Raw genomic sequence first — 230,686 nt, 5'->3', positions numbered from 1 at the left:
GAGAAATATATTGGTAATACTGTGTGAGCAGCATAGAAAGCTATTGCCTCTCTGATTTCTTGTGGTTGTTCATCTAATTTCGATAGATCGAGATTCTTATTCATTAATGATGGCTCCTTTCATCGCTGAGGAAAATTTTCCTTACTCTTCTTCAAAATGAAACGATGTCCAATCTTCACATTAAATATACGTTATCGCATTTAGTATATTAACTTTGTAACTAAATAATATACGATATCGCATAACGAGTCAATAGATCTTGCTAATAAATATTCGTTATCGTATAATCGATTCACGAGGTGATAATATGGTTATAGTTAAACCCAATCTAACTCCATTATTAAAAGATATGGGACTTACTCAAATGGATTTATCAGATAAATCTGGTGTACCACAAGGAACGATTAGTCGGTTTGATAAAAATTCTCGACATGAAGCAAATCATTTATTTTCTATCGCTAAAGCTTTAGGTGTTACTATTGAAGAATTATTTATAGTGGAGCACGAGGAATAAATCCTCTATGCTCCTTTTTCATGTTTTGTTACCTTTGTTAGCTTCATATCTGTCCGTGATGATCCCAATATGTGTCTGATGGTAATTCTCGATATTTTTGAAGCTCATCTCTATCAAGGAAATACCTTTTATATACGCCGTACTCTCCATCTATCGTTTCTACAACTCCAGGATCAAGTTTTTCACTCATGATAACCTCCTGGGAACACCAGTTGATCATCTATGATATCCAACCTCAGTTGATTAGGATCGTTTTCAGTAGCCTTCAGTTGTTCCATTTTCCAGATGATACGCGACAACTCACTTTTGTCGTTTTCATCTAGATACCTTTCAATGTCCTGACCATTCAAAATGACGTTTTCACTCATTTCAATCAACCTTTCAATTAGTTTTTCTATATGTTTAATTGGTTTAAACGTTAATATGTGGCACCGTTATTACCACCTAATTAGTTTTCCTTATGTCTGAGTACGGTAAGGCTGAACGATAAACCTACTGCCTTCTGAATCATCTCCCCGAAAAATAACCGACGTCATCTTGCCTGTATACTCAATTGAGATGACATCTGAGTCAATCGCCTTTAACAGATCGATAATGTACTTTGCGTTTAAGGATACCGTGAAAGGTTCTCCCTCAAAGGTTAATGGTTGTACGTCTCCTTTTGCTTTCCCCATCCCTTTTCCGTTGCCCTTGATAGTCAACTCTGTCTTTGATGCTGCCAATCTAACTTGATTCATCTTTTCCTCTTTTGCTAGTGTATATATGAGATCGAGTGACTTGGAGAACTCTTTTTTGTTCACCCTTACAGATGATAATCCCACTACTTTTGAAAGCATTCTTTCTACATCAGGATACCGACCTTCAAGTACCCGAGAATAAAATGTGAACCTATCTGTCTTTATGAAAACAACGAACACTTCTCCTGACTGCAATTTAGAAAAACCGAACTGAACCTCATCTTTATCGAATATGATCTTTTCCAATTCTATAAGGCCACGAGCTTCTACTATCGCGCTGCCGTAGTCTTTCACTGCCATTGGTCGTTGTATTGAAGCAACTCTATTTCTATCTGTAGCCATCAATTTAATTTGATTTTCTAATAGCGTTATGTTCACACCAGTTATTTCAGGAACTTTCGCCTCAGTAGCTACAGAGAAGACAGTTTTCTTAATGAATTCTTTCAAATCTTTTCCTGATAAGACTGTTGTTTCTCCCCAATCCACATCTGGGGGCTGAGGAAATTCATCGGGATCAAAACCAGTGATTTCAATCTCCTCGCTTTTATTGACAATCGTTATTTCAAAATATCTACCGACATCAAGTTCAATCTCCCCGTTCATTTTCCTGATAAGTTCAAGGGCTATTTTAGGAAGTACAACCGATCCAGCACGAACGATTTTAACCTGTTCATCAGGGATATAAGATTGGATGGTGGCTCTTTCGCTTGCTCCACTAACGCTCACTCCATCATCCGTGGTTTGGACCAGCAAACCTGACAATATTTCCATTACTGGCTTACCTGATACTGCCTTCTCTGCATCAGATAGAGCCTCAGCAAGTAACGAGCTATCTACAACTATTTTCATAAGTTCTAAACCTCCCTGCGGCGGTTTCTTCCGCCAACATGCAATACCTTTACAAATGGTTCAATGCGGTCCATGATGCGCATAGCCTTATCCACACGCTGTTTAAGATCATTTACGCCTTTCGAATCTCTTACATTTACAAAGTGATTGAATAATTCCTTCATACTAAGGTTTGAAGTGTAGATTGTGCTCTTAGTCTCCATTCGACTTTGCAATATAGGACCCATTATTTCATCCCTTGTCCAAGATGATAAAGTCTCAGCTCCTATATCATCCAAGATCAAAACATCCACCGATTTTAAAGCGTCTACTTTGGCTTGTACATCGTTTGTCGCGATAGAGTCCTTAACCTCTCCAAGATAATCTGGAACGTACACCATGAGCACATCAACACCCATTCCAGCTAATTCATTTGCAATCGCACCAGCCACCCTACTTTTACCCACACCCAAGGAACCGTGTAAGTATAGACCTTTGTAGGTGATTCCTTTTTCAAATCCTAAACAGAAGTTAATGCACTCTGCGATTGCAACTCTTCGACTTTGGTCTCTCTCAAGATCCTCGAATGTCGATTCAACAATATGCGCCGGGATATTATGGCTCTTAATTCTGCTTTGATTAGCGATACGTTTCTCATTTGCTAACAGTTTGGAACATTTCCGAAGTCTGAATACTAATGACTTCTGTTTCTCACTCGCTTCTTCATGACTGCTATGTCCAGGGAATTCATTCAAACATCCGTTCAGCCCCGGGCAAGACTGACAATGATCAAAACAAGATATGTGATTTCCTAGGCTGCTTATGTCCCTATTCAAGTCCACAAATTCAGGATATTGGTTTTGCAACCTCAGGAATTCAGGATGTTTGCCTAAATGATCCACCAACGCGGCCTTTCTTTCCAAAAATCTATCCGGTAGAAGCCTCTTAATCTCTTCCCCCATACCTTTCAATCAGGCACCTCCACGTTTAGACCTCATCAGTTCCAGCATTTCTTGCACCTCTTCCTCGGAAGGGATGTTTTCTTGCGATAAGGTAATCTTGTCTTCGTTTTCATCTGAGATCGCCGCGCCCTCGTTCTCCTTACTAGTTTCAGCAGCGTGCAGATCATAGATCATTCCACTGCAATAGCTAAGGGTCTTTATTTCTTGCTTACTATGTTTAGGTTTGAATCGATCAAATGACTTGTTGATTCCTTCAAGCACTATTCGGATCGGCACCTTGTTAGCAAGAAGATCGTCAATGACCACTTCATCCTTCATTGTTATTTCTAGGCCTTTACCCCTTCGAGAAAGGTAAAGGCTTGAAATCTGTTTGCGGTAATCCAATTCTTCATCTGTCCGGTGGGAGACGGCATCCCCGGCAAGATCGGCATCTTGTTCTGTTTGAATTGGCTTTGATTCATCAGAACCCGTAAAGCAGCAGTTATCTTTATCTAGTTCTAAATCTACTTCTATATCTGTTGCGTTACATTCCGTTACTGTAACGTTACTGAAACGTTTCTCAGTCTCAGGTAAAATCAATCCTTTTTTGCTTTCCCTGTGTTTCTTGACTCTAGCATTAGTCTGTATCCTTACCTTGTCCATTCCGTCAACATTCTGATGCTTTTCCCAATTGGTTAAGAAGAAAGCGCCGTCCTCTGAAAGCTCAAACATTCCGAATCTTTGAAATGTCGCCAGAGCCATTCTTATTGTTGACAAGGGACGATTCATAATTGACATGAGCATGTCCTCTGTATAAGGAATGGTCTCAGTCAACATGATGTAGCCCCCCATATTGGATCTGCCAGCCAGAGCCAGCAGCTTTACCCATATGACTATGATCGTATCTGCTTCTGGCATCGTTTCGATGAGCTTGATTTTCTCATCATCAAACATATTGACACTTAATTTGATCCATTTTATTTCAGCCATTTCCGTACAAACTCCCTTTCTAGGACTTAGTGGCTACGATTATGATTGACTATCAAAGATCGCTTATGATAAATTGAGTTCATAATATATTAAAAATGTCTTTAAATGGCCGCGTCCCTCAACGTGGTCATTTTTATTTCAATCCCCTCAATCAATTGCTCCAACTCCTGAGCAGCCTCCTGTAACTCACGCTCTGCCCTCTCAGTCAACCGAGGCATGTCCCCTACAACTTTGATATATTGCCGTAACGACTTGATACGGACTTCTGAATTCCGTTTACGATCAAGAGCGTCTATAACCTTTGTTTGGTCATGCGTCAGATCCAGTTTCACTAAATCCACTCGTAGTACCCCGTTGCTTAAGACATCATGTAGTGTAGCAACTGCGTGAAAGTACGTCTCTCCATCCTGGGTCATATCAAATTGTTCACCCATGGAGATCACCGGAATTTCAAAGACAGGCATTAATCATCCCTCCCTCGTTCTTAAGAAGGATCTCAATTCAGCAATTTCCGTTGAAGTATCATCGCTCTTATACCCACGATTCTCGAAGTCTAACAGTTCATTCATTCGTTTCCAGGCTTGTCTACGCTGACGGATTCTATCATTTGTCATATGTAGTCCTCCGGTTGAAAGAATTGAACAAACTCGATAGCGTCCGCAAAATCGATGCGGCGGATATGACTGTATTTAGCTACTTCAAAACGTTCTTTCATCTTGCTCCAGATGAGCCGTCGATACTTACCGACCATCTGGTTAAACTTTAAATCAGACTCTTTATAGCGGTGTTTGGTCAATTCATTTGTTTTTAGTTTAACGGCCTGCTGTATTTGGTAGCATTCTGCATCTGTCAATGTAACGCTATCCCGCACTTCCTGGAGCATCATTTGCACTTCTTCCTTATGTTCGATAATTTCAGTTCTAATCAACCCCAAACCTTCGAACATCATTCTTAACGCCGCGCCTTGTTGTTCAGTTATTTGCAACTGCTGCCCTACAGCAACAAGTAATTCATTTGTATTAACCAATGTCATTTCTACCTACCACCTTTCTGCTGTTTACGCTTGGTCTGATTTGATCAACGAACGACTGAAGCATGTCCAAACTCTCGTTAATCCGTTTCCTCTCACTGGCACTAGCATTGCAGATTGTCTCCAAAGCAAATGCGGACAGTCCCACTTTCTGAAGGTAAGCTTTGGTGTGGGCGCTGATTTGAAGTACGTTCTGATCGGCTTGGAATCGCAAATTCTTAAGCTGTAGCGCCGCCAGTTGTTCGTCAAAGTCTGCTGGCTGCTGGGCTTTCAGTTGTTCCATCTCTGTTTTAACTCGCTCAAGGCCAACTTTCAATTCCTCAGCCTTATCTCGTTCGACCTCGATATCTTTTTTCCACTTCTCGTCACGCGCCTTGAGCGCTTTATGAGATTCCTTATCCTTCTGAGCAATAAATGCTTCATGTTCTTCTTGCTGACGCTCTATGGCCGCGTTGACAGCCTCTTCTAACTGATCAGCAGGAATAGAGTCCTTATATTGCCTCCGAAGGTTTTCTTTCTCCTTTTCAGCGGCTTCAGCCCGAGTATTTGCTTCTACAGCAGCTAGTTCAGCTACTTCCATTCGTTCTTTTGTTTGGATAAAGGCTTTATGTGTACTTATAAGTCCAGCATCAAGTTCTTGAATGATTTCAGGTGTGGCATATTCAGCAACGAATTTCGCCTTGTCATAGTTGCGACCACTTCCGAATCCGGCTTGTTCGGCAACTATATCCCTGACCTGTCCCTTATCTCCATCAGGCAAACTTTCCTTATCTGGCGAAGACATTCGCTCCTTAGCTTTGATTCGCTCAAGCTCCTCGATCTTCTTGCCGTAAGCAATTCGTTCAGAAAAAGTAAAGTCTCTGCGATGTTCGTTTTCGCTAATTTCAAGTTGCAGGTGATGTGCACGATCTCTCACTTCCATAACGTTAACCTCGACCACTTCCCTACCCATATGCTGGTGAGCTCTCAGACGTCGTTCTCCGGCAATTAACTGATAATCTGAGGTTACAACAATGGGATTGATTAAGCCGTTCTCAGTGATGTCCTGAGCCAATTCCTCGATGCCGATGAATTCTTGCCGGATACGATCTGTTACTTTGATTTTACTGATATCAATGAGCAATGTGATTCTCCCTTCTTAAAGTGTTGATAAGCAGTAAGTCTCAATACGATTCAACTTCACTCCGTGAGGCTTAGCTTCACGCTGCTGAATCATTGTCTTTAACTCCAAGGTTTTAGCCCGAGCAAGACCAACTTCTCTTAATACGATTTTATCTCCAGTAACTAAAGCAGTTGCTGTTACTCTTGATAGAGCTTCATAAGCAATTTGTAAATCTGATTTCAACGTACAAAATCTCCTTTCAGGTATAAAACACTACGTGGTGTGGTTAAGATGGCTGATAGTTACGTTCTTCTTCCTCTCTTATCCATTGATCCAAACTATTAGATCTAAATATATACCTTGGTGACTTTGAGCCCTCCGCTCCGATTGTCCTGAAAGGTATCCGTTTGTTCTTGCAAAGATTACGAAGTGTGTACTCTGACATATTGAGATGATCACATGCTTCACTAAAAGTAAGTGATCTATCTTTTTTTAAGGACAACCTTTCTATGATTCTCATCTCTGCAGCTGCGACCTGAGTTAAAACGATTTCAGTGATTGCTTGTTCAACTGTATTCATGATTTTCACCTCTTCCAATAACGGATATTTAAATTATCCATTTTAAGCAAAAAAAATCTTGACTGGATAATATAAATTACATATAATACGAAATAGATAATTAAATTATCGCAATTGGACAGACTTATCCCGTTTAAAGTAATCCGAGAATAATACTTCAGCTGGAACATCGAAATATCTTGATAATCTAAACATCAAGTCTCTGCCAGGAGTAAATGTTCCATTCTCAATCATCCGAAGATAAACGGCTGAAATTTCGTTATCGTCTGCCACTTTAACTTGAGTTCCTTTTGATTTACGGAGCTTACTGAATAGCTCCCTTTTTTTAGCCATACCGTCTTGACCCCCTTTCGATATTTGAATTATAACGGATAACTAAATTATCCGTCAAGGGGTTTTGGATAATTTAAATTAAAGGATGATTCTAGGTGGAGTTTAAAGATAGATTGATTGGTCTTAGAGAATCCAAAGGATTAAGTCAATATCAAATATCTGAGCAATTAGGAATCAAAAGACCTCGTTATAATGCTTGGGAGCAAGGTATTTCTATGCCTCGAACAGACATGGTTAATAAACTCGCTGATTTTTTCGAAGTCAATCCAAACTATCTCTTGGGCTTTGATTCTAAAATCCCTGATTGGGCCACTCCGAAGGATGTTCATGACTTTAAGACATTACTTGAAGAAGATTCTCCAATTATGTTTGATGGCGTTCCTATCAGTAAAGACGATAAAGAAAAAATCAAACGTGTAATGGAAGCTATGTTTTGGGATGCAAAGAAGAAAAACAAGGAAACATATGGACGCAAGAAGAAAAAAACTGATGAGTAGGGATGCTCATGGACGATACGATCTTAAAGCTAATTAAAAAGTTCAAAACTAACGACCCCTTTGAAATTTCAGCGCACCTTAATATCATTGTACGCTATGAGGATTTAGGATCAGGTACACGTGGCATGTATTTTAAAAAATTACGAAGGCGTTATATAGTTATACATAACGGACTTAATCCTGAGTGGCAGAGGTTTATCTGTGCGCATGAATTAGGTCACGATAGATTACACCCTGGTATTTCTCGATTCTGGTTAGATGAACAATCTTTATACAATGCAGGAAAGTATGAGCGGCAAGCTAATAAATTTGCCGTGAAACTTCTCACTGCATGTGACACCCTGAAAACAGATGAAACCATAAGGGATCTATTATCTCGTAATCAAATTCCAGTAGAAATGGATCAATACTTCGACTGACCTTTAGCGCCTTCCAGCTGAAAGGCTGTTTAAATATGCCAAAAATAGAACATATGATCCTATAGGAGGTAATTTCATGGCAAGTGGTAGTATAGAAAAGAGAGGGAAAAGCAGTTGGCGTCTTGTTGTTGAAGTAGGAGATTCAGGCGTGAGAGACAAAGAATACAAAACCATCAAAGTTGATGATCCTGCCCTTCTTAGAACCACAAAAAAACTCCAGGACTATCTCGATGATCAACTCCATCAATTCAAAAGAGAAGTCGAATCCGGCACATACATGAAACCTCAAAAGATGAAACTTGATGAATTCTACGAAAACGTGTGGAAACCAAAGTATGCATCAAATCCTAAAAACCTTTCCCCTCTTTCTTACAAAACATACCAAACTTATTACGAATCACATATCAAAGAACCATTAGGAAATAAAGAATTAGGAGCAATAAAAACTATTCACCTCGTTACTTTTATTGCGAATCTTCATAAACCTGAAGCGCGTAAAGATGGCAAAGAAGGTTGTCTAGAACCAGGAACAATTCAATATATATATCGCGTCTTAAAAAACATTCTCCAACGCGCCACTGAATGGAAGATGATCAAAGAAAACCCGATTATAGGTGTAAAAAAGCCAACAGTAGAACAATCTGAAGGAAATTTTTATGAGGAGGAAGAGGCTAATACTGTCATTTCCACTCTATATCATGAGCCTCGAAAATGGCGCCTCTTCATCTTAGGTGCTTTAGTGGGAGGTTGTCGCCGAGGCGAGCTTGTAGGTCTGGAATGGAAAAGTGTAGATTTGAAGAATCGTACTATGGAGATAGTTAACAGTATCTCTTTAACTGAAGATGGTAAAGCCATCGAAAAAGGACCAAAGAACAATAGCTCAAAACGAACTATTGCATTACCAGATTGGTATGTGGAGGAGTTGAAACTCCATAGAAGAGATTGGCTTAAAAATATGTGGGAAAAGAAAGAGGCTGGACTTTGGAAAGGTGACGAACGTGAATATGTTTTTCACGGAGGATATGGAAAACCCTTCTATCACTCCTATCCTTACCGTTGGTGGACAAGATTTCTCATACGTCACAACCTAAAGAAAATTCGGTTCCATGATTTGCGACACAGCTGTGCCTCGCTTCTTATTGAAGATGGTGCCCCTATGAAGGCGATTCAAAAACAACTAGGTCATGCTAGAGAACAAACAACCTCAGATATATACGCTCATGTCACTAAGAAATTAAGTCGAGACACCGCAGATAGATTCAATAAATTCGCCCCCCAAAACCTTCACAAACATTCCGCGATAGACCAACCTTCGTCTTAATTTTTCTGGGGACCAGTTGGGGACGGATTGGGGACGAACTTACCTTTTCGGTGCTTTTATCCACTCGTTTTCACTAGTTGACCAACTCAGTACTCCCAGACATTTCAAGGATTTTTCAGTTCTACGCTGTCTCACAATCCATAATAGTTTACATTGACAGGGTAGGGGTCATGGGTTCGAACCCCATCCGTCCTATATCGAAAAGCCTTGAATTTCAAGGCTTTTTTTGTTTTCTATTCACTTATCATTCTATTAAAAACCCCTGTGAGACGAATTTGATGCGAATCGCGATTACTTTTCGAATCAGTTCATGTGATCCTCTGGGAAAATATCATCGCTTCTACCCTCCAACCAATTCCTAAATACCGCTTTAATGATATATAATTCCCTTCCTGCTTACAATCCTTTCAATTCTATCGCAGTACTCCCCTTTATTACTTAATTATTTGGAATTATTCGAATTATACAAACGGGCAGATCATGCTATAATCCCAAAAAGGTTGATATCAATGAGTTTTGTAATCGTTGTTTTAATTTTTACGGTGTTGTTTGGTGTATTCTAAAAAACAAAAAGCAGTAATTCATTGAACTTTTCGGTGCGCGGTATGCATCTACTTCGTCAAAACCTTTGGGAGAGCAGGGACACTCTTACTCCCTTAATGATCTGTATCTTCGTACTGTGTAAAACTAAATATGAAATGATATAATATTTAAGTTCAACTCTTAAAGAAGGTAGGAAGATTAGATGACCAAAATATTAAATGTATATATACGACCACTTACCCTCTCAGATGCTGTCGAATTACTGAATTTAGAAAAGAAAAATCAAACTTTTTTCGAAAGTCATTCCGTCACTCGTCCGGAAAATTACTGGACGTTAGAAACGCACAAAGAATTAATTGAAAAGTGGGAAGAAAACACAAGGAAGGATATTCAATATGAATTCGGAATTTTTCAAATTAACAATGACGTTCTTATAGGTACTATCAGCTTATTTCATGTTGTCCGTGGACCTTGTCAAAGTGCAACTTTAGGATATTCCTTAGACCAAGAACATAATGGAAAAGGTTATACTACCGAAGCTGTTAATCTGGTTGTTAATTATGCTTTTGAAATACTCAATTTACATAGAATTGAAGCTGGAGTTATGCCAGACAACTTAGGTTCCATGCGAGTTTTAGAAAAAGCTGGTTTTCATAAAGAAGGAATAGCAATTAAAAATGTTGAAATTAACGGCCGTTGGGAAGATCATCAGATATTAGCAATATTAAATCCAAATCACTAACCTTATTATTTCTTTGCATTAAAGTAATAGGCTTAATACAACCCGCTCATATGCGATAACAATGAGTGGGTTTCATTATTTTTCATTGCACAGTTTGCGTCTACTGCGACATTGTTCTACTCACACTCAGTCTTAATTCTACTTGGTATACCAAGTATTGTGGTTGCAGGATAGCAGAAGATAAGTACAAAAAGAGGAGTTTAAAAACCGCGAAAATCCTTGTATAATCAAGGATCTTCGCGGTTTTTTGTTTTTTTAAAAGCCTCGTAAGGGCTCGCGGCAAAACCCAAAAAGAAGGCTTTTTTATACGTTGGAAAGAACTCCGATATTTATTTTGAACGCATCAATAAATATAGGAAGTAAGGCACACTCAGCATTGTTACAATAATCCCTGCGGGAATATCCGACTTAAAGCTGACCGTTCGAGCAATCGTATCCGCTATAAGCAGCAATAGCGCACCAATAAGTGCTGAAGTTGGTAGAAGTACTTTGTAGTCGTGACCTACCAGTTTGCGCGCCACATGCGGACTAATCAATCCAATAAAGAAGATCGAGCCCCCGAGCGCTACACAGCCAGAAGCAATGCCTACAGCCGCAATCGCCAGGCGCAAAAATTTCTTCTTTACAGCGACTCCTAATCCTATCGAAATTTCGTTGCCTAGCACCAAGACGTTCAATGTCCTGAAATTAGAAATAATATATGCGAATAGCAGCAATACCCAAGGTGCCAACAAGCTGATATAAGACCACTTGTCCCCCCATAAATATCCTGCTTGCCAACGCTGCGCAAACTCATACTTCTGGTCATCAAGCTTTAAAGTCAGGAATAACGACAGCGCACTAAACCCCATATTAATCGCAACACCCGTCAAGACAAGTCGTGTAGAAGAAATCATACGACGTTTCCTATAGGCTAGAATATAGATCAGAGCTGCTGCCAGCAAACCACCTAAGAATGCCATAGACGGCAGTAATAATGTTATAGCGGTGCCTTGAATGCTCACAGTTGAGATAATCAGCAACACCATAAGACCTGAACCTGAGCTAATACCAAGCATGCCGGGATCAGCCAGATCATTGCGCAGCAACGCCTGCATAACGGCACCTGCCAGTGCCATCCCAAATCCAACAAGTATCGCTAATACGATCCGAGGAAGACGAAACTTATAAACAACGAGATTATGCTCCTCTGGACCTTGTCCAAGCAATACTTGAAATACTTCAAGTGGATTGAGAGACACCTTTCCCATATTAAGACTAAGAATAGCTCCTGCAATAAGCAGTATTATGAGAGATAGAATCCATATTGTAGCCTTATGCGATTTAACAACATTCATTTGAAGGCTCTCCTCTCTTTGCTCGCAATTAGCAAGAAGAAAGGAACACCAATCATTGCAAAAATAATGCCCAGTGCTGTCTCCGCCGGACGATTAATCAGCCTTCCTGCGATATCCGCTACTACCATAAGTGCGCCGCCGTAAATGGCTGATGCCGGAATAATATAACGATAATCTACACCTACAAAAAAACGCATAATATGCGGTATAATCAACCCTACAAAGCCGATTGGCCCTACAAGTGCAACAGCTACACCCGCTAGTAAAAGGACCGCAAGCGTAGCTATCATCTTAACGAGAACGATCCGTTGCCCGAAGCCTTTCGCGATCTCTTCCCCCAAGTTTAAAACAGTGATAGAGCGTGCAATGAATAGTGACAAAGCCAGTCCACCTAGGAACCAAGGTATAACTAGCCTAATTTCCACCCATGTTGCTCCAGCCACACTACCCGAAGTCCAATAAGCAAGGGCACGACCAATTCCATAGTTTAATGAGATAAATGACCCCACAGCTCCAAATAGCATTGTAATTGATATTCCAGCTAGCACCAGTCGTTGAGGTGTCATTCCTGAACGATTCAATGAAGCGGCAAGATACGTTAATCCTGCTCCAAGTCCTGCGCCAATAAAGCTAACTAGCAAGGTTGTTGTCTGCAGTTGCCCTGGAAGAAAAACCAGTGTAACGGCCATTGCAAGCGCTGCTCCAGCATTTACTCCCATTAATCCCGAATCGGCTAAGGGATTTCGCGTATAGCCTTGCATAACTGCTCCTGCTACCGCGAGACACATGCCCGCAATAATATCAGCTGCTGTACGCGGAATACGAAGGGCATGAATAATCTGATGCTCGGTCAGTTCAGGATCAAAATTAAAAATCGCTGTCCATGCCATCTTCAGGCTCATGGAAGCAGAGCCAAAAGAGATAGAAGCCGCTACTGAAAGCAGCAGCAGCAATATCCCTAGGAGTAAAAACAGACCGAAATACGATTTCCCTCTTAAATCAGGGATAACAGCTGTTTTATCATCTAGCTTTCTATTTTTTTTCATACGCTGACACTAGCTTCTCAACTACAAAATCTAGCTGCTTATCAAGAGAGTAGATATCGGAATAATATGAAAAATCAAACCCAATTTCGATCAATCTACCTTCTTTGATTGCTGGAATGCTGTTCCAAATGGGGTTGTCCGACAAATCATCAGCCCCATCCCATACAGAGCGGAACACGAAGTCACCTATATACTCAGGTAACACTTCTAAGGAAACAAACCCTCCAGTAGCCTTCTCCCTGCCATCAATCTTCTTTTGAAGAATCTCTGGTGCTTTTAGTCCTAAATATTCATAAATGATCTGAGAGCCTCTTCCGTAAAGCTTGCTATCGATCACCGCCATCTCTTTTTTGCCGCCCTCGATAATGGTTACCGTCTTATCTAAAATTCCAAGTTCACCAAGCTTCTGCTTACTTTTCTCCAACTTCTCGTGGAAATTATCTAATAAAGCTTGTGCCTCCTGCTCCTTGCCAAATACCTCGCCAATCTTCATTATACGTTCGTCCGTCGCCATTTTTTCATAAGGTATTGGAATGGTCGGTGCAATATCCTTAAGGATTTCGTAAGTTTCTTCAGAAGCAGCTATGATCAAGTCCGGCTTTACTGCCATAATAGCCTCTGGATTAGGCTCATACCATGAACCAAGATCTTCAATACCTCCCAGCTCTTCTGCAAAGGCCGCTCCTTCAAAGACACTCGAAGTACCTACTGGCTTAATGCCGAGGGCGACAAGATCCCCTTGAAGGTATAACACGACAACCCTCTCTGGATTAGCTGGAACGACAATATCTCCCTTTACCGTAGAGATAGTTCTTGTCTGAGCCTCTTTATTGTTATTGTCAGTTGCAATTGAATTATTGGCTGATGATGATGTAACTTCAGAAGCTTTGGATCCCTTAGAATTCGTGGCTGTAGAACCAACGTTTGCAGATCCGCATGCACTTAAAAGCAAGGTAAAGCTAAGCAGCATCGCTACAATAAAACTTGATGTCTTTGTTATTCGCATAGGTGAAGACCCTCCGGTTATTTTATTATGATAACAGTATTGATAATGATTATCATATTCAACAACATTATATCGGGAGGGTATGTTCTCGCCAATGGAGAATCTGGCGGTGGTAAATGGACGATTCTCCGATGAGTTCATCTGCCTGCTTTCCTTGCGGAATCGGATGGGAGATTGACCATTATATTTACTAAACATACGACTGAAGTAATATACATCGCTATATCCAACTTCTTCTGCAATATCGCGGAGTGGAGCATCGGTACATCGTAATAGCTCTTCTGCATGTTCAAGCCGGTATCGTATCAAATATTCGATCAAGCTGAACCCCGTCTCCCCTTTAAAACGCGTTGATAAATGACGAGGGCTATAATTAAATTGCTCCGCTATAGATTCTAGTGATAAATTGTGACGATAATGCACCTCAATATAACGGACAACCTGCCCAATGACATCCGGTTGCCTGAGGTTTATTCCATCCTTTGTAAACTGCTTTAATAATTCATGTATAAACTGATAGAACAAGCCTTTAACTTGAATTCTTTCCAATAAGCCTCCTTGTGCCCAGAGTTGCTCCATTGCCATTAGTTGATAGTGAAGTGGCAATGGCTCTAAAGACTCGAAGCCATACTGCATCCGAAATGGATTGCTTCGTTCCAAAAGTCTTGCTAAATCCTTTCTTCCTGGTAAGGAGGCTCTATAAAATAATAAATAGTATTCAAAGATCTTCCCTGTCTCTATGCTTAGTCTCATACCCTTGCCACCATGCACAATAAAATGACGGTCTGCGTCGTAATCTATACCGTTGAGATTCAAGCTGGCCGCACCCCGTACACAGTAGATAAATCCACATGCAGGTAATATATAGCCTTGCAGCTTGTCCCCAGGCTCCATTACAGCATGTCGAATATCCAGCACTTTAACGGCTGCATAATTCCATGCGGCAATATGATCTTCCAACTTCATCTTGCATTTCACTCCGTTCCGTTACACAATCTATTTAAGTTAATTACATTTTAAACATTGATAATGATTATCAATTAGTATTAGGCAGCTCTTCTATTTTGTCAATCGCTGTTTAGTATCGTGCTTGCTGATAGCTTCGCATGAACTTCGAAAAGTCAAAAATAACATCGCCATGGATCTAAACGTTACTTGAACTAAACAGGAACAATCTCTCAACATTGCATCTCCTATAATTTATCATTAATATAAAATAATGAGACTTACTGAAAATCGTTAATGAGTATCGTTTTGAGGATTATTGCATTTTCGCAAACTCACTAAGGAGTAGGAGTGTTTTTTATATGTTATAGGGGAAAACGAATATTGGGACCAATGACTGAAGCTGATGCTCTACGTGAATGGTTTACTCTTTCCGGTACAGTGAAGGACATTTATATTATTGAGGTTGATGAGAACAATAAAGTAAGGCGCCAGATCGGACCCACAAAGAAGAAAAAGAAATAAGCATTACCTGCAGCAACCTACTATAACTTGATTGAAAAAGCGATGAAACGAAAAAAATCCCCACCGACCTTTATAGGTTGATGGGGTATTTTATTAAAATGGAAATTTAGTAAGCGAGAATATTAAGAGTACCATCCCAACAATCGAAGACAGAGCCGCCATTTTATCTTTAGTTTTAAAATAGGTAGCTCCTCCATTAAAAATCAGAGCTCCACACATCCCCATCATTGTCCAAGACATGATCACTTGATCCTGACCGCGGAAAAATAGTATTGCCAGAATGATTGTTGCTGCACTAAATAGAATACCGAACAGCCTTAGTGCTTTCAGCAAAAAATCCCCTCCTGAAATATAATGGGCTAATGAATTTGCAGCTTACTCGATATTACAAGAAAAAATGTAGCCAATGGGCCACAAAGCAAAGAAATTAAAAACCAATTTAATCCACTCCTATTTTTACCTTGTGCTAATCCAGCATTTATTAATGCTAATGTACCCCATCCAACAAAATACCCGTTATCCATCACGCACACGACCTTTCAACATCATTTTATAGGAATACGAATATCCAATATAATGGTTTCATCATAAGCAAATGTTGCAGGGATTTGTTATACTTGCTGAGATTTCAACAACTACTTTATTCTTGTGGCAATAAGCTGGATCGTTTCATCAGAGTCTTTTACAAGACATTTCAAAGTAATGCCCAGGGCAAGTGAAAATAAAGAGATCATAAAACAAATGACTGTAATCATTGCTCCTCTTAAGTCATTTGTGAAATTATAAAACAAGATTTCTGAGAAGCTGCTAGTAGAAAAGAAAATTATAGTCAAAATAAAAAACAATCCAAAAACACAAAATAAAATGTTTGATATTTTATTAACTCTTTCAAAATAGCTCATATATTCAACTCCTCTGATCAAGATAATAATCCACCAAGACATAAATGGAACCGGCAATACCAAAAAGGATAATGGCTATACTACTATTCAAATGATATTCCTGTATAAAGCGTTCATCGTATGCCTTGTAAAAGAAAACATATCCCCCGATACCACTCAGAAGCAATATCATTATGCGGCTAATCAAAGGATTTGCAATCATTCGAACAACCCAAGAGAAAGGAAAAATTATAATTGGGTAAAGAACGGCTGAAAAAAGAAATGCTAAGAAAATAAAAACAAACCCTATATTTTGAAACCCATAGTATTCAGTCGTGCTTATTTTATTTCCTTCCCATAGCTCTAATCCAAAAGTGGCCAAGGTGAATAAAATCGTCGAAACAAACCATAACATGATATGCTTAACTACACGCAAAGTAATCCCACCAATTTTATGCTATATATATCCGCCATTTCATAAGTTCTATTGTTAAATCTGCTTCCAATAATCATTTAGCACTTGGTTCTATTGAAGTTAAAAAAGGTTTTTGCCCTATTCTACTATTATAGGAAACAAAGTACTCCTCATTTATATTAATCAACTTAAATATTCCTTTTGGGATTGTGACTGTAGTTTGATCACCGCTCATATTTTGTACTACTATTTCTCTTTTATTTACTGACACTACATTAACAACAGCTGCAGTACTTGCCATCAAAAGGTACCATATTATAAATAAAAAAATGATCAAAGGAAGAAATGAGAAGATTTTACGATTATTCATATCTATCACCTCAGAGTAAGGATCATCTAATGGGCATGGTAGTTACCTCCTATCCATTGCCGAACAATTCTTGTATGTATTTTTCCGACATATATTCTCTAAATTCTTTATCTAATAAGTATATTTCATCTTGTTTTATCCACTGGTAGTTAAAAACAGTTCCACAGTCCTCTCCTTCACCCTCTCCAGTGAATCTCCACTTTTCAGGTAATCTTGTTTCTGGAATCAGAAGGTAGTCATGTCTTTCAACATTTGCATCTATATAATCCTTATAATAATATTGTGTTCCTATTTTCTTTACTAATTTAAATTGTTTAAGTCCACTTTCTTCTTGAATTTCCCTGAATAAGGCTTCTTCTTCTGTTTCCCCGGCATCGACATTACCACCTACTAATCTAAAGGGTACTTCTGGTACATTAAGATAAACTAATAAGGTCTTTTCTCCAACTTCATTGTCTTGCAAAATAAATCCGTATACCTTCTTTCTAATCGGTTTCCCTATCTTCATCGTGTCCCCCTATTTAGCTTCTTATAAACGAAAATAAAAAAGTATTTGACCATTGATCAAATACTTGCTCAGTCGTACGGTGTTATGAATATATGCTCCCTTGTGGTCATCTACGTTTACGCTATTCGAACATCCATAAATTTACTTTATTGTATTCTGAAAACCTAAATTAAACAAGTGTAACTCTTTAATTCCCACCGCTGATCAAAATAGCACTCCGCTTCTGTTTAGCACATTACAATCTATTGTGCATTTTATATAGAGAAGCTTAATAGAAAGGGGTGGATCAGAATGGCAACTCGTCAACCTGATTTGGTATTGATCACTTGGAGCAGAAATCCTTTGGTTCGTGGCTCTGCACGTAGGATTATTTCTGTCCGCATCATTGGAAATGCTGAGCCTTGTCGACCTAGCTTAAGACCCAACGGGCTACTTGACACCGCCTTAGCTTGTTTATTAGATAATGACATTGGTTTTAAAGTGGTGTTTCGTAAAAAAACTTCAAGGATTAGCGGCTATTTGCTGTTACAACGCCATTAATATTTTCAGAGGGCAGCTAAGTTGCTGCTCTTTTTTAACGTTGAATAGAACCTGAATCTGATCGAAATTAGGTGAGTCCATGAACTTACAAGATGTAAAGAAGAACTATGATTTAATCGTAAGCTTAGGTATGTCTTGTGCTCCTGCTATAAATATGCAAAGAAATAACTTGAGAACATTCTCCATGCCTCTCGACTGGATGATTTCTTATTCATTAACTGATGTAAACAGACTTTATAAAAATAGATTTCAGAATTTTATGGAGTTAACAAATCTGCAAATGCTCGAAGAGACACATTTTTTTCTAGAGGATGGAGTGCCCGCTTATCCTAATGGAAACAAGAATGCGTTAGTGAAATCGTATTTTATTCAGGATACCTTTTATAACATTATCTCGGTACATGATTTTCCTATCACCTTAGGTAAACATTGGTCTACGACCTATCCATCTTATAAAGCAAAGCTGGATTTACGAATTAAGAGATTTTGGGACAAATTACTAAGCAGTAAAAAAATTCTATTCATTAGATGGTTCGCCACATACGAACAGGCTGTAGAGCTACAAGCGATTTTGTCTGATATATTAAAGCCGAACGAATTCACTGTCCTTATCCTTTATCCCGTTCGTGAATTAACATCAGTACGAGAAATCCATTGGAATATTAATCATATTTGTGTGTTAGAATTTCCTGATGATATGAACGATTATGATAGCTGGGATTATATTTTGAAAGATATACAAATAACGAGCGATTAATTTATCTCCGTATTAAAAAATGACCCTCTCATGGGTCATTAATGTTGACGGCTTCGGTCAATCAAATGATTAATCATTTCTTGCGCAGCAAAAACATATGGATTCAGATATAACCTACTGATACCTACAAATATAGCAATAGGGTTACTGACTCCAAAATCGCTTTGGCTCCAAAGTGATTTTGGATTTGTAAGTTCAGGCTCTACAAGATCATACTTTTCCATCAGCCTTTCCTTTGTTCCACTATCCATTACAGCTCCGTTTCCTTTATCCGCAAAGACTGCTCCTGATGAAAAACACGCCATGATCAGAACAAAGGAAAAAATGAGTATTGCTAGTTTCTTTTTACACATAATACAGCTCCTAATTCTTTCTATGGTCTACACTAAACTCTAAACCTTGTACCAACTCAAATATTTCTCGGGTAATCGCAGGAAATCTATGTATTCGACATTCTTGATCAGTTCTAGATCATATTCTATAAAAATAATGGGATAAAAAGTATTAAATTCTATAATACACCTTTCCCCATATAAAAACAAAAGCACCCCACAGCTATAATTAGTAGGGTACTTTTGAATAATTCTCCATATTTACAATACCAACATCCCAATAAATATTCTATGGGGTTGGAGTTCCGCCATTGGCATTTAGCGTTTCGCCACTAATATAGCTCGATTCCTGGCTAGCAAGAAATACATAAGCCGGAGCCATCTCTGCAGGCTGTCCCGGACGGCCTAGTGGTGTGCTCGCACCGAACTCCTTCAGCACTTCCTCTGGTTGCCCACCCACCACCTGAAGAGGTGTCCATACGGGACCTGGCGCCACTACATTGACTCGAATCCCCTTACCAGCGACTTGCTGAGCGAGAGATTTACTGAATGTATTGATCGCAGCCTTGGTCGTCGCGTAGTCCAACAGGATGGGCGAAGGGTTATAGGCTTGAATGGAAGAAGTGTTGATGATGGCGCTACCCGGTTGCATATGTTTCACTGCCGCTTTACACAGCCAGAACATAGCATATACGTTCGTTTTAAAGGTATCGTCAAAATGCTTCGTAGTAAGATCAGCAATATCGGGGACGAATTGCTGTTTGCCCGCTACATTGGCTAAAATATCAATCCCACCCAGCTGCTTGACCGCAGTATCGACGAGCTGTTCACAGTATTCCTCATCCTAAAGATCACCTGGGATGGCGATTGCGGTACGTCCTGCTTCCTGCACCAGCTTGAGAACCTGCTTTGCATCCTCTTCTTCCTCCGGCATGTAGGATAGAACAACATCTGCGCCTTCACGAGCAAAAGCAATCGCAACAGCACGACCTATCCCGCTGTCCGCCCCGGTAACAACAATCGCTTTTCGTCCAGTCAGACGTCCGGTGCCTTGATAGGTATCTTCACCTGTATCAGGCACGGGATTCATCTTCTTCTGAAGCCCCGGCTCTTGTTGCTGCTGTTGAAATTCTGGTCCTGCCTTGGTGTACTGAGTGGTAGGATCTTGCATCGTATATTGGTTAGACATCGATCAATTCCTCCTTTATTTTTAAAAAACCATTTTTTATTTAACGAACTCTTTTTTATGTAAACACAACAGTACACCGCTAAACATACCTCATCGATAGCATAGTCCTGAATATTTCCACAAAAAATACCCCAACTACCTGTTAAGGTGGCTAGGGTATCTCATACCTTAAGTATCATTAATCATTTAATGGCCTTAAATTTCCTCTGACCTGTCTGGAACCGACTCATAACGAGTACGTATTTCACGATTTTTAGCGTAGATGTATAAATCTAAAGCCACTATTCCTCTACGTGCCAATTTTACTAGAAGGACGAAGAAGTAGATTCCCAAGCCAATTGATATCAACCAAATTAAAAAGAACAAAACACCTACTCCCCCTCCGAAAAAAAGACCTGTGTGTTCCATACGATTTATCCGCTCCTTAAACAATTTTCATTTTTTATCAGTCTATATTGCGTAAGCTTAAATAAATATATGGAAACTCACACATGAATCGGGACACCCTCCATACAGTTTCGCGTATACATTACATAAAGGAGTGATAAATCATGGGCTTTTTTATTTTCCTCTTTGTTCTGTTAGCGCTACTTAACATCTTTTTCCCACGATTCGGATGGTACATGAGATACGGATGGATGGTCAAAGGTGACGTTGAGCCAAGTGAGGCTTATTTATTAATGACCCGCGTCAGCAGTATAGTGGCACTTATTGTCCTCTTTTTTATCTGGTCTAGTTTCTGACTTATCCTAACGCTCTTAATACATCCTCAATCTTACGCTGATGCGACAATACGCCGTAATTCATCCAGGCCATGAAATCCACCTCATATACGCTGCCGTTACGTACAGCAGGCAAGTTGCGCCAGAGTTGTGTATCCAGCAGTTCCCGTCCTCCCCCTTCAAGCTGATCAAAGGTAATAAACAAATGATCCGCAGTCAGATTGGCAAGCTCTTCTTTTGTCAGGTTCACTCGATTCTTTCCATTGGTCAACTTCCGAACCAAGCTGTGGGGTTGCAAGCCCAAATCATGATGAAGCACGCTTCCTGTATACCCCAAATGCTCACATCCATAGAGAGTGATTCCGTAGACTGAGATTCTTAAACAAGCTATGGTCTGACTATGGACGGAACGGGTAAGCAGCTGCTTGGCTTGCTGTGCCTGATGCTCATAATTGTCGATCACTTCCTGGACACGTTCCGTTCTGCCAAAGACGGCTGCTGCGGAATACAATGTGGCACGCCAATCCTCTTGATGAACAGGCAGCTTGAACAACGGAGCGATCCGGCTGCACTCCTCCAGATGCCAACGATGAAAGCCATTATCCAGCAAGATCAATTCGGGCGTATACCGGGAGAGCTCCTGCCAATTACGAGTCGAAATATCTACCTCAGGCACATTGTGGAGAGCCAAGTACTCTTGTTTCCCCCACTCGGCGTGAGAATATTGCGCCACTGGCGTAATATCCAGAGCCAATAGATAATCTTCCAAAAAAGGAGCAAACACCCTCAACCCATCCTGATGGAAGCTTCTGTATTGGCCTGGAGTAACACCCACCGATCTTTTAAAACGCCGATTAAAATAATACTCATTACTATATCCGACGGAAACCGCGATATCATGCATACGGTCATTCGTCAGCAGTAGCTGCTGCTGCGCTCTTTCGATACGAAGCCCGTTCAAATGCTCCAAGGGAACCCTCCCTGTCACCTCTTTAAATGTTTGTGTGTAACGCGCACGTGTAATACCTGCAACTTCAGCCAACTGATCAACGGTTACGGCTTGGTTATAATGCTCCTCCATATAGTGAATGGAACGCTGTATTGCCTCATGATCACCCGTGACCTGAACGAAAGAGGAATTTGCACGCATGATTAGCAGCAGCAGCTCCTGAAAGCGCGTATGGCCTGCGAACCATTCGATCTCATCTGTGCTTCTACGGCTATTGTAGATAGCCTCTAGCAATAATTTACATTGTGAAAAGGGTCTACAGCTTAACAAACCAGATCGAAGGATGTCCTCTTTAGTCCTTCTTTCCATTTCACTCTGCCTGTTTTCCCCGGTTTCGATGATTTCAAAAGTAAGCCGATAAAAGCTAAGCCCCCGCTCCTCGGCATTGATTTTGCTTAATAACCCTGGTTCGAACAAGAACCCAGTACCTTTTTCCAGTGGAAACTGCCTCAACTCAGCCTCAACATACCCCTGTCCTTCCGATACAATGAGTAGCGTATGATCCTGAAACACCTCACTCTGTCCGCTTCCTGACAGGGATTGGGTTTCTATATTTATCAAGCTATAGAATAGCTTCCTTCTATTGCTGTCTTGCAAATCTTTTGCCATTCTCCCGCCCCCAATTGAGAACCATTTTCATTCACTTCAGTGTAAAACAAAAAAGAAGGTCTATCAAGGGTGCTGATAGACCTTCTTTTTGCTATTCCTTCAAGGCGGCTGCCGTTTATTTCACCATAGCTTCCAGCAGGTCGTCAAGCTTCATCGAATTGGCCGTGATGGCACCAGTCTGCCAGTGGGAACGTTCCATTCTATAAACATTCCCGTTCTTCACTGCGGGTAGGCTCTTCCACAGCGGCCCATCAAGAATTTGGATCGCTTCCTGATTCCCTTCAGTATCCCAGCCCCCGTTGTCAGGGAATACAATGATATGATCCGCTTCGAGCTGAGGAATAAGTTCTTCGGAAATAATAGATTGATATTCAGTCATTTCTGCAGCCATAGGCACGGGTGTCAGGCCAAATTGAGAATAAATCACACCGATAAAACGGTTTTTAACACCGAACAAAGCAAAGGTCTTATCCGCTACGTTGAGCCGGATCACTGCTACTTTTTCTTGCCCCAGAGCCTGTTGCAGTTTAGCTTTTCCATCTGCCACTTTCTGATCATACTCGGCGAGCACAGCCTCAGCCTTCTCCGGAATACCGAGCGCATCTGCAATCGCTGTAAGCACTTGTCTTGAGTCCTGCAGCGCCGCCTCAGGGAGACGATACGTTGGTGCTATCTTGGAATATTGTTCATACCTCGCCGCATCCGCGCCTCCGTCCGCAATAATCAAGTCAGGGTCTTTCTCCAACAACGCTTCCAAGCTTCCGGTGATATCAAATTCTGGCACATCGAGATTTAAGTAATCCTGTTTGCCCCAGCTTGGATGATACCACTGAACCACCGGGGTAATCCCCAATGCCTTCAAATAATCTTCAAGGTAAATCCCGGCCACCCGTTTAGGGTTGACTGGAATCTCAACATCTCCGAATTCCCCTGTAATCGTCCGAGTTGCAACCTCTTCCGAAGCATTTCCACTTCCTTCGCTCGGTGTGCTGCTAGCTGAGGTTGATTCCTCTGCATTCTCTGTTTTAGCAACATTATCTTTCGTAGTATTGCTATTCGTTCCGCATGCCGCCAGCGCGGTCAATGCCATAATAAGTACTGCTGACCATAAAAACTTCCGACCCCATCTTACCATTATCCCTTCACTCCAATGCTATATTTTCATTGATTATCATTCTCAATAATCATTATCACAATAGTAGCATGACTTTTATAGCTTTCAATGCACTTTCTCTGCAAAAATCTTATACAAACTATTAACTAGTTTCTTCCCTTCTTCACATATTTCTTATTATTTACGATTGATTTATACAATGCTTTCGCTTACAATAAACTCATAAACGCGCGTTTATGAAAAGAGGGGAAACATGCGCAGCGAAGATATAGCTAAGTTGGCCGGGGTTTCCCGAAGTACGGTATCCCGCGTGATCAACAATTATTCCAACGTCCCTGAAGAAACCCGGGCCAAAGTGCTGCGGGTGATTGAGCAACATCAGTACGAACCGAACAGCTTTGCAAGGGCTTTAGCCGGTAAGAAGACCGATACGATCGGACTCTTCGCCATCAGTATGAACGAGAAGGAGAATACTACCCGAATTTATCAGAACAATTACTTTGCTCCATTCGTTGATGCCGTAGTCGACACCTCGAATGCCCGCGGATGTTATGTACTGATTCATACGGTTTACTCTCCCGACGATTTCATCAAGGTAAAGCAAGCTTTTCTTCAAAAACGGATTGACGGCGGTATCATTGTCGGCACTCAGAAGGATATTAATATCGTCCGAGAAATGGTAGGACTCGACTCTCCTCTCGTATTAATTGATTATGATATTTCTGAGATTATGTCGGAGCATCTTGACCGCAATCATCTGGCCATTGTGAACTCCAAAGATTACGAGGGCACCACAGAAGCGATTGAATATTTGATCTCTCTGGGTCATCAAGAGATTGGCATCATCTGTGGGCAAATGAATACGTACTCTGGACGAGAGCGTTATACGGCTTATGAAGATACGCTGAAGAAACATGGCCTGCCTGTAAATGAGAGATTTATTCTGAAAGGTGATTTTCTGAAAGAGACTGCTTACGAAGAGGTTAAGAAGCTCCTTGCTTCTGGAGATCCTTTGCCAACGGCCTTCTTCTCCTCCAACGATGATATGGCTATATCAGCGATGGAAGCGTTCTCCGAACACGGAATCATTGTCCCTGAAGATCTCTCCATGGTCGGATTTGATGACATTCAGCTAGCATCCCGTATCCAGCCTAAGCTGACCTCTGTACGCTTGCCGATCTATGAAATGTCTAAGGCTGCAGTGGAAAAAGTAATCGAGTTGTGTGATTCACAGCAGCCGACGTTTAGCACGATCAGCTTTCCAGCTCGTTTAGTGGAGAGAGATTCCTGTCAATCGCCGAAAAAATAGCTTAAGATCAATCCTTCGCTGAAGAAATCTACATATTTTTCCGTGAAGCTGCTATTTGATTCGGTATCGAAACTACTGCTTTAATTGTCCTGCTTAAAAGCATTGAAAAAACTCCCTTCCCTCGAGGGAATTTTTTCTGAAACTTATAAACGCGCGTTCACAATCGAAAGGAGACTTTCTCACATGAAATTCGGAACCTTTGACGACACTCGAAAAGAGTATGTAATTAACACACCTAAAACCCCTTACCCTTGGATTAACTATCTTGGTAATGAGCAATTTTTCGGACTTATTTCCAATACAGCTGGTGGCTACACCTTCTATAGAGATGCTCGTCTCAGAAGATTGACCCGTTACCGTTATAACAATATCCCACTGGATACCGGCGGCCGCTACTACTATCTTTATGATGATGGTGATTTCTGGACCCCAGGCTGGATGCCAGTAAAACGTGATCTCGACTTCTACGAATGCCGTCACGGTCTTGGCTACACTTCCATTACTGGCGAACGTAACGGAATTTCTGTGAACCAGCTTGCTTTTGTCCCTATGGGTCATAATGCAGAAGTACATCGTCTTGTAGTGAAGAACACGGGCTCCGCTAAAAAATCCGTGAAGCTGTTCTCTTTTGCAGAGTTCTGTCTCTGGAATGCACAAGATGATATGACCAACTTCCAACGCAATCTCAGCACCGGTGAGGTTGAAGTGAAGGATTCCGTTATCTATCACAAAACTGAATATCGTGAGCGCAGAAATCACTATGCTTTCTACTCCGTAAATAAAGAAATCGCTGGTTTCGATACTGATCGTGAAGCTTTCGTAGGGATGTACAACGGTCTGGAAAGCCCACAAGCTGTAGTTGCAGGTGAACCTACTAACTCCGTAGCTAGCGGCTGGTCCCCTATCGGATCACACGCACTTAACATTACGCTTGAACCAGGTGAAGAACAAAGCTTCATCTTTGTACTCGGCTACATCGAGAACCCTGAAGAAGATAAATGGGAATCCCTGAATGTAATCAACAAAAAACCAGCAGAAGCTATGATCGCGCAATTTGCTACAGATGCTCAAGTAGATGCTGCACTCGCTGCACTTGCTGCTCACTGGGATAACCTGCTGTCTAAATATCAAATCCAAAGCGGCGACGAGAAACTGGATCGCATGGTTAACATCTGGAATCCATATCAATGCATGGTTACCTTCAACATGTCCCGTTCTGCTTCCTACTTTGAATCCGGTATTGGTCGTGGTATGGGCTTCCGTGATTCTAACCAAGACTTGCTCGGATTTGTTCATCAAATTCCTGAACGTGCTAAAGAACGTATTCTCGATATTGCGGCTACACAATTTGAAGATGGCAGTGCCTATCACCAATACCAACCTCTCACTAAAAAAGGTAACAACGAAGTCGGCACCGGCTTTAACGATGATCCGCTTTGGTTGATCCTTGGAACGGCTGCTTACATTAAAGAAACTGGCGATACCTCGATTCTTGATGAGCAGGTTCCTTTTGACAGTGATCCGAATAACACCGCTACGCTGTTTGAGCACTTGAAACGTTCCTTCGAGCATGTGACTAACAATCTCGGACCTCACGGCTTGCCGCTGATCGGGCGCGCAGACTGGAATGACTGCTTGAACCTCAACTGCTTCTCTACTGAGCCGGGCGAATCTTTCCAAACTACTGCCAACATCGAAGGTCGCGTTGCGGAATCTGTATTTATCGCGGGTCTGTTCGTCTTCGTTGGACCTGACTATGCAGAAATCTGCCGGATGCGCGGACTTAACGATGTAGCTGTGGATGCAGAAGCTAAGGTTGACAACATGAAAGAAATCACATTGACACACGGCTTCGATGGCGATTGGTTCCTGCGTGCTTATGATCACTATGGCGACAAGATCGGTTCCAAAGAAAATGAAGAAGGTAAAATCTTCATCGAACCACAAGGGATCTGCGTAATGGCCGGTATCGGTGTGGAAAATGGTCAAGCTGAAAAAGCTCTATCATCCGTACAAGAGCATTTGGATACTAAATACGGTATCGTATTGCAACAGCCACCGTATTCCAAGTACTATCTGAACCTGGGTGAAATTTCTACGTACCCTCCGGGCTACAAAGAAAATGCCGGTATTTTCTGCCATAATAACCCTTGGATCATGATCGCTGAAACTGTACTTGGACATGGCGACAGAGCGTTTGAAATTTACGCAAAAATTGCTCCTGCTTACCTGGAGGATATCAGCGAAATTCACCGCACAGAGCCTTATGTCTACTCCCAAATGATCGCAGGTAAAGATGCCGTTCGTCACGGGGAAGCTAAAAACTCCTGGTTGACTGGTACTGCTGCTTGGAACTATGTAGCCATCACTCAATCGATCCTTGGCATCCAAGCGGATTTCAATGGTCTGAAGATCGATCCTTGTATTCCTACTGAATGGGATAGCTTTGAAATCACACGTGTCTTCCGTGGAGATACTTATGTGATTCAAATCAAGAACCCGAACCATGTATCCAAAGGTGTAGTTAGTCTTACCCTGGATGGCACAGCTGTCGAAGGTAACATCATTGCTCCAGTTGGAGACGGTGCAGTACACCACGTAGTTGTACAACTGGGTTAAAAAAATCCGCTCAACCGTTCACTTGAACGATTGGGCGGATCTATAATTAACGCTGGATGACTCCTGAACTCTTCAGGGGTCTTTTTTTTACCCTTCCACAACATCTGCTCTTAAATCACTCGCAACCTCAAGCATTCTCGGGATCACAGCTTCATTATTTCCAGAAACGTAAATATCCCCTTGATAATGCCTAAATGGGATTGTAGTATCACCAAAGCTCCACATAAAGAAATCTCCCTCAATAGACATCGTAGTGGCGCCTGCTACTGTATAAACTGATGTATAGGTGAAATCAGGTTTGGATGCGAAATACTGCTTGCACTCTTCTAAAGATATGGTTTGTGTTGAACCTCCATCATTTTGCATAGCTCGTGTAATTCGATAACGTTTGCTCATTGTGATGCCTCCAATATTTTCTGTAAAATAATCAGCTACCTTGTCCCGATCAAATATAGCATACAATAAAGCGTAAATCCCAGCTATCCTAAACCTTAAAATTGTTTCTGCGCTAACAGCATAGAGGTTCTCACGTAAGGAGATATTGCCCACGGATAAGGGAACTTCAATTGCCCAAACACTCGATATGGCGAAAAAACCTGCAAAAGTACATATTTCTAAGATGAAAGGATCGCTACAGCACTGATTCCTGCAAATCTGCAGTAATTTTCGTTTCAAAAGTAGCTTTGAGCCCTTAAGCATGGAAAATACTGCACTTTTGCAGGCTTTGGACTTTATAAAGATGATATTGGTTTAAAAAACTGTACTTTTGCAGGTTTTCTGTGGTTTGGTGAACGGCGTGGATGGAATGGTTGAGTGAGTATTAAATGTGTGAGAATTAAGGCATGAGAACCAGAGCGTAAGAATCGATAGAAATGGCAGGTCTAGGTCTCCTGAGTCCGTATGATGTCTGTCTCGCTAGTTAATTGGATTCTTTTGAGTGGTAGGAACCCCCTATCCCTCACATACTATGTAACATAAGACTTTTTAAGCCTGATTTATAATCAGGTTTTTTTGTTCAACTGCAATTTTTTGGAAGTGACAAGCATATTTATAGACATGCCTTTAATGTGGAGATGTTAAATATGCGGCCATTAAGATACCTTATCATTCTTTTAGGAAGCTTACTCGTTGCTGCGGGAACTAATTTTTTTCTCGTACCATATAAAATCCTGGATGGGGGAATAATAGGGATAGCCCTCATTATTAATTATTTATCCGACGCTAAAATTGGCGTAGCTATAATTCTCTGCAGCTTTCCTATCTTTCTGCTCGCTTGGTTAAAGGAACGCGATATCTTTTACAACAGTGTACTCGGCCTATTGATCTCATCATTTCTGATCGAGCTTCTCGGTCCTTTCCAATATCACTTTCTATATTATTTTGAGTTTGGTTCCATTTCTAGCGCCATTATTGGCGGTTTTTTGATGGGAACAGGACTTGGGATTATGCTGCGGTTTAAAGCAAGTACAGGTGGCACCGATCTGCTCGCTCAATTTATAAAAAGGTATGTCCCGCTGAACCTTGGATTCATCATTTTTTTGACCGACTTTATGATTATCGGCGCGGGGGGACTCCTGATTTCCAAGGAAACCTTCTTCCACTCCATCCTCACGATTATCTCTGGGGGCGTGGCTACGGGTCTATGCACACTTGAGACGAAATAAATGGAAATAAATACAAATACACACGATCATACGTTCGTATTATAATAAGGAGAAAAAAATATAAGGTATCTCTACCTCACCTGGAGTGTGTGAACCTATGAATAAAGAGCGTGTCATTATGCTATCTGATTGCCAAAGCTTCTATGCCTCCGTGGAAAAAGCCTCTAATCCGCAGTACAGCAATAAGCCGCATTCCAAAAGCAACTGATTAGTTTCTTATTTCGAACAGCATTAGACCATCGTTTTATATTGAAATGTAGCTCAATTGGCGTTAATTCATCTGGCTTCTTGGTGTAACATTGATTAAATGTTAATAATAACATCTCTTATTCCTCGATAAGAATGAGATTAACCTCTTTCTTTTGCTTTGTTTTTTCAGTTGTAGCGCTAGCTGAGATATCTAAAATAGCTTCCATTTTCTCAATATATTGCATAGGGATTTCATCCAGCAGGGAAAAAATTTTTTTGAAGCATTTTTCATAAGCGTATTGTACATATTGGCTATACACTTCTTTGCCTATTGTGGAAACCTTAATGATAATGTTTTTCTTATTATCAGATGTATGGTACTTTTCGAGCAGCCCTTTTTCCACCATTTTTTTTACATGTTTTGAAAATGCGCTCTTAGATATTCCCAGCCGTTTTGCAATTTCCAGCATGTTTTGATTTTTATCTTCATTCTCCAATAGATATTCCAGCACTTGAATTTGTGCAGCCGAAAATAAAAAAACAGTATTATAGTGGTACTCTTTTTTATAGGAGTCTGCGTATGAATTTCCATATTTAATAATCTTCTCTACAAATGTTCTATATTTCCCCATCCATTCAACTGCCAAAGAAATCCCTCTTTTCCCGTCAATTTAGCTCATAAAATTATATCAAAAATTATAATTTTAACATAGCTAGAAAAGCGCTATTGCTTTCAAATAAAAAGTGTAGTATAAAAACTATATAGTTTCCAATGGAACCTATATAGTTAAGGGGGAGTATTTATATGAAAAAAAAGATAATTAGAAGATTGCTTGTCGTTTCTGTGTTGATGATTTTTGTAAGCGCTTGTTTATCAGGTTTTTTACAAACTTCTTTTGGAAAGGTAGAAATTATTGATTTTAAGCTACCAACTGAAAATGGGCAGTGGCTGTCTGGACAAATTTTTAAACCTGAACAATCAAATGCGGAGCACAAGGTTCCTTTAGTTATTACCGAGCATGGTTATCTAAACAATAAACATATGCAAAATTTAAACGCTATTGAATTATCACGCAGAGGAATTGCAGTAATGACATTCGATGCCTACTATCATGGAAAATCAAGCTCGTCGAGCGAGCCAGTCATGAAGGCAGTAGCAGCAACTGGTGAGGGAATGATACCTCTAGTGGAATTTTCCTATAAAAGCCTCGATTACATTGATAATGAGATGATCGGTGTTATGGGGCATTCTATGGGTGGAATGTCCACATGGTTGACGTTAATGCACTACGGTTCACAATATTATGCAGCAATTGAAGAAGCGAAGAACCCCGATTCGGAAGGCGCCGAGACAATAACAGACAGCGAAAAGGAATATGCTAATTCCTTAAACAAGGTCGCAGCAGGGTTGCCGGTGGGAAATATCCGTTTATCTAGTGAAAAGGTCTTTAGTCAAATTCAGGCTAATATGGGAATTATTTATGGTCAATATGATGAGGGAAATTATGATTTGTCTCAAGGCAATGGCAATCTCTCCAATAATGCTGATGAGGCCTTAGTCGCAGTGAACTCGATTTTTTCAAAAGCTGAGCAGCATTCGGGCTTTAATGTAGCTAAATATTATGGAGATGCAGAAAATCAAACACTGAGAGTAGTTTATAATCCAAAGCAAACGCATGAATGGGCACATTTTTCAAAGAAAACTGTTGCATACACAGTAGACTTTTTCAGCCAGGCCTTTGAGATTTCACCACAAATAAAAAATACTAATCAAATATGGATCTGGAAAGAGCTTGTTAGCTTTATTGGATTATTAGGTATTTTTCTATTGATTTTCCCAGCATCCTATTACTTGTTGGAAATTCCGTTCTTTAAGCACTTAAAATTAGCAAAAAAACAAAGCAATTCTATAGCTAATGCATTCCAAACGGAAAAGAGCAAAAAGAAAACTAGAGTTTTTTGGATCAGTTGGTCGCTTAATTGGTTTTTTTCTGCTGTTGGCGTAATCGTAGCTTTAAATCTAGATAAAGTGATTTTTAAAAGCACGTCCAATTTCATGTCTGTAAAATGGTTTACGCAGCCCATTACAAACTATATCTTGATATGGGCAATGTTTAGCAGCCTTATTGGAGCGGCACTATTTGTATATAAGTACAAATTGGAGAAAAGAAATAACGCTGAGCTTTCTTTGGAACAATTAGGATTAAAAATCGGTTTGAGCAAAGCAGGAAGGACTTTAATTCTTGCTTTATGCATCTACGGAATTTTTTTCGGTATCGTATATGCGGCAGAATATCTTTTTAACGCTGATTTTAAATTTTGGATACTCGGAGTATTTACATTTAATTCAGATAAGTTATTGGTATGGATGAACTATTTGCCGTTCTTCTTTATTTTCTATCTAATAAATGCGCTCTTAATAAATATATTAAGTTTTAGTAATATCAAGTCTGAAAAAGCAAATATGATTGTCGCTGGACTGGGAAACGTGCTAGGTATTATGCTTATTAACGGAATCCAGTATGCTGTATTATTTACGACAGGTAATACATTTTGGCAAGAAACAAGACTTTATCCAATGGTACTGCTTCCGTTTATTTTCTTACTATTTGCAGCTGCAATTATTAGTCGCAGCCTATACAAATTGACAGGGAACGTGTGGCTTGGTGCTATGGTGAATACCTTGATCATCACGATGATTGGAGTTGCCAATACTGCTACATTGGCACTTTAAAGAAAGTTTTGAACATAGAGGGGGTTCTTACAACAGCAAATACGCCACGGCTGACCTCAGTGACGTAAGATCTATTCACTCAACTTTTACGTATAGACCATTGCTGCCGATCTATATGCAGATATTCGATTTATAATTTAAGTTCCTCTTTCAACTATATTCCCCGTTACTTTAATAGGTTGCCACGAATGCCGGCAGCCTATTTGTAATTTGCTGACCATAAGTGAGTAAACTGACTTATTACCAAACAACTGCTGGCTCTAACGGCTATATTCAATTTCGTTTGTGCTACCGTTAACGCATACAGGTAGTTGAAAAAGTATCAAGTCTTTTATCAATCTTCTATTCATTAATTTAATATTTATGGAATCTCCATCTTTTTCATTGTGGTTCTTACGTGTATTCTCGCTCGCTCGTACTGAATATTTCTATTCGCGACAATGATTTTACCGCTATGTTTAGGACTTTTTCCTTTTCTTCTAGGAGTGATAAATAGCACCCCATGAAATGATAGTAGATATAGGAGTTGTATTCTTCCTCAGTTATCAATAACTGTTCAGGAAAAATAAAGTAATAGACTTAACCCAGAGATGGAAAAAACGGTAGCCATGGACGAGAAAATATAGCCCTAGACTGCCGCTTTTTTATTGAACTTTCGTTACCCGTTACTTCAATGATTATAGGGATTATACCTCATCGCCATCAAGCTAAAGAAAGTAAATACCTCAAAACCAGAAAATTTGCTTTTCCAAGCCAATATGCATATTTTTTTTGTTGGGGACTTTATGAGATTCTTAATATAAGAAACATCATTTCAATTCAAGTATACTACAGTATAAATTCAACATCGAATTCAATCCTTATCATCTACCCTGCTGTTCTATAATTATTATTTCTTGCAATGGCTACTGCATTTAAACGTGGCACTTGACCAAATAAAGTAATTAGTTTTGAAACAAAAAACGCAAAATTATAGTGGAAATAATACCTCCCAGTACGGTTCCCAGTAAACTACGTGTTTTTATCGCAATAAAGAAAGCGGTATGGCTGCAAAAAATTCAATGTTATTTGTAAGGGGTGCAATCTTTCCATCATGTATAAATATCTCTTGACCAATCAAAGCAGCTATAACAGAAATAGGGACATAATTTAACCATCGCATTCCCCATTCTGGTAATTCGAAACGACTTAGTACCATAAGAGGAACGACCCTTGGAATGAACATTACAATAGCTGACCCTAAAATAATCAAAAAAAATTCCCATCTTACATCCATTTTTCCACCACCATTCCTATTGTTGAAGCAATAATTGTAGCAACAATAACAGCCATACTGCTGGACAACATGAAAGAGCTTCCCACAGCAATGACAACTGCTATAATTGCGACAGCTATATCAAGTTTGTTTTTACTTCGCCCTAACATTGTTAGTATAAGAATTCCTATGCTGGCTCAGCTCAGTTTATTGTGGCAGGAATGATAGCAGCAAGTAGTTCTCTTACTACTGAAGACCGCCCTACGCAGGGTTGACTCTAAAAAAAGAAACTCCGAAAACCCTTGAATGTTGTGGGTTTTCGGAGTTTCTTTCATTACTCCCATTCGATCGTTGCCGGCGGCTTGCTCGTGATGTCGTAGACGACGTGGGGTATTCCAGTCGGTGAATCAACAGTGGGATTGATAAATATTCACAACATCACATCGGAAGCTCCGAAAGAAAACTTGCCGTTAGACACGTGGCGGTGAACTGCCAGATAAATATTTCATAACCTCCCACAGCTCGATGACTCCAACAACGTATACTTACTCATATCAATATGTTGATTCCGAAAGAACTCCAGAAGTTAAGGAATTGTTGGATGGCTTGTATAACGTCCTGGATATTTATTCTCTGTACTTATAATAAGAAAGCATACTAAATAAATCCGATTCACTATTGAATATTCGGATAAAATAACGGAACACTATGAGGAGATAAAGGTAAGTTACGGAGCTCATAGCTCTTATTGAAAAACGTTTTATCTAGTATGAATTAATGCCTTTTAAAAACAAGACTAGATATTTTTTAATAACATAATCTCATAGAACTCCCTATACCGAATGAGATTTGTGGTTGAGCCGCCGATTTGGGCACCGGTTTCATATATTTGTGCAAAAGGCTACGACTTGGTCTGGCGGCAGATCAAGTCGAGGCGTTTAGTGGGGAGCTTATTTACCCTTAATATTTTTATTTTCTAAAATCCCATATCCTTAATTCTTTAAGATACAACTAATACCCCACTTATTGGTGTTTAGATCTGTATAGATCTCTCATTAGATATAGAGGGGTTTCTATGTCAATATATAAACAACGATACAGCACAACATTTTTCAATACTATTTATAATTTAGTCTTGATAACGGAGAAGCGGTATTGTGCTGGCTGCCTGCCCTATAGCCAAATCCTATGGCATTACTACCGCTGAGACGTTGAAGGAAGCACTGGCAAAATGCCCCGAAGTCATCGTGGTCAGACCACATATGCAGCAATATATCGATGTCTCCTCTCAAATCACAGATATTCTACGTAAGTTTAGCGACCAGGTAGAGCCCTATTCTATCGATGAACAGTTTATTGATGTCAGCGGTAGCCTCAGCTTATTTGGCAGTCCAAGGGAGATCGCTACCGCCATTCAGGATCTAATTCGTAGAAACACAGGTGTGCGTGCGCGCATCGGCATTGGATATTCCAAGGTTACCGCCAAAATGGCTTGCGACCTGTGGGCCAAGAAGAACGCGGATGGTATATTCACCCTCGCACACGAGGAGCTTCCGAACGTGCTCTGGCCCCTCCCCATTAGCGAGCTGTTCATGGTAGGTCGCCGCATGTCCGCCCATTTCCAAAGCATGGGTATTACGACAATTGGACATTTGGCACAGATGCCGCTAAGCGAGTTAAAATGGCGCATGCGGGAGAAATTCCACAAAAAATGTGATATCGACGCCGAGCTATATTGGCGGATAGCCAATGGCATCGATGACAGCCCCGTGAGCCCAAGCACCTATGAAGTCTCACCCAAGAGTGTCGGGCACCAAATGACGCTGCCACGGGATTACTATAAGCTGCAAGATATTAAGACCATCATTCTTGAGCTATCTGAGCTTGTATGTAGACGTTGCCGCAAATTGAAAGTGCATGGTGCAGTCGTGTCTATCGGCTGCCAAGGTGCCAGCTTTGATGACCCCACAGGCTTCTCAAGACAGACTACAATGAGCGATCCTACGAATGCCACCTTGCTGGTATATGAGGCAGCTCTTTCTCTCTTCAAGCTCCACTGGGACGGTCAGCCTGTGCGTAGAATCCACTTAAGCCTGTCCAATCTATCTGACGAAAGCCAGTACCAGCTAACCCTATTTGAGTCTCGCCCTCGCTATCGTGAACTCGAACGTGCGACCGATGCCCTCAAAAATAAATATGGGGAGACGATCATTGGGCGAGCAGCTTCTTTTACAGATGCCGGGCAGCTTAAGGACAGATCTGGAAAAATCGGCGGACACTATAAATAAAAACTATATTAAAATACACACCATATCGTTTATAATGCTATATTGGGGTTGTTATTTTCACGTAGATGAAGCGACAATCGAAATATGTAAACATAGATAATCACATTCCAGAGGAGGACCGGAGAAGTTGGATAGCACGAGCAACACTAACACTACGTATTATGAAATCGTTGATCTCTGTCTTCTTGCTGGCAAGATCATGCTGCAGAATGGTGCAGAAACATCCAGAGTTGAAGATACGATGACACGAATGGCAGGATCTCTCGGGTTCCCAGGAGCACATAGCTATGTGACGCCAACCGTTATAATGTTCACCACAAATAGAATAGAACCTGTTAAGTTATACAGAATTGCGGAGCGAACAACAGATCTGCAGAAGGTATCGGAGGTCAATGACATTTCTCGGCGTCTAAGCGAACGTCAGATTACAGCTGAGGAAGCTCGTGCAAAATTAGGAGAAGTCGATGAAGCCTCACCTGTCTATCCCGTATGGCTGCAGATCTTAGCAGCCGCCCTTACTGGTGCTTGCTTCACCGTTATGTTTAAAGGCAGTTTGTGGGATGCTCTCCCCGCCTTGCCGATTTCCGGACTAGGCTTCGCTGCGGTCATTTATCTGCATCGTTTAGTGCAGACTAAATTCTTCGCAGAGTTTTCTGCTTCCTTCCTGATCGGACTTCTAGCCTTCTGTTCTGTAAAGCTGGGGATTGGTCAAGAGATGGACAAAATCATTATCGGCTCCGTTATGCCTCTAGTACCCGGACTACTCATTACTAATGCCGTTCGTGATCTGATGGCCGGTCATCTGGTCTCAGGCATATCCAAGGGAGCCGATGCCTTTCTAACTGCATTTGCGATCGGTACAGGTATCGGGCTTGTACTATCACTATTTTAATATCCATGTGAAAGAGGTTAGCCCTTCATGATTTTGCAACTTATAACCAGTTTTATCGCCGCGGCAACCTTCTGTATTCTATTTAATGCGCCTAAGCGCTCACTACTACAGTGTGGTTTTGCCGGAATGGTGGGCTGGATGGTGTATGTGCTTCTTAATGTAGAGTTCGGACCTGTTGTAGCTACGTTTGCAGCTAGTGTAATAGTGGGCATCGTCAGCCAATTTTTTGCGCGATCCTTCAAAATGCCGGTTATTATTTTTAGTGTAGGTGGCATTATCCCGCTTGTTCCGGGTGGTCTCGCTTACGATGCTATGCGTAAATTTGTGGAAGAGGACTATACTCTGGCTGTAGAAATCGCTGTTCGGGCATTAATGCTCTCTGGAGCCATTGCAGCTGGACTCGTGCTAAGTGATGTAATTGGACAAATGTTCCGTCGTCGTGCAATCAAATAACAGCATACTTCTTCAAAAAAAGAAATCGCCTGTTGGTACAATGGTGGTCACCCATCCATCTCCCAAGGAGCGATTTCTTTGTTCATCTCTATGCAAATAACGCTTCAGGGAAGACTAAAGGTGCAGCACCCGGATGAATACTATTGATGCTAGTGTTCTTGATCCAGGACAGCCCTACAGTACCCTCACCCGCATGAACAGCCACAGCAGGAATATAGGTCATAATCTCAGTTCGTAAGTCAGGCGCCATTGCTTTGATGTCCTCTTCTAGCTTGAGTGCCATCTCTAAATTATTTGAATGCATGATACATACATCACTAACAAGCCCTACATCCTGTTTAAATATCTCCAAAAGCGCCTGTTGCGTCTTCTTCATTGTACGGATTTTCTCCACAACAACGACCTTCCCTTCGTCAAAACGAAGCAGCAAGTTTATACGCAGCAATTGGCTAAGTACAAATTGTGATCCAGAAACACGTCCACTGCGATGAAGCTGTGTCAAGCTTGCAGGAATTAAGTAAAAGGACATATTCTGAATAATATTTTCAATCTTCGCTTTAATTTCTAGTCCAGAAAGACCCTTCTTCTGCCAATGTATACCGCGCATGATCATTTCTCGGATTGGATAAGCGCCAACCTTGGCATCAATTCCAATTACATTGGCCTCCGCTATTTCGGCGCCTTGCATCGATGCATTGTAAGTGCCACTGAGCTCTGAAGAAAGATGTACAGCAATAATTTCATCGTATTCTTCCTTCAACCGTTCATATAGCTCAATAAACTCACCGATTGGAGGCTGTGAGCTGCCTACCTTATCATGCTGGCGCATTTTCTCATAGAAGTCATCGATCGTAATATCTATATTCTCTTTATAACATTCGTTGTTGATAATAATCCGTAACGGAATAATATATACATGATTATTCTTAGCGAACTCCGGATCTATGATACTTGTACTGTCGGTTACCCAGGCAATTGATTTCATTGTCATTTGTCACTTCTCTCTCTCATAAAAAGGAATAGTAGAATGAATGAGGAGACAAGGGCCAATAATTCCAGACCAGTGAATCACACGCTCACCCTGAATAATCAACTTAAGAATTGAACAGCGGTTAAGTAATCCGCGTATTCGTAAATTATACAGGATAATAAGCGATAATATAGGCAAAACAGGCCTTTCATGTAAATTTCAATCTATTTAATTCAACATTATTCGACATTTTTTCACATTATATATGACGAATATACCTATCCTAATAGAGCCACTTCATGTTATGAAAAAGCTAAACCACAGCAAAAATATCCCCGTTCCCGGCATCTGTCAGTTTTCCAACTTCAACTCATCCATCTGCTTCTGAATCTGAGCGACATCTACCGTTCTTTGAAAACGAACCTCCGAGCGACTGTAACGATCCTGAGTAATGGAAGTCTGTTCAAGCAAATCGCTAAGCAGCTTGCGTAGCTGTAGCATTTTGTCCCGTTCCGCTAGCGCATCGGCGATCGATTGATCACTCGGATCAAAATCGTCTGTTCATTCACAGCTCTTTCTAACTCCTGCAAAAGAGCTTCAGGTTGTTCAGCCGGCTCCTCACCCTCTTGAACTTTAACGACTCGCTCCAGCCGCTGCTTTAGCTGCGCGATTTTACGGGTTAGATCACTTCGCTTCACTAACGCTTCCGCAAGTTTCAGATCTGGATTCCCCCTAAAATTTTCTGATAGCTAGCGAATAAGGCTCGTGTGAAAAGATGCCGTGGTGTTCAGCACAGCTAATCCTCCCAAATCGATTTCTCTAAATGATCTACGAACTTGCGTAATTTACCGGCTAGCTTGCGGTTAATGGTTCCATCCTGATACATTTGCTGCACCTTATCCCGCTGCTCTTGAATGGCTTTCAGCTTCATTTCAAGCTTTTGATCATCAACAAGCCCATCCTTTGTCCAGCCTTTCCCTTGCTCCAGACGAGAAATTAACTGCTCATAACTGCATGCAACCTTCTCGGCTGCACTTCGGTTGTTCTCGTTCTTACAGACATTAATAGCAGCTATAGCAGCATGGGCCATGGCAATTTTCGCTTCTCTAGCACACTCAGCCTGTTGCAGCATTTGTTGGCTAGCTTCCCCTTCATTCTGTCCTGAGAACATTCCCGCAAACAGCCGTCTAATCTCGGTAAACGATATTCTGATTTGTGAATTTAGACTTCTGGCTAGAAAGACCTCACTATGATCCAAGAATTCTCCCAGCTTCTGAGCCACTGAGGCGGGAATCTCATTGTTCTCTAGCAATCGGTTCAGTTCTTTACGTTCAGCTTGCAGACCCACAATCCTCGCTTCAACACCCAGTCGGCGGAAGTTCTCGAGTGCTGGATCATTCGATTGGTCCTCACGGTTTAGACTATAAACCTTTTCTCTAAATTCACTCAAAGCCGGTTGTGCGGATTCCTTACTTTCTTCTGTCATCATACTTTGCAGCATTGTTAAACCGGCAGCAATAACTTTAGACTTGGCCGCCTGCTCGGCTCCTGTCTCACCTGATTCGGCAACTGGATCTCCTTTACCTGCTAGAATTGGCAAAAAGATACTAGCGATCAGCAGCGACATTAGAATAACGCCTGCGGCGATAAAGATGATTAAATCACGCTCAGGAAATGGCGATCCATCCCCAAGAAAAAAGGGAATCGAGAACGCACCTGCTAAGGTAACCGCTCCACGCACTCCTGAAATCGTGAGGATTAATAGTGACTTAACAGATGATTTCTCCATTTTCCGCAGACGAGATCCTACTAAAGAGAACACATACACCCATACAAACCGTAGTACAAACAGCAGCAAAGTAATGGCTAATACATAACCTACAACTATAAGATTATCCACGGCCGTATCACGGTAGATCACTTCAATAACATCTGGAATAGATAAGCCAAGAATAAGAAAGACCAGGCCATTCAATATATAGAGCAGAACAGACCATGTACTAGCGGATACCAGTTGTAGCTTATACTGCGGAGATACGGCACGGTCCTTCTCAACCGCATGAATAATCCCCCCTGCAACCACTGCCAAAATGCCAGATACCCCTATCTCTTCACTGATCAAATAAATAATAAAAGGAGTTAGGATTTGCAGCAGCACATGCACTGTGATATCCTCCATCCCCAGTCTGCGAATAATTACGCTTAGCCGAATCAGAAGAAAAGCCAATAATGCCCCAACGATCAACCCACCTGCAGCTATAATTACAAAGCTAATGGAGGCTTTCGGTAAAGAAAACATACCCGTAACTGCTGCAGCAATGGCAAAGTTAAAGGCAACAAGCCCGGAAGCATCATTCATTAATGATTCGCCCTCTAGAATGCGGTGAATACTCTTAGGAAGATGCACTCTTCCAGCGATTGCGCTGACCGCGACCGCATCTGTAGGTGACAAGATCGCTGCCAGAGCAAATGCAGCTGCTAGCGGGATCGTTGGAATCATCCAGTTGATCGAATATCCAGCAATAAGCACCGTAGCAAAAACCAATCCCAGCGCCAGCATTAATATCGGACCCCGTAAGTTCCATAATTCATTTCTTGGCGTCCGTTTCCCATCATTGAACAAAAGCGGTGCAATAAACAATACGAAAAACAGCTCTGGTTCCAATGTCATATGTATTCCCAAAGGCATTAACACAACCATTACACCCAGACCAATTTGAATTAACGGTATTGGCACAAAGGGAATAAATCGGTTTATGATGTTGGAAATTGCGATAAGGCCCAGTAGGACGAGTACAACTAGAAAAGTCTCCAAACCACATCAACTCCCTTTTTTATTTGGTTATTATATCGTAAAGCTTCGGGTAAGGGAAAAATATAGAAATAGAAGTTCTCAACAATAATGTCCCCTAGAAATCACACAAAAAATACATCAGATATATATTGACAAAAATATTTATTTATGTTATAATAATAAATTACGCTATTGAAATTACATTTTATTTTAAGTATTATATGCATTAGCCTAACGGCATCGCTCTTATCATCAATCATGGAGGGATCTTATGCATATTGCTAGTGGAATAGAAATGTTAGAGATTACAGCACAGGTTATGGGCGGGAGTGACACGATTTACCCCACGCTGCTCTGGGATCAAAATTCTGCTGTACTCGTAGACACCGGATTTCCGGGCCTGCTCCCAAAATTCAAAGAAGCTCTAAAAGAAACCCATGTGCCTTGGGAACAACTGCGCACCGTAATCATCACACATCAAGATCTAGATCACATCGGGAGCTTACCTGATTTACTGTCAGAAGAATGTCTAGAACTGACAGTTCTGGCTCACGAAATCGAGCAGCCTTATATTGAAGGAGAGCGAATGCTCCTTAAACACACCCCCGAAGCTTTAGCTGCGGCAGAAGCCATGATCCCCCCTCATGTACCAGAGGAATGGCGCCGCGCTTTCCTATCCGTGTTATCTCATCCCCCTAAAGGAAGAGTAGATCAAACCATAGTGGATGGGGAAATACTGCCTCTTGCCGGTGGAATTACGATTATCCATACACCAGGACATAGCCCTGGACATCTGAGTCTATACCATCATGATAGCCGTACGCTAATTGCCGCGGATGCTCTTACCGTTCAAGGCGGTGAGCTGCACGGCCCCACTCCTTCGGCAACGCCTGACATGAAGCAAGCTTTAATCTCTCTGACAAAGTTCGCCGAGTATGAGATTGAAACGGTCATTTGCTATCATGGCGGAATTTATCGCGGAAACGCAAACAAACGGATTGCTGAAATTGCAGAAGCAAGAGAATAGACTGATGCAAGAAAGCAGAGCCCTTATTAAACTGTACCCTATGTAAAGGACATTTAAAAAAAGTCTAGGCAGATTGAAGAAGATGATCTCTGTATTGAACAGGGGTCATCTTTTTTAAATCCCATTGATACCTGTAGTGGTTATAGTAGGTCATGTAATCCTTAATCTCCTGTTTTAACTCAATCAAAGTCAAACAAGGCTTAATGGAAGCTTGATCTTTAAAATGACCAAAAAAAGATTCTTGTGGGGCGTTATCCCAGCAGTTTCCCCGCCTAGACATGGATTGTTTCAATTTCATTTTCTTAACCATTTTTTGAAAATAAGGATGTGTATAATGAGATCCCTGATCAGAGTGAATGAAGGCACCATCAGCTCTTTTAAACCTTTGGTTTTTCTTAAGCTTTAGGAGAGTATCTGTCGCAAGATCCATTGTGATTCGATCTGACACGTGATACGCCAAGATCTCATTGGTTGAACTATCTTTGATTGTGGATAAATAGGCTTTTTTACCCGATCCGTAAAATAAATAAGTGATATCCGTCAGTAACACCTTACCTGGAATGTTCTGCTTAAACTCCCGGTTCAGCAGGTTAGGAACGACCCTATGCTCCTGAGTAGCCTTCATCATCCGTTTATAGGGATTGGCCCGCCTAAAGGGGCATACAATGCTGTATTTCTTCATAATCCTCCTAATCCTTTTCAAATTGTAGATCACCTTAAACTGGCCCTCCAATGTCATCTTGATGGATCGGGCACCTTTCTTTCGTCTTTTGAAATGAAAAGCTTTTAGAATGACTTCTCTTAGTTGCTCATCTTGCTGTTTCTTCTGGATTCTCTTTTGCTTTGCTTCGGAAGACCAATACCTGTAATATCCACTCCTGGAAACCCCGGATACTTTACATAAATAGTTGACCAAACGGGAGAGTTGATATTTCTCGATGATGTTATGAATAAGGACAAATTTCTGGCTAGATGAAAGTACTATCCTTTGTTCTGCCTCCTTTCCATGAAACGAATCTTTTTTAACAGTTCATTCTCCGCTCGCAGCAAAGCATTCTGAGCTTCTAGCTTGGCATACTTCTCTTCGAGCGTTAGCTCCCGTTTAAGGGGTCTTCCTGAGGCGTGGCTTCTTGTATCCTGCAAACCTAAGATTCCGTTCTCTTGGTAACTCGCACGCCATCTCTTTGCTGAGGATTCGACTCTTTGGAGCCCAATGACAGTTACGTCAAAACCACATACTTCAAATATTTCTCTCGGCGGCTTCCCCTTATTATTCTCTGAGATAAACAATTGCTTAAACGCATCCGTATATGTAATTGCCTTTGAAGATACGGACCTCACATACGGATTGTTAGATAACTGCTTGATCTCTTTATCTGTAAATATTTTCTTGCTCATACCATTCCTCTTCCCTATCTTCTTCGTTATAAACAAAAATACCCTACCGAGAGACTTTTTAAAAGTGTCTACTCGATAGGATACAGTTTATATCTGGCTCTGCTTTCTTTTTATATATATATTCCCTACTCGTTATACTCACTTATAATTCCGAAACAACTGTAAACCGTTCACGAATATGCTGCGGCTGTTCAATTTCATCTACAATAGCAATCGCATAATCTTCATAGCTGACATAGCTCTCACCTTTGGAATTCACAAGCAGATGATCTTTGCCTTTCACATAAGAACCCGTTCTAGTCCCAATTGCAAAATTAGCGGATGGACTAACGAAGGTCCAAGAGAGCGAGTCTGTACCTTGCAGGATCTCCAGGTTCTTCCCTTGATTCGTAGCCGTTGGCTTGATAAAGTCAGGGAAATCAGGGGTATCTACCACTTTAAGCGTCTTAGCTTCATCTACATATAAACTTCCCGCACCTCCAACTACAATCAATCTTGTATTAGGGGCATCCTTTAATGCTTCAATAAGCACATTTCCGGCATCCACATGCAGATGCTCTTGTCCAAATGGTGCTCCAAAAGCATTCACAACAACATCAAAACCCTTCAAATCTTCAGCGGTAAGTGCAAATACATCCTTTTCGATGACCTTGGCCTTACGATTTGCAACTTTCGATGCATCCCGTACAATGGCTGTAACTTCATGGCCTCTATCTAGCGCTTCCTGAGTGATTCGGCTTCCGGCTTTTCCACTTGCTCCTACAACTGCGATTTTCATATTATTTCCTCCTGTATATGTTTACGATGTTTTTACTTTAGTATTTATATCAAGGAGATCCTGAACGATGCTTCTGTCGATATCGAGATCAAACTTTCTCCCCCAAAAGCATTCTGTACCCGTACGAGTGATCCGGTCATAATCTTCTATCGTTAGTGTTCTAGGATAATCCGGTCCTGTTTCCCAGTCTGTATACCTCTTAATTTCACTCCGTACATTGTACTTAAACGCACTATTCAAAATAATCGTATGGAAGAAGATTTCATCTCCACATAATGTGTTCTTAAAAAATCTAACATACTCTGGAGAAGTAGAAGTAAACTCCATGATGTATTCCATACATTCACCTGTAATAGACATCCAGTTAGAGCCTTTATACAGCGATTTTGGCAGAACACCCAACCTTCTTTGCAAGAATGGAACGCTCATTACTGCTTTAATATACCTCATCCTAATGGCAGCCATACGCCTGGTTCTTGAGATCAGGAATCTAGGATAATAAACCGACACCCGCTCATAACATCCCCACGTTTCAGAAGTATTCGGTAATTGCTGATACTTCACAAATTCGTCCCCCTGATTCTTCTTAAAGAAATCAAGAATAACTTCGTTGGAAGCTAAGGGCAGATCCTGACCACTTATGATGTGGATATAATTGAATTTCCCATGTTCTTTGATCAGCACAAAACACTTCAAAACACATTCAATCTGACTGTAATGTCCCCACCTTACATCAATAGGCTCTTTCACAAAATGAATATCGTTACGATTAGTAATGTCAGCTTCAATACCACTCTTCTGATCGACATGTAGGAAAAACTCGACGGAGTCATTAGTTAAACTATCGATTAGCATATTGATCTGCTCAGGATTTTTGTGACAAAGGATCACATACGCCATTTTGAATGATTCCAACAACCTTCACCCTTCCGCCCATCTTTTTCCAAATATTATAAAATAAATGGACAAAAGTGGATAGTTCTTTCTATCCAGAAAAAGGTGAATTCGATTGGTGATTAGTTATTTCGTATGACTTTTCACTATAAGTCTGATTCCAATGTTCCATGGATCTTTGAATGTAGGGGCTCCATTCTCTTCAACAACGGTGTAACCCGCCTGCTTAACACGCTCCACTACAGACGTACGCTCCTCTTCATTCGGAAGAAGTAAGGTGAAATAATCAATTCCTACTGCATCAGCAGGTGCCACAGGTGCGCCTTGCCCTGCCCATATATTCAATCCAATGTGGTGATGATACCCACCTGCTGAGATAAACATTGCCGCACTGCCATAATTAGCTACTAGATCAAAACCAAGCAAACCAACGTAGAACTCCTTCGCCTTAGTTAAATTACCCACATGAAAGTGTACATGTCCGATCACCGTTCCAGCTGGCAGCCCGTTCCATTGTAAACCTTCAGAAGCCGCCAACAAACCATCTACATCCACTGGGTCCGTTGTCATCATTACATGCCCTTCCGCATCATACTTCCATGTATCCCTAGGACGATCTCTATAAATTTCGATTCCGTTGTTATCCGGGTCCTGAATATACAGTGCTTCACTCACCAAATGATCTCCCTGACCCACTTCAATTCCCGACGCGATCAAATTGCGTACAACGAGTCCCAAACTAGGACGATCCGGAACAAGGATAGCAAAATGATACAATCCAGCCACTGAGTTCGGACGTAGAACCTTTGCATTCTCAATCTCCCGCAGAATCAATAACACATTCTGACCGTCAGCAGTCATTTCCACCTCACGGCCAGATTGTCGCAAGACACTTAACCCCACCACGTTCTGATAAAATGTGAGCGAACGCTCTAAATTACTTACTCTAATTTGTACCAGACCAATCTCTACGTCCGGATTAAGTGTTGTTTTAGTTGTCATTATATTTCCTCCCACTATTCCTGTAACTTGATCAGTTACAAATTAACTATCTTTAGTATAGTTACCTTCTATATGTTTGTCAATTACCAACAAAAAAATCATGCTGACTGATTCACAGCCAAACATGATTCATAAGAACACTTCATCCTTAGGAGTGCCATTCCTGTAAATATTCATATACACTGGATTCAAGAAGTCCAATTAAGTCTTCATCCATATACTTATAATCATCTGATATATTCAAACAAATTATTCTTTTGCCGATTACACCGTCTCTGAATTTATCTTGAATTCTTCGAACATGCTTCTTCTCCATCACAAAAATAACATCCGCCCAGCCCACATGTCCTTCAGAAAGTTTGATTCTGGCATGATCCTCTGTTCCAGCAGATCTCACTTCATGACCATCAATTCCTTGAAATATCTTCTCCGCAGTTAAACTCCGCCAGCGATTCTGGCTGCAGACAAACAGTAGTTTAATAGAGAGCACCTTCCTTATCCGATTAATACCTTATTTCGTTTGTCGGTTTAGATAAACCCTCCTATTTAAGGAGGCATCCGAAACCCATGTTGTTAATAAGTCTTTGTTAAAAAGATATTCATTACCAACTCTGATATAAGGGAACATAGTCCCTTCAAAAATGCCCGATCTACTTAAATTCTCATGCTCCGTTTTAATAATATTCATCACTTGATCTTCAGTCAGATTTAAGTATAAGGCCGTCTCTTTAATATCCATCAAAAGCTTATCTGCCGTTACTATGGATGGAGTCTGGTCTTGATCAACTTCCAACTCTTTATCGCCATTAGTTATTGAACATCCAATAATAAATGAAATCCCTAGAATAAGACTCGCCACGATAATTGAGATTTGATTAGACTTCATTGATCACCTCCACCGTACACTTCATGAAGAATTCTGTATCTTGGGTGTTTTTCGATTTGCGTAACGACAACACCTTGCTCTGAGTCCATCACACGGTAGGCTTTAGCTTCTTCTCTGGTCGACATCACCTTATATTCATTATCCTTGTAGATGATGGCACAGTTATTATCCACTGCGATTCCGAGCAAACCTCCGTCTTTTACCATACGCGAAAAATCCTCAACCCGAATATCCTCATTATAATGTGGACAATGAATACCTGGCAGAATCCCCATCGCTTCAAGCTTAATATACTGCCAGTTCCCTTGGTCGTCGAACGCTTCAGAGTCACTATGCCCATATTCAAACCAGCAAATGGAACCTGCACTCAGCCCCGCCAAAATAGTCCCCGAGTTGTACGCTTCTTTTAGAAGAGCATCTACGCCGGTATTTTTCCAAATCTCCAGCATCTTTCGGGTATTACCACCACCAACATAAATCAGATCAGCGGATATAATTAACTCTGCGATTTCTTCATGGGTATAGGTTTGGCTCACAAGCAATAAATGACTTGTTTCACATCCTAGAATCTCGCCGTACACTTTGTTGAACGTATCACAATAACCTGGTGCATCACTACTAGCTGTTGGAATAAATAACGCTTTCGGATTAACTTTCTGGGTTAACTTCACAACTTCACGATCCATTTCAAGCGTTTCTAAATCGATTAGCTCTCCCCCACCGATTACCACGATAGTCCCCATAATCTCCCCTACTTTCACTAGGATCTGTTTTCTCCCTTTCCGTATTCCTCTGCAAGAATGCTGTAAATCTCCAAATCAATGAGCCCTTTACCTGACCATACATGGGCTTGTCTTAACGTCCCCTCTTTCATAAAGCCACTTTTCAAAAGGACCCGTTTGGACCGCTCATTAAAAGGCATGACTTCAGCTTGGATTCGATTGACCTCTGCCGTCTCAAATAAATATTTTTTCACCATTTCAACGGCCTGAGTTGCAATCCCTTTTCCCCAATAAGACTCCGCCAAAAAATAACCAATCGTGACCATATCCACTTTTTGATTAAAATCCATAGCTTCGATGATACCTAGCAGTATGTACGGATTATTTTTACGGAAAATTCCCCACTTCACTCTTAACCCTTTATTAAAATCACGTTCGAAATGTCCGATCATATTCTTTACTGTATCTTTATTATGTTTCGGAATAATTCCGCAGTACTCAAACACTTGATCATTGCTATAAATTCCAAATACCTCTTCAAGGTTACTAACTTCAATTTTTTTCAGTGTTAGTTGTTCGGTTTCCAAAGTAGGGAATTGCTCAAATACATGACTAAGCTTCAATTCGTTCCCTCCGTTACTTTTTGATGGCATGGATTAGGGTTGCAGTTCGACTTTCCGTTTCTTTTACCCATTCGATATGAAATCCCGTTTTGTTAAAAATCCTTACATATTCATCCACATCGGCCGGATTTAACATGACCCTTCTATCGTTGAAATCAAACCACTCTTCATCCTTGCTGACAGATAACATAAAGGTTCCATTAGGTAGTAGTGAAGCATAAATATTCTGTAATGCTTGCTCCTTATCCTCTACATGTAGAAAAGTTAATACACTATAAACCGCATCAAAAGTATTAGGACGTACGAACTCGCAAATATCAGCTAACAAAAGTTCTTTATTGGAAAAACTTCTAAGATTTAAGTCTGCTCTTACTAGTGTTTTTGGCGAGATATCAATTCCTGTAAGAAACCGACATCCCAGACCTAAGACCGATTTAGCAACTCTTCCTGTTCCAATTCCAATCTCTAATATCCTTTTATCGTTACCCTTCAGTCCATCGAAAAAAAGAGGTCCATCCCACTGACTCATATATGCCTGTCCAATGGGAGGATCTTGTGCTGGATCATTTCCCTCATCCATCAAAGTTTCATAATGCTCAAATGCACTAACTATTTTCATAAGGGTCATCCCTTTCTGACCTGATGCAACGCTACGAGCTTATTCGTTCTTTATCCCCGCGCATTCCCTCTATACTGCGCAGTTCTAAGCTCTCGAATATAGGGCTCTGTAGCTGGCATAACCGCATCTATGGCTTGTTGAATGGCTAACTCAATATCATAAGGAACTCTTACAAATTGTATATTCAAAGATGCTGTTGTCAGGCCTCCATACTCCCCCTCCAAAATCACATAAGATGCCTGAGTGACATCTAGAGGATTCCCCACACTGCCAACATTAAATAAAGTCCTCCCTTCTAAATGTTGTATAAAAGCATTGTGAATGTCACCATAACCTACGATATCCGCTTGCCGCTTCTCCTGGCAGAGATCAGAACAACCAAACATAGACAGCCGCTTCTCATAATCGTCCCAAGGCTGAATCCGTTCATAGTAGCTTCGCGGTGAAGCATGAAATAAACGGATAAACTTACCACTCATCATAAACTCAATCGAGAACGGTAATGTACCTAAATAAGCGAGGCGGTCTTTACCTAACAAATTCCGACTCCACCGGGCCATTTCAAAATCAACATCCTGATTCATTAAATCATCCCAGTTTCCCATAACACTGATTTCACAATTGTTCTTAATGATATCAACGGCTAGATCTGAATTTGGTCCTTTACCAACAATATCACCTAGGCAAAATATCCTGCTAATTCCACGCTGCTTAATATCCTCTAATACGGCTGTCAAAGCCGGGATATTTCCATGAATATCTGAGATTAATGCGATTTGTTCCACAGTAAATCCTCCGTTCATTTTCCACTTCAGCATATTAGAGTTTCCCTATATGAAGTATTATCTGTTTTATGCCTTCTAAATACAGATTCTATGATTACGCCCTACTTCCCTTCTTTAAGTCACTACTCTCCTGACCCGAGCCATTCGGAGCCTCTTGATATGTTTCCAATAAAAAAAGACCACAATCACGTTAGCACATGTTGTGGTCTTCATTCTACGTTGCGATATGGAGTGGTTATATTTCAGGCATTTCATTCACAATCTGCTCCAAAGTAACCTCCTGAAGGACATTCTCCATCGCCTTTTGCGCGAGCGAGAATACCGGTACAATGGCGCTGGCTATATTTTTGCCGACTGGACAATCGGGGTTAGGGTGCTCATGAACTGAGAACAACGAATCCTCCTCCACCGCGTTTACTGCCTTATAAATCTGAAGTAGTGTAATCTCAGCGCTACTACGTGAAAGTGAGGCTCCTGCGACTCCGGGGCGGGCCGTTACTAGTCCTGCTTTTTGCAACATACTAGTTAGCCGGCGGATAACTACAGGGTTGGTGTTCACACTACCAGCTATCCACTCCGAGGTACTTTTACCCTCTTTATTACTGTCGATTAACGTTAATATATGAATGGCTACCGCAAATCGGGTGCTGATGTTCACTATAAATCTCTCCTTTTGCCATACTACCCGGCTAGCAACAAGTGCATTAATCAGATGCAACAATAATAGTTACATTTTATGCATTTGTCAAACACTGAAGGAGATGCAATTCAGGATCGTAATTAGTGAATATTATGCTTTTTGAAATTACCACCCTTAACTTCTGCTACATCATAAACTACGACAAAAGCGTTAGGGTCAATTTCATGAATGATTTCCTTGATTTTGCTTTCTTCCAGACGGTTAATTACACAGGTAATTTCTTTGAATTGTTCATTGGAGTAACCACCGTATGCATCAGTATAGGTTGCCCCACGTCCCAATCGGTCACGAATCGTTTCCACCATAATTTCCGGTTGAACGGTGATGATTTTGAAAGTTTTAGAGCCGCTCAAACCTTCTTCAACGATATGAATCACTTTAGAAGCAATAAAATAAGCAAGTGCGGATAGAATCGCCCCTTGTAGCCCAAATGCAGTTGAAACAACAATAAAGACAAACATGTTTAGGAATAAGATTAGATCACTTGTCCCAAAAGGTATTTTTCGTGAAAGCAATACAGCCAACATATCGATCCCATCTAACGCCCCACCATTACGTAACGCTAAACCCATACCAAAACCGATGATAATCCCGCCTACAACAGTAATTAATAATGTATCTCCTTCAATAATCGTTGGCACATGGTGCATTAGGCTTGTACCAATGGCTAGTGAGGCAATACCGATAATGGAATAAATAGCAAAGCTTTTACCAATTTGCTTATATCCTAACCAAACAAATGGGATGTTAATTATAACAATTAGCAGCCCTAACGGTAATCCAAACAGCTGTGAGCCAACGATACTTAGGCCTGTTACACCACCATCTGAAACATTGTTAGGTATTAATACGGATTCCAGGCCATATGAAGTTATAAGTGCCCCTATAATAATTAATATGACTTTTGAAAATATCTTCAGCTTATTTGATTTTTGATGCTGTCTTATTCCATGCATTCCATTTCCCCACTTCAAATTAGTTTTTTATATCACTGCAAGTGAAAAACATCCACTGGACAAAAGCCGACAAAAAACAGTCTATAATAAATGTCACCACTTTGGCAAATCAGACGCCGCTAGTATGATATCTATTATTTTACCCATATGACTTAAAATAATCTTATCGTTCCATAAAAAATGAAAAAACCAGACTACGAAAATTCGTAATCTGGTAATCTTCTCTATCTCTATCACACCTTCATGTATTCGTTATATAATTCCTCAAAAGTATCGTATCGTTCAACTTTCCTTCCCACCTTATTATATTCTTCAAGATATTCATCCATGACCTGCAGGAACTGCTCTTTAAATAAATGCAGATGATCTGAATCAAAATACTGCATAATATCAAACTTTTTTGTTCCCCTTGATTCTGTCATTTCATCAAGAAAATTTTGTATGCCCATGGCTGCATAATAAGCATAAGATTTATCATTTAATTCCACACTTGCTATAACCTTATTGCGGCAGTTACACCATAATTCCTCAAAGGTGCCACCAAGATTATCATAGGTAGGGACAGGCTGAATCACAAAATCCTTATACATTTTATTATATAAATCATTGACGCTTTCTAAAAATCTATATGATGCACTTCTGATTTCAATAATTGTCTTCGCATCGATCACAGCCATATATATATTTTCAAAATCATCAGGAACATAACGATACGTAGCTATTTCCTCCAGATATCTCTTAAGTCCCCTTTTAAAATAGGTATTGTTCAAATGTGTTAGAGCATTTACCAAATTGTATACAACTTCACATGAAGCATACCTCACTGCTCCGATATCTTCAGAAAGTAATGTATTCGTATATTCTTGTTTTGCTATGTCTATATTCTTTTTCGCTCTACTAATACATTCACTCCCTATAGGCTTTGCCAAAGCATCGAAAGCTCTCTGTTTATATAAATTTAGCTTTTCCAGATATTCGGGTTTCGCACAATATAACAGCTCTAAATCTATCAGACACGAAATCATTGGGCTCTCTAGATTCGCTTGATCTTCTATCCTTGTTTCCCATGGCGTACAATAGATGTCGTATCCAACATCCTCCAGAATAAAACACGTAGATATCCCCCAGCCTTGGGCCGTGTTATTAATTATAATTAGATCAAGATCGCTTTTTTCATGAAAATCTCCGGTACTGAAAGAACCTGTAAGCCCAATGATTGCAATGTCATCAGGAAAATCTCTCTTAGCACGTTCAATAACCATACTAATAAGTCTGTCATTTTTATTTAGAATTTTTTGTCTAATATCAGCATCCATATCCAATTCTCCTCTTACTCCATTTTAATTTCATTGTATATGGATATAGCTCCAGTAAGTATTCCGACTTTATATATATTCAATCTATACCAAGCACATGCTCTCCTCCTCCCAGGTAAACAAATAACGCGCTGGCGAGAGTACGGCTCTTCTCTACCAACGCGTTAACTAGTAATTATGAATGCTTTTCACACTGCTTACTTTAGTAAATGAAAATTTCATCTAAAGGTCTTCCGTCACAAGGATTAAAATCAATCCCTAAAATCTTTGCCATCGTAGGAGCTATATCTACCATTTTAAGATCCCCTATGGGAAAATCACTTTTCACCTTGTTCCCTGAGATCACCAAGTTGCATCTATAATCCTCTTTATCGGGAGAGTAGCCATGCGTAGCATATTTAATCCCTTGTTTGTCCAAATCAACAATCGTAGGTTCATCCATGCTCTCATCGAAACAATAGCCTCTCCTAGCTTCAAGCATATATTTAGTAGATGGGCCCACATGAAGTTGATTCAGCCGCTCTCTAGTATACATTTCCTCTATACCTGAAGCGTCATCATCCATATATTCCTGAATAACAGCTAACGCTAATTGTTCAGCTTCTTCATCACCTTCTTTAATATGCAGATAAGCGGATCCGCCCCCACACTGAAAGTAAGCTCTCCACTTCATTTCGCCGTTCTCTTCATAGATCAACCCTTTTTCCTGCAAAAGGTTGTTCAAATGCACTTTATACCGAACATTGAACTGGCCATGGTCACCCAAAACTAAAAAAACCGTGTCATCCTTTATCCCGGCTTCATCCACTGCTTGTATAATATCACCTAATCTCTTATCCATACGTGTGATTACCCGCTTCACTTCATCGCTGTCAGTGCCGTAGACATGCTTGGCGTCATCCAGATCAATCAAATGCATCATAAGAAGATTAGGCTTTTTACGCTTAATCGTTTCTATCGCACACTTTGTCGTGAAGTCATCCAGATAAGGCTGTTCAATCCCTTTTCGAAGCCGTCCATATTTCAGCTCCATCTCAATGCAATATAACGGGCTCCCGCTTTTTAACACCTTCAGTGCCTGATTTTCGTTGTTAATGGCTCTGATTTCAGGGATATTATATTGGATTGAGGATTTCCCTGATACCGGCCAGAGGATTCCAGCGGTACTCATGTTATGCTCGCGCGCAGCATCATAAATCGTGGGCACCTTTATCGCATTTCTGAACCAGAACCAGCTTTGCTCCTTTTCCTTCACAAACGGCTGAAATGGATTATTATGGTGGATACCATGCTTATCTGGATATACACCAGTTGCTATCGTAGTGTGTACCACATAAGTGAGCGTGGGATATACACTTTTTAATTGATTACTATGCGCTCCGCTCTTAATCAATTTCGATAGGTTTGGAAGACGGCTGGCCATTTCCCATTGGTCTTCTGAAAAGGCATCGTAAGAGATAACAATCAGATGTTTGGCTATTGCCGTTTGTTCTTTGCTTGACTTCATAGGATAAGTCCCTTCGGTTCATCTTGTTCAAGCTTCTCTTTTGGTAAAGTTATAAATACGAAGAATCCAATAATGAATAGTGGGATAATCGCTAAAATACTAAATTTAGCGTTGCCTGTTAGGGTAGTTGTTAATGACATTACAGCAGGACCCACAATCGCCGCAAACTTGCCAAAGATATTATAAAAGCCAAAGAATTCATTGGATTTTTCCTTAGGAATAATCTTCGCATAATAAGATCTGCTAAGCGCTTGAATCCCTCCCTGGGCAGATCCAATTAGCGCTCCCAGAATAAATATATGCCACACTGAAGTAATAAAGTAAGCCGCGATACAAGAAATGATATATGTAAAAATCCCCACGATGATCATCGTTCTAGCTGAGTATTTTTTGGCAAGATTACCGTACAGGATAGCACACGGAAATGCGATGATCTGGATAACTAATAAGATCCCCAGTAAAGTAAAGGTATCAAAAGCATCCGCACCCAGTACCGATGTGGCATATGGCACTACCATTTTAATAATCGTATCTACCCCATCAATATAGAGAAAGTAGGCGATCAAGAATACAAATACTACTTTATGCTGTCTGACATTTTTAAACGTGTCTCCCAGTCTTTTAAAGCTATTAATGACCGGTTTGGGTTCAGGTTCTATGTAATATCTTTGCTGCACATCCTTGATCATAGGCATGGTCAGCAGTCCCCACCAAAGGGCAGTGATTATAAATCCAATCTGATAGCCGATTGATTTATCCATCCCCATAAACAGAATCAGCAGTAGGCTGATACCGAATGGAATAACGCTGGCGATATATCCAAAAGCAAACCCTTTTGAGGATACCTTATCCATCCTTTCATCCGTGGTTACATCCACCAGAAAAGAATCATAAAAAATATTGGCCCCGGCAAATCCTATGACTGACAAAATATAAAATACAATCAATAACTGCCACTGCCCACTCGCAGGTGCAACGAAAGCCAGCGAAGCAGTAGCTATCACGCCGATCAATGAGAAAAATATGAAGAAGCGTTTTTTCTTATCCTTATAATCTGCCATCGTCCCTAAAATCGGGCTAAGGATGGCCACCAGAATACTCGCTATGGAATTAAAATACCCCAAATCCATGCTGTTGTTAACATTCGAAAACATCCCAAATACAATAGGCAGTAAAGCCGTTGTAACCGCCATCGAATACGCCGAATTTCCACAGTCATATAAAATCCATGATTTTTCCTCTTTACTTAATTTCATCTAACAGCCACCTTTTCACCTAGTTCCTTCTGTTATATCACTTAAGCATATGTGGCATGTTAAATGCATGTAAAACTACACTTCATAATTCCAATGGAGAGCTGATCCTCATGTCCTCTCCTGTATTGTCAAACTTTTAAGGACCTCAGCAACCTGTAGAGCATACTTTTTACTCAAACGTGACTTACCAAGATTACTCTTCACAATCTTAATCATTCGGGTATCTCGGCTCTTAGCGAATTTCTCCAGCATGGCAAAGCCCGCTTCAGGTTCACTCGCCACAAATACACTTAAGCTGTATTCAAGCCCCTTAGATAATACACGAAAATGCTCAGCGTCCTCATATTGCACTTCCCCACTACCCATATTTTCCATGATTCGAGTAGCCAACTGAAGACAATAAAGCGTATTCTCTTTCTCTTTTAAAAGAGGAGGATGCGCTAACGCTGCTACAAAAGCTCTTTGTTCAAGCCCGTTCGCACCCTCCTCCCACATGTCGATCAACTGCCTGATAAGGGCAAAACGATCCTCCCCTATACTTTGCAGCGCCATAGCAGACGCTTCACGCATCCTCCATCTGGAGTCGTTCATGGCTGTCTTAATGATGCTCTGAATCATAATTCGCTGCTCTTCTTCAGCGTAGCTGTAATAAGCGCCCAGGGCTCTAACCGCACAAAACGGCAGAAACTCACGGGGATCATTCACCCCAGCTTCTGCCTCTTTAAGATTAGCCCAGGAATTAAGAAACTCCCAGTCTGTCTCTGTTAGTTTAGGATGGGCAAAATGTTTGGCAAAATTGCCTGATAGCTCCAAATTCACTCGTGGTCCGGGAAGATTGCTCTCCTTCATCAGCAAATCTCTAAGCTGTACCCACTGCTCCTTATCGCTTACCCATTGCTGAAACAGCATATCCATCATTTTTTGTCCAGCCATCTCTGGTCCCTCCGGTATTTACCTTTAGATTTGAACAATCCCCTGCATCTCGTATGGATAATCAATCTGCTTTTTTACCGAATTCATCGCTGCTTCTCCAGCCAAGCGTGAAATCAGATATAACCCCAGATCAATGGAAGTGGAAACTCCACCACCTGTAATCACATTACCATCATGCACAATACGGGTCTCCACAACTTCTTCACAGTAAGGTTTTAGTAATTCATAGGCAGATGGATGGGTAGTAGCTTTCTTCCCTCCTAGCAGCCCCGCAGCCCCAAGCAGCAGTGAGCCTGTGCAGACAGATACCTTATAAGGAACATTGTGAGCACCAGCAAGCCACGAGACAAAACCTTCATCATAACGAAGTTTCCGTGTCCCCATCCCTCCAGGTACAAATACCATGTCATACTCCGAAAGCTCTGGCAGCACTTTTCCAGCTTTAACTGTGAAACCTAACTCATCCGTCACTTCCTCCGACGCTGCACATATATCCCAAGACAAATTTTTGCCGATTTCAAATTGCCCCAATCGATAAATAACATCATAGAACCCCGCAAAATCTAAGAACGTAATCCCGTCAAAAAGTATAAAGGCGATTTTCAATTTCGCACTCTCCTCTTATGGCTTGGTTAGGATAATAGGCTCACCTTTAGTCACAATAATCGTATGTTCAAACTGTGCTACCCGGCCATTGTCTACGACACTCAGTGTCCATCCATCCGACTGCTGCTCCACGTAATCTGCTCCAGTAGAAAGGAAGGGCTCAACCGTAATCACCTGTCCCTCTTTTAACACTGTAGTCACTCTTGGATTGTAGAAAGGTAAGATTTCAAAAGGCTTCTCATGCAGTGATTTGCCAATCCCGTGGCTGCACAGATTACGTACCACTCTATAGCCGCGTTTCCGAGCTTCGAGTTCCATCATTCTGCCAATCTCATTGACCTTCATCCCTGCTCTCAGATGATTGATCACGCTCATCATAGTTTCCTCTGCACTCTGGCATAGACGAAGAATGTCATCATTATAAGGTGGTAATTGAAAAGAAACTCCGGCGTCCCCATAATAACCATTCAGTTCAGCAGATACATCAATATTGATCAAATCACCAGCATTAATCACTCTAGGACCAGGAATCCCATGAGCAACCTCTTCATTCACACTGATGCAGGTGCTGCCTGGAAAATTATACGTTATCATCGGGGCTGAAGATGCTCCGAATTCCGCTAGAATTTCAGCTCCAATCTTATCAAGCTCCGCTGTTGTCATACCTGGAGTTACTTTCTTTTTCATCTCGGCGATGGTATGTCCTACTACTTTCCCTATGGCTTTTAGCCCTTCTAAATCTTGTATGGTATCACTCGTCATCTATCACACATTCCTCTCACTTCTGGTATGAATCACTTGTCTAACTTCTGAAATGCACTTCCATTCCACTGAAAAATATCTTCCATCTGTTTACCCGCCACATTATCGTAATAACTTCTCTTGAAGCTATGATCATCCACTTTATCAAGCTTTATCGAATACCCCTTAGGACTGCTGATAAATAAATCAGAGCCGAGTTTGATCCCTAATTCCTCTATAACGTTATTTTTTCTAAGCGTAAATAGCTTGTAGTAGTAACCGTTACTGGATCCGTACTGACCAATCGTAAAATCCGGATCGCCGTCGCCATTATAGTCCTCAAACTGAATTTGAAAAAAATCATTAAATATTATGGGATCCTCAAAATGTTCACTGAGTGGAAAGCTATTCAAAGTTCTCCCTTGATTATCGATAAGAACAAGCCCAAATCTGCCACTCCAATTCCTTCCCATCAACGGACCTGGTATTGTCCAATCCTCACTGTAGGTTCCATCTAAAAGCTGCAGATTCAAGAATCCAGTTCTATTAGTTAAGGGATAGAGATCATTATGTGATATCGTTACTGGCCCTGTAACCTTAACAGAAGACTCCAGCGACTCCGTCTGTTCTATGTTCGCCTGATCTGCTGTTCCATAGATGAGTTGTCTTATTTGATCTGCGTTTTTCACCGGAATAGAGTAGCCCTGACCACCATTCTCAGCTGTAGTAAATACTCCTTTATAACCGGGTTCATCACCTATTGCTATGTAATAATCCTTCGAGTAGCCATCACCATAAACAAGTTCCATTTTAAATTCAGGGGCCCAATCCAGCTCCCCCGATAATTTATTGCTCTTGTTCATAGCCTCCGAAAGCGCCTTAATCAGAGCGGAGTCCTTCAGTATTAGGGTCTCAAAATGTTCGGGTCGATCAACTTGGTTCTGATCACTAGTTGTTACAGGAGTTAAAGACACTCCGGCGATCCACCTTGCATTGATGAAGCCCACCTCATTCTTACACCCGCTTAAAAGAGCAACCAAGAACAAGGGTACAACCCATAGTAATTTCCTAATGCGAACCACCTCCAAGAAAAGAAACATAACCTAATTATAACAGCGTCCATAAATATAAAGAAATCGACTTTCCGAACCATTACAAGCATAAACGCCTTCGGCTTCCCTATAAGGACGGCAAGTGTTTAAGCGAGAAATATAAGGATAATTTATAGCATGGAGCATATAAATTCTTATATTTTTAAAAAAAGACTATAACCTGCTCCTTTAATGAGTGGTTCTAGTCTTATAAAATCAAGTAAATATGTAGTGATATGATCAGACGATTAAGCTTGAATTGCGCTAACCGTCTTAAGCCAAGCCTCTGCAATAAGTGCATGGCCCGCAGGTGATGGATGTACTCCATCCGGAGCCCAATAAGCAGGCTCTGCTTTCACGGATGCCGCAGCAAACAGGCCATCCAACGGAACAAGTAATGCACCATATTCACGTGCCAATTCACGAACAATGTGAATTTTAGGGTCCAAATCCTGGCGCCAAGTTCTACGATCTTCTGGGACAGGCAACACAAATGGCTCGATTAAGACTAAATTAGCAGCCAGCGAATGCTGCGTGCGTTCGATCAGGTCACGATATGCAGCTTCAAATTGTTCAGGCGTTGTTTCTTGACCAGAATCAAAGCGGCGCCAAGTGTCATTTATCCCAATATATATGGACACCCAAGTCGGCTTCAGATTCAGGCAATCCTTCTCCCAGCGTTCCTGCAAATCTACTGCACGGTTGCCGCTAATTCCACGATTATAGAACGTAAGATTCTTCTCAGGATATAAATGCCCCAGACGAGCGGCGACCATCAATGCATAACCTACACCAAGCGATGAAGCATCATCATAATTACGACCCCAATCCGTTATACTGTCGCCTTGAAACAGAATGACATCGTTTTGTCGGAATAACATCACGTAATCCTCCCCTATTTTCCCCTGTTAATATTAGCCAATATAGTATATCAAAAATGAATACTACGTACTAGGACAATCATTAACAATTCATGGTAGAAACCACTAGAGATCAACAAAAAAACCTGCTCAAATTAGAGCAGGTTTTCCAATAATACAATTAATAAGCTAAGCTAAACAATCCTTTAATGTGGGACAAGTAACGAATATTACTTGCTTCCTTCATCAAGGTTGCAGGCAATCCTTTTAGCGGAGTTGAGCTAGCACCAACGATGGCTACACCGTCTTTACGACCTAAGCTCGCAAGCGTACCTGAGTTGATCGGACTAAAGGATTCAAATGATTTATCCTTCAAGTATGCATAAAGATTGTACCCGATCAATTCGCCCATTTGCCAAGCGATTTGTGCAGTTGGTGGATATGGACGACCATCTTCGGCAAAGACAACGGCGCTGTCACCAGCAACGAATACGTCTTTGTGTGATGTGGATTGCAAGAATTCATTTACCGTTGCACGACCACGGTTCACTTCAAGACCGGACTCACCAATCAGTGGATTTCCTTGTACGCCGCCAGTCCATACGAAGGTGTTAGCAATAATTTTTTGACCATCTTTCAAGTCAATGACATTATCCGCTACATTCGTAACAGGTAGTCCTGTCAAGAATTGAACACCACGTTTTTCTAAGCTTGCCACTGCGCGTTCGATCAATGCATCTGGCAATACTGGTAAAATCTTAGGGCCTGCTTCAACCAGCATCAGTTTAATTTCTTTAGGATCCACGCCATATTTCTTAGTGAGTGTTGGCAACACATCAGCGATTTCACCAACAAGTTCAACACCTGTTAAGCCACCGCCACCGATTAGGATGCTTGCATCCGCTGGATTTTTAGACTTCGCATATTCACGGATACGCTCATCAATATGACGATGAATTCTGTTAGCATCTGCTGCCGATTTCAAAACCATACTGTATTGCTCAAGACCTGGAATGCCAAAATAAGCCGTAGTGCTTCCAAGACCCACAACTAAAGCATCGTAGGACAATGTCACACCATCAGATAGTGTAATTTGTTTGTTTTCAACAGAAAAAGAATTCACCTTTGCAATTTTCAGGTCGATATCTTTACCTGCAAAAAGCTTAGCTAATGGCATAGCAACAGCACCTTCTGCAACACTACCCGCTGCAAGACGATGCAATTCTGTAATAATTTGATGTGTAGGATATTGATTAACGACTGTAATTTTAGCTTCGTCCTTCTTCAGGTACTTGCGTACAGTTAAGGCGCTTAGTAGACCACCATAACCTGCTCCTAGAATGACAATATGTTTAGACATGATGTTTCCTCCGTCCTTACGAATGAGATATAAAAAATATTATTTCTGTTGACTGCGTTCGCCGGCAACTTGAAGATAAGCATTTACGAAACGGAAAAGCTTCTGTGCTTGTGGATCTTTCATCATCTTCATAAGACCAAATACACCGATCACATCGCTATTTTCATTCGCACGATCTTGCGCTTCGATCACTGTAGCTGCCATATTCTTCGCCGAATGCACCACTGGTTCAGCAAGTTCTTTAATTGCACTTACCGTATCACTTTTCAAGACTTCATCCGCAGCAACAGTTTGAACAAAGTCATATGACTTTGTGAGCACGCCGACAAGCTCTGTTAATTTTGGCAACTGTTCCACTAAGACAGTTAACGACTCCTGAACTTCAGGCTTCAATAGCTGCTCTAAAACATTCATTTGTTCTTGAGTGACAGCTAATTTTGGTGATTCTTGCTCAGGTTGTGTTTGAGTGATTGTTTCTGACATATCCGAATCTCCTCTGCAAATAAGCTTTGCTGCTTAATAGTAATAAAAAAATAAAAACTTATAACGCCATATTTCTATTATAGCACTTATCAAGTTATAAATGTCACAAAGTTTTTGATTTTTTCTAAAGTTTTGTGATTTTTATTACATTAAAATAAATTAGTCATAATTTTCGATATTTTTTATACATGCATAGATGATTAAATGCTTATTGTGTAAATTTATTCAAATTCATCTCCGCTTTCAATAAAACCTCGACCATTGCTGGATTGTTCTTTAATGGTAGCAATCTAAAATACAGAGAACGAACGAAATTTTTGGTGTTCACACGAGCAACGTACTGGCCACGGCTTCTCGGCCACCCCCCACATTGCTCCAAGTTGCGAATCCAGTCGACAATAGATTGTTGTGGAAGTAAATGATGATCTATCATTGTAGCTACAATCGTAGCGATCCGTTCATCTTCTTCGTCGCTAAATATGTGCTGATCGTTGTAAAGCATCCTTTGGATGACTGCCAAAACCTCTTCCCTTATTGCAGCATCACTCTCCGAGCAGAGTACCAGTTCATCCAAGGCATCTGCGCCATGGGCTGCAGCATGAGCCCAGCCTTCTTCAGGCAAAAATCCTCGTAAATCCTGTTCTTCCTCATAATATCTAATCAGCGCTTCCTTCACATTTGTAAACTCTGCGCTATCTAAAAAAGCCTGTTCCCTATGCCGCTGAAGAATCAGCGCAACGATCAGTACCGAAAACGTTCTTGTGAACACAGCCTGATCTTCTTTGCTGCCAATGTGATAGAACAAATGCTGCTCGTCAAGGAGAATCAAAAGTAGTTCACGAAGCTCCGCATCACTAAACCATTGTTTCTCGTTAATCCATTTGTAGAAGGTGGAATAAATCAAGTCGTCTCGTAGCTTCGGCTGCGGATCTCCTATGTACTCAAGCATCAATTTCACATAATCCCTTAATTGTTCTCCACTTCTAAGCTCGTAATCGTTCTCTTCAATTCTTTGCAAGTCTTTTATCAACTGCTCTCTAGTATCGTTCAACATTCCCACCCTTTCATTAATAAAAGCAATTTAAATTTTTCGTATCCTAATATCCTAATTTACATCCCAATATTTTACAACACAGTAATTATTCTTCGACATTCCAAAGTACTTAGAGAGCTGAATGTAAATGAAGTGAATTTAATCATTGACGAATATAATTAACTGTGTTATTTTGAGTTAGTAACTAATAGTTAGTTCATTTATAAATATCACTTATTTATAATTAACAAGCAAATACATAACATATGGAGGAATAACTCATGAGCGCTTTTACAGATTTGATTGAATCCCGCAGGTCTGCTATGAATTTTGTTGAAGGGGTGAAGATCCCTCAGAATGAACTAGAGGAAATGTTCTCTTACGCCAGATTGGCTCCATCTGCATATAATCTTCAACATGCCAATTATAAAGTGGTTTCTGATGAGAATTTAAAAGAAGAGATTCGTAAAGCGGCTTACGGTCAATATAAAATCCACTCCGCCTCAGCGGTAATAGTGGTACTCGGGGATAAGAATGCTTATCTGAAAGCCCCAGAAATCTTCGGAGGACTTAAAGCTTTAGGGGCTATGAGTCAAGAGGATTATGATGCAGAGATAGAAACGATTAACAATGCATACAAAGGAAATGATGCTTTCCAAAGAGATGAGGCTATTCGGAATGCTTCACTCTCTGCCATGCACTTCATGCTGATTGCCAAAGATAAAGGCTGGGATACCTGCCCGATGATCGGCTTTGATCGGGAAGCAATTCAATCCACTTTAAATCTACCCGATCATATGGTACCTGTTATGCTGATCACTATCGGCAAAGACAAGAAACATAAAATCAGACCACGTGGCTATCGTAAACCGGTCAATGAATTCGTTGAATTTATCTGAGGGTTATTGGAAGATATCGATAGATACAACAAAAGCGTTTCATCCGATATTTGAAGTTCGGATGGAACGCTTTTTTACTAAGGATGTGGAGCTTAAATCTTTCTTCACTACTTAGCATACTGAAGAATTGCAATCGCTGCTCGTTCCCGTCGTTCGGCATTCTCACTAACAAGAGCTTCCTTCAAAATATCGAGCGCCATTGATAATGTCTCTTCATCCACATACACTCGATTATTCACCGCTTGCTCTGAATCAGAAGAACCTGTAATCCACAGATCCACACGAGCACTAGGCATCGGCCCCTTATACTGTTTAACCACTCCAATATCGTTAAGAAACTCTTTTATCCCTGCGTTTAGATCGGTTATAGAAAGACTTTTCAGCCAAGTTACACCACGTCGATGGCATGTACCGATGTCTGGCGCGTCAAATAATTCATTGTAAAAATAATCGCCTAGATCACCTAGATGTACCCAATCGCCATCACACACCAGCACATAATCGCCATCCTGCATCGTATGTACGAAGAGTTGAATGGCTTGTATATGTTCAATAAGCTCCAACTCACTGTATTGGTATGTGTGAATCATCCGATCACGGAGCTCCACTTTACTGATGTTCTCCAAATCCCCTATTCCGGGATATCCGATACTCACATAATTATCCTCTAAAAATGCTGTGATTCGTTCGGTCCCAAGCGGCTTTGATCCCATCTGAAACAGATTCATAGATCATCCCTCCAAGTAATTAATATAATATTTTTCAGCAAAGAGAACTCTTCTTAGCAAGCTCATATACCTATCCTCCATCCTGCGTCCTCATTGGTGTAATTAAAAAAAGTGTGGACGAAGTCATGTCTACAGGCTGTATCACCAGTGGTCTTTCTTTTCCAGCAAACCTTATTCTAAGCGTCTCACTATCGATCGCCCGAAGGATGTCTCTGAAATATTTTCCGTTAAAAGCTACTCGAAAATATTCACCTTCTAGATACTCCAATGGAATTTCCTCTTTTGCCTCACCCACGTCGGCGGTCCTGGATATTAAATGAAGTATACCGGAGGGATATACACCGAGCGTTACACTTTCACCAGCCAATATAGCAATACGTTCAACCACACGTAACAAACGCTCTGTCTTAACGATCACTTCGGATATATATACTTGTGGAATTAAATTATCGACATAGGGATAAGTGCCCTCAAGTAGCGCAGACTGAACCCTCAAGCCATCAGAAATAAATCTGATTTGTTTCTGACCTATCTCGATTTGGGTGCTGCTGCCCTCATCATCGTTTATTATTTTTAAAAGATCCTCAAGGGTGCTACCCGGTATAATGACATTTAAAGGACTTGCTCCGTAATCTTCTACGTTTTCAACAACATGCTGAGCGAGGCGGATGCCATCAGTGGCGACTACGCGAATGTTTTGATTATCTATTTGAAGTGAAACACCTGTGAGCACAGGTCTAGTCTCCAACGAAGAGACCACAAAAACCACATGTTTAAATATTTGCTTCAAAAGTGTGTTCTTCATGCGTATCTTTTGGGTGTTTGGATGATCCACGTAATGGATTCTCGGAAATTCTGCAGTGTCCATCCCGCATAAACGAAACTGAGTATTGCCCGATTGGATATTTAGAATCAATGTCTCTGCGATTTCCAGCCTAATTAATCCAGGGTCAAGCTTGCGGATGATCTCATAAAAATAACGTGCGGGCACTACGATCTCACCTGGTTTGTGTACAATCATCGAATCCATCTTCACAGGAAGCTTATATTCAATGGTCATTCTTATATTGCTGGCCGTTAAAGTCAGACCCTCCGCTTGCGCCTGAATATGTATTCCGGAAAGAACACGGGAGGAACTATTCGCGGATATAGCTTTTAAGGCTGCTTGTAGTGCAGTGCTAAGAGAATCTTTTGACACATGGATTAGCAAAGACCTCACCTAACTCTCCTTAGATTCCTTTGCAAAATGTGCCTCAATAATGTTCCGAAATACCTGGGAGCGAGATACGTTCTGTTCCTCACAGGCCTGCTCTATCTCCTGCCAGATGTTTTCTGGTAACGTCAAAGATACCTTTTTCGTTATACCGGTGCTTTTTCTGCCAGCCCCTTCCCGAAGACCTCCCCTCGTAAAAAGAAACCCTAACTGCCCATCTTTAGTAGCTACGCCTACCTTAACTTTATCCTTAGAGCTGCTTGTGATATCGCTTGTGATTTTAGAATTGAATTCACTTAAAATTTCATCTTTGTGTTCGTCTTCGAATTTATGATCACTCAATCCTCACACCTCATATTTTGAATTTAGTAACTAAAATCAATAAATCCACTATTTTCATAATACCATACATGCCAATAATCCACCACCATTCTAGACACAAAAAAAACACCCCATAGATCGGAGTGTGTGGTTAGCTGGGTAAGCGTTCGAAATTGTGATTGTAAGAGTTAATTACCACACTATCTCAAGATATTTTGGTAATTTGGTGTAAGGTCAGACTTTCGTGGGTCTCTCAAATGCTTGAATGATTCTAACTTCACCTTAGGACCAGGAGTGATTCTAAAAGTCATAGTGTCCTCTCCAACGGAAAGATGTGGACCCACTGTAGGGTGTATATTGAGTGTAATTAAGAAATCAAACCGACGAAATCCATTCACTCGCTTTATATCTGTAACATCTACTAAATAAGGATACACTGTAGGAGTTACCGTCAGAAGTGGCGCATAAATCTCAGCCATTTTTTTCTCAATATGGGGTAAAAGGAAGAGCATTAGTGTGTCTTTGTACATGAGCTCGCGGGAATCCTGATCTGGAAGCTTCGGTTCCGATTCAGATCTAAGCGGAGCCTCAGATTGCGGTTGAACTAAGCCATTAGCGGAGCAAGGTTGTTGCCCCAGCAAGAACATACCTGCGATAAGAAGAAGAGCAATCCAGCTTTTTTTCATCAAAATAGCCTCCTTAGGGAACTTTTTATAAATTCCCCAATGAGGCCCTATTTTTATACGCTAAATCTCAATTGTGTTAAAAAGAAAGGGATTTCCCCTAAGATAATTCCTTAGAATCGCTTGCGCATAAGGCTGTTCTGCTTTCAGTCCCTCGGTTTCTCTAGGGTCGGGTGCGTGATGGCAATAATTTTCGATCATAACCATGACCGTAAAATTCTCTAAAGTCTGAAACCACTCCCCATCAAGCTTGGCCACACTTTCGTAACCCTTAATGACCAGTTCTCTTTGTAAAGGATACAACCCTAGAATGGTATGTGCCACATCATAAAGATAATATCCCCAGCCACATCTTCCGAAATCAATCGGTCGAGGTTCACCCTCTTTAAATATGATGTTCCCTTGATGTAAATCACCATGGATAACCCCATAAGTCCTTCTGTTCTTATTTTTATGCTGCTTGCTTAACCAGCCGTATAATTTCTCAGCCGCAGACTGATACAGCACGAACTCATCATCCGAAAGAAAACTATGGTAGTGCAGCTTTAATCGGAGCATTGCTTTTCTAAAGCTATGTTCATCCCACACAGGACGATTAAAGCCTGGAGGTAACTCAAGCTCCTGTGCCGCTTTATGTAGCTTGGCTAATAGAACGCCTTCTTTGTAAATTTGTTCTTCAGTAAGTCTTTCGTTCGCATGTTCGCCTTCAACCCAGCGCATTAACGATGCATATATACCATCCTCATTACCTTGCTCCACTTTGAACGTAACAGAACCCGTTCGATCATGAACGCCTTTCGGCAGGGGGACATCAATTTTCCTCTTCAAAAGCTCCAGCCATGCGATTTCGGAGTTAATTTCTTCTTTAGATCTCCCCGAATGAAGACGCAGCAAAAAAGTCCCCTCTTTATTAGTCTCTATTACAAAAGTGCAGGTGTCCGATCGTTGGATAAAACGAATCTGTGTCCAATCGAGGTCAAAGTGCCGGAGCGCCATTAAAGCTGCTTGCTTATAATTATTTCTCATCGCAATGGAATGTACACATCAACCTCATCAGGCCACGTAGGATTAGCAAACTGATAAACTTCAATAGCCAGTGCACGATCATTACTAGGCAAATCTTTTTCCCTTACATAAGTATGAAGAATCTCATAAGGATCGCCTTTGGATTTCACCTGGACATACCGATGAGCCGGGATCGTAAAACCAAGCATACCTTCAGGAACATTCGTGAGTTCCTCCACTTCCATACAGATCATATAGGTAAATAAATTCTCCGAAGTAAAATGTGGACTAAGGTATCGTTCAGGGTGAATAATATTGCTAATTTCATCTTTTCTACTATTAAATTCTCGCTTCATCGCCTCTACTCTTTCCGGCTCATGCCCTACAAAGGAAGAAGTAATACTCAAGCCTATTAGCTTCATTTCCGGTAATTCGAGCACTTGGACTACACCTTCATCCATCATGAATAATTCATCCCTTCTATGATTATTTAAAATGAAAATATCTGAAATAAATATTTCTCTTGAAAATAATTTCAGAAAACTAAATAATATAAAGCAGTACTACTTGTCGGATCTATCATCTTAATAAGGGTGGAGCTTCATTACAGACAGAAGAAAGGTTGAACATCGGCACCATGAACGCAATTCCAAACCTCAACAAGGAACCAGCCCGTGTGGAAAAAACACGCAAAGAACCTTTCCCCATCTCTATTCTTTCGCTTACGGTAGGCGCTTTTGCCATTGGAATGACTGAATTTGTCATCATGGGTATTTTACCAAATGTCGCCAAAGATTTACAGGTTAGTATTTCTACTGCAGGTCAGCTCATCACGATGTATGCCCTTGGGGTAGCCGTCGGTGCTCCTATTCTAACCATCCTTACACAACGAATTCCGCAAAAGAAACTGTTATGCCTGCTCATGGTATTATTTATTCTAGGCAACGGAATCTCTGTATTTGCTCCAAACTATACCGTTCTTATGGTTGCTCGTATCATCACAGCTTTAACACACGGGACTTTCTTTGGCGTTGGTGCAGTGATCGCTTCTAATCTGGTCAAGCCCAATAGGCGGGCCGGAGCCGTATCCATTATGATGGCTGGTCTAACGATTGCTAATATCATCGGTGTTCCTCTAGGAACATTTATTGGGCAAAACATGGGCTGGCGCGCCTCATTTGCTGCGATAGCAGTCATGGGCGTCGCTGCACTAATCGGCATTCTTATTTTCATTCCAAAGATTAAACAAGACAAACCTGCTAGTGTAATCCAACAAATTTCTGCGCTAGCTAATCCTAAACTGCTTCTATTCTTACTGATCGGTGCGCTTGGTAACGCCAGCTTGTTCACGGTGTTCACTTATATAGCGCCACTGCTAATGGAAGTTACCGGCTTTGCCGAGCATAGTGTGACATGGATACTAGTTCTCTTCGGCTGTGGTGTAACCATCGGGAATATCGTTGGCGGGAAGCTTGCAGATTGGAAGCTGATGCCTTCTATCGTGGGACTTTATTTCGCGGTTAGTGTCATTCTTACGATCTTTTCCTTTACAATGCATAGTCCAGTAGCTGCGGTCATCACAATATTCTTCTGGGGTTTGGTATCCTTTGCGGTCATGCCAGGACTACAAATACGGATTATGAGTCTAGCTCAGGCCGCTCCTGCCCTCGCTTCTACAACCAGTCATTCCGCAGGTAATCTCGGAAACGCAACAGGTGCCTTCATCGGCGGATGGGTCATTTCTCATCTTGCGATTACTTCGCTGCCATGGGTCGGTGCCGTTCTGGTAGGACTCGGTCTGGTACTGGGGATTGCTTGTTATGTAGCAGAACGTAAAGAGAAAGTGGCGTAATTTTTTATAGGGTTATATTTAAAAACGAGGGTGTCTCCAAGTGATGAAAATAGCTTAGGGACACCCTCGTTTTTTATTTTACAAACTATAGCTATCTACTATCTTATGGCTTCATTCTTCTAATGCTCAGCATCTGATTTGCCCCTTTTTGAAATTCATAAGGAACGTCCATCTCCTCCACAGCGAAACCTTGTTGAACCATCTCATCTATAAGGCGATCTAGATGCTCATATCTTTTGCAAGACAGATCAACTAAAGGGAAAATACGAAGCTCTCCTCTAGTCACCCGCATAAGTTCATTAACAGTCCTTAGATGAAAATCATAGTCCAGCCGATCACTATACATAAATAGAAAATGCGCAGACAAAATCAGATCAAAATACTCATCATTGAACGGCAGATTAGGTAAAATCACAGGAACATATCGCTCCGGGGTTTGTCTCTGATCCCTGATGTTATCGTTTAAAGCCCTACTCCTCGCTTGTGTCAAATCCTCTATAGACTTGAAGTAGTCCCATACAAAATTGCCCTGTACCTTAACCAGTTCAGACATAGCATGCTCAATATCTTGAACACCTTTATCTTCAAGCTCATCCGCAGAGTAATAATAAGCGATATCCGCAGCAGTCACATCACTCCCTAACTGATTCGATATCGCTGTAAAAGAGCAGGCACCCGCAGGACAATCCAAAATCCGCCTGCCTACAAGATCCGCTTCTTTCAATTTGAACATCTGTAAATATTCCTCAAAGGTCCTTCCTATAAAAACAATCCTCTCCAACTCAAGCTTTCCCTCTACTCCGCTCATCTCATCTCACCTTTCCTCATCTCGGCTAATACTGCTCGCTTTTTACTTCTGTTTAAATATATGTATAAGATAATCTATAAGAAGTCCTAGAATCAGGAACGACCCAAAATGAATTACATACGTGGGAAATCTGACGCTGATTAATATACTGCTTGCAGCCCATTCAGTATTATTAACATCAACCATCCAGTTTGCAAAGGGCTTCATGAAGATCAGCGTATCTATAATTGGATTAAGTCGTACAAGAATGATGTTTGCGATCTCAATCCCCAAATAATCACCCAGACAGATGATGATACTAATAATCGAAAACCAGAAACTGAATTTTCTCCTTAAAAACATCAAGCACCGCCCTCTCTTTTTTTCCTAATACATACAATTCGTTTAAAATTCAAAATATCCTTGTCGCGGATAGCTCCTGCTTTAAAAAATGATACAATCTGGAGCTCGCTAGCTTCAAGGGATAATCCGAAAGTTTACATAGGATACCGCAGGTCATATCGATAACCTTTCCCTCCAGTTTTCGCACTACCGTTCCTGCAGGGGCCGGATTCAAGACTATCTCAGGGACAAGAGCGACGCCTAAGCCACTTTCCACAAAATATTTTAGAGCCGACATGCTTCCAATCTCCATAGTATCGAACGGTGCACCACCTGATTCCTGTAGCACACTTTCTAATTTTTTGCGATAAGGACAGTTTGCTGCCGTAATAAGTAACCGATGATCCTGTAAATCCTCTGGCGTGATATTCTCCTTGGAAGCTAGCGGATGCTCTTCTGGCATAAGTAACACAAATTCCTCCGTAAATAAGGGTTCAAAATAAAGCTCCTTACCCAGCTCTGGCGCTGAACATACAGCCATATCAATTTCGCCTCGCAAAAGCAGTTCACTGAGTGCAGCGGTTCCCGCGATCTCCACGGAGACTTTCACTTTCGGAAACTGCGTCATAAAGCTGCTTAACAGCTGCGGCAAACGATAGCTCGCCGTCGGATCCGTTACCCCTATGCGGAGGTTGCCAGCCTCACCTATCTTCAAATCGACCAAACGGCTCTGCAACCGCTCCATATCCTTAACAATATGTAAGCTCTCTTCATAAAACAATCTACCAGCTTCTGTTAAGCAGATTTGTTTTCCCCGCTCAAGCAGTTGACATCCTAAGTCGGATTCAAGCCTCTGCATTTGCATCGTGACCGTGGATTGGGCATAATTCAATTCCTCTGCTGCACGGTTAAAGCTTCCTGAACTCACAATGGTTTGAAAGGTTTTTATTGTTTTTAGATCCATTCCTGAGCCCTCCACTACTTATTTCAAATAAATTGAACCAAACCTTCAATTAATTCAATTATACGAAATCCAATAATCACTATAGAATACTCTATATCAACAACATACGCCAACCAAAGGAGTGAATAAGGATGGATCTTAACAATAAAGTAGCCTTAGTAACTGGTGGAGGTACTGGAATTGGCAAAGCTGTAAGTCTGGAATTAGCCCGACGCGGAGCCCTTGTTGCAGTGAACTATTCTAGATCCGAGGCGGAAGCTAATGAAACCGTGAATACGATTATGAATCAAGGTGGACAAGCGATAGCAGTACAAGCCGATGTTTCTAAGGATCAGGAAGTGCGAAGTATGGTCCATTCGATTATTCAGCATTTTGGGACGTTAGATCTGCTGGTGAATAACGCCAGTATTACTAAACATATTGCGCTGGGTGATCTGGAAAAAGCAACGGAGGAAGTCTGGGATGAACTCTATGATGTAAATGTGAAAGGAATGTTTTTCTGCGCCAGAGCAGTTGCACCATATATGAACATGAGCGGTTCAGGCACCATCGTCAATCTCGGCAGCATCGCCGGACAAACTGGCTTAGGCTCTTCCCTTCCTTATGCGGTCTCCAAAGCTGCTGTTCATGGCCTCACGAAATCTCTCGCCCATGCGCTAGCTCCAACTATTAGAGTGAACTGTGTCGCACCGGGAGCTGTTGCTACTAGATGGTGGTCTGGTCGAGAAGAACAGATGCATAAATTAGCACCTAATCTGCTGCTCCAGCGTATATCATCCACTGAGGATATCGCTCAATTCGTCTGCGCGACACTCGAACAGGAAGCAATGACCGGACAGATCATTACGGTAGATAGTGGACAAACGTTGTAACAACTAAACAAATGGCATATCAATTGAAGCGCCGATTGAATAATTAGGGGATTTCTCCCTATAATTCTGATATATCTACTCATCCAAATAGTAATTACGGAAAACCTCCCTATAATTTAGCTGATTTGCTGGAAAATAAAGAAATTCCCCTGATTTTTAGGGAGGAATTCCCTGTTTTCGTTCATTTAAGGCTAAACTCGGCTATTTTCAGGGAGTTATTCCCTAATTCCTCTCTAGCTCACACGATCGTCGTTTGGTCTATTTTATAAAGATAGAAGCTGCCTCAAAAGTAGAATTCTCTACTTCTAGGACAGCCTCTATTGCATAAATATTGGTGACGTCTTTAGTTAGGTTCACTACCCCAAATCATATTTCCTGACAAGTATGCTGGTGTTTTGCTCCAGTCCACATAGTTGGTATCTACCGCATTAAAGGAATAATCTCCGGTTTGAGTGTAATTCGTCCAATCCTCTTTAGACACACGCACCTGAATGTCGATACTCGCACCCGCCGCAAGTGAACCTGCTGCACTTGAGAAACCAACCTCCAGATAATAATCCGCATTTGCTTTAGCTGTTGGCAATTTTACAAATGTTCCTGTTACATTCGCGCTTCCCACCTGTGACCAGTCGCAGAAGAAGCTTTGTGCCTTCTCACCATCAATAGTGTAATAGTATCTCAATTTCACATCGGAGAGCGTCACAGCACTTGTGCTCGTATTCACCAGCTTGAACTTTGGATTCAACGTATTTCCGGAAGCAGACAATGAACTATTATACATCTGTACTTTCAATGCTGCAGTAGGAGCTACTGTCGTATCCGCAATCGTGACAACCAAGGATTGTGTGGTTCCTGCACTAAACTCAAAGGTAAGCGTAGTGCTTCCCAACGCTTGGGTTGCCAGATACTCTTTCTTGATCGTTACTGTAGAACCACTCACTGTATAATCTGTGCTTGCTACGAGGGTGGCTGTTCCGTTTTTGATCGTGCTGAGCGTATTTCCGTTCAACGTCATAGTTACTGCTACGTCTGCTTGATTCGCAGTTTTCTTATCAAAGCCTGCCATTGTTGGGGTTATCGTGGAGTTAGTTACTGGTGTTGTCGTATCCGTTACCGCAACCGCTAAGGATTGCGTCGCTCCTGCGCTAAAGCTGAACGTCAGCGTGGTCGTCCCTACCGCTTGCGTCGCTAGATACGCTTTTTTAATGGTCACAGTAGATCCACTGACCGTGTAATCTGTACCAGTAACCAATGTCGCCGTTCCGTTTTTGATCGTGCTGAGCGTGTTTCCGTTCAACGTCATAGTTACTGCTACGTCTGCTTGATTCGTAGTTTTCTTATCAAAGCCTGCTATTGTCGGGGTTATCGTGGAGTTGGGTACTGGTGTTGTCGTATCCGTCACCGCAACCGCTAAGGATTGCGTCGCACCTGCGCTAAAGCTGAATGTCAGCGTGGTCGTTCCTACCGCTTGCGTCGCTAGATACGCCTTTTTAAGGGTTACTGTTGAACCGCTGACAGTATAGTCCGTTCCAGCTGCAAGGCTTGCCGTTCCGTTCTTGATTGTGCTGAGCGTGTTTCCATTCAGCGTCATGGTTACTGCGACGTCGGCCTGATTCGCTGTTTTCTTATCAAAGCTTGCGGTTGTTGGTGTTATCGTGGAGTTACTTACTGGTGTTGTCGTATCCGTCACCGCAACCGCCAATGATTGATTAGCCCCTGCGCTAAAGCTAAACGTCAGCGTGGTTGTTCCTACCGCTTGCGTCGCTAGATACGTTTTTTTAATGGTCACAGTAGATCCACTGACCGTATAATCTGTACCAGTAACCAATGTCGCCGTTCCGTTCTTGATCGTGCTGAGCGTATTTCCATTCAGTGTCAGCGTTACTGAGACGTCGGCCTGATTCGCTGTTTTCTTATCAAAGCTTGCAGTTGTTGGAGTAATGGTTGAGCCTGTAGCTGGTAGATTGACAGGATCAGCATACAATGTGCCTCGGCCATTCGTTCCGAGATATACACGTCCGTAAATTCTTGGGTCACCAGTAATCGCCATATTAATCTTGGCGTATTGGTGGGCATCGTCATTAATACGAACCCAAGTTGCGCCAACATCATCGGAACGGAAGACACCCCGCACGCCATCAATCTTCGCTACCGTGTACAGTGCCATGTAAGTTTGACCCGGCGCAGCCTTTCCATAACCAATGAGATCAGCTTCTTGTACGTTGGTTAACTTCGTGAAGCTCGCACCAGAGTTCGTGGAGTGCCACAAACCATACTTATTCTCAGTCGTATTTCCTCCTGCAAACCAGATGTCACCTTCAATACCTGGTACTGCCTTCATGCTGATCTGAGCTTCATTCGGCTGTAATCCAGCTACATTATTGGTTGGGAAACCTGAAGCTGAAGTGGCAGTAAATGTAGCTCCGCCATCCACACTAACATAGAAGACCCCAGCAAAAAAACCATAAAATTTGTTAGCATTCACTCGGTCAGATGCTACTTTTGCTCCTGCAGGTAATCCGGCGCTTGCTGTCCAAGAGTTACCTGTTGTTTTGGAGTAGTACACACCAATATCCGAGGTGCTCCACAAAATAGAGTTCCCACTTGCAGACACAGCTACTTGTCCATGCCCTACTGTTGTTTTGGTGCCATTTGACGGTTCGGAATTTGGCATGTACCAGTTCACACCACCATCGTTAGAGATACCAATGGATTTCATACTTGGTGTCTTCTCTTTATCTGCACTGCCTACCCGTACCATATAAGATGGACTCAACTCTGCATAATCGATACTCATTGTTGTTGCCCATGAAGGACTGGTCTGGAATTTAGTTGGAGCTACCGACAAATCCTCATGACGGAAACCAGAAACGTCACCAAGTGCAGTGATCAAATGGGAGGTTCCCGTTGGCGGGCTTATCAGTCCGAGCACAGCCGTTTCCTCCACACCCTTGGCCATAACCGAGATATTCACCTTGCCTCCGGTATCCCATGAGGTCAAATTGTTCGAGCCATAAATGGTGGCCCCCGTACCATACATCATCCGGTTAGAGTTGAAAGGATCAATTTCCAGATCGCCCATCATCCAGCCCAGTTTTGGTGAAGGATCAAGAGAGGTCGAAGTCGTTCCGTGATCGAGCCAAGGTGCTGCTGTGATATCCATACTGAACTTATAAGTTCGTTCTGGATAATTGCCCCAGTCCCAAATTCGGCTCCATGTTGCACCACCGTTAGTACTGCGGAAAATCACTTCATCAGGCCACCAAGCGTTTAAACTGGATACCATAACTGTGTTAGGATTCTGTGCATCCACAGCTAAACCACCGAAGCCATACCAATTATCCGTTCCGGTTGAAGGACTGATGTTCGTCCATGCACCGCTTGTTTTATTGTATTTCCAAACCTCACCTTTACTTCCGTCATAAGGACCTACACCATTGCTATAAGTAATATACAGATCGCCTGTAGATGAAAGCACGCCATGATGTGGCAAGTAGCCTGAAGGTTGTCCTGCCAGAGCTGTCCAAGTTACGCCTCCATCTGTACTTCGATATACGCTGCTTGCTGTATCGGCAACCCCTACATATATCGTTTGAGTCGCATTGCCAAGTGTTCCTGTGCTCTTATCGAACGTAATCCAGGATAAGCCAACGAGATCATTTCCATAATCCAGTGTCGGATTCTGAATATATGTTCCTACATTCGTAAAGGAGGTTACCTTCGACCAAGTAACACCGGAGTCCGTACTTTTCCAGAGCCCATTGCCACTTCTGGCTCCGAAGAATAAAATATTATTCTTATTCGGGTCAATGACGAGGCGTTCACCCGCAGAGCGGCCCGGCATATTGCCACCTACCTTAAAAGGCAGCGGAGTGGTTTGCCAGGTGTTTCCCCGGTCACTAGAGCGCATGATCTGACCGTTATTATCCCAGGAGTTAGTATAAGTACCTGTTGCCATATAGACTTTATTCGGATCAATAGGATCTGTAGCAAGGGCATCTACACCATTCTTATTCCAATCGACCCAGCCTACGGAGTCACTAATCGAAGTCCAACTAGAGGTAGCCTGATTCCATCGATACGCACCCCCGATATCTGTTCTGGCATAAATTAAATTGGGTTCGGACTGATTGAAAATAATTCCGGGTACAAAACCACCGCCGGCTCCCGTTACAACACTCTTCCAATTGTAAGGTTCACTTGCGGCCGCATGAGTAGTAGCTGGGAATGCAGAGAATAAAGAGCCTATCATCGCGCCAAGCAGGATTAACAATCCAGTTTTTCGGATACGATTACGAATCACGTTTTACGCCTCCTACAATTTTATTGGTTTGCTTTTGCTTTCCTCCTACTCTGTATCCCTGCTTCTTCCCTCCCCCCTAAATTCGACTATTTAATTTTTCTGATAACGCTTTCATTATAATGGTAATGTTTTTCATAATCGATAGAAAATGGTTGTATTTTCATGAAGTTTGTCTCTAAAAATCGTACCATTTTCACACCTTAGATTACATTTCACAAGCATAAATGCCTCCCCTAAGAGGAGTGTCAAATCAAAAATCCAGAAGAATCCCAAAAAAGCCCTCTCCACCCTAACGGTGAAGAAAGCTACTACTGGTTAATGCGTAAGCACAAATTCATCCAGCATCTTACCATCCACATCATAAGCCTGATAAGTCAAACTATCCTTGGTAACACTAATCCCTGCGAACATTTGCTTGTAGTTTTGAAAATGCACCGCATGATAGAACTGATCTTCTTTTTTCTCATTAAACTTCCCACCAGATGCATTGGTCACCACATATACCGTACCTTTTTTAGCACCTACCGGATTCTCACCTTCAGGAACGATTTTTCCAGCCCGCAAAGGGTAGGATCTGGAGTACTCATGATTATGACCCTGCAGCACCAGATCGACCTCATATGTATCAAAAATATCCGTCCAATCTTCAACCTTCTTATATGAATTGCCCCCGTATGCCGGACGGTGCATCGCAACAATCTTCCATTCCTTATCCGTGCTCTTCAAATCTTGCTTCAGCCACTCAGCTTGCTTTTTCAAATTGCTCTCCGTATTCAATACAGACACATGTACAGGACCGTAATCGAAGGAATACGAGGTGCCCGCAATAGAACCTTTTGCCCCGTTATCTGGCAGGTTGAAATGAGAAGTAAAGTCCGTCGCATCGTCATCAACCTGATCATGATTTCCCGTAACAGGCATTAAGGGTATCGCAGAAAGCAAGCCTTGCACGTTACCAAAAAATTGATCCCAGCCCGCCGAATCCTCCGGGTCCTCCGTTAAGTCACCATTATGCACAATAAACTTGGCCTCTGGAAAGGTCTGAAAGGCCTTGCTCAATGTCTTCCCCCACAGTTTAAAATCATCCGCCCTCTCCCCTTGAGAATCCGCGACGTTGATAAACGTAACACTATCTAGTCCAACCTCTTCCGTGGTAAATTCCGCAACTGAACTCCATCCTCCCTCAAGCCCGCTGCCCACTCTGTAAGAATATAACGTCCCAGGTTCAAGTCCTGTAACCTCCGCTTTGTGAACACCTCTGGGACCATGGTCCGTTTTGATGGCGCTACTATTTGCTTCTACCCTTAGTACATCCGATTCTACAAAAGAGGACATCTGTCCCTTTACTAACTCCAGAACTCCTGCGGAATTGGAATCGCTAGTATACCAAGTAAACGCACGACTCGTTCCCACATCTCCCTTAAAGGTGGTAACAAGATCATACGGGGCTGATGATTTCTTGGAGCTCCCGGATTTGGACCACTCCATCCCAACAGCCACCAAGATCAGAACAATCACTACTATCCCTAGGATGATGGCGAATTTATAGTCTTTCATCACGGCTCCTCCTTCATTTTTCTCTCTAGTCTTCTAACTAAGATAGCCTTCCAGAAAGTCAGAAGTCAAATCTATAGATCTATACTTTTGTTAACGCAGTGTAAAACATTCAGCTAACATTCAGTCTATTTTAAGTTAAGCATAAGGTCTGTCTCCTAGAATTAGTTGTGCAACAAGGTTAGCCAACGACAGAGATAGAGATAGAAACGAGGTGGGAAAATGAGTAACAAGCTTCAATTCCGGCATGAACTAAAATTCTTCATTAACTATCATCAATACCTTGTATTACGCCAACGATTACAGAGTTTGATTGATACAGACCAGCATGCCAATGAAAGTGGCGAATATCATATCCGCAGTTTGTATTTTGACGACATCAACAACTCGGCGCTTGCCGACAAACTCGGAGGTCTCAGAGAACGCGCCAAATATCGTATTCGTATCTACAACATTCAAGACAACATCATTCACTTTGAGAAAAAAATCAAAATGGACGATTATATCGCCAAAATTAAAGAGCCGCTGACCCGTCAAATGTACGACGAGATCATGGCAGGTAACTATGAGGTCCTGAATGTCCCGGACAGTCCACTGTTCATGGAATTATACAATCAGATGCGCCATAACCTTCTTCGGCCGAAGGTCATCGTGGATTATGTTCGCGAGCCCTATGTTTGCCACAACGGCAACGTGCGGATCACGTTCGATAAAGAATTACGTACCGGTCTGCATTCGACGGATATTTTTGATAAGGATTTGCATCCGATTCGGGCGATTGATGAGAACTTTATTATTTTTGAAGTGAAATTCGATGAGTACATTCCGGAATACATTAAGATTGCGCTGCAGTTAGAGGGGCTGAACAGACAGTCCGCTTCAAAATATGTGATCTGCCGCAAATTCTTAAAAACCAACACTTGGGAGGATTATTGATTATGAATGCATCACTAGCAACAATGGCAGCAACCGCAACAACAGATACAACCACAAATACTTTTTCAGATATCATTAAAAACTCGGTGATAGACAACTTTGTCTCCGATATAAGCATCTCGAAAATGCTAATCACGTTAGGTGTGGCTTTTCTGATTGGCTACTTTATTTACCTTCTCTATAAACGTGTATTTAGCGGAGTGTTATACTCCAAAAGCTTCAACGTCTCGCTAATGGGCATGACCATGATTACAGCCACTGTCATTATCGCCATCAACTCTAATCTTGTGCTGTCCCTCGGTATGGTCGGCGCATTGTCCATCGTTCGTTTCAGAACGCCGATCAAAGATCCAACAGATCTGATCTTCTTATTCTGGGCAGCAGTAGCAGGGATTGTAACTGGCGCAGGCTTCTTCACTTTGGCTATTGTGGGTTCAATCATCATAGGTCTAATTCTGTTCCTCTTCATAAAACATTCTTCTATCGAAACACCATACTTGCTAGTCATTAACTGTGATAGCGACGAGAGTGAACGTGAAGTCCACAGCCATATCACCAAATCCGTGAAACGCTACAACGTGAAGCAAAAAACAGTATCTGCAAACAATATCGAATTAACACTAGAGCTTCGTCTGGATGATAAAGTAGGTGGCTTTGTCAACACAGTTTCCGACCTTAAAGGTGTAAAAAATGCACTTCTGATTAGCTATAGCGGCGACTATGTATCCTAAACACAATAAGATGAAAGGCGGTGCCCCAGATGAAAGCAAGAGGTAAATCTATCCTGCTGAGTCTTTGTTGCCTGCTGCTGGTCATCGCCGTAGCTGGGTGCCAGAACGCAAGTCCATCGGCAACAAACGAAACTGCAACAGATTCTAAGGATAAGGTAGTCTCGAGCGACGAGAAAAATCTAGACGAGCAGGTCTTTCCAAAAGATAAGGTCGTCGATGTCAAAATCACTTTGGACCCGGATGATTTTCAGGATATGCTGGATAATGCCAGCGCGGAAGAATATAAAACCGCATCGGTTGAGTACAACGGCGTTAAATTCGATAACGTTGCCGTGCGGACCAAAGGAAATCTTAGTCTCAGAAGTGTAGTACAGATGACAGACTCTGATCGGTACAGCTTCAAAATTTCTTTTGATGAGTACGTAAACCAGAATTTATTCGGCATCACTAAGATCAACCTGAATAACAATTACAGCGATGCTTCTTATATGCGTGAATTTCTGACCTATGAGCTCGCTGAGAGTGTCGGACTCCCGACGCCGAAATATTCCTTCGTTAATGTATACGTCAACGATGAACTGAAGGGCTTCTACGTCGCGGTGGAACAGATCGGCGACGCATATTTGGAACGCAATTTCGGGAACTCTTACGGCGCACTTTATAAAGGGGAAATGACCGGTCAGGGCAGTGACTTGACTTGGCTTGGTGACGACCCTTCCCTCTATACCGGATTAGTAATGAAGTCGGATAAATCTAACGATGATATTCTGATCGATATGCTGAATGAGCTTAATAACGGCACCGATTATGAAAAATACATCGACGTAGAGGAATCGCTGAAGTATATCGCTCTAAATGCGGTCACGGCAAATATGGACAGTTATTTAGGTGGTAATAAACAAAATTATTACTTATATGAAGACGAAGGCGTCTTCTCGATCCTGCCGTGGGATTATAATATGGCTTTTGGCGGCATGGGCAGCGCAGACGTACTGATTGACGAGCCTACACAAGGCACGCTGGCTGAACGTCCTCTGATTGCGAAGCTACTTGCTAACGACGAATACAAAGCGAAATATCACGAAATCGTCAGCGAAATGATTAATGGCTATCTAGCTGATGATACGTTCCAAACTAGAATGGATCAGCTGGACATGATGATTTCCAGCTATGTCAAAGCAGATCCTTCTGCTTTCTACACCTTCGAGCAATATGAAGAAGGGATTAAGTCTGTTAAGACCTTCATGTCGAACATGGCTAAAAATATCCAGCAGCAGCTCGACGGAACCATCCCTTCCTCCGGTGACGGATCGGGAAGCGGTATGGGTGGTGGCATGGGCGGCGGCGGCTTTGGAGGTGGTGCTAGGAATGGCGCTGGTGCTGGAGAAGGCGCGAACGGCGCGGGTAACGGGCAGACTGGCGCGGGGGCGGATCAGAGCGCGGGTGGTGCTGCACCGAACGCCGAAAGCGGGCAAGCTGCCACGGATGGGCAGGCTCCTCAGGGCGGCGCAGGCGGTGAGCCCGGTGCCATGGGCGGTCCGGCTATCCCTGATGCCGGCGCGGGTCCCGGCAGTAACACGCAAGCAACAGCTGGCGGGCAAGCTGCTCAAGGTGGTCAAACCAACACCGACGGGCAAGCCGCTCAGGGTGCGCAGACCAATACCGATGGGCAAGCCGCTCAAGGTGGATTCACTGGAGGGCCTGGCGGTGCACCGGGTGCCATGGGTGGACCAGCTATCCCTGAAGGCGGAAATGGCCCTGGCGGTGGCGGAATGGGTGGCGGTATGCCTGGTGGCATGGGTGGTAACTTTGGCGGCAGTGCTGGCGCTATGCAGCAAAAAGGCAGCACGAGTGAAGCCATCACTACTGGGGTCGCGATACTTCTCTTACTGCTGACTGCAGTCTTTGTGACCTTCTATAAGCGGAAACGGCTGTAGCCAAGTAAAAGTAATTCACAACAAAAAAACATAAAAGAAGCTCCCGTCGTTTATCGGCTGGGGCTTCTTTCATGTCCTAAAGATCATATTGCCAAATTTCCACAAAAAAACCGTGAACAGTCTCAAACTTCACTCGAGACTGTTCACAGTTATAAATTCAAACTTTTCTCTTATCAAAGTATCCAACTCAGATCACGGAATCCAACGATCTCCGCTTACTCTTTCCGCCCGCGCAATATACTTATAGCCGCTATTAAAAAGGCAAGTAAAGATATCCCGACTGCGATGTAGACCATTGGATTGACACTGTTTGATTTTTCCTCATCTTTCATAATAGCATTATGCTCTTCCATGCTCATGGAATCGCTCTTGACATTGGAACCGTGAGAATGTTCATCCCCACCGGAAGCTTGTACAATTGTAGTAATGGAATGCGGATTCTCTGTTCCAGCCTCACCGGACCATTGCACCAAGCTTCCATCGGCATAGTGCTGATAAGCATCCCATGCAATGTCGCCAGCGCCATCAGGGTTCTTGGCCGTAAAGTAGAAGCGTTGGAATTGCCCCTTCTGAATGCCCTCACCATTAGCTATCCAGCTAACCTTATTCCCCTCAATGGTAACATCCCATCCGGGTGTAGCCTCATATTGTTTAAACTCGGCACCTGCTGGAACTCGTAGATCAACTTGTACAGTTGCCACGTCTTTTTCCGAAGGAACCTTTAATGTATAAGTCTCCCATGCCCCCGTGCTAGATTGTGCTGGTGCCACGGTTACGTGCGCGCTAGCCACTGCTGCGAACAATAACAGTGTTGCTGCAGCTGGTGCGAATAACGTCATTATTTTGCGAGATAATCTGTTCATAGTTAGCCTCTTCTCATCAATAATTATATATCTTCGTCCTTAATTCCCTGCTATACATCTTTCGAAAAATCTCGTTTACGCGAAGCAAGCCCTTGCTCCAAGGCATAACGCGTCAGCTGCGTTCGGTTTTGGAGTTGCAGCTTTTGGAGGATGTTCTTCAAATGGTTTTTTACGGTATGCTCCGAAATCCCCAAGCTCACTGCAATCTCCTTGTTTTTTGATCCAGAAGATACACAGCTTAAAATTTCTTTCTCTCTAGTCGTCAACGACTCCCCTTCATCCGTTACAGAGGGTACGGTGAACTCCTTCAAGATTTGAAAAGCCAGCTCCCGACTAAGCGGTGCTTCTTCATTAACAATGGCCTGCAAATATTGAATCCAGGTGGAAGGTGCCAGATTCTTTAGCAAATACCCCTGTGCTCCTTGCTTTAGCGCTTCGAGGAGGTGGGAAATTTCGTCCGATACGGTAACGATAACGATTTTGACATAAGGATATTCCTGCTTGATCCGGCGAGTCGTCTCCAGCCCGTCCATTTCCGGCATCTGAATATCGATTAGGATGAGATCAGGCATCCACTGGGCTGTGAAAGCGATCGCTTCAGCACCACTCTCCACTACTCCAATGACCTCAAAACTATCATCCATGGACAAAATCTCGCACATCGCCTCACGTGCATGCGCATGGTCATCTACAACTAAAACCCGGTATCGGCTCATGGACTGACTTCCCCTTTCGTAATTTCAACCTGGGTGCCTGTGTCACCAGAAGTCAGCCTAAGCTTCCAGCCCATCCCCTCGACACGTTCCTTCATGATCTGAAGTCCGTAGCTGCCACTCACTTCAAATGGATCATACTGAAATCCTTCTCCATTGTCTGTAACAACTACCCTCCAGTTCTTCTCATCGCCAGCGCCAGTAATTGAAACCAGTCCAGCTCGCGTATGCTTACGAACATTAATGATCGCTTCGCGAATACAGGATAACAATTCTGATTTTTCCGAAGGGGAGAGCGCATCATCTTGCAGGCTCCATTCGAGAGAGGCTTCGATCATAATCTCGTTCGCCATCTGGGCTAGCTGATCTTTTACCGACTGTTCCAATGAAAAAGAACTCTGCTCTGAGACCGGAATCTTCAGATTGGCAATGGCCTGCCGCACATAACGGTTCACCTCATGGACCGTCTTTTTGATCTGATCCACATTTTCCTCACTGACCTCACCATTCTTGCGGCTTGCTTCTAGCCGGTCGATTTTGACAGATAAGAGAAATAAAGATTGCGCCATTCCATCATGCAGTTCTTTGGCAAGTCCTTCCCGAGCCTTCATTGCATCTTTAAGCGCACGTTCCTGCTCCAGCTCCCGCTGATTCCGTTCCATAAGAGAGAACAAAGGGACGAGCAACACAAGACTGACTAAAAACACCAGGACTGGCGTCAAATAGTTCCCCAAATCCATAGAAATATAAGGCATTAGAAACTGGTGACGCACAATCTCCCAGATCCCCACCATTAGCGTTGGCAATAACAGGATCATATACTTTATTTGTTTATACGTTGCCGTCCCCTCCTGCACATCTTATGCTTAACAATATCACCGTCTCATCTAAGCGACATGACTCGATCGGGCTATATAGACCCATTAATGTTACAAATTTAAGTATTTTAAAAGGTGATTGCTGACATTCATAATATCATAAGCAGGCTTTCTTATATTGTAGCAAAAAAAAGATACATCTCACGATGCACCCAATCATTTCTACTTTTACTGCGAAATCCTACCTAAAGTGGTGAAGTATAACGTCCATATTGGATATCCATTTCTTTAAACGAATCTCCCTCTTTTTTCAGAAAAAACGTATTTACTCCCTCTGAGCCCCACCAATTCAGTCCGAGTAATGGGCCCTCTGAGGTATCAGCAGCAAAAAGGATGGAGAACATTTCAGGGATAACCTCTCCGCCATCATCCACCCGCCAGACCGAATATTCATCTCCTTGAATCACCGCTGGATAGTCCATGAAGGTAAATTCATCTTTTTCTTTCCAAACGAGACTAAATAACATATTCTGATCCAGCCTTACGAATTGAACGAGATACAGCTGTCGATCTGTAGATAGGTCTGCCAGCTTCCATATTTTCTGAATTTCACGTTTTTTCGTATCTACAATACGCTGTCGAATACTTTCTTCCACAGTAGATAAAGCTTCTTGACCCTCTAAGGATTCAATAGGCAAAAGCGTATCAACCTTAAAGTCTGTTTGATCCGTCAAATAGTAGGTTTCATCCGGGGTCGCACTTGCTTCTTCCACCGTAAAAAGATAACCCGCCAGATTTACAAAATTATGTGCCATCTCCCGGCCATTGCTGTTCTCTGTTCCATCCTGCCATTTATTAAATTTAACCTTTAACACATTCCCCTGATCACCAATAGCCTCATTTAATTGTGCCATCTCCTGATCCAGCCCTTTTTCATGCCCGGTAACTAGAATATTCCGCCCCTCTGCATCCGCAAAGCCAAAATTCGTCTTCAGCTTCTCAGTATCTAGATATGCTTCAGTCTTCTGCTTGCTTGGAGTTGGTAATGGCTCTGCGCTTGGAGGAAGAGTTGGTGAAGGCAGTACAGTTTCCGCACTTTTTTCCGGTGTAGACTCAACATGATCGCCATCACTGGTCAAAGAGTTGTTGCTGGAACAACCCACCAACATAAGAACAATAAAGAAACTTGCCATAAGCTTATTCATTCTTTTTCCTCCAAACGAAGTTAGAATATTCCCATGCTCAGGTAACGTTCCCCCGCATCAGGTGCAATACATAGCACTCGCTTGCCGGCCCCGAGGCACCGTGCTTCCTGCAATGCTGTCCATACTGCGGCTCCACCTGATGGGCCAAGCAGAATCCCTTCCTGTGCTGCCAGCATTCTCACGGTATTCAGTGCATCTTCATCCGAAACTTGAACAATTTCATCGTAGACCTTTGTATTCAGAATGGTGGGTATAAAGCCCGGACTGGTTCCAACCAGCTTATGCGGTCCAGGCTTTCCACCAGATAACACTGGTGAGCCCTGCGGCTCAACAACTAGAATACGAATATCTGGAAGCTGCTCACGCAACACTTCCCCAGTTCCAGTTATCGTACCACCTGTTCCCGAAGAAGCAACGAACACGTCCAGCTTCCCTTCCATTTGCTCCATAATTTCAATAGCTGTCGTAGTACGGTGAATGTCAGGGTTCGCTTTGTTCTCAAATTGCTGTGGAATAAAGCTGTTTGCCACTTCTTTCCCCAGCTCGATTGCTTTTGTTATAGCTCCCGGCATCCGCTCCGCTGCAGGAGTCAGAACAACTTCAGCGCCGTAAGCCTTTAGAATGTTGATTCGTTCCTTCGTCATATTGTCAGGCATGACAAGAATCGCTTTATAGCCTTTTGCAGCGGCATTCATAGCCAATCCAATGCCTGTATTTCCGCTTGTCGGCTCTATAATGGTCCCTCCGGGCTTCAGCAGCCCGGCTAGTTCTGCTTGCAGGATCAGATTATAAGCTGCTCTATCCTTTACACTGCCACTGGGATTGAAGCGTTCCAGCTTTACATATAGGTCTGCATCTTGGGGGGTGGTCAACCGATTTAGTCGCACAACCGGTGTATTCCCAATCAGCTCAGTTATATTGTTAACAACTAGTGGTGTCATATATAGCGCCTCCTTCATTACTTTACATACCCTTCATTGTAACTTGAGTGGCACCTCCTGTCGATTCTGGAGCTTGCAAGCTCCCTAAGTTAAAAAGCCGCCTCCCAAATTTATGGGTAGGCGGCTTCATTATAACTGACTACTGATCTACAATTTACGGATTCACGTTAATGGTAAAAGTAGATGTATTATTCTTAATATTTGTTACCGTGTTCGTAATCTTCAGATTGTTGAAGGTTGCTGAGCCTCTGGCTGGACCTTGACCAGCCTCAGCAGCTTCATTCACCCAGATACCCACTCCGGATTTACTATCAAAAGCATCGCCGCTCTTCTGCGCACCGGTAATTGTAACATTATTAAAGATGGTATCTGTTACAGGGAATTGTGGAGTGGAACCTACATAGTTGGTCTGGAACATGATGCCATGATAGGTCGGATCAATGATATCCACATCATTGACTCGGATACCTTGGAAGACCTTGGAGGCCGAGAATACCCAGATCGCCGGGAAAGTCTGCGCGCCCCAGAAATGCCCACCTGCACGAACAATAGAAATATTCTCAAAATTCGTAGTCGGTGAAGCTCCGAAGCCATTCATCGGATATCCAAAGTCTAAAGAGCTGATTGTAATCCCGGAGTAGCAAAGTGTATCCGCAATATAAATATTACGGAAGGTATTTGCGTATCCACCATAGACAGCTACACCAGCAGCACGCCAAGTCAAGATTGAAGTGAGGTTCTCATAGATGTTATCCTTCATATCTGCACCACCAGAATCAATCGCCGAGAACAATGCAAAGCTATCATCACCTGTTGCCCGTGCTTCAATATTAGACACCAGGTTATTCGTGCTTCCATTAGTCATATTGATGCCGTCAGCGAAGGTGTTACGTATACGGGAGTTTTTAATCACCATGTTATCGGTATTGGCTCCCCAGTACATACAGACCTGATGTTCAGTCCAGATGTTGTCGATCGTAATGTTCGCCACATTGGAGAAATCAAATACTTTACCAGGACCGTCGATACGAGAAGTATAGTTTCCGAAATAAGCGAAATTCGCAAAGGTAGATCCATTCGCAGTATCACTGGCTCGGAATCCGACATCGGTATTCTCTTGGTTAGTTGGAGCAATGAACCTTGTATACCAAGGACCCGCACCGATAACCTTCACTGCCTTGCCGTAGACCTGAAACTTGTTAGAGGTCTGATAGTTTCCTGGTGGCAAATATACACCTACGAGATTTCCTGTGGTGTCCATCCGCACTTTATCAAGCGCATTTTGAACATCCTGATGCGTAAAGCCTGCAGGAACAGTGTATTTAGCCGGATCTGGATTAGCAATCGGTGAAACCTGCTCAAGACTGATGAAGTCGATGGCGTATTGAGAAGTGTTAGCGGTATCCTTTTGTAAACGGATCGTACTTCCTGCCGGAATGGTACTATCAAACATAATGTTAGCTTCATCATAAATATGCCGTGGAGAACCTGCGCTTGGCGAATTTCCAGGACTTGTCTCAGAACCGTACAACCATGCATATTTAGAGGTTAAGTTAATAGCTTTGCTAAAGACACCATTAACATAGATGTTAAGCGTAGCATTTGTGCCGTCACCACTCGCTGAATCTGGAATCGAGAAACGAGTAACCAGAGTGTTCGTGCTGGCTTTTGTCGTGAATTCAACATAGCTACCTGTGGTGTTCAGAGTGACTGCTCTTCTGCCTGAAGCCTCACCTGCAGGATCGCCGATGGTCCGGTTGGCTGAAAGCTTCACGGCCCCACCGCCAATAACTCCATCCTCAGCCTCATACATGTCGTAAGGCATGTTCGCACCTCGACCGATGAACAGTGACTGCGTCTGAATATTATTAGCCCGTTTTACAGGCAGCTCATTAGCATCTACTGCAATTTCACTCTTCACAGTATATTTGCCATTTCCTGCAGTCCAATTACCAAGAGCTACAGGCGCTGTGGTCACCCCACTTGCGATCACGCCGTTATAGGAGCCTGTTAGAGTCTTAACCACCGCATTCGTAGTAGCATCTAAAACCGTCAGAGTTATGTTATGCGCACCACTCGCGGAAGCTGCTGTACCTTGATTCTTAATGGCAACTGAGAAGCTTACAGTGTTGCCGCCTGCTGGATTGCCAGGTGTCCAACTGACGGAGGAAGCAACCAGATCAGAACTGGACACTGGAGCAATAATAAGGGAAGCCGGACTAGTAAAACTATTATTCCCCTCATTTGATTCAATCACTGTATTATTCTCATCGACCATTGCACTTAATGAATAGGTTGCTGCATCTTTTGCGCCCAGGTTAAGAGATACGCTCGTTGATGCGCCAGCAGCTAGAGCACCTACTGGACTAGTACCTACAAGGGTAGTGCCCAAATAAAAATTCACATTAGTTGCAGCAGATGCTAGAGATCCGATATTCTTAACTGTTGCATTAAGAGTAATGGCATCCGTCTCAATTGGAGAGTTTGGAGTCCATGTAAGAGCAGTCACCGTCAAATCTGGATTCGCAGATGGTGTACCAATTACCTGAAATTCAGCAATTTGTCCAGCACTTGAACCTGAGTTGGTAGTGATCTTTAGCTGCAATTCACTAGCTGTAGCCGTGACCGGAATCGTCACTGTATTACCGGTTGCCGGATTAAAGGTATACACGGTCGCAGGTACAAGATTCGTAAAAGCCGTTGTATTCTGATTATGCCCAAGCACTTGAATGGTCTGAGTACGTGTCGACCACGCCGATGCAGGATTCAGCTTGAGAACAACCGATGTAACATCAGCATTGCTGCCCAAATTAACAGTTAATGTGTTCGGATAACTTCCCCCTGCCCCCTCCCAATAAGTAGTTACATCACCGTCATTCGCATTCGTCTGCACAAAGGTAAAGACCGAGGACGACGCAGTTATACTTTTGTTCAAAGCCAAATTTGAACCCGTCCCAGGTGTTGGGGTTACCGTTGGTGTCGGTGTTGGTGTCGGTGTTGGCGTTGGGGTTACCGTTGGTGTTGGGGTTACTGTCGGTGTCGGTGTCGGTGTCGGTGTCGGTGTTGGTGTTGGCGTTGGTGTGGCCGTTGGCATTGGGGTTGGCGTTGCCGTTGGTGATGGTGTTGCTGTCGGTGCTGAAGATGGAGTAAGGATCAGGTTGTCCAGATTCACGTTTCCAGTATCACCAGCGTCATATTTATAAGTAATCGTATTAGCACCAGCATTCAAGGCTAGCGTTTCAACCTTAGTGGACCATGTATTCCAGTTGGCCAGATTTAAAAGAGAAGATTGCTTTAATTTCGTCCCATTTACATAAATACTTACCGTTTTTGTGCTGCCTGAAGCATTTGCATATTTTAATGCGGCATCATAGTTTCCAGCAGAGGCAACATTAACACTAAAGGCAGTCGTTGCTCCTTGTGTCAAATAGCCATCTACAAATCCGGTTCCGGTATAACCGGTATGATCTGTATTGACTTTTGCTCCACCGGATAAAGCAGCATTCTCCGCTTCATATCCTGTTGTTGGAAGTGTCGTTGTGCTGCCATAAATCTCAAATTCCGATAACTGTGCTGCTGGCCATCCTGTATTTGCCGTGAAGTTCAATTTAACATATCTAGCACTCGCAGCTGTAAAATTAATGGTCACAGTATTAGATCCGCTTGCTGGATTAAAGGTGTAATTGGCAGAGGCTGCTAAATTAGTGTAAGTAGAATCATCAGAGCTTCCCTCCACCGACAACGTTTGGGTTCTTGTTTCCCAGTTCGTCGGCAGTTTTAGAACAACCTGATTGACACTGCTTACGTCGCCTAAGTCCACTTTAATCCATTGCGGGAATGCGTTACTTACACTCTCCCAATACGTTCCTTGATTGCTGTCATTGGCATTAGTTGCTACATAAACATCGCCAAATGAGCTTGAAGTAATGCTTTTACCTTGGGCTAAATTCCCCGCAGCTAAACTCACCGAGGGGTACAACGCTAATTGACCTACAAACAATATTACAATCAAAAAATACATTACTGCCGACTTACCCGTAATTTTTTTAGAAGCTGCTATCATTAGAGAACCACCTCCCAAAGTTTTGTGAAGCTATGCAGCCAATAAGAATACGCTTTCAAAATAGTATTGTTATAGACATTCGCCTCCTAAAATGGACCTGATAGTTTTCAACGAGACTTAACAATCGTTTTATTATTAGCTGCCTGTCCTCCCGTATCCTTGACTCTGACTTCAATAAGTCACTGATCTATACCCAGAGGTTGACCACAAACTAACTAATAATGGTAATAATATAAGTTATAGGAAGGTGGACGTCGATGGCAATTTCTATGCTTAGTATGTGGGATATTACGTTCAACCAAATAAAAAAAGAAAGCTCCAGAGAGCACTGGGATTCCCCCTCAACTCTCCGAAGCTCGCCTTATACATTAAATCTAGCTACCAGCCCCTGTAGTCCATGAGCCATTAAGTTTAATTCACTTGCAGAGGAAGCAATTTGTTCCACCGAAGCCCTTTGCTCTTGTGAGGCTGCCGACACATGTTGTGTACTCGCTGCAGTCGTTTCTGCAATTGTCGTAACACTTCGAAGCGATTCCACAATCTCTTCCGTAGCCGCTGTTATCTCTTCCACAGCTCCGGATACTTCCTGAACCTGCTCGGCTAGTGAATCTATAGATAACCGAATCTCACCAAAGGAACGTCCAGCCTGCTGAATAATCTCCGTACCTCCCCTTACTTCACTCATACTACTCATCATAACCTTCATCGCATTATCTGCTTCACTTTGAATCCCGCTCGCCATTTCCGCAATTTGATTAGCGGATTCTGCGGATTGCTCTGCCAGCTTACGAACCTGGTCGGCAACTACAGCGAAGCCTCTCCCTTGCTCACCCGCGCGGGCTGCCTCAATTGTCGCATTTAACGCCAGCATATTCGTTTGCGAAGCGATTCCTTTTATAACTCCTACAGCACCGCCAATTTCCTGTGATCGATTTACAAAGCCTTGGACTTGCTGTGACAAAGAATGTATAGATCGATTAATGGATTCCATCTGCTGACCTGCCGCCAGAAGTGATTCATCTCCGGCAATAGCAAATGACGCAGAACGATGCGAGGCTTCAGAAATATCCTGAACACTGGAGGCAATTTGACCGATTCCAATCGATATTTCTGAAATTGTTATTGTATTGGTCTGTAGATCATTCATCTGTTTAGCAGTTCCCGAAGCTACTTCACCCATAATATCCGATATTCGTTCTGTCGCACCTGCTGTCACTCCACTATCCGAGGTAAGATTTGTAGAGGAATTCGCGAGACTATTCGCCGATAGCTTCACTTGTTCAATCATCGAGCCCAAATTTTCTGTCATTTTATTGAAATTAAACGCCAGTTCACCTATCTCATCTTTTGACCGGACGTTTAGCTTGCGAGTAAGATCGGCATCTCCATCTGCAATCTCCTTCAGCTGTGTGTTCACATCCCGAAGTGGTTTAATAATTCGTCCAGATATTAATAGTGCAAGAATTAGGGCAAGAACAACCGATAATCCGGTCACACCAAAGCTAGTAATCATAGCGTTATTACGATGGGCTTCTGCTTGACTCTGCCCGTTCTGTATTTCCTCCATGAGCATGCTCTGGAATACAATCTGAGATTCAATCATTGCATCTAAAGATAAATTGGTAAACTTCTTCTGCGCTTCCGGGAAGTTTCCGTCCTTGGCTAAGGCGAAGGCTTCCTTCAAAACGATCAAATAATCATTCCATTTCCCCTTCAGCTCCGTTACACCCTTTAGTTCTTCTTCACTTAATCTAACACTCTCCAGCTCCTTGATGGCATTCTCAATCAATGGGAGCGTCTCTTCGTACTTAGACAGATGTGATTTCCGCTCAGCCTCTGTGTTGCTCATCACATAACGAGCTCCTAGCTCATCTGCCGTACGAATTTTATCCGTTAATCCCTGTACAAGCGACAGCTTGTTCCAGTTGCGATTGACCTGATCCGTCAGCATCGTAGCCTTTCCTTGAAACCATGTATTTCCTGCTATTGCCACTAGAAAGACCACAATCACAGCAGTAAATCCCAATATCATTTTTCCGCGGATATTTCTGAACATCGTTGTTCCTCATCTCTATATGTATAGTAGGTTTCTAATTGGTACTTTTATCCTACTATCGTTCCCTTAAGCCACTCTGAATTTGAACTGAATGTTCGCTTAAAAAAACAAAAAGACCTCTACGTCCGGCCCAAGGCTGGAACTAATGGTCTTTAGAGATCTTTTTATTCGTATAAATTTCCGTTCGCCAGCTCCGCGAGCTTCCCTTCGTCCAGTACGCTTAGGCGTCCACGATTTCGTGTAATAATTCCTTCATCAATGAACCGACGCACGATCCGGTTAAGATGCCGATAACTTGTACCTAGCAACTCTGCTGTCTCTATAAGGCTTGAGGTCCGAATCTCCTCCACACGTCGGTCACCGTTTTTATCGGCGAATAAAGACATCAAATAGCTGGCAAATCGATTCTCGACCGGATACAACAGGTTAAGTGCGGAGGCTTGACCGAGCGTATGCAATTTGTGACTAAGTTCCCCTACGAGAAAACGTAACAAAGCTGTATTTTCCTCAAGCTCTCTCAGCAGTAATCTTCTCCCGGCAAAAAGAATCAAGCTCTCACCCACAGACTCCACTTGATTCTTGACAGGAAAGCGATGAAGCAGCTCCACATCCCCAATCACTGATATCGGATTTGTAAACCGCACCAGCATAGATTTGCCGTTCGGCAGCAGTGTCTGAATTTTGAGCTTGCCCTCAACCAATATGAACATCCCATCCAACTGATCGCCTACCAAACACAGCTTCTCTTCATCCGTATAACGTCTCAATTCCATTTTATACGTGACTAGCGGGCTAAAAATTCCGTCCAGACCGTTCTTCACTGCCAAGGCACGGACAGCTTCACGGTCATTTATCGTTTGCATGTGGTGCCCCCTCTATTGTTTGCTCAAATAAGTGTAATTTAGAATACCCCACAAAAAAAGGACATATGTCCTTTTTAATAATATAAGAAAGTATAAGTTTCACACAATACTATATTTCTTATATTTCTCGCTTAACCGCTTACCGACCTTGTAAAGGAAGCCGAAGGCGTTTATGCTTGTAAGGAAATCCCAAAACATCTTACATCACAACAGAGTCCACACTATATCGGATCATATTCACTTTCTGATCTTGTAACCAAAATTCTAAATTCCGATGATTGATTTTATCCACATACCCGATAATCTCAGCCCCTTGTTCCCCTCTTTTATAATAAGAAGTGCCATAAGCTTCAATCACATCATCTGTAGAAGACCCCACATGAATACCTCTGGCAGTACTCATCTTCAGATCTGAATAGACGCTAATTAGAATGATTTTATCGTCACCACGCGCTGTGGCTACTGTTGTTTCGTTGTCCAAATGATAATATTGATACCGTTCAATATCGTCACGTGGTTTAGGTGCCTGGGTGAGCGATTCGAGACTCTGAAGCAGCTGGATGCCTCCCAGACGTTCCTGCTCTAGATTGCTGCTGGATACGCGAGAGTAATGACTTTGTCTTGGGGCATTGTATAAATAAATATGATAGATCCCATAACTTAAACCTACCGTAATAAAAATGATGATAAATAACCAGCCGTTACTAAATGGCTTCTTTCTCACTTTCCTCTCACCTTCTTCTAACCTTTACTGTGCAAAATACTTCTCCAGCTCACGCTGCGCCTGATATTCCGGGAAATTAAAGGACTGCCACTTCCGCTCTTGCTGAGCACCGTCCCACCATTTGTTTTTCAAAAATTGATCTAGCATCCCGTCTTCCTTACGACTGAACTTAATCAGAGAAGGGATGACTTCCGGTGACAGACCAACCAAATAATCTGCATCCAGCTTACCACTCACCTCATAACGCTCCATATTCTTATTAGCTATAATGACATCCATACCTATATAGTTCATAACAACATAAGAGGTCAGACCTAGCACAATATAACATTTAGCCAACGGCAAACGGGGCACTACAATCCGTACAGCTGCAAGAATCAACAGCAAACCCATAAATATCATAAATGCATGAACTAGGAAACGAATCGTAGTATATCCATACGCCTCTTCATATAGGGTTAGTCTAGTATAGGCAGAATACAACATGACAGTTGAACAGCCAACTAAGATATACAGCATAATATTAATGACTTTTTGGAGCAGTCCTCCCCTCTTTCCTTCTGATCCCAATGCCAGCATTAGAATCACGAAATTAATCGCGGTCACCATAATTAACTCGAAGAATCCACTACGAGCGTAATCAGCATAGGAACTACCCTCTGGTAACATCCCTTCCCAAGCTCCAAACAAGTAAGAAAATTGGACGAATACGAACAGAACATATACCGTGTTAATGGCTATAAGAATTGTCGTCATAATTACTGGATCAACCTTAAAGGTCACAGGCGCCTGCACAGGTCCATACTCCCTTGGTTGCACATTCCAGTCATAGACCTTCGAATCTACAAAGCCCCATACTAAGCCGAACAATCCCATGCCCATCAGGAATATCCACAACGTCCGCACAATAATTTCACCAAATGAAATTCGATCCAGCATATTTGGCAGCCATATTAGCACATGATGAAACACACCATCGGCCGAGGCCAGCAGGGTAATTACAACAAGCAGTATCGGTAAAGAGATCGCAAGTCCTGTAAACACTTTCCCCAGCACTTGCTTGCGTTCATCCTTCACCTTACTATCACTGCTACTTTTGAAGTCCTTGAACACAGTACCCCAGTGGCGAAAGTTCTGTGGAAGCAAATGCTCTAGTGTATCCCAAAGTATTCTGAATTGACTCCAAGAGGGGCGTTTATCACTTAGCAAATAAGTCATATGTAATAAAATCAGCACAGGGATTACTAATAGGTTCAACCCAAAGTAGAAAAGATTATGAAACAACACATAGGTCATCGAGAGTAGAAAAATCGCTCCAAACCAGAAATAACTGAGTTTGGTCAGTTTGCGCATTTTAGCCTTAGCGTAATAAAGCATATACACATAAAACAGACAAACGAAGATAGGATAAGAAACACCTGGCAACTTTCCGTAGAACAACAACTGATGAACAATCGCCAGTAAGAAGGCAACAATTAAAGCGGCAAGTGATCGATTAAGCTTAAGCTCCGTTTCATCGGTCATGGTAAACACCCCCATATTCTTACTTTCTTATCCTTATTCTAAGTGATAAAATAAGAAAAAAAAGAGAAAGAATTTTTTAATAATTTCCTATTTTCTGAAAGGGACTTAAACCATGAAGCTGCATAGCCAATATTTAAAGCTGCACTCACAGTTTGGGGGAGTCACAGAAATCTCAGTTACGATGGATGAGCTAGCCTTGACCTTCGGATGTACACACCGCAATGCCATGCATATTGTGAATAAAATGATGCAGCTGGAATGGGTCCAATGGACGCCGAAGCGCGGACGTGGAAGTCGTTCCTTATTACAGTTCCTTGTCCCTTCTGAAGAAATTGCGCTTCAATCCATGATGCAGGCTATCAGCCGTAAAGATGTTCACAAAGCTATTGATGGCATCAAAACCCATGCCAGCTCTTCCTCGCTGCAGGATACTTTACAAGGCTGGCTGCTGACCTATTTTGGTCATCATTCCGAAATCCGAAGTGACAAACAGATTGATACCCTGCGGCTTCCCATCACCCAGCAGCTACATACCTTCGACCCGCTTCATATGAATCTATTGGCAGAGTCTTTTGTTTCCAGTCATGTCTTCGACGGATTAGTGAGACGCAGCGGGGAACGGGATAAGATTGTGCCTAGTCTTGCTCATGCCTGGGAAGTGGATGAGAGCCGTACGATTTGGACTTTTTTTCTTCGCAAAGAAGTGCTGTTTCATCATGGAAAAGTACTGACGGCAAAAGATGTAGTCTATTCCTTGGGACGGCTGATGCAAACCTCAAAGCGGACACTCTATAGCTATATTTTCAAAGAAATCCAGCAAGTTATCGCACTAAACCCATCCACCGTTCAAATTACACTTAAACAGCCCAATGAGCTATTCCTCCCTTTCTTGTGTACGAGTAGAGCGGCAATTGTTCCGCGTGATTTAGAAGGAATGGACGAACCTAGCTTTGGCCGCAGACCTGTGGGGACAGGACCATTTAAGGTTGTGGACATGAATGAGGACACTTGTGTGCTGGAGGTTTTTCCTTATTATTTTCTAGGAAGAGCTCATTTAGATCGAGTCGAAATAATGTATGTTCCGTGGGAAACTGCGTCCGATTCCTCAGATACTGGCTCGGCTTTTCATGTGATTCAGAATCCTTCATCCACCAATTCTTCTTCTTGGAGTCGGATTCATTCAGAGTCCTACATCCGTAAATTTGTTACCTGCAATACACAAAAAAAAGGACCGCTTAGCGACCCCCTTCTTCGGGTAAAGATCGTATCCTGTTTAAAAGAAGAGTCATCGTCTGTAACGCATAAGTCAATGGAAGACTATGAGGTCACCTTGCAAATAACTACCATTCCGCAATATGCTAACGATGCTGAATGTATTGCTGCTAAACTAGAGCGTCAAGGTTATCCGTGTACGGTTGTTTCCGTGTCTCCAGAGGAGTTCAAGGGCCCGATCCGACTGGAGTCCGACCTGATTGTTTTTTCATTATTTCGTGACGAGGATGAACAGCTTCGTTTATTTGATCTATATCTCACGCTTTCCCAGCATATAGAACCGCATACTCGTGCGGATATTGAAGGCTGGCTCTATACCATTGCACGAGAACCTAACCCTGAGGCTAGATCCGAGAGCTTTAGTATGATCGAGAACCGTCTTCTTGAGGAACATCATCTGCACATCTTGTATGAAAAACCCACCCAAACTGCTTATCTCCCCTCGGTCCGAGGCGTAAGCTTCAATAGTCAGGGCTGGGTTGATCTTCGTCATTTGTGGTTCCCGCCGCTGCTCTCCAGGGACAGTACTTCATGATATACGCAATGCCCAGTCGTTTGCAGAATCATCGGAGCCCTTTTCCAATCAAATTGGCAGAAACTGGCTCCTTCCCGATTTCCCTTGCCCAAACAGACAACTGTCCGACATGATGAATTTCATGAGCGATCACATGGCGCATCACTTCACCCCAAGTATCTGTCACGATCCGGCCATCCGCTAGGTGATCCTCAAAAATATTCCGCTCCAAACCCGCATGCCAAGAAAGTACAAAGGGCTCTACATCGGGCCGGAATTTCGCATCTAGTTCTCTTACCTGCTGCAAAGACTTGTAATGTTCGAAATCCTCCTGAAAATCCGGTCTACCTTGCAACACTTGAATCCAGCTCCACTCCACATCAACAATATGAAACAGAGTCTTCAATATGCTGCCTACACCACCAGTACGTGCCCCAAGTAGCTCTTCTTCAGAAATACTCTCACACCACTCGTACCATTGTTCACGAACTATCCAGTTATATTGAAAGAATGTTTGCAGATCAAGACCTCCTTTTAATGGGAACTTAGATGTTTCCGGTACCCTTCCACCTTCTCATCTCTATACCCTAACGATTCATAAAAAATATGCGCTTCCTTACGCTTCTCTCCAGAGACTAAAATGATATAAAAGCAATCTCTCTCGTGAGCCATTTCTTCAATGGCAAGCATTAGTTTTTTACCCACACCTTGACGACGGGCCCGCGATGAAACTACTACATTCTCAATTACCATAAACGGTTTGCAATCTCCTACCAGGTCATGACAGACAATCCCCATCAAAGACCCCATCAACTCCCCGTCCACAAAAGCGCCCAACAATATGTACCGACGATCTGCCTTAATTACTTTAAATACTTCTTCTAGTTTATTAAGATCCGATGGTTGATCCATCAGCTCCTGATATAAATCACCAAGTTCATGGAGAGACTCCAATTCTATTTCTTTAATAACGACCATAAATGTTCAACCTGCTTTCTTTAATTTAAGAATCTTTCTCCACATGCTCCACTATTTACGAACCTTCAGTTCAAATTCATCCTTCTGCCCATCCCACTCTACAACAACCTTAATAATCGAGTCCTCGTGTTCAAACGCCCCGCTTCCACCTCTTTCGGACTTCAGCTCACTTTTTCTTACTCCCTCGACATCTTCTAAGGTTTTACTTCCTCCACCTGATGTTCCCTTGAAGCTATATTTAAATGAATTAATCTTATCAAGATCCGTTTGCTCACCTTTATATTTAAGCTCAAATGTAGATTGCTGCGAGGTTTCATAATCTGGTCTCTCACCCTTTTTATCGATGAACTTCTCTGTTGCCTTTTGAACATATTCAGCCGACCATACTTTTCCTTCTCCTGTAAATGTGTAATTGTGTTTATAGGTAGTTGTATTGCAGGCAGCAAGAAGAACTATGATTATTCCAGACAGCATCAGTGCGGATAGCCTCTTAATCATTATAGATCCCTCCCGATTCTGATAAAAAGCGAATAGTAACTGTTGTCCCCTTACCTTTAGAGCTATTATAATAAATTTCCCCACCATATTTTTCTACAATATTAAAGCATATCATTAACCCTAAACCGGTTCCATTACTTTTTAATGAATAAAAAGGCGTGCCCAGCGACTTAACCTCAGCCTCGGACATCCCACTTCCTTCATCGGTGATCATGATCTCGATAAAATTATTATTTCTATTTGCTATGACTGAGACGGATTTCCCTACATCCGAGGCTTCTAGCGCATTTTTTATAATATTAATGAGTAACTGCTTAAACTCAATTTTATTAATGGAAATAAAACAATCTTCCTCTACCTTTATATCGATTTGGTTATCAGATAGCATGGCATAGGAATGAAGCAGACCCGTAACACTTTGAAGGACATCCTTCACATCTACTTTCTCTAGTCTTTGATCTCCATTTGGTTTGGATAGGGTTAGAAATTGAGAGATAATCTGTTCTACTGTGTTTAATTCATCAATCATTAAGTTGAACTTACTTTTTTTAGAATCATCAAATGAATCGTCCTCTTTGAACAATTGCAAAAAACCTCTAACCACGGTTATAGGATTTCGTATTTCATGTGCAACAGCAGCAGTTAATTGTCCTACCATCTTTAACCGCTCGGATTGCTGTAATTGTTCATAATACAGTTGCTGCTTTTTCATCCGTTTAAATGATAGATGGAAAATGAAAAATAATAATGCTTGAACAGCTATTATATTTATAATGTTGCCTATAATGTCATGATGTAAGTAACTATATAATGCACCTTTATCAATGAAGATGACATAACTAAAAGTAATTACCATCAATATTCCATTTATAATAAAGGAAAAGTAGAACAATTTTAAATCGAAAAATAGTATAGAAAGTGCAGGAATAAGGCAAATCAAAATATAGGTGGTCCAAGTTTGAGGATATAAAAAGAAAAGCGTATAGAAGTAAGCAAATCCAAAAAGAATGATGATCTTTCTAAAGGTATATGTCTCATACTTAGGATAGATCCATAAACTAATGGATAGAATTATCACGCACAAAAAATGTACCATATATCCAAAATTAATCCCATTCAACTCTGTTGTAGACAGTATTAATCCAGATATCATAAGGGTAATGTTTAATATCATTACAATGTAATAGATTTTTCGATTCACCTGACTGTAAAACTCTTTCATGAATTCACCACTTCTATATTAATTTAACCCTTTTTTGGATACTACCCTCTCTAGAGGCAAAATTTAAGGACACCCACTTGGATGCCCTTTCTACATCTCATACATTATTGTAATTATATCAGCCACTTTACTAAAATGGGAATAAATACTTTTAGCCCTAATTATGATAAGCCTCTCAGTTATGTGTCAATCTATAAAAAAATAGACTGCTCTCTCACTAAGCAAAGCAGTCCATTTATAGTATCGCTTTTATTCCATATCCTTATCAATATCCTTAGGGATCCGGCGGGCTACATCCGTTGCAATAGCTGCATGGATCACTGCCAGACGCACTAACTCTACCACTTTTTCGTTAAAAATACTTGGGATTACGTATTGCTCATTAACCTCATCCGGATGAACGACTGAAGCAATCGCTTTTGCCGCGGCTAGCTTCATTTCAAGGTTCACTGTTTTTGCTCTGCAATCCAGTGCGCCACGGAAGATACCCGGAAAACACAGCACATTGTTGATCTGATTCGGATAGTCACTTCTACCTGTCGCTAACACGCGAACAAAAGGCTCGGCCAATTCTGGTTCAATCTCCGGTGTCGGATTAGCCATTGCAAACACAATGTTATCGCTGGCCATACTCTTGAGATGATCGACGGATAGAATCCCACCACGTGACACCCCAATAAAGACATCTGCTCCCTGCATAACCTCCGTCAGTCCACCTTCAATACCTTCCGGGTTAGTTGCATCAGCAAGCTTCCGCCATTCCTGATTATCATACTGAAGATCTTTTCTAAGAACACCTTCACGATCTACCGCGTAGATTTTGCGAGCTCCTGCCGCCAGAAGCATATTACAGATGGACACACCAGCCGCACCTATACCCACAACGACAATTCGAACATCTTCGATAGATTTATTTACTACTTTAAGCGCATTCAAAAGACCTGCCAAAACTACAACAGATGTACCGTGCTGATCATCATGAAATACCGGAATATCCAGCTCTTCGGCAAGCCGACGTTCAATCTCGAAACAGCGCGGAGAACTGATATCTTCTAAGTTGATTCCCCCAAATCCAGGAGATACTGCTTTAACGATATTAATGATTTCATCTGAATCTTTAGTATTTAAGCATAGTGGAAAAGCATCGATGTTCGCTAATTGCTTAAACAGCATAGCCTTACCTTCCATAACAGGCATAGCCGCTTCCGGTCCAATATCCCCTAGTCCAAGCACAGCCGTTCCGTCTGTAACGACGGCTACTGTATTCCGCTTCATCGTCAAAGAATAGGCTTTGTTCGGATCTTCGGCAATCGCCGTACACACTCGGGCAACTCCCGGGGTATACACCAGCGATAAATCCTCCCGATTTTTGATAGGCATTTTAGGTGTGATTTCAATTTTTCCGCCAAGATGAGCTAGAAAAGTTCGATCTGATACATTAATTACTTTGACTCCTGGCATCTTCGATAGTATAGACATCATTTCTCCATTCGAGGCATCTTGCACGTTTATTGTTATATCTCGAGTTGTTACATCCTTACCTGCACGAATCACGTCAATAGCAACGATATCTCCACCTGCAGTGGCAATTCCTGAAGCAACATCACCAAAAGAAGCAACCGATTTCCGAATTTCGAGCCTGACAATCATCGTTGTTGCAATAGCCATGAATTAGCCTCTCTTTCTTCAACCCTAAGATTTCAAATACACTATACTATACCATTTAAACAAACTTTCTTCCTATTGAATAGATCACCTTAGTATTTTTCTTAAGATAGTATTCCCTTCGGCACCCGGACCAAATACATCAGGGATTGTAGCGACGGGCACAAAGCCGTTTTTACCGTAAAAAGCAATCACATCATAATCTTCTGCATAGGTCAGCATAAGTAAACAGTAAGCTCCCCTGCTCTTAACAACTTCTTCTACATGCTGTAGTAAAATACCTCCTATTCCTTTTCTGCGATGATCTTTACATACTCCAATATCTAGGACTTCGGCTCTTGCTCCAAGCGCGGGAATGCCAATCGGTGCCTCCTCATGCAGAACGGCAACAATACCAAAAGCATCGTCTTGTTCATTCTCATGATAGGCATAAAACAACGCCCCCCGCTGAAAATGTGATTGTATGCGGCGTCTCAGCCACTGCTCATGGTTAGGATTGTTTCTATCCAGATGGATATGTTCAACCTCAGCTAAGAGTTCCAAATACGGTTCGATCTCATGTTCACGAATTAACTTTATAATAGACATTTCAACAATTCTCCCTTAAAAACAAGTTGTATACCAGCAGTCTGAACTTAACACGTCCACTGTACAAATAACATGTAGAGTTCGATTATAATGTTACAATACACAACCAAAGAGTCCTACACTACGTCTAACTTGCGTTATATCATAGACAATGACGAGTTGACTGATCAGAATAAATATTATATACATGTCTTACCTATAACGTAGTTGAAGGAGCTTACACTTAATGACAGAATCATTTCAAGCATTAGTTGTCGACAAAACAGAATCATCGTTCTCCGTCGCTGTTAAGCCGGTTACCTTAGAAGAACTACCCGCAGGAGAAGTTGTAATTAAGGTTGCATACTCCAGTGTGAATTATAAAGACGGATTAGCCAGTATCCCTAACGGAAAAATTGTAAGATCATACCCTTTTATTCCAGGCATCGACTTATCCGGTACTGTGATTTCTTCTACAGACGAGCGGTTTCATGAAGGACAGCAAGTTATCGCTACAGGGTATGGTATGGGTGTATCTCACTTTGGAGGATATAGCGAATATACACGAATTCCTGCCGCTTGGATCACCCCACTGCCGGAAGGACTTACACTAAGAGAAGCCATGATCTATGGTACAGCTGGACTAACTGCAGCCTTGTCCATTCAAGCTCTGGAAGACAATGACTTAGCACCAGACAAAGGCAAAGTACTCGTAACGGGAGCGACCGGTGGTGTGGGTGGATCGGCTATCGCTATGCTTAGCACAAAAGGCTATAGCGTAGTGGCCAGCACTGGTAATACAGAAGCTAACGAATATTTGAAAACTCTTGGCGCGGAAGAAGTCATTTCACGCGAAGAGGTTACGGGCGGATCTAGCAAAACATTAGAGAAGCAACTATGGCAAGGTGCTGTAGATTCCGTTGGCGGAAACTCACTTGCGTCGATTTTGAGTAAAATCTCCTACAGAGGTTCTGTTGCTGCAAGCGGCCTGACCGGTGGCACTTCTGTTCCAACTACCGTCCTTCCCTTTATTCTTCGGGGGGTTAACCTGCTCGGTATTGATTCCGTAGAGTGTCCTGCTGAGCTACGCGAAAAGGTGTGGACACGGATGGCGACTGATTTGAAGCCTGCACAGCTTGAGAACCTTGTAGATCGTGAAGTAACCTTGAATGAACTGCCACAAGCATTGGAAGATATTCTGCAAGGAAACACACGAGGCAGAGTGCTTGTCCGTTTATCTTAAGCCCTAACAAGAAAACCTCCCGGGAGATTTAATCTCAGGAGGTTTTTTGTTGTTACTCTTGATTATTTGAATATTGATAATTCGGCTGTTGTTGTACATAAGGCTGTTGGCGATAGTGCTGTTCATAGCCTTGAGTGTAGTATCCTTGCATTGGGTAAGGCTGATAATTAAATGCTTGCGTCGCTGGAGGCATTTGTGAAGATATAGGAATGGGCTGAGCTTGCATATGAGCATATGGCTGCATGTTTGGATGCATGTTTGGATGCATGTTAGGTTGCATATTTGGTTTCATATTTGCATGCATATTCATATTAGGAGCCATATTCGGGGCCATATTATTGACTCCCTTTACTTTATCTTCTTCACAGCAGTCGGCAGGTGGGCCGATAAAGGTGCCAGGTTTAATAGGAGCTAACGCTTCCTTTACCAATGCTTCATTCAAACAGTAAGTATGGGCCAATACATTTGCCGGAGTTTTGCTCAAAATATCCGAACCTAAGATAACCTCAGGAATAGGTGCGTCAAAAATGGCAAGCAGATGTGTATTATCGACAGTAGCTACTTCATAATGCCACCAGCCTTGCGGCACATTCGCCACTTGACCTGGACATATTGGGAAATGAAGAAGTTCATTTGTAAACGGATTGAGTATAGACACTACTGCTGAACCGCAGATACAATAGACAAGCTCTGCCGCATTTTGATGATAATGAGGCTCCACCACATTCGATTTGCTAAGAAAAATATCAAGGAGTGAGGTATTCTCCAGTGTGTTCAACTGCTTAACCGACAGTAAATTAATGTAGTTGTTGGCATCCTTTTTAAAGAGAGTATTAGTGTTCACATCAAAAGTAAATTGTGTATTAGGGGACGTATAATCCATGTATGAAGTCACTGTTTATTCCTACCCTTCTGTTCCCGTAAATTTTTGATTTCCTAGAACAACATATGCGTTTGCCTATGCCTAGGTGCCGGAGATTCACTGACTCCAATAAAAATTCATCTTTCTCTGTCAATCGGGGCATCCTCTATAATGTTAAATTCTCACACTATACAGGAGGCAAAGTATGAAATCGATTCACATTAAAATAGTATTAGCGTTATGTATCTCTATCTTCACCATTATGGGGATGCAGCCTTTGAATCAACACTCCACGGTTGCAGCCGCTAACCACAAATCCTCTACTAAACAGACTCCATTAACCTTTGTTCTGATTCATGGGTCTTGGGCTACTGCAGGTTTTTGGGATGAAACAGCCTCTGAGCTTCGTAAGTTAGGGCACACCGTCTACACACCGGAATATGCAGGACATGGCGCGGATAAGAATAATAATGTAACACATGAGCAAATCACAAAGTCCGTTGTCGACTATATTAAACAAAAAGACTTGAAGGATTTTATTCTGCTCGGACATAGCTTTGGCGGATCAGTCATTCAAACAGTTTCCCAGCAAGTACCTGATCGGATCAAACGGATCGTGTTCTTTGATGCCTTCGCTCCGCTTGACGGACAAAGTGTGGCAGATCAATTTCCTGCTGAGTCACTTAAATCCTTTGAACAGCTAAGAGACGCTTCCGGTAATAACACCATCACGCTCCCTTTCCCGCTCTTCCGGGATACCTTCGTCAACACTGCCAGTCTTGCGCAAGCACAAGCCTTTTATAAACAAGCTCCGCCTGAACCAGCTACCCCACTGTTTGAAAAGCTGGATCTCAAGAAATTCTACAGTCTCCAAATCCCTAAAAGTTATCTTTATCTGACGGAAGATACGGCTATCCCACAAGGCCCATATGGATTTCACCCGACTCAATCCAGTCATTTGGGCGTTTTCCGCTTCATCGAGGGCAAAGGTGATCATATGACCACTGTCCGAACCGAGCCAAAAATGATGGCGGAATTAATGGTCAAGGCGGGTAGAGATTAGTCGCGTAATAGCGGAATAATGCATTCAGTCAGTAAAAAAGAGCAAGCGTACGGGAATGTTCCCTACTACGCTTGCTCTTTTTACAATTCTCCGCATGTCATTTAAGGATTCGGCTTCACTCCGGTAATCACCCAGCTATTATGATCTTTAACAAGTGAGATCGTCAGTAGCATGGATGGTTCCGGACCATTTGAGGTCGCGGAATCTATGCGCATTTCTATGACCTCTGAATTCGGGTTAATTACTGTTTCTTTAGTAACCTCGTACTTTGTGATCCATGGGCTGGATACACCAGTTACCCAGTTCAGTTCAACAAACTGCGGATACATAACCTTTTTGAGTTCTTTGGAAAAGATCGAATATTGAATTGACGCATTCCGGTGCTGCAAACCGATCCCGTATAGCTCAGCCGCTTGAAACGCAGAAGGCAATATGATTCGTTTAGACTCGGGAGCTGGCAAAGGCATGGCTGAGAGCAGCTTTCCATTAGACTGAATCACCGTTCCGTTATCAGGTGCACCTATTGCGATTCCTGGCAGAAGCAATACACCTGCGATCAGGGTAGCCGCCAATTTCTTTTTACTAATCAGAATCACCTCATAGAAAGCTTTTTCACCTCATGTGAATTGAATTCTAATTATTCCCCGTTATCGCTAACTTTTATGTAACCAAAATGCCAACAAAAAAAGCGACCGTGACAATAACGGAATCGCTTGTGAGAAATAGAAATCTATTATCGTTCTACCGATTGTTTAAGCCGTTGATCAGGCGTGAAAAAGAGTCGGTAGCTCAGTACACTTAGCAGTATACTTGTTATGGCCGCAGAGGCGGTGAATGAGAACACAATCAGAATCTGGTAGCGAACAGCGATTACCGGATCAGCGCCTGCTATAATCATACCCGTCATCATACCTGGAAGCTGGACAAGTCCTACTGTCTTCATTCCGTCGATGGTAGGGATCATGCTGAATTTCACAGATCTTTTTCTAACTTCATGGATCGCTTGTGGAACCGTTGCACCGAGTGACAGCAGGGTCTCGATTTCCCCTTTGCTCTGCTGTATTTCATGCTTGATATGATTAATGAATAAACCCGAGACAACCATAGCGCTACCAATGGTCATGCCACTAATGGGAATGATATATTGTGGGGTCGCCTCAATAATATGTAAGCCGAGCAGAATCCCCATCATAAGGAGCTCCATAGTAGCGATCGCAAGTCCAATTCTCCAGACTAATCCACGTAGACCTTTTCCTCTTTTCGCTGCATTCCATGCGGCTACACTTATCATGAAGATTATTATCAAAATAACATAGATCATCTGATCGGTTTTAAAAATAAATTGCAGTACATATCCGACCGCAAGCAATTGAATTGCCGACCTTATCGTGCCTACAATAATATCTTTTTCTAGTCCGAGCTTTTGCCATACCGAGACCAACATCGTCCCTAACACAAACAGAAGCGTGAAACTCAGTGCAGTATAACTCATAAGAATGACGCTCCTTCTAACGGTCGAATAAATCTTTTTGCCAAGTCTTCCGCAGATTCAGCAAAAAAAGATTCACTCAAGTGTTGTTCCAGCTTACCATTCCCCATAAACCATGTAGTAGTGCTTATTCGGCTAGCCTGCTTAAGGTCATGGGTCACCCAAATCATTGAAGTCCCTTCTTCTTTATGCCACTGTTCTAGTAGATCCTCTACCCTTTGAGTGCTGTCAATGTCTAGTGATGCAGTGATTTCATCGAGCAGTAGAACATTAGGTCGCAGCAGTAATGACCGAATCAGGGATATCCGCTGCTTTTCACCGCCAGAGCAATCTGCTGCTTTTTTACTCAAATCCAATTGTTCCAGCCCTAGTTGTTCCAATAGCCGCTGCACTAATTTATGGTCATATGGTCTGTCATGCAGCTTGCTGACGGTTCTTAGGTTATCCTCCACACTGCCAGGCAACATAACCGCTTGTTGAGCCACAAACCCGATTTTCATTCTCCACAGCCTTGAATCCATATTTTTGAATGAAGTGCCCTTGATAAGCATATTCCCTTCATCTGGAGCATCCAGCAGAGCCATTATCCTAAGTAGTGTGCTTTTACCTTGACCCGAGGCACCGATCAGAGCGATTCGGTCCGATTCAGATATTTCAGCGGAGATGTCAGAGAATAGATATTTCAAAGCTTGTTCGCTGCTTTTCCAGTTCAATTTTGCAAGTCTTTGAATTTCAAAAATACTGCTCAATGCTTTACCTCCTATTGCCAATCGAAAAAATATCATACCATTTCGTATTATAGCATTTTAGCTAGATAAAAAAAGAGAAAGCCATCTCTCCCATGAGACATGCCTTTCCCATATATTAATTAATTTATTGATTAAACCGAGCTGTAACGAACACCGCAGGTGAATTCCAGTAGATCGTTACCTCATTCGTAGAATAACTAAGTTCATGATCGACAAAGCACTGAGCGGCTGGTTTTCCTTGTAAATGTTCTACTACATATTCATCATGAAGCCCACGATCTGGCCCCCCAGATACAAGACCCGGCACAGGATCAACCACATGGTCACCAACAGATGGACGATGATGCGGATACATCACTGAATGATCGCCAAATCCAGTAACATAACTGATATCCAGTACGTTGCGACCCATCAGATAGTGCAAATGATCTAGCGCACAGTCCGCAAAGCTCGAATCGCCACTAAAATATTCAGCCACAACTAGCAGCATAGCATTGTTCATTACAAGCATATTGCTCCCCCAAATATAGTCATCCTCTTTCAAAGAGATCCTATAGCCATCCTCGCGACTCTGTTCAGATAAACGTCCAGCTTCAGCTAGAAGTCCTTCTCTTAAGGAAGCATACAAAGCACGGTCTGCTAGATCTTCACCATTTAATAGATATGCAAGTGTGCCGTAGCCCCCCATATCTGCCCAGCCTAGACTGTATTTTGAAAAAGACAACTGCACCAGTTGCAGAACAGCTTGATGGTATTCTTCTTTCCCCGTCGTACGATAGAGCTCCGCAGCTGCCCAATACCGCTCATCCTTGTCGTTCCCATCTCCATATTCACCGGTGCTAATTTCTGGCGGATTTATAAACCCTGGCGCATCTGGATGTTGAACAAGCCATTCCCAAGCTAGTGTTGCGGCATCCAGACATTTCTTCGCATAGGCTGAGTCAAAGGGCTCATATATCCGCGCTGCCATGGCCATGACTCCAGCCAAATCTCCAGTGGCGGTTGCTGACACCGGTGAGAAATATAGATCGGCTGTATCAGCCTCTGGCATCACATCCAAATCTGGAAAGCTCAGCGTAGTCAGTTTATGATACACTCCACCTGTTCTATAGTCTTGCATTTTGAATAACCAATCCAGCTCCACTTTGCATTCCAGCAGAACATCTGGAGTCATCCCCCCACTTTCAGGAATCGGGATAGCGCTTACAAAAGCAGATGGATATAACTCATAGGCTAGTAATAGATCAGCGATGGCCTTGGCTCCGGGTCCGCTGTATTTACCATAATCACCTGCATCATGCCAGCCTCCAGAACAATCTAGACGACGCTCCGTTTCACCATATACAATTCCCTCTGCTGTATGGCATGCCTTATGCTTCCAAACTCCAGCATACTCTTCAGTCAACTCAACCCCGCAACGATAATAATAAAAGGCCTTCAGCAAGCCCTGTTGAAGCTCATGATAAGGTTTATCTGAGATTATAAATGATGCCGAAGCTATCCCCTCACCTTGCTCAATCCGGTATCTGCCCACTGCATGAACCTCAGAAAAGTCACCTGTATGTACAGTTACTCCGCTTGCTTCATCAAATCTGGGAGCACCTGTCTGCCCTTCGAATACAACATTTCCATGATTAACATCAACAACCTGAAAGTCATGTCCAGCACCAGTAAACACTGCAATCTTTTCTCCACCCACCGGATATCCGATTTGATTTACAGTAATGGTTCGGAGTCTACGCTCACTCATCTTCATTCTCCTTCATATCAATTTGATGAAGCCAATGATTACAAGTCTCTCTTTCAAGTTGAGAATACTCTATTCTAGTTGTACGTGGCAATGATAACTACAATAAAAAAACCTAGAGTTAACCAGAAACGGTAACTCTAGGTGATATAATCAGATTATTTGTCTCCAAGCAGCTTAATAAAGTTAGCTGGAAGTGTGAATTGCTGATTGTGAATCACTATACGGCGAAGCTCCTCAAAGGAACTAAGATCATCATCTTCATCGTCGTCTTTGATTTCCTTAATGTCCCGATGCAGTCGCTCCATTTGCAGATCAAGTGCATGAGCGGCATCCGCTGCATTTTTCAATTCACGCGTCATACTCTCTGGTACTGACTTATTATATTTATAGAAAATTTTATGTTCGAGACTTGCCCAGAAATCCATAGCAATGGTACGAATTTGTACCTCAACGCACACTAACTCCTGACGATCTGACATAAATACAGGTACCTGAATCAGCAAATGCAAACTTTGATAGCCGTTAGGCTTGGGATTCTTAATATAATCCTTCACTTCAAGAACCGTTAAGTCGTCCTGCTTCTGAAGCATTTCACTAACATGATAAATATCTGAGATAAAAGAACAGGTAATTCGTAGACCTGCAATATCTTTAATACAATTTCTCACAGAATCTAGAGATAATTCTCCATTTTTGCGGAGCATTTTGTTCATAATACTCTCGGGAGACTTGATTCTCGATTTGGTATGTTCTATAGGACTGTAATCGTGAAGAGACTGAAACTCCTGTTTGAGGATCTCAATCTTCGTCTCCATCTCATCAAGTGCAAATTTATAAATCAACATAAATCGGGTGATCTCGTGCTTAAGCTTCTTAAATTGTTCGATTTGATTCTCGGGGGTCATTATCCATTTCTCCTCTTGTAGCTTTTCTCTATATTTATCATAGCCAATCCACTAGTGAAATTCAAATTCAGCGAGCGAAAGTGAGGTTATTCAAAGTTAATTTGATTCAAATCCCATATTTCAAATGGGGTATTAGACAAGGGTTTAGTATAACAAGCCATTCGTACTTTAAAAGGCTTATCATTAATTTCAACCATTACATCGCGAAAATAATCAGGTCTTGGTGCTACTTCAGGAGTTGTAGAAAGGACCTTTATGTTCAAAGGATGCTTCATTAGGCTTATTTCTTTCACTGCATCAGCATCGGAATTATAATTTACTTGATTTATGGTTTGGAGTCCCTGTAGTTCCGCATTTAACTGACGTTCAAAATTCCATTTGGAATGCCCAACTTCTATAGTGATCCATCCAATAATAGCTACGATTACAACTAAACATAAAATGAATAGTACATTCTTTTTTACGTTCATTCGCACACCTCCTTGAACTACACCCATATTCTACCACATCTAATGATTAGCAGAAAAAGAGCTCCCTCTCGGCAGCCCTTTCATCTGTTACAGTAACTGTTCTTTAGTTAAGCTGTTTCCACTTTTGCTCCAACGTTTGAGGGACATAGCTTTCTAATTTTTTTAATAGTTCCAAGGGTTCTTGATCTATATTTAACAAGCTAAGATGCGAAGCGTTAGAAAACCCCTCGTTAATGCTGTGTTGAATTAGATTCATCAGAGGATCAAAATAATTCCTGATATTTAAAACCCCTACCGGTTTCTTATGTATACCGATTTGTGACCAGCACAAAACCTCAAACAGCTCTTCATACGTTCCAAAACCGCCGGGTAAAGCAATAAACCCATCCGCCAATTCTCCCATTTTTGCTTTACGTCCATGCATATCGTCCACTTCTATCAGCTGCGTTAATTCTCTATGTACCATCTCTCCATTAAACAATCCCCTAGGCATAACTCCGATCACCTCACCTCCACCGTTCAAAACAGCATTGGCGACTTCACCCATTAATCCAATTTTTGACCCCCCGTAAATTAAGCGATAATCGTTCATAGCCATGTAGTTTCCAAGTTCAACAGCTTTGACTTTATATTCCTCATGCACCCCTAAATTCGATCCTGCAAAAACACAAATTGATTTCAAATCCTCATCCCCAAACTATATATTGATAATATCCGACATCTAATATACTATATGTTGGAGAATAAATCATATAAAAGATTAAGGAGAGCTACATAATATGGAGATCAATGAAGTGCAGAAATGGATTAAAAGTTATTATGGACAAAGAGGCTGGACCGATTATGGTCCTTTTATACGGGTTGGATTTCTTATGGAAGAGACAGGTGAGGTTGCACGGGCAGTACGATCCTATGAAATCGGAAGAGATCGGCCAGATGAATCTACCCCTCCACCAGAGCAACTGAAACACGACTTGATTGAGGAAATTGGTGATGTGCTAGGCAATATAGCCTTGTTAGCCGATTTGTATGGTATCACTTTAGAAGAGGCATTTACTGCACATAAGGAAAAATTAGTTAAACGCTTTAATTCCTAAGGAGAAGTAGAAAAAGGGCTACAATCGGCATCACCGTATTGTAACCCTTCTTTATCTAACTATTTAAGCCTCGTTAACTATTACTGCCTAATGTATGATTCGAAATAGCATTAATTATTGTTTCCCAATCATCTGGGTGAACTTCGTGACCCGTTCCTTCTAGGGTTAGTAGCGACGCATTAGGAATTTCATCGGCAAGCGCCAGACCATGCTCCAAGGGAAGTATGCTATCTTCTGTACCGTGGATAACTAAGGTAGAAACCATGGTATTTTTCGCCTTCCCCTCGTAGTCATCCACTCCTGTAAGAAGCGAATGATTAAACATGCTGAGCAAGTTGTTTGCACGTTTTATTTCCATCCTAACTTGTTTATACGCTCTTTTCTCATCGAATTTATGTTTTGATCCACAGAGTATGCTGGAACCGGAAACCAAGTAATCTGCGACCGCTTCTTCATCTGACCAATCCAGACTAGCTCCATTGGCATGAAAAGCGAGGATCCTCTCATCCATTGGAGGTAAGTTCCGGTCATTATCATCAGATTCAAAAATGCTAGATGCGACCAATGTTAAGGTTAGAACCTTTTGGGGATGACGTATAGCAAGGACTTGTGCAATCATTCCACCTAAGGACATCCCAACGATATTTGCCTGTTCTATATTATAAGCGTCAAGTAACCCAGCAGCATCATCGGCCATATCAATTACCGTATAATTAGAACTCCCAGGCTCATATACAACAGAACGTCCCACATCCCGGTTATCATACCTTATAACATATCGTCCTGTATCTGCTAATCGTTGACAAAACTCCTCATCCCAATAAACCATTGAACAAGTGGCACCCATAATTAGTAATATTGCAGGATTGCTAGGGTCTCCAAAACTATCCGAACATATATCAATTCCGTTTACTTTAAATATCTTTTCGCTCATTGTTTATTCCTCATTTCATTCGAATTTGGTAATCAAAGCATGCACACTTAAATAAGACCCGTCACATTTTGAAATAAATGGATGTTGGTGTCATTGAATTGCACCTCGAATTAACGCAAACGAATGAACTTGATAATCACGATAAGCACTCTCCTACTTCATATTAAAGGGTTGTTAACCCAATTTCTATTATAACATAAAAAGACTATCCTCTGATTTTGAATCAGGAGATAGCCTTTCCATTTATCCAGACAAAACTATTCGTTAAATAAATACTTCCTCAACGGTCAAATTTCGCTCCTTGGATAAATCCCTAAACGTAGTTTCATCTACTTTCACTAACGGTTTAAAAATATCCAAAGGGTTGTTCATAATAATCGTACCTTGCTCTCCGTTGCTAAGCTGAACACTTTTACCTACGAAGTTCGGCAGTAAATGTCCAATCAAAGCTTGTACCGCATTTCCATTCAGCTTGCCAAAGCCTAGCTCATGCACCTTGCGCAGAACGGTAATCAGCCCTTGTTTGGGTTGATTCACTCTTGCAGAGGTCATCCCAACATAGGCATTAGCAACAGCCACAATCAGTGTATACGGGTGCAGGTCCGCCTTACGAAGCATATTAGGATAACCAGTCCCATCCTCGAATTCATGATGCTGAAGCGCCACCAGAGCGGTCTTCTCGTCATTCATAGATTTAAGAATAATATCGTATCCATACGAAGTGTGACGCTTTAGTTCTTCAGTTTCCTCAGGGGTTAAGATCCCCGTCTTATTTAAGATAGATGGGTCGATCTGACTTTTTCCTATGTCGTGTAAATACCCTGCCCGGCTAATCTCGTAGCGTTCTTCTTTGGTATAACCTAACCAAGTCGCTATGTAAAATGATAGCAGTCCCACCTGTAATGAATGATTGTATGTACCAACGTCTTCTCGTTCAAGCAACAGCAATAAGGAAACTACATCCTTATGTTCATCCATTTTTTCCAGCAAGGGCTGCAACGTAAGATCAACATCTGACTGCGTGAAACTGCCCTTGCTGAGTGCTTCTAGAAAAATAGATTCATAGTTTTGGATTGCTAGATCAAAGTTTCCATTTAGGCTTTGCTCCAGATTCATTCCCTCATTATCCATCGCAATGCTGCGAGGTTCAATATCGACATAATCGATACGATGTCTCATCAGGAGGGTGATTTCTTCTTGGTAAACAATTGTCCCTTTTGGGAGCACGTGTAAACCAACACTATTAAAAGTGTCCAACATAAGACAATCGCCATGTTTGAGATCCGTGACATGAGCTTTCAAAATTCTGCACCCTTCCTATCAATAGGTATATTTTACCTTAAGGATAGCTAAATTATTCCAAAGTCACAATATGGTTAAAGTCTCATTAACACTCTCAATTAGTTCAAAAGACCCCCGCAACATCACCTGAAAAGGAATACTAAAGTCCGCTATCACTTTTCCAATCAACTGATCCTTCGCTACAAAAGGAGTAGCCCAGAGATGAGCATCGTAGCTTATATTCCGGTTATCTCCGAGAAAAAAGTAATGGTCCGACGGAACCGTAACGGGTCCAAAAGTATAATTCATCCGCTCATTAAGATAGGGTTCATTGATCTCCGTTCCATTTCTGTAAAGGGCTCCATCTTTAATTTCAATGGTATCACCTGGCAACCCTATCAACCGCTTTACATATCTTTTATTCTCATCACCTGCTACCGGAGGCGTAAACACGACGATATCTCCATGATCGAGTGTCGTCATCCATAACATTTTTTCAACGATTAGACGGTCATTAATTTCAATTGTAGGAATCATAGAGCCAGTAGGAACCCTCATGGCTTCAGCAACATAAGTTCTTACAAACAAAGATAGGACCACTGCGATAGCAACACTAGGCAAATATTGTTTGATAAATTTCAACATAATTGCTCACCTCATATTCATTTTATAAACTCTTTGATCGGTGCAGAAGCTTTTTTCGCTCGTTCATATTCAGTTCATATTGTCGTCATGTATAGTTCATCTTCATCGGGTAAGCTTCCTTTAGCAATTCGTTAAGGTACTAAAATAAAGCGATTAGAACAGGAGAAGATACGAGTGAAACCAGAAGAAGAGGTTATAAAAAAAAGGATGAATAAACCGCTTAAAATTATACTTATTTCCATAGGGGCTTTAGCTACTGCAATAGTACTTTTTCTAGTGACTGTTTTTGTCGCTAATATTTTCCTCAATAAATCGGACCAAGCTAAAATAAAACCCTATGGTCAGTCTGTAAGCGTCGATGGTAAAAATATGAACGTTTTGATTCAAGGAAAGGGTGAAGAGACAGTCGTGCTCTTACCTGGTTATGGAACGGTGGCACCGGGACTTGATTTTAAGCTGTTAATAGATGAACTATCTCCATTTTACAAAGTTGTCGTGATTGAGCCTTTCGGTTATGGATTAAGTGATAGAACTGAAAAAGAGCGAACCACAGAAAACATTGTGAGTGAAATTCATGAAGCTGTAAAGCAGCTTAATATTGACCGTTATATTCTAATGGCACACTCTATTTCCGGTATGTACAGTTTGAATTATGTGAACAAATATCCAAACGAAGTGAGTGCATTTGTCGGGATTGATAATAGTATTGCAACGGAAGACAGGATAGGTGTTAAAATACCAACAGGAAAATTAAAACTACTTAGAGAATCAGGCTTGGGCAGATTGTTATTTAAATCAAGTGGAAATCCCTATGCTGAATTGCCGTTTGATGATGAAACTAAAGAACAATTGAGATTGCTTACGCTTAGAAACACTTATAATTACACTAACTTAAATGAAGTGGAACATATGTCTTCTAATTATAAAGGGGCTCTAAATTCAACTTTTCCAAAGGAAATTCCCCTTTTGCTCTTTGTACAAGGGGATGATACTCTCTTAAAAGATTGGATATCATTGCATGAAGAGCAAGTCAAAAATTCCGTACAAGGAAAATTGGTAAAACTTGATGCAGGACATTATCTGCACCATACCAAATCAAAAGAAATCGCCGAAAATTTCAAGACATTTATGAAAGAAATAAAATAAGTATAGATTGTATCGCTCAGATTGTCTAAACCGTTTCACCTATTCTCCATGCTGCTGCATCATGTGCAAGCTTCCTTGCATTTCATGCCGCAGCATTTTTTTCTTATTCATACTCGTCAATATTTACGTACCCACACTTCTAAAACCGCTCAATAATGCGATTCATTTCCCCATCTACGTCCATCAAAGTATTCTTAGGAATATGAATGACCAACAAACCGCCAAAGATCTGTTCACATTTCCCATCATTCTCTGTGATCCGTTGTTTAAAAGCAGAAATGGCTGCTGAATCAACAGCCTCTTTACTGAGGAGCCAAGCGTACCTTTTGAAATGAGATTTCTGTACAGTTTCCTGATAGTAATAGATCCCTAGCTCTTCTTTCACCCGTATAATATCACCCATTGTAACACTTGGATTAAAGATCGGCGTCTCTTCGATGCGGTATTTATCTTTACCGACTGGAGTAACATCAAGGATTTCAATTTCACGGCCTGCTGGATCGAAGCAAATATGTAGTCCTGACGAATCTAGCATCAGCACACCTCAATTCTATTCAAAATCTGATCTTGATGATTCTAAATAACACAAAACACAATAAATACATTAAGCTTGTAATCCCGAACAACCTGAAGATTCCCGGCGTTAAAAACATATATAAACTGTATGGAAAACTCCAAATAAAGGCGAGAAGCATGAGAAGGCTTCTGTTTAAAGAGACACCTATCGCAAGTAATCCGGCAGGCAACACCAACATTACCATACTTATTATAATACTGGATTGATTCGTAACCTCAGCATACGGATTAATGAATATAAATATAAACCATAAAAAAACGGTCATCAAACTGGATACATATCCAATGAGTTTAATGATTGTTAAGTTTATGGATTGCTCCATTCCATCACCTCAATTCTTTCGCAATAATTCTCTCCAGCCATTTCCACGGGAGCAGCGTTTTGCCTAAGATCAAGATCCGGGTGCCTTTGCCGATAGGATACCGAAGCCTCGGTGACTTCATTTCAGTAATACGACCGATGAGATCTGCCACTTGCTTTGGATCAGGTGCAGTTTCAGCGGTATGCTTGGAATATCGTAGCACAGCGTCCAGACGGTCTCTATAAGGAGAATCCTCGACTTGACGAATTTGTGCCATTCCTTTTCCCCAAATCGGAGTACGGAAGGAGCCAGGTTCAATTAATACTACACGTATTCCATAAGGAGACATTTCATGACGCAGACTTTCACTGAATCCTTCTACTGCAAATTTGGAAGCTGCATATGGAGCATACCCCGGAAACCCGGACAACCCGCTTATACTCCCCACGTTAATAATCGTACCACTTTTCTGTTCTCGCATAACTGGCAGCACAGCTTTTGTCACCGCGACTAATCCGAAAAAATTCGTCTCCATTTGCTGACGCCATTCTTCCATAGATATCTCTTCTATGAAGCCGCCTATAGCAAAGCCTGCATTATTTACCAAAACATCAATTCTTCCGAATGTTTCATGTACTGAGGTTATAGTCGCCTGTATAGAATCACTATCGGTAACATCCATGGTCATAAAATGAAGCTGCTTCAAGAGTCCTGCTTGCTCTGCCTGCTGTTCAAGCTCGCCTTTACGACTCAAATCGCGCATGGTTGCTACAACTTTGAATCCCTGTCCTGCTAGTTTAAGGGCTGTGAGCAGTCCAAATCCACTAGAGGTTCCGGTTATTAAGGCCACTCGATCATGCATTCGATCTAGATGTGAATTCATCTTTGACTCTCCTTATGTTTCATTATTTCAAAAAAGCAAACAAACGTTCTTTTTTCGGATTGACTATCCATTAATTTCAAGTTATAGTAAGTGTATCATTTATATTTCTGCGGGAGAAGCACCTCGCAAGATAGGCATTCATGCCTATCTTGGAGGTGCTTTTTTTGCGCACATAGACTAATTAAGGAGCTGAAATGAATGTTTATTCACAATTTTAGTTATTTAAAGAGGTTTGTCCAATTAATCCTAGTAGTAGCTCTCCTCAACATCAACCTTACATTAGCTTCTGCAGGTACAGACTGGGATTCAGCCTTAGATGACATTAACGGTCTCCATGGTAATTATACCTCGCTTCAAGTAGCCCTCAAGTCCGATAGCTCAAAAATTCAAATGCTACGTAAGCAGAACAATGAAACTCTGAAATCTATTCACTCTGTCATAGAGTCAACAGATAAGGTTCTGCTGAGTCGTTTATCATCTGAAGCAACGTCGGCTCAGAAGAAACATGCTCCTCTACTGGACCAATACAGCACACTCAGTAAGCAGTCTACCGCAGCCAAGAAAGCTAAGGACTTTAAGACAGCCACTCTCCTGGATCTAAGACGCAATAAGCTCAAAGCTGCGGTAACACTCGCTAGAACTGAAATTAAGGCCAAGACAGACGCTTTGGCAACTGCCCGCAAGCAAACAGCTGCCAAGATCAAGCCTATCAAAGATGCTCTGGCACCAATCACAGCTCTGAAGAAGCAAATCACCGCCGAGAACAAGAATATCGCTGTAGCGCAGAAAGTTCGTTCAGAAGCAGATAAACAATATAAATCGGCTGTAAAACAAGGGGATGCAATTAAGGCAGTATCAGAAATGAAAATATCCTATGAGCAAATGAAACGAATTCATGACATGCATCAGAATATTTACAGCTGGGAGCAGAAGATCTCCTTAGCTCTACGATCTGCAGAGTCTAAGCTTCCATAAGGATTCGTTCCCACCGGCTCATATCAGCTTCACTAACATACTAATTAGTTGGGCTGCAGGCACAATTAGGAGCTGAGCAAATATAGTACCTATAAATCGCGAACCCATCAATACCACATATATTTTTCCTAGCTGATCACGGTATTCTACATTTTCAGTGGCTTTATGGGTAATAAGACCAAGCTGTGGGTCGATAAATATGGTCAGCAGTATAGTCGCCATTCCGTTAATCAATCCTGAGGCTTGAGAAGCAGTCGTGCTATATTGAGGCATTAGATGAGCAGCATACAAAGATGATATGACCCCTACGGTGTAAAAGGCTGTAACAAAAACATTCATAACAATAAAACGTTTAGGAATCCCCAGGTATCTGAAGTTATATAGATTCACTTTTGGTTTTCTTATGTATTTTCTAGTATTTTTTAACTGCCCGATCGTTACGCTCGTAAGCAGCTTGGGAATAGAACCTTCGATTTCAAGCTTTGAGATGATTCTCCCAAACAAGCCTACAAAAGTAGGGAAAATAGCAATGGCAATTAATGTCCCTAATGAAGAAGCTAACAATATAATTCTCAAGTAATTAAGAAGTGGGAAATCAGAATGTATTTTGGCATAATCTACGAATTTAGCCGTCAGTGGAGCTTGAATCATGTTTGCAGTTCTTGACACGAGAACAATAATGCCTGTCAGAGACAAAGCAATAGCTATCTTGTTCAGCTTCACCCCGGCGTATCTTACCGAATAAGATAAGGTTTCTGCTGTATGAATAATCATTGTAAGCAAGCATACTACAATCAAGCTATTTACCATTTTTAGGTTCATCTCCATTAAAAGCTATTTATCTATTCGGTGCAGTTTTGGGCGAAAGTATTGATCCAGTCCGTAAGAAAGCGTAATTCCAACGGTATATCGAACAAGGTCAATCCATAGGAATCCCTTTCCGAGAATCAACCCACCGAGTATGGTAGCACGGATGCTGTTGATCCACTCTGCTTGATACAGTTGGCTAAATTCTATGCCGAAACTAAACATCAGGCTCCACATGAAAGCGATCCACAGCTTCCGGTTCACTAGCAGTACACGAAACATAAAGTAAACCATGCTGCCCCAAAGCGCATCTCCAAAATGTCTCGTTACAAACAAAGGTAGCTGTTCCGAGAATGCTCTAGAGCATAACCCCAGTACAATAACAATTAAGCAGATGCATCCATAAATAACTCTTTCTTTTAAAGCATTGACTCTCATTTCCATCCTCTATCCTGCGTCTGACTTGAAATTTATGCTTGATATAATATTAATCATCACGATATAAAACGGATAAATAATCATGGCCCCTATTATGATTAACCCCGTTACCGGAACTGGTTTATCCGCAGCTTCTGTAATCGGGAACCATGCTGCGAATAAATTAATAAACAGAACCAAATAGGGAAACCACAGGATCGTAGTGAAATATATGGATTTTTTACCGCTCAAATATTTTCTTGTCATCCAAACAAACCCCATAGAAAAAAATATAAACATCACAAATATGAAAATAAGCTGCAAGTTATTCACTTTATCCAGCTCCAAGCCAGAAATTCTACTAATACGATAAATATTTACTAGTAGCTCTATTACGACAAACAACATAAAGGCATAAAGTACGCTTAACGAATTCAGCTTAATAAAATACTTCATTTGCTCAGGACTTCGGGGTTCCACATTCGTTCCACACTAGTAAGCTCTAATTCATCAAATTCCAGCCTATAAATATCTGGTTTCGAAGTCTGTTCAAAGAACTCATAACCATACTCTTTATTGAAGTAATTCAGGATAATGGTCATGATATTCCCGTGGGTACCTAGTGCTATTTTGCCGCCTTTATTTTGCTGGATCAATTGCTTCATGATGGGGATCGCACGCTCTTGCGCTTCCTGAGTACTCTCACCATTTGGCATTTTATATTGTAAGTCTGTGAATGATGTCTGGATACCCTGAAGAAATTCTTGTTCACTGATCTCGATTTCAACGCTTGCGATGGCTCTTTCTCTAAGTTCCTCATACAGCTCAATTTCTTGATCCGATGCCTCAGCCAAATACTTAATCGTATCTATGGCTCGCCTATAAGGACTAGAAACAAAATGTGTGATCTCTTCCTCCGCCAACAGTTCTTTAATTCTATATGCGTCCTCATGCCCTTTATCAGATAATCCTCGTTCTCTCTCATCCCCAAGCACAAAAGGTGATACTGCGTGCCTAATCATATAAATAAAAGTCTTCATGAGTTACTCCTCTCCAGCTCATTCAAATATCGTTTTTGCCACTTCGCGGTCTTTCTTGAAAATCTCCACTGGATAGGGAATGGCCATCTCGGGCAGCTCACTCTCTTTAAAGAACTTAAATTCTTCGACTTCTCCATCCATTGCTCTCAGCGTTCCACGGATGATAGAACACTCAAATACGATGACTGTATATTCCACCTGGTCTCCATTGTTATATTCGTATCTATATTTCCCTCCACCAAAAACCCCAAGAATGGAAGTAGGATGCACCATTAATCCAGTCTCTTCATATACTTCTCTGCGCAAAGTTCTTCCCGGCCGTTCCCCTGGCTCGATGGCGCCTGCTGGCAATCCCCACAAGGACTCTTCAGGTTTTCGAATAAATAGAATTTCATCTTCTTTATTTCTTATTACTGCAGCTACGGAAGGCATCATTAATAACTCTGAACCCACTTTTCCTCGGATCTCCTGATAATACTCAGACATCGGCACGCTATTCATCCATCCTCTCACACCGTTTTGTAGAACATCATCCTATTTTCCTCCGGCTTCCCAAAAACCCACATTATGTATATATTAGACATCACTGTGATGGAATCCTTTAGAATCGGTAATATGCTTAGCGTGGAACAAAAAAAGCTTCCGAACGGCTCAATACTTTCTGAGGTCCGGAAGCAGTTACAATGAGGTGAGACTTTGAGCTTAATGTTTCCCTTTGTAGCCGGCAAGCTGTACGATCATGATGACAAGAACAAGCAATGAAATGAGCTGATCAATACTCATCTGCGTCCGCCTCCAATCCCAAATGAAGGATGGCTCTTCGGACGGCATTTCCTCTCCCAAGGACACTGCTTCGTTCCCCTTATACACACTATGTAACGTGAGTTCGATTTATTACTTTAAGAATGACTTACCCCTCCATACGAGCAAGTTCTTTCTCCACTTCATCTAGTTGATCTTCGCCGAACACTTTAAAGCCATTTTGCCGTAATAACTCCGTAGTTGTACCTTCTCCTGACATCTTCGTATCCCTAAAAGTACCATCATAAATATAAAGACTACCACAAGAAGGACTATCCTGTTTTAATATTGCAAATGTAACTTGATGTTCTGTAGCCAGCTTCAGCGTTGCTTGAGCACCTTTCATAAAAGGTTCCGTAACATCCACACCTGCACCTGTTACTACCCGCTCACCTTGCCGCTGGGCATCTGGACGAGGCGTTGATAACCCTCCGACTACCTCAGGACAAATGTGGACAAAACGCCCTTCCTCATACCACTTCAAGAAACGAGCATCGAGACACGGCACATCACCATTATCATAACGCACTTTATGTCCTAACAGACATGCGCTTACTAGAATCTTCCCTGTCATCGTAATCTCCACCAGTCCGTCTAGTATTTAATATATGGCTATATTATTTACGACACAAAACTGATATGCAAGATCGAAATGCTTGTCACTGAAATGTTTGTGCTTCATATACAAAAGAATGCTTATTATGTCCATATAGGCATCATTAATCTTGATATTGGGGGGTCTTCTCACTTCTATACCGACTCCAGCAAGTCCACAATAAATCAGCCATAAGATAGAGTCCCACGAAAGGAAATATAATTCCCCAAACATTATGGACTAGTGAATACAAACGCTCCATAAACGGCTGAATCCCATATACACAAGCTACTGATAGCGCCCACCAATATAGGGAGAATCGAAGGCAAATATGCCCTTGCAGTTGATAAGACATCCCTGAGTAATCCCACCATTGCTTTTGAAAGACAGACTTCAGCAGCCAACCACTTACATATTCAACAGCTGAAGGAACGACTAACGCAAGCAGGAGGAAAATTGGGAAAGGCAGGGTTAAGTCTCTGGCAATCAAAAGAAGCAGTGGTGCAAATCCATACATTGGCTTAAAAGGGCCTTTTAGAAAGCCTTCTTTGCGAAAGCTTCCATTACTATATAAGTTATATGTACCTTCCAATACCCAGCCTAAAAAAGAGTAGATCATAAAATAAAAGAAATATTGGCCAGCCACTGCCATCGTAGAATCTCCGCTTGAAGAAAATATAGAAGTCATCATGTTTATACACCGCTCCTAGTTGTCATTATTTTCTTAAATATCCATCCGGACCTATTATGCCTTAATCCTTCAGGAGATATGCGCAACAAAAAAGACATAACCCAAAGGTTATGTCTTCATTACAAATTATAAAAAGTGAAGCGGATTCTCTATCCATCCACGCTTATGGTTTAAGCCGTTCTTCGTGATTCTGAGCCGATATTAGCGACTGATCGTCGTCTTGTTTCTTTAACGTATCCGTTGTAAGTTCACTACGTACGCCAAAGTTTGAACCATACTTTTTCTCAAAGTTGCCTACAAGAGCCTCACCACGTTTTTGCCGATATCGGCTGTTCTCATTCCGACTACGCATTTCATTTCCTCCCTGCTACAAGAATGGCTGAGATCTGTGAAATTTGCGAAAAGCTACTAAGAATTTGGAGAAAACTCTCTGATGAGGTTGTACCTGAATTCATTATACAATAATTGCTAAAATCATCTCAAGAAAAACAGACTGCCCAATGAAGGACAGCCTGTCTTCCGAATCATTTAGTCCAAATCGTTAGGAAGCGGATCAGGATGCGAGGACTCTGCAGGCTTGGCTACCCAATCGTCTGCTTCTGGCTCGATGTCCACACCATTCTCCATCTTCTTAATTTCAGCTAATGAATCGCCGTCTTTATTTTCCTTGTTGCGGATTTCCGCTTCATCTTGAGAATAATCTGACATGTGAAATCCTCCTCAGGTGCTTTGCTTTATTTGTTCCTTAGTTATAGTTACCCGATGGAGTGTTTTGCAAACATAGTTACGATGAATGAATTTAAGGGTACATGATCCAAGCTACCACCGGACCGATACATGAACCGACAATAGCACAAACGGTCATCGCTACGGAGCTCATTGAAACTGACTGTTCACCGTATTCCAGTGCCTTTGCAGTTCCAAGTGCATGAGAACCCGTTCCTAACCCGATCCCAATCCCAACTTCGCTTCGAATCTTAAACAGTTTAATAATGAGAGGACCGCCAATCGCACCTGTAAATCCGGCAATCATTACAAATACGGAGGTTAGCGAGGAGTCCCCACCTAAACCATTTGAGATTTGTATCGCCACAGGTGTTGTGATCGATTTTGGCAAAATGGACAGAACATACAATTTAGAGAATCCTAGACCAGCCGCCAAAAGCAGACCACTAAACATCCCTAATAACAGTCCTGCAATCGCTCCCCCCAGGATGGCTGGAAGATTCTCGACTAACACATTACGTTGTTTATACAATGGGTAGGCTAGCGCCACTACAGCAGGACCGAGTAACTGATTGATCCACTGACCGCCTATCATATATGTATCATACGGAATATGAAAAAATAGAAGTATTGCTACAACAAGGACTGTTGCTGTTAACGCGGGAATCAGTACAGGAAACCGAAAACGTCTATAAATTACGGACATCATCAAATAAATAGCAACATTAAGCAGGACAATTCCTGTCGCGATAAAAAACATTATAATTCCTTCCCCTTTTCGCTTAAGCTCTTGCTGCTCCAGCCCGCCTTGCTCTTTCCTTTCAAGGTTGAAAGCCATTGACTCGTATGTGCTGCTGCTGCAATTGTGAGGACGCTGCTAACGATAAGAATCAAGATTAAGAGCAAACCTCTTCCACTAAAAATATCCATATGCTTCACGATCCCAGCCGTCGCTGGAATAAAAAATAACGGAAGATAAGCTAATATTGTTGTTGCACCATCTTCAATCCACTTCACTGGTACAACCTTGAATAGCAATAAAACAAAGAGCAAAAGTAATCCGACGATACTCCCAGAAACGGGAAGATGCAGCTGCTTTTGCAGGAAGTCTCCAGCCAAGTAGAACAAATAAAGCAGGAACACTTGGATAATTATGCGAATGATTTTCATGATGCAGGATCCCTTCATTATTAAATTAACTCGATAAAGCTTAAAATGGGTCACCTCAATAAGAGTATCAGAGTTTTCATGAAAATTTCAATTACTTTTCGAATCTTGTAAGAATTAAACAAAAATAACCTGCATGATCTCCAAGACACTGGAGACTTTGCAGGTTTCATTATTTTCGTTATGCAGCTCAAAAATGAGATTCCAGCTTAGTTAAACCCACTGAACGACTTGCTCTGCGCTTTGTCTTGTTTTTCCACGTGGTTCATTCAAACGATACCCAAAGGCTACCATGCAGGAGATTCCAAAATGTTCGGCATCCATAATCCCCTCTTCGGTAAGAACTTGCTCTATCTTCGCTTTATCGAAACCTTCCATTGGGCAAGAATCGATTCCGATTAAAGCGGCTGATGTCATCATATTACCAAGGGCTATATAAGTCTGACGGCAGCTCCATTCGAACATTGCACGCTCATTCTCCATCAATCCAAAATCAACCTTCAAGAACTTATCGAACATATTACCTTTCCCTTCCATCACTTCTGGAGGTAGCTCCTGCACATGCTCCATGATCCCTTTAATATAATCTGAATCAGCAGCCATATCTTTAGGAAGACGTGAGAGAATCATTACAAAATGACTTGCGGTTGGCAATTGCTTTTGTGCTCCCCAGGCATGAGCACGTAATTTCTCACGTATTTCCGGACTTTGTACTACGACAAAACGCCAAGGCTCGAATCCGAATGAACTTGGTGACAGACGTCCTGTTTCCAGAATAAACTGAAAGTCTGACTCACTAATTTTTTTATGACTATCAAATTCTTTAGTTGCATGTCTGAACTGGTAAGCAGACAGGATTTCATTCTTGTTTAATGATAAAGTATCCATATTTAACACTCCTTTTATTTGCTTAGAATCAACGGCCCATTTGACTGTTTGCCGTTCTCATGCTTAATATTAGAATATATATCACTTCTTTAAAAGTACGCACATTAATGTTATGTAGTATACAAAATGATACTATGGGAGTTGAACGGCTATGCGTGATCGAAAAGGTGGATTCGGAGATTTCCCAGGGGGAAATAAGGAAGCTTGCCCTGTGGAATTTACGCTCGATGTTATAGGAGGAAAATGGAAGGGGATTCTCATCTATCACTTGATGGATGGAACGAAACGCTTTAACGAATTTCGCCGGATATGCCCAGGAATCACTCAACGCATGTTAACCTTGCAGCTTAGAGAGCTGGAAGAAGATGGAGTTGTTCACCGCGAGGTCTACCATCAGGTTCCCCCGAAAGTCGAATACTCGTTAACTGAATTTGGCAAGACACTGACCCCTATTATTAAACTCATGAAAGACTGGGGCGAGGTTTACAAAACAAAACAGCTTTCCGCAGAAAGCTGTCCAGAAGGTACAAATATTACGGTGTAGCTCAAAGCTGCACCTTTTATTTTTCAAAAAATGCTTCGGCCTTTTCCTTATGTTCGTTGGTTACCTGACCAGATATCGCTTTAATGCCTGCTGCAATGATCGCTGCATCATCTGTAAATCCAAGGCCGAGAATCGCATCGGGTATCGCATCAATCGGGGAGATGAAATAAGCCAACGCTCCGAAGGCAATTCCTTTTGCCCATAAAGGGGTCTTTGCGTCGACTGCGCAATAATACATCGCAATAGCATCTTTAGTAAATGGGATCTTGCCTGCGAACTTTTTAGTTTTAGTCCAAAAATTCCGCGTCACCATCTCCTCGTTCTCTTTACTGTATGGAAACTTCTCTGCTGTGAGTTCCGCAGTGATCTTATCATCATCTTTCTTCATTAGATTTTCCCTCCGCAAGGTTCATATGAAGTACATACAGTCAGTATACCCTCAGCTATTATTTATATCTTTAAGATAAACTATAGCTCGTTCTATGAAACTTACACAATATCATTTAATTTCTTTGATTTTATTCAAATCACTGCTGCATAACGCTTCAAGATTCTTAAAGATACGCTCGGCATCCCAATCCCACCACTTAAGCGCTTCTAGATGTTCGATCAATTCATCATCAAAACGTTGTCTAATTACTTTACATGGATTTCCTCCAGCTACACTATAAGCCGGGATATCTTTGACAACTGTTGAATTGGCCGCGATGACGGCTCCATTACCAATATGTACACCCGGCATAACCGTAACATTCTGCCCAATCCACACATCGTTGCCGATCACCGTATCTCCTTTTAAGGGTAAATCTGATAGTTCTGGAACCGCATGCTCCCAGCCATTAGACATGATATTAAAAGGGTAGGTCGTAACAGAATTCATTCGATGGTTCGCACCATTCATGACAAATTCAATACCTTTGGCAATCGCGCAGAATTTCCCAATAATAAGCTTGTCACCAATAAAATCATAATGATGAGTTACATGCTCCTCAAACTTTTCGGCACCGTCTATATCATCATAATACGTATAATCGCCAATCGTAATATTTTTTCTTGTAATCACATTTTTGATATAACAGATGCTTTTGATCTGTTCATTCGGATAGAGCACATTCGGATTCGGTCCATATTTCTCCATAATAACGCCTCTCTCTCTTTTTGATAAAACATAGCAGAGATCACATATCTTTTCAAATAAGTACGAATCATGAACATAAAAAGCGGCTACCGTGTGGTAACCGCCATAACAAGTACTTTATCGCTTTGATAAAACATCTACTTCGTATTGCTTCACATCACTCAGCCAACTTTCTCGGACAGGTACACCATTCGTCGCACAATAATAATCCCAAATAGCTCCGAACGGATAAGATTTCAATTCCTCTACCAGTGCAAGTCTAGTAGTATAATCCCCATCCAGTTCAATTTGCTTCAATAGCTCTATCGGTTCCAGCATCGCACGTAGCAGAGCTTTGATTGTGTTACGTGTTCCGATCACCCAAGCGGCAATGTGATTAATACTTCCGTCAAAGAAATCGAGTCCAATATGAGTTCTTTCTAGGAATTGACCTCTAACTAGTTCACGAGCAATCTCCAGCAGTTCATCATCCATAGTCACCACATGATCACTATCCCAGCGTACTGGACGGCTAACATGCAGCAACAATTGATCACCAAACAGCAGCCAAGAGGATAGTTTATTCGAGATGGTCTCGGTCGGATGGAAATGCCCAGCATCGAAGCAAACCGCTTTGCCCCGACTTAGTGCATAACCCATATAAAATTCATGCGAACCTACCACATAACTTTCTGAACCAATTCCGAACAACTTGCTTTCTACAGCATCAATGTTATATCGCTCATCGATCTCCTCGCTGAAGATCTCGTCCAGTGATTGCTGAAGTCGCACTCTCGGTGACAGACGGTCGATCGGTGTATCTTTATATCCATCTGGAACCCAGAAGTTGGTTACACAAGGCTGACCTAGTGCCTGACCGAAAGATTCGGAGATTCGGCGTGAAGCCTTGCAATGAGCAATCCAGAAGTTGCGGATTTCAGGATCCGAGTGGCTTAGTGTGAAGCCATCATTAGCTTTTTCATGAGAGAAGCAAGTGGGATTGAAATCCAATCCAAGCCCCTGCTCCTTAGCCCAGTGCACCCATCTTTCAAAATGCTTAGGCTCTAGCGCATCAAGATCTACAGTTTCTTCCGTATCGGCATAAATAGCATGTAAATTAACTTTATGACGTCCGGGGATAAGTGCTAGTGCTTGCTCCAAATCACGGCGCAGCTCCTCCGGATTTCTAGCTCGCCCCGGGTAACTGCCCGTGACCGCGATCCCGCCACTTAGTTCCTTTTCCTTATTCAGGAAGCCCTTTACATCATCTCCTTGCCAGCAGTGCAATGAAATTTTGATTGCTGCAAGCTGCTCTAATACTTTATCTACGTCAATGCCATGCTGTGCGTAGAGCTTTTTCGCCTCATTATAGCTCGTCTGAATGCTCCTAAAGCTTTCTGTATTCTGCTCCATGCTAGAGCCTCCTGATATTGTCTAGTGATTTCATTTAGGGGTATTTATACCCTTCTTTTGCTCGATTTCTGCTTTTTACGCTCAATGAGGGGGATTTATACCCTTCTTTTTCTCGTTTTCCGCTTTTTACGCTCAATAAGGGGGATTTATACCCTTCTTTTACTCGTTTTCCGCTATTTGCGCTCAATGTGGGGCATTTATACCCTTCTTTTACTCGTTTTCCGCTAATTGCGCTCAATGAGAGGCATTTATACCCTTCTTTTGCTCGTATTCCGCTTTTTACACTCAATGTAGGGGATTTATACCCCTCTTTTGTTCGTTTTCCGCTTTTTACGCTCAATGAGAGGGATTTATACCCTTCTTTTGCTCGTTTTCCGCTATTTACTCTCAAAGAGGGGGATTTATACCCTTCTTTTTCTCGTTTTCCGCTTTTTGCGCTCAATGAGGGGGATTTATACCCTTCTTTTGCTGGTTTTCCGCTTTTTACACTCTATGAGGGGGATTTATACTTTTCTTTTGCTCATCCATAGCTATTTAATAGTCATCCCATATATTCTCGGTTACTTTATTAGTTACTCTTAAACGATCTGCAGTCGAGCAAACTCAGCTAATGCCGCGGTTTTTAGGGAAGAGTCCATCTCTTGTGGAATATAGATTGTTACATCAAATGAACGATATATAATTTCTCTTGCTTCTTTAATATCTGTGACCGTACCCACACTGATCATTTGCATAACCACATTACCTAATGCGGTTGATTCCGTTGGTCCAGCATAAATTTCCATCTCTAGCAAATCCGCCGCAATTTGGCATAGCAACCCATTGTTTGCCCCACCACCTACGATGTGCAGCCGCTCCCACTTCTCGCCGGTCAATAGCTGAAGATCCTGAACATAGAAATAGTATGAAAGAGCAAGACTGTCAAACACACATCTGGCTATCTCCCCTGGTGTCTTTGGTACCAACTGTCCGACTTCCACACAATAGCTCTGTATCTCGCTGATCATGTTGGATGGATTCATGAATCGTTCATCATTGCAGTAGATGATGGATCTAAAAGGAATTTCTTGCGCTGCCAATTCTACCAGTTCGCCGAAGCTGTATTGACCACCATATTCCTCACGAACCTTTTGGATCAGCCACATCCCCATAATGTTCTTAAGAAAACGGAATGAGCCGAAGGCTCCCCATTCGTTTGTATAATTGCGCTCCATCGCTTCTGGACTTGTAATGGCTGAAGCTCGTTCCACCCCGATGAGTGACCAAGTACCACTACTGAGAAATCCCCATTTGTCGCTACTTGCAGGAACGCCTAGTACAGCTGATGCTGTATCATGTGTGGCAACTGCTATGAACTCACAATCTGGAAGATCACCGCGTGCCACCAAGTCATCAGTCAATCCGCCAATTCGTTTCCCAGGTTCCGTTAAGGGAGGAAACTGCTCTTTTGAAAGACCAAGCAGTGCCAGTAAATCAGTATCATAATCCCGAGTTTGCAGATTAAGCAGACCCGTGGTTGAAGCATTCGTGACTTCACTAATTCTTCGTCCCGTAAGCCGATAGTAGAGATAATCAGGGACCAACAGGATTGAATGTGCTGCTTCAAGATCTGCCTGATCATGCACAAACAGCTGGTACAACGTATTAATCGGGAGAACTTGTATCCCCGTCTTTTGGTAAACGCTTTCAGTTGATATATTGCGATGTAGGCTTTGTACCGCTCCATCTGTTCGGGAATCACGATAAGAAAAAACTTCATGAATTCGTGTACCCTTCTGATCTAGAAGTACGTAATCCACGGCCCAAGTATCAATTCCGACGGTACAATGCTCAATTCCTTTTGACTTCGCCTTCTGCAAGCCTTTTACAATTTCAGCAAATAAATAATCGACGTCCCAATAAAGATTACCATTCTTCTCAGAGAACCCATTACTAAAACGGTGAATTTCTGTTAATGATAAGGTTCCTTCCGGTTCTTGCAAGGTTCCGCAAACGACTCTCCCACTAGAGGCTCCAATATCAATAGCAATATGATTCTGACCCTGTTTATGTGCCCCAGCATTCATTCTTAAACAACACTCCTTATCTCCTCATCAGCCTACCAGCAAGGCGAATACGATTCCAGGGCCATGCACACCTATCGTCAGATCATTCTCAATATCCGCTGAACGGCTAGGCCCAGAGATAAAGTGAATACCTGCGGGGAGACCCGATTGTCCCGCTTCATCAAAATCAATAAGCACCTCACCCAGACGAGTCTTCAGCCGCTCCAGCGGAACGATGGCAATTAATGCGGTTGGCAACAGGCTGACAGAGCGCCCTTTATCCGCAGAAGATAACACTGTAATAGAGCCTGTATAAGAAACTGCATAATCCGCGATCACAATCCCAATATCGGCTTCCGCCGCCCTAGCTTTCCATGCTTCTTGCATATCCGTATTCCAGACAGATACCTGCGTATCTACAAGTTCTTCTTCTAGACGAAGTGCCTCAAGCTCAACTACATTTTGCCGAAGAATATAACGGGCGAGCATATCACTCGCTTTATTGACGATAAAAGCTTTAGCTTCATCCATCGTTGCCATGCGAAATACATGTCCACCTGCACTTTGAAAATTCGCAGTAAATTGATCGATGCGTTCTTCTGGACTCCACTGGAATTCTTGCCAATAATCTGGAGCACCGCGAAAAGGATGTACCGGAGCCGCAGTCGTTCTTGGCCGCTTCAGGCGACGAGCGATATCGTTCATGAATGCCTGCTGTTTCTCACGAGAATCATGTTCCATACGCTCCAGCCATTCTCTGTGCGTTTCCTCAGTCATATCCGGGCTCTCCTTTCAGTTCTTCCGCCTTCCGCTTCGCTAATAAATCTTCCATCCGTTTCTGTATCGACGGGTCCATCTCGCGACTATTTTTGTCTAACTCCTCCTGCAGCTCTTTCCAGCTCTCGCGGAAGGATTCATCTGCCAGCTTCGGAGCGATCCGGTAGTTATTCCAGCCTTTCAGCGGCCCAAGCTTTGACGGAATTCCGCCGTCTCTCACAAGTAGCTTTTGTCCGATTCTGCCTACTTTCATCACACTACTGAATCGCTGTGACTTCGCCATAATCGCACCAAAACCTTTCATGCCAAGACCTTCCGCTTTGTCTCCATAACCTCTCTCTACCTTACGTCGCCGTAAATAGATAAGCATATCATGCAGAGGGATTTTGACTGGACAAGCTTCATAACACGCGCCGCACAGACTTGATGCACCTGCGATATCATCCCATTGATCTACATTTTTGTTCAGCGCTGGGGTCAACACTGCTCCGATCGGTCCGCTATAAGTTCCACCATAGGCATGACCGCCAATATGACGATAGACAGGGCAGGCATTCAGACAAGCTCCACAGCGGATGCAGTTCAGTAGCTCCTGAAATTCTGGATCGCCGAGCTGCTCAGATCGACCATTATCAAGGATAATAATATGCTGCTCTTCGGGTCCGTCCCCATCATCCTTTCTACGGGGTCCTGAAATACCGGACATATACACTGTTAGCTTCTGGCCAGTTGCTGAACGAGGTAATAACGTAGCCATCACCTCAAGGTCGCTCCAAGAAGGAATAATCCGCTCCATCCCCATCAAAGTGATTTGCGTCTTTGGCAAGGTGGTGACCATGCGAGCATTGCCCTCATTCTCAAATAGCACCATGGAACCTGTCTCTGCAATCGCAAAATTGCATCCCGTCATCCCAATATCCGCTTCTAGGAATTTCTCCCGTAACTTGCGCCGTACAAATCCTGCAAGGATTGTAGTCTCAGGCAAAAGCTCCTCCCCTGCCTCCTTGGACAACAGCTCAGCAATCTGATAGCGGTTCTTATGGATGGCTGGGATAATGATATGAGACGGAGTTTCTCCGGCAAGCTGGATAATATATTCGCCAAGATCTGTTTCAATCGTCTCTACGTCAATGGATTCAAGAGCCGTATTCAAATGCAGCTCCTCAGTCACCATCGATTTTGATTTGACCACGGAAGCCGCTTGTTTTCGCTGTGCAATCTCTAAAGCAATCTTCACTGCCTCTTCACCCGTTGCCGCAAAATGAATATGCGTGCCGTTCGCTCTTGCATTGTCCGCAAATAGATTTAAGTAATAATCTAGATGAGCGATCGTATGCAGGCGAATTTGCCGCCCACGTTCACGCCATTCTTCCCAGTGTCCATGATCGTTCGCTGCTTTTTGTTTCCCGTCACGCAGCCTTTCCGTGGTAAAGCGAACCGCTTTGCGCAAAAAATCATTATTCAGCGCCAAGTCGGCACGCTCTTTTACCGTAGCTGGCTTCACATGATTCGATTCCGATTTAGTCTGAGCGGCATTCTGACTCATTGTCCACTCACCCCCTCATACAGTAGCTCTGCTAAATGCATGACTCGGACCGGTTTGTGGCGATAACGCAAATTCCCAGCAATATTCATGAGACAGCCCATATCCAGACCCGTTAAGACTTCTGCTTCCGACTCCAGCACATGATCTGACTTCTCGGTGACCATCGCCCCGGAGATATCAGACATCTTCACGGCAAAGGTTCCACCAAACCCACAACAGTCCTCAGCAAAAGGTAGTGGCACTAGCTCCATTGCCTTCACATTCTGCATAAGTAACATAGGCTCATCACGAATCCCCAGAATCCGAGTGCCATGACAGGAAGGATGATAGGTAACTTTATGCGGAAAAACGGCCCCTAGATCCGTTACGCCAAGCACCTGTACCATGAACTGGCTGAACTCATAGGATTTACGCTGCAAATTCTGCGCCTTGACCAAATTAATCGGATCATCCTGAAACAGTTTCGGGTAATGATGAAGCATCCCGGTGCAAGACCCGGAAGGAGCAATGACAAAGTCACTGTCTTCGAAAGCCTGCAAAATCGTAAGTGCAGCTTGACGTGCCTCATTCCAATAGCCACTATTGTACGCAGGCTGTCCGCAGCAGGTCTGCACTTCGGGAAAATCCAGCTGTACGCCATATCTGGCAAGCAGACGTGCCATCGCTTCTCCAACCTTCGGGTACACAGCATCACTGATGCAAGTAATAAACATCGATACCTTCATGTCTTCACCTCCTGCAACACTATTTTCTACACGGTTGTTATTGCGATGTTCAGCTCCTGTAGCTGCTTTAGCTGTTCTGTGGCAGGGCTGTAATCCGTTATCACAACATCCAATTCACTAGTCGTGGCAACATGTGTGAACGCTTGAATTCCGAATTTGCTGGAGTCACAAAGTAGGATCACCTGCTCCGCGATAGAAATCATCTTTCGCTTCACCATCGCTTGCAGCTCATTCGATTCACTGGCGCCGCGTTCGAGATGAAATCCTTTGCAGGAAAAAAACATCTTATCCACGTGATACAACTCAAGCGAACGCTCGGCTAAATGACCAACAAAGGACATCGATCTGCGGCTCAGTTGACCGCCAGTTGAGATCACATCTATTCGTTCCTTCCCACTTAACTCCGCAGCTACCCTAATAGAATTAGTCAGTACAGTTAGTGGCATATCCGGCAAATGTGAGGCCATATACCATGCAGTTGTGCTAGCATCCAGCAAAATCCGATCTCCCGGCTTTATCATCATCACTGCTTCACGAGCAATCTGCTGCTTCTCCGCTGCGTTCATAATTTCACGTTCAGCATATGGCGTCTCTGGCTGACGATCACGTAGACTGACTGCACCACCGTGCGAGCGTAGCAGCCTCCCCGCCTTTTCCAAACGATCAAGATCCCGGCGGATGGTCTCCTCCGTCACTTGGCATAATGTACTCAGTTCCGAGACACGAATGCTGCCACGTTCATTCACTAGTTCTACGATTCTTTCATATCTGTCTGCAATCAGCATGGCTTCCCTCCGTTATATCTATCTATATTCCATCTTCCACTTATCTAGTAAAAGCTGCCGGTACTCCACCGTCAATCGTCAGCATGCAGCCCGTAGTCTTCTCTGACTTGGATGAAGCGAAAAAGGCCACCCCTTCAGCAATATCACGTGGATAAATATTTACAAGCAGTGTTGTGCGTTTACGATAATGTTCCTCTAGTTGATCCGGCTCAATCCCGTAAGCAGCAGCCCGTTCATTCCGCCAGTTCGAATTCCAAATCGCTGAGCCTTGTAGAATGGCATCCGGCAAAATTGTATTGGCGCGAATACCGAACTCTCCACCTTCAGCTGCAATACAGCGAGCCAAATGTGCTTCGAGTGCTTTGGCAGAACTGTAAGCCGATACGCTTTTTCCAGCAAATATAGAGTTCTTAGAGCCAATAAATACCATGCTACCGCCGATCTTTTGCTCCTTCATCACCTTGAAGGCTTCACGTGCAACGAGGAAATATCCAGTTCCTAGCACGGAAATGTTCAAGTTCCACTCTTTTAATGAAGTCTCATCAAAAGGACTGGAAGTCGCAAGCCCAGCATTGTTCACAATAATATCTACTCCGCCATAAAAAAGTGCTGTATCTGCATAAGCTGCGCTAACTTGCTCCTCCTGCGTTACATCCATTTTAACAGCGAACGCACGATTCTCACCGTATTTATCGTTAATCTCCTCGGCAATTTTCTGTGCGCCCTCCAGATTGAGATCTGCCAGCACAACATGCGCCCCTTCGGACACTAGACGACGAGCGGTTTCGCTCCCGATTCCTCCTGCGCCACCTGTAATGAACGCAACCTTACGCGAGAATTCTGCTTCTGCTGGTGCCAGCGATAATTTATATAATTCCAAAGGCCAATATTCCACATTGTACGATTCATTTTCACTTAGAGAGACGAAATCTCCCAATGCGGTAGCTCCGCGCATAACAGCAATCGCCCGGTGATACAAGGCACCGCTAATTTTGGAGTTGCTCCAGCTTTTGCCTGTGTTGATCATTCCCACTCCGGGAATCAGAATCACACGCGGTGCAGCTTCGAACATTACATCTCCCTCATGCTTATTGCGATCGAAGTAAGCTTTGTACTGCTCTTTGTAAGCGGTGATCGCTTCGTTCAGCTTCGTCTTCAAACCATCAATATCACTGGCATTTGGTTCCCAATTCACAAATAGTGGCAGCATTTTGGTATGTACCAAATGATCCGGACAAGCTGCACCTACACTGGATAATTTCTCCGAGTTAACTCCACCTACAAAACGCAGCACATCCTCTGCATCATCAAAGGTCAGTATCATTTTGCGCTCATCACTGACTGCGCCTCTAATCAATGGCATTACTGCAGCTGCTACAGCCCGCCGCTCTTCTTCCGGAAGCGCTTCCGATTTGCGACCTCCGAACAGATTCTCATCTTCAATTCTATCTTGGATGTAACGCTCTGCTTCATTAATAATAGAGATCGTCTTCGCGTAACAAGCTTCCGGCGTATCCCCCCAAGTCACGAGGCCATGCTTCTCCATCAACACCAATTCTGCTTGAGGATTAGCAAGTACGCCTTCAGCGATCATTTTGGATAAAGTGAACCCAGGACGAATGTAAGGCACCCATACGAAACGATCCCCATAGATTTCCCGCGCAATATCTTTACCGTTATGAGCACAGCATAAGCTGATAATCGCATCTGGATGCGTATGATCTACATGTTTGAATGGTAAAAAAGCATGCAGCAGCGTCTCAATTGAAGCACGCGGATGCTTAGGATCAATCATACAATTCGCGAGGTAAGCCACCATTTCCTCATCAGGCATTTCCTCCCGATCAAACAAAGGCGCAATATCCTCAAGCCGCAATCCGGTAAAATTGCCTGCTTTCATCGTAGCTAGGTCAGAGCCGCTACCCTTCACCCACATGACTTCAACCTCACGACCACGGAAATCTAATTCTATAGTTTTACTAGAGGTATTCCCTCCTCCAAAATTACAGACTCTACGATCTTCACCCAACAGATTGGAGCGATAGACCAGTGCATCCAGACCTCCGTTGATGACTTTTCCCCGTGCAGAATCCCATAAACTTTGTACCATTTGTGAATACCTCCGTTTTTGAATGTTTATTTTTTTGTTTATTTTTGTTTGTTTTGATTTTAATCTATTTGTTTGTGTTTGAATAGAGCGTTTTCAACAAAATTTAAAATTTATTTCACAAGTTAGACGAATCCTCCTTGGATGAACTGAAATTCCATTGCGAAAAAACAAAAAAAGAGTTGCCAATTAGCAACTCCTTCACCCCCACTATTCAGCACCGACTCGACTCATAAACTAATCCAGTAGTTACATTTTCCATCCTCGATACCGCTAAGTATTCCTCTGTTCGCTTCAATAACCTTTCTCGAAGATACATTGTTCGGCTCACAAGTCAGCATGACCTTATCAATCCCCAGATCCGCAGTTTTTTTTAACAACTCTGCTAAAAAAATCTTGCCAAAGCCCTTTCCTCGCTCACTAGGCCTGATGCTATATCCGATGTGTCCACCTGATTTTCTTAATTGATCATTTAAGGAATGTCTTAGCTTTCCAACACCAACAGGATAAGAGTCAATCAGTAACCAATAGTTGGTTTGCGGGACATAGTTTGGTAGGAGATTATCGCCTTTTGAGAGTGCTATCCGATCTCTGATGAAATCAGGAAATTCACTGTAAGCCAAATTAAACCCATTGTTAACGAATCCATTCTCCCCAGGGCCGATCTCCATAATCATTTCAAAAATATCGCGTCCATCTGATAAACTCGCTTCCTTTAGCTCAATTAACATCATAATCCCCCCTAGAACACAAAAATGCTTACCATATCAAAAAATTTTACTGCAAAAAAGAGCCCTGTGCATTATTTAATTGCACTTTCTACAACTAAAATTGTTTAGTTGTATTAAATACACTTATCTGCTCTCACCCTCTTTTTCACAGTAATATTTCTATTTCTATCTCCTCCTTGCGAACTCTCGTAGTATACTAATTGGAATAAGATACAGATGTTTTATTTTGGATAAGGAGGTTTGAGATGGTAAATAGCTTTAAGAATGCCAAGGTGCAAGAACGAGTGTGGCACTCCTATGAGCAGATGGTTGAGCAGTGGCCCATTCCACTTGAGGAGATCGATGTTCCAACCACATATGGACTGACGCATTGTATCCTTGCTGGTCAAAAGAGTAATCCACCTTTACTACTGTTTCATGGTGTTGGTGATAACTCGGCGGTCATGTGGATCTTAAATATCGAGGAGTTCTCGAAGCATTTTTATTGCATCGCGATTGATACTTTGGGTGGACCCGGAAAAAGCATACCTAACGAGCAGTTTAACAAACAGAAGTTTGAGCAAGTAAAATGGATTAATGAAATAGCGACGTATGTGAATATAGACGTCTTTAATATTGCGGGTGTGTCCAATGGCGCCTATATTGCTTTTAATTATGCGACCAAGCAACCGGACAAAGTGAACCGTGTCGTTTGTTTGGAGGGCGGGATGGTCACTGCACCGATTAAATCCATGATCCAAACTTTAATGATGATGTTCCCGGAGATTCTGATTCCAACGGATCGCAATTTACTGAAAGTTCTGAAGAAGTTAAGCGCACCTCACTCCCCTTTATTTGACAACCATCCAGCATTAGCTGCTCATCTGATCCTTTTAATGCGCACTCATAATCAGCAAGCTATGTTTGTGCATAAGCTTCATCCATACGATAAAAACGCTGCAGTCGCAGTTAGAGACAAGCTCTATTTTCTTGTTGGAGAACACGCACTAAAACAAACGAAGGATTTCATAAATATTTTAGAAGATGGAAAGTTCTATTACCAAGTCATCCCCCATGCGGGACACGGGATTAATCATGAGCAACCGGATAGAGTAAACACTGAGATCATCAATTTCCTGATAGACGATAATTATAAATCACTTGCATCCAGATGAAAGCGCTACTATTATGTTTGTAATTACAGATACCCATCCTAGATAAGGAGATGATTACCATCAGATACGGAACATTAGCGCATACATTTGGTTGTTTACCCCTCAATTCGTTGACAGCAACGCTTCAGAATTATGATATCGATTTTGTTCAACTTGCTTTATCCAAAGCTATACAGGACATCGATACCTCCACAGGTAAATTAAGTCCAGGCCTCGCAAACTATGTTGGCGAACAATTTGACAGAGTAGGTATACGCATCGGCGTGTTAGGCTGTTATATCAATCCCATTCACCCGGATTCTGTTATTCGGAGATTAGAAATAGATCGCTTTAAAGAACATCTTCGGTATGCCCGCCAATTCGGCGCCCCTATGGTGGCTACGGAGACGGGCGCTCTGACTACTTTTCAAGCACAAGATCCGCTCCATTACGAAGAGATCGGCTGGGATATATTAAAGGCAACTGTACAAGAGCTTGCAGAGGAAGCTGAAAAATGGGGTGTTTTTCTGGGATTGGAGGGTGTCTGCACACATACTCTTTCTACACCTGACAAGATGCGCCGCATCTTAGATGAAATCCCCTCTGGCAATATTGGGGTTGTCCTGGATCCATGCAATTTTATTGGTGACGCTGTAGATATGCAGGATCAAATTGTTGATGACGCCTTCAGGTTGTTCGGGGATCGGATCATTTTGGCGCATTTAAAAGACATCTATCAAGATGGAGAGAGAATTTACCACGGTAAAGCTGGTGGAGGGCATTTCCATACCGAAGCTTTCCTGAGCAGACTCCAAAAATTCAAGCCCATGATCGACGTATCTTTAGAAGATATAATGAACCTCGAGATTAATGAGACCGTTGCTTTACTGAAGAATATTACTTATATGGAAAAATAATACTTTCCAAACTGGATAAATGGTACCTTTCTAAGCGAGTTGAATAAAATAAGAAACAGAACGATTGAGTAACATCGTTTGACGATTAAGCCCTAACTGGAAGGGACGGGATTACCGATGAGATTCACATTCCCTATTCTGACCTTATCTCATGGTGGAGCTCAACGCATGCTGGTAGAACTCACCAATGGGCTAACAGCTATGGGGCATCAGGTTACTATCCTCATGCCTGTGGATGGGGTTGTTTCCTATGATGTCCGCTCCACCTTAATCCGTTCCACACATATGGAGCTTCAAGAACAGGACTATCCCATAGGCGATGTTATTGTTTCTAATTTCCATACGACAGTCCCTACCTCTCAAGCAGCTAGCAATCAAGGAAAAGGAATTCATGTCAGATTGTCATTATGTTATGAACCCCCCTTTTTACCAGATAGTTCGCTGTCGTTCCCTTCTTATCATGTCACAGAGCATCTAATTGTTTTATCGCATTGGCAGCAGGAGCTGATTCGTTTAAATCATGGGATCACAGGAAAAATCGTGCCCATTGGCATTAGCTCCTCCTTCAAGAATATGAATATCCGTTACAGTCTTCAGGAGCCTTTAAACATAACAGCTATATTAAGAAAAGCAGAACGTGGATTCTCATGGCACCGTGAGCAAGACTATCTTATAGAGCAGCTGGATCACGTGAAAAATCAATGTCCCAATGTAAATATTAACTTTATCAGTCCGCCCGACGAGTTCAATACTTCAGAAGTTCTCCAAAGAATGAAAGCTACTGGCAAATATCGATTCTTCACACCTGCTAATGATGAGGAGCTCTGTTACCATTACAACGGTGCAGATATCTTTGTTAGTTCTAGTATTTTTGATACGGGTTCTTTGCCGGGGCTTGAAGCCATGCGGTGTGGCGCAGCACTCGTCTGTGTTTATTCAGGCGGAAATATGGAATACGCAAATCACGAGAAGAACTGCCTGCTCTCCTATCGGTACGAGAATCGGCTTGGTGAAGATGTCATCCGCCTAATTCGAGACCCAAACTTAAGAACTAAATTAGCCGTACAAGGTGAAAGATCTTCCCTCAAATGGACATGGGCAAATAGTGTCAGGTTATTTGAGCAAGCGGTTAGGGACTTCTTGTTAAAAACTAGACGATCTTAAAAATAGTGAAGGCTACTCTCTCTTACGATAGTTGCCTGGCGAGACGCCATAACGTTCCCGAAATACCCTATGGAAATAAGTGTAGCTTCCAAACCCCGTCTCCTCTGCTATTCGCTCTAAGGTATAATTGGTGTTGTCCATTAATCGAAGTGCCATTGCAAGCCGAATTTGCCCAGCATATTGCATAATAGAGTAGCCGAATTGAATTTTGAATACATGTACGGCCCTCGTTACACTAATTCCGGCATGGGCAGCTACATCCTTTAGCCTGATTTCTGATGTAGCATGCTCCTCTACATAACTCTTCATCTTAAGCCCGTGTAGCAGTGAGGCTGATGATGATGCAGGTGCTTCTTCCATTGCCCGATCTAACAGCAGACATAGCGCTTTAAATAGCGCCTCAAGTATTTCAGGGCTACCCCCATCTAGTCTTCTATTCTCCAGATCAAGCTGTTGCCATATACTTTGCAGCTTGCCATCATCCGCAATTCTAACCTTCTTCGGTCTTTCGCGCAGGTTCCACCATTGATCCACCCATTCCCCTGTACACATTACAAAATAGTCCACACTATGTCCCAGCGGACTCTTCTTTTCCCCGATTCTCAGATCATATATATCTTGAGGCTTAAATAATAACAGATCACCAGGCACCACGGTTACCATGTCCCCATCAATCAGTACTTCACACTCCCCTTCTGCTTGCAGCCTGATGATATAGGTATCCAGCCCACTGCGATATAATTGCCGAAAAGGCTGAGTATGGCAAATAAAGCCGCATAGGCTTATTTGGACACAATTAGTTTCCATTGCATTCACTCCTCTTCACTAAGTAGTCGATGACCAGATCGTTGAGGTTCTTAGCCATATTGTTTCTTCAAAGAGCAGTTAATCTCCTTCTATAATAAAGACAGAATTTATATGTACAGGAGGTTACCAACCACTATGAGTAAAATTGTTCGCGTCATTCAGACAGCAAAAGAAACTACCGACCGTCTGACAGAAAAAGACCCTCTGATCTTCCTCCCTGACACATCAGGCGTCGAATCAGAGCTCATCAATATTTATGATGATCTGGAGTATCAGGAAATGGAAGGTTTCGGTGGTGCACTTACTGAGGCTTCTGCTGTTACCATCGCTAAACTAAGTGAAGCTAAACAAAAAGAAATCATCGACGCTTATTTTGATCCTGAGCACGGAATTGGGTATACCCTTTGCCGCTCGCATATCCAGAGCTGTGACTTCTCACTCGGCAACTATGCTTATGTAGAAGAAGGCGATGCAGAGCTCCGTTCGTTCGATATTTCCAGAGATCAAGAGTCAATTATCCCCCTAATCAAAAATGCTGCAACAGCTGTTGGTGAAGATTTCCGTTTGTTCTCCTCTCCTTGGAGTCCACCTGCTTTTATGAAAACGAACGGTCAAATGAACGGTGGTGGAGCTCTTAAGCCTGAATACCGTGAGGCTTGGGCCAACATGTTCGTAAAATATATTCAGGCTTACGCGGCTGAAGGCATCGATATTTGGGCTGTTAGTGTTCAGAATGAAGCGAAGGCTGTTCAAATCTGGGATTCTTGCCTCTATACTGCCGAAGAAGAAAAAGATTTCGTTCGTGATTACTTGGGGCCAGCCTTGGAACAAGCCGGTTTAGCTCATGTAAAGGTTATGATCTGGGATCATAACAAGGAGCGCGTGTATGACCGTGCCAAGATTGCTTTTGAAGATCAAGAAGCTTCCAAATACATTTGGGGAATTTGCTTCCACTGGTACTCCGGAGATCACTTCGAAGCCCTATCGGCCGTTCATGATCGCTTCCCAGACAAGAAGCTGTTCTTCAGCGAAGGTTGCCAAGAAGGTGGCGTTCATCTCGGCTCATGGAATACAGGCGAACGTTACGGCCATGATATCATTGGTAACCTGAATAACTGGATGTCAAGCTGGACGGACTGGAATATTGTCTTGGACGAGCAAGGGGGCCCTAACCATGTAGGTAACTACTGCGATGCTCCAATCATTGGAGATACGAAAAACGATGAAATAATATTTGAGAGCTCCTTTTATTACATCGGGCATTTCAGTAAATACATTCGCCCAGGTGCTAAACGAATTGGGCACTCTAAATATACTGATAAGCTTGAAACAACGGCTTTCCGTAACCCAGATGGCACCATTGCTGTTATCGTTATGAACCGCACGGAACAAGAGCTTCCTTTCACCCTGCGCTTCCATAACAACTTGGCTGAGAACATGATTCCGGCTCATGCCATTCAAACCCTGCTAATAAAGTAATAAGAATAAGGAGGTTCTCTTTATGCCACTCGCATAGAGAGAACCTCCTTTGTTTAAATAAGTGAAATAGGATGTTACAGCCTAGCCGTCAGTATTTCACATAATGCACTATTCTACATTCACATAACGACTGTAAGCATCGGTACGAATTCTAACCAGCTTCTCCAGCCCCATTCCCCGCAGCTGTTTCACATAACCAGCCCAGCCCTCGTCAATTTTACCTGTAATTATAAACTGAGCACGCATTGTATTGACATAACTATCGATGTCCGTAGTCAAAGTCGGCAGCAGCTGAAACTCTTCAGCGGTGTACATTACATCAGGGAAAGGTGGCGTTGTATAATCACTTCCCAGCTTATCGAGCTGCAGCTTCAGTCCATCTCCGGTTTTTGGGTTTAGAAAGATGGATTTTTCAAACACTGGACTGACATATTTCGGCCCGAAATCCCGGAGTGATTGATCCCAATACCAGGCATCAGCACTGGTACCCATCGGTGGGTCCATCAATGTATAAGAACCGTTGATATTTTTCTTAATAACGGTGTCTATCGCTCCCCAGAAATTTTGAATGCTTGCTTCATTGGTATAGAACTGGTCAGCCCAGCGGGCAGCAATCTCTGGATATTTGCAAGAAGTGGAAATTAGCAGCTCGTTACGCTCCAGATTCATTCCATACGGATTTCCTATGGTGTAGCGCTTACCATCCGGTCCTGCAATCGGAGGAATCGTGATATATTGATCACTCCATTTGCCAAACACGGCATCCGGCGTCCACTGATACGAGAATCCTACGATAGGAGCATCCGGATTAAGAAACTTGGCTGATCTCATCGTTTCATCTTGCGTGAATAACTCTTTATCAAGCAAACCTTCGACAAATAATTTATGCTCCCATTTGAGCCCTTCTTTGTACGCCTCTGAAACAGGGTAATATACCACATTTCCGTCCTGGACGACCATAAAGTTATTGTTCAGATCCGTGATTCCGAAGGGACTGATGAGATCATTACTTACTTCGATAACAGGTATCTCATCCAGCCTTCCATTCCCATTAGGGTCACGTTCTTTAAATGCTTTTAGCACGTTGTATAGATCATCAATCGTATCGGGAATCTTCAATCCCAATTTATCCAGCCAGGTTTTGTTAATCACGGGTTGGCGTGAGCTTTTAGGACGTAAAGGTAATCTTGCAGGCAAAGAGTAGATTTTCCCATCAGGAAAAGTACTGATTTTTTTCAATTCAGGCTCTTCCTGCATGGCTGCTTTGAGGTTAGGCATATAGCTTTCGATATAGTCATCAAACGGCCTGAATAAGCTTAAATTATTGACGATATCCGAATCTCCGAAGGTCTCACTCCCTAAAATGATATCTGGAAGTGTACCGCTTGCCAGCATAATGGACTTCCGCTCACTCCAATCATTAGCAGACATCACCTGCCATTCGATTTTGACATTCGTATTTTTTTCCAAATCCTTCAGCCATTGATTCTGGATAAAGTTATCTCCCATGCTTCCCCAGCGAACCGTTAGAACCTTCAGCGTCATGGGCTTATCCACGATTGGCAAACCTTCTTTATGAAATTGACCCGGATCAGATTCAACAGAGTTTACCCCTTTGTCCCCTTTACAGGCTGTAAGGCCAGCAAGCAACGTTGTCACTAGAAGAATGACGGTGATTGTTCTATTGATACTGTTTTTGGGTTGCTTTTTCATTACGGTCTTGCTCCCTCACAAATGTTAGTTGAAAAGTAGAAGAGCTTATTCCTTCACTGCGCCTATCATTACCCCTTGGTTAAAGTATTTTTGCACAAATGGGTATACACACATAATTGGAACAGTTGCCACGATAATAACCGAGTACCGCATCATATTAGCGAGACGTAACGCGATTTGTGCGGCTTCTCCGGTCCCCATACCAGACTGCATCTGATTGGTAATCAGAATATTTCGCAGGATCAGCTGCAAAGGATACATATTAGGATTTTTCAAATAAATCAAGGCATTAAAATATGAATTCCAATAACCTACAGCGATCCATAAACCTAACACTGCAATAATAGCCTTCGACAACGGTAAAACTATCAGTGCAAAATAACGGAGATTGCCACAACCATCAATTTGCGCTGCTTCCCATAAATCGCCCGGAATACTAGTCTGGAAAAAAGTTCGTGCCACTATGATATTAAAGACTCCAACTGCGAAAGGCAGTACCATAACCAAGAAAGTATCATAGAGATGGAAATCACGAACCGTTAAAAAAGTAGGAATCAACCCCCCGTTAAAGAACATTGTAAATATGAAAAACAGCGAAATATATTTTCGCCCCACAAGGTCCTTTCTTGACAACGCATAGGCAGCTGAGATATTAACTACTAAACCGATTGCAGTCCCAACCACCGTGTACAGAATGGTATTCCAATACCCGATCCAAATATTCTCATGACGAAGCAGCTCTTTATAACCATCAAAAGTAAACCCTTTAGGAAATAGCCAAACTTGACCTCCAGCAACCGCAGAAGGATCACTAAACGAAGCAATGACGATAAAATACAGCGGATAGATCAGGATGATTAGAAAAATTGCCGATATAACGTACATCACAATTTCCATTATAGTATCTGAGGAGCGATTCTTCTTTATTTTTCCTACATTTCCTTTAGTCGCCGTCTCTAAACCTCCCATTTCAATGCTCCTCCCTTCTACCACAAGCTATTTTCGCTTAATTTTTTAGATATCTGATTGACCATGATCAATAAAATAAAATTAATGACCGTGTTAAACAGGTTGATCGCCGACGAAAAGCTATACTGACTGCTGAGCAGACCAATTTTGTAGACATAAGTAGACAGAATTTCACTTGAAGTGATGTTCAAGTCATTTTGCATTAAGTATACCTTTTCAAATCCAACCCCAAGCAGTCCCCCGACCCGCAGGATAAGCAATGTTATCGCTGTTGGCATCAGCATCGGAATATCGATGTAACGAATTTTATGCATCCGACTTGCGCCGTCTACGGTTGCAGCCTCGTACAAACTAGGATCAACAGCAGAGAGAGCAGCAATAAAGATAATACTGTCCCAGCCGACATGCTGCCACACATCCGACCAGACGTACACACTGCTGAATAATCCGGCAGAGCCCATTAGATCAGGAGCTTCTTTTCCAAAAAGACTATATACATTGCCCAGTAGTCCGGTGCTAGGTGAGAACAGAATCATCATTAAGCCCACCATAACTACGGTTGAGATAAAATGTGGCATATAGGATACCGTCTGAAAAAACCGTCTGAAACGGTTTGGTCTCATCTGGTTAACCATCAGCGCAAGTATAATCGGAATCGGAAACGTAATCAGACTGTACACACTGATGATTAGCGTATTTTTGATCGTGGCAGAAAATTGATAGGAATTAAAGAACTTCTCGAAGTATTTGAATCCGGCCCATGGACTTCCGCCTATTCCTAACGCCGGGCTATAATCCTTAAAGGCAATGAGCACCCCATACATGGGTTTATATGCGAATAATAACGTAAGGACTACTGCAGGAAAAAGCAACGTATATAAGCCCCAGTTTTGTTTGATTTGTCCGAGTTTCCGACTCAAATGAATTGGATCAGATTTCATAACATCCCCTCCTTATTAAAAATAGAGAATGCTACCCCACAAATTTATGTAGGGCAGCACCTTTTTCGAAAGACGAATAGGTTATTTCACACTCATATAACGACTGTAAGCATCTGTGCGAATCTTAACTAATTTTTCAAGCCCCATTTTATTAAGCTGTTTGACATAATCATCCCAGCCTTCGTCAATTCCGCCTTTGCTAATAAATTGAGCGCGCATTGTATTCACATAACCGTCGATATCCGTGGTCAAGGTTGGCAGCTCCTCGAACTCATCGGAGGTGTACATAACGTTAGGGAAAGGTTCTGTTACATATTCACTACCCAGCTTATCCAGCTGCAGCTTCAGTCCATCTCCACTTTCAGGATTAAGAACGATTTTTTGTTCAAAGGACGGGCTCACATATTTCGGTCCGAAATCTCGTAGAGACTGATCCCAATACCAGGCATCTGCGCTGGTTCCAGCTGGTGGATCCATCAATGTATAGGTGCTGTCATCATTCTTCTTAATTACAGTTCCAATTGCACCCCAAAAATTCTGAATGCTCGCTTCGTTCGTGTAGAACTGATCTGCCCAACGCGCAGCAACCTCTGGATACTTACTCGAAGTAGTAATCAGCAGTTCATTACGGTTAAGACTCATCCCAATTGGATTACCGATTGTATAACGCTTACCATCCGGTCCGGCAATCGGTGGAATCGTCACATATTGATCGCTCCATTTACCAAACACAGCGTCCGGGGTCCACTGATACGTAAAGCCTACGATTGGAGCATCCGGATTTTGGAACTTCGCCGATCTCATCGTATCATCCTGAGTGAATACCTCTTTATCTAATAAACCTTCCGCATACAATTTATTTTCCCATTTGAGGCCTTCTTTGAACTCCTCCGAAACAGGGAAATAGATCGCTTTTCCGTCCTTGATGATCATATTGTTGTTATTCAAGTCGGCAATTCCGAAAGGACTGATCAAGTCATTCCCAATTTCAATAAACGGAATCTCATCTTGTTTGCCATTTCCGTTTGGATCTTGTTCTTTGAAAGCTTTAAGTACGTTGTATAACTCATCAATCGTTTCAGGAGCCTTCAGGCCCAATTTATCGAGCCAAGTTTTGTTAATCACAGGCTGACGAGAGCTTTTTGGACGCGATGGAAGTCTTGTTGGCAGTGAATAGATTTTCCCGTCTGGAAAAGTGCTGATTTTTTTCAACTCAGGCGTTTCTTCCATGGCCGCTTTAAGATTTGGCATATTTTTTTCAATATAATCATCTAACGGCCGAAAAAAGCTTAGATTATTAACGATATCGGAATCTCCGAAGGTTTGATTTCCGAGGATAATATCTGGAAGTGTACCGCTAGCCAGCAGAATGGACTTCTGTTCGGCCCAGTCATTGGAGGACATCACTTGCCATTCGATTTTGACATTTGTATTTTTCTCCAGATCCTTCAGCCATTGGTTCTGCGTAAACGTGTCTCCCATGCTTCCCCAACGTACGGTCAGCACCTTAAGCGTTACAGGCTCATTAACAATTGGCAGACCTTCTTTGTTGTAACTGCTCGTCTCACTAGTCGCAGCATTATTCCCGTCTTTTCCGCCGCAGCCAGCAATACCAAATACCATAGCCGCCGCCAGCAGACCCACAGTCCATTTCTTTGCCGTCTTTTTCTTACTGTGTTGACTCATCCTCTTAATCCCCCATTTCAATTAATCAAAGATTATCTGAATAGCTTAATCATAACGTCTTATTTTTTCGTATTCCGGACCCTTTAAGACGGTTATCCAGACCTTTGAATCCGCTTACAAAAAACACAAAATCAAAAGCCTTCGCTTGAAGGGACTTAATAACAGTATCCCGACTTCTGTATGTGCTTTCCGGACTTTGCGGTAAATCGCTAGCGAGTTCTCCTGTATTTTTCCTGCAGAGGTCTTATAATGATTTTATGAACAAAAAAACAGCGAAGCACAAAACCTACCCCATTCGTCATTATATAAAAGTCATGATGGCAGTCTCGTTCACAGTCCTCATTCTGGATTTAGCGATCAGCATTACTTCCATTTCTATCGTTAAGCAGCAGTCCACTCGAAATTTACAGGATACTGCGGCACTCTACATTAATCGTATCAATCATGATTTTGCTTACATTAATCACTATATGGGCTGGACGCTTGGGAACGATGAGAGCTTGCTTGCGATGAATACTTACGGGGTCAACAGTATCGAGTTCTTGAAGGCAAATGATAATCTGCATAAACGCTTTACCGAGCTGCAAAAAAACTACGGACATGAGTACAACTTTTTCTACTATTTGAAAAATGAGAACTACTTTTTAAATTGTGCACCGATCAGTGTGACCTATACGGATTACAGGCAGCTCAAAACGAAGATTATTTCTTATATTGATGATAAGGAGATGTATGAGAAGTTTTATTCCAAATGGACGCCTATCCTTGTTAACAACCACTACTACGTGATTAATATCGTTCCCTATTACAATCGTTATTTAATTGGACTGATCTCCGCCGATAATCTGATCCGTCCTCTACGCCAAATTAATCTGGGTGCCAATGGTTATGTTTCTCTCGTAGATGAGAATGAACAGCCTTTATCGAGTCCCATATCGAACAGCGGAAAGCTGATAACGGAAGAGAGAGGCTTCTCTAATCTTTTGCAATCGCGTACAACAATCAACAGCGCCTTCTCGGACACCACCTTCAGCACTAAAATGGTCATTAAATATGGCATATTCGAAAAAATAATCATTGCTCAGCTGCTTATAATGTTACTCTTCTTCATTGTAACTTCCACTTTATGCATCGTTCTGCTGTTTTTCAAGAAAAGAGTACTAGGCCCGATTCAAAGCTTCTCTGAGAACCTTGCTTTCATTAATGAGGCTGGGCAACCCGCAGATTTCAAAAGCAGTGAGATTATAGAGCTGGAACAAGCAAACACACAGTTTAAAGATTTAGTTGATCAAATCAAAACCTTCAAAATCGCTATGTACGAGCAGGAACTGGAGAAGCAGCGGATACAACTGGATTATATGAAGCTACAGATCAAGCCCCACTTTTTCTTAAATTGCCTGACTAGCATCTATAGCATGGCCCAAATTGAAATGTATAAAGAAATTGAGAATATGACGTTATCTACGTCGAAATATTTCCGTTATATTTTTCAAAATGGTGAGAATTTTGTTCGGCTAGAGGATGAAATCGAGCATGTCCGAACCTATCTAGAGATTCAAAAGCAACGATATCAGGATGCATTTATTTACAATATTGAGCAAGAGGATCAGGCAAGCTGTGTGGAAATTCCGCCATTAGTGCTGCAAACCTTCATTGAAAATTCTATTAAATATGCGATTTCACGAGAACATGAAGTAGAGATCAGGCTTACAGTCCAGCGATTACGGATTGAAGAGGAAGACATGCTCGTTATCCAGCTCACCGACACCGGTCCCGGTTTTCCACCGCAAGTGTTAGAGAAGCTTAATCTTGGTGAGCCCTTGGATCAAAGCAACGGTATGCAGATCGGCATTATGAATACGCTTAAACGGCTGGAATATCTCTATTTAAAAAGAGCAACTATCACCTTTTCCAATTTGGAGAGCGGCGGCGCTAGTGTAATCTTATCTCTTCCGGAGCTTCCTAAAAAAATCTAAATGAATGGAGAGCTAACTATGAATGTACTGCTTGTTGATGATGACTTTTATGTTATTGCTGCATTGCAAAAGAGAATAGATTGGGAATCGTTACACATTGATACTGTCTATACAGCAAATAATGTCGCTCAGGCACGTGAAATAATAGAAAAGCATTCTATTCAAATTCTGATATCGGATATTGAAATGCCTCAGGGTAGCGGATTGGAATTACTGGCATGGATTCGCGAAGGGAATTATAGTATTCAGACTATACTTCTTACTAATTATGCGGATTTCAACTATGCCCAGAAAGCCATTGAATTGCAAAGCTTTGAATATTTTCTGAAGCCCATCGAATTTGATAAGCTGATGCTGATTATCCACAAAGCTGTCACACAGGCAAAAGAGCAGCAAAGAAATGAAAAAGCCATTCAAGGCGGTTACTTTTGGCAAAAAAACCAGGCGAAGATTCTCGAGCATTTTTGGCGTAAGTTGGTTAGTGGAAGCACATCATTTCCGATTAAATTAGCGGACATCACCCTTGCCATTGAGGAACAGAACCTCTCCTATCAAATGAGTGACACTCTGCAGCCTTTAATCTTCAACCTATTTCCTTACAACGGCAGTATGGGAAAAGAAGAGAAGGATCTTTTTGATTTTGCTCTGCTGAACGTATTATATGAATTGTTACAGAGTCCTTGCTTTACCATCGAGAGCATTCTGGAATATAAAGATTATAATTGGATCGCCATATTAAAATGGAACCAGACACCAGACACGCCCTTGCTTGAAGAATTATGCTCTTCCTTTATTCAAAAGGCGATTCCTTATTTAAAATGCGACGTCTGCTGCAATATTGGTTTATACGATAAACTGAATCATGTGGGGAATGTTCTGAAACAATCGCTACGCATGGATGAGGAAATTACGAGATGCAGAAATCAGACTTTTTTAGTGGAAGCCTATCTCTATCAAAATAAAACTGGCTATACACCACCGGATCTTGTCTATTTGGAAGAGCTGCTGAACCAGAATCAGTTCACTACTTTTCTTGAGGAAGTTACGAAATCTCTAAGGGTTATGCTTAACAATAGAACTCTGGAGACCGCTGTCCTTAGCTTGTTCCGCTTAGATATTGTTCAGCTAATCTATTCATTTCTCAACCTCAAAGGGATACGGTCACATAAACTATACTCCAGCAAAACTAACGATAAATTATCCTTGCACTCTCTGAACTCGATCGAGGATATGGAAGAATATCTTAAATATCTAGTGACTACAGCGATGAAATACCGTGAGTTTGCCGCACAGACCAAATCCGTCGCGGAGGAAATCAAACAATACATTCATTCGCATTACGGTGATGATCTGACACGAAATGATTTGGCCGAAATTGTCTACCTTAATCCTGATTATCTGGCAAGAATATTCAAACGAGAAACTGGTGTTTCATTAGGCAGCTACGTCATCCAAGTTAGAATCGCGGCTGCAAAGCATCTATTGGAAACCACAAATATGTCTGTTTATACTGTCGCAAACAAGGTTGGCTATAACAACTACTCCTATTTCTCTAAGCTGTTCAAACAAGAGGTTGGACTCCCTCCCAACGATTACAAAAAAGAACAACAATACAATCCAGCATATTAAAAAGAGGGTGTCTTAACGACGAAAACCCCCAGAGTCAAAATCATGACTACTGGGGGCATTTTTGTTAAGCTTGAATCGCTACATATTTGTCGCCAAGCAGATTTTTAAAATAAGTGCGGTTATATAACATGCTAGGATGGGACGGATAAAAGTTCAACGCCGTTTCATTATGATGATTCGCTAACTCGTGTTGGCCAAGGCGATCATAACAGAGTGCCAATTGGAGATGCGGCAGCCAGGTATAAAAAATCCCATTTTTCATCCCCATCGAATCGTTATCCCGTGGCAGCTGTATCGCAAGCTCATACCAGTATGTTGCTGGGTGCAATTGACCCTTTTCCAATAGAAGGGCCCCAAGTCGGCAGCAGAACTCTGAACGTGGTTTATCGTACTGTAACGTTCTGCATAATGCTTCATATGCACCGTCTTTATCCCCCAGCCGTTCCCGGCATTCGGCAAGCCTTAAGCAAGCTTGAAAATTATCTTCTATCCAGCCCTGTCCACCCGCCAAAAACAGCTCGTAGTATTTGCAAGCCTCTTCATTTACAGCATGATCCCTTAATTCATTCGCATAATAATACTGATCCCTTGGAGAGAATGCTTCACCCTCGGCCACTCTTTTTTGGTAAATCCGCAAATTACGGTCTGTATATTCCTTATCCTTCTCATGGGTAATACAGACATCACTACTAAAGGAAGGGCCACTTACCTCTAGATACTCATGTACTGGGCCAATCCATTGAAAATTGCAGCTCCGGCGAACTAGCCGATTCCGACGCAAGCTAGCTGTGACATTCCCCGCCTCGTCAAAAGCCAAATTATACTGCATGTTCACGCTGTGAAAATGCCCTGGCAGAATCTCCTTTAGCTTTTTAAACAGAATCTGATCCGCTTCCTTTATATAGTCATCCGCATCCAGCCACAAAATATACTCCTGAGTAGCTTTACTGAAGGCAAAATTACGTGCGGCACTAAAGTTATCGATCCATTCAAAATCGTAAATCACAGCTCCGTAGGACATTGCGATCTCTTTCGTCTTATCCGTCGAGCCTGTATCCACGATAACCACTTCATCTACAAGACTTGCAACGCTAGACAAACATTTATGCAGGCTTTTTTCTTCATTTCGTACAATCATACATAAACTAATCGTGACCATACTCGCCCTCCTAAGCGTTTTGTTTAAAATTTCTTTCTATATTGATATGCTGAGTTAGTGAAATGGAATCCTACACTTGCTTTTTAGAAAGACTTAGGTGCTATTTTTTGTTATAATCAATGCAATGCGTTGTTTATAAATTCAGACATATATAAAGGGGACGTTACCATGACTCAAATTATTAAAACTCTAACTATTGCAGGCAGCGACTCCAGTGGTGGCGCAGGCATCCAAGCGGATCTAAAAACATTTGAAGAGTATGGTACCTACGGCTTTAGTGCCTTGACAACTATCGTTACAATGGACCCGGACAACGGCTGGCACCATAATGTTTATCCAATTGACGCCTCCATTGTTGCTGAGCAGCTAAAAACTATTTTCGCAGGTGGTCCAGTAAATGCCATGAAGACAGGTATGCTGGGAAGTGTTGAAATTGTGCGTGTTGCTGAGCAAGCGATCAAAGAAAATCTACAGACCAATGTAGTGATTGATCCGGTCATGGTCTGCAAGGGTGAAGATGAAGTCTTGAACCCAGACAGCGCGGAGGCTATTCGTGATTTACTGCTGCCACTTGCCACTGTGGTTACACCAAATCTGTTTGAAGCTGGCGTTCTTTCAGGTCTTGGCAAACTTACTACCTTAGAGGATATGAAAGAAGCTGCTCGTCTGATTCATAAGCTCGGAGCAAGTAATGTCGTGGTTAAAGGCGGCAAAGCACTCGGGGGCGATCAAGCGATTGATGTCTTCTTCGACGGTGCTGAGTACACCGTATTTCAAACAGCCAAAATCGAGCCTGCTCACAATCATGGGGCTGGATGTACCTTTGCCGCTGCCATTACAGGCGGTTTAGCTAACGGTCTGTCCGTTCATGAAGCTGTAGCAAAAGCTAAAGATTTTGTCTCCGCTGCCATTCGCAATGGCTTTGCGTTCAATGAATATGTGGGTCCTGTATTTCATGGTGGCTATCGTTTAGAACGTTAGAACCCTAAGCTACAGATCCTGAAACAAAAATGGCAGTCCAGATGCTGTATTTCAGCACTGAACTGCCATTTTTTTATTGGGTGAGTATAATTACTTAAACCCTGGAAAATCAGCCAGATCGGAAAGACGGATGAAAAATACAATAATTGCTAACACGCCAAGCAGGATAATCGGAAACGTCTCTTTGAACGAATCTTTTTCGCGTATATGAACCAGAATTCCGCCGATAGCTGTAACGCCAAGTATAAGTGCGCCTGCTGCTGCCCAGCTAGGCTCCCAGTAGCCAACAACCAATACTGCCGCTGCCACAATCTCAACTAGACCCGTTACTACTCGAAACCATTGTGGTAAACGCCATTTTTTAAAGTTATCCACGTGCATTTTTGAACCCGCTACTTTTCCCGACCCTGCCATAACGAAAGCAAGTATCAACAAGCTTTGTAATACGATGGATACAATATTCATGATCATCACTCCCTAAAATAATTTGCAACTATAATAAGCACATATTAAAGTACATGAACCCACTGCTAAACAATAGATGTTACTTACGCTACTCCGCTTTGTTTATTCCCCCTTGCTATTATATGTGCTCACCTCAAGCACAATACCTACAAAATAAAATTGCAGTGCCGACTGCAACTCACTTTATTATAGTAGCTTAATAAATATTTTACCAGTACCTTTTTTATTGAAAATTAAAATATTAAGAAAAAAACTCTACCCGCTCCATCACTTTAGTAATCGTATATTGGCGTAAATATTGAATGGTCCGTTGTTCTGTCTCCTGGAGAATTTTTTCAAGCTCTACATCGAGCAAAGCACTTGCTCCACAGGCCATATCCACTTCTAACTCCTCCGTCGTTGTACTAACTGCTTCATAAATCTCTCCCAGTGTAATCTCATCGGCAGATTTCAGAAGAACGTACCCGCCTTCTCTTCCACCTTTGGACTCCACGATTCCCGCAGTTGCCAAAGACTGCATCACTCTACGCATAAAGGTTGCGTGTGAATTGACTTGGCTTGCAATCATTGCACTAGATAGGATGCTCCCGCTTTTAGCCAGCCAAACGATCGAATGTACCGCTATTTTAAAACGGGGAGGTCCGATGTTCACTCCACGATTAGCTGTACTCATGCCCCATCTCCCCTTTCAACTGCAATTATATAAAGCACATTATAGAGTAAAACAAGGGATGGAGCAAACCAACAAGGGCATATTCCATAGGAATATACCCTGTAATATTTAGCGTTTCTATGATTGATTATTCAAAATTCGCAAACTTAATACTTTGCTTATGCTTACGTCTATTCTGATCATTCCACGAGAGAACGACTTCCAGTTCTTTTGCCCCACTCTTTATAAAAAATTGACTAAAGCTAACCGTCTCATTCGGTCTCATATCATAGCTAAATGGATCAGCTAAGATGATTTGTTCCTGATTAGCGTCTTGTACTGGTCGATACAACTCAAAGGTTACATCTATCGTATCTTCACTCAAATTTGTGACTAATAGCTCGTAGCTCTTATATTTTTCCGGCTGTGGCGAAGGCAGTTTACTTTTATGGAGCTCCACTGCCCATTTGGTTGTTTCACTCTTTACAGGTAGCATACTTTTAACCGCATAAATACTAGAGCCACCAGTAATCATCAAACACAGAACTAGCAGCGTCAGCACAAACCTTCTATTCAATGCTCATATCTCCTCGCTATAGGTATGCGTTTAAGATTCACGAACACTGATTTTTTATGCATTTTTCGGCAAAAAAAAGTACTCGAATCTAAATTCGAGCACTTCATACACATATTATTTAATTAAAATAGATAAAGCACTTTTAGAGCCTAAACGGAACGATAAATCATCCTTACCCTGCAATTTCACAGCTACATTCTCAGCCTTTTCACTATCGTTGAACAGAACAACCGCAATAGAGTGATCTGTATTCTTAAAAGCTACGGAACGAATCACTTCTTGATTAGTGGAAGCGTCAATACGTACAGCCTTAGGGCGAATGAATTTGCTGAAGTGTGCCAGTGCATAGTAGTCCAGTGTATACGTAAGTTCCTTAGTCTCTTGGTTGACCGTCACAATACCGCGACAAGTACTTTTACCGAATCCCGGGACAGTTGGACCGTTCTTCTCATCTAAGGCCATATTCCACAAGACAAAGGATTTACTATGGTTTCTAAGAATATCAATCCCTGTTCTCATTACATTCGAGAAAGCTTGTTCAAACGGAGGAATCCATTCGCCACCAGAACCTTCTGTAAAATGTACTTCTTTATCTGCAAAAGCCTTCAGAACCTCTGATTGTGCTGACGCATTCCCACCATACCAGTGCCAAGCTACACCGTCTACTTCATCTTTTGCATAATCCAGCACGGTTAGTGGATAATCCGGACGATCCCAGTTGTGGTCATAGCAGAGAATTTTTGTGTTAATGTTATGTTTCACGAAGCTGGACTTCAGATAGTTTTTAATAAAATCTCTTTGCGCCTCTGGCAACATTAACATACTAGGATAGTGCTTTGGTTCAAAAAGAGGCTCGTTCTGCGGGGTTACCGCATAAGTTGGCAGACCGTGCTTTTCAAATGCTTGAATGTATCGTACAAAATAATCGGCATAAGCCTGGTAATATTCTTGTTTAAGTTCACCGGCGATCATCGATCCGCTAGTCTTCATCCAGCCTGGTGCACTCCAAGGCGAAGCCATCAGCTTGATCTCAGGGTTAAGTTCCAGTGCTTGTTGTAACAAAGGGATAATATCAGCTTCATCATGTGCGATGGAGAAATGAGTTAATTCTGTATCGGTTTCCTGAGCAGGCATATCGTCATAGCTATAAATATCTCTAGCATAATCCGATGCTCCCATTGGATTTCTTAATACGGACAAGCCAATTCCATCTTGGGAATCAAAAAGCTTGCTCATGACTTCTTTTTTCTGTTCATTATTCAGGACTTGGTTAATCAAGTAGGCGGATGAATCCGTAAAGGATGCCCCAAAGCCATCCATTTCCTGAAAGGTTTGATTCTCATCGAGGTTTACAGTAGTGACCGGCTCATCTGAAGCCATTGGAGTCAATTGTTCTAGCGTTTGCTCTACGAACAATTCGTTTTCCCCTGTAGATTGATAAATTTTAAGTTTTGTCATGTTGTTTCCCTCCACTTTTCTATATATTTTGCTATGTTTCTGTATGATAAGGCCCCGGTAAAGGGGCCCCATCCAGCCTTTTACTTATTTAAGACCTAATTTTTCTTTGTTGCTCTTCATTTTTTCAGTGCGAATTTCTGCGATCTTATCCCAGTTGTTATCCTTCAAGAATGATTTGTAAGCAGCCAAGGTGCTATCAAATGTTGCTTCATCCTTAGCACGAATCATACTCACAAGCGTAGTGTTCCAATTTGTATCGATTGCAGATAGACTACGAGCTTCAGGCGTTCCTTGAGCCGGGTTGATATTTTCAAGAATAAAGTGTGGTTTCAGCTTACCTTTACCCCACTCTTGCATTTGTTTAATAGAATCTGCGAATGCGTCATTACTTAGAGCTTTATCGCGGTCATGTCCAAAGAACATAAATTCGCCCATCCGGTAATCCTTTTTAAATTTATCGGCATTATTCAATTGAAGATCTTTGATTTCAGGTAAAAATTCAATTTTACCCGCTTCGTTAACCTTATAGGTCTCCCCTTCAATACCATAGTTCATAAGCTTTTGTCCTTCTTCACTCAATAGATAAGTGTAGATCTGAATCGCTTTGGCAGGGTCCTTAGCCTTTTTAGTGACATAGGTGATCATCCAGCCTGTAATTCCTGACTGATTCAACGTTGGCTCATGTCCAACTGTGCTTTGCGGTCCATCAATAGCGATATATTCTTTGTCTGGATTTTCTGTCATGAAGATTTGCAGGTTACCACTTTGTTGAGGTGTTCCATCGAGCATCAGCGTTGCATATTTACCGGATTTCAATTTTTCTTCAAAAGCCGTCCCGTCATCTGCAAAGCTGTCATCGCTGATGTCACCATTTCTGTAGACTTCATTTAGTGTTTTCAACCAAGTCAGATAATCCTCATCTAGGTTACGGTTGTAGAATTCACCATTTTCGGTTTCCATCGGTACGCCGATGAAATCCTGAAGAACATCTCCCAAAGAACCAGTGCCTGTGCCAATAGAGTTAAAACCAAAAGGAATCATTGCCGGGAATTGCTTTTTGATTTGCTGCATAACACTCTTGAATTCTTCAGGAGTTCCAATGGTTGGTTTTCCTATCGCTTCGTAAACATCCTTGCGGATTACAAATGCCGTTTTAGCAGGAATGTTACCGCTGTCAAAATCGTTTTGCGTATTAGAATAGTTAGGATAGCCATAAGTCTTACCGTCTGCTAATTGGAACCAGTTCATCGTATCTTTTGCTGCTACTTTATTGAAATAAGGATCATATTTATCCGCCAGATCATTCAAAGGCAATGCCCAAGTTGCGGCTTTTTGTACCACTGGTGAGTTCGAATCAAAGATAGTCAACATATCCGGCATTTCGCCACCGGCAAAAATAGTATTTAACTTCGTGTCGTCCCCAGTAATGAATTTAATATTGATGTTCAGGTCCTCTTTAATCTTTTTAGTAACGAGGTCCTTACCAAAGTCTGTGTTCCACCAATCCGCATTTACATACCAAGTGAGATCCGTTGTTTCTTCTTTTTTATCAAGCTTCCAAGCTGGTGTTTCTGGGTCAATTGTATATCGCCCTTCAATGGAGCTTAATTCTTTGCTGGAGTTATCAGAACTACCCTTCGATCCACAACCCGTAAATACCAATACAACAGCCATAAGCGCAGTACAAAGTTTGAGTCCTTTTTTCCCAAATGCTTTGTTCATCCCTTGTTTCCCCCTAAAAAAGTTTTGGTAGTAACGGAAGTGTAGATCTGATAGTACAAGCTACACTTCCGATGGATCATTTCGTACATAAGTGTTTGTTATAAAATCCCTCCAATCTTTCTATTCTTTCACCGCCCCCATCATCATTCCTGAAATAAAGTACCTCTGTAATATTGGATACATCACAACAATCGGCAAAGTTGTAATGACAATTGTTGCTAGTTGAACCCCTTTAGTAGTAGTTTCGATAATCGCAGATCCGCCGACATTTTGCATGGATTGCGTTTGCGACTGAACGATAATTTCATAGAGCTTCATCTGCAGCGGATACAGTGCTTGATCGGTAATGTATAATTTGGTAGTCATAAAGTCATTCCACTGCCCAACCCCGTTAAATAACGCGATCGTAGCCATAGCCGGCATGGAAAGAGGGATAAAAATCTTCAGGAATATACGCCAGTCACCTGCACCATCGATTTTGGCCGACTCTTCAAGTGAATCCGGTACGTTTCTAAAGAAGTTCATTAGAATAACTACGTCATAATAACTGAACAAGGCTGGGATAATATAAACCCAAAAGCTGTTCAATAGACCGAGTGATTTAATCAATAAATACGTTGGAATCATACCACCTGAGAAGAACATGGTGATTACACCCATGGCAACGTATAGCTTGCGGCCACGTATGTATTTTTTACTCAAGCCATAACCGATCATCGCGCAAAAGAATACGTGGGTAATGACACCGATGAACGTTTTGGCAATGGAGACTAGAAAGGCTAATCCTATCGTCTCGTCATTAAATACTGCGCGGTAATTCTCTAAGGAGAAATCAGTAGACCAGAATATAAATCCACCTTCCGCGAGCGCTTTACCTGAGCTTAAGGAGGATATGACCACATTCCATAAAGGAACAACGATAATTACAGTACAGATACAGAGTAAAATAATATTTATAGTGTTAAAGATTCGACTGTCGAGATCTTCTTTAGCTACCGTACGATTCACAAAAATGCCTCCTTCTACAGAACTGATTGATTATCATTTAATTTGCTGGACACTTTGTTGGCACTAATCAGTAGGATCACAGAAACAATGGAGACACCTAAACCAACAGCAGTAGCATAAGAGAAGTCACCTTGCGTCATACCCATACGATACACATAAGAATTGATTACCTCTGCTTTGGCACGGTTCTGAGAATTCATCAAGACCAAGGTTTGATCCAGATTCGATCCTAATAAACCGCTTACAGTCAGAATCAGATTTAAACTGATAATTGGCTTCATATTAGGTAGGGTAATATTCCAAATTTGTCTCATACGACTTGCCCCATCTATTTTGGCAGCTTCATAATAAGTAGGATCAATTTTGGACATGATGGCTAAGTATAAAATTGTTCCCCAACCTGCCTCTTTCCAAATATCCGATAACGTTGCAATCCACCAATACTTGTTCGCATCAAGCAAGATATTTACCGGTTTCGAAATGATCCCCAAATTGAGCAGGATTTCGTTAAACATACCGGAGGAAGAGAACCAAGCAATCAACATCCCGCCCAGAACGATCCAGGACAAAAAGTGTGGTAAATAAGAGATTGTCTGTACTATTTTCTTAAAGCGTCCACCGCTTAATTCATAAATCATGACGGATAGAATAATTGGAATAACAAAACCTATAGCTAATTTCAGAAAGCTGATCCCCAAGGTATTGACTACAGCATCCCAAAAATATTTGTCTGATAAAATAATTCTGAAATTATCAAGCCCCACCCATGGTGCAGAATCGAGCGTGTCTATTACGGTGTAGCTCTTAAAAGCAATCGTTAATCCGTAAATAGGAATGAAACAAAAGATAATCATAAAAATGATTCCCGGGATGACCATGGACTGAATCTCCCATTGCCTCTTATAATCAATCACAAATTCTTTGACCCTCTGTCCCATAGGCTTCTTACTGTTCATTGGATTCTTCCCGTTCACTGGCACTACGGCTAATTTATCCACGTTTTTCTTCTCCCCTCCAAATCATGATCCCCATAACAATAAAAACGTTTTTATTTCTTTTTAAAAAAAACCTCCTAAAAGCAATAAAATTATCAAGCAAAAACGCCTTCAGTGTCCTTATCAGGACGATATGCGTTTAAGCGAGAAATATAAGATATAAAGTATAGGTGTAAACTTATACTTTCTTATATTTAAAAAATGATCGGATACTATCTTGTTGCCCTTCTTGAAAGCGTTAGTACCGATCAATCTTCACTTGAGTAGAACCACGTACAATTAGTTCACCTGGCAATTTCATCATTTCGCCCTGTTCCTTCTTCTGAATCATGCGAACCAGGTGATTTATGGATAGAATACCTTGTCTCGCAATTTGATTTCTTACCGTCGTTAATGGCGGTGAGAAATACTGCGCGATATCAATATCGTCAAACCCCATAACGCTTATATCCAACGGGACTTCATATCCATTCGATTTCAAAGCTTGAATACATCCAATGGCGCTCAAATCATTCCCCGCTAAAAAAGCATCAGGCATTTTTTCAGGGCTTAAATGAACTAGAGACTTTATAGCGTTATAGGTGCTCTCTTCCTCAAAATATCCTTGGATAATATACTCTTCGTTCGTAGGAAGCTGATATTGACGCAAGGCGGCCAAGTATCCTTCTTTCCGCTGAACACTGTCATACATCTCATCTACACCAGATATGTAAGCAATTTTCTTGTGTCCCAGACTGATTAAATATTTAGTTGCTTCGTAAGCAGATTCAAACGAATTAAAGATTACGCTTCCCATCGTTTCATTCTTAAGTGGTCGATCCAGAAACACAGCCTTGATCTTGTCTTTTACCATTGCGGCAATTTCTTCTTCATCTATTCTCAGCTCTTCGTAGATAATGACACCATCCACACGTCGGCCTAGAATATTGCTCATAATTACTTGTTTATCCTTTGTAACAAATACATTTAAACCATAACCTAACCGATCACATTCACGAGACATGGACTCCACCAGCTTATAGAAGTACGGGCCCGCTACACTTGTCGTGAAAAAACCTAGCATTTTAGTTTTTCCGTTTCTTAAGAGCTTACCATTTAGGTTTGGAACATAATTTAATTGCTTCGCGACCTTAAGCACATGTGATTTGGTCTCCGGATTTAATACATCAACGTCATTTAGTGCGTTGGAAACTGTAGAAATGGACACTCCAGCCTCTCTAGCAACGTCTTTGATAGTTACCTTTTCCATAACGATTCAATCTTCCTTTACAAATAAAAACGTTTTTATAAATTTAAATTATCATAAAAACGTTTTCATTACAATATGTTTTTTTTATTTTTATTAATTCTCTATTTCGTATCATTCACAATATCTGATTAGCAGATTCCCCGAGATCCTGATAATTTAATCTGCAGGCAGTTCGTAGACAGTGAGCAATACTTATATGTCCCTCCATCCACACGTCTCATTTTAGAGTTAATCAGGCCTGCTTTTTGTAGCTTGGCAACATGGGTGCTAACCATCGCACTACTTATATAGAGCTCGGCAGCCAGTTCTTTAATATGCATCTCTTTTCGGTCTAGTAGTTCGATAATCCTTAACCTGACTTCACTTGCAAGTGCTTCATAGACTCGAAGCGATTCTGTATCTGTAGTTAAGTGCATTTTATTGTCTCCTATGCCTTTGAATTAGTATTTTTATGTATTCACAAATCAATTTCTTAGTTAACAATAATATTAATCATTAATTTAACATAAGCGAGATAAGTATGGATGCAGTGTAGCTACTACCTGTGATTATATTCAAGCTAAGAAAAAGAGCAAGAAGAAAATTAGAGTTCGAAGATGTATACCCACTAGAAGAACACTGGTCGTGGCTGCTGTCTCATTACATTACTAAAACATGTGAACCGTGTAAAGATGGTCTGCGTCGGCCAGCTATTAATGATATTGCACCTATCATAACCGAGAATACCCTAGAATGTGATCGTCTGTGGGTGAACAGCTATACAACCGGACATAAACGCCCCTTTGAACCTTTTTAACACTAAGGATTCAGAGGGGCGTTTTTAGTTTTTATTTTATTCTAAAAATCGTTACGGATTGTTTAGGGAACTCATAAGAAAAACTGCTGCCCATCGTCGTAAAATTGGTTTGCTTAGGGGAGACAAACTCTTTATTCTCGAAGTTATTTTCATCCTCAAGCTGGTATCCCGACAGTTCATATACTTCGATGGACAAATTCTTTTCTGCCAACTCTTCTAAAATAATTTCAGCAGAAACGCTGTTCTCTTGTACATTCACTGTCTTTAGAATGATATCTCCTGTGGAATCCTCCACACTTGCTGTGTAATACAGCGGTTCGATGACCGGAAGTTTGTCCTCCGTCTCATTGATCAGCTCTCCGTTAATATAAGTACGAATATGTCTGTCTGATACTTCTAGCTTCAGATCGTATTCTACGTCTGTTTCAACTGTAAACATAGAATGTGTAAGCACAGAGTTTCTCCCGTTAATAATTGATGCCACAATGGAATCCTGATTCTGCCAGCCACCTAGTTCCCAATACAAATGATTCTGATCATCTGCTTTACCAAAATAGAACACAAACCCTTTATTCCCTGCGGTTCTAGTAGCCTTAAAATTCAAGGTATAGCTCTCCCACTCCGTCTCTCCAAGCTCTAGTGTTCGTTTGGCCGTTCCGTTCTGAGCAGGATCAGGCAGGTTTGATACTTCTTCTGACAACTCAGAATACGTCTTCACTTCTCCCGTAACATTGTTGACCAGTGTGATTTCTGAATATCGAGCAGCGGATGCATCCACACCCAAGCTAATCGCTCCTGTGATCGCTTCAGCTTTGCGTTCCTCAGGTACTGTGAAGCCGTTCGCTTTTATCTCCAGTAGCTGATCTCCCTGATGGTTCATGAATAGCTTTTGAACATAGTAGTTCGCAGTTCCGTACACTTCATGATTATTAAACCAGATTAGATCCGGCTTCCAGTTGATATAATCCACATTGCAGAGCATAGGAGCATAACATGCCAAACCAACCGCATGAGCGTTGTTCTGAAGTCCCGTCATAAAAGCCGCTTCCACTAATGCGTTATAATAGGTATTGCCCCATGAAGCATATTCACCTAAGAACACTTTCGGTTCGTCGGCCTTAAAGTCATCATAACGATGATGATTCGCCAGGAACCATTCAGGTGTACAGTAATAATGCTCGTCTACAAGATCAGACTTATTCTCTTTTGCAGATGTCCAGCCCCGCTCATATTCCTTACCAGCAGAGAATGGACCGCTCGAATTAATGACCTTAATATCCGGATATTTCTCTTTAATGGCTTGATGAAAGTATGGATATCTCTCGAAAAAGGGTGCACCTACCTCTTCATTGCCGATGCCGATATACTCTAGCCCAAAAGGTTCCGGGTGACCAAGGTTCGCACGTATCCTTCCCCACTTCGATGAAATGTCCCCATTAGCAAATTCAATCAAATCCAGTGCATCCTCAACCCAGGGCATTAATTCATCCAGTGGCACCATACGTTTATGATGCGGATCGTAGCCGCCCGGAAGAACGGGAATCGGCTTAGCTCCAATATCCTCACAGAATTGAAAATATTCAAAGTATCCTAACCCAAGCGTCTGATTGTAGGACCAGTTATTCCGCCTTGCCGGCCTTTGTGCCACATCCCCAATTGTATTCTTCCATCTGTACATAGAATCTCTGTCATCTTGATTTAAGGAACCGTCATGTACCAGACAACCTCCCGGAAACCGCATGAATTTAGGCTTTAAGTCGGCGAGCAACAGTGAAATATCTTCACGCATGCCCCCAGGTCTATTCATAAAGGTCTTCTCCGGAAACAGAGAAACCATGTCCAGATATACCCTGCCGCTGCCTTTGGTAACGATTACAAGACGTGAACTAGTATCTGTAGCCTTAGACTTAATAACTGCTTCGTATCGAGTCCATTCGGAGTGATTCACAGCGATTTCCGCTTCACCATGAATGATACCATTTGTACTTTCTATGGTTACGATAAGGGGTACGTCAAAGCTTGTCTCCCGACGAGCATATACCGAGAACTTATAATTCTCGCCCTCTTTTACTGGAATACCACTATTGAATCCCAGATTCATCAACCCAACGCCGTCACCTTCAGCCACAATATCAATGGCTACGTAATGTGGATTACGATCATTCAAGGGCTCGCTATCTTCCACGGTGATTACGGTTTTCCCATCTCCACGTTCTATATGCTCCCAAGCCATTAACGCATGATAATCGGTCCGATCGATCGGATCAAATTCAAAGGATCGATTCTGAACTAGCTCAGCATAAAGTCCACCATCTGCCGCATGATTTAAATCCTCAAAGAAGATTCCAAATAAATCACCTAATGCTGCACCACGCTTCTGTGTATGTATTGTCAGAGTTCCTTCTGTCTTCAATCTTTCATCACTCCCTTGTAAAATTCAGTTTAGTTTATATTTATATTACTTAGTTCATATCTATATGAATCATTATAGTGAGTTCACTTCACATTCGTCAATTCAGATGCTTTGAATGTACAACAAAAAAGCCGATATCGTATGAGAATCCATACAACATCGGCCTTTATAACACAGGTCCATTTATACATACTCATTTATTTGGCAGTCATTTGCCCTACTAAGAACTCAACAAAATCAGTTGATTTGTTCTTATCTTCACCTTCTCCAAACACCCCAATGATCATCTTCCGTGAATGAATTGGAAGGTCTGTAGCAAATTTCGTATCTGTGATATCTACGCCTGTGATCCATTCTTCACCGTTCTCCGTATTTTTTATACGTTTCAAACGAATATCATCTAAAGGAAGTCCCGCTGATTTAACAAACGGCTCTAGATTCTTAAGTCCCTGCTGTTGTCCAATCCAATCAAAAGTAGCATCATCCAAAATAAGAATATTCGGACGATCCGCCGCCAGCATCGCCATCGCGCGCTGGATATAAGTCATGTCTAACGCGCCTCCACCTTCTCCACCTGTTGAGGGAAGGTATACGACTTCCGTCTTTACCCGCTTCCAAGCTGGATAACGATTGACGATCTCTTGTTTAAGCTCTTCATCCTTACCTGATGGATCTTGAGATTCATAGTTTCCTAGGAACATGATAGTTACATCCACTGGCGGGAGTGAAGCTTCATATTTTTTGGCTTGATATTGATTATAAAGAGCGTTACCTCCAAAGATTAGCACTAACAGCACAACGATAGATACAAATGTATGGACTTTATATAGCCTAAAAAAATTCTCCGATTTACGCGCTATGCCGGAAAATGCTCCCCATTTCTCTAGCCGCTTGTCCTCTGCCTCCTGAATTTCCTGCTGATCTAAGCCGTCTAAGATCGCTTTGTAAGCCAGAAATTCTTCTTCATAGGCTGCAGCCTCAGTTTCTGAGGAATTTGATTTACGGCGTTTCAAATGCAAATCAAACTTTTTATTCAGTTCCTCCCGGGTAATGTCTACAGGCAAGTCCAAACGTTCGTATGCCTCTTTTAACTTCTCATTCAAATTGATGACTCCTTCCTGATGCTTAGCTAGATATCTGATCGTAAATTTGGTTCTATGTATTGAATTAGATTGGACATACACATATTGCAAAAAAATGAGCGGATTCGTGAAAAATACAATATATGAACTCAATTAAACTATATCATGGAGTGCTAGACGCTAACAAGTAAGCGTTTATCATAGGGCTTAGAGGCATTCTCTATTACACTAGTCCAAACCATGCAGCTGTTTAAATTGCTCTGGACTCATTCCAGTCAACCGCTTAAACACTAGACAAAAGTAGCTGGCATTTTCGAAGCCCACTAACTGAGCAATTTCATACATTTTTTTATCTCGTTCATTGAACATTAGCTGTTTACTCAAGTTTATACGTTGCTTGTTGATATAGGTTACAGGTCGATCATGAATTGTTTTTTGAAAAAGCCTGCATAAATACTGTGGCGACACTGCAATAACCTCCGCAAGTTCCTTTAATGGGAGGGTCCTATGAAGATTCCTTTCTATATGTCGCAACACCGGTTTAATTCGCTCCAATTCAAGAGCCTCGTTTAGAGGAGAAACTAGATTTCTTTTTAAATCCAGCAGCAGCGCGTATAGTTGTTTGGATCGTTCCAGATTCGTTTCCAGTTCATTACTATCTGACAAGTTGAGCATTTCTTTTAAAGGATTTAGCCACTTATCCTCCTTCAACCTTGCAGGGCCTGATTCGCGGATTCCTGCGTACAGCAGCATTTGACCGGCCTCTCTACCATTAAATGAAATCCATGACAGCTTCCACTTACTGCTGATTGGCGCATACGAATGCGTAATATTCGGGAACAAAAAGAATACATCCCCTGAACCCACAATATATCGTTTCTCCTGAATGACAAGTTCGCCTTTGCCTTCGTGAATCTGATGTATTTGGTAATCCGGAAATCCGGTAGGACGTAAGGTTTCTGCCTGATGCTCCCAAAATCCAATGGTTGTAGCATACAGCGGCAGCATATTCGTATCTTCCGTTTGGCAAAAGATTATTTTACTCTCCATCTGATCACTCGTTTCATATTTTGTTATATTGGATGAAAAATCTTTTATATCTCTTACCATTACTCCAATTTATAATATGAATATAATAACATCACTATTATAAAGGAGATTTACTCATGCGAGCAAAATTTGTTTACCAGCCTCCTGCAAACGGTTATCCAGAATGGAATAATAATCCGGAAATCTTCGAACTAAATCGCTTGGATGCACATGCTTCCATGATCCCTTATAGCAATCTAACGCAAGCCCTGGTGGGAGATAAAGAAACCTCGCCATACTACAAAACGCTTAATGGTATTTGGAAGTTCTCTTTTTCCGAAACACCTGATCTACGGGTCGTGGATTTTTATAAAGCTGATTTCGATTGCAGCAATTGGGCTACGATTCCTGTACCTTCTCACTGGCAATTCCATGGCTATGATTACCCGCAATATACGAATGTCCGATATCCTTGGGCGGAATCTGAACCTGATCTCAAGCCCCCCTTTGCTCCCACAAAATATAATCCCGTAGGCTCGTACATCCGAACCTTTACTGTACCTGAATCTTGGAACGATCAGCCTGTATACCTTAGCTTTCAGGGGGTTGAATCCGCTTTCTATGTATGGGTAAACGGAGAACGGGTCGGTTACTGTGAAGACACCTTTACACCTTCCGAGTTCGATATTACCCCTTATTTAATTGCTGGTGATAATAAACTAGCTGTCGAGGTCTATCGTTGGTGTGATGCCAGTTGGCTGGAGGATCAAGATTTTTGGCGGCTTAGCGGTATTTTCCGGGAGGTCTATCTGTGCACGGCCCCTTCTGTTCATGTTGCTGATTTTTTCGTTAAAACCGAGCTAGATGAAGCTTTCGTACATGCGGATTTAAACGTAGACATCAAAGTAGAGAATTATTTTAACGAGAAACTAAACCCTTATACACTCCAAATGCAGCTATACAATAAAGAGGAACAGCCTGTATGGGAGGCTCCAATATCTACGTTTACTTCCTTTGATCAAGAGGGCGTTCATCATTTCAAGCTTTCTGAGCATGTAGAAGATCCTTATAAGTGGAGTGCTGAGACACCGTATCTGTATACATTGGTTCTCTCCATGATTGACGATAAAGGGAACATTACTGAAACCGTCAGCTGTAAGGTTGGATTCCGCACCTTTGAGATCATAGACGGACTTATGAAGATCAACGGCAAAAGAATCGTACTTAAAGGCGTTAACCGGCACGAGTTCTCTTGTGACACAGGACGTGCGCTATCCAAAGACGACATGATCCGAGATATCAAACTGATGAAAACACATAATATTAATGCGGTTCGGACCTCTCACTACCCGAATCAGTCTGTTTGGTATGAGCTTTGTGATGAATATGGACTTTACGTAATCGATGAAACCAATCTGGAAACTCACGGTACTTGGCAGTATGGGCAACAAGGTATACATGAGGGAAATGTACCTGCTAGCAAACCGGAATGGCGGGCCAATGTGATTGACCGTTGCAACTCCATGATGCAAAGAGACAAGAACCATCCTTCGGTTATCATCTGGTCACTGGGGAATGAGTCCTACGGTGGTGATAATTTTATCGCCATGCATGACTATCTCAGAGAAGCTGACCCCACACGACCTGTTCATTATGAAGGGATCTTCCATTGCAGAGAGTCAGAAGCAGCTAGTGATATAGAATCGACTATGTATGCTAAACCGCACGATGTTGAAAAATATGCGCTAAGTCATCCTCAGAAGCCTTACATCATCTGCGAATACAGCCATGCTATGGGGAATTCTTGCGGTGGCTTACACCTATACACCGATATGTTTGACAAGTACGATGTATTTCAAGGTGCATTTATTTGGGATTGGGTGGATCAGGCTATCCGAACCAAAACATCCGAAGGTGTCCCATATTTAGCATATGGCGGTGACTTTGGTGAGTCGCCACATGATGGAAACTTTAGCGGAAACGGATTACTTTTTGCCGATCGTTCGGTTACTCCAAAGCTATTTGAGGTCAAAAAATGCTATCAAAATATTAAAGTAACTGCTTTAAATATCCGTGAAGGTCTCTTTCAGATTCATAATAACTTTTTATTTACCGACATTGAACAGTACGAACTTAAATGGGAAGTTGCTTTAGACGGAGTAACTGCGCAAGAAGGTTTGATGCAAATCTCTGCTGCACAAGGAGAAATCGTTGAATGCACTATCCCTTACGAACTGATTTCACATAGAGGTGATCATGAAGCTATTCTGAATCTCTCCTTTATTCAGCGTTCAGAAACTTCATGGGCTGATGCTGACCACGAAATCGCTTGGGAACAGTTTATTCTGTCCCCGCGTATCGTGACAAAGGCTCCAAAGACAACAGATGGAACGTTACATGTGCAGGAACATGAAGGTGCATTGACCGTACAGGGTAGGAATTTCACTCTAAACTTTAATACAACAACTGGTGAGCTAAACTCATACCATGCTGCCGGTAAAGAACATCTGCTTGAGCCCGTAAGACCTAACTTCTGGAGAGCGGTCACGGATAATGATCTTGGCAATGGATTGCCAAAGCGCTGTGCAGTGTGGAAGCAGGCTTCTAATGAGCGGAATCTGTTGAGCATGGTATATAGAACTGAAGGAAATCTCTGTTTCGTTTCCACCACTTACCTTCTGCCAACGAATCCGTACTCCACCCTTCTGATTCAGTATGAGATTCGCCCTGACGGATCTTTAGAGATCCTGCAAGAACTGAATCCGGGTAGTAGCGATCTACCAGAAATTCCTGAGTTCGGAATGATGTTCGTGCTTGCTGGAAGACTCGATACCCTTTCATGGTACGGCCGTGGACCCCACGAGAATTATTGGGACAGACAAACCGGAGCACCACTTGGCCGCTATACGGGCAAAGTCAGTGACCAGTTCATCCCTTATCTCAGACCGCAGGAGTGCGGCAATAAGACGGATGTCAGATTTGCTTCGATTACAGATGGCAACGATGGATCAGGACTTTATTTTGATAGTGCAATCCCTATGGAGATTAATGCTCTGCCTTGGAAACCCGAGGAATTGGAAGCACATGATCACGTATATAAATTACCAGTCTCGAACAAAAGCGTACTAAGAGTCAACTACAAGCAAATGGGAGTTGGGGGTGACGATAGCTGGGGTGCACCAACCCACGAAGAGTTCACTCTGCCGGCTAATCGCCCATATGCATTCCGTTTCACCCTTTCTCTTCTCTAATTTCATCTATTAAAAAGGCCGTCTCTGGTTGGTTTCTACCAAACAAGACGGCCTTCTTCTATTTATTTCAGTACTACTGTTCCTTGTCTGAATTCCGAAGGACTCTGTCCAACATTTTTTTTGAACTGTTTGGAGAAATAATAAAGATCACTAAAACCGAGATCATGGGCAATCTCACCGACAGAACGTTGCGTGCTCCTCAATAGCTCCTTGGCCTTAGTTATCTTTTTTCTGGTTATATACTGAATGGGTGGAACTCCGATTTGCTGTTTAAATAGCCGAATAAAATAGTTGGGATGCATGTACGCAATCTCGGCAAGCTCGTGTATGGTGATATTTCGCTCGATATGAGCGTCTATGTACGTTAATATTTTCGTTAATTTTTCGATGGAGCTTAGATTTTTAAAGGTGATTTCGTCTACATCTATGTTCATAATAAAATAAGAAAATAACTCCATTAGCTTACTTTTGGCTAACAAATGAGCATACACCTTATCAGATTTCATATGACTCGTTAGGCTGCTGAATATCTCTTGGATTACATGAGGATCTACTTCTCTGCATACATGACTTAACTCTATCATATTGAATAGATTTATATCTCCGACTTTTGCGCTGAAATGGCACCAATACTTCTCAAAGGGTTGATCACTTATGCAAGAATAAGATTGATTAACTCCCTCAGGCATTAAAAAAAGCTGACCAGGCTTCGGATAATATTCCCGATCTCCAATCTTTAACCAACCCTCCCCATCGCAAATAAAATAAAATTTACTATAGTCTGGTGTATAGTCGAGATCTCTCCAGTCACGGCCACAAAGATTGTAATCAGCCATAAATAAATCAACCTTTAAATTGGATAAATAATTTGTAAGCAAAACATGGTTATCCATCCCTTACTCCGCCTTATCAGGTTAGTTTTGTACATCTAAAAGTTAATGTCCTACATTTTGTTTCCTACATCTAATCACTACAATGAAGGTAAGAAATAAGCGTTTGAAAGGATGAACACAACATGATGGATAAAAGCAAGTATTTAAAAGTGATCGACGATACCATTTCAAATGGAAGATTCAAAGACGATTGGGATTCACTAAGTCAATTTCAAGTACCGACGTGGTATGAGAAAGCCAAGTTTGGCATTTTCATTCATTGGGGTCTTTATTCGATTCCGGCCTTCGCTAGTGAATGGTATTCCCGAAACATGTATATACAGGGATCAAGCGAATATGAGCATCACATTGCTACTTATGGTGAACATAAAGATTTTGGCTATAAAGATTTCATCCCCTTGTTCAAGACTGAGCAGTTCAACGCTGAGGAATGGGCTAATCTCTTCAAATTATCTGGTGCCAAATACGTGATGCCTGTAGCAGAGCACCATGACGGCTTTCAAATGTATAAGAGCGCTTACTCCCACTATAACACATATGAGATGGGTCCCCAGCGGGATTTAGTTGGGGAAATGAAAGACGCTTTTGAGCAGCAGGGATTAGAGTTTTGTGTATCTTCCCATAGAGCTGAACACTGGTTCTTCCTGTCTCATGGCAAGGAATTTGATTCCGATATCCATGAACCGCTTGTATGTGGAGATTTCTATTGGCCATCTATGACGGAACCCGATCATCAGGATTTATTCGGCTCCCCACCCGATCAAGAATTTTTGGAGGATTGGTTAATTCGCTGCTGTGAGCTGGTGGACAATTATAAGCCGAAGGTTTTTTACTTTGATTGGTGGATTCATACAGCTGCCTTCAAACCCTATCTCAAAAAGTTCGCCGCTTATTATTACAATAAGGGAGATGAATGGGGGACTCCGGTTGCAATCAATTATAAGCATGATGCATTTATGTTCGGCTCAGCGGTACCAGATATTGAAAGAGGACTTTTCTCCGGACTTAAGCCTTATTTCTGGCAAACGGATACAGCTGTAGCCAAAAATTCATGGTGTTATACAACGGATAATGATTATAAGTCTGCCATGGAGATCATCAGAGATTTAGTAGATATCGTAAGTAAAAACGGCAATCTCCTGCTCAATATAGGACCTAAGGCAGACGGAAGCATCCCCGCTCAGGATCGGGAGATTCTTCTTGCCATTGGTGATTGGCTAAAAGTAAATGGTGAAGCGATCTATGATACGACCTACTGGCGCACCTTCGGTGAAGGTCCTACTAAGATCCTCGAAGGGCAGTTTACGGATGGAACCACAAAGATTTTCACTAGTGAAGATATCCGTTTTACAGTTAAAGGAAGTTGTCTTTATGCAACCGTTCTTGTATATCCAGAGAATGGGATCGTTCATATCCAATCTCTTAAAGAAAAGTCCACTCACTTCCATGGGATAATAAAAGATATCCATATCTTAGGATTTGATGAACGGCCTACTTGGGAAAGAACAGATGAGGCATTAACCATTTATACGTCCACTGTCCACAGTGAGGCTCCGGTTGTTTTACGGATTGAGTTAGATTAAGATAAAAAAAGTTTTCTCAGCAGTCCTAATGTAGTTACTCTACATTAGGACTTTTTTGAGCCACGTCAGAACAATAGGCTTGTACAAATCAAATAGCCTTAATGTGTTTTGTCCATTGAGTAAAAGGAGACTTTAATTTATGATAGTTTTCGTCGAGAATGATTATCATTATTGGTGATCGCTACATATTTTAGGGAGGCAATATTATATGAATAAGGTAAGACAACCGTTCGCCGTATTATGTGTACTCTTTCTGATGACCACATTACTACTCGCCTGCGGAAACTCAGGAGAACAACCAGCCAAGAACAATGCGTCGAACGCAGCCGGAAATAATACTTCAGCTACCACTGTACCTTCTCCAGAAACATCCGACAAGGGCACTAATGAAACTGCGGCAACTACTCGCTCCTACACGGATTACATAGGCCATACCGTAGAAATACCTGTTAACCCGAAGCGCGTGATTTATTCAGGAGAAACCTATGGTGATCTACTCGCACTTGGTGTGCAAGCGGTAGGATATCCACTTTCCATGGGTGAGGGTCAGGTTTTTGAAGATCAGCTACAAGGTGTCGAAGATGTAGGGTTCCCTATCAATCTGGAAAAGACGCTGGAACTTCAGCCTGATTTGATTATCTATGCAGGAACTGATGAAGCTGATTTCGAGCAGCTGTCCAAAATCGCACCCACGATAATATTTGATACATTTGCCCCACTAAATGAACGGATGCTTGATATTGGTGGAATTCTTGGGAAAACGACCGAAGCCGAGGCATGGCTGGCTAAGTATAAAACGAGTGAAGATGCCATGTGGGAACAATTAAAGGCAGCGGGCATAAAAGAAGGAGAAACAGCTTCGGTCTTTACTTATTATCCTGGTGACAGACTATTTGTTATGGCGACGACCGGACTTTCGCAAGTCCTTTATGGAGAGAATGGCTTCAAGCCAACCCCAGTGATTCAGAAGGTGCTTGATGAAGGTATGGGATTCCAGGAAGTATCCATGGAAGTGCTTAAAGAATATGCCGGAGATCGGATTTTCATTCTAACCCCTGTGGCCGATGAAGCCAAGCAATCCACAGCTACTCTATTAAAGAGTCCGATCTGGAAAGGTCTCCCTGCCGTCAAGAACGGATATGTCTATACTCAAGATATTATGAAGACTTCAAGTGATGCAACAACAAGAGAATGGCTGCTCGGTGAACTCCCACAGCTTTTGAATATGAAATAATTTTCACCTTCATGAAGCGTTTGGCACTTAGCTGATAGAAAACTGCAAGAAGCATGTCAACAGCTGTTGATATGCTTCTTTATTTTATATACAATGAATTAATTGATAATGATTCTCACCAAATGAACGGAGGCTTCCTCTTGCTGCAAACATTACCCGTCGCTGCACCGCTCCGCTCGTTGCTGTTTCAGCTGACTGATGCGGAACTAAATATTCAACCGGCAGGCTCTTGCGCTAAGACTCTTACAACTCACTTTTATAGACTTCTAATATTCACTGGCGGAAGTGGACAGCTGATCCTTAGCGATCAAACCATAACACTGACTACAGATACATGTTATCTCCTATCTCCTGGAACTTCCTATAGCACGGACAATCAAGAGACGACTCTTTATTATTATCTCATCACTTTTACAGCAATTAATAACGCCGAGTTTCCCGAATATTATTCAGAGGAACTCCTTCCAGGTAGGCAGGAGCTAATTGTCCACCCGTTCACTAGGGTAATCCGCCTTGCTGAAGATCTCCTTATGAGCAAAAAAAATGCCGATGATGTGCATTTTTTTAAGCGCCAATTAAAATTCCAAGAATTGCTGCTCTTACTCTTTGAGCATAATTATCCTTCCGAGCAGGTGCCAAGTCCCGCGGATTCCGTGGAAAAGACCATCCAATATATGCAAGATCACTATACGGAGAGTATCACCGTGAAGCAACTGGCTGAGCTCGCAGGGATAACATTGTGGCAATATACTCCGATCTTTCAAAAGCTTACCGGAAAAAGACCGCTCGATTACCTGACCGAACTGCGCATTAACCATTCGAAGCGTTTCCTTCTGGAATCCGCTGAACCACTGCGTGAGATTGCTCGTCTGGTTGGCTTCTCCGATGAATATTATTTTAGTCGCCGGTTTCGTCAAAAGACTGGAATTACACCCGGACAATATGCGCATCAGCAAGGTCGGAAGCTTACTGTGAAAGACTGGACTGGCCATGAGGTGGATATTCCGGAGCGTCCAAAACGCATTGTGTACCATGGTGAGACGCTTGGCGATCTGCTCGCATTAGGTATAAAGCCTATCGGAGGAGATGAAGTCTTTGCATGGAACAGAGTCTATAAACATCGACTTAAAAAGCTCTCTAACGTTGGCTTTCCTCTGGATCCGAAGCTTACCGCTTCATTAAATCCTGACCTAATTATTATAGCTAATTCAGATGATAAGGCCTATCGAGCAGTCGTCGACATCGCCCCGACACTTACCTTTGATTCATTTGCTCCACTTGAACACCGTATGCGGACACTTGGAAGCTGGTTGGGTAAGCAGCACGAAGCAGAAGCATGGCTGGATTCATTCGCAGCAAAAAATGCTGCCATGTGGCAGCAGCTTTATATGAGTACTCTTCGACCTGGAGAAACAGCTTCTGCATTGATTTATGACCATGGAAATCATCTATATGCTATGGGAATGTCCGGTTTGTCTACTGCTCTCTATGCCCCTAACGGTTTACAGCCCACAGATGAGATCAAAGCGATTCTCGATGGAGAGTTAGGATTTGCAGAGGTCGATCCAGCAAGGCTGCCTTCCTACGCCGGTGATCATATCTTTATGCTTATTCCGGAACGTCAAGACTCGCGAGTTGCTATGGAGAAACTACTAGACAGCTCACTATGGAAGAATATACCCGCTGTACGTAAGGGGCAAGCTTATCTGCTTGACGGAAGCAAATGGAACTATGGAGATGCTTTAACACGTGAAAAGCTTCTAACCCTGTTGCCTAAGCTGCTTGGAGGAGGTTAATCAATCAGCTCTTTTAATAAAAATCCTGATCATGATGCTCAGAAGACTCAAGTGAAATAGAAGTCCCACCATAAAGTATGCAAGCACAATAAAACCACTAGAAGCTTCTATAACAAAAAATAACTTAGCAGGCCAATAGGTAGGAATCCACGCACCGATAAATTGCCATGGTGATGGAACAAAATAAGCTACGATTGGTCCTGCTATAAACAGACCACCGATCTTTGATAAAGCTAATCCTTCTACCTTATTTGCAGCGAAAGAAGCTAGGAATAATGCAAAACAAGGGGCTTCAAATGCTAATAGTAAAAGGATGTATATATGCTCTAATTGAAAGCTAGATAAGCCGGAGACTATAAAAAATAGCGATGAAAGAAATGTACAGAGTAGAGATGGAAGAACTAGACGATACACCATGTACCCTTTGCGCATTAATGGTGTAACCGCGTAATAAGAGATGACATTCTCATCTCTTTCATCAAGCATTAAAAGACCTGTCATCATACCGGTTAGCATGGGAAAGGTCATGACTAAGAAAATCGCAGCAAAGCTCCTATATTTATATAAATCGAAAGCATAACCGTTCGTAAGCCAATCGGCTATCATTGGAAATCCAAATCTTGAGACGACTAGAAGTGCTAAAGGAGCAAAGATGCCGACCATGAGCACTGGGTCCAAACCAGCATGCCGGATATCGCTTATAAAAAGCATACGATACTTCTTCATTTTCTTGCTCCTCCCTTACCTATGCGCATCATTACATGATTTTCGAAGGACATTTTTGCCCACACGTATATCACAACATTCCATAGCAGTAATATCGATATGGAGTAGATGTAATTGCCAAATGACATAGCCGAGGTTCCCGAACTCAACAAGCGAAGTGTTCCTTCCGTAGGAAGCCATAAAAAAAGTTTGGAGTTCCACACCTTAAAATAACCAAGCAATGGAAGTATAAAAGGCAATGCGAATACTTGTGATAGTAGAATGAAACCATTAATTGTCTGGCAACGAGCCACAACTCCAATCGACAATAGCGTCATAAAGCTTGACGTTAGAATGATTCCAGTAGAAAAGCCAAACGGGGATTGCGGAATCCCGCTTGCTATTACATGAATAACCCAAGCGGCTAACAGGGAGAGTACAGATAATGAGCCTGCTTTTGAAAGTAAATATTCTCTAACACGAATCGGAGTAACAAATAAAGGATCATGGATGCCCTGGTCTCTTTCCAGCAGCACAATCCCCCCTGCGAGAATAAGCCCTAAAGCACTCGGATCGCTAAAGGTCAATAACAACATCGTTTGTTCTCGATAATGATCAGGAATAAGATGCAGCAATACCAAATAAAACGCACAGATAATGACGTAGATCCAATAAAACCCATGCCGCCATTGAAACCGGATGTCAAAGGCAAACGCAGATCTGAATCTCATGTTAACTGCCTCCCAGTTACGTCAATAAATATTTGTTCCAAAGACGCCTCCTGCGAATGAATGGTTTCTATTGGATGTTCACGAACAAGCTTTAAGAAATATTCGTTCTCCCCTATATCATCAAGTGAGAATTCCTCATTTCTAACTTCATTATGATGGCGGTATTCCAGCCGCACTCGTTTTTTTCCATTTAGAAGCTTAAGCTCCCGAGGAGAATCAATCAACTTAATCTGACCATCTACAATAAAAGCGACCCTGTCGCAGAGCTCCTCAGCGGCTTGCATATTATGTGTTGTAATAATTACAGTTGTCCCATTTGCCTTTTTTTCCAGGATTAAATCCTTCATTCGTTTCGCATTAACGGGGTCGAGCCCGGAAGTGGGTTCATCCAGAAATAGAATTTGCGGGTTATTTAAGAGTGCTCTACAGAAATTCAGCCGCATCTTCATCCCCTTCGATAACTGGGAGACCTTCAAATTTGCAGCTTCAGTGAGATTTACTTGCTCCAGGAGAAACCTCGGTTCCGCTGTTCTCCCTGAATACAGAGACCGAAATAGCTGCAAATTTTCCAGCGCAGTAAACTTCGAATAGAAATTTGGAAACTCAAAAGCTACCCCTATTCGCTCAAAATACTCCGGTCCGGTATTTCTTATTTCCTTGCCCATTACGTTAACGCTGCCGAGATAATTTTTTAAGACTCCAATTAGTATTTTTTGTGTTGTGCTTTTACCCGCTCCCGAAGGACCGAGAAAACCAAACACTTCTCCTTGAGGTATGGAAAAGTTAAGTCCACTAAGGGTTGGCTCTTTTATTTTTGGGTAGGTAAAATGAAGCTCCTTCACTTCGATCATTTCATACTCCCCCAGTCTTATTATCCTTCAAAGAAGTCATCCCCTCAGCCAGAACCCCTATCAAAAGCTCTATAGTTGCCTGATAGCGTTCATCACCGATCTCTTCCTTATGCAAAGACAGAAGGACTACAGAGCGAATCATGCTTACGATTAATTCCGGGTCAATCCCAACCATGATACCTTCGGCTTGCCATGATTGAATGAAAGGAATAAAAAAGTCTTTATCCTCTGTAAAATTTTGTTCCAACAACTCATTAGGTAACTTTCTTAATAGCTGCTCCATTTCGCTTCTTACGAACATCTGGCGGACGATCGGACTCTCTTCCATCATGCGGAAAGATTTCAGTAAAAATAATCTGATTTCTTCCTTATTTACAGGCACGCCTACGCTAAATGAATCGAACATTGTACTACGAATTCGTTGTTCCTCTTCAAGCAATATGTGATAGAACAATTCCTCTTTCGATCCAAAGAACATGTAAAACGAACCTTGCGCAATCCCGGCAGCTTTTGTTAATTCTTCAACACTAGTTTTTTTAATGCCATGTACTTCAAAACAGCGGCGACCTTCTGTCAACAATTTATGTTTAATCCATTCTCTTTCTTGTTCTGTGAATTTCTTAGGCATACATCTCAACTCGCTTTTATGGTTTTATGAATAATTTTATTTTATATTCACAAGTTAACCCACCAACCATATTTTGTCAATCTTTTTTTCTCTGTGAGATACGATTAGTACTTTCCTGTGCAACACCACCAAAATCCTCCCCCAAATTAGCTTGAAAAATCTATGCTATAATCATGCAGTAACACGAAATGGACTAATGGGTGGGAATACACAAATGAAATTGGAACGTTTGATTTCTATGATCTACAAGCTGTTGAACCACGAAGTTTTATCTGCCTCCAAGCTGGCTGAAGAGTTTCAGGTTTCCCAGAGAACTATCTATAGGGATATCGATGTCATTTGTGCCGCAGGCATCCCGGTCGTATCGTATCAGGGAACTAAAGGCGGATATGGCATCATGGACGGATATAAAATGGATAAAAGTCTTCTCCGTTCGTATGATGTCACTTCTTTGATTACCGTGCTGAACAGTCTCTCTTCCGTGTTTGAAGACGAGCAAGCGCAAGGAACCATTGAACGGCTGCAAACGATTGGAACAGAACAACAGACTTCTAGTCTAGCGGTGGATTTTGAAACTCGTCGTATGGATCCCGATGCACTTTCTCTTTTACGTACGGCTATTACGGAACGAAATATCGTCCGTTTTGATTACATCAATGTAAAAAACGAACGCACAGCCCGTAATATGGAACCAGTAAAGCTTCATTTTAAATATAGCAACTGGTACATCTATGGTTATTGCCAGGAACGACAGGATTATCGAGAGTTCCGGCTATCCCGGATGATGAATTTGCTTCTGACACAGAATACCTTTCATTCCCAACATGAGGTACCCATAGAGGCCGGTTGTTCAAACAGGGCCGATCAGGTTGAGGAAGTCGTAATCCGGGTGGGACCTGAGGCTTTGGCAGAAGCGCTGGATCAATTTCACCAGGTGGATAAGGAATTTCATACCGATGAGAGCATGACGATGCGAATTCCTGTGTATAAACCATTGGAAGCCCGCTGGCTATGGTCAATTCTGCTAAGTTTCGGCAGCGGCGCTGAAGTCCTCGAGCCTCTTGCACTACGAGGTATCTTAAAAAAGCAGCTGCAAAATACCCTAAATCTTTATGAAGAAGTATGACAGTCTGCTGTCATACTTCTTCTTTTATATTAACAACAGCTACAAAATAATCTATCACAACTCAAAAGGAGATCCTACAATGACCAATCATCCAGTAGAAATGTTTAATTACCACATTTGGGCGAACCAAACGATCTTGGGAAGAATCAAGCAACTCTCTCCCTCTGTGCTAAATCAAGAAGTGAATAGCTCTTTTCCCACCATCGCTCATGCCCTTAGCCATATCTATGCGGTTGATACGATGTGGTATCTGGTTTTAACAGGCACTGGTATGCCTGAGGCTTTTCAAAAAAGTATCCCGCTAAATATGAGCATTCTAAATTCGGTTGATGAATACGCTAATCTTTTTGCCCAGCTATCTGAACAATACAAAAAATGGTTACAAAACCAAACCGATTTGGAGCAGACTATTCTACTTGATAACCCATTCGTTGGAATCCGGCAAACACGTCTATCAGAAATTGTGCTTCATGCCGCCAATCACGGGACTTATCATAGAGGTAATATATCTACTATGTTACGTCAGTTAGGACACTCTTCCACCATGAACGACTATTCCCTTTTTTGGTATCAGATGCCTGCGGAAGCTATTTAATTTATGCAGATTGAAAATCTAATTACAGTGAAATCGAGAGAACATTTAAGAGCTTGGCTTCAGGAAAATTGTAAGACCGAACAATCTTGTTGGGTACTCGTAAGTATGACGCCAAACCAAGAGACGTTGCTGTATTTGGACGTGGTTGAGGAAAGTTTGTGCTTTGGATGGATTGATGGATTGAAAAAGAAAATTTCTGAAACGGAGCTGGCGCAGCGACTGTCTCCCAGAAGTAAACGAAGCTCTTGGACAGAATTGAATAAAGAACGTGTCCGCCGCCTCGAAAAGCTGGGGTTAATGACCGCTGAAGGAAGAAAGGTACTTCCTGATATGGACCCTGATTCTTTTTTAATCGATAGGGTTATAGAACAAAGGCTAAAAGAGGAACAGCAGATATATGAGAATTTCTTAGCCTTTCCCGCTCTTTATAAAAGAGTCAGGATCGACACGATACAAAGTAATAAACATCAACCAGAATTATTTAAGAGTAAATTAGATAAATTTATAACAAACACTAAAGAAAATAAAATGTATGGTCAATGGCATGATCATGGACGCCTTCTAGATTATTAAGCTGCTAGATCATTAGATTGCTTTGTAACTCTTGCAGATTGATTAAAAAGATGAGAAACCCAGTCATTCTCATGACCTTGGGTTTCTCTTTTTGTATTTAAATATGAAAAAATAGCATAATGAACGACCACCAGCTTACTTGAGCTCAGCGTTCAGCCTCTCAATCAACTCTAGCAATTGCAGCGGCTCACTAACTGTATACGTCGGACGCTCAGACTCATCTGCCGGCTCATGGGAATAACGGGGCGTCCAGCTCTGAAAAATGCTGGTGATGCCTAGCGCATTGGCCCCTTTCATGTCACGGCTAAGATTGTTGCCAATCATAACGGTACGGGAGAAATCCGCTTCAGACAAATCAAGCGCACCAATAGCTGCCTTGAACATGCGCGGGCTTGGCTTGACTGCTTTGATATTCTCGGAAATAATCATGGCGCTGAAATAATCGTTTAGTCCATGCTGCTTAAATACATTTTTGAAGGATTGCGCATCACCGTCTGCAACCAGAGCAAGCGTGTATCCTCTCTCATGCAAGGTTTGAATCGTGATATCTGCTCCCGGAATCAGATCCGCACTCCGTACGATTCCTTCTTCATCCCTAATTTCAGTCGATTCATCAACAATGGTATCTCCGCTGTCAAAAAAGATAATTAACCTTTTCTCGTCCATGTTCTCAATAACCGTCCTCTTTATTTAATGGGTGAGTTGCAATGATAGAGAGATGGATTGTAGTCATTGCATCCTCCCTTCACATAAGTTAAGCGCTTAACCTAATGTTACTATGACGACAGCAATAAATTCAATTCATTTTTCTTGGAGGTTTAGATGCTTCGTCTTCTGCCGCTCAATGCTAGGGTTGGTGAATACGCCGGAACACACAAAGAATTGCCCCGAAGCCATGAATTCTATGGCTTCGGGGCACTCTCTTTTTTCCAAATGGATATCTGATTTAAAGTGGATTAAAGCCCTCAGCCAGAATCCGTTTCAAGAACATCCCTGTATAAGATTCCTGTACTTCAGCGACCTGCTCCGGTGTGCCTTCAGCTACAAGCTTACCTCCAACTGTGCCCCCTTCAGGGCCAATGTCGATCACCCAGTCAGACTCCCGAATCAGTTCTAAGCTGTGCTCCACAACAACAACCGTATTTCCCGTATCTACCAATTTGCTCAATAAGGTATGAAGTTGCTTGATGTCTGACGGATGTAGACCTGTCGTTGGTTCATCCAGCAAATAGAGCGTATGATTTTTAGATGGCTTGCTCAGCTCTTTGGCCAGCCTGATCCGCTGTCCCTCGCCGCCTGATAAGGTTTTGACAGATTGTCCCCATTTAAGGTATCCAAGACCCACCTCACACAACGTCTCAATAATACCGGCCATTTTGGCCTCCGACTTAAGAATCGGCAAGCTTTCCTGTATAGACATGTCCAACAGATCTGAGATAGAGAAGCCATCATACTTCACCTGTAAGACCTCATCCGTAAACCGTCTTCCTTTGCAGGCGTGACACTTTACTTCTAGATCAGGCAGAAAGTTCATGTCTACGGACAATACACCAAGTCCCTGACAGGTTTCGCACCGTCCCCCCGGTGTGTTAAAAGAGAAATGCTTGGAGGTCAGTTTTCTTTTCTTCGCCTCTGGCAAAGCCGCAAATAACTGACGCAGATGTGTAAATACATCGGTATAGGTCGCTACATTAGAACGCTGCATTCTACCCATGGGTGATTGGTCAAAGATCACAATGCTCCCGACTTCACCTAAACCCGTAATCTCCTTACAGCCTGTTTGTTCATGACCATTAGAGCTTCCTTGCGCAAGGATATCAAATATAAGCGTGGACTTACCCGAACCCGAAACCCCTGTTACAGATACAAGACAACCAAGTGGAATGGAGACTTCTTGAATATCAATATTCCGGTACTGTGCCTGCCGGATAGTGATCTGCTTTCCGTTCCCTTTTCGGCGAATACGTGTGGGAACTTCGAGACGCTCTTCTCTGAGATAAGCTCCTGTAACCGAAAGCTCGCTTGCCATCAAATCTTCTAAACTACCTTCACCAACAACGATTCCACCATGCAATCCAGCACCTGGACCCATATCAATAATATGATCCGCAGCACGCATCATCTCAATATCATGTTCAATAACGAGCACAGTATTCCCAAGATCACGCAGCTCCTGAAGCACACGAATAAGGCCAACTGTATCCCGAGGATGTAGTCCCGTCGTCGGTTCATCCAGAATGTATAACACACCGGTCAACCCTGAACCCAGCAGTGATGCTAGACGCAGGCGCTGTGCTTCCCCGCCAGATAAAGAGACTGTCTGCCGGTTCATGGAAAGATAACCTAGGCCAACATCGATAATCCGCTTTAGTCTAGTAGGCATATCATGAAGGATCGGTTCAAGTAGATGTAGACCTTCGGCAGGCAGTGCCGCCTCCAGTCCTTTCGTCCACTCATATACCTCACTAAGCGACCAGTCGGATACATCTATGATCGATGCGTCAGCTACTCGAACTAGACGAACTTCTTTTTTCAGGCGAGCTCCTAGGCATTCCGGGCATTGCTGCTCATGAAAAAATCCGCCATCTTTCTCCTGCGTACCAGCCTCCCCTTCCTTCTCCTTATACCGCCGCCACAAACCGGGTATAACACCTTCAAACTTCGTCCCTTGGATTGGCTTAATATTAGGGAAATGGCGTTTAAAAGCTTCACTCTCCACACCGTAGTAGAGCAAATCACGCTGAATCTCACCGTAATCCTTCAACGGTTGATCCGGGTCAAACACAAATCCGAAATGTTTTCCCGCCGCTACTAATATCCGCATCTGTATATCCCGATGAACGCCATTCAGAGAAGCTACTCCCCCCTCTTTCATGCTAAGCTCTGGATTAAATACCGCTGCTTCATTTATAGTCGCCACAGACCCAAGTCCACCACAAGCTTCACAAGCCCCTTCCGGCTTATTGAAGGAAAAATGTGACATGCCAAGTTTCTCAAGCTCAGCTCCGCAATGCGGACAGCCCATCGACTGACCTTCCATTTCCTCGTCTTCTTCTATTAGTAGCCCCCTCGCTTCAAAAGAAGGTGGTATGCTACCATTGCAAGAAGGGCAAATCCGCTCCCCTAATCTAGAAAAAATAAACCTGACAAAGGTATAGATGTCAGTTACAGTCCCTACTGTCGAGCGTGGATTACGATTCGTAACATGCTGTCCAACGCTAATGGATGGAGACAGTCCAACAATGGACTCGACCTTTGGTTTACTGATCGTATCTGAAGTCATGCCCATGGAATCTAAATACTGTCTTTGGCATTCCCGCTGAAGTGTATCCATAGCTAACGTCGATTTTCCTGATCCCGAAGGTCCCGTCAGAACAACAAGCTTATACTTAGGAATCGTGAGCGAGACATTCTTCAGATTGTTCTCTCGTGCACCTTTAATAACAATAGCTTCTTTCACAATGATTCCCCTCTCAATTAAAGCAATCACACATAGATATATCTCTTATCCATAACCATTTACGAATGCTGTCATACTACTTTTTTTGCAAAAGTATGCTTAATTCGATAGAATGTATTTGTAAAATAACACATTTTAAAATAACTTCATAATCAAATATCTTGATTAACGAGATATAAAGATTTTAAAAGGGGCGTTATCCTTTGTCAAGCCATGAACAAGCACAACCTACACCAGAGCAAGAACAATTTACCTTACTCATGCGTGGTCTGGGAACCCGAACGGTGGTATACCAGCAAAACGTAGCCGCCTCTCTTGGGTTATACAATAATGATTTTTTGTCTGTGGATATCCTGCGTGAAAAAGGCCCCATTACCGCTGGAGAGCTGTCCAAACTAACTGGACTTGCCACAGGTAGTGTTACTGCATTAATAGATCGTCTCGAAAAAAACGGATACGTTCGCAGACAAAATGACCCTAATGATCGCCGTAAAGTAATTATTGTCCCGTTGTATGAAAATAAAGAAGATGTCATTGACACGTACATGCCACTTCATACCGCTATGGTTAAATTGGCTGCTTCCTATACGGATGAAGAACTGGCCCTCATTTCACAATTTTTAGGCAAAGCCAGCACCGTTCTAGACGAGCAGATTGATCATATCAGTTCCCCAACGCGTAGTAAGTCTTCTTCTTGACTCAAATGCTAAAAACAACAAACCCCGCTTATTGCATATAACATGCATAAAGCGGGGTTTGTTGTTCATGTTCCGAATTTACGGACTGGAAAGACTGTATAGCAGTCAAGCACTTATGAGCGTAGGCTTAAAGCATCATTTAAAAGACGATAATCAAAGCAAGATTGTTCGGATACAGAAGATTCACTAAAAAGAAAGAGGTCGATGCGATTGCTCGCATAGGCCTCTTCTTTTTGTGAAGCATCACTTCATTATCTCACGCGATACTGCTCAAACAGCGTTGGTATAATCTCCGTTGATGCACCCGGCATTTGAGGTAGTATGTAGTGCCCATTAACTACAGTAGCCGGCTCCACAAAAATATGGCGTATCCAAGGAATGTATTCCAGCATGATCGCACCTGGTGTTGCTGCAACCAAATGCTGATGAATTTGCCCCATATCACCAACATGCGGACAAATCGGAATATCGTATGAAGCGGCTAAACCTGCAACCTGTTGCCATTCCGTAATCCCACCAACACGTGTTACATCTACTTGGCAATATTCAAGTGCCCCTTGATGGATATAATCCCGGAATGCATATTTCGTATAGACATGTTCACCTAACGCAATAGGTACATTTAATGCATCGGCCAGCTTCTTATGTCCCATGATGTCATCTGGATTTAAGGGTTCTTCTAACCAGAACAAATCAAACTCCTCTAACTTCTTCCCCCATGTCATCGCTGTATTGATATTCCACTGTTGGTTCACATCGATCATGAAGATGGTTTGATCTCCTATCGCCTTACGAACAGCTTTGCAACGATCATAGTCCTCATGTGAATCTGCTTTACCCACTTTAATTTTGACTCCAGTGAAGCCCTGCTCTACAATTTCAGTAACGTCCTTAATCAAACGTTCTTTGGACCAGTTCAACCAGCCGCCGTTTGTATTATAAGCTTTTATTTGTTTGGATTTATGTCCTCCAAGATACTGCCACAAAGGTTTATTGGAAGCCTTCGCCATAATATCCCAAAGTGCAATATCTACTGCTGCCAACGCCATATGAGTAACTCCCGCTCTACCAATCCAATGCATTTTTCCAAAACGCAGCTCATCCCAAATCTCTTTCACCATAAACGGATCTTTGCCAATTAATAAAGGAGCGTAATAACGATCAATCGTATCAACGATCATATCATCACCATGTGCACAAGTTCCTGTATACCCATACCCCACAAAACCCTCATCTGTAAAAATCCGAACGCCTGCAAGTCCCCAATGCGTAGCAACATTAATTGCATCCGTTATTGGTGGTGTAATCGGTACGTGTAAGACGAAGCTTTCTACGTTAGTAATTTTCATATTTTTCATCTCCCTAGCTTTAAATGAAATGAATACTCAATCCAAATGGAAAACCTCATCCATACTCGCCCACCATTCACCCTCTAATGCAGACTTCACAGGATACTGACAAGGATCTGTTAAGCTCCACCATTCTTGTGTACGAGGATCTTCAGCCATGATGGCCATATCAGCCGTATAGTCATCCCCTGTATATTCAAAATAACTGAACAAGTAGCCGTCTCTATAAAAAATGGAATAGTTCTTAATGTTGCATTTCCTTAATCTATCCAACACTTCTGGCCATACAGATGCATGTAACGCTTTGTATTCTTCCAGCTTCTCATCCTTGACATGAATAACACTCCCATATCGAGTCATTCCGCCCCTCCCTTTCCAATAACTCATTAATAACCTAAGGCTGCTCCACCATCAACAGGGAGCGCTACACCCGTAACAAATCCGGATAAATCACTCGCTAAATACAACACGGCTCTAGCTATCTCTTCCGTTGAAGCACATCTTCCCAATGGATGCATATCGATCAAATCTTGTATTGTAGTTGCCGGATTGGGCTGTTGACCGATCCACTCTTCTAATAAAGGCGTCATTACACCTGCTGGACATATGCAATTGACACGAACTCCATCGTTCGCATAATCCAACGCTAATGCTTTAGTCATTGCAATAATTGCGCCTTTTGAAGCCGAGTATACCGGATTTTGCTTTTGGCCTACCAATCCGCTTAATGAAGCCATATTCACGATGCAGCCACGGTTTTCTCTAATCGAAGGAATGCAGAATTTAATCATCAAATAGACACTCTTCAAATTGATATCCAAGGTACGAGTCCATTCTGTTTCAGAAATATCCTCTAAGCACTTCGGCAATACAACAGCTGCGTTATTGAATAGAATGTCAATCTTGCCAAACTTATTTAGGACCCATTCTACCAATTGTTTAACCTCTAGCTCCGATGAAACATCTGTTTTCACAGCATAAGCAACAGAATCCCCACAATGAACTGAATGAATATCCTCAACTACTCTTTTTGCTTCAGCTTCATTCCAGTCCGCAATGACCACCTTAGCACCCTCACTGGCAAATAATTTGGCAGTCGCTTCGCCAATCCCGGAGCCACCGCCTGTAACAATAACGACTTTCCCTTGTAATTGCATAGGCTACACTCCAGTTTCAATAAAATGTGATGTCTCCAATTGATAAAAGCGGATCGCATTATTGCCAAAAACATCGTCTAATTCTCGCTCTGTAAGCGCTTCAGGTAAATTGTTTAACAAAATGCTTACTGTTTGATCATAGCTTGCTGCAAGCAGGCACACTGGCCAGTCACTACCGAATATGACTCGGTTTAGTCCAAATGCCTGTATGACGTGTTTGATATAAAAGTTAAAGTCAGATTCTACCCAGGTCGCCATATTTGCTTCGGTAACCATACCTGAAAGCTTGCAATACATCTGCGAATATTGCGCGACCTCCGTAACCCACTCTTGCCAAGGTGAGGATTCTTGCTGGGAAATTTGTGGCTTACCTATATGGTCAATGACCGCATGTAAATTTGGCACAAGCTTGAGCAATTTCAATACGGCTGGGAATTGTGCAGCATGGATCAATAAATCAACAGGGAATCCCATCGTCTCTAACCATTTTAAATGATGAATAACATGAGGACGTTGCAAATATTCATCAGCATCAATACTTTGAAGCATCAATCGGAGGCCAATAAAATGAGGATATTTACGCAAAAGTTCAAAGGTTTCCGCAAAATTGTCCTGCTCTAAATCCAACCAGCCCACAACACCAGCTATTGAATCATGGGTCTCGCATAAACTTAGTAGAAATTCAGTTTCTTCAACAGTAGCCGCTGCTTGAACAACAATGGTTTTCGTGATTCCATGTCGTAATAATGATTCTGTCAGGTCATCAGGCATAAAATCTCGATATAGTAATGGAACTTCTGGTGTAGGCCATCCGTAATCTCCTCGACTTAATTGCCAATAATGCTGATGCGCATCAATTCTCATGCTTTCACCTCACAAATTGAGTACATTGTCAGTCTTCCTTAACGAGCCGGTTCGTCAGCTTGCCGAGCTTCTCAATCTCAATCGTGACGATATCACCATCCTTCAGGTAAATCTGCTGATCTACCGGATAACCGAGGACGACGCCTTCTGGTGTTCCTGTCAGAATGATGTCTCCAGGAACAAGCGTCATATGTTGCGAAATATAACTTACGATCTCATCGCATTGGAAAATCATATCTGACGTATTGGAGTGCTGGCGGATTTCTCCGTTGACTGTACATTTAATCTCTAAATCATTCGGGTTTTCGATTTCATCCGCTGTAACTAGATAAGGTCCAAGAGGAGAGAATTTATCACATGACTTGCCTAACAGCCATTGCTGAGTCCTTAGCTGCAAGTCCCGTGCGGACAAATCATTTACGTTGCAATAACCAAATACGTGGTTAAACGCGTCCTCTTTCGTAACGTACTTAGCTGATTTGCCGATAACGATAACAAGCTCTGCTTCGTAATCAACTTTTTTCGTCACTCTTGGAAGGGGAATATCGTCGCCATGTCCCGTCAACGTGTTATTGAATTTATTGAACAATATCGGAAACTCAGGAATTGCTGCGTTCGTTTCCACCGCATGCTTGCGATAGTTAAGACCGACGCAGATGATTTTATTTGGATGAGTCACGCATGGACCGAGCGTCAACTTCGCTTCATCTAATAGGTATGAACAGTCTTCTCCAGCCATATCCAGTGCTTGAGTTGTGAATTGATCCAACCTCGAAGCCGCTGCCTCACCACCGTCAATGACTTCGTGAACGGTCATAGGTACGGAATACCCATGCTGTGTAGGCAAATCTATTAAAGCGCTTGCAACATCCAGTATCCCTTTTTCTGTTACGACCCCCAATTGGTAATCACCATTGTTAACGAATGTTAATAACTTCATTATTAATTCCCCTTCCTTTTATCGTTTTAATGCTGTTCAGGCATTTTTCCCAAAAGTTGCGCCTCCATCAATATAGAGAGGAGAACCCATCATAAATTTTGATTCATCCGAAGCGAGAAATAAGGCGGCTTGGGCAACATCCTCAGGTAAGCCGAGCTCTTCACTAAGCTGACGCTTCTTAATTGACGCAATCGCAGTTTCCGGATTATCGTAAGAGGTTTTTAAGTAATTCTCAACGAACGGTGTTAGGATTGTACCTGGTAAAAGGGCATTTACACGAATATTGTATGCTGCGTAATCTACTTGCATGGATTTCGTCAGGGCCAATACCGCTCCTTTGGTAGCTGAATAAGAAGCTCTTCTGGCGAGCCCGATTTCTGCGACGCAAGAGGACATATTAATGATGTTGCCAGATTCTCGTTTCATCATATGAGGAAGCACATATTTGGAGGGCAAATATACCCCCCGAATATTAACCTGAATTACCCGTTCCCATGCATCCGGTTCAACTTCATGCAAAGCGCCTACTCCGCTAATCCCTGCATTGTTAAAAAGCACATCTATATGACCATATTGTTCAATGATTTGATCTACCATCTGCTCTACAGATTCAGCATGGGTCACATCCGCATGGATGAAATGACCTTTTCCTCCATCTGCATGAATATCCTTCAAAGTCTCTATACCTCTAGCTTCATCTAAATCGTTCACAATTACTGTTGCACCTTCACGAGCAAACAGCAATGCCGTGCTTCTCCCGATCCCTGAACCTGATCCCGTAATTAAGATGACTTTATTGGCTAATCTCATTAATGATTGCCTCCTTGGTATAGCGATAACCGATTCGCCAAATGACGAATTTCAGCCTCCGCAACATCCTTCTTTTTCTCCCAGATATGCTGCTGCATGGTACAGCTCACTGCTGCGATAGCCTCACCTGATTTAGATAGGATCGGGGCTGAAACACAGCTGAACCCAACGATAACTTCCTGCTCATCGAAAGCAATCCCCTCATCACGGATGATTCGCAGTTGCTTAACCAGATCCGCCTTCGTTTTCAATGAATACTCTGTAGCGCTCGTTAATTCTTGAATCGGGTACAATGAATCCAGATCTTTATCATCAATGAACGACAGGAGCAATTTTCCAAGTGCAGTCACATGTGCAGGGAACTTCATACCGGGGCCGGATGCTAGCCTGACCATAGTCGGCGCTTCCTCCTTAGCTAGATACAATACTTCATTACCTTCAAGTCTGGCCAACTGAACCGTCTCTTGCAGACGATCTCTTGTGGCGGTAGCTTCTCGGTGAAATGATGAGATTAAGTCCTGACCTTGCAAGTAGGAATCTCCCCACCTTCCCGCAGCGGAGCCAACGGCATAAGTATCGTTAGTATCTCTATTCACCCAATCAAGTACTTCCATAGTCTGCAAAATAGAATACATAGAACTCTTATGGATACCAAGCTGATTGGATAAATCAATTAATCGATGCTTATAGGGTTCCTCTGATACAAGGCGTAGAATACCGTCTGCTTTCTCCAAAGCAGGCACCCAATATTTTTTGTCCATGTGAACACCTCTTTCAAACATTATACAAAACCAAGTTTTCTATACAAACTAATTTTAATTTTATTAGTTATATTTGGCAATCTTTTTTTTCAAAAAAAAGACGATAGCTCCTAAGCTGATACCTAGGTTAACTATCGTCTTTATATTCATATTATCTCCGAATACCAATCGTTACAATTTCGCATGGACCGATCTGTAAGGCCGAACTACCTTTCTCTTCGCTAGAGAGTGGGTGGCTCTCCTCTTCCAGGATCGACGTCTTATAGAAATACTGCTGCGGTATCGTTGAACGGATGGTCAGGTCGGTACTCTGCTGACTCATGTTGTACCAGCGAAGCAGTAGGTCTCCAGTCTGCTCGTTCATTTTTAGAGAGGAAAATGCGAGCTCCTGACTCTCCCATTCGAATGGAGTATACACCGGAGCAATCGCTCCTTCATGTACATCAGTCTGACATACGACCCAAGGAATCTGGAATTGATAAGCTTCAGCAAAAGCACCTGAGGTTATACCATCTCCTGTGTGTGGGATGAGCTCCATACGTACAATGTGCTCTCCGAGACATTGCGCTTCTGGAGTTGGGAACAAACCCCAGTCTCCCAGTTCACCCACGCTACGGAGTAGTGTAATCGCAATGGTGTTATGACCGTCTCTTAGCACTTCATATTCATTTAATCCAAAGTTAGCGACGGTTAGACCGGCTGTTTCATTACTGATATCAACAAAGGCCTGCTGATGCTGCGTGTTACTCGGATTCATCCATTCTGTAGCTGGCTCAATATTCCGCTCCGCAACCTCAAACATCGAATCCACATGATGTGTGGCGGTGTTCAAATCTGTCGGAAATAGCGCACGAATCCGGTGATCTTTGGCTTTATTGTCTATCGTCGTTTCGATATGCAGCCCCTTCCCGCCCCGCTCCAAGCTAATTACGGTACGAAGTTTAAGAATGACTGTGTCACTACTGCGCTGCGCTTTCCGCTCCGGGTAGTACACAAGGGCACGCTGTTCCTCGTCCAGCTTATTATCTGCTGAGGCTGGAATCTCCCAGTCATGCTTAATTTCCACAGATGCTCGATAAGGTGTATTTTCCAGAACGCAAATATTCGCCTGTAGTCCCTTGGTCGTTAAAGCTTGTTCACCCTCTGGCTGTTTATACATGTATTCATTCCCGATATCACCTGTGTTCTCATACACACCAAGATCACGGTAGGTCATGCCACTGGCTTTGTCACTTAGCGTAAATGAACCATTATCATGGATCACTACTTTGATGGCCTCATTCTCCAACACCCGATCCCCTTGAAGCAAAGATTCAGGAGCTATAGGCAACCCTGCGTTAGCACGACGAACCCACGCATATGCACGAAGACCCAGCGCCGGAACTTGCCCAGCTTCAAAGGTAAGTCTTACTCGGCGGCACATATAGGGCTGGCGGAATTTATCGTCAGGCAAATCATAACCAAACTGAAGACCCAAATCCTCCATCTGGCATGTAATGGCATTCCCTTGATCGTCTACTAATTCACGACCGTTTAAGTCAATATCTTTCATACGGCTGGCCGTTTCTTCTAGAGAGAAACCCTCTCTCAAATATAGACGTGCCGTATCAATTTCTATGCTCACTGTACCCGTGCGTCTCCACCCTGTCATATTCATGACTACTAACGGAAGCACTTCTTCACCAAATGCTGCAAAACCGGACGTATCCACAGCTTCAGCGATCATGCGCTTACTATCATCAACAATGGTCTCTGCTACATGACGGCTTTTATCAAACCGGGTTACCATTTCGCGATGTACCTCATCCACGCTGCAGCCACAAATGCTGTCGTGAGGGTGATTCTGCATTAGCGTCTTCCAGGCATAGGTGAACAGATGATGAGGGTAATCTTTGCCCAATACATGTGCGAATGAAGCGAGTGGCTCAGCTACCTTTTCAAGCAAGACTTGCCCTTCCTGATTCATCTGTTTCAAATAGACACGAGCAGATGCGGTATTCACTAACGTCCCCCATCCGTCAGTGTGCTGGCTCCGCAGTTCGCCCTTTACGGTCGACAAATTGTTGTGATCCATTACATCCTCTACAGCCTTAAGGTAATCAGGGAAGTTGGAATGGATAAACTCCATATCTGGATATAACCGCTTCGCAGTTTCAATAGCCTCCGGCAAATCCAGTTGAGCCGGTTGATGATCGCAGCCGTTCATGAATAATAACTCGCCTGTAGAGGCAAATTTCCGAGCATCTGCTAACTTCTTCTCCCAGAACTCTTTTGCCTCTGCTTCATTCACTGGCACTTCGTTTCCGTTCGAATACCAATTCGCAAATAGAATTCCAAGCACTTTCGATCCATCCGGACCTTCCCATATCAGCTCGGAGAACGAAGATTCATATCCACCGTCCGATACTGTATTGTTGAATCCAGTCGGCTTTACACCTCTTCCAAAAAAGGCATTATTGATGCCTGATTGCTTCATTAATTGTGGAGTCTGACCCACTAGACCAAAGGTGTCCGGAAAATAACCGATCTTAGAAGGTTCACCGTAACGCTTCGAATCCTGATGACCAATCTGCATATTACGTACATTTGCCTCTCCGCTGGTAAGGAAAGCATCTTGCAGAATATACCAAGGTCCAATCAGTAGACGACCTTCCGTAATATGTTTTTGTAGACGATCTTGATTCTCGGGGCGAACTTGAAGATAATCTTCCAGAATGATTGTCTGTCCGTCAAGATAAAAACTCTTAAATTCACCATCCTCATCCAATCGATCCAGCAATTCATCGACCAGTTTAATCAGGCGTACATGATGCTTTTCATATGGAAGATACCATTCCCGGTCCCAGTGAGTATGAGAAATAATATGGGCAGTCTGAGGTTTAATAGATTTATCTGAACGATCCAATGTGAAGACCTCCTTATATGCAATACGTACTCTCTACTAAGATGCTTAATGTAGTAGATGTGGATAAGTTATATGAATTTCAACTTCCTGCTGGCGATACACACCAAGAAGATCACCTTTATAGTCCGTAGCAAACAGGACTGAACGTTCCTGTTCCAACAAGAACGCGTAGGTTCGGCCAGTGGCTGAATCCTTCACCTCGATCTTCGCATCCTGAGCATATTCCGATACGAAGGTGAAGAGAGCTCCCGTAGCAAAGCTCAATTTCCGTCCGTAGATACCTACTAAGTCCCCTCCGCTAATCCACTCCAAGTCACACTCCACATGAGCAGCATGGAGCGCGTAGCGATACAGTGCAAATGTAGTATCACTTCGGTCGCTCAATTCAACGGGCAGTGGACTCCATAGGAGTCGACCCTTGCCAAGCGGGATGTTTATGACTGAGTCTATAGTAGAGCTTCCGCTTTCGCCGGATTCGTGAATCATCGTTTCCTTCGATACCTCAGCAATCCTTCGGTGACCGAAGGAGACGGGGAGTTGTTGGCCTTGAAGGCTAAGCACTTCTTCACGGCGTACATTACGCAATTCACGCTTGCCAAGAATATCACTTAAGCGCTCTGAAGAACGCCAGTAAGCATCAATGTCGAGCGGGCCTGTAGCAAGCAATACCGCACCTGTCTCTTCAACGATGTGTAACAACCTTTCCATCGCTGCATCATCGAAGTTATGCGCGCTTGGCAGTATAATAAGCTTCACAGGATGGTTCTCCAAATCATCTAGGTGGTATTCAGAAGCCCCTCTAAAAGGCATCTTTAGATCATATGAAAGAATACGGGTAAGCTCTGTTGTAGCAGCGAAAGCCAGCTTCCGGTTAGAGAAATCATTCGAATACGGAAACACCACAGCAATCTCTTCCAGTTTCCGATCTCCAAATACGTCACGAATGCCTTCTATAAACTTCCCGAAGTCATAAGAGATATCCGCCTCTGGCTTTTCGGTTCCATCTGCTCTCAATGCTCCGATATGGGACTCATTCGCATTATCCATATAGAAGTTCGTATTCCAAATCCAGTGTATGGCCCCCGCACCAGCAGTTCCAAACGCATAGGCATATTTGCGCTCGAGTAGATTTCGCAGCTCCAGCTCCGAACGTTTGGCTCGTCCATCAGGAGTTTCTACATACATGACGCCAGTCTCTTGAATTAGGTTTGGCTTATTAGGTGTCTTGGCAAAGATGCCGTCCCACACCAGATAATCATTAAACCACCAGGAATGTACAGTGGTGTAATCCACCGTCTCCTCGTAGAAGAACGGTGAAGGTCGCTGCGCCCCTAGCCCTTCATCCTGCCCAACCGTAACCATCTGATCTGGACATTGCTCCTTAATGGTGTCATATAACTGCCTCACCCACCGGTTATGCATATCCATGGAGAACAAGCAATAATCAAGCCAACGCGTCCCTCTTTTAGCACTGTGCATATCCTGAACATCGAAGTTCATCTCTTTCGCTTCTGGCAACCCTGCCGATGCAAAGTCCGGAAGCTGTGCGGGTGTCATATTCCAACGTTCCTGTAGTACTTCGATTTCCCCATGTCTATGTCGAAGCCATTCTATGAAAGCTTGTTGCTCGAAGCGATCATGACATGAACTCGGACCATCCGAGAAAATACGTGCCGGATCAAACATCGACGGTTCATTAATAAGATCCCAATCTACATTCGAAGACGCTTTATGACGAGATACAATAGAACGAATGAAACGCTTCTGAGCCTCAACACTTTGTGGGTCCAAATAAGGATTTACCCCACCCCACGTTTCCGGTGTGAAGGAGAAGAACGTGAAAGTCACCTGAAGATCATGCTTCTTCGCCGTCATGATAAAGGCATCAATCGCTCGCAGTACCTCTTCTGAAACATGACCATCGTCTTGCATCACATTACGATAAGCAGTCCAGATTCCTGTTCGGATCCAGTTAATCCCTGCCTTCCGCATTTGACCCATATCGCGATCCCATACCCCAACGTTCGGCAGAAATAGAAATTTTCGTGCCACATCACTCGTCATATAAGTCATTCCCACAACAGGTAGCGGACGCCCATCTTTTATGAAATAATCTCTTCCACTCGTTACCGGTTCACCTGCTGCCAGAAGTTCAGGGGCATGCCCCCAGAACCCTTGACGTAGAATGCGGACTTCACCATCACTGGCTTCCGCTTCGCAGACCACTTGGAACAGACCACTCCTAATTTCCAGAGGAATAGGCACCCGAACGATGTTAAGCTCAGCATTAGCCTTCATCTCTAAACAATGGGACCAATGTAAGGAGGGATCGGATTCATGCTCAACATGCATTGTAAACTTCCATTTGTCTTCATTTCGCAAAGAAGGTTTTACCCGCTCAAGCTGCTGAATCTGAAGTGTCAGAGAAGCCCGTTCTCCTGACTCATATGAAGCGTAATTTGGCTTAACCCACATTTCCGTTACACCCTTACTACAGAAACGAACCCACTCAGACATCGCGGACAGCCCTTTTTCCTTCCATAAAGAAGCCGTTGCAGCCGTATTTACGAACAGCCAGCGTGAGCCTGCAAATAAACCAATCGTATTCTCCCAAAGAACTACTGGAGCAGCAGTTTCCCGCCCCTCATGCGTAATTCCCTTCAAAAGCGGGTAAATCCGTGTGCTCATCGGACCTGCTGACCCCATTTGATGGGGTAAATCACTCGTCTTCGTCGTATGTGGCACAAGGTTCCATGTCTCTTCACTCGCTATAAAAAGAGCTTCTTGCCCCTTAAGCAGAGGAATGACATCTGATGCAAGCAAGGACTGGTTGCGAGAACAATCAACACGCAGTACCTCATGAATAGACAGCTCTTGATGATAAGAGGTCTGTTCCACTTCCACATGCCATTGTTCATTTTTCCAGCGAACGGGTTGTTTGAAGGGGGCACCTCCAATGCTGATCAGTCCACCACCTCTTTGCAAATATCCAAGAATGTCTATCCATGCCGCTTTTGGGAAATAGGGTGCATGCAGATTAATGAAACATCCACCTTCGCTTTCCTTAAGCGTTGCTGAAAGCTGATTCGCATTCACGATCGTACCGAACTCACGCATGGATTTAATCGCGTCACTAGGAATCGAATTGGAAATTGGGAAATCAGAATCATAGAATATGATTACAGGTCTGCTCATAGTAGTCCTTCCTTCATCGATTTATAGACTAGTTGGGAGAACAGACTATTGGACCAGGCAAACCATTTTCTAGTGAACATATTCGGGTCATCGACATGAAATCCTTCATGCATAAAACCAGTCCCCGCATCCGTTGACTCTAGCATCGCAAGCATGTCCAGCTTCTCTTCCTTCGTGGAAGCCGTCAAACCTTGCATAGACAATGCCATATGCCAGATATAATCTTTCGGAGTATGTGGACTGCCAATCCCTTTCGCTGCTGTTCCTTCGAAGTAAAAAGGATTCTCCTTGCTCAGCGCAAATCGGCGTGTATTCTGATAAATCTCATCATCTGCTGTAACATAGCCTAGATAAGGAATCGACATGAGTCCCGGTGTTCCCGCATCATCCATCAAGCAGTAGTTGCCGTAGCCGTCGGTCTCATAGGCGTATATTGGGCCAAATTTCGGATGACGATAAATACCATACAGCTTGATTCCATGATCAATGTCCGCTTCTAATGCTTTAAGCTCTTTTAGAAATTCAAGATCACGGAATACCCATTCTGCGAATTCCTGCATATGACGTAATGCAACAACGGCGAACATATTCCCCGGGATATTGTAATGGAAGTCGCAAGCATCATCGCTTGATCGGAACCCGGACCAGACCATCCCCGTGTAATTTACAGGCATACCAAGACCGTTGTTGCGTAACGTATCTTCAGGTATTCCATTATTACGCATAAAGCGGTAAGGAGATAATTCAGCATGGCGTTGCTCTGTTCTAAATAAATTGTATATTTTGACCATTGCTGCCTTAAATCCGGCGTCGAATATATCAGTTTTCCCCGTTTCTTTCCAATAGGCATAAGCCAGACGCATAGAAAAACAGAGAGAATCGATCTCGAATTTACGTTCCCACACCCAAGGGGACATTTCCGTAATATCGCTAGTGCTCCAATGCCAGTCATTCGCTGTTTCGTTAAACGCATTGGCATACGGATCAATATGTATATACTGAATATGTCGTTTAATTAGACCGCTAATGATACGTTGAAGATCCGGATCATTCTTCGCAAATGGCACATAGTGCATAACCTGCTCCACAGAATCTCGCAACCAGGAAGCAGGGATATCACCAGTAATGATGAATGTTGTTCCATCATCCATGAGCTTAGTCGTAGTCTCAAGTGTATTCGGAAAGCAGTTCTTGAAAAGCTGCAATAGTTTAGGGCGATGAGCTAACTTCTCCTCTGCTTCGTTCAATACTTCTTGAATCGCTTGTGGAAGCGGAAGCTTCGGCATTGAGATGGTTGGCAGTCTGAATTGTTCCATATTTCCACTCCTCTTGATAAAAATGAGTATAGATAGAGAGACGGGCAGCATAGCTGCCCGTCTCCACTAATCCTATTTGCGTTACCTTTAGATTAATCGTAGGCGTTTTGTTACGTTCAAAGCTTATTTCTTTGTCTGGTTCCACTCATCAAGTTGCTTTTGAACTTCAGCAATGACTTTTTCCAGTCCAGCTTCTTTAAATTTCTTGGTTGCTTTTGGCAGATATGTTTTAGGATCAACAGAACCTGTGTATAGCGCTGGCATAAATTCTTTAGTTACGTTGTTGATGGCCGCTACTTCTGTTTTTACAGGTGTAGGATCAAATGCAAAACCGAAGGTAGGGGCTTCTTTTGACGAATCATTAAACTTCTTGAAAGCATCCCATTTATCAGCAGGGTCATCAGCATGCAGATAAGTCAGTAACATATTTCCAAGCGTGAAGCCTGGCATTGCATAGCTATCTTGCATAGCTGGAAGATCTTCAATGACATTCTCGGAAATTTTCTTATAATGAGTGCCTTCGATACCATAGTTGAGTAAATTGCGTAAGTACTTATCTGTATTCAAAAGATTCAAGAACATCATAGCCCGTTCAGGATCACCTGAGGTTACGGAAATAGCATGCATCGAACCTGCAGCGGACTGTGTATACACATAAGGCTCATGCATAGGCGAAGTTACAATTTCATAACCTGCTGAACGAGACCAACCTTTTTCTGCATAAGGCTGTGTAATTTCGCGATCGGCAAACCATTTACCTGTCTTAATGTTATCAATACCTTCAAGTGTTGCAACGTCTGGGCGTAAGTAACCTGCTGTGTAAAGTCTGCGCATCGTATCTAACGATGTTGAAAGTTCAGGTGTCTCCAGAATATTAACAACCTTGCCATCTGTGGAATCCATATAGACCCCGATAGGTAACTCATCACCTAGTACATAGTCAAATGGCATGAATGGTTTAAAGCCTTTAGGAACAGCTAGCGGTGTAATATCCGCAGGCTCATTCTCTTTAATCGTTTTAAGTAGTGGCTCTAGATCATCCAATGTACGAATGTTGGAAATGTCCATGTTGTATTTATCAACATATTTCTTATTGAAGCGCCATACCCATTGCTGTCCAAGCTCCTTATTTACAGGAACACCATAGATCTCACCTTTAATCTTAGTTCCTTCTAAGAAACGTGGGTCCAAAACTTCTTTCGTTTCCTTTCCATACTTATCTAGCAGATCGTTCAGACCCAAGAAGGTACCGTTAGCTGCATTACGGCGGAAATCATTTGTCCAAGAAGAGGTAAAGGCAATGTCATAAGGCTCACCAGAAGCGGTAATGACTTGCATCTTCTTATCGTAATCACCCCAATCGAACATCGTAATGTTCAACGTCGCATTAATTTTTTCTTGGGTATATTTATTAACTTCTTTTAATACAAGATCCAAATCCTTTTGAGGTCCACCAATTAAATACATCTTCAGCTCATATGGCTTTAATTCCGATGTACTCCCTGCTGAATTCCCTGCTGCCGCTGAATTGTTTGTTTCTTTAGCAGCATTTGTATTATTATTCGAACCACATCCAGCAAGAAGGCCAGAGAAAAGCATTGTTCCAGCAAGAGCGAGCGTTAAACTTTTTTTCACTTTCATTTCTATTTTCCCCCTTTAGTTTAATTAACTCTTTATTTATATCGACTCCTGTTCTAGCGATTCGAATAAATACATCTTAGTAGTGTTACTCTTTTAAAGAGCCCACAGTTAAGCCTTTTACAAAATACTTTTGGAAGAAGGGATACGCTAGTGCTATAGGCAAGGTCGCCAGTACAACCATCGCCATACGAACGGTTTCTGTCGGCAATGTCGCAGCAATCTCAAAGCTTGATCCCATCTGCATGCTGTTCTGGATAACAAACTCCATATTATTCTGAATTCGCATCAGCATCGCTTGGAGCGGTACAAGACTCGCATCATCTATATACAGCAGCGCATTAAACCAATCATTCCAATAGCCCAGCGTACAGAACAATCCAATGGTTGCAATCCCCGGTAATGAGATCGGAAGTACAATTTGCAGGAATGTCCGAAACTCCCCTGAACCGTCGATTTTGGCTGCCTCAATGAGTGCATCAGGCACTGAAGTCTGGAAGAAGGTCCGCATCACTAGGATGAAAAAGGCATTCATCGCTATTGGCAATATTAAAGCCCATATCGTGTTGTACAAATGTAAAAACTGTGTGGCCACAATATAGTTTGGAACCATTCCGCCTGAGAATAACATCGTGAAGAAGGCGAAGAAGCTGAAAAAATTACGATAGCGAAATGATCTTCGAGAAAGAACATAGGCGTAAGTTGTAATTAGAAATAAGCTAATGAGCGTACCTAGTACAGTAACAAGTAAGGTAACTCCAAAGGAACGAAATAACTGATCACCTGTGTTAAAAATAAACTGATACGCCGCCATACTAAATTTTTCTGGAATTAAGCTAAATCCATTTAAAGCGAGTACTTTCTCATCTGTAAAAGAAATGGCTATGACAAACAAGAACGGAAACACACAGGTAAAGGCGAAAACTCCAATCACAATATTGAGTACCACATTCCAAAAAGGAGTAATGGCGTTGTTGTCGACTTCTTTCGGCTTACGTTTGAATACTTCCATAACGTCAATTGACTCCTTTCTAGAATATCGCGTTTTCTTTGCTGATCTTTTTCACAATAGAATTCGTTACAATTACCATGATAAATCCAACGATCGATTGATATAGACCCGCTGCTGTACTCATCCCTAGGTTTCCTGTCGTACTCATGCTTCGATAGATATAAGTATCGATAACATTCGTTACGGAGTATAGAACACCGGAATCCCGAGGTATTTGATAGAATAGACCGAAGTCAGATCTAAAAATACCACCAATCGCTAGAATAGTTAGCGTTACCATTAAAGGCTTAAGCAAAGGAAGTGTAATAAACTTAATTTGCTGCCATTTGCTGGCCCCATCAATCATTGCCGCTTCATAGTAGGACTTGTCGATACCCGCTATAGCCGCTAAGTAAACAACACTTGAATAACCAATTGATTTCCAAATTCCCATGAAAATTAGGATATATGGCCAAAAGCGAGTATCACCATACCAGGAAACAGGATCGCCTCCGAAGTAAACAATCACTTGATTCAAGATCCCTTTATCTACACTTAGGAAGCTGAATGTAAAGAAGCTAATAATAACCCAAGAAAGAAAATAAGGCATAAACATCGCCGTTTGATAAACTTTGGCCATCCGTTTGTTCACAAGTTCGTTCAAGGTGATTGCAATGCCCACCGCAAGAACTAAACCGAGAGAGATCAACGCCACGTTATACAGTATCGTATTTCTTGTAATAATATAGGCGTCCTCTGTCGAGAACAAAAAGTTGAAATTTTCAAGGCCAACCCACTTACTATTTAAAACGCTTGCAAAGAATCCGTCCCGATGAATCTTGAAATCCTTAAATGCAATAATGGTTCCGAACATCGGTAAGTAACAAAAGATTAGGAACCATATTGTCCCTGGTAATACCATAAACCACAGTACTTTATCCTTATTTAAGCTTTTGAAAAATGCAGACACTATTCCACATCCCCCTTCTCTATCCCCAAACAATCCCCGTAATACCCTTTCGATCTTATTTCCTTGCCCCTTTAACTATCTTTAATTCTGCGCTATAAAAGCGGTTTCATAAAGTTGAAAAACTCCAGAATGATATGTAAAAATTAAAGATCGCAAGAAAAAACGACCTCCGTGAGGCTTGAAAATCCTTAAGATTTGAACAAAAAAAAGGAAACATTCCCGTGACCAACGTTCGTGAACCCTCCACTTGAACGTGATACCCGGGAACATTTCCTAAATCCTACGCCTTTTCTTTTTTATACATATTTCGAAGTTCTGTTGGAGATATGCCTGCTGATTTTTTGAACTGGCGATAAAAATACGCTGGATCTAGATACCCTACTTCAGCTGCAATTTCATTGGTTAATAACGTAGTTTGAAGCAGCAGTTGTCTTGCTTTTTCAATTCGGAATTGGTTCACATAATCAGAGAAGCTTCGCCCCATCTCCTTCTGAAATAGCTGTCCCAAGTAAGTAGGATGCATATTCATTCGCTGACTGAGCGTCTTCAGAGATAGTTCTTCTCTATAATGTTTGCTCACTTGATCCACCATATATCTCATATTCGGACTGAGTTCATCACTCACTAGCGATAATTGGTCCAGCGTTTCATTCACACTTTCCTGCACATGATGAAGCAACTGCTCAATGGTATGGATGCGTAGCAAAGGATTAAACACAGCACTGAAATTACAGTTCTTCTCCATATTCTTAGCGATCAACATTAATTCAATCGCCACGTTGTAATTATCAATGCGTGTAATCACGCCACATCCGAACAGCTTTTGGAATGTTTCTGCGATAAATTGATTTGCCGCCTCACGCTCTCCTGATAATAATAGTTTAGTAAATGCTTCATAATCAATTTCGAGCTTTTCCTCGTGTAACACCATCTTCGACAGTTGGTCCACATCTATAATCGGGTAGCCCGGCAGCATCAGATGATCCACATATAAACTTTTCGCTTTTTTATAACTTTGTGGTACTTCTTGAAAAGTATATTCCTTACTTCCTATCGTAATCCAGACAGACTTTCCTAATTCATGCATAATCTCACATTGCACTTGTTGCAGCATGCAATACATTTCTTCTTTGTTCTCATCTTCAGCCGACTCCGCAACAATAAGAACAAGATCACCTTCCATATCTATAAATACAATAACTGTTCCGCGCTCTGCTACGGACTGCACAGCGATACGATAACATTCTTCCATAAGTTGATTAGGGTGCAGTTGACCCTCATCCTCCTCATGTTCCGTAATAAGCCGAATCGCAGCCACCGTAAAACATGAACAGTCCAGAGAAATATTTAAGACTTTTGAACGATGCAATAGCTCCTGTCGATCTATATTTCCAGTGACCCAACGATTTAAAATATTGTTACGTAAAACTTGCTGATCCTCCTTCGCATGAAATTGTTCAACATCCTCTTGATTGAGGACCTCAACAATTTGCTCAATGGTCGATTCCAATTCTTTTATATTAATGGGTTTAAGAATATAATTCTCAATGCCTAGACTCATTCCAGCTTTTAAATACTCAAATTGTTCATAGCCGCTTAAGATAATAAATCTCATTTTTGAATCAAAAGACTTAATTTGTTGAATGAGTTCAAGTCCCGTCAGCTTTGGCATCGTAATATCTGTAATTAATATGTCAATGGCTTCGTTATGGCTATGCAGAAATTCTAAAGCTTCTTCCCCATTACTCGCTTGCCCTGCGATTCTTAGTCCATAATCTTCCCATTCGATCACTGAACGTAATCCTTCAAGAATAAGAGGTTCATCATCCACAATAAGTATGTTGTGCATTATTTAATACTCTCCCTTACCACTGGTATATTCATGATGACTGTTGTTCCTACACCGATCTCACTAGCAATCGATAATCCATATTCAATCCCATAATAAAGCTTAATTCGCTCATTCACATTACATAGTCCAAGCGAGGAAGGTGGTGCATCCATTCGCATACTGACTTGAAGTGTTTTTTGAAGTTCCGTTAGCTTGCTGGGAATAATCCCATTTCCGTTATCTCTAATAGCAATTTGAATGCTACCGTCTGATTCAGTTACTTCAATGCGGATTAAGTTATCGGAGCGTTCGGGCCTGAATCCGTGAACAATATAATTTTCAATGACCGGCTGAATCAGCAGTTTAACGATAGAACAATTCATAGCCACTGGACTTATTCGCGACTCGATTTGAAGCTTATCTTTATGCCTAATCTGAAACAGCTCAAGATATAGATTGCAATATTCAATCTCATCAGCGATGGTAACAACCATACTTTTCTTAATCATCGTTCGGAATAACGTAGATAAAATGTAAATCATCTGACCTACATCCTTCGCACCTTGCGAAATAGCCCGCATCCTTATAGCTTCAAGCGTATTATATAAAAAATGTGGATTAATCTGCGATTGAAGAGCAACGAGTTCTGCATTTTTTTGCGTAATTTCTGAAATGTAAACTTTATTAATATACAGCTCTAGTCTTTCACACATATAGTTAAAATTGTTGGCAATAAGCTGCAATTCATCCTCCCGGTTAAGATGAATGCGCGTGCTTAAGTCACCTTCCTGTAAGCGCTTCATAGATTTGACAATGATCTTCACTTTTTTAGAGAAACGTAAAATTATTCCGTATGTAATGGACATTGCCGCAACAATTAGTGCTGCCGTAATCCCGATAATCCAATTTCGTACTACCATCATTTCTTTATTGACCTGCGACTTCTGAATGATCCCTGCCACAATAAGACCTGAGCTATTCGTTGTATTTAAGTTAACTTTGGATAATCCATCCAGTGCAGTCCAGTTGTCTGAATAAAGACCAGCGATATGCGGATACTGCTGTCCCATATACCTTCCTAAGGAATCATATATGACGTCACCGCTTGGTGTTAGAACCAACACTTGACCATTATTCTCTGTACCTTTCGTACCAAGCCATTTTGAAATAAGTTCAGCATCAAAATCTATAATGAGCATACCGATCGTTTTCAATGAAATCGGATCTTTAAGCTCCCTAGTCATCGTATACAAATTGTTATTGTCTTCCCTTATTTCCTTAAGTAATAATTTTTTTTCATGCGAAACCCAACCATTCTTGGGTATGGGTGATTTTTGCTCCGAAATATCTATATCTCTTTTGTAGAGCTGTCGTGTATTATTTTTATATAAATAATAAAATTCTTTCTCAGTGCTGTATAAGATAACGTCAGAGATACCACTTTTCTGATTCAAATACGTTTTGAAGTAAGTATCGAATGTATGGGGTACGAAGCTACCAATTTCAGCAAACTGATCTAAACGATATTTAAGATAATCTCCATAATCATGTTGCAAAAAGTAGGACAAATCCTCACTTACAGAAGCATCACTATAAATTTGCTGGATGGCCAATTGAATCCCTTCGTACTGCTGATTCATATATAAACTCACGTAATCCAGTACCTCTCGATTAGCATCAACATGTTGACGCGTGATCGTCTGTTCATAGTATTTATAAACGGTAATGGAAGAGGCAATAAGCGTAATAATGATGATGGATGAATATATAGCTAAAATTTTATTAAACAGTTTTTTTCGTAAATGATTTTGATAAAATTTCTTTATATTCAACAAATTCACCTTCCTTCAAAATCTAGCCTTTAGGATTAGAAGCTTAACACCACCTTTCTTTTTGTGCAATGGGAGCGCATTCATTTTTAGATGTAAATCTTTCCTCCTTGCAACCTTTTTCTTTATCATGAGTTTACATCTCGCTAAAAATCGTCTATAGTTGGTTTCTACCCCCCAAACAAACCTGTAATCACCCTATAAGTCTTATAATCCTCGTCCCCCATCAAGATAATGGAGGGCTATTACTCATGTTTCTAACCAAACGTAAACTCAACTCCCAACTAAACGAGATTTCCGAATATCGTTACCGGGATCGAATACACATTCCTTTTTTCAATTCTATGATAGACGAACATGGTGAAATTGCAGCGGAACCACCCGTGGATGGAGAATGGTCTAAGCTACAAGTTGGCGATACCTGGAAAGGCCGCGATTTGTATTTATGGCTAACGACACAGATAGACGTACCCGCCTCTTGGGCAGGACGCAGGGTACTGGGTCGATTTGATTTTGGCGAGACGGGTGCCGGAAACAACTCCGGCTTTGAATCTTTATTCTTTTACAATGGTAAACCCTATCAAGGTGTAGATTCCAATCATACAGAAGTGTTCTTGCCGGATGAAACGGTAGGTACGCAGCTTCCACTTACCTTCCGTTTATGGTCGGGTCTAGAAGGTGGCGGTCCTAAAAAAGATCAAACACATGGCATTCGTATGGCAGAAATTTGTTGGCTGGACGATGCAACGGATGATTTCTACTTTACTGCACTTGCTGTAGTTGAGACGCTGAACGTACTCGATTCAAAAACACCAGAATATACACAGCTGCTAAGTACAGTAGACCGCTCGTTTCTTCTGATTGACTGGTCTCGTCCAGGCTCAGAGGTCTTCTACGCTTCGATTGAGGAAGCTCGTAATTATTTGCGTGATGAAATTAATAAAATGGAAAAGTCTTCGCCAGTTACTGTTACCTGTATTGGTCATACCCATATTGATGTAGCTTGGTTATGGCAATTGAAGCATACCCGTGAGAAATGTGCGCGTTCCTTCTCGACCGTACTCCGTCTGATGGAAATGTTCCCGGACTACACTTTTTTACAGACTCAACCTCAGCTCTATGAATATATCAAAAACGATTATCCAGAAATCTACGAGAAGATTCGTGAACGTGTATCTGAAGGACGCTGGGAAGCTGGCGGTGGTATGTGGCTCGAGGCAGATTGCAACTTGACCTCAGGTGAGTCTCTTGTCCGTCAATTGCTATATGGTACTCGCTTCTTACGTAATGAATTTGGTGTTGAATGTGATTATTTATGGCTGCCGGACGTATTTGGCTATAGCTGGTCCTTGCCACAAATTCTAAAAAAATCAGGAATCAATACATTCATGACCACGAAAATTAGCTGGAATCAATACAACCGCATGCCACATGATACCTTCCAATGGCGCGGTATTGATGGCACTGAAGTATTAACACACTTCATTACAACACCAGAGCCTTGGTCTGAAGAAGATTCTTGGTTCTACACCTATAATGGCCGCATCATTCCTAAGACTGTAAAAGGAATTTGGGATACGTACCGGGATAAAGAAGTGAATCGCAATTTATTACTTTCTTACGGATATGGTGATGGCGGCGGCGGGGTTAACCGCGAAATGCTCGAGATGCGCCGCAGACTCAACGATCTCCCAGGACTACCGAAGATTGAAACAGGAACAGCAGGAGATTACTTCCGTAATCTGCAAGAAACCGTTGCTAATACAGATCGTTATGTCCATGTATGGGATGGTGAGCTTTACTTAGAATATCACCGTGGCACGTACACTAGCCAAGCCTACAATAAGCGGATGAACCGCAAGCTTGAACTGCTATACCGCGAGGCGGAATGGCTAAACGCACTGCAAAGTGTGGTGTCTGAAGATTGGTCGAACTATCGTCAGACCGATTTAGACGAGGGTTGGAGAATTATTTTGCGTAACCAATTCCATGATATTATTCCTGGTTCTTCAATTCGTGAAGTGTACGAAGACAGTACGATTGAATATGCTCAAGCCGAAGCCATTGGTCAATCTGTATGGGAACAATCTACAAAGGCACTAGTGAACGGAAGTGAAGCCGGTAAATATACCATCTGGAACAATGCTTCTTGGGAATTAACTGAGCTCGTAGAAATTACTATAGAGCCTGGCATGGAAACAGGACATTGGATAAACACAGAAGGTAAACCATTACAAGCTCAGCGTGAAGGTGACCGTTGGATCATTGAAGTGTCCGACATTCCTTCTCTCGGATACACCACCATCTCCTTCGTGGCAGATGTGAATTCTGAGCCACTAAGCACTCCATTCAAGCTGAATGAATCAGGAATTTCAACGCCTCACCTTGAAATAGCGTGGAACGAGCAAGGTCAATTGTCATCCATCTATGATAAACACGAACAGCGTCAAGTATTAGCTAATGGAAGTCACGGTAATGTGTTCCAAGTGTTTGAGGATAAACCATTAGCACATGAAGCTTGGGACATTGACATCTACTATCAGCAAAAAATGCGCGAAGTGATCGACTGCACTAGCATTGAAGTCATAGAAAATGGTTCATTGCGTTGTATTGTGCAATTCACATGGAGCTATATGGATTCCACGATTAAACAGCAAATGATCTTACACGCTGGGCATCGTCGTATCGACTTCGTGACGAACGTAGACTGGCATGAGAAAAAACAGCTAATGAAAGTAGCCTTCCCTGTTGCGATACGAGCTACCGAAGCCACTTATGATATCCAGTTCGGTAATGTTAAGCGTCCAACACACTGGAACACTAGCTGGGATTACGCTAGATTCGAGACTGTGGGTCATCAGTGGGCAGATTTATCAGATCGTGGTTATGGCGTTAGCTTGCTGAACGACTGCAAATATGGCTACGACATCAAGGATAATGTAATGCGTCTATCCCTAATCAAATCGGCAACACACCCTGACCCTGATGCGGATCAAGGCGAACATTCATTCACCTACTCTATCCTGCCTCATACTGGGGATTGGCTACAAGGTGATACCGTTCGTCAAGCCTGGTCCATCAACAATCCACTGCGGAGCACCATGGGGCAAGCTGAAGTAGAAACAAAGTCCATGATTCGTCTTTCTACGAATACGGTTATGGTATCTGCCCTTAAGAAATCTGAAGATGGTCAAAAATTAGTCGTACGTGTTCACGACTATTCCGGAAGCCGCCAGCAGATTGATATGACGAGCGACTTGAAAATTATTTCGTGGCAAGAATGTAATCTAATGGAACGTCCTGAAGGTGAGGTTCACACTGAACCTGTCATTACCTTTGTACTTGAACCTTACGAAATTAGAACATTTGAAATCGAAGTGTAGAATCTAATTAAATGAAGTAACATACAAAATCGGGGTGTCCCCGTAGCCATGTATAAAAGGCTGCGAGGACATCCCGTTTTTCGATTATGATTGTTTATTTTGAATTTAAGTATACACATTGCGCAATGAGTTAACGTAGCGTATACTCCAATTAAGGGAGAGATGTATATGAGAAGAATGGGGAAAATTACGATATTCACATGCATTGGATTATTGAGCCTTGCTTTGATTGCTATTCTTGCGATTAGCGCTTTTGTGATCAAGAGACCGGCCACCGCCACCCCCGTAATCACGGAAGTGAAGCCTTATGAGTGGAATAAAGTCAAGCTGGACGGAAATGTCATTTCAAGTGATGGATCAGAGTATTTTATCTGGAATAAAAAGGGGGAGACTAATAACTGGATCATCTTCTTTTCCGGGGGAGGGGCCAGTTGGGATGCCCAAAGCGCCGCGCACCCAATCAAGCTAATGAACTTCATTAAAGGTGGAGATACGGGCAACTATTTCCAGAACATCCCCTTCTATATGCTGACATTGCTGAGAGGCATGATGGATACGGATAACCCTGCCAATCCTTTTCATGGATGGAATGTGGTCTACCTTCCCTATTCGACGGGTGATTTCCATATCGGTAACCGTACGGCTGAATATAAAAAAGAGGACGGCAGCACCTTTACAATGCGTTATAACGGCAGCAATAATGTGCGAAGCAGCCTTGATTGGATATATGCCAACGTGGAAAAGCCCGGCAAACTGCTAATTGCAGGTGAAAGTGCTGGTGGATTCGGGTCCGCCTTCTGGGCTCCGGAGATCGCCTCTCATTACAAAGACTCCGAGATCTTCCAATATTCAGACAGTTCCTTCCTGAAATCAGACAAGTGGCCAAATGTTATGAATAAGGAATGGCAGGCAGACTTCGTTAAGAACTTTGGATATACCCCCGAAGCGGATATCATCGGGGCAGCATTTAAAGCGAACGGTCATCTACTGCCTGCGAATGCGGTAATATTGCAATCCTACTCGGTATTTGACGAGATTCTGATCCACTTTCAGAACAACATCAACGATTACAAGGGGCCCAGAGATCAACGCATTATTAATGAATGGTCACAGGAAATGCGGCAATCTGTATCTTCTTTGGCTGCCACTTTACCTAATTATTATTACTATCTGACCGACTATGGGCTAAATGCTAAGACGGGTACAACCCCGCACACTTTTGCAACCAGAGAGACCTTCTTTCAGGCTGAACAAGATGGTGTGAAGCTTCTGAAATGGCTAGGTGATGCAGTCAACCATCAGAAACCCTATTCAGTTGGGAGCAAGTTCCTCATAACATCGAAGCCAGCTCAGAAATAGCACAGAATTAGCGAAATACTCGCACAAGGCAGGAGAGAAAATTAATGAATTTGCGTGAAAAGCAGATGCAAATGACAAGGGAGATCATTAAGGAGACAGCGCTCAGCTTGTTCTGTGCTCAAGGTATTGAGCGCACGGATATGGCTCAAATTGCAGAACAAGCCGGGGTCTCTCGGCGCACTTTGTATCATCATTATAAGGACAAAGAAGAATTAGCCGCTCAAATCTATGTCCTTAACCTGGAGCGGATGTTTGGACAGCTGCTGTTTGATTTTGATTTTGAACAGCCGGTACAATCACTGGAGAACATTCTGGATAAATATTTGGCGCTAAGAGATCATCAGGAATCACTGATCTACTATGATGCCATTTTTGGAGTTTACTACAGCACGCTTTCTAAGAATCCTGCAGAACTGCCTGACTTTAAGAAGGCTATGGAAGGCTGGTATTCGCGACTTATACTTCTTGAGACAATAGCAGTGGCTCCAGAGGAAAAAAATAAGTGGTTGAACATTCTGCAGAAGTCCACCCACCTGTATTTCATGTATTTACAAAAAGCCGTTATTATTACGCATCAGCGGGGCGGTGTGGTTACGGAGGAAGACCGGGCAACGGACCGACAATTCAAGGATTTCATTATGCATGGCGTACGGCATTCCCGATGATTAAAAGGGTCTTTTCGTAATAGGTTTCATTTCGGTATAATATACCAATCGGTATTCGTACGGCTCTAGTTATATGGAAGGAGCAATGGCTGAAATGGACATTGGCAAATATGAGAATCTAGTTCCGAATGTTTTTTTGTTCGTCGACCGCAGATCCTTCCCGGATTGGGAGATAACGAGGAGCAAAATTGATTTCCATGACCTTACCTTCATTGTGGAAGGGAAATCGAACTATTTTATTAATGGGGAGAAATTTACGGTTGAAGCTGGTGATATGCTCTATGCACCTTCCGGAAGTATTCGGGAAGCGCAGACTTTTAAGGAGGCACCCATGCGTTCTTTTGCGTTTAATTTCTTCTGGGAGGGGGAGGACAATCATGTGCAGCTCCCTTTTGAGGCCGTAACCAAAAACTGGAGAACTAAAGAGATCCTAGCGGACATCAAAGATTTCTCGCATGTATGGATGGGCAAACAGCCTTTTTATAAAATGAAGGCCAGAGCCATTTTTCAACTGATTGTGTATCGCCTGTTAAGCATAACCCACCATCAAAAGACACCTCTGATCGATCTGAGAATCCAAAAAGTAATGACCTATATTATGGATCATTATTCGGAGGAAGTTACGATCAAGGAACTAGCTGATTTGGTTGCCTTAAATCCTGTATATCTTGGCAAGCTGTTCAAGCAAAACACTGGTTCCACCTATAAAGAATTTATAAACAAAGTACGGGTGAGCAATGCCGAGATGATTCTGTCCGCAGGTGGCTTCAATGTGTCCGAAGTAGCGGAGCACTGTGGTTATCAAGATGTCGCCTACTTCAGTAATGTTTTCAAAAATATCAAGGGTTATCCTCCGTCATCTGCCTTGAAATAACGGATGACCCTGAACCATTCGGGGATTCAGCCCTTCAATTAGCTCTAACTATGAATTAGTGCGTCCCCCTAGTATAGAAGCTCTCCTCTGGGCCTAAATAGGAATACGGCAGCTCCGCAGCGGACAACACAAGCTTTTGCAGGACCAGGCCCGCATCCAATCCGTAAAAGCGGAGGGTATGGATCCCCTTCGTTAAAGCATGAATGGTGGTCACGGTATGGATATTATTCATAACCGCGCGGCACCACGGTTCATTATCATGATTGCCGCCCGCAAAATCCGTAGGTAAAGCATCCGTAATCACTGCCGTCTGTGCATCGAAGCCTACCGCATATTTTAATCCACTGAACTGTGACAGGTTGTTTGTCGGAGCAATATACGCGGTTAAGCTGTAATCTGCATTCTGCTGTACTAAAACCTGATATTCCAGATAAGGCGCATTCTCCGGCTGTTCAAAAGATACCGTATCCGGAAACATTTTAACCGAGGATAAAGAACGCCCATAGTTAGCAATGGTCTTCCATTCCACCCCTGATTGTGCAACACGACTTGAGGTATGCTCCGCTTCAATGGACACTGTATTATGCGTCTCGATAAAGGTCATCGCTGGCACATCCTGAATGTCAGTCCAGTCCACAGCTACATTCACCTTAACGATGCCCCCGGCACCAGAGAGTGTAATTTCACCCGTCGATATCTCGTGAACCTTTTCCCAATCTACAGAAACCTGTAAGGTCTCCCCAGCCTTGATCCACCCCGATGTTTTCTCAAGCTTGATCCAAGCTGCACTGCTACTTGCCTGATATTCAAAGCCCGCTTCTCCACCGTTGCTGATAGTAATGCAATAGTTTTCTTTTTGCAGATTTGTAAATACAGGAAGCTTTGCCGTACCCGAAATATACGCTTGCTCCGTACCTTCCACATCAATAATCATTATAGAACCTTTGTCAGGAATCAAAGTGCTCTCCTCTGGATATTTCCACCCCTCTGCATTCCAGTGAACATACCCGACATGAGGGGAACTCATCATTCCTTGCCATTTTCCTTCTGTAATCTCGTTATTATAAACCTGCTCCAGGTGTTTATCCCTATCGATGGCATCATGAGTCAGAGCAGCGTAAGTATTTGCCAATACACTGCCTCGTCCAGCATATAGCTCGTTAAGTCCAGCATATATTTGCATTTTGAGCACATTGGCTGAGGCAGCAGCAGGGAAATATACAAGCTGGTAGTACGCATCTTTTAATGATTCAGGAATAAGAGCATAGTATTGGTCAGTGGCATTCTCCATCCTAATCGCCTGCTTCAGCACTCTCTGTGCCTCATTGTAATGGATTGGACTGAAGGTTGACGGATAAATAATCTCCGGCTTGCGGCGGCCGTTCATTCGGGTATACTCACTCAGCAATTGCGCGATGCCCAGGCATGTCTCATGTTCCAGTGCATATCCGAACTGCTGCTCTACCCAACGATTGGTATATTCCTCAGTCCGATTAATCGCTCCAGTACCCCAAGCTTCAAAGTCATAGGCCAATTCCATAAAGTAGGAAATAGGCAATTCCATAGGCTTCAAATCCCCGACGTTCACAATCCATACATCACGGATGCCATAGTCGAATGCCATACACATTTGCTCCCAAACCTTCTCCAGCGGAATCGTGTTTAACCATTCATAGGAATGTGGACCCCCATGATAGTCAAAATGATAATACATCCCCCACCCTGCTCTTCGATCGCGTTCGTGTTCCGTTGGGATTTTGCGGAGATTGCCAAAGTTATCATCTGCCAGCAGGATCGTAACCTCATTCAGGACTTCCCAGTCCTTCAAGCCTTCAACCTCAGCAGTGCCATACCAATACTTCTCCACTTCCTTGTATACGGCTAGAATTTGGGGCGAGTGCTCAAGATTATATTTCTTTAATAATTCTTTTTGCGTAAGGATGATGTCCTTCAGCAGGTCAATATTCTCCTGGTCGGAGCCCTCCAGCGCAGAATCACTTTCTCCCCGCATCCCTAATGTAATTAAATTGTCAAAATCCTGATTCCGTTTGATTCCATCTTCCCAGAAATCCGTAATAGCCTGTTTGTTTCGGGCAAAGTCCCATAAGTTACTTGTTCCATATTGGTTGTATACCTTCTGCCATTCACTGCCTGCCCGAAATAAAGGTTCATGATGGGAGGTTCCCATTATAATGCCGTATTCCTGTGCATGCTGGGCGTTGGCGATTGGATTGCTTTTACCGTTAAGGCTGAATTCGGCACTCCACATCGCTGGCCATAAATAATTCCCCTTTAATCGAAGAATTAGTTCAAACACCTTGTCATAGAAATCTTCATTAAAATCACCAAATCTTTGAGTTACCCAAGAGCCCAAGGACGGCCAGTCGTCATTCAAAAAAATCCCTCTGTATTTAACCGAAGGTTCTTTGGAAATCCTATGTAGCTGGCTATCAGGTAAGATCAAATCTGCTTTTTTCTCTGGTATAACATCTGCCCAATATTTCCACGGACTAACGCCAATTTTTTCAGAGATAGAATAAATCCCGTACATCGTCCCGCGTTTATCGCTTCCCACAATGACGAGCGCCTTGTCCACTCCTGCTGTCGGTTCTTCAACTACCTGAATTTTATAACATTCCCTTTTCCCTTGGATGGCGGACACATCCACTGTCCCCTTCGCAATTAAACGATCAATAAGCTCATTACTGCCGATCGATCCAGCAATTATAACGGTTCCATCCAATGCCTTCAATTGTGCATGTATTTCAGGTTCAACCTCTGTTACCTGTTTAACATCTGCTGCAAAAGACTGAGCCACGCGGCGCAAACCGGCATAATCCTTCCCTTTGGGATCCACGTAAATCTTAGCAGCTTTGCCCTGCTTCACAAGGATTAATTCCTGCGTAGGCATGATTATTCTCCCCTTAAGCATCCTATTTTCGTATGACTAGGCACATTATATAAGTAAGCGATTTCAACTTCCATGTGTAAACTAGCAAGTTTTTGTAATTATTAAATGAAACTTTGTTTATCGGTTGAACAATCTAGATAATTGGTGTTACTGTTAACAGGTATTCCCTTGTAACAGAATCATTTCTTTGCAAGCGCATTCATAACAAGAGAACCTTATAAAGCGAGGATGATCCATATGGAAAAGAATAACGAACTCATTGCAGGCGAACAGATTGAAGGTCCGAAGGCTCCAAAGGACCCGGCTGATCGTAGAAACGGCTTTTTTGTGCTGTATGAAACAGCAATTGAAGCAACAGCAAGAGCCGAAGGCAAACCCTCACAGGAATTTTATCTGGAAGGTAACTATCTGATCGATAAGACCAGATTTATAGGCGGCGTCACAGATAAAGCAATTCTGGAGCTTCTGGGGAGCAGTGCAGGATTTCGCAAATTAGTCCACAGTATTGGAGTATCCGTGAGAAGGACTAACGCGCAGGAAGATCCAGTCACTTTTTTATTGCAGCACTGGGGCAAAACTAGTAAATATGAAACCGGCAGTTATTTACGTGTACCCTGCCCCGCCGATGGTTCAGAGGTTATTTTGAAGTTAGCAGATTATCCGGGTTCTGAAGAAGATGATGTGCTCGGAAAATTTGCTTTTGAATTTAATCACGCAGGCGAACTGGCGATTGCGAGTGTTATTTTTTATTTGCATGATGGCTATTCTGTTCCAGAGCTAATCCTTGAACCACCAGTTGCTTTTGAATCGAATGAGTACCAAAAGATCATTACACAATCCTTGCTGCACGCTGGTAATAATAAAAGATTAAAAGCTGCCATAAATAAGGCTATAAAGGGCGAGGAAGTCACGATCGCTTATATTGGAGGTTCCATTACTCAAGGAGCCGGTGCTAAGCCGATACACACGGAATGTTATGCCTATCAGTCGTATTTAAGATTTAAAGACTTATTAGGCACAAAGGGTGGCGAGAACATCCATTTTGTGAAGGCTGGGGTCGGCGGAACACCCTCCGAGCTTGGCGTCATCCGTTATGAAAGAGATATTCTTAGAGACGGTTCCGTATCACCAGATATCGTGGTAGTGGAATTTGCGGTAAACGACGAAGGAGATGAAACGAAAGGCAATTGTTTTGAAAGCTTATGCTTAAAAATACTTTCCGCCGATCATCAGCCAGCCGTAATCCTTCTGTTCAGTGTGTTTATGAATGACTGGAACCTGCAGGATCGGCTCTCCCCCATTGGCCGCCATTATAATCTTCCTATGGTTAGTGTAAAGGATGCCGTATCCGAGCAGTTCCGCCTGAGTAAAGCTGAAGGCAACATCATCTCTAAACGGCAATTTTTCTATGATATCTATCATCCGACAAATGAGGGGCACCGGGTAATGGCTGATTGTCTCGCTTATTTATTCACCGAAACCCATAAATCACTAATGAATGAAGATGAGATCTTATTGGATCAACGACCAGTTATCGGGAATGATTTTGCAGGAACCCTCCTGCTGGATCGAAAAAACTATTTTGACGCAGGTAAGATCGAAGTAGGCGGATTTTCGGGGATCGATACCGATTTGCAGCGGGTAGAAATGGATGCTGACTCTCACGGTACTCCGGAATTCCCTCATAATTGGATGCATTCAAGAGCGTCTGGAGAAGAAAGCTTCAAGCTGACAATAACGAGTAAAAATCTCATCCTCATATACAAGGATTCCGGCAGCAGCGAATTCGGCAAAGCGGATATCTTCGTAGACGGCAGCCTTGCAGTTACTGCTGATCCTCACGTGAACAACTGGACACATTGCAATCCGGTAATTCTATATCAAAACGAAGCTAGCAGTGAGCATCAGATAGAAATCAAAATGGTACCCGAAGATCAGGATAAGTGTTTTACTATACTAGGCTTCGGTTATACCCCTTAATCAGTTGCACCAGTTGCAAGACAGCCCCGATGTATTCTTCATCGGTGCTGTCTTTATTGTATCGCTTGGAATTTAGTCCATTTCCCACTAATATACCGCCAAATAAACAATGCCGACTTAATCAACCAATCACAATGGACAGAATTGCTCTCATTCTTGCTCTCCTTACTCCAGCTCGGTCCCTATCCCCTTTTCTCTCGCCTTGTTCACGTAATACACCGCTGTAGCGATATCAAAGACGGCCATCCCCATCGGGCAAAAGAAGATCGGTTCATCTTCGCCGAATTCAGCTAGGCTGTGGCGCAAGACAACATCGGTAATCATCTGGGTGTCAGCACGAGTGAGCCCCTGCTCCAAATGAAGCTGCTCAATATCCGTATTCTCACGGCACGCTTCATCCCAATCGTCGACGATAATGGCTTTTAACGAAGCTAACGCCTCCGGCTTATAATCGCGCAGTGAAACATTCAACAGAAGACTACCTTTTTCAGGATACAGATTGATATACCGATGTTCGGATACAGTACAAGTAATAAAGATATTCGAATGCTGATAAACGTCCGCCCACGTCTTAGCCACTTCCATCCTATCTCTAAAGAGAGATGAGATTCCTGATAAGTCTACTCCCTTGATATCGAAAATCCGGATACGTTCGACTCGATCCCCGTACAAAGCCGTAACCATTTGACAATGATACTGCCCAATTGGTCCCCAGCCGATAATGCCTAGATGAATCCGCTCCACTGAACGCGCCAGCAAAAAGTAACGAATCATCAGTCCGCTGATGGAAGCCGTCCTAATAATACTGGGAAGCGGAGAGTTCAAGACGGCTGAAGGCCGGCCTGTACTTGGTTCATTCAATACAATGATGCTATGCGCGCGAGGAAGATCAGCCTCAGTATTATCTGGGAAGCTAGAAATCCACTTTATCCCTGCCGCGTTCACCTCTCCCCCTACGTAAGCGGGCATTGCAATAATTCGGTTTTGTGGACTCTTATACCTTAGGTAAGGCTTTATCGGCTGGACATAATCACCTGAATCGATGATACCCACAGCGGTTTCTACCGACTCCACAAGAATAGGCCAATCAACACCTACTGCCCGTATATCTCGATCATTTAAGTACAGCATACTGTCACCTCCTTATGAAACATATCGTTTCTTACATCTCAGGGAGATCGTCACATTCAGCCAACAGCTCCTGACCGAATTGGTTCTGAATCCATGAGTCAGAATATACGGTATCGAGGTAACGCTCTCCCTTATCATGCAGTATGACTGCGCAGACAGCTCCCGGAGTCAATTCTGGCTCCATCTGCTTCACGGCGGCAATGACTCCACCGGAGGATGCGCCAGCCAGGATGGATTCGTTCTGCGCCAACATCCGGCAACCTTTTACTATATCTGAATCCGAGACATGCACGATATGGTCGATTATATCTGTTCTGCAGAAAGGTGGCACGATGCCGGCACCCAGTCCTGGGAAGCGCCGTGTACTCTTATTTCCGCCAAAAATCGCGCTTCCCTCTGCATCGACAGCCACGATCTTGGTCCGAAGTCCGTGATCTCTTGCGTATTCCGCAAGACCCCGTATGGTTCCGCATGTACTAACGCTGCAAAATAAATAATCCACTCGTTCAAGATCAGTCACGATTTCTTTCATTGTCGTATGGTAGTGGGCTAAATAATTATTTGCGTTCGCATACTGATTCGGCCAGTAGCTGCCCGGTATCTCCGCCAACAACTGCTGCACACGTTTCAGTCTAGCAGGAAGAAACTCCCCTGTTACGGGATCAGGATTGGCGACATAGTCGATTTTGGCATCCAACGCCTTCAGAATTTGCAGATTCGTTTCCGTGGTTCTAGGATCAATAACGCTGATAAAACGCATCCCCAAATACTTACAAATCATGGCCAAGCTGATCGCCATATTACCAGAGCTTGATTCAATGATGGTGGTTCCCGGGCCTATTGTTTCTTCCTTCCATGCCTCTTGGATCATCCGCAGGGCGGGACGATCTTTGGCGCTTCCCCCCGGGTTCATCAGCTCCATTTTTGCATAGACGTCAAACTCACTTTTATAGAACAAGCTCTTCAGCTTGATTAAGGGTGTATTTCCGATAGTCGACAAAATACCATCAGTGAAGTCCATCTCTGCGCGATCTTTATCTTTCTGGTAATATAGCTTTTTGTTCTTAACCTTTCCGCTGTCCATTGACTCGTCTTTGCCTACTATAATGACCTCAATATCATCCAGCAGATGGTTTCGAATCATCATGCCGATTTCCGGAATGCATTCCCTAATTTCCTCTTTGATCTTCGGGACAATGGTGTTATCCGCAGATTTACTTTTGATATAAACGGTCAGCGCGTTCTTCCTCAATTTGACCCGAATGATCGCATCTTCAAGATGTCGGTATACGACCTGTTCGATATCGTACAGGCTTATTTTCTCCCCGTGCTTCAGCTCCCGACCCACCCGTTTGACGATGGAACTAAAGCTCTGCTTCTCCACACCATCTATCATCACAGACCTAAAGTCCCTTACAACGTCATAGGTAACGAAACGAATAGCTGGCAGCATTTTGCGAACCATGGAGGTAAGAACAAGAACACTTTCATCATTACTAAGCGGACTTAGTTCTTCGCCAATCTCCTGCGCCCCAACCCCTTCCGCAAAAATCCCATCAGCAAAAATATACCTGCCAAGATCATGTGAATAATAAGCAATCGTGCCTATTTCAATAGAGCCATACGTATCAATGATGTCGCGCGGTTCAAGACCGAACAGACGGGCCATATTCCGCTGCCACCCTAATGAGGCGATTTCCCCTACCAAAATAATCTTTCGGATTCCAAAAGCCTGCGGATCTCTAGTAGCATGTACGATATGATCAAGGATGGAAGGCATTGTGTAGAGTAAGTCAGGCTTGAAGGTTTGAAGCTGTTCAATATGCTGCTCAATCGGCAATTCGAAGGGAATTGAATGATGTTCCAATCCTAACCGCTCAAAAATGGACAGCGCAGTGTTCGCCGCATGCCCAGTACCCATATCCGCCAAAGCGCTAACACATCCGCTTCCCGCAATAAGATCACCGTACAGCTTCGTTTTAATATCTATATAGTGCTTATCGTCTTCCTTAGAGTAAAGTATCGCTTTTCGACGGCCAGTGCTTGTACCCGACGTCCTATATACGGTCAAAGAAGGATCAAAAGGTTGATTATAATAATAATTATCTAGTGTTGTCGACGTCATAAGCGGAAGCGTCTCTAAGCTAGAATTCGCTCTTTCGCCGCCGATCAGCCTCTTATACCAGGGAAATGCCTCAATTACTTCAAATAACTTATCCTGCAATTTGTCTTTGTCGAGCAGCATGATGGCCGCCTCCTGTTGACCGCTAGCTGCAGCCCATAGATAAATACCTACCATAATCATATGTAGAGTTCTTTCAGTGTGTTCTACGATTCGGTGGTTGCCCAATCAAAAGCTGAGGCATTTCCGTAATATAGCCTATGGATCTTTTGAGACGGAGGGACAAAATGATGAAGCAGATAAGTCGTATATCCAATAAGCTGACGAAGACAAGGGTGCTGGTTAGAAATCAAGAGTTAAATAAACATGTCCCGCTTACAAAAAAAATGGATAAGAACACTCTCTATGAAATGCTACAAAAATATAAGATGGTGTACATTAAGCCTTGCTGCGGATCTTTAGGACAGGGCGTGATACGGGTTGAACTTACTCGTGCACAATACAGCTATCAGTCCGGTACCCACGTACACAAATTCTCTAATTACGACACGGCATATCGGGCCCTCTTACGAGAAGCCCAAGGAAAGTCCTATTTAGTTCAAAAGGGGATCAGGCTGTTGGTGTACGATGGCCGCCCATTCGATATCCGGGTGATGGTGCAGCGAAATTCTAAAGGTGGGTGGGAAGCAACAGGGGTTGCAGGACGCGTGGCGCATCCTCGCAAAGTAGTTACAAACGGGAGTCAAGGAGGAACGATTTATCCGGTTGAGGAATTATTGAAAGCCTACACAAACACAGAGAATTGTACAATATTGATCCGATCCCTGAAGCAAATTGGAGTGAAATCCGCCAGACAGCTTAGCACTGTCTATCCTGGCCTTCAGGAAATCGGTGTAGATATTGCCTTAGATCAACGTCTCAAGCCATGGATCTTGGAAGTGAATACGGCTCCCGATCCGTGCCCGTTTACTAAGCTGAAAGACACCCGTATGATTGACCGAATTGTCAGATATGCAAAAGTATACGGTCGCACATACAATCTCAAGTGCATGAAATCAAAACAAGGGATGGTGTGAAGCATATTAGAATCTATATGCCGCGGCGAACTGTGCATTTACAAGTCCACAGCTCGCCTTTTGTACGGAGTATAGGGTCTGTGTATTCAGAGGATAGACGAAAAAAGACGAGAAATCCCCTCTTTAAATTTGATTATAAGGGACCTTTCTTTATAACGCTCAGGGGTAAGCTCTGTACTTAACTGGCTATCTTCATGAAACAATTCTTGAAGCTGTTTAGCAACTTGCTCATCATAAACAATTGCATTAACTTCGAAATTGAGTCTAAAGCTCCGGGAATCAATATTCATTGTCCCTACGGACGCTACTTCTTCATCTACCACAATCGTCTTGGCATGCAAGAAACCATTTTCATATAACAGAATTTTCGCTCCATAATTCAATAATTCACCTGCATACGCCCAAGTTGCCCAGTATACAAAAGGGTGGTCAGGTTTATTTGGAATCATAATCCGTACATCCACACCGGATAGGAGTGCAATTTTACATGCATCCATAAAACTGCTATCTGGAATGAAGTATGGCGTCTGAATATACACACTCCGTTTGGCGTTCAAGATCAGCTTAATATACATATTTTTCAGATGCTCAACTAGCGAGTTAGGACCACTAGACACAATTTGAGCGGGACTTGATCCGGCATGACCTCCAGTAGTAAAGGAAAATTGATCGAAGCTTACCTGCTCGTGTTTCCGGGCATGTTTCCAATCCAGAAGAAACCTGCCTTGAATTTGATTAACGGAACCACCCTTCATTCTAAAATGTGTATCCCGCCAATATCCAAACTTTTTATCTATCCCTAAGTATTCATTTCCCACATTAAATCCACCAATATAAGCAATTTCCCCATCGATGATACATAGTTTTCTATGATTTCGATTATTCATCCGAAAATTTATCGGTCTAAGCAGTGATGGAAAGAATACCTCTACTTCTCCACCAGCAGAAAGTAGTTCTTTAAAGAACTTAAGAGAAAGTCTCTTGGAGCCGATTTCGTCATAGAGAACCCTCACTTTTACGCCTTCTTTGGCTTTTTTAGTTAATTCATCTCTTAATTTTGTCCCTAAATCATCAGGCTGGATGATGTAATATTGAATGTTGACCTCTTTTTTGGCATTTCTAATATCATTAAATAAAGAGTCAAACTTTTGTTTACCATCGTTAAAAATAGCTATCTCGTTATCTGTTGTCATTAGCGCATTCGATGAAACAAGGTTCATATGAATTAAATCAGCATATTTCGTTAACAAAGCGTTCTGATTCTCGCGTTGATCCTTTAATGTAGCCAATTGATGATCTACAGTTGATTGTAGATATTTACTTTCTTCAGCTGAAAGGCCAAAGAAATTCTTTTTTGCTAAATTACGACCAAGAAAGAGATAAATAATAAAGCCCAAAATGGGAATGAAATAAAAAACCATAAGCCACGCCCACGTATAACCAATATCTCTCCTCTCAAAAAATAAAAAACCAGCAGAGAGCAATATGTTTATAATCATAACAAATGAAAGTATCCACGTGACCAGACTGCCGTTGTCCATAAGGAGTTCCTGCCTTTCTTATCTTTCTATAGATGTCGGTATTTCTAGTTTTGCCAAAAGTCAGTTTATTCATCGTCTGATAAATCAATACTTCTGTAAATGACTAGATAGAGTACTATAGCATAATTGTCCATCTAAGAAAACATTTGATAAAAAACTCAATAATTAAAAGATAAAATCATAAAAATCCACATAAAAACAATAGCCCTAGTGCAGTAGTTCTGCATCAGGGCTATTGTTGTGACTTTTCAATTAGTGTGAGAAATATTCAACCAACTCATTATATATTAAGAACGATTTCTCTCCCAAAATGAGTGACAATGGTTAACGTTCCCTCGCTGAACTTAACTTTCAAATCTTGCTCAGGTGAATGCTTGAGGACCTCATCAGCTTGATCAGCCTGAATATCCAAAGCCCCCTCTGAGGGACAACCATAGACGGCCGAAGCGAGCCAATGAATTCCCGGCTCAAGGGTGCTCGTCAGCATCGGCAGCACCGTTCGAGGGTGAAGCAGGTTCGTATTGGCGTTCGGCCAGACCAACTCACCCTTCCGACAACCTAGCAAATCCTTGATTGCGCTGGTTCCCCAAGCAGTGGAGGCCATCGCACCAGCCACATCGATCTTCGATATTATTTCATTCTCTTGACCAAGTGCGAATCCACCCTCTGCGGTATCCAGCGACCGTCCAGTTTCGACTCGATGAATCCGAATATGCCAAGGCAGTCCGGCGACAACCCAAGTCTGAACCTCGACATTGGCCCACGGTTTCCAGACGGAACGAAGGACGTTGTCTATCATCTCAGACTCTATATTCTGGCGTCGTACCCGGTATAAGTTGTCTCCGACCTCGCTCATCGCAAGCATAGCGTCGAACGCTCCTTGGGAGAGCCCCCATTCGGAGCGGGGCACGCTGAAGCCGAAGCCTGTTGAATACACGAATTTTTCGTATTTGGCCGAGGTGTGGGTATGTTCATTCGTGTATAAATGTCCGCTATTGAAGGCCGCTACATGACCGGAAGCGTGCTCGCGGACGATGACAAGATGTGCAGGCTTCTGAACCATGACAGCCGGAATGGACGGTAGCGGCAGTTCCTCTTCCTTCCAGAACGGATGATCCGCCCCTAGAGCCAGCGGCAAGAAAGTCTTTAACGCCCAATACGGAGATCCGGGGGCATTGTAATTCTCCGCCATGACCAGATTCGGGTAAGTATATCCGATGGTCAGTACGCCATCGGCGTCAACAATCGGCTGACTGAACCACCAACGCAGATTTCGCAGCACCAGACCTTTTACCACACCAGCAGAAAACCCTTCAACATCTGCATAGGCAACGGCGCTCCAAAATGCCGATTGGGCAAAGCGGTAAGTCAAGCTACGTCCATAAGGAAGTGCGGAACCGTCGGGTGCGAACCAGCCGATGAATTCAGCAGCAAACAATCGAGCCCGTTCTTTGAACACACGGGAACGTTCGGAGTCTTCCTGTTCCATCAGCTTTGCGTACAGCAGTGCATAGTAATGAATAGCAAAAGGTACGTAATAATCGCTATGACCATTAATCCCGTCGCTGTACCAGCCCTCTCCCAAATAGAAATCATCCATGCGCTTTAAATTGCTCTCCAGTTGTCCTGCGTCGTAGGGACGACCGATTTTGCGAAATCCGATATTGACTAGAACGTTAAAGAACAGCCAATTACAATCATAGCAAGGATGGGTGTTTATTTGATTCAGCCAACGGTATAATTGATCCTGCTCATTCGGAGCAAGCGGCAAACAAATCTGTTCAGGAATGGCTGCCAATGCGAAGCCGAAGACCGCCATTTCGACCAAACGCTGATCGTAGTCCTTCACCTCTCCCCAATATTCTTCATGAGAAGGATCGGTGCCATGCCGAATGCCATCCAGCACGATGTCCCAGAGTTCGCTGTCTCCACCACCAATGAGCAGGGGTACCAAACCCCACAACACCCGCGAGAAACCTTCCATTTCAGCAGTTGCTGCCGAATAGCTCGCCCCTGTTTTGCCAATTTTAAGTCGTGAGCCTCCTTTACTGTAGAACGGCCGAAGTGGATCCGTAAGATGCTCAAGAGCGATCACCAGATCCTCACGGGTCTTTAGCGGATTATCGCCAATACGAGAAAATGATTTCTCATTGTTCATCATAATCCCCCCTATTCCCAATAGAAGGGTCCTGCTGCTTTAAGCCGAGCCAGTGCTTCGACATAGAAAAAATCACCGTAGATAAGAGGAACATCTATATTCCGGTTCTCAGGGTAGTTACTTGTACCATGAAGCAGCAACCCTTCCTCGTCCACATTGTCCCAACTGCCATAATTCCTGTAGAGAGATTCCACTATTCTTATAGCCCCGTTCCGGTACACATGGGACTCCGAATCATCCACCTGGTCGGCTAGCAGCAGCAATCCACTCGCTGCGCAGGAACCAGCGGAGCTATCACGTATCTCGCCGACTTCACCGGGAGCGCGGAAATCCCAATGTGGAACGTGATCATCCGGAAGTCGGGTCAAGAAGAAATGCGCTACCTGCTTGGATGCATCCAAGTAGCTTTGCTTTCCCGTATGATGATAGGCAAGCGCTAGGCCGTAAATAGCCCAAGCCGTGCCGCGTGACCAAGCCGATTCGGGCGCAAAGCCTTGCCCACCAAGCTTCTCCACCACTTCACCCGTCTCCGGGTTGAATTTGACGATGTGGTACACGGAGCCGTCCGGTCGGATAAAATGCTCCAGCACAGTATCCATATGCGCCTCTGCGATATGACGATAGCGGGGATCACTTGTTGTCTCGGAAGCCCAGAACAACAGGCTGGTGTTCATGCAGCAGTCGATAATAGCAACTCCGCTATTGTCCTCCCCTTCACTCCATGGATTCCAAGCCCGAATATAATGTCCTTTCAGATTGAAGCGGGCTGCCAGGTAGTTAGCTGCCTTTAATGCCCGAATTCGCGACGCTTCGCTACCCGTTAACTTATAATTTGCCACACTGGTAAGAATCCACATGAAGCCTAAATCGTGATCCAGCTTAACGTAGCCGTCCAGTACCTCGTCGAGTCTCTCTTCGCAGCGCTCTGCGATCATTTTAAGGCTTTCGTCCCCACTTTCAGAATAAAACTGCCAGAGCATTCCCGGCCAGAACCCTGCTGTCCACCAGTTCGGTGCTTCAAGCAAGTATTTACCAACTTGACTCGCGTGTGGAAATTCTGCACCGATCTTTCCACTGTTACATCTTGTCTTTTCAAGTGCCTTGTTCCAAGCTTCATCCAGCCAAGTTGGGTTTTCCGTTATATTCATTTCAAACACCGCCTTCTTAGAATGGTCCACTATTTCTTTCATCATTTATATAAATTGAAAGGTGAATACTAATTTTCCTTCAGAACCGGGCTTAAGAGCATGAAAGTCTAGCGTATGCCAGACCGTATCCCTGCCAAAATGATCCCGATACTCACGTGCAGTAATCTCTGGCTCAACGATCTGAACATCATAAGTCAGTTCCACTCCGCCTACTCCAGTTCCGGGCAGCAGCACAACACCAGAACGCAGCATTTTCGGACGACGCAAGGTAACGAACCGCTCTGTCCAGCTCACTGACTTACCGTTATACTGGTACTCGTCCATTAACTCCAAGCGAGGATGCTGCCCCTTGTACCAAACCATAGAGCGGATCAGGGATTGAAGCTCTTCCACTTCGTATGCCTGAGACAGCTCCAGCTTCAGTTCATCTTTTTCAACCGCAGCCGACGCGTACAGAACTGCAGCACTATGCTTCCTGCCAGCCAGTTGATACTGGCCGCCGATGATCGGAACCGAATGTCCCTGCGAGCCGTTACAATCATATTGATAACGGCCAGCCCCAAAATATTCAGCCGTATACTCTCCACAGCCGAGATCAGCTGCATAGATTTCGCCTCCACCTGACAGAATGAACTGTCCCAGATCATTATGATTATGAGGTTCAGCGTTATGCCCTCCCTTAGCCGCAAAACCGAACGAACTTCCTCCGGACTGATAACGCGAGACAAGCCATCCCGCATCAGGAAGATAATAACTGGCGGCTCCCCAATCCTGATCCTGTTTCTCATCGCCGGTCCTTCTCCAGATGAGATTTCGAAAAGCCGGAGCCCAGCGGCTGCAGTGATCCTTAGCGTAAGGAGTGCGAAGCACAGGCGGAGGACATTCTACTTCTGGATAGGTATCAGCTAAATAATGGGACAAGCCCATATGTATGTGAATTCGAGGCTCTGAGTCAGAGAAATTGGCGACAAAATTGCCACCGATGAAAATTTTCTGTTGGAACTGAGCGATACTTCGCACTTTGTCCGTTGCAAACCAGTCTACTCTTCCCTCACTTCTAACCCGGAGAAGATCGCTGTAATACGTGAAATAGCCAAATCCGTAGTTCCAGTAACTCAGACCTTCCAGGCAGGCCCCATCATCCCCGAAGCCTTCCAGATAGTAGCTCATGCTGCGCTCTGTCTTCAGCAGGATATTCGTCAGCGTAGCAGGATCATCCAACATCAATAAGGCGGCTGCCCCGATCGACCCTGCGCACACTGCTGCCCAGTTATGACGTGCAGTCTCCCATTCATAAGGACCACATTCAATAAAAGGTCGAAATATTCTCTTTTCTACTTCATGTCTGATTCGGGATCGAAGAAGCAGCGGAAGTCGTACTCCCAGTAATAGAGAAATTTCGGCAAGGGTAAAAGCGGTCTCCGAGGAGAACAGATCAATAAACTGATCAAAATTCTCTGTATTATGATCTGCAGGAAGATGGGCTGGCAGGCACCATGTGTACTCTTCGCATATAGACCATAGGATATTTTCCAGGTTCTCCAGAAGTCTGACATTATCCGGCTCAAGCAAGGTCATAAATACATATGTATTCAGCCTTCTTCTCCGTTCGAAATAGACCCGTTCATATTCCAACCTCGAACCTGTGCGCGCAAAAATTGAAAATAGCGTATCCGTCAGCTCTGATATAGGCTGGCTGTCTAATCTTTGAGCCTCCTCGCGGATTTCGCTGATATCTTCCTTTAATGTCTCGGATAATAAGGCTTGTTTCCAAAAAGCATCCGATTCTCCATCAGGATAATACAAGCTCAGATTTGCTGGCTTCATTTCTTGGACAATTCCGAAAAGCTCCTGTCTGTTCATGCTTTTCCCCTCCCTTTGACCAATTAGATCAGATCCCCCTATCTACTTAAGGCATGATCTCTCATAACATCCTCTCCGGCTGCGATTCTTTGTGCTGTCCATTTCAGTTCTGTCCCTGCCCAGAAAGGATCTGAAGGAAGTAACCCCAGAGGAAGAAATACTGAAGCGCATAAATAGAGACTTCCCGTATTGATATAGCTCTCCGCAAGCTCGGGCTGGTAACCATACACCCCCGGACGTAGCCACCCGTCCTCATCCAGCGTCCCTGGAAATCCCATAGTCCGTGTGATTACAGCGGTCAAGGCGCAGCGTACCTGTGCGGGTGATAGCGCATCCTCCAGAAAATGCTGTAGCGCCGCTTGTGATAGCAGCTGAAACGCACCAAAACGGTAAACGATAGAGCGCCCGATAAACGGATACGTTCCGTCCGGCGCAATCATCCGTTCCAGAACAGTTGCGTATCTTTGTGCCCGCTCCAGAATCAATGGCCTCAATACGGAGTATTGCTCCGAGTCCCGTTCAAAAAGTGTAACCACATCCACAAGCATCGGCTGAATGACAAAGCTATTGTAATGATCCCAGTGAAAGTCCTTGCCATCCCCGTAGATACCATCGCCTTTATACCAATCCATGAACATGTGGATCGCATAACCAACACGCATCCGGTCATATTCTGAATCGCCGAGTATATACAAAGCTGCTTCAACCATTGCGCTAAACAGCAGCCAATTGCTCCCGCTGGGTGCAGTCCGGCGCGTACGCTTCAAGGCTGTTATTAAATTACCTTTGACCCGCTCATTCAGCCGCCCGGCAAGCTGCTTCGGTGCACGCACCAACGCATGAGCGAGAAATGCCGCATCGACCAACGGTTGGCCTTCGGACTTAAAATCCATATAGTCAGGTGATGATGGATCAACAGCAGCATCGATGCATTCCAGCATCAATAGGACATAACGAGCCCTGAGCTCTTCTTCTTCACCCTCCAGCCCTTCAAGCTCTAGCCATGGGGCCATTCCACAGGCCAACCTGGCGAATGCCTCCAAATGCGCAAACTTGCTCCTGTCACTATGAAACTCGGTGGGCAGCCGTTCCTTTAATTTTCTTTGCGACAAAGCGTCAAGTACTGGATTCCCTATCTGTAGCATCGTATCCAGCCAATATTTGCGGTGTTTCGTACTATTCATACACCATCCACCCTTTCAATTGCGTCTATTCAGCAGATGCAGATCCCTACTACTCATGTTCAGACCAGCTATATACTTGGTTTATTGCGTAATCTTCTTCTATAGTTTAGTGTTGTATTATTGCAATGTCTTTGCGATTAATGATTATTTATTGCGTTTATTGCTATTAATCTGAAAGGGGTTATCCGGATGAAACATGCCCAGTATTATCAGCCGTTCGAAGGCGACATACTGGCGGGCATCGGCAATTCACCGATCTCACCCACCAAAGATTTTCATATTCATGATCACTTTGAAATCTTCCTATTTTTAGGCGGCACGGTGAACGGATTTGTGGATCAGTACAGCTATCCGCTTCAACGTGGCAATGTGCTCTTATTCAACAATCACGAGATTCATAAAATCATTAATTTATCTCCGGAGCCTTACGAACGATTAACAATTCATTTCAAAGCTCCACTTGTATATCCCTTCTGCACCGCAACCACAAATCTGCTCGCCTGTTTCCAGAACCGTCAGCCCGGAGAGCAGAATCTCGCTCAAATGGATGAAACACTGCTTGCAGAGTACATGACCCTTGCCTTTCGCCTGATTGCAATCTTGGAGAATCCTCAATACGGCAGTGAGGTTCTGGCTTTAACTTATCTGATCCAGATTCTGGTCCTCATTAATGAGCTATATAGCCGTACTACTTCCACCATACCCAGTATTATTTCATCGCATATTCAATCGGCCATGCGCTATATCGATAACCATCTGCATCTGAATCTGTCGCTAGAGCAGATCGCTGGTGAATTAAACATCGATAAATATTATCTTAGTCACCTGTTCAAGCAGCAGACAGGAGGAACGATCTACCGTTACGTCCTGCTTAAAAAAATCGCTTTATCCAAACAGCTCCTATCCGCCGGAAACTCCGTATCCGATACCTGTTATCTATCCGGCTTCAATGACTATGCCAATTTCATACGTACTTTCAAGAACATCACGGGCATTCCACCTGGAAAATACGGCAAAAAAAGCTGACATTGCCACTTATCGACGACTCGCAATTGTATAAACCCTTCTTTGAACTTATAAA

Annotated in this window: 217 protein-coding genes and 7 pseudogenes (1 of these 224 only partly in view); 54 read left to right on the top strand and 170 right to left on the bottom strand. The window is 42.4% G+C overall.

The window, feature by feature from the left end; translation table 11 throughout:
- Positions 1 to 104 carry the 5' portion of a hypothetical protein gene (locus tag MHI27_RS11800; RefSeq protein ID WP_405176316.1) on the bottom strand. It extends 67 nt beyond the left edge of the window, so 104 of the gene's 171 nt are visible here — the first part of the coding sequence; it begins with the start codon at positions 102 to 104; its stop codon lies off the left edge, out of view.
- 203 nt (positions 105 to 307) lie between these two features.
- Between MHI27_RS11800 and MHI27_RS11795 the strand changes: the two genes are divergently transcribed.
- Positions 308 to 514, top strand: coding sequence for a helix-turn-helix domain-containing protein (locus tag MHI27_RS11795; RefSeq protein ID WP_405176315.1), 207 nt, complete (start codon positions 308 to 310; stop codon positions 512 to 514).
- Positions 515 to 557: 43 nt separating this feature from the next.
- On the opposite strand, the gene MHI27_RS11790 is transcribed toward MHI27_RS11795, so the two are convergent.
- The 12 genes from MHI27_RS11790 to MHI27_RS11735 all read right to left on the bottom strand — a co-directional run bounded on the left by MHI27_RS11790 (position 558) and on the right by MHI27_RS11735 (position 7,055).
- On the bottom strand, positions 558 to 704 hold the full coding sequence (locus MHI27_RS11790; RefSeq protein ID WP_405176314.1) for a hypothetical protein: 147 nt from the start codon (positions 702 to 704) through the stop codon (positions 558 to 560).
- Positions 697 to 882: a hypothetical protein gene (locus tag MHI27_RS11785; RefSeq protein ID WP_405176313.1), complete on the bottom strand. Its 186-nt coding sequence runs from the start codon at positions 880 to 882 to the stop codon at positions 697 to 699. Before MHI27_RS11785 ends, MHI27_RS11790 begins: the two co-directional genes overlap by 8 nt.
- Before the next feature lie 90 nt (positions 883 to 972).
- Positions 973 to 2,100: a DNA polymerase III subunit beta gene (gene dnaN / locus MHI27_RS11780; protein ID WP_405176312.1), complete on the bottom strand. Its 1,128-nt coding sequence runs from the start codon at positions 2,098 to 2,100 to the stop codon at positions 973 to 975.
- A 5-nt stretch (positions 2,101 to 2,105) separates the two neighbouring features.
- On the bottom strand, positions 2,106 to 3,041 hold the full coding sequence (locus MHI27_RS11775; RefSeq protein WP_405176725.1) for an ATP-binding protein: 936 nt from the start codon (positions 3,039 to 3,041) through the stop codon (positions 2,106 to 2,108).
- A gap of 9 nt (positions 3,042 to 3,050) precedes the next feature.
- Positions 3,051 to 4,010: a phage replisome organizer N-terminal domain-containing protein gene (locus MHI27_RS11770; RefSeq protein ID WP_405176311.1), complete on the bottom strand. Its 960-nt coding sequence runs from the start codon at positions 4,008 to 4,010 to the stop codon at positions 3,051 to 3,053.
- 101 nt (positions 4,011 to 4,111) lie between these two features.
- The gene (locus MHI27_RS11765) at positions 4,112 to 4,474 is read right to left on the bottom strand and encodes a hypothetical protein (RefSeq protein WP_405176310.1); all 363 of its coding nucleotides are present in this window, start codon (positions 4,472 to 4,474) and stop codon (positions 4,112 to 4,114) included.
- Positions 4,475 to 4,477: 3 nt separating this feature from the next.
- Positions 4,478 to 4,624 carry a hypothetical protein gene (locus MHI27_RS11760; RefSeq protein WP_405176309.1) on the bottom strand — a complete coding sequence of 49 codons (147 nt, stop codon included), beginning with the start codon at positions 4,622 to 4,624 and terminating at the stop codon, positions 4,478 to 4,480.
- Positions 4,621 to 5,043, bottom strand: a complete 423-nt coding sequence (locus MHI27_RS11755) for an ORF6C domain-containing protein (protein ID WP_405176308.1) — start codon at positions 5,041 to 5,043, stop codon at positions 4,621 to 4,623. Before MHI27_RS11755 ends, MHI27_RS11760 begins: the two co-directional genes overlap by 4 nt.
- The gene (locus MHI27_RS11750) at positions 5,030 to 6,163 is read right to left on the bottom strand and encodes a ParB N-terminal domain-containing protein (RefSeq protein WP_405176307.1); all 1,134 of its coding nucleotides are present in this window, start codon (positions 6,161 to 6,163) and stop codon (positions 5,030 to 5,032) included. Before MHI27_RS11750 ends, MHI27_RS11755 begins: the two co-directional genes overlap by 14 nt.
- A 15-nt stretch (positions 6,164 to 6,178) precedes the next feature.
- A complete protein-coding gene (locus MHI27_RS11745; protein ID WP_405176306.1) occupies positions 6,179 to 6,385 on the bottom strand; it encodes a hypothetical protein in 207 nt (68 codons plus the stop codon).
- Positions 6,386 to 6,428: 43 nt separating this feature from the next.
- Entirely contained in the window at positions 6,429 to 6,722 is a 294-nt protein-coding gene (locus MHI27_RS11740) for a helix-turn-helix domain-containing protein (protein ID WP_405176305.1), read from the bottom strand.
- A gap of 105 nt (positions 6,723 to 6,827) precedes the next feature.
- Positions 6,828 to 7,055 carry a helix-turn-helix transcriptional regulator gene (locus MHI27_RS11735; RefSeq protein ID WP_405176304.1) on the bottom strand — a complete coding sequence of 76 codons (228 nt, stop codon included), beginning with the start codon at positions 7,053 to 7,055 and terminating at the stop codon, positions 6,828 to 6,830.
- Between the two features lie 95 nt (positions 7,056 to 7,150).
- Between MHI27_RS11735 and MHI27_RS11730 the strand changes: the two genes are divergently transcribed.
- The 4 genes from MHI27_RS11730 to MHI27_RS11715 all read left to right on the top strand — a co-directional run bounded on the left by MHI27_RS11730 (position 7,151) and on the right by MHI27_RS11715 (position 10,577).
- Positions 7,151 to 7,552, top strand: coding sequence for a helix-turn-helix domain-containing protein (locus tag MHI27_RS11730; RefSeq protein ID WP_405176303.1), 402 nt, complete (start codon positions 7,151 to 7,153; stop codon positions 7,550 to 7,552).
- 8 nt (positions 7,553 to 7,560) lie between these two features.
- On the top strand, positions 7,561 to 7,971 hold the full coding sequence (locus MHI27_RS11725; RefSeq protein ID WP_405176302.1) for an ImmA/IrrE family metallo-endopeptidase: 411 nt from the start codon (positions 7,561 to 7,563) through the stop codon (positions 7,969 to 7,971).
- Positions 7,972 to 8,047: 76 nt separating this feature from the next.
- On the top strand, positions 8,048 to 9,292 hold the full coding sequence (locus MHI27_RS11720) for a tyrosine-type recombinase/integrase (protein ID WP_405176301.1): 1,245 nt from the start codon (positions 8,048 to 8,050) through the stop codon (positions 9,290 to 9,292).
- Between the two features lie 745 nt (positions 9,293 to 10,037).
- Positions 10,038 to 10,577 carry a GNAT family N-acetyltransferase gene (locus tag MHI27_RS11715; RefSeq protein ID WP_405176300.1) on the top strand — a complete coding sequence of 180 codons (540 nt, stop codon included), beginning with the start codon at positions 10,038 to 10,040 and terminating at the stop codon, positions 10,575 to 10,577.
- A 329-nt stretch (positions 10,578 to 10,906) separates the two neighbouring features.
- On the opposite strand, the gene MHI27_RS11710 is transcribed toward MHI27_RS11715, so the two are convergent.
- From MHI27_RS11710 to MHI27_RS11700, 3 genes are read right to left on the bottom strand one after another with little or no spacing between them, the layout of a single operon-like run.
- Positions 10,907 to 11,914, bottom strand: a complete 1,008-nt coding sequence (locus MHI27_RS11710; protein WP_076282960.1) for an iron ABC transporter permease — start codon at positions 11,912 to 11,914, stop codon at positions 10,907 to 10,909.
- On the bottom strand, positions 11,911 to 12,960 hold the full coding sequence (locus MHI27_RS11705; RefSeq protein WP_405176299.1) for a FecCD family ABC transporter permease: 1,050 nt from the start codon (positions 12,958 to 12,960) through the stop codon (positions 11,911 to 11,913). Before MHI27_RS11705 ends, MHI27_RS11710 begins: the two co-directional genes overlap by 4 nt.
- Entirely contained in the window at positions 12,947 to 14,932 is a 1,986-nt protein-coding gene (locus MHI27_RS11700; RefSeq protein ID WP_405176298.1) for an AraC family transcriptional regulator, read from the bottom strand. Before MHI27_RS11700 ends, MHI27_RS11705 begins: the two co-directional genes overlap by 14 nt.
- Positions 14,933 to 15,295: 363 nt before the next feature.
- Here MHI27_RS11700 and MHI27_RS11695 point away from each other — a divergent pair, with 363 nt between their 5' ends.
- Positions 15,296 to 15,436, top strand: a complete 141-nt coding sequence (locus tag MHI27_RS11695) for a hypothetical protein (RefSeq protein WP_156113100.1) — start codon at positions 15,296 to 15,298, stop codon at positions 15,434 to 15,436.
- Positions 15,437 to 15,529: 93 nt separating this feature from the next.
- Here the strand turns inward: MHI27_RS11695 and MHI27_RS11690 are convergent, their stop codons facing one another.
- The 5 genes from MHI27_RS11690 to MHI27_RS11670 all read right to left on the bottom strand — a co-directional run bounded on the left by MHI27_RS11690 (position 15,530) and on the right by MHI27_RS11670 (position 17,610).
- On the bottom strand, positions 15,530 to 15,769 hold the full coding sequence (locus tag MHI27_RS11690) for a hypothetical protein (protein WP_076282962.1): 240 nt from the start codon (positions 15,767 to 15,769) through the stop codon (positions 15,530 to 15,532).
- Positions 15,770 to 16,071: 302 nt separating this feature from the next.
- Entirely contained in the window at positions 16,072 to 16,338 is a 267-nt protein-coding gene (locus MHI27_RS11685; RefSeq protein ID WP_405176297.1) for a hypothetical protein, read from the bottom strand.
- Positions 16,339 to 16,342: 4 nt separating this feature from the next.
- Entirely contained in the window at positions 16,343 to 16,753 is a 411-nt protein-coding gene (locus tag MHI27_RS11680) for a hypothetical protein (protein ID WP_339247343.1), read from the bottom strand.
- A gap of 73 nt (positions 16,754 to 16,826) precedes the next feature.
- Positions 16,827 to 17,102: a hypothetical protein gene (locus MHI27_RS11675; RefSeq protein WP_341060524.1), complete on the bottom strand. Its 276-nt coding sequence runs from the start codon at positions 17,100 to 17,102 to the stop codon at positions 16,827 to 16,829.
- 49 nt (positions 17,103 to 17,151) lie between these two features.
- Entirely contained in the window at positions 17,152 to 17,610 is a 459-nt protein-coding gene (locus MHI27_RS11670; protein ID WP_052404253.1) for an NUDIX domain-containing protein, read from the bottom strand.
- A gap of 291 nt (positions 17,611 to 17,901) precedes the next feature.
- Between MHI27_RS11670 and MHI27_RS11665 the strand changes: the two genes are divergently transcribed.
- Both MHI27_RS11665 and MHI27_RS11660 read left to right on the top strand, forming a co-directional pair.
- Positions 17,902 to 18,150, top strand: a complete 249-nt coding sequence (locus tag MHI27_RS11665) for a hypothetical protein (protein ID WP_076299475.1) — start codon at positions 17,902 to 17,904, stop codon at positions 18,148 to 18,150.
- 79 nt (positions 18,151 to 18,229) lie between these two features.
- A complete protein-coding gene (locus tag MHI27_RS11660; protein ID WP_405176296.1) occupies positions 18,230 to 18,907 on the top strand; it encodes a DUF1796 family putative cysteine peptidase in 678 nt (225 codons plus the stop codon).
- A 38-nt stretch (positions 18,908 to 18,945) separates the two neighbouring features.
- Here the strand turns inward: MHI27_RS11660 and MHI27_RS11655 are convergent, their stop codons facing one another.
- Both MHI27_RS11655 and MHI27_RS11650 read right to left on the bottom strand, forming a co-directional pair.
- A complete protein-coding gene (locus MHI27_RS11655; protein WP_149644136.1) occupies positions 18,946 to 19,260 on the bottom strand; it encodes a hypothetical protein in 315 nt (104 codons plus the stop codon).
- A gap of 268 nt (positions 19,261 to 19,528) precedes the next feature.
- A pseudogene (locus MHI27_RS11650) lies at positions 19,529 to 20,428 on the bottom strand (SDR family oxidoreductase).
- A gap of 551 nt (positions 20,429 to 20,979) precedes the next feature.
- On the opposite strand from MHI27_RS11650, the gene MHI27_RS11645 reads away from it, so the two are divergent.
- Positions 20,980 to 21,171, top strand: coding sequence for a DUF6199 family natural product biosynthesis protein (locus MHI27_RS11645; RefSeq protein WP_042187270.1), 192 nt, complete (start codon positions 20,980 to 20,982; stop codon positions 21,169 to 21,171).
- A gap of 1 nt (position 21,172) precedes the next feature.
- Here the strand turns inward: MHI27_RS11645 and MHI27_RS11640 are convergent, their stop codons facing one another.
- Positions 21,173 to 22,768, bottom strand: coding sequence for a helix-turn-helix domain-containing protein (locus MHI27_RS11640; protein WP_405176295.1), 1,596 nt, complete (start codon positions 22,766 to 22,768; stop codon positions 21,173 to 21,175).
- Positions 22,769 to 22,883: 115 nt separating this feature from the next.
- Positions 22,884 to 23,903 (bottom strand): ABC transporter substrate-binding protein, encoded by a 1,020-nt coding sequence (locus MHI27_RS11635; RefSeq protein WP_256989875.1) that lies wholly within the window; start codon positions 23,901 to 23,903, stop codon positions 22,884 to 22,886.
- A gap of 232 nt (positions 23,904 to 24,135) precedes the next feature.
- Between MHI27_RS11635 and MHI27_RS11630 the strand changes: the two genes are divergently transcribed.
- Complete coding sequence (locus MHI27_RS11630; protein WP_341144968.1) at positions 24,136 to 25,191, top strand: LacI family DNA-binding transcriptional regulator; 1,056 nt, start codon at positions 24,136 to 24,138, stop codon at positions 25,189 to 25,191.
- A gap of 183 nt (positions 25,192 to 25,374) precedes the next feature.
- Positions 25,375 to 27,810 (top strand): GH36-type glycosyl hydrolase domain-containing protein, encoded by a 2,436-nt coding sequence (locus tag MHI27_RS11625; RefSeq protein ID WP_405176294.1) that lies wholly within the window; start codon positions 25,375 to 25,377, stop codon positions 27,808 to 27,810.
- An 87-nt stretch (positions 27,811 to 27,897) separates the two neighbouring features.
- Here the strand turns inward: MHI27_RS11625 and MHI27_RS11620 are convergent, their stop codons facing one another.
- Positions 27,898 to 28,206, bottom strand: coding sequence for a hypothetical protein (locus tag MHI27_RS11620; RefSeq protein WP_042187261.1), 309 nt, complete (start codon positions 28,204 to 28,206; stop codon positions 27,898 to 27,900).
- A gap of 677 nt (positions 28,207 to 28,883) precedes the next feature.
- On the opposite strand from MHI27_RS11620, the gene MHI27_RS11615 reads away from it, so the two are divergent.
- Complete coding sequence (locus MHI27_RS11615; RefSeq protein WP_076283375.1) at positions 28,884 to 29,474, top strand: YitT family protein; 591 nt, start codon at positions 28,884 to 28,886, stop codon at positions 29,472 to 29,474.
- Positions 29,475 to 29,571: 97 nt separating this feature from the next.
- Positions 29,572 to 29,664 (top strand): annotated as a pseudogene (locus tag MHI27_RS11610) (DNA polymerase IV); the annotation flags it as partial.
- Between the two features lie 136 nt (positions 29,665 to 29,800).
- On the opposite strand, the gene MHI27_RS11605 reads toward MHI27_RS11610, so the two are convergent.
- Entirely contained in the window at positions 29,801 to 30,310 is a 510-nt protein-coding gene (locus tag MHI27_RS11605) for a MarR family transcriptional regulator (protein ID WP_405176293.1), read from the bottom strand.
- A 158-nt stretch (positions 30,311 to 30,468) separates the two neighbouring features.
- Here MHI27_RS11605 and MHI27_RS11600 point away from each other — a divergent pair, with 158 nt between their 5' ends.
- Complete coding sequence (locus tag MHI27_RS11600; protein WP_405176292.1) at positions 30,469 to 32,397, top strand: alpha/beta hydrolase family protein; 1,929 nt, start codon at positions 30,469 to 30,471, stop codon at positions 32,395 to 32,397.
- 944 nt (positions 32,398 to 33,341) lie between these two features.
- On the opposite strand, the pseudogene MHI27_RS11595 reads toward MHI27_RS11600, so the two are convergent.
- The 3 genes and pseudogenes from MHI27_RS11595 to MHI27_RS11585 form a co-directional block, all read right to left on the bottom strand.
- A pseudogene (locus MHI27_RS11595) lies at positions 33,342 to 33,673 on the bottom strand (AzlD domain-containing protein).
- Positions 33,664 to 33,843 (bottom strand): annotated as a pseudogene (locus MHI27_RS11590) (branched-chain amino acid ABC transporter permease); the annotation flags it as partial. The pseudogenes MHI27_RS11590 and MHI27_RS11595, both read right to left, overlap by 10 nt.
- Positions 33,844 to 33,986: 143 nt before the next feature.
- Complete coding sequence (locus MHI27_RS11585; RefSeq protein ID WP_405176724.1) at positions 33,987 to 34,076, bottom strand: hypothetical protein; 90 nt, start codon at positions 34,074 to 34,076, stop codon at positions 33,987 to 33,989.
- A 730-nt stretch (positions 34,077 to 34,806) separates the two neighbouring features.
- Between MHI27_RS11585 and MHI27_RS11580 the strand changes: the two genes are divergently transcribed.
- The 3 genes from MHI27_RS11580 (at position 34,807) to MHI27_RS11570 (ending at position 37,285) form a co-directional block, all read left to right on the top strand.
- Positions 34,807 to 35,940, top strand: a complete 1,134-nt coding sequence (locus tag MHI27_RS11580; RefSeq protein WP_405176723.1) for a DNA polymerase IV — start codon at positions 34,807 to 34,809, stop codon at positions 35,938 to 35,940.
- Positions 35,941 to 36,067: 127 nt separating this feature from the next.
- The gene (locus MHI27_RS11575; RefSeq protein ID WP_042187254.1) at positions 36,068 to 36,832 is read left to right on the top strand and encodes a threonine/serine exporter family protein; all 765 of its coding nucleotides are present in this window, start codon (positions 36,068 to 36,070) and stop codon (positions 36,830 to 36,832) included.
- A gap of 27 nt (positions 36,833 to 36,859) precedes the next feature.
- Positions 36,860 to 37,285 carry a threonine/serine exporter family protein gene (locus MHI27_RS11570; RefSeq protein WP_042126727.1) on the top strand — a complete coding sequence of 142 codons (426 nt, stop codon included), beginning with the start codon at positions 36,860 to 36,862 and terminating at the stop codon, positions 37,283 to 37,285.
- A gap of 88 nt (positions 37,286 to 37,373) precedes the next feature.
- On the opposite strand, the gene MHI27_RS11565 is transcribed toward MHI27_RS11570, so the two are convergent.
- The 4 genes from MHI27_RS11565 to MHI27_RS11550 form a co-directional block, all read right to left on the bottom strand.
- Positions 37,374 to 38,276 (bottom strand): DegV family protein, encoded by a 903-nt coding sequence (locus MHI27_RS11565; protein ID WP_405176291.1) that lies wholly within the window; start codon positions 38,274 to 38,276, stop codon positions 37,374 to 37,376.
- A gap of 330 nt (positions 38,277 to 38,606) precedes the next feature.
- Positions 38,607 to 38,756: a hypothetical protein gene (locus MHI27_RS11560; protein ID WP_156113099.1), complete on the bottom strand. Its 150-nt coding sequence runs from the start codon at positions 38,754 to 38,756 to the stop codon at positions 38,607 to 38,609.
- A gap of 14 nt (positions 38,757 to 38,770) precedes the next feature.
- The gene (locus MHI27_RS11555; RefSeq protein WP_256716297.1) at positions 38,771 to 38,974 is read right to left on the bottom strand and encodes a DIP1984 family protein; all 204 of its coding nucleotides are present in this window, start codon (positions 38,972 to 38,974) and stop codon (positions 38,771 to 38,773) included.
- A 77-nt stretch (positions 38,975 to 39,051) separates the two neighbouring features.
- A complete protein-coding gene (locus MHI27_RS11550; RefSeq protein ID WP_405176290.1) occupies positions 39,052 to 41,070 on the bottom strand; it encodes a Na+/H+ antiporter in 2,019 nt (672 codons plus the stop codon).
- Between the two features lie 250 nt (positions 41,071 to 41,320).
- On the opposite strand from MHI27_RS11550, the gene MHI27_RS11545 reads away from it, so the two are divergent.
- Positions 41,321 to 42,076, top strand: coding sequence for an MBL fold metallo-hydrolase (locus MHI27_RS11545; RefSeq protein WP_076299481.1), 756 nt, complete (start codon positions 41,321 to 41,323; stop codon positions 42,074 to 42,076).
- A 64-nt stretch (positions 42,077 to 42,140) separates the two neighbouring features.
- On the opposite strand, the gene MHI27_RS11540 is transcribed toward MHI27_RS11545, so the two are convergent.
- The 23 genes from MHI27_RS11540 to MHI27_RS11430 all read right to left on the bottom strand — a co-directional run bounded on the left by MHI27_RS11540 (position 42,141) and on the right by MHI27_RS11430 (position 62,643).
- A protein-coding gene (locus MHI27_RS11540; RefSeq protein ID WP_405174631.1) for an IS3 family transposase occupies positions 42,141 to 43,474 on the bottom strand; the annotation gives its coding sequence in 2 pieces (ribosomal slippage) (positions 42,141 to 43,087 and positions 43,087 to 43,474; 1,335 coding nt in all).
- Between the two features lie 142 nt (positions 43,475 to 43,616).
- Entirely contained in the window at positions 43,617 to 44,252 is a 636-nt protein-coding gene (locus MHI27_RS11535; protein WP_405176289.1) for an NAD(P)-dependent oxidoreductase, read from the bottom strand.
- Positions 44,253 to 44,273: 21 nt separating this feature from the next.
- Positions 44,274 to 45,167 carry a beta-1,6-N-acetylglucosaminyltransferase gene (locus MHI27_RS11530; RefSeq protein WP_405176288.1) on the bottom strand — a complete coding sequence of 298 codons (894 nt, stop codon included), beginning with the start codon at positions 45,165 to 45,167 and terminating at the stop codon, positions 44,274 to 44,276.
- Between the two features lie 105 nt (positions 45,168 to 45,272).
- Positions 45,273 to 46,148 (bottom strand): VOC family protein, encoded by an 876-nt coding sequence (locus MHI27_RS11525; protein ID WP_405176287.1) that lies wholly within the window; start codon positions 46,146 to 46,148, stop codon positions 45,273 to 45,275.
- Positions 46,149 to 46,296: 148 nt separating this feature from the next.
- Complete coding sequence (locus tag MHI27_RS11520) at positions 46,297 to 46,629, bottom strand: low molecular weight protein tyrosine phosphatase family protein (protein WP_405176722.1); 333 nt, start codon at positions 46,627 to 46,629, stop codon at positions 46,297 to 46,299.
- Positions 46,630 to 46,659: 30 nt separating this feature from the next.
- Positions 46,660 to 47,034 (bottom strand): hypothetical protein, encoded by a 375-nt coding sequence (locus MHI27_RS11515; RefSeq protein ID WP_076282983.1) that lies wholly within the window; start codon positions 47,032 to 47,034, stop codon positions 46,660 to 46,662.
- Positions 47,031 to 47,777: a Type 1 glutamine amidotransferase-like domain-containing protein gene (locus MHI27_RS11510; protein ID WP_405176286.1), complete on the bottom strand. Its 747-nt coding sequence runs from the start codon at positions 47,775 to 47,777 to the stop codon at positions 47,031 to 47,033. The genes MHI27_RS11515 and MHI27_RS11510 overlap by 4 nt, the downstream gene beginning before the upstream one ends.
- Before the next feature lie 17 nt (positions 47,778 to 47,794).
- The gene (locus MHI27_RS11505; RefSeq protein WP_042187237.1) at positions 47,795 to 48,379 is read right to left on the bottom strand and encodes a GNAT family N-acetyltransferase; all 585 of its coding nucleotides are present in this window, start codon (positions 48,377 to 48,379) and stop codon (positions 47,795 to 47,797) included.
- Positions 48,380 to 48,392: 13 nt separating this feature from the next.
- On the bottom strand, positions 48,393 to 48,998 hold the full coding sequence (locus MHI27_RS11500) for a class I SAM-dependent methyltransferase (RefSeq protein WP_405176285.1): 606 nt from the start codon (positions 48,996 to 48,998) through the stop codon (positions 48,393 to 48,395).
- A 50-nt stretch (positions 48,999 to 49,048) separates the two neighbouring features.
- A complete protein-coding gene (locus tag MHI27_RS11495; RefSeq protein ID WP_405176721.1) occupies positions 49,049 to 49,783 on the bottom strand; it encodes a metallophosphoesterase family protein in 735 nt (244 codons plus the stop codon).
- A 235-nt stretch (positions 49,784 to 50,018) separates the two neighbouring features.
- The gene (locus MHI27_RS11490; protein ID WP_042187235.1) at positions 50,019 to 50,441 is read right to left on the bottom strand and encodes an Rrf2 family transcriptional regulator; all 423 of its coding nucleotides are present in this window, start codon (positions 50,439 to 50,441) and stop codon (positions 50,019 to 50,021) included.
- A gap of 122 nt (positions 50,442 to 50,563) precedes the next feature.
- Positions 50,564 to 51,439, bottom strand: coding sequence for a YitT family protein (locus MHI27_RS11485; RefSeq protein ID WP_179085712.1), 876 nt, complete (start codon positions 51,437 to 51,439; stop codon positions 50,564 to 50,566).
- Between the two features lie 233 nt (positions 51,440 to 51,672).
- Positions 51,673 to 52,755, bottom strand: coding sequence for a nucleotidyltransferase domain-containing protein (locus tag MHI27_RS11480; protein ID WP_076282985.1), 1,083 nt, complete (start codon positions 52,753 to 52,755; stop codon positions 51,673 to 51,675).
- Positions 52,756 to 52,957: 202 nt separating this feature from the next.
- The gene (locus tag MHI27_RS11475) at positions 52,958 to 54,262 is read right to left on the bottom strand and encodes an alkaline phosphatase family protein (RefSeq protein ID WP_405176284.1); all 1,305 of its coding nucleotides are present in this window, start codon (positions 54,260 to 54,262) and stop codon (positions 52,958 to 52,960) included.
- On the bottom strand, positions 54,259 to 55,518 hold the full coding sequence (locus MHI27_RS11470; RefSeq protein ID WP_042187227.1) for an MFS transporter: 1,260 nt from the start codon (positions 55,516 to 55,518) through the stop codon (positions 54,259 to 54,261). The genes MHI27_RS11475 and MHI27_RS11470 overlap by 4 nt, the downstream gene beginning before the upstream one ends.
- A 108-nt stretch (positions 55,519 to 55,626) precedes the next feature.
- Positions 55,627 to 56,451, bottom strand: a complete 825-nt coding sequence (locus MHI27_RS11465) for a hypothetical protein (protein ID WP_405176283.1) — start codon at positions 56,449 to 56,451, stop codon at positions 55,627 to 55,629.
- Positions 56,452 to 56,475: 24 nt separating this feature from the next.
- Positions 56,476 to 57,057 carry a DJ-1/PfpI family protein gene (locus tag MHI27_RS11460; RefSeq protein ID WP_405176282.1) on the bottom strand — a complete coding sequence of 194 codons (582 nt, stop codon included), beginning with the start codon at positions 57,055 to 57,057 and terminating at the stop codon, positions 56,476 to 56,478.
- Between the two features lie 15 nt (positions 57,058 to 57,072).
- Positions 57,073 to 57,819 (bottom strand): type I methionyl aminopeptidase, encoded by a 747-nt coding sequence (gene map / locus MHI27_RS11455; RefSeq protein WP_076299489.1) that lies wholly within the window; start codon positions 57,817 to 57,819, stop codon positions 57,073 to 57,075.
- Positions 57,820 to 57,851: 32 nt separating this feature from the next.
- Positions 57,852 to 58,772 (bottom strand): hypothetical protein, encoded by a 921-nt coding sequence (locus tag MHI27_RS11450; RefSeq protein ID WP_379421910.1) that lies wholly within the window; start codon positions 58,770 to 58,772, stop codon positions 57,852 to 57,854.
- A 365-nt stretch (positions 58,773 to 59,137) separates the two neighbouring features.
- Positions 59,138 to 59,770 (bottom strand): SGNH/GDSL hydrolase family protein, encoded by a 633-nt coding sequence (locus MHI27_RS11445; protein ID WP_076282991.1) that lies wholly within the window; start codon positions 59,768 to 59,770, stop codon positions 59,138 to 59,140.
- Positions 59,771 to 59,930: 160 nt separating this feature from the next.
- On the bottom strand, positions 59,931 to 61,109 hold the full coding sequence (locus MHI27_RS11440; protein ID WP_042187216.1) for an NAD(P)/FAD-dependent oxidoreductase: 1,179 nt from the start codon (positions 61,107 to 61,109) through the stop codon (positions 59,931 to 59,933).
- 39 nt (positions 61,110 to 61,148) lie between these two features.
- Positions 61,149 to 61,592 carry a DUF1641 domain-containing protein gene (locus MHI27_RS11435; RefSeq protein ID WP_042187214.1) on the bottom strand — a complete coding sequence of 148 codons (444 nt, stop codon included), beginning with the start codon at positions 61,590 to 61,592 and terminating at the stop codon, positions 61,149 to 61,151.
- 208 nt (positions 61,593 to 61,800) lie between these two features.
- Positions 61,801 to 62,643, bottom strand: a complete 843-nt coding sequence (locus MHI27_RS11430; RefSeq protein WP_405176720.1) for a DUF2785 domain-containing protein — start codon at positions 62,641 to 62,643, stop codon at positions 61,801 to 61,803.
- Between the two features lie 263 nt (positions 62,644 to 62,906).
- Between MHI27_RS11430 and MHI27_RS11425 the strand changes: the two genes are divergently transcribed.
- Entirely contained in the window at positions 62,907 to 63,524 is a 618-nt protein-coding gene (locus tag MHI27_RS11425; RefSeq protein WP_405176281.1) for a nitroreductase family protein, read from the top strand.
- A 107-nt stretch (positions 63,525 to 63,631) separates the two neighbouring features.
- Here the strand turns inward: MHI27_RS11425 and MHI27_RS11420 are convergent, their stop codons facing one another.
- From MHI27_RS11420 to MHI27_RS11395, 6 genes are all read right to left on the bottom strand, one after another.
- Entirely contained in the window at positions 63,632 to 64,252 is a 621-nt protein-coding gene (locus tag MHI27_RS11420; protein WP_405176280.1) for a hypothetical protein, read from the bottom strand.
- A 70-nt stretch (positions 64,253 to 64,322) separates the two neighbouring features.
- Positions 64,323 to 65,471, bottom strand: coding sequence for a DNA polymerase III subunit beta (dnaN, locus tag MHI27_RS11415; protein ID WP_405176279.1), 1,149 nt, complete (start codon positions 65,469 to 65,471; stop codon positions 64,323 to 64,325).
- Positions 65,472 to 65,807, bottom strand: a complete 336-nt coding sequence (locus MHI27_RS11410) for a hypothetical protein (protein WP_405176278.1) — start codon at positions 65,805 to 65,807, stop codon at positions 65,472 to 65,474.
- A gap of 179 nt (positions 65,808 to 65,986) precedes the next feature.
- The gene (locus MHI27_RS11405; RefSeq protein WP_405176277.1) at positions 65,987 to 66,472 is read right to left on the bottom strand and encodes a DUF3888 domain-containing protein; all 486 of its coding nucleotides are present in this window, start codon (positions 66,470 to 66,472) and stop codon (positions 65,987 to 65,989) included.
- Between the two features lie 60 nt (positions 66,473 to 66,532).
- Positions 66,533 to 67,495 carry a phosphotransferase enzyme family protein gene (locus MHI27_RS11400; protein WP_405176276.1) on the bottom strand — a complete coding sequence of 321 codons (963 nt, stop codon included), beginning with the start codon at positions 67,493 to 67,495 and terminating at the stop codon, positions 66,533 to 66,535.
- Positions 67,492 to 67,938 carry a GyrI-like domain-containing protein gene (locus MHI27_RS11395; protein ID WP_405176275.1) on the bottom strand — a complete coding sequence of 149 codons (447 nt, stop codon included), beginning with the start codon at positions 67,936 to 67,938 and terminating at the stop codon, positions 67,492 to 67,494. The genes MHI27_RS11400 and MHI27_RS11395 overlap by 4 nt, the downstream gene beginning before the upstream one ends.
- Before the next feature lie 173 nt (positions 67,939 to 68,111).
- Between MHI27_RS11395 and MHI27_RS11390 the strand changes: the two genes are divergently transcribed.
- Positions 68,112 to 69,326 (top strand): MFS transporter, encoded by a 1,215-nt coding sequence (locus MHI27_RS11390; protein WP_042193708.1) that lies wholly within the window; start codon positions 68,112 to 68,114, stop codon positions 69,324 to 69,326.
- 103 nt (positions 69,327 to 69,429) lie between these two features.
- On the opposite strand, the gene MHI27_RS11385 is transcribed toward MHI27_RS11390, so the two are convergent.
- Genes MHI27_RS11385 through MHI27_RS11375 form a run of 3 tightly spaced genes read right to left on the bottom strand, consistent with a single transcriptional unit; the run spans position 69,430 to position 71,419 of the window.
- Positions 69,430 to 70,134 carry an SAM-dependent methyltransferase gene (locus MHI27_RS11385; RefSeq protein ID WP_405176274.1) on the bottom strand — a complete coding sequence of 235 codons (705 nt, stop codon included), beginning with the start codon at positions 70,132 to 70,134 and terminating at the stop codon, positions 69,430 to 69,432.
- A 42-nt stretch (positions 70,135 to 70,176) separates the two neighbouring features.
- The gene (locus tag MHI27_RS11380; RefSeq protein WP_042187201.1) at positions 70,177 to 70,476 is read right to left on the bottom strand and encodes a hypothetical protein; all 300 of its coding nucleotides are present in this window, start codon (positions 70,474 to 70,476) and stop codon (positions 70,177 to 70,179) included.
- Between the two features lie 49 nt (positions 70,477 to 70,525).
- Positions 70,526 to 71,419, bottom strand: a complete 894-nt coding sequence (locus MHI27_RS11375; RefSeq protein WP_405176273.1) for a LysR family transcriptional regulator — start codon at positions 71,417 to 71,419, stop codon at positions 70,526 to 70,528.
- Positions 71,420 to 71,550: 131 nt separating this feature from the next.
- Here MHI27_RS11375 and MHI27_RS11370 point away from each other — a divergent pair, with 131 nt between their 5' ends.
- Complete coding sequence (locus tag MHI27_RS11370; RefSeq protein ID WP_405176272.1) at positions 71,551 to 72,291, top strand: SDR family NAD(P)-dependent oxidoreductase; 741 nt, start codon at positions 71,551 to 71,553, stop codon at positions 72,289 to 72,291.
- A 343-nt stretch (positions 72,292 to 72,634) separates the two neighbouring features.
- Here MHI27_RS11370 and MHI27_RS11365 read toward each other — a convergent pair.
- The 3 genes and pseudogenes from MHI27_RS11365 to MHI27_RS11355 all read right to left on the bottom strand — a co-directional run.
- Positions 72,635 to 73,357: pseudogene (locus MHI27_RS11365) on the bottom strand (X2-like carbohydrate binding domain-containing protein); the annotation flags it as partial.
- Positions 73,358 to 73,386: 29 nt separating this feature from the next.
- Positions 73,387 to 76,543 (bottom strand): annotated as a pseudogene (locus tag MHI27_RS11360) (X2-like carbohydrate binding domain-containing protein); the annotation flags it as partial.
- Between the two features lie 366 nt (positions 76,544 to 76,909).
- On the bottom strand, positions 76,910 to 78,151 hold the full coding sequence (locus MHI27_RS11355; protein ID WP_405176271.1) for a purple acid phosphatase family protein: 1,242 nt from the start codon (positions 78,149 to 78,151) through the stop codon (positions 76,910 to 76,912).
- Between the two features lie 219 nt (positions 78,152 to 78,370).
- Here MHI27_RS11355 and MHI27_RS11350 point away from each other — a divergent pair, with 219 nt between their 5' ends.
- From MHI27_RS11350 to MHI27_RS11340, 3 genes are read left to right on the top strand one after another with little or no spacing between them, the layout of a single operon-like run.
- Entirely contained in the window at positions 78,371 to 79,084 is a 714-nt protein-coding gene (locus MHI27_RS11350) for a polyphosphate polymerase domain-containing protein (RefSeq protein WP_076298420.1), read from the top strand.
- Positions 79,085 to 79,107: 23 nt separating this feature from the next.
- Positions 79,108 to 79,815 carry a DUF4956 domain-containing protein gene (locus MHI27_RS11345; protein WP_340974816.1) on the top strand — a complete coding sequence of 236 codons (708 nt, stop codon included), beginning with the start codon at positions 79,108 to 79,110 and terminating at the stop codon, positions 79,813 to 79,815.
- A 29-nt stretch (positions 79,816 to 79,844) separates the two neighbouring features.
- Positions 79,845 to 81,752 (top strand): CotH kinase family protein, encoded by a 1,908-nt coding sequence (locus tag MHI27_RS11340; RefSeq protein ID WP_405176270.1) that lies wholly within the window; start codon positions 79,845 to 79,847, stop codon positions 81,750 to 81,752.
- 215 nt (positions 81,753 to 81,967) lie between these two features.
- On the opposite strand, the gene MHI27_RS11335 is transcribed toward MHI27_RS11340, so the two are convergent.
- The 10 genes from MHI27_RS11335 to MHI27_RS11290 all read right to left on the bottom strand — a co-directional run bounded on the left by MHI27_RS11335 (position 81,968) and on the right by MHI27_RS11290 (position 95,522).
- Positions 81,968 to 82,615: a DUF1775 domain-containing protein gene (locus MHI27_RS11335; protein WP_379421935.1), complete on the bottom strand. Its 648-nt coding sequence runs from the start codon at positions 82,613 to 82,615 to the stop codon at positions 81,968 to 81,970.
- A 50-nt stretch (positions 82,616 to 82,665) separates the two neighbouring features.
- The gene (locus tag MHI27_RS11330; protein WP_405176269.1) at positions 82,666 to 83,331 is read right to left on the bottom strand and encodes a response regulator; all 666 of its coding nucleotides are present in this window, start codon (positions 83,329 to 83,331) and stop codon (positions 82,666 to 82,668) included.
- On the bottom strand, positions 83,328 to 84,146 hold the full coding sequence (locus MHI27_RS11325) for a sensor histidine kinase (protein WP_042187187.1): 819 nt from the start codon (positions 84,144 to 84,146) through the stop codon (positions 83,328 to 83,330). The genes MHI27_RS11330 and MHI27_RS11325 overlap by 4 nt, the downstream gene beginning before the upstream one ends.
- Before the next feature lie 245 nt (positions 84,147 to 84,391).
- On the bottom strand, positions 84,392 to 85,351 hold the full coding sequence (locus tag MHI27_RS11320; RefSeq protein ID WP_405176268.1) for a hypothetical protein: 960 nt from the start codon (positions 85,349 to 85,351) through the stop codon (positions 84,392 to 84,394).
- 20 nt (positions 85,352 to 85,371) lie between these two features.
- A complete protein-coding gene (cysK, locus tag MHI27_RS11315) occupies positions 85,372 to 86,292 on the bottom strand; it encodes a cysteine synthase A (protein WP_405176267.1) in 921 nt (306 codons plus the stop codon).
- 154 nt (positions 86,293 to 86,446) lie between these two features.
- Positions 86,447 to 90,355 (bottom strand): discoidin domain-containing protein, encoded by a 3,909-nt coding sequence (locus MHI27_RS11310; protein WP_405176266.1) that lies wholly within the window; start codon positions 90,353 to 90,355, stop codon positions 86,447 to 86,449.
- Between the two features lie 361 nt (positions 90,356 to 90,716).
- Complete coding sequence (locus MHI27_RS11305; protein ID WP_405176265.1) at positions 90,717 to 92,411, bottom strand: methyl-accepting chemotaxis protein; 1,695 nt, start codon at positions 92,409 to 92,411, stop codon at positions 90,717 to 90,719.
- A gap of 164 nt (positions 92,412 to 92,575) precedes the next feature.
- Positions 92,576 to 93,274, bottom strand: coding sequence for a Crp/Fnr family transcriptional regulator (locus MHI27_RS11300; RefSeq protein ID WP_076283011.1), 699 nt, complete (start codon positions 93,272 to 93,274; stop codon positions 92,576 to 92,578).
- Between the two features lie 199 nt (positions 93,275 to 93,473).
- The gene (locus MHI27_RS11295) at positions 93,474 to 93,998 is read right to left on the bottom strand and encodes a hypothetical protein (RefSeq protein WP_405176264.1); all 525 of its coding nucleotides are present in this window, start codon (positions 93,996 to 93,998) and stop codon (positions 93,474 to 93,476) included.
- 24 nt (positions 93,999 to 94,022) lie between these two features.
- Positions 94,023 to 95,522 (bottom strand): DUF4153 domain-containing protein, encoded by a 1,500-nt coding sequence (locus MHI27_RS11290; RefSeq protein ID WP_405176263.1) that lies wholly within the window; start codon positions 95,520 to 95,522, stop codon positions 94,023 to 94,025.
- Positions 95,523 to 95,634: 112 nt separating this feature from the next.
- On the opposite strand from MHI27_RS11290, the gene MHI27_RS11285 reads away from it, so the two are divergent.
- The gene (locus tag MHI27_RS11285) at positions 95,635 to 97,329 is read left to right on the top strand and encodes an ABC transporter substrate-binding protein (RefSeq protein ID WP_405176262.1); all 1,695 of its coding nucleotides are present in this window, start codon (positions 95,635 to 95,637) and stop codon (positions 97,327 to 97,329) included.
- Positions 97,330 to 97,357: 28 nt separating this feature from the next.
- Here MHI27_RS11285 and MHI27_RS11280 read toward each other — a convergent pair whose 3' ends face one another.
- From MHI27_RS11280 to MHI27_RS11255, 6 genes are all read right to left on the bottom strand, one after another.
- A complete protein-coding gene (locus tag MHI27_RS11280; protein WP_339248527.1) occupies positions 97,358 to 97,828 on the bottom strand; it encodes a DinB family protein in 471 nt (156 codons plus the stop codon).
- A 14-nt stretch (positions 97,829 to 97,842) separates the two neighbouring features.
- Positions 97,843 to 98,286, bottom strand: coding sequence for a GNAT family N-acetyltransferase (locus MHI27_RS11275; protein WP_042187171.1), 444 nt, complete (start codon positions 98,284 to 98,286; stop codon positions 97,843 to 97,845).
- 51 nt (positions 98,287 to 98,337) lie between these two features.
- Positions 98,338 to 98,784: a hypothetical protein gene (locus MHI27_RS11270; protein ID WP_405176261.1), complete on the bottom strand. Its 447-nt coding sequence runs from the start codon at positions 98,782 to 98,784 to the stop codon at positions 98,338 to 98,340.
- Positions 98,777 to 100,006: an ATP-binding protein gene (locus MHI27_RS11265; protein WP_405176260.1), complete on the bottom strand. Its 1,230-nt coding sequence runs from the start codon at positions 100,004 to 100,006 to the stop codon at positions 98,777 to 98,779. The genes MHI27_RS11270 and MHI27_RS11265 overlap by 8 nt, the downstream gene beginning before the upstream one ends.
- Positions 100,007 to 100,255: 249 nt before the next feature.
- A complete protein-coding gene (locus MHI27_RS11260; RefSeq protein ID WP_076298432.1) occupies positions 100,256 to 101,674 on the bottom strand; it encodes an NAD-dependent malic enzyme in 1,419 nt (472 codons plus the stop codon).
- Between the two features lie 84 nt (positions 101,675 to 101,758).
- Positions 101,759 to 102,259, bottom strand: coding sequence for a GNAT family N-acetyltransferase (locus MHI27_RS11255; RefSeq protein WP_076283019.1), 501 nt, complete (start codon positions 102,257 to 102,259; stop codon positions 101,759 to 101,761).
- Positions 102,260 to 102,485: 226 nt separating this feature from the next.
- On the opposite strand from MHI27_RS11255, the gene MHI27_RS11250 reads away from it, so the two are divergent.
- Positions 102,486 to 103,481, top strand: a complete 996-nt coding sequence (locus tag MHI27_RS11250) for an acryloyl-CoA reductase (RefSeq protein ID WP_405176259.1) — start codon at positions 102,486 to 102,488, stop codon at positions 103,479 to 103,481.
- Positions 103,482 to 103,533: 52 nt separating this feature from the next.
- Here the strand turns inward: MHI27_RS11250 and MHI27_RS11245 are convergent, their stop codons facing one another.
- A complete protein-coding gene (locus tag MHI27_RS11245; protein ID WP_405176258.1) occupies positions 103,534 to 104,364 on the bottom strand; it encodes a cupin domain-containing protein in 831 nt (276 codons plus the stop codon).
- Between the two features lie 184 nt (positions 104,365 to 104,548).
- Between MHI27_RS11245 and MHI27_RS11240 the strand changes: the two genes are divergently transcribed.
- Positions 104,549 to 105,406, top strand: a complete 858-nt coding sequence (locus tag MHI27_RS11240) for an alpha/beta hydrolase (protein WP_405176257.1) — start codon at positions 104,549 to 104,551, stop codon at positions 105,404 to 105,406.
- 101 nt (positions 105,407 to 105,507) lie between these two features.
- Here MHI27_RS11240 and MHI27_RS11235 read toward each other — a convergent pair whose 3' ends face one another.
- Positions 105,508 to 106,002 (bottom strand): hypothetical protein, encoded by a 495-nt coding sequence (locus MHI27_RS11235; RefSeq protein WP_405176256.1) that lies wholly within the window; start codon positions 106,000 to 106,002, stop codon positions 105,508 to 105,510.
- Between the two features lie 82 nt (positions 106,003 to 106,084).
- Between MHI27_RS11235 and MHI27_RS11230 the strand changes: the two are divergent.
- Positions 106,085 to 106,132: pseudogene (locus MHI27_RS11230) on the top strand (excalibur calcium-binding domain-containing protein); the annotation flags it as partial.
- A 7-nt stretch (positions 106,133 to 106,139) separates the two neighbouring features.
- On the opposite strand, the gene MHI27_RS11225 reads toward MHI27_RS11230, so the two are convergent.
- The 6 genes from MHI27_RS11225 to MHI27_RS11200 all read right to left on the bottom strand — a co-directional run bounded on the left by MHI27_RS11225 (position 106,140) and on the right by MHI27_RS11200 (position 111,451).
- Positions 106,140 to 106,898: an ABC transporter permease gene (locus MHI27_RS11225; RefSeq protein ID WP_042187159.1), complete on the bottom strand. Its 759-nt coding sequence runs from the start codon at positions 106,896 to 106,898 to the stop codon at positions 106,140 to 106,142.
- Positions 106,895 to 107,644 carry an ATP-binding cassette domain-containing protein gene (locus tag MHI27_RS11220; RefSeq protein WP_405176255.1) on the bottom strand — a complete coding sequence of 250 codons (750 nt, stop codon included), beginning with the start codon at positions 107,642 to 107,644 and terminating at the stop codon, positions 106,895 to 106,897. Before MHI27_RS11220 ends, MHI27_RS11225 begins: the two co-directional genes overlap by 4 nt.
- Positions 107,645 to 107,768: 124 nt before the next feature.
- Positions 107,769 to 109,394 carry a glycoside hydrolase family 9 protein gene (locus MHI27_RS11215; protein ID WP_405176254.1) on the bottom strand — a complete coding sequence of 542 codons (1,626 nt, stop codon included), beginning with the start codon at positions 109,392 to 109,394 and terminating at the stop codon, positions 107,769 to 107,771.
- Positions 109,395 to 109,549: 155 nt separating this feature from the next.
- A complete protein-coding gene (locus tag MHI27_RS11210) occupies positions 109,550 to 110,299 on the bottom strand; it encodes a GTP pyrophosphokinase family protein (protein ID WP_042187155.1) in 750 nt (249 codons plus the stop codon).
- An 86-nt stretch (positions 110,300 to 110,385) separates the two neighbouring features.
- Positions 110,386 to 110,769: a hypothetical protein gene (locus MHI27_RS11205; protein WP_339802728.1), complete on the bottom strand. Its 384-nt coding sequence runs from the start codon at positions 110,767 to 110,769 to the stop codon at positions 110,386 to 110,388.
- 103 nt (positions 110,770 to 110,872) lie between these two features.
- The gene (locus tag MHI27_RS11200; protein ID WP_339247212.1) at positions 110,873 to 111,451 is read right to left on the bottom strand and encodes a TIGR00730 family Rossman fold protein; all 579 of its coding nucleotides are present in this window, start codon (positions 111,449 to 111,451) and stop codon (positions 110,873 to 110,875) included.
- Between the two features lie 97 nt (positions 111,452 to 111,548).
- Here MHI27_RS11200 and MHI27_RS11195 point away from each other — a divergent pair, with 97 nt between their 5' ends.
- On the top strand, positions 111,549 to 111,866 hold the full coding sequence (locus MHI27_RS11195; RefSeq protein WP_094870124.1) for a MazG nucleotide pyrophosphohydrolase domain-containing protein: 318 nt from the start codon (positions 111,549 to 111,551) through the stop codon (positions 111,864 to 111,866).
- A gap of 73 nt (positions 111,867 to 111,939) precedes the next feature.
- Here MHI27_RS11195 and MHI27_RS11190 read toward each other — a convergent pair whose 3' ends face one another.
- The 3 genes from MHI27_RS11190 to lepB all read right to left on the bottom strand — a co-directional run bounded on the left by MHI27_RS11190 (position 111,940) and on the right by lepB (position 114,726).
- Entirely contained in the window at positions 111,940 to 112,800 is an 861-nt protein-coding gene (locus MHI27_RS11190) for an alpha/beta fold hydrolase (protein ID WP_405176253.1), read from the bottom strand.
- Between the two features lie 264 nt (positions 112,801 to 113,064).
- Positions 113,065 to 114,102 carry an HD-GYP domain-containing protein gene (locus tag MHI27_RS11185; RefSeq protein ID WP_405176252.1) on the bottom strand — a complete coding sequence of 346 codons (1,038 nt, stop codon included), beginning with the start codon at positions 114,100 to 114,102 and terminating at the stop codon, positions 113,065 to 113,067.
- A 63-nt stretch (positions 114,103 to 114,165) separates the two neighbouring features.
- Complete coding sequence (lepB, locus tag MHI27_RS11180) at positions 114,166 to 114,726, bottom strand: signal peptidase I (protein ID WP_405176251.1); 561 nt, start codon at positions 114,724 to 114,726, stop codon at positions 114,166 to 114,168.
- A gap of 207 nt (positions 114,727 to 114,933) precedes the next feature.
- On the opposite strand from lepB, the gene MHI27_RS11175 reads away from it, so the two are divergent.
- Positions 114,934 to 115,872, top strand: coding sequence for an alpha/beta hydrolase (locus MHI27_RS11175; protein ID WP_405176719.1), 939 nt, complete (start codon positions 114,934 to 114,936; stop codon positions 115,870 to 115,872).
- 139 nt (positions 115,873 to 116,011) lie between these two features.
- Here the strand turns inward: MHI27_RS11175 and MHI27_RS11170 are convergent, their stop codons facing one another.
- Together MHI27_RS11170 and MHI27_RS11165 are read right to left on the bottom strand one after the other, a co-directional pair.
- A complete protein-coding gene (locus MHI27_RS11170) occupies positions 116,012 to 116,407 on the bottom strand; it encodes a DUF4265 domain-containing protein (protein ID WP_042187136.1) in 396 nt (131 codons plus the stop codon).
- A gap of 368 nt (positions 116,408 to 116,775) precedes the next feature.
- On the bottom strand, positions 116,776 to 117,633 hold the full coding sequence (locus tag MHI27_RS11165) for an SDR family oxidoreductase (protein ID WP_042187132.1): 858 nt from the start codon (positions 117,631 to 117,633) through the stop codon (positions 116,776 to 116,778).
- 198 nt (positions 117,634 to 117,831) lie between these two features.
- Between MHI27_RS11165 and MHI27_RS11160 the strand changes: the two genes are divergently transcribed.
- Positions 117,832 to 118,608, top strand: a complete 777-nt coding sequence (locus MHI27_RS11160) for a hypothetical protein (protein WP_339247204.1) — start codon at positions 117,832 to 117,834, stop codon at positions 118,606 to 118,608.
- 18 nt (positions 118,609 to 118,626) lie between these two features.
- On the opposite strand, the gene MHI27_RS11155 is transcribed toward MHI27_RS11160, so the two are convergent.
- The 13 genes from MHI27_RS11155 to MHI27_RS11095 all read right to left on the bottom strand — a co-directional run bounded on the left by MHI27_RS11155 (position 118,627) and on the right by MHI27_RS11095 (position 125,740).
- Positions 118,627 to 119,418, bottom strand: coding sequence for a lipid II flippase Amj family protein (locus MHI27_RS11155; protein ID WP_042187128.1), 792 nt, complete (start codon positions 119,416 to 119,418; stop codon positions 118,627 to 118,629).
- 24 nt (positions 119,419 to 119,442) lie between these two features.
- Positions 119,443 to 119,853, bottom strand: coding sequence for a DUF2809 domain-containing protein (locus MHI27_RS11150; protein ID WP_081382731.1), 411 nt, complete (start codon positions 119,851 to 119,853; stop codon positions 119,443 to 119,445).
- Positions 119,854 to 119,862: 9 nt separating this feature from the next.
- Complete coding sequence (locus tag MHI27_RS11145) at positions 119,863 to 120,288, bottom strand: hypothetical protein (RefSeq protein WP_042187124.1); 426 nt, start codon at positions 120,286 to 120,288, stop codon at positions 119,863 to 119,865.
- Positions 120,285 to 120,872 (bottom strand): histidine phosphatase family protein, encoded by a 588-nt coding sequence (locus tag MHI27_RS11140; protein WP_339247196.1) that lies wholly within the window; start codon positions 120,870 to 120,872, stop codon positions 120,285 to 120,287. Before MHI27_RS11140 ends, MHI27_RS11145 begins: the two co-directional genes overlap by 4 nt.
- Before the next feature lie 18 nt (positions 120,873 to 120,890).
- A complete protein-coding gene (locus MHI27_RS11135) occupies positions 120,891 to 121,364 on the bottom strand; it encodes an NUDIX domain-containing protein (RefSeq protein WP_042193681.1) in 474 nt (157 codons plus the stop codon).
- A gap of 210 nt (positions 121,365 to 121,574) precedes the next feature.
- Complete coding sequence (locus tag MHI27_RS11130) at positions 121,575 to 121,721, bottom strand: hypothetical protein (RefSeq protein ID WP_156113097.1); 147 nt, start codon at positions 121,719 to 121,721, stop codon at positions 121,575 to 121,577.
- A 61-nt stretch (positions 121,722 to 121,782) separates the two neighbouring features.
- Entirely contained in the window at positions 121,783 to 122,247 is a 465-nt protein-coding gene (locus MHI27_RS11125; RefSeq protein ID WP_405176250.1) for a DUF523 domain-containing protein, read from the bottom strand.
- Between the two features lie 145 nt (positions 122,248 to 122,392).
- Positions 122,393 to 122,959, bottom strand: coding sequence for a putative ABC transporter permease (locus MHI27_RS11120; RefSeq protein ID WP_405176249.1), 567 nt, complete (start codon positions 122,957 to 122,959; stop codon positions 122,393 to 122,395).
- Between the two features lie 163 nt (positions 122,960 to 123,122).
- On the bottom strand, positions 123,123 to 123,311 hold the full coding sequence (locus MHI27_RS11115) for a hypothetical protein (RefSeq protein WP_076283037.1): 189 nt from the start codon (positions 123,309 to 123,311) through the stop codon (positions 123,123 to 123,125).
- Positions 123,312 to 123,487: 176 nt separating this feature from the next.
- Positions 123,488 to 123,667 carry a hypothetical protein gene (locus MHI27_RS11110; RefSeq protein WP_042126589.1) on the bottom strand — a complete coding sequence of 60 codons (180 nt, stop codon included), beginning with the start codon at positions 123,665 to 123,667 and terminating at the stop codon, positions 123,488 to 123,490.
- 91 nt (positions 123,668 to 123,758) lie between these two features.
- A complete protein-coding gene (locus MHI27_RS11105; RefSeq protein WP_076283038.1) occupies positions 123,759 to 124,445 on the bottom strand; it encodes an LrgB family protein in 687 nt (228 codons plus the stop codon).
- Complete coding sequence (locus MHI27_RS11100; protein WP_076283039.1) at positions 124,445 to 124,855, bottom strand: CidA/LrgA family holin-like protein; 411 nt, start codon at positions 124,853 to 124,855, stop codon at positions 124,445 to 124,447. The genes MHI27_RS11105 and MHI27_RS11100 overlap by 1 nt, the downstream gene beginning before the upstream one ends.
- A gap of 210 nt (positions 124,856 to 125,065) precedes the next feature.
- Positions 125,066 to 125,740, bottom strand: coding sequence for an NAD(P)H-dependent oxidoreductase (locus MHI27_RS11095; RefSeq protein WP_341127796.1), 675 nt, complete (start codon positions 125,738 to 125,740; stop codon positions 125,066 to 125,068).
- Between the two features lie 151 nt (positions 125,741 to 125,891).
- On the opposite strand from MHI27_RS11095, the gene MHI27_RS11090 reads away from it, so the two are divergent.
- Complete coding sequence (locus MHI27_RS11090) at positions 125,892 to 126,284, top strand: helix-turn-helix domain-containing protein (RefSeq protein ID WP_060622450.1); 393 nt, start codon at positions 125,892 to 125,894, stop codon at positions 126,282 to 126,284.
- A gap of 16 nt (positions 126,285 to 126,300) precedes the next feature.
- Here MHI27_RS11090 and MHI27_RS11085 read toward each other — a convergent pair whose 3' ends face one another.
- From MHI27_RS11085 to MHI27_RS11035, 11 genes are all read right to left on the bottom strand, one after another.
- Positions 126,301 to 126,672 carry a YkvA family protein gene (locus MHI27_RS11085; RefSeq protein ID WP_042187107.1) on the bottom strand — a complete coding sequence of 124 codons (372 nt, stop codon included), beginning with the start codon at positions 126,670 to 126,672 and terminating at the stop codon, positions 126,301 to 126,303.
- Positions 126,673 to 126,783: 111 nt separating this feature from the next.
- Positions 126,784 to 127,422 (bottom strand): Vat family streptogramin A O-acetyltransferase, encoded by a 639-nt coding sequence (locus MHI27_RS11080; protein ID WP_076283041.1) that lies wholly within the window; start codon positions 127,420 to 127,422, stop codon positions 126,784 to 126,786.
- 117 nt (positions 127,423 to 127,539) lie between these two features.
- Complete coding sequence (gene rhaA, locus MHI27_RS11075; RefSeq protein ID WP_076283042.1) at positions 127,540 to 128,814, bottom strand: L-rhamnose isomerase; 1,275 nt, start codon at positions 128,812 to 128,814, stop codon at positions 127,540 to 127,542.
- 34 nt (positions 128,815 to 128,848) lie between these two features.
- Positions 128,849 to 129,256, bottom strand: a complete 408-nt coding sequence (locus tag MHI27_RS11070; protein ID WP_143763998.1) for a hypothetical protein — start codon at positions 129,254 to 129,256, stop codon at positions 128,849 to 128,851.
- Positions 129,257 to 129,392: 136 nt separating this feature from the next.
- Positions 129,393 to 130,880: a rhamnulokinase gene (rhaB, locus tag MHI27_RS11065; protein WP_076283043.1), complete on the bottom strand. Its 1,488-nt coding sequence runs from the start codon at positions 130,878 to 130,880 to the stop codon at positions 129,393 to 129,395.
- Positions 130,881 to 130,907: 27 nt separating this feature from the next.
- Positions 130,908 to 131,636: a lactate utilization protein C gene (locus MHI27_RS11060; protein ID WP_405176248.1), complete on the bottom strand. Its 729-nt coding sequence runs from the start codon at positions 131,634 to 131,636 to the stop codon at positions 130,908 to 130,910.
- Positions 131,629 to 133,182 carry a LutB/LldF family L-lactate oxidation iron-sulfur protein gene (locus MHI27_RS11055; RefSeq protein ID WP_076283045.1) on the bottom strand — a complete coding sequence of 518 codons (1,554 nt, stop codon included), beginning with the start codon at positions 133,180 to 133,182 and terminating at the stop codon, positions 131,629 to 131,631. Before MHI27_RS11055 ends, MHI27_RS11060 begins: the two co-directional genes overlap by 8 nt.
- Positions 133,179 to 133,907: a (Fe-S)-binding protein gene (locus MHI27_RS11050; RefSeq protein WP_042187093.1), complete on the bottom strand. Its 729-nt coding sequence runs from the start codon at positions 133,905 to 133,907 to the stop codon at positions 133,179 to 133,181. Before MHI27_RS11050 ends, MHI27_RS11055 begins: the two co-directional genes overlap by 4 nt.
- Positions 133,908 to 133,933: 26 nt before the next feature.
- Entirely contained in the window at positions 133,934 to 134,692 is a 759-nt protein-coding gene (locus MHI27_RS11045) for a DeoR/GlpR family DNA-binding transcription regulator (protein WP_042187090.1), read from the bottom strand.
- Positions 134,693 to 134,732: 40 nt separating this feature from the next.
- Positions 134,733 to 136,802, bottom strand: a complete 2,070-nt coding sequence (locus MHI27_RS11040; RefSeq protein WP_405176247.1) for a bifunctional aldolase/short-chain dehydrogenase — start codon at positions 136,800 to 136,802, stop codon at positions 134,733 to 134,735.
- Positions 136,803 to 137,029: 227 nt separating this feature from the next.
- Positions 137,030 to 137,533 carry a GNAT family N-acetyltransferase gene (locus MHI27_RS11035; protein WP_341127789.1) on the bottom strand — a complete coding sequence of 168 codons (504 nt, stop codon included), beginning with the start codon at positions 137,531 to 137,533 and terminating at the stop codon, positions 137,030 to 137,032.
- A gap of 242 nt (positions 137,534 to 137,775) precedes the next feature.
- Here MHI27_RS11035 and MHI27_RS11030 point away from each other — a divergent pair, with 242 nt between their 5' ends.
- From MHI27_RS11030 to MHI27_RS11020, 3 genes are all read left to right on the top strand, one after another.
- A complete protein-coding gene (locus MHI27_RS11030) occupies positions 137,776 to 138,684 on the top strand; it encodes an alpha/beta fold hydrolase (protein WP_405176246.1) in 909 nt (302 codons plus the stop codon).
- Positions 138,685 to 138,734: 50 nt separating this feature from the next.
- On the top strand, positions 138,735 to 139,580 hold the full coding sequence (locus MHI27_RS11025) for a sugar phosphate isomerase/epimerase (protein ID WP_076283049.1): 846 nt from the start codon (positions 138,735 to 138,737) through the stop codon (positions 139,578 to 139,580).
- 117 nt (positions 139,581 to 139,697) lie between these two features.
- Positions 139,698 to 140,744, top strand: a complete 1,047-nt coding sequence (locus MHI27_RS11020; protein ID WP_076283050.1) for a glycosyltransferase family 4 protein — start codon at positions 139,698 to 139,700, stop codon at positions 140,742 to 140,744.
- 12 nt (positions 140,745 to 140,756) lie between these two features.
- On the opposite strand, the gene MHI27_RS11015 is transcribed toward MHI27_RS11020, so the two are convergent.
- Positions 140,757 to 141,551, bottom strand: coding sequence for an AraC family transcriptional regulator (locus MHI27_RS11015; RefSeq protein ID WP_076283051.1), 795 nt, complete (start codon positions 141,549 to 141,551; stop codon positions 140,757 to 140,759).
- A 135-nt stretch (positions 141,552 to 141,686) separates the two neighbouring features.
- On the opposite strand from MHI27_RS11015, the gene MHI27_RS11010 reads away from it, so the two are divergent.
- Positions 141,687 to 143,030: a glycoside hydrolase family 30 beta sandwich domain-containing protein gene (locus MHI27_RS11010; RefSeq protein WP_076283052.1), complete on the top strand. Its 1,344-nt coding sequence runs from the start codon at positions 141,687 to 141,689 to the stop codon at positions 143,028 to 143,030.
- 108 nt (positions 143,031 to 143,138) lie between these two features.
- Here the strand turns inward: MHI27_RS11010 and MHI27_RS11005 are convergent, their stop codons facing one another.
- The 4 genes from MHI27_RS11005 to MHI27_RS10990 all read right to left on the bottom strand — a co-directional run bounded on the left by MHI27_RS11005 (position 143,139) and on the right by MHI27_RS10990 (position 148,339).
- A complete protein-coding gene (locus MHI27_RS11005; RefSeq protein ID WP_076283053.1) occupies positions 143,139 to 144,743 on the bottom strand; it encodes an extracellular solute-binding protein in 1,605 nt (534 codons plus the stop codon).
- Between the two features lie 45 nt (positions 144,744 to 144,788).
- The gene (locus MHI27_RS11000) at positions 144,789 to 145,712 is read right to left on the bottom strand and encodes a carbohydrate ABC transporter permease (RefSeq protein ID WP_076283054.1); all 924 of its coding nucleotides are present in this window, start codon (positions 145,710 to 145,712) and stop codon (positions 144,789 to 144,791) included.
- Between the two features lie 17 nt (positions 145,713 to 145,729).
- A complete protein-coding gene (locus tag MHI27_RS10995; protein ID WP_042187071.1) occupies positions 145,730 to 146,653 on the bottom strand; it encodes a sugar ABC transporter permease in 924 nt (307 codons plus the stop codon).
- A gap of 81 nt (positions 146,654 to 146,734) precedes the next feature.
- Positions 146,735 to 148,339 carry an extracellular solute-binding protein gene (locus MHI27_RS10990; RefSeq protein WP_076283055.1) on the bottom strand — a complete coding sequence of 535 codons (1,605 nt, stop codon included), beginning with the start codon at positions 148,337 to 148,339 and terminating at the stop codon, positions 146,735 to 146,737.
- 257 nt (positions 148,340 to 148,596) lie between these two features.
- On the opposite strand from MHI27_RS10990, the gene MHI27_RS10985 reads away from it, so the two are divergent.
- Both MHI27_RS10985 and MHI27_RS10980 read left to right on the top strand, forming a co-directional pair.
- Positions 148,597 to 150,315, top strand: a complete 1,719-nt coding sequence (locus MHI27_RS10985) for a sensor histidine kinase (protein WP_076283056.1) — start codon at positions 148,597 to 148,599, stop codon at positions 150,313 to 150,315.
- 18 nt (positions 150,316 to 150,333) lie between these two features.
- The gene (locus tag MHI27_RS10980) at positions 150,334 to 151,944 is read left to right on the top strand and encodes a response regulator (RefSeq protein ID WP_405176245.1); all 1,611 of its coding nucleotides are present in this window, start codon (positions 150,334 to 150,336) and stop codon (positions 151,942 to 151,944) included.
- 64 nt (positions 151,945 to 152,008) lie between these two features.
- Here the strand turns inward: MHI27_RS10980 and MHI27_RS10975 are convergent, their stop codons facing one another.
- Positions 152,009 to 153,103 (bottom strand): glycosyltransferase, encoded by a 1,095-nt coding sequence (locus MHI27_RS10975; RefSeq protein WP_405176244.1) that lies wholly within the window; start codon positions 153,101 to 153,103, stop codon positions 152,009 to 152,011.
- Between the two features lie 168 nt (positions 153,104 to 153,271).
- On the opposite strand from MHI27_RS10975, the gene thiD reads away from it, so the two are divergent.
- On the top strand, positions 153,272 to 154,084 hold the full coding sequence (thiD, locus tag MHI27_RS10970) for a bifunctional hydroxymethylpyrimidine kinase/phosphomethylpyrimidine kinase (protein ID WP_341144893.1): 813 nt from the start codon (positions 153,272 to 153,274) through the stop codon (positions 154,082 to 154,084).
- Between the two features lie 90 nt (positions 154,085 to 154,174).
- On the opposite strand, the gene MHI27_RS10965 is transcribed toward thiD, so the two are convergent.
- The 12 genes from MHI27_RS10965 to MHI27_RS10910 form a co-directional block, all read right to left on the bottom strand.
- Entirely contained in the window at positions 154,175 to 154,549 is a 375-nt protein-coding gene (locus MHI27_RS10965) for a DoxX family protein (RefSeq protein WP_042187059.1), read from the bottom strand.
- A gap of 241 nt (positions 154,550 to 154,790) precedes the next feature.
- Positions 154,791 to 155,222 (bottom strand): RrF2 family transcriptional regulator, encoded by a 432-nt coding sequence (locus MHI27_RS10960; protein ID WP_405176243.1) that lies wholly within the window; start codon positions 155,220 to 155,222, stop codon positions 154,791 to 154,793.
- 127 nt (positions 155,223 to 155,349) lie between these two features.
- Complete coding sequence (locus MHI27_RS10955) at positions 155,350 to 155,778, bottom strand: hypothetical protein (RefSeq protein ID WP_076283059.1); 429 nt, start codon at positions 155,776 to 155,778, stop codon at positions 155,350 to 155,352.
- A gap of 114 nt (positions 155,779 to 155,892) precedes the next feature.
- Positions 155,893 to 157,236, bottom strand: coding sequence for a glycoside hydrolase family 30 beta sandwich domain-containing protein (locus MHI27_RS10950; RefSeq protein WP_076283060.1), 1,344 nt, complete (start codon positions 157,234 to 157,236; stop codon positions 155,893 to 155,895).
- An 84-nt stretch (positions 157,237 to 157,320) separates the two neighbouring features.
- Positions 157,321 to 158,958, bottom strand: a complete 1,638-nt coding sequence (locus tag MHI27_RS10945) for a sugar ABC transporter substrate-binding protein (protein ID WP_339247141.1) — start codon at positions 158,956 to 158,958, stop codon at positions 157,321 to 157,323.
- Positions 158,959 to 159,078: 120 nt separating this feature from the next.
- Entirely contained in the window at positions 159,079 to 159,966 is an 888-nt protein-coding gene (locus tag MHI27_RS10940; RefSeq protein ID WP_042187049.1) for a carbohydrate ABC transporter permease, read from the bottom strand.
- Between the two features lie 14 nt (positions 159,967 to 159,980).
- Complete coding sequence (locus MHI27_RS10935) at positions 159,981 to 160,922, bottom strand: sugar ABC transporter permease (RefSeq protein ID WP_042193674.1); 942 nt, start codon at positions 160,920 to 160,922, stop codon at positions 159,981 to 159,983.
- Positions 160,923 to 161,199: 277 nt separating this feature from the next.
- Positions 161,200 to 162,210, bottom strand: a complete 1,011-nt coding sequence (locus MHI27_RS10930; RefSeq protein ID WP_042187045.1) for a LacI family DNA-binding transcriptional regulator — start codon at positions 162,208 to 162,210, stop codon at positions 161,200 to 161,202.
- A 128-nt stretch (positions 162,211 to 162,338) separates the two neighbouring features.
- Entirely contained in the window at positions 162,339 to 162,626 is a 288-nt protein-coding gene (locus MHI27_RS10925) for a transcriptional regulator (protein ID WP_081382732.1), read from the bottom strand.
- A 411-nt stretch (positions 162,627 to 163,037) separates the two neighbouring features.
- Positions 163,038 to 165,419, bottom strand: coding sequence for an alpha-L-arabinofuranosidase C-terminal domain-containing protein (locus MHI27_RS10920; RefSeq protein WP_076283062.1), 2,382 nt, complete (start codon positions 165,417 to 165,419; stop codon positions 163,038 to 163,040).
- Between the two features lie 197 nt (positions 165,420 to 165,616).
- A complete protein-coding gene (locus MHI27_RS10915; protein WP_076283063.1) occupies positions 165,617 to 166,522 on the bottom strand; it encodes a hypothetical protein in 906 nt (301 codons plus the stop codon).
- 207 nt (positions 166,523 to 166,729) lie between these two features.
- Positions 166,730 to 167,551, bottom strand: a complete 822-nt coding sequence (locus MHI27_RS10910; RefSeq protein WP_405176242.1) for an AraC family transcriptional regulator — start codon at positions 167,549 to 167,551, stop codon at positions 166,730 to 166,732.
- 116 nt (positions 167,552 to 167,667) lie between these two features.
- Here MHI27_RS10910 and MHI27_RS10905 point away from each other — a divergent pair, with 116 nt between their 5' ends.
- Positions 167,668 to 170,781 carry a glycoside hydrolase family 2 TIM barrel-domain containing protein gene (locus MHI27_RS10905; protein WP_405176241.1) on the top strand — a complete coding sequence of 1,038 codons (3,114 nt, stop codon included), beginning with the start codon at positions 167,668 to 167,670 and terminating at the stop codon, positions 170,779 to 170,781.
- Positions 170,782 to 170,843: 62 nt separating this feature from the next.
- Here MHI27_RS10905 and MHI27_RS10900 read toward each other — a convergent pair whose 3' ends face one another.
- Entirely contained in the window at positions 170,844 to 171,674 is an 831-nt protein-coding gene (locus tag MHI27_RS10900; RefSeq protein WP_076283065.1) for an AraC family transcriptional regulator, read from the bottom strand.
- Between the two features lie 125 nt (positions 171,675 to 171,799).
- Between MHI27_RS10900 and MHI27_RS10895 the strand changes: the two genes are divergently transcribed.
- The 3 genes from MHI27_RS10895 to MHI27_RS10885 all read left to right on the top strand — a co-directional run bounded on the left by MHI27_RS10895 (position 171,800) and on the right by MHI27_RS10885 (position 176,287).
- Complete coding sequence (locus MHI27_RS10895) at positions 171,800 to 173,257, top strand: alpha-L-fucosidase (protein WP_405176718.1); 1,458 nt, start codon at positions 171,800 to 171,802, stop codon at positions 173,255 to 173,257.
- A gap of 208 nt (positions 173,258 to 173,465) precedes the next feature.
- On the top strand, positions 173,466 to 174,491 hold the full coding sequence (locus tag MHI27_RS10890) for an ABC transporter substrate-binding protein (RefSeq protein WP_405176240.1): 1,026 nt from the start codon (positions 173,466 to 173,468) through the stop codon (positions 174,489 to 174,491).
- Between the two features lie 140 nt (positions 174,492 to 174,631).
- On the top strand, positions 174,632 to 176,287 hold the full coding sequence (locus MHI27_RS10885) for a helix-turn-helix domain-containing protein (RefSeq protein ID WP_405176239.1): 1,656 nt from the start codon (positions 174,632 to 174,634) through the stop codon (positions 176,285 to 176,287).
- Here MHI27_RS10885 and MHI27_RS10880 read toward each other — a convergent pair whose 3' ends face one another.
- From MHI27_RS10880 to MHI27_RS10865, 4 genes are read right to left on the bottom strand one after another with little or no spacing between them, the layout of a single operon-like run.
- Positions 176,288 to 177,013: a hypothetical protein gene (locus MHI27_RS10880; protein WP_405176238.1), complete on the bottom strand. Its 726-nt coding sequence runs from the start codon at positions 177,011 to 177,013 to the stop codon at positions 176,288 to 176,290.
- Positions 177,010 to 177,723: an ABC transporter permease gene (locus MHI27_RS10875; protein ID WP_076283068.1), complete on the bottom strand. Its 714-nt coding sequence runs from the start codon at positions 177,721 to 177,723 to the stop codon at positions 177,010 to 177,012. Before MHI27_RS10875 ends, MHI27_RS10880 begins: the two co-directional genes overlap by 4 nt.
- The gene (locus tag MHI27_RS10870) at positions 177,720 to 178,574 is read right to left on the bottom strand and encodes an ABC transporter ATP-binding protein (protein ID WP_042187029.1); all 855 of its coding nucleotides are present in this window, start codon (positions 178,572 to 178,574) and stop codon (positions 177,720 to 177,722) included. The genes MHI27_RS10875 and MHI27_RS10870 overlap by 4 nt, the downstream gene beginning before the upstream one ends.
- A gap of 1 nt (position 178,575) precedes the next feature.
- Positions 178,576 to 179,202 carry a TetR/AcrR family transcriptional regulator gene (locus MHI27_RS10865; RefSeq protein ID WP_405176237.1) on the bottom strand — a complete coding sequence of 209 codons (627 nt, stop codon included), beginning with the start codon at positions 179,200 to 179,202 and terminating at the stop codon, positions 178,576 to 178,578.
- 214 nt (positions 179,203 to 179,416) lie between these two features.
- Between MHI27_RS10865 and MHI27_RS10860 the strand changes: the two genes are divergently transcribed.
- The 3 genes from MHI27_RS10860 (at position 179,417) to MHI27_RS10850 (ending at position 181,496) form a co-directional block, all read left to right on the top strand.
- Positions 179,417 to 180,328 (top strand): YafY family protein, encoded by a 912-nt coding sequence (locus MHI27_RS10860; protein WP_339802616.1) that lies wholly within the window; start codon positions 179,417 to 179,419, stop codon positions 180,326 to 180,328.
- Between the two features lie 79 nt (positions 180,329 to 180,407).
- On the top strand, positions 180,408 to 180,923 hold the full coding sequence (locus MHI27_RS10855) for a DinB family protein (RefSeq protein ID WP_405176236.1): 516 nt from the start codon (positions 180,408 to 180,410) through the stop codon (positions 180,921 to 180,923).
- A gap of 3 nt (positions 180,924 to 180,926) precedes the next feature.
- Entirely contained in the window at positions 180,927 to 181,496 is a 570-nt protein-coding gene (locus MHI27_RS10850) for a YdeI family protein (protein WP_405176235.1), read from the top strand.
- A gap of 135 nt (positions 181,497 to 181,631) precedes the next feature.
- Here the strand turns inward: MHI27_RS10850 and MHI27_RS10845 are convergent, their stop codons facing one another.
- Together MHI27_RS10845 and uvrA are read right to left on the bottom strand one after the other, a co-directional pair.
- Positions 181,632 to 182,162 (bottom strand): HAD family hydrolase, encoded by a 531-nt coding sequence (locus tag MHI27_RS10845; RefSeq protein WP_076283074.1) that lies wholly within the window; start codon positions 182,160 to 182,162, stop codon positions 181,632 to 181,634.
- Positions 182,163 to 182,442: 280 nt separating this feature from the next.
- Positions 182,443 to 184,956: an excinuclease ABC subunit UvrA gene (gene uvrA / locus MHI27_RS10840; protein ID WP_076298610.1), complete on the bottom strand. Its 2,514-nt coding sequence runs from the start codon at positions 184,954 to 184,956 to the stop codon at positions 182,443 to 182,445.
- Between the two features lie 260 nt (positions 184,957 to 185,216).
- Here uvrA and MHI27_RS10835 point away from each other — a divergent pair, with 260 nt between their 5' ends.
- Positions 185,217 to 185,654, top strand: coding sequence for a MarR family transcriptional regulator (locus tag MHI27_RS10835; protein ID WP_076283391.1), 438 nt, complete (start codon positions 185,217 to 185,219; stop codon positions 185,652 to 185,654).
- 251 nt (positions 185,655 to 185,905) lie between these two features.
- Here the strand turns inward: MHI27_RS10835 and MHI27_RS10830 are convergent, their stop codons facing one another.
- From MHI27_RS10830 to MHI27_RS10760, 15 genes are all read right to left on the bottom strand, one after another.
- Positions 185,906 to 187,003, bottom strand: a complete 1,098-nt coding sequence (locus tag MHI27_RS10830; RefSeq protein ID WP_076283076.1) for a mandelate racemase/muconate lactonizing enzyme family protein — start codon at positions 187,001 to 187,003, stop codon at positions 185,906 to 185,908.
- 36 nt (positions 187,004 to 187,039) lie between these two features.
- Positions 187,040 to 187,363 carry an L-rhamnose mutarotase gene (locus MHI27_RS10825; protein ID WP_341060393.1) on the bottom strand — a complete coding sequence of 108 codons (324 nt, stop codon included), beginning with the start codon at positions 187,361 to 187,363 and terminating at the stop codon, positions 187,040 to 187,042.
- A gap of 26 nt (positions 187,364 to 187,389) precedes the next feature.
- Positions 187,390 to 188,160, bottom strand: a complete 771-nt coding sequence (locus tag MHI27_RS10820; protein ID WP_405176234.1) for an SDR family NAD(P)-dependent oxidoreductase — start codon at positions 188,158 to 188,160, stop codon at positions 187,390 to 187,392.
- Positions 188,161 to 188,163: 3 nt separating this feature from the next.
- Positions 188,164 to 189,024 (bottom strand): amidohydrolase family protein, encoded by an 861-nt coding sequence (locus tag MHI27_RS10815; RefSeq protein ID WP_405176233.1) that lies wholly within the window; start codon positions 189,022 to 189,024, stop codon positions 188,164 to 188,166.
- Positions 189,025 to 189,052: 28 nt separating this feature from the next.
- Complete coding sequence (locus MHI27_RS10810; protein WP_405176232.1) at positions 189,053 to 189,964, bottom strand: fumarylacetoacetate hydrolase family protein; 912 nt, start codon at positions 189,962 to 189,964, stop codon at positions 189,053 to 189,055.
- A gap of 36 nt (positions 189,965 to 190,000) precedes the next feature.
- Positions 190,001 to 190,774: an SDR family NAD(P)-dependent oxidoreductase gene (locus MHI27_RS10805; RefSeq protein ID WP_405176231.1), complete on the bottom strand. Its 774-nt coding sequence runs from the start codon at positions 190,772 to 190,774 to the stop codon at positions 190,001 to 190,003.
- Positions 190,774 to 191,535, bottom strand: a complete 762-nt coding sequence (locus tag MHI27_RS10800) for an IclR family transcriptional regulator (RefSeq protein WP_149644031.1) — start codon at positions 191,533 to 191,535, stop codon at positions 190,774 to 190,776. Before MHI27_RS10800 ends, MHI27_RS10805 begins: the two co-directional genes overlap by 1 nt.
- Positions 191,536 to 191,686: 151 nt before the next feature.
- Entirely contained in the window at positions 191,687 to 194,440 is a 2,754-nt protein-coding gene (locus tag MHI27_RS10795) for an alpha-mannosidase (RefSeq protein ID WP_405176230.1), read from the bottom strand.
- Between the two features lie 45 nt (positions 194,441 to 194,485).
- Positions 194,486 to 197,635, bottom strand: coding sequence for a beta-galactosidase (locus MHI27_RS10790; protein ID WP_405176229.1), 3,150 nt, complete (start codon positions 197,633 to 197,635; stop codon positions 194,486 to 194,488).
- Entirely contained in the window at positions 197,632 to 198,951 is a 1,320-nt protein-coding gene (locus MHI27_RS10785; protein WP_076298481.1) for a glycoside hydrolase family 125 protein, read from the bottom strand. Before MHI27_RS10785 ends, MHI27_RS10790 begins: the two co-directional genes overlap by 4 nt.
- A 123-nt stretch (positions 198,952 to 199,074) precedes the next feature.
- Positions 199,075 to 200,592 (bottom strand): ABC transporter substrate-binding protein, encoded by a 1,518-nt coding sequence (locus MHI27_RS10780; RefSeq protein WP_405176228.1) that lies wholly within the window; start codon positions 200,590 to 200,592, stop codon positions 199,075 to 199,077.
- A gap of 85 nt (positions 200,593 to 200,677) precedes the next feature.
- Positions 200,678 to 201,601 carry a carbohydrate ABC transporter permease gene (locus MHI27_RS10775; RefSeq protein ID WP_076283087.1) on the bottom strand — a complete coding sequence of 308 codons (924 nt, stop codon included), beginning with the start codon at positions 201,599 to 201,601 and terminating at the stop codon, positions 200,678 to 200,680.
- A gap of 19 nt (positions 201,602 to 201,620) precedes the next feature.
- Entirely contained in the window at positions 201,621 to 202,502 is an 882-nt protein-coding gene (locus MHI27_RS10770; protein WP_042193664.1) for a sugar ABC transporter permease, read from the bottom strand.
- A 328-nt stretch (positions 202,503 to 202,830) separates the two neighbouring features.
- Positions 202,831 to 204,399: a response regulator transcription factor gene (locus tag MHI27_RS10765; RefSeq protein WP_149644027.1), complete on the bottom strand. Its 1,569-nt coding sequence runs from the start codon at positions 204,397 to 204,399 to the stop codon at positions 202,831 to 202,833.
- Positions 204,399 to 206,213, bottom strand: a complete 1,815-nt coding sequence (locus MHI27_RS10760) for a sensor histidine kinase (RefSeq protein ID WP_340968820.1) — start codon at positions 206,211 to 206,213, stop codon at positions 204,399 to 204,401. Before MHI27_RS10760 ends, MHI27_RS10765 begins: the two co-directional genes overlap by 1 nt.
- A 248-nt stretch (positions 206,214 to 206,461) precedes the next feature.
- On the opposite strand from MHI27_RS10760, the gene MHI27_RS10755 reads away from it, so the two are divergent.
- The 4 genes from MHI27_RS10755 to MHI27_RS10740 all read left to right on the top strand — a co-directional run bounded on the left by MHI27_RS10755 (position 206,462) and on the right by MHI27_RS10740 (position 212,491).
- Positions 206,462 to 209,593, top strand: coding sequence for an alpha-mannosidase (locus MHI27_RS10755; RefSeq protein ID WP_405176227.1), 3,132 nt, complete (start codon positions 206,462 to 206,464; stop codon positions 209,591 to 209,593).
- A 168-nt stretch (positions 209,594 to 209,761) separates the two neighbouring features.
- Positions 209,762 to 210,952, top strand: a complete 1,191-nt coding sequence (locus MHI27_RS10750; RefSeq protein ID WP_405176226.1) for a pectin acetylesterase-family hydrolase — start codon at positions 209,762 to 209,764, stop codon at positions 210,950 to 210,952.
- Positions 210,953 to 210,996: 44 nt separating this feature from the next.
- Complete coding sequence (locus tag MHI27_RS10745; RefSeq protein WP_405176225.1) at positions 210,997 to 211,617, top strand: TetR/AcrR family transcriptional regulator; 621 nt, start codon at positions 210,997 to 210,999, stop codon at positions 211,615 to 211,617.
- Positions 211,618 to 211,711: 94 nt separating this feature from the next.
- Positions 211,712 to 212,491 carry an AraC family transcriptional regulator gene (locus MHI27_RS10740; protein ID WP_405176224.1) on the top strand — a complete coding sequence of 260 codons (780 nt, stop codon included), beginning with the start codon at positions 211,712 to 211,714 and terminating at the stop codon, positions 212,489 to 212,491.
- Positions 212,492 to 212,546: 55 nt separating this feature from the next.
- Here MHI27_RS10740 and MHI27_RS10735 read toward each other — a convergent pair whose 3' ends face one another.
- Positions 212,547 to 215,402 carry a glycosyl hydrolase 115 family protein gene (locus tag MHI27_RS10735; RefSeq protein ID WP_405176223.1) on the bottom strand — a complete coding sequence of 952 codons (2,856 nt, stop codon included), beginning with the start codon at positions 215,400 to 215,402 and terminating at the stop codon, positions 212,547 to 212,549.
- Between the two features lie 237 nt (positions 215,403 to 215,639).
- Here MHI27_RS10735 and MHI27_RS10730 point away from each other — a divergent pair, with 237 nt between their 5' ends.
- Positions 215,640 to 217,382: an SGNH/GDSL hydrolase family protein gene (locus MHI27_RS10730; protein ID WP_405176222.1), complete on the top strand. Its 1,743-nt coding sequence runs from the start codon at positions 215,640 to 215,642 to the stop codon at positions 217,380 to 217,382.
- A gap of 165 nt (positions 217,383 to 217,547) precedes the next feature.
- Here the strand turns inward: MHI27_RS10730 and MHI27_RS10725 are convergent, their stop codons facing one another.
- Entirely contained in the window at positions 217,548 to 218,513 is a 966-nt protein-coding gene (locus MHI27_RS10725; protein WP_405176221.1) for a 2,3-diaminopropionate biosynthesis protein SbnB, read from the bottom strand.
- A gap of 31 nt (positions 218,514 to 218,544) precedes the next feature.
- Entirely contained in the window at positions 218,545 to 220,818 is a 2,274-nt protein-coding gene (gene sbnA / locus MHI27_RS10720) for a 2,3-diaminopropionate biosynthesis protein SbnA (protein WP_405176220.1), read from the bottom strand.
- 104 nt (positions 220,819 to 220,922) lie between these two features.
- On the opposite strand from sbnA, the gene MHI27_RS10715 reads away from it, so the two are divergent.
- Complete coding sequence (locus MHI27_RS10715) at positions 220,923 to 221,711, top strand: YheC/YheD family protein (RefSeq protein WP_341060362.1); 789 nt, start codon at positions 220,923 to 220,925, stop codon at positions 221,709 to 221,711.
- 86 nt (positions 221,712 to 221,797) lie between these two features.
- On the opposite strand, the gene cls is transcribed toward MHI27_RS10715, so the two are convergent.
- The 5 genes from cls to MHI27_RS10690 form a co-directional block, all read right to left on the bottom strand.
- Positions 221,798 to 223,252: a cardiolipin synthase gene (gene cls, locus MHI27_RS10710; protein WP_076298493.1), complete on the bottom strand. Its 1,455-nt coding sequence runs from the start codon at positions 223,250 to 223,252 to the stop codon at positions 221,798 to 221,800.
- Between the two features lie 280 nt (positions 223,253 to 223,532).
- The gene (locus tag MHI27_RS10705; protein ID WP_405176219.1) at positions 223,533 to 225,413 is read right to left on the bottom strand and encodes a DUF2264 domain-containing protein; all 1,881 of its coding nucleotides are present in this window, start codon (positions 225,411 to 225,413) and stop codon (positions 223,533 to 223,535) included.
- A gap of 8 nt (positions 225,414 to 225,421) precedes the next feature.
- A complete protein-coding gene (locus tag MHI27_RS10700) occupies positions 225,422 to 226,558 on the bottom strand; it encodes a glycoside hydrolase family 88 protein (protein WP_405176218.1) in 1,137 nt (378 codons plus the stop codon).
- A 45-nt stretch (positions 226,559 to 226,603) separates the two neighbouring features.
- On the bottom strand, positions 226,604 to 228,421 hold the full coding sequence (locus tag MHI27_RS10695; RefSeq protein WP_405176217.1) for a hypothetical protein: 1,818 nt from the start codon (positions 228,419 to 228,421) through the stop codon (positions 226,604 to 226,606).
- A 38-nt stretch (positions 228,422 to 228,459) separates the two neighbouring features.
- Positions 228,460 to 229,605, bottom strand: a complete 1,146-nt coding sequence (locus MHI27_RS10690; protein WP_339247062.1) for a DUF2264 domain-containing protein — start codon at positions 229,603 to 229,605, stop codon at positions 228,460 to 228,462.
- A 189-nt stretch (positions 229,606 to 229,794) separates the two neighbouring features.
- On the opposite strand from MHI27_RS10690, the gene MHI27_RS10685 reads away from it, so the two are divergent.
- The gene (locus MHI27_RS10685) at positions 229,795 to 230,631 is read left to right on the top strand and encodes a helix-turn-helix domain-containing protein (RefSeq protein ID WP_405176216.1); all 837 of its coding nucleotides are present in this window, start codon (positions 229,795 to 229,797) and stop codon (positions 230,629 to 230,631) included.
- Positions 230,632 to 230,686 lie beyond the last annotated feature (55 nt).

This window comes from Paenibacillus sp. FSL H8-0261, from assembly GCF_045040645.1.
Lineage (GTDB): Bacteria > Bacillota > Bacilli > Paenibacillales > Paenibacillaceae > Paenibacillus_AQ.
Note: the sequence above shows the minus strand (reverse complement) of the source record. Positions and strands in the feature narration are given on the sequence as shown.

Bases quoted from the DNA above. Each gene is read 5' to 3' on its own strand.
- MHI27_RS11795 (WP_405176315.1), top strand. From the start codon at position 308: ATGGTTATAGTTAAACCCAATCTAACTCCATTATTAAAAGATATGGGA.
- MHI27_RS11790 (WP_405176314.1), bottom strand. From the start codon at position 704: ATGAGTGAAAAACTTGATCCTGGAGTTGTAGAAACGATAGATGGAGAG.
- MHI27_RS11785 (WP_405176313.1), bottom strand. From the start codon at position 882: ATGAGTGAAAACGTCATTTTGAATGGTCAGGACATTGAAAGGTATCTA.
- dnaN (WP_405176312.1), bottom strand. From the start codon at position 2,100: ATGAAAATAGTTGTAGATAGCTCGTTACTTGCTGAGGCTCTATCTGAT.
- MHI27_RS11775 (WP_405176725.1), bottom strand. From the start codon at position 3,041: ATGGGGGAAGAGATTAAGAGGCTTCTACCGGATAGATTTTTGGAAAGA.
- MHI27_RS11770 (WP_405176311.1), bottom strand. From the start codon at position 4,010: ATGGCTGAAATAAAATGGATCAAATTAAGTGTCAATATGTTTGATGAT.
- MHI27_RS11765 (WP_405176310.1), bottom strand. From the start codon at position 4,474: ATGCCTGTCTTTGAAATTCCGGTGATCTCCATGGGTGAACAATTTGAT.
- MHI27_RS11760 (WP_405176309.1), bottom strand. From the start codon at position 4,624: ATGACAAATGATAGAATCCGTCAGCGTAGACAAGCCTGGAAACGAATG.
- MHI27_RS11755 (WP_405176308.1), bottom strand. From the start codon at position 5,043: ATGACATTGGTTAATACAAATGAATTACTTGTTGCTGTAGGGCAGCAG.
- MHI27_RS11740 (WP_405176305.1), bottom strand. From the start codon at position 6,722: ATGAATACAGTTGAACAAGCAATCACTGAAATCGTTTTAACTCAGGTC.
- MHI27_RS11735 (WP_405176304.1), bottom strand. From the start codon at position 7,055: ATGGCTAAAAAAAGGGAGCTATTCAGTAAGCTCCGTAAATCAAAAGGA.
- MHI27_RS11725 (WP_405176302.1), top strand. From the start codon at position 7,561: ATGGACGATACGATCTTAAAGCTAATTAAAAAGTTCAAAACTAACGAC.
- MHI27_RS11720 (WP_405176301.1), top strand. From the start codon at position 8,048: ATGGCAAGTGGTAGTATAGAAAAGAGAGGGAAAAGCAGTTGGCGTCTT.
- MHI27_RS11715 (WP_405176300.1), top strand. From the start codon at position 10,038: ATGACCAAAATATTAAATGTATATATACGACCACTTACCCTCTCAGAT.
- MHI27_RS11710 (WP_076282960.1), bottom strand. From the start codon at position 11,914: ATGAATGTTGTTAAATCGCATAAGGCTACAATATGGATTCTATCTCTC.
- MHI27_RS11705 (WP_405176299.1), bottom strand. From the start codon at position 12,960: ATGAAAAAAAATAGAAAGCTAGATGATAAAACAGCTGTTATCCCTGAT.
- MHI27_RS11700 (WP_405176298.1), bottom strand. From the start codon at position 14,932: ATGAAGTTGGAAGATCATATTGCCGCATGGAATTATGCAGCCGTTAAA.
- MHI27_RS11685 (WP_405176297.1), bottom strand. From the start codon at position 16,338: ATGAGCTATTTTGAAAGAGTTAATAAAATATCAAACATTTTATTTTGT.
- MHI27_RS11675 (WP_341060524.1), bottom strand. From the start codon at position 17,102: ATGAATAATCGTAAAATCTTCTCATTTCTTCCTTTGATCATTTTTTTA.
- MHI27_RS11670 (WP_052404253.1), bottom strand. From the start codon at position 17,610: ATGAAGATAGGGAAACCGATTAGAAAGAAGGTATACGGATTTATTTTG.
- MHI27_RS11665 (WP_076299475.1), top strand. From the start codon at position 17,902: ATGGCAACTCGTCAACCTGATTTGGTATTGATCACTTGGAGCAGAAAT.
- MHI27_RS11660 (WP_405176296.1), top strand. From the start codon at position 18,230: ATGAACTTACAAGATGTAAAGAAGAACTATGATTTAATCGTAAGCTTA.
- MHI27_RS11655 (WP_149644136.1), bottom strand. From the start codon at position 19,260: ATGTGTAAAAAGAAACTAGCAATACTCATTTTTTCCTTTGTTCTGATC.
- MHI27_RS11645 (WP_042187270.1), top strand. From the start codon at position 20,980: ATGGGCTTTTTTATTTTCCTCTTTGTTCTGTTAGCGCTACTTAACATC.
- MHI27_RS11640 (WP_405176295.1), bottom strand. From the start codon at position 22,768: ATGGCAAAAGATTTGCAAGACAGCAATAGAAGGAAGCTATTCTATAGC.
- MHI27_RS11635 (WP_256989875.1), bottom strand. From the start codon at position 23,903: ATGGTAAGATGGGGTCGGAAGTTTTTATGGTCAGCAGTACTTATTATG.
- MHI27_RS11630 (WP_341144968.1), top strand. From the start codon at position 24,136: ATGCGCAGCGAAGATATAGCTAAGTTGGCCGGGGTTTCCCGAAGTACG.
- MHI27_RS11625 (WP_405176294.1), top strand. From the start codon at position 25,375: ATGAAATTCGGAACCTTTGACGACACTCGAAAAGAGTATGTAATTAAC.
- MHI27_RS11620 (WP_042187261.1), bottom strand. From the start codon at position 28,206: ATGAGCAAACGTTATCGAATTACACGAGCTATGCAAAATGATGGAGGT.
- MHI27_RS11615 (WP_076283375.1), top strand. From the start codon at position 28,884: ATGTTAAATATGCGGCCATTAAGATACCTTATCATTCTTTTAGGAAGC.
- MHI27_RS11600 (WP_405176292.1), top strand. From the start codon at position 30,469: ATGAAAAAAAAGATAATTAGAAGATTGCTTGTCGTTTCTGTGTTGATG.
- MHI27_RS11570 (WP_042126727.1), top strand. From the start codon at position 36,860: ATGATTTTGCAACTTATAACCAGTTTTATCGCCGCGGCAACCTTCTGT.
- MHI27_RS11565 (WP_405176291.1), bottom strand. From the start codon at position 38,276: ATGACAATGAAATCAATTGCCTGGGTAACCGACAGTACAAGTATCATA.
- MHI27_RS11560 (WP_156113099.1), bottom strand. From the start codon at position 38,756: ATGCTACAGCTACGCAAGCTGCTTAGCGATTTGCTTGAACAGACTTCC.
- MHI27_RS11545 (WP_076299481.1), top strand. From the start codon at position 41,321: ATGCATATTGCTAGTGGAATAGAAATGTTAGAGATTACAGCACAGGTT.
- MHI27_RS11535 (WP_405176289.1), bottom strand. From the start codon at position 44,252: ATGAAAATCGCAGTTGTAGGAGCAAGTGGAAAAGCCGGAAGCCGAATC.
- MHI27_RS11525 (WP_405176287.1), bottom strand. From the start codon at position 46,148: ATGACAACTAAAACAACACTTAATCCGGACGTAGAGATTGGTCTGGTA.
- MHI27_RS11515 (WP_076282983.1), bottom strand. From the start codon at position 47,034: ATGAAGTCTAATCAAATCTCAATTATCGTGGCGAGTCTTATTCTAGGG.
- MHI27_RS11510 (WP_405176286.1), bottom strand. From the start codon at position 47,777: ATGGGGACTATCGTGGTAATCGGTGGGGGAGAGCTAATCGATTTAGAA.
- MHI27_RS11500 (WP_405176285.1), bottom strand. From the start codon at position 48,998: ATGAAAATAGTTAGTGCATTTGAGCATTATGAAACTTTGATGGATGAG.
- MHI27_RS11485 (WP_179085712.1), bottom strand. From the start codon at position 51,439: ATGCATGGAATAAGACAGCATCAAAAATCAAATAAGCTGAAGATATTT.
- MHI27_RS11480 (WP_076282985.1), bottom strand. From the start codon at position 52,755: ATGGATGCTGATATTAGACAAAAAATTCTAAATAAAAATGACAGACTT.
- MHI27_RS11475 (WP_405176284.1), bottom strand. From the start codon at position 54,262: ATGAAGTCAAGCAAAGAACAAACGGCAATAGCCAAACATCTGATTGTT.
- MHI27_RS11470 (WP_042187227.1), bottom strand. From the start codon at position 55,518: ATGAAATTAAGTAAAGAGGAAAAATCATGGATTTTATATGACTGTGGA.
- MHI27_RS11465 (WP_405176283.1), bottom strand. From the start codon at position 56,451: ATGGCTGGACAAAAAATGATGGATATGCTGTTTCAGCAATGGGTAAGC.
- map (WP_076299489.1), bottom strand. From the start codon at position 57,819: ATGACGAGTGATACCATACAAGATTTAGAAGGGCTAAAAGCCATAGGG.
- MHI27_RS11445 (WP_076282991.1), bottom strand. From the start codon at position 59,770: ATGTTATTCCGACAAAACGATGTCATTCTGTTTCAAGGCGACAGTATA.
- MHI27_RS11440 (WP_042187216.1), bottom strand. From the start codon at position 61,109: ATGTCTAAACATATTGTCATTCTAGGAGCAGGTTATGGTGGTCTACTA.
- MHI27_RS11435 (WP_042187214.1), bottom strand. From the start codon at position 61,592: ATGTCAGAAACAATCACTCAAACACAACCTGAGCAAGAATCACCAAAA.
- MHI27_RS11425 (WP_405176281.1), top strand. From the start codon at position 62,907: ATGAGCGCTTTTACAGATTTGATTGAATCCCGCAGGTCTGCTATGAAT.
- MHI27_RS11420 (WP_405176280.1), bottom strand. From the start codon at position 64,252: ATGAATCTGTTTCAGATGGGATCAAAGCCGCTTGGGACCGAACGAATC.
- MHI27_RS11405 (WP_405176277.1), bottom strand. From the start codon at position 66,472: ATGAAAAAAAGCTGGATTGCTCTTCTTCTTATCGCAGGTATGTTCTTG.
- MHI27_RS11400 (WP_405176276.1), bottom strand. From the start codon at position 67,495: ATGAGAAATAATTATAAGCAAGCAGCTTTAATGGCGCTCCGGCACTTT.
- MHI27_RS11395 (WP_405176275.1), bottom strand. From the start codon at position 67,938: ATGATGGATGAAGGTGTAGTCCAAGTGCTCGAATTACCGGAAATGAAG.
- MHI27_RS11390 (WP_042193708.1), top strand. From the start codon at position 68,112: ATGAACGCAATTCCAAACCTCAACAAGGAACCAGCCCGTGTGGAAAAA.
- MHI27_RS11385 (WP_405176274.1), bottom strand. From the start codon at position 70,134: ATGAGCGGAGTAGAGGGAAAGCTTGAGTTGGAGAGGATTGTTTTTATA.
- MHI27_RS11380 (WP_042187201.1), bottom strand. From the start codon at position 70,476: ATGTTTTTAAGGAGAAAATTCAGTTTCTGGTTTTCGATTATTAGTATC.
- MHI27_RS11375 (WP_405176273.1), bottom strand. From the start codon at position 71,419: ATGGATCTAAAAACAATAAAAACCTTTCAAACCATTGTGAGTTCAGGA.
- MHI27_RS11370 (WP_405176272.1), top strand. From the start codon at position 71,551: ATGGATCTTAACAATAAAGTAGCCTTAGTAACTGGTGGAGGTACTGGA.
- MHI27_RS11355 (WP_405176271.1), bottom strand. From the start codon at position 78,151: ATGAAAGACTATAAATTCGCCATCATCCTAGGGATAGTAGTGATTGTT.
- MHI27_RS11350 (WP_076298420.1), top strand. From the start codon at position 78,371: ATGAGTAACAAGCTTCAATTCCGGCATGAACTAAAATTCTTCATTAAC.
- MHI27_RS11345 (WP_340974816.1), top strand. From the start codon at position 79,108: ATGGCAGCAACCGCAACAACAGATACAACCACAAATACTTTTTCAGAT.
- MHI27_RS11340 (WP_405176270.1), top strand. From the start codon at position 79,845: ATGAAAGCAAGAGGTAAATCTATCCTGCTGAGTCTTTGTTGCCTGCTG.
- MHI27_RS11335 (WP_379421935.1), bottom strand. From the start codon at position 82,615: ATGAACAGATTATCTCGCAAAATAATGACGTTATTCGCACCAGCTGCA.
- MHI27_RS11330 (WP_405176269.1), bottom strand. From the start codon at position 83,331: ATGAGCCGATACCGGGTTTTAGTTGTAGATGACCATGCGCATGCACGT.
- MHI27_RS11325 (WP_042187187.1), bottom strand. From the start codon at position 84,146: ATGATCCTGTTATTGCCAACGCTAATGGTGGGGATCTGGGAGATTGTG.
- MHI27_RS11320 (WP_405176268.1), bottom strand. From the start codon at position 85,351: ATGAATAAGCTTATGGCAAGTTTCTTTATTGTTCTTATGTTGGTGGGT.
- cysK (WP_405176267.1), bottom strand. From the start codon at position 86,292: ATGACACCACTAGTTGTTAACAATATAACTGAGCTGATTGGGAATACA.
- MHI27_RS11310 (WP_405176266.1), bottom strand. From the start codon at position 90,355: ATGATAGCAGCTTCTAAAAAAATTACGGGTAAGTCGGCAGTAATGTAT.
- MHI27_RS11305 (WP_405176265.1), bottom strand. From the start codon at position 92,411: ATGTTCAGAAATATCCGCGGAAAAATGATATTGGGATTTACTGCTGTG.
- MHI27_RS11300 (WP_076283011.1), bottom strand. From the start codon at position 93,274: ATGCAAACGATAAATGACCGTGAAGCTGTCCGTGCCTTGGCAGTGAAG.
- MHI27_RS11290 (WP_405176263.1), bottom strand. From the start codon at position 95,522: ATGACCGATGAAACGGAGCTTAAGCTTAATCGATCACTTGCCGCTTTA.
- MHI27_RS11285 (WP_405176262.1), top strand. From the start codon at position 95,635: ATGAAGCTGCATAGCCAATATTTAAAGCTGCACTCACAGTTTGGGGGA.
- MHI27_RS11275 (WP_042187171.1), bottom strand. From the start codon at position 98,286: ATGGTCGTTATTAAAGAAATAGAATTGGAGTCTCTCCATGAACTTGGT.
- MHI27_RS11270 (WP_405176261.1), bottom strand. From the start codon at position 98,784: ATGATTAAGAGGCTATCCGCACTGATGCTGTCTGGAATAATCATAGTT.
- MHI27_RS11265 (WP_405176260.1), bottom strand. From the start codon at position 100,006: ATGAAAGAGTTTTACAGTCAGGTGAATCGAAAAATCTATTACATTGTA.
- MHI27_RS11260 (WP_076298432.1), bottom strand. From the start codon at position 101,674: ATGGCTATTGCAACAACGATGATTGTCAGGCTCGAAATTCGGAAATCG.
- MHI27_RS11255 (WP_076283019.1), bottom strand. From the start codon at position 102,259: ATGTCTATTATAAAGTTAATTCGTGAACATGAGATCGAACCGTATTTG.
- MHI27_RS11250 (WP_405176259.1), top strand. From the start codon at position 102,486: ATGACAGAATCATTTCAAGCATTAGTTGTCGACAAAACAGAATCATCG.
- MHI27_RS11245 (WP_405176258.1), bottom strand. From the start codon at position 104,364: ATGGATTATACGTCCCCTAATACACAATTTACTTTTGATGTGAACACT.
- MHI27_RS11240 (WP_405176257.1), top strand. From the start codon at position 104,549: ATGAAATCGATTCACATTAAAATAGTATTAGCGTTATGTATCTCTATC.
- MHI27_RS11225 (WP_042187159.1), bottom strand. From the start codon at position 106,898: ATGAGTTATACTGCACTGAGTTTCACGCTTCTGTTTGTGTTAGGGACG.
- MHI27_RS11215 (WP_405176254.1), bottom strand. From the start codon at position 109,394: ATGAGTGAGCGTAGACTCCGAACCATTACTGTAAATCAAATCGGATAT.
- MHI27_RS11210 (WP_042187155.1), bottom strand. From the start codon at position 110,299: ATGACCCCCGAGAATCAAATCGAACAATTTAAGAAGCTTAAGCACGAG.
- MHI27_RS11205 (WP_339802728.1), bottom strand. From the start codon at position 110,769: ATGAACGTAAAAAAGAATGTACTATTCATTTTATGTTTAGTTGTAATC.
- MHI27_RS11195 (WP_094870124.1), top strand. From the start codon at position 111,549: ATGGAGATCAATGAAGTGCAGAAATGGATTAAAAGTTATTATGGACAA.
- MHI27_RS11190 (WP_405176253.1), bottom strand. From the start codon at position 112,800: ATGAGCGAAAAGATATTTAAAGTAAACGGAATTGATATATGTTCGGAT.
- lepB (WP_405176251.1), bottom strand. From the start codon at position 114,726: ATGTTGAAATTTATCAAACAATATTTGCCTAGTGTTGCTATCGCAGTG.
- MHI27_RS11175 (WP_405176719.1), top strand. From the start codon at position 114,934: ATGAATAAACCGCTTAAAATTATACTTATTTCCATAGGGGCTTTAGCT.
- MHI27_RS11170 (WP_042187136.1), bottom strand. From the start codon at position 116,407: ATGCTAGATTCGTCAGGACTACATATTTGCTTCGATCCAGCAGGCCGT.
- MHI27_RS11165 (WP_042187132.1), bottom strand. From the start codon at position 117,633: ATGAATTCACATCTAGATCGAATGCATGATCGAGTGGCCTTAATAACC.
- MHI27_RS11160 (WP_339247204.1), top strand. From the start codon at position 117,832: ATGTTTATTCACAATTTTAGTTATTTAAAGAGGTTTGTCCAATTAATC.
- MHI27_RS11155 (WP_042187128.1), bottom strand. From the start codon at position 119,418: ATGGTAAATAGCTTGATTGTAGTATGCTTGCTTACAATGATTATTCAT.
- MHI27_RS11150 (WP_081382731.1), bottom strand. From the start codon at position 119,853: ATGAGAGTCAATGCTTTAAAAGAAAGAGTTATTTATGGATGCATCTGC.
- MHI27_RS11145 (WP_042187124.1), bottom strand. From the start codon at position 120,288: ATGAAGTATTTTATTAAGCTGAATTCGTTAAGCGTACTTTATGCCTTT.
- MHI27_RS11140 (WP_339247196.1), bottom strand. From the start codon at position 120,872: ATGAAGACTTTTATTTATATGATTAGGCACGCAGTATCACCTTTTGTG.
- MHI27_RS11125 (WP_405176250.1), bottom strand. From the start codon at position 122,247: ATGACAGGGAAGATTCTAGTAAGCGCATGTCTGTTAGGACATAAAGTG.
- MHI27_RS11120 (WP_405176249.1), bottom strand. From the start codon at position 122,959: ATGATGACTTCTATATTTTCTTCAAGCGGAGATTCTACGATGGCAGTG.
- MHI27_RS11115 (WP_076283037.1), bottom strand. From the start codon at position 123,311: ATGCGTAGTCGGAATGAGAACAGCCGATATCGGCAAAAACGTGGTGAG.
- MHI27_RS11110 (WP_042126589.1), bottom strand. From the start codon at position 123,667: ATGTCAGATTATTCTCAAGATGAAGCGGAAATCCGCAACAAGGAAAAT.
- MHI27_RS11105 (WP_076283038.1), bottom strand. From the start codon at position 124,445: ATGTTTTTTATCGCGACAGGAATTGTCCTGCTTAATGTTGCTATTTAT.
- MHI27_RS11100 (WP_076283039.1), bottom strand. From the start codon at position 124,855: ATGAAAATCATTCGCATAATTATCCAAGTGTTCCTGCTTTATTTGTTC.
- MHI27_RS11095 (WP_341127796.1), bottom strand. From the start codon at position 125,740: ATGGATACTTTATCATTAAACAAGAATGAAATCCTGTCTGCTTACCAG.
- MHI27_RS11090 (WP_060622450.1), top strand. From the start codon at position 125,892: ATGCGTGATCGAAAAGGTGGATTCGGAGATTTCCCAGGGGGAAATAAG.
- MHI27_RS11085 (WP_042187107.1), bottom strand. From the start codon at position 126,672: ATGAAGAAAGATGATGATAAGATCACTGCGGAACTCACAGCAGAGAAG.
- MHI27_RS11080 (WP_076283041.1), bottom strand. From the start codon at position 127,422: ATGGAGAAATATGGACCGAATCCGAATGTGCTCTATCCGAATGAACAG.
- rhaA (WP_076283042.1), bottom strand. From the start codon at position 128,814: ATGGAGCAGAATACAGAAAGCTTTAGGAGCATTCAGACGAGCTATAAT.
- rhaB (WP_076283043.1), bottom strand. From the start codon at position 130,880: ATGAATGCTGGGGCACATAAACAGGGTCAGAATCATATTGCTATTGAT.
- MHI27_RS11060 (WP_405176248.1), bottom strand. From the start codon at position 131,636: ATGACTGAGGAAACGCACAGAGAATGGCTGGAGCGTATGGAACATGAT.
- MHI27_RS11055 (WP_076283045.1), bottom strand. From the start codon at position 133,182: ATGAGTCAGAATGCCGCTCAGACTAAATCGGAATCGAATCATGTGAAG.
- MHI27_RS11050 (WP_042187093.1), bottom strand. From the start codon at position 133,907: ATGAAGGTATCGATGTTTATTACTTGCATCAGTGATGCTGTGTACCCG.
- MHI27_RS11045 (WP_042187090.1), bottom strand. From the start codon at position 134,692: ATGCTGATTGCAGACAGATATGAAAGAATCGTAGAACTAGTGAATGAA.
- MHI27_RS11040 (WP_405176247.1), bottom strand. From the start codon at position 136,802: ATGGTACAAAGTTTATGGGATTCTGCACGGGGAAAAGTCATCAACGGA.
- MHI27_RS11035 (WP_341127789.1), bottom strand. From the start codon at position 137,533: ATGATGTTAATTGAGCTAAAGGAAGCGAGTTTATCAGATGGACGCGAT.
- MHI27_RS11030 (WP_405176246.1), top strand. From the start codon at position 137,776: ATGGTAAATAGCTTTAAGAATGCCAAGGTGCAAGAACGAGTGTGGCAC.
- MHI27_RS11025 (WP_076283049.1), top strand. From the start codon at position 138,735: ATGATTACCATCAGATACGGAACATTAGCGCATACATTTGGTTGTTTA.
- MHI27_RS11020 (WP_076283050.1), top strand. From the start codon at position 139,698: ATGAGATTCACATTCCCTATTCTGACCTTATCTCATGGTGGAGCTCAA.
- MHI27_RS11015 (WP_076283051.1), bottom strand. From the start codon at position 141,551: ATGGAAACTAATTGTGTCCAAATAAGCCTATGCGGCTTTATTTGCCAT.
- MHI27_RS11010 (WP_076283052.1), top strand. From the start codon at position 141,687: ATGAGTAAAATTGTTCGCGTCATTCAGACAGCAAAAGAAACTACCGAC.
- MHI27_RS11005 (WP_076283053.1), bottom strand. From the start codon at position 144,743: ATGAAAAAGCAACCCAAAAACAGTATCAATAGAACAATCACCGTCATT.
- MHI27_RS11000 (WP_076283054.1), bottom strand. From the start codon at position 145,712: ATGGGAGGTTTAGAGACGGCGACTAAAGGAAATGTAGGAAAAATAAAG.
- MHI27_RS10995 (WP_042187071.1), bottom strand. From the start codon at position 146,653: ATGAAATCTGATCCAATTCATTTGAGTCGGAAACTCGGACAAATCAAA.
- MHI27_RS10990 (WP_076283055.1), bottom strand. From the start codon at position 148,339: ATGAGTCAACACAGTAAGAAAAAGACGGCAAAGAAATGGACTGTGGGT.
- MHI27_RS10985 (WP_076283056.1), top strand. From the start codon at position 148,597: ATGAACAAAAAAACAGCGAAGCACAAAACCTACCCCATTCGTCATTAT.
- MHI27_RS10980 (WP_405176245.1), top strand. From the start codon at position 150,334: ATGAATGTACTGCTTGTTGATGATGACTTTTATGTTATTGCTGCATTG.
- MHI27_RS10975 (WP_405176244.1), bottom strand. From the start codon at position 153,103: ATGGTCACGATTAGTTTATGTATGATTGTACGAAATGAAGAAAAAAGC.
- thiD (WP_341144893.1), top strand. From the start codon at position 153,272: ATGACTCAAATTATTAAAACTCTAACTATTGCAGGCAGCGACTCCAGT.
- MHI27_RS10965 (WP_042187059.1), bottom strand. From the start codon at position 154,549: ATGAATATTGTATCCATCGTATTACAAAGCTTGTTGATACTTGCTTTC.
- MHI27_RS10960 (WP_405176243.1), bottom strand. From the start codon at position 155,222: ATGAGTACAGCTAATCGTGGAGTGAACATCGGACCTCCCCGTTTTAAA.
- MHI27_RS10950 (WP_076283060.1), bottom strand. From the start codon at position 157,236: ATGACAAAACTTAAAATTTATCAATCTACAGGGGAAAACGAATTGTTC.
- MHI27_RS10945 (WP_339247141.1), bottom strand. From the start codon at position 158,958: ATGAACAAAGCATTTGGGAAAAAAGGACTCAAACTTTGTACTGCGCTT.
- MHI27_RS10935 (WP_042193674.1), bottom strand. From the start codon at position 160,922: ATGAACAGTAAGAAGCCTATGGGACAGAGGGTCAAAGAATTTGTGATT.
- MHI27_RS10930 (WP_042187045.1), bottom strand. From the start codon at position 162,210: ATGGAAAAGGTAACTATCAAAGACGTTGCTAGAGAGGCTGGAGTGTCC.
- MHI27_RS10925 (WP_081382732.1), bottom strand. From the start codon at position 162,626: ATGCACTTAACTACAGATACAGAATCGCTTCGAGTCTATGAAGCACTT.
- MHI27_RS10910 (WP_405176242.1), bottom strand. From the start codon at position 167,551: ATGGAGAGTAAAATAATCTTTTGCCAAACGGAAGATACGAATATGCTG.
- MHI27_RS10905 (WP_405176241.1), top strand. From the start codon at position 167,668: ATGCGAGCAAAATTTGTTTACCAGCCTCCTGCAAACGGTTATCCAGAA.
- MHI27_RS10900 (WP_076283065.1), bottom strand. From the start codon at position 171,674: ATGGATAACCATGTTTTGCTTACAAATTATTTATCCAATTTAAAGGTT.
- MHI27_RS10895 (WP_405176718.1), top strand. From the start codon at position 171,800: ATGGATAAAAGCAAGTATTTAAAAGTGATCGACGATACCATTTCAAAT.
- MHI27_RS10890 (WP_405176240.1), top strand. From the start codon at position 173,466: ATGAATAAGGTAAGACAACCGTTCGCCGTATTATGTGTACTCTTTCTG.
- MHI27_RS10880 (WP_405176238.1), bottom strand. From the start codon at position 177,013: ATGAAGAAGTATCGTATGCTTTTTATAAGCGATATCCGGCATGCTGGT.
- MHI27_RS10875 (WP_076283068.1), bottom strand. From the start codon at position 177,723: ATGAGATTCAGATCTGCGTTTGCCTTTGACATCCGGTTTCAATGGCGG.
- MHI27_RS10870 (WP_042187029.1), bottom strand. From the start codon at position 178,574: ATGATCGAAGTGAAGGAGCTTCATTTTACCTACCCAAAAATAAAAGAG.
- MHI27_RS10865 (WP_405176237.1), bottom strand. From the start codon at position 179,202: ATGCCTAAGAAATTCACAGAACAAGAAAGAGAATGGATTAAACATAAA.
- MHI27_RS10860 (WP_339802616.1), top strand. From the start codon at position 179,417: ATGAAATTGGAACGTTTGATTTCTATGATCTACAAGCTGTTGAACCAC.
- MHI27_RS10855 (WP_405176236.1), top strand. From the start codon at position 180,408: ATGACCAATCATCCAGTAGAAATGTTTAATTACCACATTTGGGCGAAC.
- MHI27_RS10850 (WP_405176235.1), top strand. From the start codon at position 180,927: ATGCAGATTGAAAATCTAATTACAGTGAAATCGAGAGAACATTTAAGA.
- MHI27_RS10845 (WP_076283074.1), bottom strand. From the start codon at position 182,162: ATGGACGAGAAAAGGTTAATTATCTTTTTTGACAGCGGAGATACCATT.
- MHI27_RS10835 (WP_076283391.1), top strand. From the start codon at position 185,217: ATGCGTGGTCTGGGAACCCGAACGGTGGTATACCAGCAAAACGTAGCC.
- MHI27_RS10830 (WP_076283076.1), bottom strand. From the start codon at position 187,003: ATGAAAATTACTAACGTAGAAAGCTTCGTCTTACACGTACCGATTACA.
- MHI27_RS10825 (WP_341060393.1), bottom strand. From the start codon at position 187,363: ATGACTCGATATGGGAGTGTTATTCATGTCAAGGATGAGAAGCTGGAA.
- MHI27_RS10820 (WP_405176234.1), bottom strand. From the start codon at position 188,160: ATGCAATTACAAGGGAAAGTCGTTATTGTTACAGGCGGTGGCTCCGGG.
- MHI27_RS10815 (WP_405176233.1), bottom strand. From the start codon at position 189,024: ATGAGAATTGATGCGCATCAGCATTATTGGCAATTAAGTCGAGGAGAT.
- MHI27_RS10810 (WP_405176232.1), bottom strand. From the start codon at position 189,964: ATGAAGTTATTAACATTCGTTAACAATGGTGATTACCAATTGGGGGTC.
- MHI27_RS10805 (WP_405176231.1), bottom strand. From the start codon at position 190,774: ATGAGATTAGCCAATAAAGTCATCTTAATTACGGGATCAGGTTCAGGG.
- MHI27_RS10800 (WP_149644031.1), bottom strand. From the start codon at position 191,535: ATGGACAAAAAATATTGGGTGCCTGCTTTGGAGAAAGCAGACGGTATT.
- MHI27_RS10790 (WP_405176229.1), bottom strand. From the start codon at position 197,635: ATGAGCAGACCTGTAATCATATTCTATGATTCTGATTTCCCAATTTCC.
- MHI27_RS10785 (WP_076298481.1), bottom strand. From the start codon at position 198,951: ATGGAACAATTCAGACTGCCAACCATCTCAATGCCGAAGCTTCCGCTT.
- MHI27_RS10780 (WP_405176228.1), bottom strand. From the start codon at position 200,592: ATGAAAGTGAAAAAAAGTTTAACGCTCGCTCTTGCTGGAACAATGCTT.
- MHI27_RS10775 (WP_076283087.1), bottom strand. From the start codon at position 201,601: ATGGAAGTATTCAAACGTAAGCCGAAAGAAGTCGACAACAACGCCATT.
- MHI27_RS10770 (WP_042193664.1), bottom strand. From the start codon at position 202,502: ATGGTATTACCAGGGACAATATGGTTCCTAATCTTTTGTTACTTACCG.
- MHI27_RS10765 (WP_149644027.1), bottom strand. From the start codon at position 204,399: ATGCACAACATACTTATTGTGGATGATGAACCTCTTATTCTTGAAGGA.
- MHI27_RS10755 (WP_405176227.1), top strand. From the start codon at position 206,462: ATGTTTCTAACCAAACGTAAACTCAACTCCCAACTAAACGAGATTTCC.
- MHI27_RS10750 (WP_405176226.1), top strand. From the start codon at position 209,762: ATGAGAAGAATGGGGAAAATTACGATATTCACATGCATTGGATTATTG.
- MHI27_RS10745 (WP_405176225.1), top strand. From the start codon at position 210,997: ATGAATTTGCGTGAAAAGCAGATGCAAATGACAAGGGAGATCATTAAG.
- MHI27_RS10740 (WP_405176224.1), top strand. From the start codon at position 211,712: ATGGACATTGGCAAATATGAGAATCTAGTTCCGAATGTTTTTTTGTTC.
- MHI27_RS10735 (WP_405176223.1), bottom strand. From the start codon at position 215,402: ATGCCTACGCAGGAATTAATCCTTGTGAAGCAGGGCAAAGCTGCTAAG.
- MHI27_RS10730 (WP_405176222.1), top strand. From the start codon at position 215,640: ATGGAAAAGAATAACGAACTCATTGCAGGCGAACAGATTGAAGGTCCG.
- MHI27_RS10725 (WP_405176221.1), bottom strand. From the start codon at position 218,513: ATGCTGTACTTAAATGATCGAGATATACGGGCAGTAGGTGTTGATTGG.
- sbnA (WP_405176220.1), bottom strand. From the start codon at position 220,818: ATGATTATGGTAGGTATTTATCTATGGGCTGCAGCTAGCGGTCAACAG.
- MHI27_RS10715 (WP_341060362.1), top strand. From the start codon at position 220,923: ATGATGAAGCAGATAAGTCGTATATCCAATAAGCTGACGAAGACAAGG.
- cls (WP_076298493.1), bottom strand. From the start codon at position 223,252: ATGGACAACGGCAGTCTGGTCACGTGGATACTTTCATTTGTTATGATT.
- MHI27_RS10705 (WP_405176219.1), bottom strand. From the start codon at position 225,413: ATGATGAACAATGAGAAATCATTTTCTCGTATTGGCGATAATCCGCTA.
- MHI27_RS10700 (WP_405176218.1), bottom strand. From the start codon at position 226,558: ATGAATATAACGGAAAACCCAACTTGGCTGGATGAAGCTTGGAACAAG.
- MHI27_RS10695 (WP_405176217.1), bottom strand. From the start codon at position 228,421: ATGAACAGACAGGAGCTTTTCGGAATTGTCCAAGAAATGAAGCCAGCA.
- MHI27_RS10690 (WP_339247062.1), bottom strand. From the start codon at position 229,605: ATGAATAGTACGAAACACCGCAAATATTGGCTGGATACGATGCTACAG.
- MHI27_RS10685 (WP_405176216.1), top strand. From the start codon at position 229,795: ATGAAACATGCCCAGTATTATCAGCCGTTCGAAGGCGACATACTGGCG.